General features: G+C 73.1%; 183 protein-coding genes, 6 tRNA genes, 1 other RNA gene, 8 pseudogenes and 1 riboswitch (1 of these 199 only partly in view). Of the genes and pseudogenes, 120 read left to right on the top strand and 78 right to left on the bottom strand.

Annotation, left to right across the window (positions count from 1 at the left end):
• From mtnA to OG422_RS11225, 7 genes are all read left to right on the top strand, one after another.
• Positions 1–477, top strand: partial view of an S-methyl-5-thioribose-1-phosphate isomerase gene (gene mtnA / locus OG422_RS11255; protein WP_405742407.1) — the final stretch only. 660 nt of this gene lie to the left of the window's left edge; the window shows 477 of its 1,137 coding nt (coding positions 661–1,137); the start codon falls outside the window, past its left edge; the stop codon is at positions 475–477.
• Positions 474–1,151, top strand: coding sequence for a two-component system response regulator MtrA (gene mtrA, locus OG422_RS11250; RefSeq protein WP_405742405.1), 678 nt, complete (start codon positions 474–476; stop codon positions 1,149–1,151). Before mtnA ends, mtrA begins: the two co-directional genes overlap by 4 nt.
• Before the next feature lies 1 nt (position 1,152).
• The gene (gene mtrB, locus OG422_RS11245; RefSeq protein ID WP_143942147.1) at positions 1,153–3,195 is read left to right on the top strand and encodes an MtrAB system histidine kinase MtrB; all 2,043 of its coding nucleotides are present in this window, start codon (positions 1,153–1,155) and stop codon (positions 3,193–3,195) included.
• 130 nt (positions 3,196–3,325) lie between these two features.
• On the top strand, positions 3,326–5,101 hold the full coding sequence (locus OG422_RS11240) for an LpqB family beta-propeller domain-containing protein (RefSeq protein ID WP_405747737.1): 1,776 nt from the start codon (positions 3,326–3,328) through the stop codon (positions 5,099–5,101).
• A gap of 88 nt (positions 5,102–5,189) precedes the next feature.
• Positions 5,190–5,903: a ComF family protein gene (locus tag OG422_RS11235; protein WP_405742402.1), complete on the top strand. Its 714-nt coding sequence runs from the start codon at positions 5,190–5,192 to the stop codon at positions 5,901–5,903.
• Positions 5,904–6,219: 316 nt separating this feature from the next.
• Entirely contained in the window at positions 6,220–6,912 is a 693-nt protein-coding gene (gene hpf / locus OG422_RS11230; protein ID WP_405747735.1) for a ribosome hibernation-promoting factor, HPF/YfiA family, read from the top strand.
• Positions 6,913–7,135: 223 nt separating this feature from the next.
• The gene (locus OG422_RS11225) at positions 7,136–7,891 is read left to right on the top strand and encodes a response regulator transcription factor (RefSeq protein ID WP_143942151.1); all 756 of its coding nucleotides are present in this window, start codon (positions 7,136–7,138) and stop codon (positions 7,889–7,891) included.
• Between the two features lie 85 nt (positions 7,892–7,976).
• On the opposite strand, the gene OG422_RS11220 is transcribed toward OG422_RS11225, so the two are convergent.
• Both OG422_RS11220 and OG422_RS11215 read right to left on the bottom strand, forming a co-directional pair.
• Positions 7,977–9,161 carry a winged helix-turn-helix domain-containing protein gene (locus OG422_RS11220; protein ID WP_405742400.1) on the bottom strand — a complete coding sequence of 395 codons (1,185 nt, stop codon included), beginning with the start codon at positions 9,159–9,161 and terminating at the stop codon, positions 7,977–7,979.
• A gap of 127 nt (positions 9,162–9,288) precedes the next feature.
• Positions 9,289–9,900 carry a GNAT family N-acetyltransferase gene (locus tag OG422_RS11215; RefSeq protein WP_405742398.1) on the bottom strand — a complete coding sequence of 204 codons (612 nt, stop codon included), beginning with the start codon at positions 9,898–9,900 and terminating at the stop codon, positions 9,289–9,291.
• Positions 9,901–10,140: 240 nt separating this feature from the next.
• Between OG422_RS11215 and secA the strand changes: the two genes are divergently transcribed.
• Entirely contained in the window at positions 10,141–12,966 is a 2,826-nt protein-coding gene (secA, locus tag OG422_RS11210; protein ID WP_405742396.1) for a preprotein translocase subunit SecA, read from the top strand.
• 59 nt (positions 12,967–13,025) lie between these two features.
• Here secA and OG422_RS11205 read toward each other — a convergent pair whose 3' ends face one another.
• Positions 13,026–13,490 (bottom strand): Rv3235 family protein, encoded by a 465-nt coding sequence (locus tag OG422_RS11205; protein WP_405742394.1) that lies wholly within the window; start codon positions 13,488–13,490, stop codon positions 13,026–13,028.
• A 743-nt stretch (positions 13,491–14,233) separates the two neighbouring features.
• Here OG422_RS11205 and OG422_RS11200 point away from each other — a divergent pair.
• The 3 genes from OG422_RS11200 to OG422_RS11190 all read left to right on the top strand — a co-directional run bounded on the left by OG422_RS11200 (position 14,234) and on the right by OG422_RS11190 (position 21,188).
• Complete coding sequence (locus OG422_RS11200; RefSeq protein ID WP_405747733.1) at positions 14,234–14,737, top strand: DUF6912 family protein; 504 nt, start codon at positions 14,234–14,236, stop codon at positions 14,735–14,737.
• A 184-nt stretch (positions 14,738–14,921) separates the two neighbouring features.
• Positions 14,922–15,584 carry an HAD family hydrolase gene (locus OG422_RS11195; RefSeq protein WP_143943378.1) on the top strand — a complete coding sequence of 221 codons (663 nt, stop codon included), beginning with the start codon at positions 14,922–14,924 and terminating at the stop codon, positions 15,582–15,584.
• A gap of 582 nt (positions 15,585–16,166) precedes the next feature.
• A complete protein-coding gene (locus OG422_RS11190; protein ID WP_405742391.1) occupies positions 16,167–21,188 on the top strand; it encodes an NAD-glutamate dehydrogenase in 5,022 nt (1,673 codons plus the stop codon).
• A gap of 91 nt (positions 21,189–21,279) precedes the next feature.
• On the opposite strand, the gene OG422_RS11185 is transcribed toward OG422_RS11190, so the two are convergent.
• Positions 21,280–22,146 carry an ABC transporter ATP-binding protein gene (locus OG422_RS11185; protein WP_405742389.1) on the bottom strand — a complete coding sequence of 289 codons (867 nt, stop codon included), beginning with the start codon at positions 22,144–22,146 and terminating at the stop codon, positions 21,280–21,282.
• Complete coding sequence (locus OG422_RS11180; RefSeq protein WP_405742387.1) at positions 22,139–23,077, bottom strand: ABC transporter permease; 939 nt, start codon at positions 23,075–23,077, stop codon at positions 22,139–22,141. The genes OG422_RS11185 and OG422_RS11180 overlap by 8 nt, the downstream gene beginning before the upstream one ends.
• A 282-nt stretch (positions 23,078–23,359) precedes the next feature.
• Between OG422_RS11180 and OG422_RS11175 the strand changes: the two genes are divergently transcribed.
• On the top strand, positions 23,360–23,986 hold the full coding sequence (locus OG422_RS11175; RefSeq protein WP_405742385.1) for a TetR/AcrR family transcriptional regulator: 627 nt from the start codon (positions 23,360–23,362) through the stop codon (positions 23,984–23,986).
• A 59-nt stretch (positions 23,987–24,045) separates the two neighbouring features.
• On the opposite strand, the gene OG422_RS11170 is transcribed toward OG422_RS11175, so the two are convergent.
• Positions 24,046–26,364 carry a CDP-glycerol glycerophosphotransferase family protein gene (locus tag OG422_RS11170; protein ID WP_405742383.1) on the bottom strand — a complete coding sequence of 773 codons (2,319 nt, stop codon included), beginning with the start codon at positions 26,362–26,364 and terminating at the stop codon, positions 24,046–24,048.
• Between the two features lie 502 nt (positions 26,365–26,866).
• Between OG422_RS11170 and OG422_RS11165 the strand changes: the two genes are divergently transcribed.
• Both OG422_RS11165 and OG422_RS11160 read left to right on the top strand, forming a co-directional pair.
• Positions 26,867–29,749, top strand: coding sequence for a CDP-glycerol glycerophosphotransferase family protein (locus tag OG422_RS11165; protein WP_405742381.1), 2,883 nt, complete (start codon positions 26,867–26,869; stop codon positions 29,747–29,749).
• Entirely contained in the window at positions 29,746–30,894 is a 1,149-nt protein-coding gene (locus OG422_RS11160; RefSeq protein ID WP_405742379.1) for a glycosyltransferase, read from the top strand. Before OG422_RS11165 ends, OG422_RS11160 begins: the two co-directional genes overlap by 4 nt.
• Before the next feature lie 64 nt (positions 30,895–30,958).
• Here the strand turns inward: OG422_RS11160 and galE are convergent, their stop codons facing one another.
• From galE to OG422_RS11145, 3 genes are all read right to left on the bottom strand, one after another.
• Positions 30,959–31,954, bottom strand: a complete 996-nt coding sequence (gene galE, locus OG422_RS11155; protein ID WP_405742377.1) for a UDP-glucose 4-epimerase GalE — start codon at positions 31,952–31,954, stop codon at positions 30,959–30,961.
• Between the two features lie 41 nt (positions 31,955–31,995).
• Positions 31,996–33,636, bottom strand: a complete 1,641-nt coding sequence (locus OG422_RS11150; protein ID WP_405742375.1) for a glycosyltransferase family 2 protein — start codon at positions 33,634–33,636, stop codon at positions 31,996–31,998.
• A 275-nt stretch (positions 33,637–33,911) separates the two neighbouring features.
• Positions 33,912–37,838, bottom strand: coding sequence for a CDP-glycerol glycerophosphotransferase family protein (locus OG422_RS11145; protein ID WP_405742373.1), 3,927 nt, complete (start codon positions 37,836–37,838; stop codon positions 33,912–33,914).
• A gap of 616 nt (positions 37,839–38,454) precedes the next feature.
• Between OG422_RS11145 and OG422_RS11140 the strand changes: the two genes are divergently transcribed.
• On the top strand, positions 38,455–39,144 hold the full coding sequence (locus OG422_RS11140) for a class I SAM-dependent methyltransferase (RefSeq protein ID WP_405742371.1): 690 nt from the start codon (positions 38,455–38,457) through the stop codon (positions 39,142–39,144).
• A gap of 182 nt (positions 39,145–39,326) precedes the next feature.
• Here OG422_RS11140 and OG422_RS11135 read toward each other — a convergent pair whose 3' ends face one another.
• Together OG422_RS11135 and OG422_RS11130 are read right to left on the bottom strand one after the other, a co-directional pair.
• The gene (locus OG422_RS11135; protein ID WP_405742369.1) at positions 39,327–40,271 is read right to left on the bottom strand and encodes a class I SAM-dependent methyltransferase; all 945 of its coding nucleotides are present in this window, start codon (positions 40,269–40,271) and stop codon (positions 39,327–39,329) included.
• 564 nt (positions 40,272–40,835) lie between these two features.
• Complete coding sequence (locus OG422_RS11130) at positions 40,836–44,081, bottom strand: FtsK/SpoIIIE domain-containing protein (protein ID WP_405747731.1); 3,246 nt, start codon at positions 44,079–44,081, stop codon at positions 40,836–40,838.
• Positions 44,082–44,566: 485 nt separating this feature from the next.
• Between OG422_RS11130 and OG422_RS11125 the strand changes: the two genes are divergently transcribed.
• The 4 genes from OG422_RS11125 to OG422_RS11110 all read left to right on the top strand — a co-directional run bounded on the left by OG422_RS11125 (position 44,567) and on the right by OG422_RS11110 (position 50,116).
• Positions 44,567–46,183, top strand: coding sequence for a serine/threonine-protein kinase (locus OG422_RS11125; protein ID WP_405742367.1), 1,617 nt, complete (start codon positions 44,567–44,569; stop codon positions 46,181–46,183).
• Between the two features lie 217 nt (positions 46,184–46,400).
• The gene (locus OG422_RS11120) at positions 46,401–47,708 is read left to right on the top strand and encodes a serine/threonine protein kinase (RefSeq protein ID WP_143942502.1); all 1,308 of its coding nucleotides are present in this window, start codon (positions 46,401–46,403) and stop codon (positions 47,706–47,708) included.
• Between the two features lie 44 nt (positions 47,709–47,752).
• Positions 47,753–48,871, top strand: coding sequence for a peptide chain release factor 2 (prfB, locus tag OG422_RS11115; RefSeq protein WP_143942503.1), 1,119 nt, complete (start codon positions 47,753–47,755; stop codon positions 48,869–48,871).
• Positions 48,872–49,234: 363 nt separating this feature from the next.
• The gene (locus tag OG422_RS11110) at positions 49,235–50,116 is read left to right on the top strand and encodes an LPXTG cell wall anchor domain-containing protein (RefSeq protein WP_405742364.1); all 882 of its coding nucleotides are present in this window, start codon (positions 49,235–49,237) and stop codon (positions 50,114–50,116) included.
• Positions 50,117–50,233: 117 nt separating this feature from the next.
• Here the strand turns inward: OG422_RS11110 and OG422_RS11105 are convergent, their stop codons facing one another.
• Positions 50,234–50,422: a hypothetical protein gene (locus tag OG422_RS11105; protein WP_143942504.1), complete on the bottom strand. Its 189-nt coding sequence runs from the start codon at positions 50,420–50,422 to the stop codon at positions 50,234–50,236.
• 250 nt (positions 50,423–50,672) lie between these two features.
• On the opposite strand from OG422_RS11105, the gene ftsE reads away from it, so the two are divergent.
• The 5 genes from ftsE (at position 50,673) to ssrA (ending at position 54,602) form a co-directional block, all read left to right on the top strand.
• Positions 50,673–51,362 (top strand): cell division ATP-binding protein FtsE, encoded by a 690-nt coding sequence (gene ftsE / locus OG422_RS11100; protein ID WP_143942505.1) that lies wholly within the window; start codon positions 50,673–50,675, stop codon positions 51,360–51,362.
• Between the two features lie 9 nt (positions 51,363–51,371).
• Complete coding sequence (gene ftsX, locus OG422_RS11095; protein ID WP_143942506.1) at positions 51,372–52,283, top strand: permease-like cell division protein FtsX; 912 nt, start codon at positions 51,372–51,374, stop codon at positions 52,281–52,283.
• A 78-nt stretch (positions 52,284–52,361) separates the two neighbouring features.
• Complete coding sequence (locus OG422_RS11090; protein ID WP_405742361.1) at positions 52,362–53,555, top strand: S41 family peptidase; 1,194 nt, start codon at positions 52,362–52,364, stop codon at positions 53,553–53,555.
• A gap of 18 nt (positions 53,556–53,573) precedes the next feature.
• A complete protein-coding gene (gene smpB / locus OG422_RS11085; RefSeq protein ID WP_143942508.1) occupies positions 53,574–54,074 on the top strand; it encodes an SsrA-binding protein SmpB in 501 nt (166 codons plus the stop codon).
• A gap of 158 nt (positions 54,075–54,232) precedes the next feature.
• Positions 54,233–54,602: a transfer-messenger RNA gene (ssrA, locus tag OG422_RS11080) on the top strand.
• A 32-nt stretch (positions 54,603–54,634) separates the two neighbouring features.
• On the opposite strand, the gene OG422_RS11075 is transcribed toward ssrA, so the two are convergent.
• Positions 54,635–55,993, bottom strand: coding sequence for an MFS transporter (locus OG422_RS11075; RefSeq protein WP_405742358.1), 1,359 nt, complete (start codon positions 55,991–55,993; stop codon positions 54,635–54,637).
• Positions 55,994–56,113: 120 nt separating this feature from the next.
• Between OG422_RS11075 and OG422_RS11070 the strand changes: the two genes are divergently transcribed.
• Entirely contained in the window at positions 56,114–57,094 is a 981-nt protein-coding gene (locus OG422_RS11070; RefSeq protein WP_405742356.1) for a LysR family transcriptional regulator, read from the top strand.
• A gap of 74 nt (positions 57,095–57,168) precedes the next feature.
• Here the strand turns inward: OG422_RS11070 and OG422_RS11065 are convergent, their stop codons facing one another.
• On the bottom strand, positions 57,169–57,942 hold the full coding sequence (locus tag OG422_RS11065; RefSeq protein ID WP_405742354.1) for a GIDE domain-containing protein: 774 nt from the start codon (positions 57,940–57,942) through the stop codon (positions 57,169–57,171).
• Between the two features lie 244 nt (positions 57,943–58,186).
• On the bottom strand, positions 58,187–58,330 hold the full coding sequence (locus OG422_RS11060) for a hypothetical protein (protein ID WP_405742352.1): 144 nt from the start codon (positions 58,328–58,330) through the stop codon (positions 58,187–58,189).
• 395 nt (positions 58,331–58,725) lie between these two features.
• On the opposite strand from OG422_RS11060, the gene OG422_RS11055 reads away from it, so the two are divergent.
• Entirely contained in the window at positions 58,726–59,982 is a 1,257-nt protein-coding gene (locus OG422_RS11055; protein ID WP_405742350.1) for a uroporphyrinogen-III synthase, read from the top strand.
• A gap of 217 nt (positions 59,983–60,199) precedes the next feature.
• On the opposite strand, the gene OG422_RS11050 is transcribed toward OG422_RS11055, so the two are convergent.
• Positions 60,200–60,976 (bottom strand): class I SAM-dependent methyltransferase, encoded by a 777-nt coding sequence (locus tag OG422_RS11050; RefSeq protein ID WP_405742348.1) that lies wholly within the window; start codon positions 60,974–60,976, stop codon positions 60,200–60,202.
• Between the two features lie 337 nt (positions 60,977–61,313).
• On the opposite strand from OG422_RS11050, the gene OG422_RS11045 reads away from it, so the two are divergent.
• The 4 genes from OG422_RS11045 to OG422_RS11030 all read left to right on the top strand — a co-directional run bounded on the left by OG422_RS11045 (position 61,314) and on the right by OG422_RS11030 (position 67,269).
• Positions 61,314–62,054, top strand: coding sequence for an ABATE domain-containing protein (locus OG422_RS11045; RefSeq protein ID WP_405742346.1), 741 nt, complete (start codon positions 61,314–61,316; stop codon positions 62,052–62,054).
• Between the two features lie 210 nt (positions 62,055–62,264).
• Positions 62,265–64,751, top strand: coding sequence for a HelD family protein (locus OG422_RS11040; protein WP_405742344.1), 2,487 nt, complete (start codon positions 62,265–62,267; stop codon positions 64,749–64,751).
• Between the two features lie 451 nt (positions 64,752–65,202).
• Positions 65,203–66,636, top strand: a complete 1,434-nt coding sequence (locus tag OG422_RS11035; protein ID WP_405742342.1) for an NAD-dependent malic enzyme — start codon at positions 65,203–65,205, stop codon at positions 66,634–66,636.
• A gap of 351 nt (positions 66,637–66,987) precedes the next feature.
• The gene (locus tag OG422_RS11030) at positions 66,988–67,269 is read left to right on the top strand and encodes an HU family DNA-binding protein (RefSeq protein WP_004951951.1); all 282 of its coding nucleotides are present in this window, start codon (positions 66,988–66,990) and stop codon (positions 67,267–67,269) included.
• Positions 67,270–67,567: 298 nt separating this feature from the next.
• Here the strand turns inward: OG422_RS11030 and murA are convergent, their stop codons facing one another.
• Positions 67,568–68,911 carry a UDP-N-acetylglucosamine 1-carboxyvinyltransferase gene (murA, locus tag OG422_RS11025; protein WP_405742339.1) on the bottom strand — a complete coding sequence of 448 codons (1,344 nt, stop codon included), beginning with the start codon at positions 68,909–68,911 and terminating at the stop codon, positions 67,568–67,570.
• Between the two features lie 297 nt (positions 68,912–69,208).
• Here murA and OG422_RS11020 point away from each other — a divergent pair, with 297 nt between their 5' ends.
• From OG422_RS11020 to OG422_RS10975, 10 genes and pseudogenes are all read left to right on the top strand, one after another.
• Entirely contained in the window at positions 69,209–69,883 is a 675-nt protein-coding gene (locus OG422_RS11020) for a YqgE/AlgH family protein (protein WP_405742337.1), read from the top strand.
• A gap of 98 nt (positions 69,884–69,981) precedes the next feature.
• Positions 69,982–70,284 (top strand): DUF3039 domain-containing protein, encoded by a 303-nt coding sequence (locus OG422_RS11015; RefSeq protein WP_030287553.1) that lies wholly within the window; start codon positions 69,982–69,984, stop codon positions 70,282–70,284.
• Between the two features lie 419 nt (positions 70,285–70,703).
• Positions 70,704–71,474 (top strand): annotated as a pseudogene (locus tag OG422_RS11010) (extracellular solute-binding protein).
• Entirely contained in the window at positions 71,471–71,650 is a 180-nt protein-coding gene (locus OG422_RS11005) for a hypothetical protein (RefSeq protein ID WP_405742335.1), read from the top strand. The pseudogene OG422_RS11010 and the gene OG422_RS11005 overlap by 4 nt, the downstream one beginning before the upstream one ends.
• Positions 71,602–71,712: pseudogene (locus OG422_RS11000) on the top strand (sugar ABC transporter permease); the annotation flags it as partial. The gene OG422_RS11005 and the pseudogene OG422_RS11000, both read left to right, overlap by 49 nt.
• Positions 71,713–71,930: 218 nt before the next feature.
• Positions 71,931–72,594 (top strand): annotated as a pseudogene (locus OG422_RS10995) (carbohydrate ABC transporter permease).
• A 12-nt stretch (positions 72,595–72,606) separates the two neighbouring features.
• Positions 72,607–74,289, top strand: coding sequence for a beta-N-acetylhexosaminidase (locus OG422_RS10990; RefSeq protein WP_405742333.1), 1,683 nt, complete (start codon positions 72,607–72,609; stop codon positions 74,287–74,289).
• Between the two features lie 280 nt (positions 74,290–74,569).
• Positions 74,570–75,466 carry an FAD binding domain-containing protein gene (locus OG422_RS10985; RefSeq protein WP_405742331.1) on the top strand — a complete coding sequence of 299 codons (897 nt, stop codon included), beginning with the start codon at positions 74,570–74,572 and terminating at the stop codon, positions 75,464–75,466.
• Positions 75,463–78,201, top strand: a complete 2,739-nt coding sequence (locus OG422_RS10980; protein WP_405742329.1) for a 2Fe-2S iron-sulfur cluster-binding protein — start codon at positions 75,463–75,465, stop codon at positions 78,199–78,201. The genes OG422_RS10985 and OG422_RS10980 overlap by 4 nt, the downstream gene beginning before the upstream one ends.
• Positions 78,198–80,543: a xanthine dehydrogenase family protein molybdopterin-binding subunit gene (locus tag OG422_RS10975; protein ID WP_405742327.1), complete on the top strand. Its 2,346-nt coding sequence runs from the start codon at positions 78,198–78,200 to the stop codon at positions 80,541–80,543. The genes OG422_RS10980 and OG422_RS10975 overlap by 4 nt, the downstream gene beginning before the upstream one ends.
• Positions 80,544–80,747: 204 nt before the next feature.
• On the opposite strand, the gene OG422_RS10970 is transcribed toward OG422_RS10975, so the two are convergent.
• Positions 80,748–80,819 (bottom strand) — tRNA-Cys (locus OG422_RS10970).
• Between the two features lie 400 nt (positions 80,820–81,219).
• On the opposite strand from OG422_RS10970, the gene OG422_RS10965 reads away from it, so the two are divergent.
• The 4 genes from OG422_RS10965 (at position 81,220) to OG422_RS10950 (ending at position 86,542) form a co-directional block, all read left to right on the top strand.
• Positions 81,220–82,737, top strand: a complete 1,518-nt coding sequence (locus OG422_RS10965) for an MFS transporter (protein ID WP_405742325.1) — start codon at positions 81,220–81,222, stop codon at positions 82,735–82,737.
• Positions 82,738–82,912: 175 nt separating this feature from the next.
• Positions 82,913–84,709, top strand: a complete 1,797-nt coding sequence (locus tag OG422_RS10960) for a DEAD/DEAH box helicase (RefSeq protein ID WP_143942393.1) — start codon at positions 82,913–82,915, stop codon at positions 84,707–84,709.
• Between the two features lie 314 nt (positions 84,710–85,023).
• Complete coding sequence (locus OG422_RS10955; protein ID WP_143942392.1) at positions 85,024–85,665, top strand: IclR family transcriptional regulator; 642 nt, start codon at positions 85,024–85,026, stop codon at positions 85,663–85,665.
• Positions 85,666–85,762: 97 nt separating this feature from the next.
• Positions 85,763–86,542, top strand: a complete 780-nt coding sequence (locus OG422_RS10950) for a S16 family serine protease (RefSeq protein ID WP_405742323.1) — start codon at positions 85,763–85,765, stop codon at positions 86,540–86,542.
• A 119-nt stretch (positions 86,543–86,661) separates the two neighbouring features.
• Here OG422_RS10950 and OG422_RS10945 read toward each other — a convergent pair whose 3' ends face one another.
• From OG422_RS10945 to OG422_RS10925, 5 genes are read right to left on the bottom strand one after another with little or no spacing between them, the layout of a single operon-like run.
• Positions 86,662–87,672, bottom strand: coding sequence for a glycine betaine ABC transporter substrate-binding protein (locus tag OG422_RS10945; protein ID WP_405742321.1), 1,011 nt, complete (start codon positions 87,670–87,672; stop codon positions 86,662–86,664).
• Positions 87,672–88,559 (bottom strand): ABC transporter permease, encoded by an 888-nt coding sequence (locus tag OG422_RS10940; RefSeq protein ID WP_405742319.1) that lies wholly within the window; start codon positions 88,557–88,559, stop codon positions 87,672–87,674. The genes OG422_RS10945 and OG422_RS10940 overlap by 1 nt, the downstream gene beginning before the upstream one ends.
• A complete protein-coding gene (locus tag OG422_RS10935; RefSeq protein ID WP_405742317.1) occupies positions 88,556–89,842 on the bottom strand; it encodes a betaine/proline/choline family ABC transporter ATP-binding protein in 1,287 nt (428 codons plus the stop codon). Before OG422_RS10935 ends, OG422_RS10940 begins: the two co-directional genes overlap by 4 nt.
• Positions 89,835–90,482, bottom strand: a complete 648-nt coding sequence (locus OG422_RS10930; protein ID WP_405742315.1) for an ABC transporter permease — start codon at positions 90,480–90,482, stop codon at positions 89,835–89,837. The genes OG422_RS10935 and OG422_RS10930 overlap by 8 nt, the downstream gene beginning before the upstream one ends.
• Before the next feature lie 15 nt (positions 90,483–90,497).
• Complete coding sequence (locus OG422_RS10925) at positions 90,498–90,965, bottom strand: Lrp/AsnC family transcriptional regulator (RefSeq protein ID WP_143942395.1); 468 nt, start codon at positions 90,963–90,965, stop codon at positions 90,498–90,500.
• 128 nt (positions 90,966–91,093) lie between these two features.
• On the opposite strand from OG422_RS10925, the gene hppD reads away from it, so the two are divergent.
• The 3 genes from hppD to OG422_RS10910 all read left to right on the top strand — a co-directional run bounded on the left by hppD (position 91,094) and on the right by OG422_RS10910 (position 95,331).
• On the top strand, positions 91,094–92,242 hold the full coding sequence (gene hppD, locus OG422_RS10920; protein WP_405742313.1) for a 4-hydroxyphenylpyruvate dioxygenase: 1,149 nt from the start codon (positions 91,094–91,096) through the stop codon (positions 92,240–92,242).
• 114 nt (positions 92,243–92,356) lie between these two features.
• Positions 92,357–93,721: an FAD-binding oxidoreductase gene (locus tag OG422_RS10915; RefSeq protein ID WP_405742311.1), complete on the top strand. Its 1,365-nt coding sequence runs from the start codon at positions 92,357–92,359 to the stop codon at positions 93,719–93,721.
• A 164-nt stretch (positions 93,722–93,885) separates the two neighbouring features.
• The gene (locus OG422_RS10910) at positions 93,886–95,331 is read left to right on the top strand and encodes a dihydrolipoyl dehydrogenase family protein (protein ID WP_405742309.1); all 1,446 of its coding nucleotides are present in this window, start codon (positions 93,886–93,888) and stop codon (positions 95,329–95,331) included.
• A 76-nt stretch (positions 95,332–95,407) separates the two neighbouring features.
• Here the strand turns inward: OG422_RS10910 and OG422_RS10905 are convergent, their stop codons facing one another.
• On the bottom strand, positions 95,408–95,884 hold the full coding sequence (locus tag OG422_RS10905; RefSeq protein WP_405742307.1) for an SsgA family sporulation/cell division regulator: 477 nt from the start codon (positions 95,882–95,884) through the stop codon (positions 95,408–95,410).
• Between the two features lie 492 nt (positions 95,885–96,376).
• Between OG422_RS10905 and OG422_RS10900 the strand changes: the two genes are divergently transcribed.
• The 4 genes from OG422_RS10900 (at position 96,377) to OG422_RS10885 (ending at position 101,960) form a co-directional block, all read left to right on the top strand.
• Entirely contained in the window at positions 96,377–97,912 is a 1,536-nt protein-coding gene (locus OG422_RS10900; RefSeq protein ID WP_405742305.1) for an RDD family protein, read from the top strand.
• Positions 97,913–98,156: 244 nt separating this feature from the next.
• Positions 98,157–98,933, top strand: a complete 777-nt coding sequence (locus tag OG422_RS10895) for an RDD family protein (protein ID WP_405742303.1) — start codon at positions 98,157–98,159, stop codon at positions 98,931–98,933.
• A 189-nt stretch (positions 98,934–99,122) separates the two neighbouring features.
• Entirely contained in the window at positions 99,123–101,528 is a 2,406-nt protein-coding gene (locus OG422_RS10890; RefSeq protein ID WP_405742301.1) for an immune inhibitor A domain-containing protein, read from the top strand.
• Positions 101,529–101,645: 117 nt separating this feature from the next.
• Positions 101,646–101,960 (top strand): hypothetical protein, encoded by a 315-nt coding sequence (locus OG422_RS10885; RefSeq protein ID WP_405747728.1) that lies wholly within the window; start codon positions 101,646–101,648, stop codon positions 101,958–101,960.
• A 59-nt stretch (positions 101,961–102,019) separates the two neighbouring features.
• Here OG422_RS10885 and OG422_RS10880 read toward each other — a convergent pair whose 3' ends face one another.
• The gene (locus tag OG422_RS10880; protein WP_405742299.1) at positions 102,020–102,616 is read right to left on the bottom strand and encodes an isochorismatase family protein; all 597 of its coding nucleotides are present in this window, start codon (positions 102,614–102,616) and stop codon (positions 102,020–102,022) included.
• A gap of 283 nt (positions 102,617–102,899) precedes the next feature.
• On the bottom strand, positions 102,900–104,228 hold the full coding sequence (locus OG422_RS10875; protein ID WP_405742297.1) for a nicotinate phosphoribosyltransferase: 1,329 nt from the start codon (positions 104,226–104,228) through the stop codon (positions 102,900–102,902).
• 212 nt (positions 104,229–104,440) lie between these two features.
• Here OG422_RS10875 and clpS point away from each other — a divergent pair, with 212 nt between their 5' ends.
• The 8 genes from clpS (at position 104,441) to OG422_RS10835 (ending at position 110,474) form a co-directional block, all read left to right on the top strand.
• Positions 104,441–104,749 carry an ATP-dependent Clp protease adapter ClpS gene (gene clpS, locus OG422_RS10870; RefSeq protein ID WP_030283369.1) on the top strand — a complete coding sequence of 103 codons (309 nt, stop codon included), beginning with the start codon at positions 104,441–104,443 and terminating at the stop codon, positions 104,747–104,749.
• Entirely contained in the window at positions 104,749–105,342 is a 594-nt protein-coding gene (locus tag OG422_RS10865) for a DUF2017 domain-containing protein (protein ID WP_405742295.1), read from the top strand. The genes clpS and OG422_RS10865 overlap by 1 nt, the downstream gene beginning before the upstream one ends.
• Positions 105,343–105,651: 309 nt before the next feature.
• A complete protein-coding gene (locus OG422_RS10860; protein ID WP_405742293.1) occupies positions 105,652–107,133 on the top strand; it encodes an amino acid permease in 1,482 nt (493 codons plus the stop codon).
• A 129-nt stretch (positions 107,134–107,262) separates the two neighbouring features.
• On the top strand, positions 107,263–107,688 hold the full coding sequence (locus OG422_RS10855) for a Mov34/MPN/PAD-1 family protein (RefSeq protein ID WP_143941960.1): 426 nt from the start codon (positions 107,263–107,265) through the stop codon (positions 107,686–107,688).
• 183 nt (positions 107,689–107,871) lie between these two features.
• Positions 107,872–108,045 (top strand): putative leader peptide, encoded by a 174-nt coding sequence (locus OG422_RS10850; RefSeq protein WP_405742290.1) that lies wholly within the window; start codon positions 107,872–107,874, stop codon positions 108,043–108,045.
• 95 nt (positions 108,046–108,140) lie between these two features.
• Positions 108,141–108,449: a MoaD/ThiS family protein gene (locus tag OG422_RS10845; RefSeq protein ID WP_143941962.1), complete on the top strand. Its 309-nt coding sequence runs from the start codon at positions 108,141–108,143 to the stop codon at positions 108,447–108,449.
• Between the two features lies 1 nt (position 108,450).
• A complete protein-coding gene (locus tag OG422_RS10840; protein ID WP_405742288.1) occupies positions 108,451–109,401 on the top strand; it encodes a PLP-dependent cysteine synthase family protein in 951 nt (316 codons plus the stop codon).
• 320 nt (positions 109,402–109,721) lie between these two features.
• Positions 109,722–110,474: an MBL fold metallo-hydrolase gene (locus OG422_RS10835; protein WP_143941964.1), complete on the top strand. Its 753-nt coding sequence runs from the start codon at positions 109,722–109,724 to the stop codon at positions 110,472–110,474.
• 151 nt (positions 110,475–110,625) lie between these two features.
• Here OG422_RS10835 and OG422_RS10830 read toward each other — a convergent pair.
• Positions 110,626–111,891: pseudogene (locus OG422_RS10830) on the bottom strand (PTS transporter subunit EIIC); the annotation flags it as partial.
• A gap of 319 nt (positions 111,892–112,210) precedes the next feature.
• Positions 112,211–113,521, bottom strand: coding sequence for a PTS transporter subunit EIIC (locus tag OG422_RS10825; RefSeq protein ID WP_405742285.1), 1,311 nt, complete (start codon positions 113,519–113,521; stop codon positions 112,211–112,213).
• Positions 113,522–113,773: 252 nt separating this feature from the next.
• Between OG422_RS10825 and OG422_RS10820 the strand changes: the two genes are divergently transcribed.
• From OG422_RS10820 to rdgB, 4 genes are all read left to right on the top strand, one after another.
• Positions 113,774–114,007, top strand: a complete 234-nt coding sequence (locus OG422_RS10820; protein WP_143944955.1) for a glucose PTS transporter subunit EIIB — start codon at positions 113,774–113,776, stop codon at positions 114,005–114,007.
• 234 nt (positions 114,008–114,241) lie between these two features.
• Positions 114,242–114,973, top strand: a complete 732-nt coding sequence (gene rph / locus OG422_RS10815) for a ribonuclease PH (RefSeq protein WP_143944415.1) — start codon at positions 114,242–114,244, stop codon at positions 114,971–114,973.
• A 172-nt stretch (positions 114,974–115,145) separates the two neighbouring features.
• Positions 115,146–115,562, top strand: a complete 417-nt coding sequence (locus OG422_RS10810) for a hypothetical protein (RefSeq protein ID WP_143944416.1) — start codon at positions 115,146–115,148, stop codon at positions 115,560–115,562.
• A gap of 9 nt (positions 115,563–115,571) precedes the next feature.
• The gene (rdgB, locus tag OG422_RS10805) at positions 115,572–116,207 is read left to right on the top strand and encodes an RdgB/HAM1 family non-canonical purine NTP pyrophosphatase (protein ID WP_405742282.1); all 636 of its coding nucleotides are present in this window, start codon (positions 115,572–115,574) and stop codon (positions 116,205–116,207) included.
• Positions 116,208–116,265: 58 nt separating this feature from the next.
• Here the strand turns inward: rdgB and OG422_RS10800 are convergent.
• The 3 genes and pseudogenes from OG422_RS10800 to OG422_RS10790 form a co-directional block, all read right to left on the bottom strand.
• Positions 116,266–116,348, bottom strand: a tRNA-Leu gene (locus tag OG422_RS10800).
• Positions 116,314–116,583 (bottom strand): annotated as a pseudogene (locus OG422_RS10795) (HNH endonuclease); the annotation flags it as partial. The pseudogene OG422_RS10795 and the gene OG422_RS10800, both read right to left, overlap by 35 nt.
• Positions 116,584–116,820: 237 nt before the next feature.
• Positions 116,821–118,359 (bottom strand): MFS transporter, encoded by a 1,539-nt coding sequence (locus OG422_RS10790; protein ID WP_405742280.1) that lies wholly within the window; start codon positions 118,357–118,359, stop codon positions 116,821–116,823.
• A gap of 391 nt (positions 118,360–118,750) precedes the next feature.
• Here OG422_RS10790 and OG422_RS10785 point away from each other — a divergent pair, with 391 nt between their 5' ends.
• A complete protein-coding gene (locus tag OG422_RS10785; RefSeq protein WP_405742278.1) occupies positions 118,751–119,272 on the top strand; it encodes a hypothetical protein in 522 nt (173 codons plus the stop codon).
• 38 nt (positions 119,273–119,310) lie between these two features.
• Positions 119,311–120,546: a sensor histidine kinase gene (locus OG422_RS10780; RefSeq protein ID WP_405742276.1), complete on the top strand. Its 1,236-nt coding sequence runs from the start codon at positions 119,311–119,313 to the stop codon at positions 120,544–120,546.
• Positions 120,547–120,695: 149 nt separating this feature from the next.
• On the opposite strand, the gene bcp is transcribed toward OG422_RS10780, so the two are convergent.
• Complete coding sequence (gene bcp / locus OG422_RS10775) at positions 120,696–121,175, bottom strand: thioredoxin-dependent thiol peroxidase (RefSeq protein ID WP_143944358.1); 480 nt, start codon at positions 121,173–121,175, stop codon at positions 120,696–120,698.
• Between the two features lie 225 nt (positions 121,176–121,400).
• Here bcp and OG422_RS10770 point away from each other — a divergent pair, with 225 nt between their 5' ends.
• The 3 genes from OG422_RS10770 to OG422_RS10760 all read left to right on the top strand — a co-directional run bounded on the left by OG422_RS10770 (position 121,401) and on the right by OG422_RS10760 (position 122,619).
• A complete protein-coding gene (locus OG422_RS10770) occupies positions 121,401–121,721 on the top strand; it encodes a DUF3618 domain-containing protein (protein WP_143944359.1) in 321 nt (106 codons plus the stop codon).
• 97 nt (positions 121,722–121,818) lie between these two features.
• Positions 121,819–122,121: a co-chaperone GroES gene (locus tag OG422_RS10765; RefSeq protein ID WP_143944362.1), complete on the top strand. Its 303-nt coding sequence runs from the start codon at positions 121,819–121,821 to the stop codon at positions 122,119–122,121.
• Between the two features lie 81 nt (positions 122,122–122,202).
• A riboswitch (guanidine-III (ykkC-III) riboswitch) is annotated at positions 122,203–122,266 on the top strand.
• A 32-nt stretch (positions 122,267–122,298) separates the two neighbouring features.
• Positions 122,299–122,619, top strand: coding sequence for a multidrug efflux SMR transporter (locus OG422_RS10760; RefSeq protein WP_143944360.1), 321 nt, complete (start codon positions 122,299–122,301; stop codon positions 122,617–122,619).
• A gap of 92 nt (positions 122,620–122,711) precedes the next feature.
• On the opposite strand, the gene OG422_RS10755 is transcribed toward OG422_RS10760, so the two are convergent.
• Complete coding sequence (locus tag OG422_RS10755) at positions 122,712–124,964, bottom strand: transglycosylase domain-containing protein (RefSeq protein WP_405742273.1); 2,253 nt, start codon at positions 124,962–124,964, stop codon at positions 122,712–122,714.
• A gap of 559 nt (positions 124,965–125,523) precedes the next feature.
• Between OG422_RS10755 and OG422_RS10750 the strand changes: the two genes are divergently transcribed.
• The 6 genes from OG422_RS10750 to OG422_RS10725 all read left to right on the top strand — a co-directional run bounded on the left by OG422_RS10750 (position 125,524) and on the right by OG422_RS10725 (position 131,533).
• Positions 125,524–126,321 carry an ABC transporter permease gene (locus OG422_RS10750; protein WP_405742271.1) on the top strand — a complete coding sequence of 266 codons (798 nt, stop codon included), beginning with the start codon at positions 125,524–125,526 and terminating at the stop codon, positions 126,319–126,321.
• Positions 126,322–126,379: 58 nt separating this feature from the next.
• Complete coding sequence (locus tag OG422_RS10745) at positions 126,380–127,192, top strand: ABC transporter permease (protein WP_405747726.1); 813 nt, start codon at positions 126,380–126,382, stop codon at positions 127,190–127,192.
• Between the two features lie 39 nt (positions 127,193–127,231).
• The gene (locus OG422_RS10740) at positions 127,232–128,257 is read left to right on the top strand and encodes an ATP-binding cassette domain-containing protein (protein ID WP_405742269.1); all 1,026 of its coding nucleotides are present in this window, start codon (positions 127,232–127,234) and stop codon (positions 128,255–128,257) included.
• A 179-nt stretch (positions 128,258–128,436) separates the two neighbouring features.
• The gene (locus OG422_RS10735) at positions 128,437–128,706 is read left to right on the top strand and encodes a hypothetical protein (RefSeq protein ID WP_405742267.1); all 270 of its coding nucleotides are present in this window, start codon (positions 128,437–128,439) and stop codon (positions 128,704–128,706) included.
• Entirely contained in the window at positions 128,699–129,307 is a 609-nt protein-coding gene (locus OG422_RS10730; protein ID WP_405742265.1) for a DUF6879 family protein, read from the top strand. Before OG422_RS10735 ends, OG422_RS10730 begins: the two co-directional genes overlap by 8 nt.
• Before the next feature lie 39 nt (positions 129,308–129,346).
• Complete coding sequence (locus tag OG422_RS10725; RefSeq protein WP_405742263.1) at positions 129,347–131,533, top strand: tetratricopeptide repeat protein; 2,187 nt, start codon at positions 129,347–129,349, stop codon at positions 131,531–131,533.
• A 124-nt stretch (positions 131,534–131,657) separates the two neighbouring features.
• Here OG422_RS10725 and OG422_RS10720 read toward each other — a convergent pair whose 3' ends face one another.
• The 4 genes from OG422_RS10720 to OG422_RS10705 form a co-directional block, all read right to left on the bottom strand.
• The gene (locus OG422_RS10720; protein WP_405742261.1) at positions 131,658–131,822 is read right to left on the bottom strand and encodes a tectonin domain-containing protein; all 165 of its coding nucleotides are present in this window, start codon (positions 131,820–131,822) and stop codon (positions 131,658–131,660) included.
• A gap of 408 nt (positions 131,823–132,230) precedes the next feature.
• Positions 132,231–132,401 (bottom strand): hypothetical protein, encoded by a 171-nt coding sequence (locus OG422_RS10715; RefSeq protein WP_405742259.1) that lies wholly within the window; start codon positions 132,399–132,401, stop codon positions 132,231–132,233.
• A gap of 2 nt (positions 132,402–132,403) precedes the next feature.
• The gene (locus OG422_RS10710; RefSeq protein WP_405742257.1) at positions 132,404–132,862 is read right to left on the bottom strand and encodes a hypothetical protein; all 459 of its coding nucleotides are present in this window, start codon (positions 132,860–132,862) and stop codon (positions 132,404–132,406) included.
• The gene (locus OG422_RS10705; protein ID WP_143942825.1) at positions 132,859–133,116 is read right to left on the bottom strand and encodes a hypothetical protein; all 258 of its coding nucleotides are present in this window, start codon (positions 133,114–133,116) and stop codon (positions 132,859–132,861) included. The genes OG422_RS10710 and OG422_RS10705 overlap by 4 nt, the downstream gene beginning before the upstream one ends.
• Before the next feature lie 107 nt (positions 133,117–133,223).
• On the opposite strand from OG422_RS10705, the gene OG422_RS10700 reads away from it, so the two are divergent.
• The 7 genes from OG422_RS10700 (at position 133,224) to OG422_RS10670 (ending at position 138,404) form a co-directional block, all read left to right on the top strand.
• Positions 133,224–134,051 (top strand): Scr1 family TA system antitoxin-like transcriptional regulator, encoded by an 828-nt coding sequence (locus OG422_RS10700; protein ID WP_405742255.1) that lies wholly within the window; start codon positions 133,224–133,226, stop codon positions 134,049–134,051.
• Positions 134,048–134,254, top strand: a complete 207-nt coding sequence (locus OG422_RS10695) for a DUF397 domain-containing protein (RefSeq protein ID WP_405742253.1) — start codon at positions 134,048–134,050, stop codon at positions 134,252–134,254. Before OG422_RS10700 ends, OG422_RS10695 begins: the two co-directional genes overlap by 4 nt.
• 190 nt (positions 134,255–134,444) lie before the next feature.
• A complete protein-coding gene (locus OG422_RS10690; RefSeq protein ID WP_405742251.1) occupies positions 134,445–134,957 on the top strand; it encodes a hypothetical protein in 513 nt (170 codons plus the stop codon).
• 463 nt (positions 134,958–135,420) lie between these two features.
• Positions 135,421–135,771: a hypothetical protein gene (locus tag OG422_RS10685; protein WP_405742249.1), complete on the top strand. Its 351-nt coding sequence runs from the start codon at positions 135,421–135,423 to the stop codon at positions 135,769–135,771.
• A gap of 137 nt (positions 135,772–135,908) precedes the next feature.
• Positions 135,909–136,595, top strand: coding sequence for a hypothetical protein (locus tag OG422_RS10680; RefSeq protein WP_405742247.1), 687 nt, complete (start codon positions 135,909–135,911; stop codon positions 136,593–136,595).
• Between the two features lie 471 nt (positions 136,596–137,066).
• Positions 137,067–137,531 (top strand): hypothetical protein, encoded by a 465-nt coding sequence (locus tag OG422_RS10675; protein ID WP_405742245.1) that lies wholly within the window; start codon positions 137,067–137,069, stop codon positions 137,529–137,531.
• Between the two features lie 156 nt (positions 137,532–137,687).
• Positions 137,688–138,404, top strand: a complete 717-nt coding sequence (locus tag OG422_RS10670) for a hypothetical protein (RefSeq protein ID WP_405742243.1) — start codon at positions 137,688–137,690, stop codon at positions 138,402–138,404.
• On the opposite strand, the pseudogene OG422_RS10665 reads toward OG422_RS10670, so the two are convergent.
• Both OG422_RS10665 and OG422_RS10660 read right to left on the bottom strand, forming a co-directional pair.
• Positions 138,344–138,793: pseudogene (locus OG422_RS10665) on the bottom strand (hypothetical protein); the annotation flags it as partial. The gene OG422_RS10670 and the pseudogene OG422_RS10665 sit on opposite strands and share 61 nt — an antisense overlap.
• A 107-nt stretch (positions 138,794–138,900) precedes the next feature.
• A complete protein-coding gene (locus tag OG422_RS10660) occupies positions 138,901–140,214 on the bottom strand; it encodes an SGNH/GDSL hydrolase family protein (protein WP_143942834.1) in 1,314 nt (437 codons plus the stop codon).
• Positions 140,215–140,557: 343 nt separating this feature from the next.
• Between OG422_RS10660 and OG422_RS10655 the strand changes: the two genes are divergently transcribed.
• The 5 genes from OG422_RS10655 (at position 140,558) to OG422_RS10635 (ending at position 145,112) form a co-directional block, all read left to right on the top strand.
• Complete coding sequence (locus OG422_RS10655) at positions 140,558–141,871, top strand: DUF445 domain-containing protein (protein WP_143942835.1); 1,314 nt, start codon at positions 140,558–140,560, stop codon at positions 141,869–141,871.
• 164 nt (positions 141,872–142,035) lie between these two features.
• Positions 142,036–142,773: a class E sortase gene (locus tag OG422_RS10650; RefSeq protein ID WP_405747724.1), complete on the top strand. Its 738-nt coding sequence runs from the start codon at positions 142,036–142,038 to the stop codon at positions 142,771–142,773.
• Positions 142,774–142,818: 45 nt separating this feature from the next.
• Positions 142,819–143,052, top strand: coding sequence for a DUF3311 domain-containing protein (locus OG422_RS10645; protein ID WP_143943503.1), 234 nt, complete (start codon positions 142,819–142,821; stop codon positions 143,050–143,052).
• Positions 143,049–144,629, top strand: coding sequence for a sodium:solute symporter (locus OG422_RS10640; protein ID WP_405742240.1), 1,581 nt, complete (start codon positions 143,049–143,051; stop codon positions 144,627–144,629). Before OG422_RS10645 ends, OG422_RS10640 begins: the two co-directional genes overlap by 4 nt.
• A 168-nt stretch (positions 144,630–144,797) precedes the next feature.
• The gene (locus OG422_RS10635) at positions 144,798–145,112 is read left to right on the top strand and encodes a DUF6412 domain-containing protein (RefSeq protein ID WP_405742238.1); all 315 of its coding nucleotides are present in this window, start codon (positions 144,798–144,800) and stop codon (positions 145,110–145,112) included.
• Positions 145,113–145,246: 134 nt separating this feature from the next.
• Here OG422_RS10635 and OG422_RS10630 read toward each other — a convergent pair whose 3' ends face one another.
• Positions 145,247–145,399 carry a hypothetical protein gene (locus tag OG422_RS10630; RefSeq protein WP_405742236.1) on the bottom strand — a complete coding sequence of 51 codons (153 nt, stop codon included), beginning with the start codon at positions 145,397–145,399 and terminating at the stop codon, positions 145,247–145,249.
• Between the two features lie 19 nt (positions 145,400–145,418).
• On the opposite strand from OG422_RS10630, the gene OG422_RS10625 reads away from it, so the two are divergent.
• A complete protein-coding gene (locus OG422_RS10625; RefSeq protein ID WP_405742234.1) occupies positions 145,419–145,568 on the top strand; it encodes a hypothetical protein in 150 nt (49 codons plus the stop codon).
• Positions 145,569–145,761: 193 nt separating this feature from the next.
• Positions 145,762–146,619, top strand: a complete 858-nt coding sequence (locus OG422_RS10620; RefSeq protein WP_405742232.1) for a fumarylacetoacetate hydrolase family protein — start codon at positions 145,762–145,764, stop codon at positions 146,617–146,619.
• A 160-nt stretch (positions 146,620–146,779) separates the two neighbouring features.
• Here OG422_RS10620 and OG422_RS10615 read toward each other — a convergent pair whose 3' ends face one another.
• Positions 146,780–147,907, bottom strand: coding sequence for a Gfo/Idh/MocA family oxidoreductase (locus tag OG422_RS10615; protein WP_405742230.1), 1,128 nt, complete (start codon positions 147,905–147,907; stop codon positions 146,780–146,782).
• A gap of 55 nt (positions 147,908–147,962) precedes the next feature.
• Here OG422_RS10615 and OG422_RS10610 point away from each other — a divergent pair, with 55 nt between their 5' ends.
• From OG422_RS10610 to OG422_RS10590, 5 genes are all read left to right on the top strand, one after another.
• Positions 147,963–149,186 (top strand): ROK family protein, encoded by a 1,224-nt coding sequence (locus OG422_RS10610; RefSeq protein WP_405742228.1) that lies wholly within the window; start codon positions 147,963–147,965, stop codon positions 149,184–149,186.
• A 568-nt stretch (positions 149,187–149,754) separates the two neighbouring features.
• Positions 149,755–149,997 (top strand): hypothetical protein, encoded by a 243-nt coding sequence (locus tag OG422_RS10605; RefSeq protein ID WP_405742226.1) that lies wholly within the window; start codon positions 149,755–149,757, stop codon positions 149,995–149,997.
• Positions 149,998–150,134: 137 nt separating this feature from the next.
• Positions 150,135–150,914 (top strand): HAD-IIA family hydrolase, encoded by a 780-nt coding sequence (locus tag OG422_RS10600; protein ID WP_143943497.1) that lies wholly within the window; start codon positions 150,135–150,137, stop codon positions 150,912–150,914.
• 140 nt (positions 150,915–151,054) lie between these two features.
• Entirely contained in the window at positions 151,055–151,303 is a 249-nt protein-coding gene (locus OG422_RS10595; protein ID WP_143943496.1) for a hypothetical protein, read from the top strand.
• Positions 151,293–152,000 carry a class F sortase gene (locus OG422_RS10590; protein ID WP_405742223.1) on the top strand — a complete coding sequence of 236 codons (708 nt, stop codon included), beginning with the start codon at positions 151,293–151,295 and terminating at the stop codon, positions 151,998–152,000. The genes OG422_RS10595 and OG422_RS10590 overlap by 11 nt, the downstream gene beginning before the upstream one ends.
• Positions 152,001–152,073: 73 nt before the next feature.
• Here the strand turns inward: OG422_RS10590 and OG422_RS10585 are convergent.
• Positions 152,074–152,147: transfer RNA gene (locus OG422_RS10585), tRNA-Lys, on the bottom strand.
• A 575-nt stretch (positions 152,148–152,722) separates the two neighbouring features.
• Between OG422_RS10585 and OG422_RS10580 the strand changes: the two genes are divergently transcribed.
• The 3 genes from OG422_RS10580 (at position 152,723) to OG422_RS10570 (ending at position 155,281) form a co-directional block, all read left to right on the top strand.
• Positions 152,723–153,142 (top strand): SsgA family sporulation/cell division regulator, encoded by a 420-nt coding sequence (locus OG422_RS10580; protein WP_251076793.1) that lies wholly within the window; start codon positions 152,723–152,725, stop codon positions 153,140–153,142.
• Positions 153,143–153,176: 34 nt separating this feature from the next.
• Positions 153,177–154,403 (top strand): hypothetical protein, encoded by a 1,227-nt coding sequence (locus tag OG422_RS10575; RefSeq protein ID WP_405742221.1) that lies wholly within the window; start codon positions 153,177–153,179, stop codon positions 154,401–154,403.
• A 284-nt stretch (positions 154,404–154,687) separates the two neighbouring features.
• Complete coding sequence (locus OG422_RS10570) at positions 154,688–155,281, top strand: lytic polysaccharide monooxygenase (protein ID WP_405742219.1); 594 nt, start codon at positions 154,688–154,690, stop codon at positions 155,279–155,281.
• A gap of 382 nt (positions 155,282–155,663) precedes the next feature.
• On the opposite strand, the gene OG422_RS10565 is transcribed toward OG422_RS10570, so the two are convergent.
• The 6 genes from OG422_RS10565 to ehuB form a co-directional block, all read right to left on the bottom strand.
• Positions 155,664–155,737 (bottom strand) — tRNA-Lys (locus OG422_RS10565).
• Positions 155,738–155,821: 84 nt separating this feature from the next.
• Entirely contained in the window at positions 155,822–156,580 is a 759-nt protein-coding gene (locus OG422_RS10560) for an IclR family transcriptional regulator (RefSeq protein ID WP_143943384.1), read from the bottom strand.
• Between the two features lie 283 nt (positions 156,581–156,863).
• A complete protein-coding gene (gene ehuA / locus OG422_RS10555; protein WP_143943385.1) occupies positions 156,864–157,676 on the bottom strand; it encodes an ectoine/hydroxyectoine ABC transporter ATP-binding protein EhuA in 813 nt (270 codons plus the stop codon).
• On the bottom strand, positions 157,666–158,319 hold the full coding sequence (gene ehuD, locus OG422_RS10550; protein WP_405742217.1) for an ectoine/hydroxyectoine ABC transporter permease subunit EhuD: 654 nt from the start codon (positions 158,317–158,319) through the stop codon (positions 157,666–157,668). Before ehuD ends, ehuA begins: the two co-directional genes overlap by 11 nt.
• Positions 158,316–159,044 carry an ectoine/hydroxyectoine ABC transporter permease subunit EhuC gene (gene ehuC, locus OG422_RS10545; protein WP_405742215.1) on the bottom strand — a complete coding sequence of 243 codons (729 nt, stop codon included), beginning with the start codon at positions 159,042–159,044 and terminating at the stop codon, positions 158,316–158,318. Before ehuC ends, ehuD begins: the two co-directional genes overlap by 4 nt.
• Positions 159,041–159,970, bottom strand: a complete 930-nt coding sequence (gene ehuB, locus OG422_RS10540) for an ectoine/hydroxyectoine ABC transporter substrate-binding protein EhuB (protein WP_405742213.1) — start codon at positions 159,968–159,970, stop codon at positions 159,041–159,043. Before ehuB ends, ehuC begins: the two co-directional genes overlap by 4 nt.
• A gap of 394 nt (positions 159,971–160,364) precedes the next feature.
• Here ehuB and OG422_RS10535 point away from each other — a divergent pair, with 394 nt between their 5' ends.
• Positions 160,365–160,865 carry a DUF3830 family protein gene (locus OG422_RS10535; RefSeq protein WP_143943389.1) on the top strand — a complete coding sequence of 167 codons (501 nt, stop codon included), beginning with the start codon at positions 160,365–160,367 and terminating at the stop codon, positions 160,863–160,865.
• A gap of 156 nt (positions 160,866–161,021) precedes the next feature.
• On the opposite strand, the gene OG422_RS10530 is transcribed toward OG422_RS10535, so the two are convergent.
• Positions 161,022–162,434: an amidase gene (locus tag OG422_RS10530; protein ID WP_405742211.1), complete on the bottom strand. Its 1,413-nt coding sequence runs from the start codon at positions 162,432–162,434 to the stop codon at positions 161,022–161,024.
• 101 nt (positions 162,435–162,535) lie between these two features.
• Positions 162,536–163,501: a D-2-hydroxyacid dehydrogenase gene (locus OG422_RS10525; RefSeq protein WP_143944585.1), complete on the bottom strand. Its 966-nt coding sequence runs from the start codon at positions 163,499–163,501 to the stop codon at positions 162,536–162,538.
• Between the two features lie 314 nt (positions 163,502–163,815).
• Here OG422_RS10525 and OG422_RS10520 point away from each other — a divergent pair, with 314 nt between their 5' ends.
• From OG422_RS10520 to OG422_RS10510, 3 genes are all read left to right on the top strand, one after another.
• Positions 163,816–164,754 (top strand): decarboxylase, encoded by a 939-nt coding sequence (locus OG422_RS10520; RefSeq protein WP_405742209.1) that lies wholly within the window; start codon positions 163,816–163,818, stop codon positions 164,752–164,754.
• 116 nt (positions 164,755–164,870) lie between these two features.
• Complete coding sequence (locus OG422_RS10515) at positions 164,871–165,602, top strand: decarboxylase (protein ID WP_405742205.1); 732 nt, start codon at positions 164,871–164,873, stop codon at positions 165,600–165,602.
• A 164-nt stretch (positions 165,603–165,766) separates the two neighbouring features.
• Positions 165,767–166,915 (top strand): LLM class flavin-dependent oxidoreductase, encoded by a 1,149-nt coding sequence (locus OG422_RS10510; RefSeq protein WP_405742203.1) that lies wholly within the window; start codon positions 165,767–165,769, stop codon positions 166,913–166,915.
• Between the two features lie 153 nt (positions 166,916–167,068).
• Here the strand turns inward: OG422_RS10510 and OG422_RS10505 are convergent, their stop codons facing one another.
• Positions 167,069–168,967, bottom strand: coding sequence for a putative bifunctional diguanylate cyclase/phosphodiesterase (locus OG422_RS10505; protein WP_405742201.1), 1,899 nt, complete (start codon positions 168,965–168,967; stop codon positions 167,069–167,071).
• 302 nt (positions 168,968–169,269) lie between these two features.
• On the opposite strand from OG422_RS10505, the gene OG422_RS10500 reads away from it, so the two are divergent.
• A complete protein-coding gene (locus OG422_RS10500; RefSeq protein WP_143941723.1) occupies positions 169,270–170,511 on the top strand; it encodes a M6 family metalloprotease domain-containing protein in 1,242 nt (413 codons plus the stop codon).
• A 57-nt stretch (positions 170,512–170,568) separates the two neighbouring features.
• Here OG422_RS10500 and OG422_RS10495 read toward each other — a convergent pair.
• The 7 genes and pseudogenes from OG422_RS10495 to OG422_RS10465 all read right to left on the bottom strand — a co-directional run bounded on the left by OG422_RS10495 (position 170,569) and on the right by OG422_RS10465 (position 177,051).
• Positions 170,569–170,642 (bottom strand) — tRNA-Lys (locus OG422_RS10495).
• Positions 170,643–170,711: 69 nt separating this feature from the next.
• Positions 170,712–171,353, bottom strand: coding sequence for a bifunctional DNA primase/polymerase (locus OG422_RS10490; RefSeq protein WP_405742199.1), 642 nt, complete (start codon positions 171,351–171,353; stop codon positions 170,712–170,714).
• 267 nt (positions 171,354–171,620) lie between these two features.
• The gene (locus OG422_RS10485; RefSeq protein WP_405742197.1) at positions 171,621–171,998 is read right to left on the bottom strand and encodes a hypothetical protein; all 378 of its coding nucleotides are present in this window, start codon (positions 171,996–171,998) and stop codon (positions 171,621–171,623) included.
• A 435-nt stretch (positions 171,999–172,433) separates the two neighbouring features.
• A complete protein-coding gene (locus tag OG422_RS10480; protein WP_405742195.1) occupies positions 172,434–173,813 on the bottom strand; it encodes an AAA domain-containing protein in 1,380 nt (459 codons plus the stop codon).
• A pseudogene (locus tag OG422_RS10475) lies at positions 173,810–174,967 on the bottom strand (hypothetical protein); the annotation flags it as partial. The pseudogene OG422_RS10475 and the gene OG422_RS10480, both read right to left, overlap by 4 nt.
• A gap of 4 nt (positions 174,968–174,971) precedes the next feature.
• Positions 174,972–176,138 (bottom strand): annotated as a pseudogene (locus OG422_RS10470) (hypothetical protein); the annotation flags it as partial.
• Entirely contained in the window at positions 176,047–177,051 is a 1,005-nt protein-coding gene (locus tag OG422_RS10465) for a phosphatase PAP2 family protein (protein WP_405742193.1), read from the bottom strand. The pseudogene OG422_RS10470 and the gene OG422_RS10465, both read right to left, overlap by 92 nt.
• Before the next feature lie 289 nt (positions 177,052–177,340).
• Here OG422_RS10465 and OG422_RS10460 point away from each other — a divergent pair, with 289 nt between their 5' ends.
• Positions 177,341–177,934, top strand: a complete 594-nt coding sequence (locus OG422_RS10460) for a histidine phosphatase family protein (protein ID WP_143941717.1) — start codon at positions 177,341–177,343, stop codon at positions 177,932–177,934.
• Between the two features lie 39 nt (positions 177,935–177,973).
• Here OG422_RS10460 and OG422_RS10455 read toward each other — a convergent pair whose 3' ends face one another.
• A complete protein-coding gene (locus OG422_RS10455; protein ID WP_405742191.1) occupies positions 177,974–179,371 on the bottom strand; it encodes a tetratricopeptide repeat protein in 1,398 nt (465 codons plus the stop codon).
• 243 nt (positions 179,372–179,614) lie between these two features.
• On the opposite strand from OG422_RS10455, the gene OG422_RS10450 reads away from it, so the two are divergent.
• Positions 179,615–180,040, top strand: coding sequence for a hypothetical protein (locus OG422_RS10450; RefSeq protein ID WP_405742189.1), 426 nt, complete (start codon positions 179,615–179,617; stop codon positions 180,038–180,040).
• An 86-nt stretch (positions 180,041–180,126) separates the two neighbouring features.
• Here OG422_RS10450 and OG422_RS10445 read toward each other — a convergent pair whose 3' ends face one another.
• Both OG422_RS10445 and OG422_RS10440 read right to left on the bottom strand, forming a co-directional pair.
• The gene (locus OG422_RS10445) at positions 180,127–181,446 is read right to left on the bottom strand and encodes an NAD(P)-binding domain-containing protein (RefSeq protein WP_143941714.1); all 1,320 of its coding nucleotides are present in this window, start codon (positions 181,444–181,446) and stop codon (positions 180,127–180,129) included.
• Between the two features lie 86 nt (positions 181,447–181,532).
• Positions 181,533–182,711 carry a glycosyltransferase gene (locus tag OG422_RS10440; RefSeq protein WP_405742187.1) on the bottom strand — a complete coding sequence of 393 codons (1,179 nt, stop codon included), beginning with the start codon at positions 182,709–182,711 and terminating at the stop codon, positions 181,533–181,535.
• Between the two features lie 671 nt (positions 182,712–183,382).
• On the opposite strand from OG422_RS10440, the gene OG422_RS10435 reads away from it, so the two are divergent.
• Both OG422_RS10435 and OG422_RS10430 read left to right on the top strand, forming a co-directional pair.
• Positions 183,383–183,652, top strand: coding sequence for a chaplin (locus OG422_RS10435; RefSeq protein WP_405742185.1), 270 nt, complete (start codon positions 183,383–183,385; stop codon positions 183,650–183,652).
• Positions 183,653–183,965: 313 nt separating this feature from the next.
• On the top strand, positions 183,966–184,826 hold the full coding sequence (locus tag OG422_RS10430; RefSeq protein WP_405742183.1) for a spermidine synthase: 861 nt from the start codon (positions 183,966–183,968) through the stop codon (positions 184,824–184,826).
• 172 nt (positions 184,827–184,998) lie between these two features.
• Here OG422_RS10430 and OG422_RS10425 read toward each other — a convergent pair whose 3' ends face one another.
• Positions 184,999–185,574: a hypothetical protein gene (locus tag OG422_RS10425; protein WP_405747722.1), complete on the bottom strand. Its 576-nt coding sequence runs from the start codon at positions 185,572–185,574 to the stop codon at positions 184,999–185,001.
• A 122-nt stretch (positions 185,575–185,696) separates the two neighbouring features.
• Between OG422_RS10425 and OG422_RS10420 the strand changes: the two genes are divergently transcribed.
• The 3 genes from OG422_RS10420 (at position 185,697) to OG422_RS10410 (ending at position 189,229) form a co-directional block, all read left to right on the top strand.
• Entirely contained in the window at positions 185,697–186,386 is a 690-nt protein-coding gene (locus OG422_RS10420; RefSeq protein WP_405742181.1) for a response regulator transcription factor, read from the top strand.
• Positions 186,383–187,798, top strand: a complete 1,416-nt coding sequence (locus OG422_RS10415; protein WP_405742179.1) for an ATP-binding protein — start codon at positions 186,383–186,385, stop codon at positions 187,796–187,798. Before OG422_RS10420 ends, OG422_RS10415 begins: the two co-directional genes overlap by 4 nt.
• Before the next feature lie 315 nt (positions 187,799–188,113).
• Positions 188,114–189,229 carry a chitinase gene (locus OG422_RS10410; RefSeq protein WP_405742177.1) on the top strand — a complete coding sequence of 372 codons (1,116 nt, stop codon included), beginning with the start codon at positions 188,114–188,116 and terminating at the stop codon, positions 189,227–189,229.
• A 73-nt stretch (positions 189,230–189,302) separates the two neighbouring features.
• Here the strand turns inward: OG422_RS10410 and OG422_RS10405 are convergent, their stop codons facing one another.
• On the bottom strand, positions 189,303–190,214 hold the full coding sequence (locus OG422_RS10405) for an AraC family transcriptional regulator (RefSeq protein WP_143943116.1): 912 nt from the start codon (positions 190,212–190,214) through the stop codon (positions 189,303–189,305).
• Positions 190,215–190,341: 127 nt separating this feature from the next.
• On the opposite strand from OG422_RS10405, the gene OG422_RS10400 reads away from it, so the two are divergent.
• Complete coding sequence (locus OG422_RS10400) at positions 190,342–190,992, top strand: NAD(P)-dependent oxidoreductase (protein WP_143943115.1); 651 nt, start codon at positions 190,342–190,344, stop codon at positions 190,990–190,992.
• A gap of 78 nt (positions 190,993–191,070) precedes the next feature.
• Here OG422_RS10400 and OG422_RS10395 read toward each other — a convergent pair whose 3' ends face one another.
• The 4 genes from OG422_RS10395 to OG422_RS10380 all read right to left on the bottom strand — a co-directional run bounded on the left by OG422_RS10395 (position 191,071) and on the right by OG422_RS10380 (position 194,712).
• Complete coding sequence (locus OG422_RS10395) at positions 191,071–192,429, bottom strand: alkaline phosphatase (RefSeq protein WP_143943114.1); 1,359 nt, start codon at positions 192,427–192,429, stop codon at positions 191,071–191,073.
• 221 nt (positions 192,430–192,650) lie between these two features.
• Positions 192,651–192,726 (bottom strand) — tRNA-His (locus OG422_RS10390).
• 109 nt (positions 192,727–192,835) lie between these two features.
• Positions 192,836–193,453: an oligoribonuclease gene (orn, locus tag OG422_RS10385; protein WP_143943113.1), complete on the bottom strand. Its 618-nt coding sequence runs from the start codon at positions 193,451–193,453 to the stop codon at positions 192,836–192,838.
• A gap of 5 nt (positions 193,454–193,458) precedes the next feature.
• Entirely contained in the window at positions 193,459–194,712 is a 1,254-nt protein-coding gene (locus OG422_RS10380; protein WP_143943112.1) for a GlxA family transcriptional regulator, read from the bottom strand.
• A 919-nt stretch (positions 194,713–195,631) separates the two neighbouring features.
• Between OG422_RS10380 and OG422_RS10375 the strand changes: the two genes are divergently transcribed.
• On the top strand, positions 195,632–196,153 hold the full coding sequence (locus OG422_RS10375) for a universal stress protein (RefSeq protein WP_143943111.1): 522 nt from the start codon (positions 195,632–195,634) through the stop codon (positions 196,151–196,153).
• A gap of 411 nt (positions 196,154–196,564) precedes the next feature.
• Here the strand turns inward: OG422_RS10375 and glmS are convergent, their stop codons facing one another.
• Together glmS and OG422_RS10365 are read right to left on the bottom strand one after the other, a co-directional pair.
• Positions 196,565–198,394 carry a glutamine--fructose-6-phosphate transaminase (isomerizing) gene (gene glmS, locus OG422_RS10370; protein WP_405742172.1) on the bottom strand — a complete coding sequence of 610 codons (1,830 nt, stop codon included), beginning with the start codon at positions 198,392–198,394 and terminating at the stop codon, positions 196,565–196,567.
• A gap of 197 nt (positions 198,395–198,591) precedes the next feature.
• On the bottom strand, positions 198,592–198,891 hold the full coding sequence (locus tag OG422_RS10365; protein ID WP_251076761.1) for a hypothetical protein: 300 nt from the start codon (positions 198,889–198,891) through the stop codon (positions 198,592–198,594).
• A 191-nt stretch (positions 198,892–199,082) separates the two neighbouring features.
• Here OG422_RS10365 and OG422_RS10360 point away from each other — a divergent pair, with 191 nt between their 5' ends.
• A complete protein-coding gene (locus OG422_RS10360) occupies positions 199,083–200,681 on the top strand; it encodes a beta-N-acetylhexosaminidase (RefSeq protein ID WP_405742170.1) in 1,599 nt (532 codons plus the stop codon).
• 73 nt (positions 200,682–200,754) lie between these two features.
• Here OG422_RS10360 and OG422_RS10355 read toward each other — a convergent pair whose 3' ends face one another.
• From OG422_RS10355 to OG422_RS10340, 4 genes are read right to left on the bottom strand one after another with little or no spacing between them, the layout of a single operon-like run.
• Positions 200,755–201,912, bottom strand: coding sequence for an acyl-CoA dehydrogenase family protein (locus OG422_RS10355; protein WP_143940142.1), 1,158 nt, complete (start codon positions 201,910–201,912; stop codon positions 200,755–200,757).
• Between the two features lie 5 nt (positions 201,913–201,917).
• Positions 201,918–202,868 (bottom strand): hydroxymethylglutaryl-CoA lyase, encoded by a 951-nt coding sequence (locus OG422_RS10350; RefSeq protein WP_143940141.1) that lies wholly within the window; start codon positions 202,866–202,868, stop codon positions 201,918–201,920.
• Complete coding sequence (locus OG422_RS10345; RefSeq protein WP_405742167.1) at positions 202,865–204,883, bottom strand: biotin carboxylase N-terminal domain-containing protein; 2,019 nt, start codon at positions 204,881–204,883, stop codon at positions 202,865–202,867. Before OG422_RS10345 ends, OG422_RS10350 begins: the two co-directional genes overlap by 4 nt.
• Positions 204,884–204,918: 35 nt before the next feature.
• Positions 204,919–206,550 carry a carboxyl transferase domain-containing protein gene (locus tag OG422_RS10340; RefSeq protein ID WP_143940140.1) on the bottom strand — a complete coding sequence of 544 codons (1,632 nt, stop codon included), beginning with the start codon at positions 206,548–206,550 and terminating at the stop codon, positions 204,919–204,921.
• Between the two features lie 123 nt (positions 206,551–206,673).
• Between OG422_RS10340 and OG422_RS10335 the strand changes: the two genes are divergently transcribed.
• The 3 genes from OG422_RS10335 (at position 206,674) to OG422_RS10325 (ending at position 209,655) form a co-directional block, all read left to right on the top strand.
• Positions 206,674–207,303, top strand: coding sequence for a TetR/AcrR family transcriptional regulator (locus tag OG422_RS10335; protein WP_405742164.1), 630 nt, complete (start codon positions 206,674–206,676; stop codon positions 207,301–207,303).
• A gap of 79 nt (positions 207,304–207,382) precedes the next feature.
• The gene (locus tag OG422_RS10330) at positions 207,383–208,540 is read left to right on the top strand and encodes an acyl-CoA dehydrogenase family protein (protein ID WP_143940138.1); all 1,158 of its coding nucleotides are present in this window, start codon (positions 207,383–207,385) and stop codon (positions 208,538–208,540) included.
• A 110-nt stretch (positions 208,541–208,650) separates the two neighbouring features.
• Positions 208,651–209,655: an acyl-CoA thioesterase gene (locus OG422_RS10325; protein ID WP_405742162.1), complete on the top strand. Its 1,005-nt coding sequence runs from the start codon at positions 208,651–208,653 to the stop codon at positions 209,653–209,655.
• A gap of 51 nt (positions 209,656–209,706) precedes the next feature.
• On the opposite strand, the gene OG422_RS10320 is transcribed toward OG422_RS10325, so the two are convergent.
• On the bottom strand, positions 209,707–210,504 hold the full coding sequence (locus OG422_RS10320; RefSeq protein ID WP_143940136.1) for a phosphatase: 798 nt from the start codon (positions 210,502–210,504) through the stop codon (positions 209,707–209,709).
• A 200-nt stretch (positions 210,505–210,704) separates the two neighbouring features.
• On the opposite strand from OG422_RS10320, the gene speB reads away from it, so the two are divergent.
• Positions 210,705–211,682 carry an agmatinase gene (gene speB / locus OG422_RS10315; protein WP_143940135.1) on the top strand — a complete coding sequence of 326 codons (978 nt, stop codon included), beginning with the start codon at positions 210,705–210,707 and terminating at the stop codon, positions 211,680–211,682.
• Positions 211,683–211,851: 169 nt separating this feature from the next.
• Here speB and OG422_RS10310 read toward each other — a convergent pair whose 3' ends face one another.
• The 3 genes from OG422_RS10310 to OG422_RS10300 are packed head-to-tail and all read right to left on the bottom strand — an operon-like array spanning position 211,852 to position 215,694.
• Positions 211,852–212,628 carry a TetR/AcrR family transcriptional regulator gene (locus OG422_RS10310; protein ID WP_405742159.1) on the bottom strand — a complete coding sequence of 259 codons (777 nt, stop codon included), beginning with the start codon at positions 212,626–212,628 and terminating at the stop codon, positions 211,852–211,854.
• Positions 212,625–214,910 carry a YhgE/Pip family protein gene (locus OG422_RS10305; RefSeq protein ID WP_405742157.1) on the bottom strand — a complete coding sequence of 762 codons (2,286 nt, stop codon included), beginning with the start codon at positions 214,908–214,910 and terminating at the stop codon, positions 212,625–212,627. Before OG422_RS10305 ends, OG422_RS10310 begins: the two co-directional genes overlap by 4 nt.
• Complete coding sequence (locus OG422_RS10300) at positions 214,882–215,694, bottom strand: ATP-binding cassette domain-containing protein (RefSeq protein WP_405742155.1); 813 nt, start codon at positions 215,692–215,694, stop codon at positions 214,882–214,884. The genes OG422_RS10305 and OG422_RS10300 overlap by 29 nt, the downstream gene beginning before the upstream one ends.
• Positions 215,695–215,909: 215 nt before the next feature.
• Between OG422_RS10300 and OG422_RS10295 the strand changes: the two genes are divergently transcribed.
• The 3 genes from OG422_RS10295 (at position 215,910) to OG422_RS10285 (ending at position 224,654) form a co-directional block, all read left to right on the top strand.
• Positions 215,910–218,729, top strand: coding sequence for a discoidin domain-containing protein (locus tag OG422_RS10295; protein ID WP_405742152.1), 2,820 nt, complete (start codon positions 215,910–215,912; stop codon positions 218,727–218,729).
• Between the two features lie 440 nt (positions 218,730–219,169).
• Positions 219,170–223,123 (top strand): ABC transporter transmembrane domain-containing protein, encoded by a 3,954-nt coding sequence (locus OG422_RS10290; protein ID WP_405742150.1) that lies wholly within the window; start codon positions 219,170–219,172, stop codon positions 223,121–223,123.
• 118 nt (positions 223,124–223,241) lie between these two features.
• Positions 223,242–224,654 carry a S28 family serine protease gene (locus OG422_RS10285; protein WP_405742148.1) on the top strand — a complete coding sequence of 471 codons (1,413 nt, stop codon included), beginning with the start codon at positions 223,242–223,244 and terminating at the stop codon, positions 224,652–224,654.
• Between the two features lie 79 nt (positions 224,655–224,733).
• On the opposite strand, the gene OG422_RS10280 is transcribed toward OG422_RS10285, so the two are convergent.
• Positions 224,734–226,554: a glycoside hydrolase family 3 protein gene (locus OG422_RS10280; RefSeq protein ID WP_405742146.1), complete on the bottom strand. Its 1,821-nt coding sequence runs from the start codon at positions 226,552–226,554 to the stop codon at positions 224,734–224,736.
• 238 nt (positions 226,555–226,792) lie between these two features.
• Between OG422_RS10280 and OG422_RS10275 the strand changes: the two genes are divergently transcribed.
• Positions 226,793–229,030 (top strand): ATP-dependent RecD-like DNA helicase, encoded by a 2,238-nt coding sequence (locus OG422_RS10275; protein ID WP_405742144.1) that lies wholly within the window; start codon positions 226,793–226,795, stop codon positions 229,028–229,030.
• A 157-nt stretch (positions 229,031–229,187) separates the two neighbouring features.
• Positions 229,188–230,477 carry a citrate synthase gene (locus tag OG422_RS10270; protein WP_143940127.1) on the top strand — a complete coding sequence of 430 codons (1,290 nt, stop codon included), beginning with the start codon at positions 229,188–229,190 and terminating at the stop codon, positions 230,475–230,477.
• Positions 230,478–230,686 lie beyond the last annotated feature (209 nt).

Genomic DNA, 230,686 nt, shown 5'->3' with positions numbered 1-230,686 from the left:
GCGGCGCGGGCCGGGATGCCGTACACCGTGCTGGCGGACGGGGCGGCGGGTTCGCTGTTCGCGGCGGGGGAGGTGGACGCCGTGCTGATCGGCGCGGACCGGATCGCGGCGGACGGCTCCGTGGCCAACAAGGTGGGCAGCTATCCGCTGGCGGTGCTGGCCCGGCACCACCGGGTGCCGTTCGTGGTGGTGGCGCCGCTGAGCACCGTCGATCCGGCGACCGCCAGGGGCGCGGACATCGTCGTGGAGCAGCGTCCGGGGCGGGAGGTGACGGAGTTCCCGGGGGCCCTTCCGGTGGCTCCGGCGGGTGCCCCGGCGTACAACCCGGCGTTCGATGTGACGCCCGCGGAGCTGGTGACGGCGATCGTGACGGAGGCGGGGGTGGTCTCCCCGGTGACCCGGGACGGTCTCGCAAAGCTGTGTTCCACGTCACGTTGGAGCACGTCACGATCAGGTAATGGGATGATGGCCGAATGAAGGGACGCGTCCTTGTCGTCGACGACGACACCGCACTGGCAGAGATGCTTGGCATCGTGCTGCGCGGCGAAGGCTTTGAACCGTCGTTCGTGGCGGATGGTGACAAGGCGCTTGCCGCCTTCCGCGAGTCCAAGCCCGATCTTGTACTGCTCGATCTGATGCTTCCCGGACGGGACGGCATCGAGGTGTGCCGGCTGATCCGGGCCGAGTCCGGGGTGCCGATCGTGATGCTGACGGCCAAGAACGACACCGTGGATGTGGTGGTCGGCCTCGAATCGGGGGCGGACGACTACATCGTCAAGCCGTTCAAGCCCAAGGAGCTGGTGGCCCGGATACGGGCCCGGCTGCGGCGGTCGGAGGAGCCGGCGCCCGAGCAGCTGGCCATCGGTGACCTGGTCATCGATGTCGCCGGGCACTCGGTGAAGCGGGACGGGCAGTCGATCGCGCTGACGCCGCTGGAGTTCGACCTGCTGGTGGCGCTGGCCCGTAAGCCCTGGCAGGTGTTCACCCGAGAGGTGCTGCTGGAGCAGGTGTGGGGCTACCGTCACGCCGCCGACACCCGGCTCGTCAACGTCCATGTCCAGCGGCTCCGCTCCAAGGTCGAGAAGGACCCCGAGCGGCCCGAGATCGTGGTGACCGTGCGCGGCGTCGGCTACAAGGCCGGGCCCAGCTGATATGAGCCGGACCGGTGCGGCCCCGGAGACCAAGCGGGGGCGTTCCACCGACTCGGCACGCGGGACGTCCCTCTCGGCGAGGGTGTTCGCGCGGTTGCTGCGTGGCGGGCAGCTGCTGCCCGACGGCGCGGTCAGCGGCCCGGTGCATCCGTTGCTGCGGCTGTTCAGCCGCTGGGTGCGGCGGCCGCTGCTGCCCGCGCTGCGGCTGTGGCGGCGCAACATCCAGCTCCGGGTCGTCGCGTCGACGCTGCTGATGTCGCTGGTCGTGGTGTTGCTGCTCGGCGTGGTCGTCGTCGGGCAGGTCCGTAACGGGCTGCTCACCGCGAAGGCGCAGGCCGCGCAGAGTCAGGCGGCGGGTGGTTTCGGCGTGGCGCAGAAGCTCGCCGACGGCGCCGGGGCGGGCGCCGGTGCGACCGTGGGCGACGACGCCGCGCGCTCCGGGGGCCGCGGCACCCAGGATTCCGCGACCTGGTTGACCGGCCTGGTCGAGCAGCTGGCCAGTGGTGGCCAGGGGGTTTTCTCCGTCGTGGCGCTCAGCTCGGACTCCGATGAGCCGTTCGGCGACGCCAGCCGCGGCACCCGGGGGCCGCGCGCCTCCGGGGACGTCGATCCGGAGGCGAGTGTTCCGCCGGAGCTGCGGCGGAAGCTGGACGCCAGGGCGGGCACGTTCCGCCAGTACACGCAGATCAAGCGGATCGGGTCGGACGAGGGCGTACCGGCGCTGATCATCGGCAAGCGTCTCAACGATGTGAACGGCAACCAGTTCCAGCTCTACTACCTCTTCCCGTTCACGCAGGAGGCGGAGTCGCTGAAGCTGGTGACGGGCACGCTGGCGACGGCCGGGGTGTTCGTGGTGATCCTGCTCGGCGCCATCGCCTGGCTCGTCGTCCGGCAGGTCGTCACACCGGTGCGGATGGCCGCGGGGATCTCCGAGCGGCTGGCCGCCGGGCTGCTCCAGGAGCGGATGAAGGTCACCGGCGAGGACGACATCGCACGTCTGGGTGAATCGTTCAACAAGATGGCGCAGAACCTCCAGCTCAAGATCCAGCAGCTGGAGGAGCTGTCCCGGATGCAGCGCCGCTTCGTCTCGGACGTCTCGCACGAGCTGCGGACGCCGCTGACGACGGTCCGGATGGCGGCGGACGTCATCCACGAGGCGCGCGAGGACTTCGATCCGGCGACCAAGCGCTCCGCGGAGCTGCTGCGCGGGCAGTTGGACCGCTTCGAGTCGCTGCTGGCGGAGCTGCTGGAGATCAGCCGGTTCGACGCCGGTGCGGCAGCGCTGGAGGCCGGGCCGGTCGATCTGCGGGACGTGGTGCAGCGTGTCATCGAGGGCGCCGAGCCGCTGGCCGAGCGGACCGGGACCCGCATCCTGGTGCGCGGCGCCGAGCAGCCGGTGATCGCCGAGGCGGACTCCCGGCGGGTCGAGCGGGTGCTGCGGAATCTCGTCGTCAACGCCGTCGAGCACGGTGAGGGCCGCGATGTGGTGGTGCGGCTGGCGTCGGCCGGTGGCCCCAGTGGTGGTGCGGTGGCGGTGGCGGTGCGCGATTACGGCGTGGGGTTGAAGCCGGGCGAGGCGGCCCGGGTGTTCAACCGTTTCTGGCGCGCGGACCCGGCGCGGGCGCGGACGACGGGCGGTACGGGCCTGGGCCTGTCGATCGCCGTCGAGGACGCCCGGCTGCACGGCGGCTGGCTCCAGGCGTGGGGCGAGCCCGGTGGCGGTTCGCAGTTCCGGCTGACTCTGCCGCGTACGGCGGGCGAGGCGCTGCGGGGCTCGCCGATCCCGCTGGAGCCGGAGGACTCCCGGCGCAACCGCGCGGCGGCGGCCGCGAACCGTCGGCGGCCCGGCGGAGCCCGTACCCCGGCCGCCCTCACCGCCCCGACCCGGGCGGCGCTGCCCGCCGGCCCGTCCGGGAACGGCGCGTCGCCGGAGGGCGTACGGGACGACAAGGCGGCGCGTGGGACGCATACGCGCGCCGGTGACGGTGACCCGGTCGACGGCGTTCGGGGCGGGGACCGGGAGGGTGAGCTGCGTGGGCGCTGAGCAGGGACGACAGGGGGAAGCGGCGGTCTCCCGGGCGGGACGGGGCGAGGCCGACACGGGGCCGGAGGGTGCGGCCGAGGCGCCGTGCCCCCGGGGCGCCCAGCGGCGTCGTCAGGTCCGGGGCGTCGCGCTGCTCGGATGCGCGGCGCTGGTGCTGGCCGGGTGTGCCTCGATGCCGGAGAGCGGGGACGTCAAGGCGGTCGATCAGTCGCCGCGTGTCGACGGTGATTCGCAGGTGCGGGTGTACGGCGTGCCGCCGCAGGCCGGTGCGCAGCCGACCAATATCGTCCGCAGCTTCCTCGACGCGACCACCAGCGACGAGGCGGACTTCCGTACGGCCACGCAGTATCTGGCCCAGTCGGCGCGGCGGACCTGGCGGCCGTTCCTGGTGACGAATGTGCTCCAGGAGCGCCCCAAGCCGGAGAACGGGCCGCAGATCCGGGGGGATCGGGACGGATACACCGTCACGCTGTCGGGCAGTCAGGTCGCCACGGTGGACGCGGGCCACGCGTACACGCCGGAGGAGAAGCCGTACCACCGCACGATCCACCTCATCAAGGAGAAGGGGCAGTGGCGGATCGACCGGCTGCCCAACGGGCTGGTGCTGGGGCAGTCCGATTTCCAGCGCATCTATCAGTCGGTCAACAAGTACTACTTCGCGTCCTACAAGACGGAGTCGCAGGAGCCCAAGGCACGCCGTGACGTGCTGGTCGCCGACCCCGTCTACCTGCGGCGGCGGATAGATCCGATCACGGCGAGCGTGAAGGCGCTGCTGGACGGGCCCACCAACTGGCTGAACCAGGTCACCGTCTCGGAGTTCCCCTCCCGCACCCGGCTGGCCAGCCGCAGTCTGTCGCTCAACGACTCCAACGCGCTTCAGGTGAAGCTCAGCAAGGAGGCGGTGAGCACGGACACCGGGCAGTGCAGGCGGATGGCGGCTCAGTTGTTCTTCACCGTCCAGGACATGACCCGGGCGTCGAAGATCAGTGAGGTGGAGCTGCAGGACGGCAACGGCAACTCGCTGTGCGTCCTGAGCCAGAGCCGGGCGGAACGGGACTTCGCGCCGCAGCAGCGCGCCGGCGGACCGGCCGACGAGTACTACCTCGACGCCGAGCACCGGCTCGTCGCGCTGTCGGACACGGCGACCGAGGCGTCGCCGGTGCGCGGCCCGTTCGGGACGGGCAAGACGCCGCTCCGTTCGGTCGCCGTCGCCCGGGACGAGCGCACCGCCGCCGGGGTGTCGACCGACGGCAGGTCGCTGTACGTCGCCGCGCTGGAGGACAGCGTGGAGCGGGGCGGACCGATGCTGACCAGCGCGGTCAAGGACGGTCTGACGGCGCCCAGTTGGGACGGTCTGGGCGATCTGTGGATCGCCGAACGCACCGCCCACGGTTCGCGGCTGCTGCGGATGCGCGAGGGCAAGGGCGACCCGGAGCAGGTGGCGGTGCCCGGTCTCGGTACGCGGCGGATCAAGGCGATCCGGATGGCCGCCGACGGCATCCGGATAGCGATCCTCGTGGAGGACGGCGGGCGTACGACGTTGCAGCTCGGCCGGGTCGAGCGGGGCGGTTCGTCGGCGCACCCGCTGCTGTCGGTCGAGGAACTGCGGCCGATCGCGCCCCAGTTGGAGGACGTGGTCGCGGCGTCCTGGGCGGGCGGCAGCCGGCTGGTGGTCGTGGGCCGGGAGTCGGGCGGCGTGCAGCAGATGCAGTTCATGGAGACCGACGGATCCGCGTCGAACGTGCCGAGCCTGCCCGGCGTCACGGGCGTCAAGGCGGTGGCCGCGTCCGAGGACGAGACCCGCCCGCTGATCGCCGATGCCGTCGACGGCATCGTCCGGTTGCCGCCGGACGCCAATTGGAAGACCGTGGCGAAGGACGGTACGGCGCCGGTTTACCCGGGGTGAGTGCGCGGCTACGCGGCCGGGAGCAGGTGCGCCGGAGGGGTTTTCCACAGGGCTGGTGAGGGACAGCCCGGCGCGTGACAGTGGAGTCATGCGGGAGATATGGCAGGAGCTGGCCGGGCTGGTGCTGCCGGTGGACTGCGCCGGATGCGGACGGCCGCGTACGGAGCTGTGCGCGCCGTGCCGCCGGGGGCTGGCGCGCGGCGCGGCCCGGGTGCGTCCGGACCCGGCGCCGGTGGGGCTGCCGGAGGTATGGGCGGGGGCGGTCTACGCCGATGAGGTGCGGGCGGTGCTGCTCGCGCACAAGGAGCGGGGCGCGCTGCGGCTGGCCGAACCGCTGGGGGCGACGCTGGCGGCCGCGGTACGGGGGCTGTGCGGGCCGCAGGGCGGCGCGGGTCCGCGGGCGGGGCCGGTGGTGCTGGTCCCGGTGCCGTCGGCGCGGGGGGCGGTGGCCGGGCGCGGGCACGACCCGGTGCGGCGGCTGGCGTACGCCGCCGCCCGTGAGCTGCGGTGCACGGGCCGGGCGGCGCGGGTGTGGGCCGGGCTGCGGCAGCGCAGACCGGTGGCGGACCAGGCGGGGCTGGGTGCCCGGGAGCGGCTCTCCAACGTCGCCGGGGCCCTGGTGGTCCGGGGCGGGACCGCCGGGCCGGTGGTGGCGGCGCCAGTGGTGCTGGTGGACGACCTGGTGACCACGGGGGCGACGCTGGCCGAGGCCGGGCGGGCGGTTGCGGCGGTGGGCGGCCGGGCGCTGGGGGCGGCGGTGGTGGCCGCTCCGGGGGCGGCGTTCGCCGCGTACCGGAACTGAGGCCGGGAAACGGACGTTCCAGGTAGGGAGGCGAAATCCACTTGAACGCAGCTGGTGGCCGTGAGGGGGTGCCGACACCCGCCGGAGCGAGCTATGTTCGGTTGTGAGGACTTGGCGGACGCTTTGCCTCGAATGTCGTGCTGGGTGCGTATGGGGCTGTTTGCCGCGACCCTGAAATCAGGAGAGTGGAGAGCCCGTCCCCGGGGGAGGAGGAGGTGAAAGTCGCCAAGTCCGAGGCTTCGGCACTCACCGGAGCCTGGTGCAAGAAGGAATCGTTCCGCTCGTCGGGCGGGGCGATCCGGGAACGGAGTTCTGCGTGGACATCGTCGTCAAGGGCCGCAAGACCGAGGTGCCCGAGCGGTTCCGCAAGCACGTGGCCGAGAAGCTGAAGCTGGATAAGGTCCAGAAGCTCGACGGCAAGGTGATCAGCCTGGACGTCGAAGTGTCCAAGGAGCCGAACCCGCGGCAGGCCGACCGTTCCGACCGGGTGGAGATCACCCTTCGCTCCCGCGGCCCGGTGGTCCGGGCCGAGGCGGCGGCAGGTGATCCGTACGCCGCGCTGGATCTGGCCACCGCGAAGCTGGAGGCACGGCTGCGCAAGCAGCACGACAAGCGTTTCTCCCGTCGGGGCAGCGGCCGCATCCCGGCCAGCGACGTGGCGGTGAGCGTCCCCGACGCCGCGAACCTGAAGCCCAATGGGGAGCTCGCCACGGACGTGGCGCCCGAGGAGAGGGTGCCCACCAAGAAGGTGGCGTCCCTGGTGGTCCAGGGGGACGGCCCGCTGGTCGTCCGCGAGAAGACCCACTCCGCGGCGCCCATGGCACTCGACCAGGCGCTCTACGAGATGGAGTTGGTCGGTCACGACTTCTATCTCTTCGTCGACGCCGAGACGAAGCAGCCCAGTGTCGTCTACCGGCGGCACGGCTACGACTACGGCGTCATCCACCTGAACCCCGATTCGTTCGGGGAGGAAGGAGCCGGGGGCGCGGGGGGCGCACTCGGCGGCTGACCTCATCCCATGGTGCCCCCGGCGTGCGCCCGGGGGCACCATCGTGCCTGCATGGGGGAGGAGTTGAGGCCGTATAGAGTTGTGCCGGGCCATGGCGCAGGGGCACCTCGGGTGCCGGGGGAGCGGCCGTATGGCGTTGACCGGGCTGGCCGCGGGGGCTGTTGTCAACCAGCCTTGTATCCAAACTCTGGCCACTGGGCCGGGTAGTTGACGGGGAGGGACGATGGGGGACAGCTTCGTGCCCGTGCGCGGCGACGCGGACGGCGGCGGTAACGGCGCCGGTGACGCGTGCGGGAGGGGAGCGGATCCGTCACGCGAGGAGCCGATCCGGGTTCTGGTGGTGGATGATCACGCCCTCTTCCGGCGGGGGCTGGAGATCGTGCTGGCCCAGGAGGAGGACATCCAGGTCATCGGCGAGGCCGGGGACGGCGCCGAGGCGGTGGAGAAGGCCGCCGATCTGCTGCCCGACATCGTGCTGATGGACGTACGGATGCCCCGGCGCGGCGGCATCGAGGCGTGCACCGCCATCAAGGAGGTGGCCCCCAGCGCGAAGATCATCATGCTGACGATCAGCGACGAGGAAGCCGATCTCTACGAGGCGATCAAGGCCGGGGCCACCGGCTATCTGCTCAAGGAGATCTCCACGGACGAGGTGGCGACCGCCATCCGGGCCGTCGCGGACGGGCAGTCGCAGATCAGTCCCTCGATGGCGTCCAAGCTGCTCACCGAGTTCAAGTCGATGATCCAGCGCACGGATGAACGGCGGCTGGTGCCCGCGCCTCGCCTCACCGACCGGGAGCTGGAGGTCCTCAAGCTCGTCGCCACCGGCAGGAACAACCGCGACATCGCCAAGGAACTCTTCATCTCCGAGAACACCGTGAAGAACCACGTCCGCAACATCCTGGAGAAGCTGCAGCTGCACTCCCGGATGGAGGCGGTGGTCTACGCGATGCGGGAGAAGATCCTCGAAATCCGGTGAGGGGCCGGGTGGGGCGGTGGGCCCGCCCTGGCTCCGGGGCCGACGCCCCTTCTCACGCGACTCCGGCCCACTTGCCCCGCCCTCGTCAGCCGCCGAGATGTATCAGCTCCCGGCGCAGCGCCGTGGCCAGCGCCGTGTCGTCGCAGCGTTCCACCCGTACGGTGTCGCACCCCACCCAGCTTGCCGCCTCGAACAGCGCCCGGGCCATCGGGCGGGCCGCCTTGGGGCCGTCCATCGACACCTGGCGGGCGACGAGCGTGGTGCCCTCGCGGGCCGGATCGACCCGGCCGACCAGACGGCCGCCGGAGAGCAGCGGCATCGCGAAATAGCCGTGTATCCGCTGGGGGCGGGGGACGTACGCCTCCAGACGGTGGGTGAAGCCGAAGATCCGCTCGGTGCGCGGGCGGTCCCAGATGAGGGAGTCGAACGGGGAGAGCAGCGTCGTACGGTGGCGGCCGCGGGGCGGCGCCGCGAGCGCCGCGGGGTCGGCCCAGGCGGGCTTGGACCAGCCCTCGACCACGACCGGCACCAGGCCGGAGTCGGCCAGCACGGCGTCGACCTGCGCGGTCTTGAGGCGGTGGTGGTCCGCGAGATCGGCGCGGGTGGCGACGCCCATCGCGGCGCCCGCCTGCGCCACCAGCCGACGGACGCACTCGGCGTCCTCCGGCTCGTCCGCCAGCAGCGGGGCGGGTATGGCGCGCTCGGCGAGGTCGTACACCCGCTTCCAGCCGCTGCGCCGGGTGCAGACCACCTCGCCGTACATCAGGGCGCGCTCCACCGCGATCTTCGACGCGCTCCAGTCCCACCACTCGCCGCCGTTCTTCGCGCCGCCCAGCTGGCTCGCGGTGAGCGGGCCCCGCTCCCGCAGCTGCGTGAGGACCGCGTCGTAGGCGGCAGGGGACAGCTCGTGGTGCCAGTGCGGGCGGGCGCGGTAGGCGCGGCGGCGGAAGGCGAAGAGCGGCCACTCCTCGACGGGGAGGATGCAGGCGGCGTGCGACCAGTACTCGAAGCTGCGGTCGCCGCTCCAATAGGCGGCCTCGATCTCCGTACGGTCGAGGGCGCCGAGCCGGCTGTACGGGATGAGCTCGTGCGAGCGGGCGAGGACCGAGATCGTGTCGAGCTGCACCGAGCCGAGGCGGCGCAGCAGCCCGCGCACCCCGGCGCGGCGGCCGTCCGCCCCCAGCAGGCCCTGGGCGCGCAGGGCCAGCCGCCGCGCCTCGTCACGGGAGAGGGCGGTCACGGAACGCGGTCGCGATGTCACGGCGGTCATGCCGCAAAGAGTAGGGGCGACCACTGACAACGCCCGGGCCGTCGCCGGTCCGCACACCGGCTCGACGGCGCGGAGGGCCCCCTTCCATCCGGCCCGGGCCGCTCTCCCCCGTTCCGCCGCCGCCCGCTCAGCCCCCGTACGGAAGGTACGGCGTCCGCGCCGCGGGCTCCCGGGGCGGGGCGTCGGGAGCCGGCAGGTCGGAGGGGAGGAGCGAGCCGAGCCAGACGTCCCGGCGGGTGCCGTCGCGTACCAGCTCGCCGCGGAGGGTGCCCTCCCGGTGGAAGCCGGTGCGGCGGGCGACCGCCCAGGAGCCGTGGTTACCGGCCTCGGCGCGCCACTCCAGCCGCTCCACGCCCAGGTCACGGAAGGCCCAGCGCACCACCGCGGCGGCGGCCTCGGCGGTGTAGCCCTTGCCGCGCTGCTCCCGGGCGGTCCAGTACCCCAGCTCGGCCTGGTGCTCCGGGGTGTGCAGACGGTCCAGGCGGACCAGACCCACCGCGCCGACCAGCGCGTCCGTGTCCCGGGTGAGCACGGCGAACGAGAGATCGGTGCCCTGGCGCCAGCCCTGCGGGGAGAACGCGCCCGTGAAGTGCTCGGCGTCCCGGAGGGTGTACGGGTACGGGACGCTGGTCCAGCGCGGGATGTCCGGGTCCTGGCAGGCGGTGTGCACCGCGGGGGCGTCCGACCGCCGGAACGGGCGCAGCAGCAGGCGCTCCGTGGTGAGGGTGACGGGTTTCATGGAGGGATTCTGCGGCCACCGGGGTGCGGGCGCGAAGGGATTTCGCCGCCCGGCCCGGCACCTTCTCGCGGCCTCGCGCGTTCATGGGGAGAGGGGCCCGGCGGGGTTGGCTGCGGCGGACCTCCCGACCGGACGGCGTCCTCCTTTACGATGGCCGTTGCGGCGGGGCCTGCCCCTTGGAAGAATGCCGCGCCCGCGCACTCGACCGTGCAGGCCCGACCGGCAAGGAGACCACCCCAAGTGTCCGTCTTCAACAAGCTCATGCGTGCAGGCGAAGGAAAGATCCTGCGCAAACTGCACCGCATCGCGGGGCAGGTCAACTCCATTGAAGAGGACTTCGCGGCCCTCTCCGACGCCGAGCTGCGGGCGCTGACCGACGAGTACAAGGAGCGCTACAAGGACGGCGAGAGCCTGGACGACCTGCTGCCCGAGGCGTTCGCCACGGTCCGCGAGGCCGCCAAGCGGGTGCTCGGCCAGCGCCACTACGACGTCCAGCTGATGGGTGGCGCGGCCCTTCACCTGGGATACGTCGCCGAGATGAAGACCGGTGAGGGCAAGACCCTCGTCGGCACCCTCCCGGCGTATCTGAACGCCCTCTCCGGCGACGGCGTCCACCTCATCACGGTCAACGACTACCTCGCCGAGCGCGACTCCGAAATGATGGGCCGGGTCCACAATTTCCTGGGCCTGAAGGTCGGTTGCATCCTCGCCGACATGACCCCGGCGCAGCGCCGCGAGCAGTACGGCTGCGACATCACGTACGGCACCAACAACGAGTTCGGCTTCGACTACCTCCGCGACAACATGGCCTGGTCGCAGGATGAACTCGTCCAGCGGGGCCACAACTTCGCGATCGTCGACGAGGTCGACTCCATCCTCGTCGACGAGGCCCGTACGCCGCTGATCATCTCCGGTCCGGCCGACTCCGCCACCAAGTGGTACGGAGACTTCGCCAAGTTGGTGCGCCGCCTGAAGAAGGGTGAGGCGGCCAACCCGCAGCGCGGTATCGAGGAGACCGGCGACTACGACATCGACGAGAAGAAGCGCACCGTCGGCATCCACGAGTCCGGCGTCAGCAAGGTCGAGGACTGGCTGGGCATCGACAACCTCTACGAGTCGGTGAACACCCCGCTGGTCGGCTACCTCAACAACGCCATCAAGGCCAAGGAACTGTTCAAGAACGACAAGGACTACGTCGTCATCGACGGCGAGGTCATGATCGTCGACGAGCACACCGGCCGTATCCTCGCGGGCCGCCGCTACAACGAGGGCATGCACCAGGCCATCGAGGCGAAGGAAGGGGTGGAGATCAAGGACGAGAACCAGACGCTCGCCACGATCACCCTTCAGAACTTCTTCCGCCTCTACGGCAAGCTCTCCGGCATGACCGGTACGGCGATGACCGAGGCCGCCGAGTTCCACCAGATCTACAAGCTCGGCGTCGTCCCGATCCCCACCAACCGCCCCATGCAGCGGATGGACCAGGCCGACCTGATCTACCGCACCGAGCCCGCGAAGTTCGACGCGGTGGTCGACGACATCGCCGAGAAGCACGCGAAGGGCCAGCCGATCCTGGTCGGCACGACGTCCGTCGAGAAGTCCGAGTACCTCTCGCAGCAGCTCAAGGAGCGCGGCGTCGACCACGAGGTGCTGAACGCCAAGCACCACGAGCGGGAGGCGTCGATCGTCGCCCAGGCCGGCCGCAAGGGCGCCGTGACGGTCGCCACGAACATGGCCGGCCGTGGTACGGACATCAAGCTCGGCGGCAACCCGGACGACCTCGCCGAGGCCGAGCTGCGGCAGCGCGGGCTGGACCCCGTCGAGCACGTCGAGGAGTGGGCGGCCGCCCTGCCGGACGCGCTGGAGCGCGCCGAGGCGGCGGTGAAGGCGGAGTTCGAGGAGGTCAAGGAGCTGGGCGGGCTCTACGTCCTGGGCACCGAGCGGCACGAGTCGCGCCGGATCGACAACCAGCTGCGCGGCCGCTCCGGCCGTCAGGGCGACCCGGGCGAGTCGCGGTTCTACCTCTCCCTGGGCGACGACCTGATGCGGCTGTTCAAGGCCCAGATGGTCGAGCGCGTCATGGCCATGGCCAATGTCCCCGACGACGTCCCGATCGAGAACAAGATGGTCACGCGGGCCATCGCCTCCGCCCAGTCGCAGGTCGAGCAGCAGAACTTCGAGACGCGGAAGAACGTCCTGAAGTACGACGAGGTGCTCAACCGCCAGCGTGAGGTCATCTACGGCGAGCGCCGCCGCGTCCTGGAGGGCGAGGACCTCCAGGACCAGGTCAAGCACTTCATGGACGACACCATCGACGCCTACATCCAGGCGGAGACGGTCGAGGGCTTCGCGGAGGAGTGGGACCTGGACCGCCTGTGGGGCGCGTTCAAGCAGCTCTACCCGGTGAAGGTCACCGTCGAGGAGCTGGAGGACGAGGTCGGCGACCGCGCCGGGATCACCTCCGACTTCATCGCCGAAGCGGCCAAGGACGACATCGCCCAGCAGTACGCCGCCCGCGAGGAGCAGCTGGGCTCCGACATCATGCGGGAGCTGGAGCGCCGCGTGGTGCTGTCCGTCCTGGACCGCAAGTGGCGTGAGCACCTCTACGAGATGGACTACCTCCAGGAGGGCATCGGCCTGCGGGCGATGGCCCAGAAGGACCCGCTGGTCGAGTACCAGCGCGAGGGCTTCGACATGTTCACCGCCATGATGGAGGGCATCAAGGAGGAGTCCGTCGGCTACCTGTTCAACCTGGAGGTCCAGGTGGAGCAGCAGGTCGAGGAGGTCCCGGTGGAGGAGGGCGCCGAGGCGCCGTCCCTGGAGAAGGAGGCCCCGGAGGCGGTTCCCGCCGGTGCGGGCCGTCCCGAGATCCACGCCAAGGGCCTGGAGGCGCCGCAGCGGCCGGACCGGCTGCACTTCTCGGCGCCGACGGTCGACGGCGAGGGCGGCGTGATCGAGGGCGACTTCGCCAGCGACGACGACGCCCCGGCCCGCTCGGAGTCGGACGGCCTGACCCGAGCGGAGCGCCGCAAGGCCCAGAAGGGCGGCCGACGCCGCAAGAAGTGAAGTGAGTCGTGGGGGCGGGGCTCCGGGGTATTTCCCCGGGGCCCCGCCGTCGTTCGTGGTCATCGGCCGCCTACCGGATCGAACTGGCCCGGCCCCCGGCCCGTCGGGGTCGGGCCGATGTCCAGGGCGGCGCAGCGCCAGCGGGCGTCGGCGCCCAGCTCCAGCCGGAAGGCGAGGGCGCGCAGCCGCTCGCCGTCGGCGATCCGGGCGAACGCCTCGATGACGCCGTCGCACGGCCTGCTCAGCCCGCATTCCCGGACGGTCGGCACGTCGTGCGGCCGCGTCCCGGGGCCGGGCCGCCTCCGTAGCGGTGCGAGCGGCGCCAGTTCGATCAGCCGGTCGTACGCGGCGGGCAGCGCATGCCCGAGGAGGGCGTGTACGGGGAGCTCGCCGGCGAGCGTGAGCAGCAGCTGCCGGGCGAACCACTGATGCGGCCGGCGCTCCTGAGCGCGCCGCTGCGCGCCGGGCGACGGCAGTGCGGTACCCCCGGCCGACCGCCTGCTGACCGCGGCTGCGGCGCTCACGGGGCGTCCCGGGAGGGCGCGTCCCGCGGTCGGTTCCGAGCCCGCGCGGCCGGACGGTCCCGAGCCCGGTCGGCCGGTGGGCGCCGAGCCCGCGCGGCCGGTCGGCCGGGATCCCGCGCGGCCCCTGGGGCCGGTGCCCGGGCGGGATCCTCCGGCGCGGGCCGTCGGCCTGCGGCCCGCGGGGGAGCGGGGCGGGGCGCCGCCCGGGATGGCCGCGACGGCCGGGGCCGGGGCGCCGGGTGGTGCGGGCGATGCCGGGGTGCGGGCGTCCGCGTCGGTGCGCGGTGCCGGGGCCGCGGGAGCGTCCGCCGCGCGGCGGGGGCGGGGGACGGTCGGTAAGCCGTCGGCGCGGGAGCCGGGCGGGGAGAGGCGCGGGGTGGGCTGTGGCGGTGGGGTGGTGCCGGTCGGGATGGTCGTGGTGCCGGTCATGCGGTCGCCCCCGTTCTGCCGGGCCCGGTCACTTACCGGGCAGTAGCTTCGGTGGGGCTCTTCTACCGACTGACCAGGGCACGGGCAACGCGCCGGTCGTCGCGGCGGGCCCGCCGGAAAGTTCACCGTTCCGGGTGGCGGAGGCGTGAACAAGCCTCGGGGAGCGGGTCCCGGCGGGCCGGAACGGCGTCGTCCGGGTCGTAGGGCGCCCCTCGAAAGGGGACGCGCGCCCGTATGCTGGCTGGCGCCCTCCCGGGCGCCGGGCACCTCTCCGGGCTCGATGAAATAGCGTGAATTGAGTGAAAGCGGCCGTCATGCGCGTCTACGTTCCCCTGACCCTTCCCGGGCTCGCCGAGGCACACGGCAAGGGGGAGCTGGGCCCCGGCACGCTGGACGCGTACGCCGTCACCCCGGCGCTGCGGGAGTGCGTCTCCGACGACATCGAGGAGCTGGAGTACACGGCGCTGGGCCGCGCGGCCCAGGCGTCGCTGCGCCGGCTCGCCGCCCGGCCGGACGCCGCCCGGCGGCGGGTCGTGGTCGCGGTGGACGTACCGGATGCCGCGGTGGCGGCTGCGTCCGGCGGTGAGCAGGACCCCGCTGCGCTCGGCGCGGTGCGGGTGACCGGCCCGGTCCCGATGAAGAAGGCGGCCGCGGTCCATGTGGACGCGTCCGACGCGGAGGAGGCCGTCGCGGCCGCCGCGGACGCGCTCGCCGCCGCCGACGGGGGCGACGAGGCCGCGCTGCGGACGGTCGACGGCGCGGAGGACCACGACCTGATGTGGTTCGGCGTACAGGAGATCCCGGGCCTGCTCGGCTGAGAGGGCGGCCCACGTCATCGTGCCCGCTCGGTGCCGGGGGCGTTCGGGGTCCGCGCCCCGGGCGTGAGGTGTCGCGCCCGGCGTGTGCCTCCGGAGCCCGGGTCCGGCGCGGGGCGTTGTCAGTGGGGCCGGGTACGGTTTTTCGTGTGCCCGGCGCAGGGCGGTGAGCGAAGAGGGGGCAGGCATGGGCGAGCACGCGACACACCTCGTGTGGGACTGGAACGGCACGCTGTTCCACGACATCGACGCCGTGATCGGGGCGACCAACGCCGCGTTCGCCGAGGTCGGCCTGGAGCCGATCACCCTGGAGCGCTACCGCGAGCTGTACCGCGTGCCGGTGCCACTGTTCTACGAGCATCTGATGGGGCGGATGCCGACGGACGCCGAGTGGCTGGTGATGGACGAGGCGTTCCACCGCCACTACAGCGACCGGCGGGGGCACTGCGGGCTGACCGACGGGGCGGACACGCTGCTGGCGGGGTGGCGCGCGGCCGGGGGCAGCCAGTCGATCCTGAGCATGTTCGGCCACGACGAGCTGATACCCCTGGTGCGGGGCTTCGGTATCGAGCCGCACTTCCTGCGGGTGGACGGCCGCAAGGGGCCCTCCGGCGGCGGCAAGAGCGAGGACATGGTGCGCCACCTCGCGGCGCTGAGGTCCGTGGCCCCGGGCCGTACGGTCGTGATCGGGGACGCGGTGGACGACGCGGTGGCGGCCCGCCACGCGGGGGCGCGGGCCGTGCTCTACACGGGCGGCTCGCACAGCCGCGACCGGCTCCGCGCGGCGGGTGTCCCGATCGTCGACACCCTCGCCGAGGCGGTCGAGGTGGCCGGAAACCTGGCGGCCTGAGCCGAGGGCGGTGACGAGCGGCGGGCGCCCGGCGAGGGCGAGGACCGGGCCCTACGGCATCCGCGCCCTTGGGCCGCGAGGCCCGACCCTTCGATACCCACGCCCTCAGGCCCCCGGGGCCGCCCGGCCGCGTCCCGCCCGGGCCGCACCTGCCGCCTGGGCCGCACCTGCCGTGCGGCGCCGCGAGCGGACCGCCGCCCCCGGACACCTGCCTGGCACAAAGCCGCCAGGAGTGCGTTGTCCAGAAGGTCTAAGTTCGGGGGAGAGATTTGGACGTGTAAGGCCGATGACGGCACCGAAGTGAAGAGCGATAGCCTTGCAGCGTGATCAGCGCGATAACCCGCGGGGGCATCGAGGTCCCCGCCGTGCGCCCGGTACACGAATGTGACCGGGCGGTCGCTGGTCTCTGCGGCCACGAGCGCGTGACGACTCAATCAAAAGTCTTCGATTGCGCCCCGGCCCGCGCTCAGCGCGGCATAGCGTCGGCAGCGACAGGACACCCCGCGTCACCGCGGCGTTGTGCAGCATCCATGGAGTTCTTCCACGACGTCACGCAACGGCGCGCGACAGGAGCCAGAGGACATGCAGAACAAGCTGGATGAAGCCAAGACCGAGCTGCTCGAACGGGCGGCCCGAGTCGTTGAAAGCAGCCCGGCCGGGAGCAAGAAGCCGGTCAGAGGTCTCGACCAGGAGACCCTCACGGGTTATCTCCAGCGCTACTACCTGCACACCGCGGCCGAGGACCTCGCGGACCGTGACCCGGTGGACGTGTTCGGCGCCGCGATCTCGCACTTCCGCCTCGCCGAGAACCGCCCGCAGGGCACCGCCAACGTCCGTGTGCACACCCCGACCGTCGAGGAGAACGGCTGGACCTCCAGCCACTCCGTCGTCGAGGTCGTCACCGACGACATGCCCTTCCTCGTCGACTCGGTCACCAATGAGCTGTCCCGCCAGGGCCGCGGCATCCACCTGGTGATCCACCCGCAGGTCATCGTCCGCCGCGACGTCACCGGCAAGCTCCTGGAGATCCTGGACTCCGGCGAGGCGAACGGCGCCGCCAAGCCCGCCGAAGCCGCCGCCAAGCCCGCGGCCAAGGGCCGGACCACCAAGGCCAAGGCCGCTGCGAAGGCCGATGCCAAGGCCGAGCTGCCGCACGACGCGGTCACCGAGTCGTGGATCCACGTCGAGATGGACCGCGAGACCGACCGCGAGGACCTCAAGCAGATCACCGCGGACCTGCTCCGGGTGCTCTCCGACGTCCGTGAGGCCGTCGAGGACTGGGAGAAGATGCGCGGCGCCGCGCTGCGGATGGCCGACGAGCTGCCGTCCGAGCCGACCGCCGACGACCTGCGCGACCAGGAGATCGAGGAGGCCCGCGAGCTGCTGCGCTGGCTCGCCGCCGACCACTTCACCTTCCTCGGCTACCGCGAGTACGAGCTGATCACCGCGCCGGGTGAGGGCGGCGCCGAGGAGGACGTGCTCTCCGCCGTGCCCGGCACCGGCCTCGGCATCCTGCGCGCCGACCCGGTGCACGCCGAGGACGACGGCCACCCCGTCTCGCCGTCGTTCAACCGGCTGCCCGCCGACGCCCGCGCCAAGGCCCGTGAGCACAAGCTGCTCATCCTCACCAAGGCCAACAGCCGCGCCACCGTCCACCGCCCGTCCTACCTCGACTACGTCGGCGTCAAGCGGTTCGACAAGGACGGCAACGTCATCGGCGAGCGCCGCTTCCTCGGCCTGTTCTCGTCGGCGGCGTACACCGAGTCGGTGCGCCGGGTGCCGGTGATCCGCCGCAAGGTCGTCGAGGTGCTGGAGAGCGCCGGGTTCTCGCCGAACAGCCACGACGGCCGTGACCTGCTGCAGATCCTGGAGACGTACCCGCGCGACGAGCTGTTCCAGACGCCCGTCGACCAGCTGCGCTCCATCGCCACCAGCGTCCTCTACCTCCAGGAGCGCCGCCGCCTGCGGCTCTACCTCCGTCAGGACGAGTACGGCCGCTACTACTCCGCGCTGGTCTACCTCCCGCGCGACCGCTACACCACCGGCGTCCGGCTGCGGCTGATCGACATCCTCAAGGAGGAGCTGGGCGGCACCAGTGTCGACTTCACCGCCTGGAACACCGAGTCGGTCCTCTCCCGGCTGCACTTCGTCGTCCGCGTCGAGCCCGGTGCGACGCTGCCGGACCTGACCGACGCCGATGTGGACCGCATCGAGGCGCGTCTGGTGGAGGCCGCCCGCTCGTGGGCCGACGGCTTCGCCGAGGCGCTGACCGCCGAGGTCGGCGAGGAGCGCGCCGCCGAGCTGCTGCGCCGCTACGGCCACGCCTTCCCCGAGGGCTACAAGGCCGACAACTCCCCGCGCGGCGCCGTCGCGGACATCCAGCACCTGGAGAAGCTCTCCGCCGACGCCGGCAAGGACTTCGCGGTCAGCCTCTACCAGCCGGTCGGTGCCGCGCCCAACGAGCGCCGCTTCAAGATCTACCGCACGGGCGAGCCGGTCTCGCTCTCCAAGGTGCTGCCGGGCCTGAACCGCCTGGGCGTCGAGGTCGTCGACGAGCGCCCGTACGAGCTGCCCTGCTCCGACTCCACGCTGGCCTGGGTCTACGACTTCGGCCTGCGGATGCCGGAGAAGGTCAACGGCGACGGTGCCCGCGAGCGGTTCCAGGACGCCTTCACCGCCGTGTGGACCGGCGCCGCCGAGAGCGACGGCTTCAACGAGCTGGTGCTCCGCGCCGGTCTCGACTGGCGTCAGGCGATGGTGCTGCGGGCCTACGCGAAGTACCTGCGGCAGGCCGGTTCGACCTTCAGCCAGACGTACATGGAGGACACGCTCGCCAACAACGTCCACACCACCCGGCTGCTGGTCTCGCTCTTCGAGGCGCGGCTCTCGCCGGAGCGGCAGAGCGCCGGTACGGAGCTGACCGACGGGCTGCTGGAGGAGCTGGAGGGCGCGCTCGACCAGGTCGCCTCGCTGGACGAGGACCGCATCCTGCGCGCGTTCCTCACCGTCATCAAGGCGACGCTGCGCACCAACCACTACCAGCGCGACGACGAGGGCCGCCCGCACGCGTACCTGTCGATGAAGCTGGACCCGCAGGCCATCCCGGACCTCCCGGCGCCCCGCCCGGCGTTCGAGATCTGGGTGTACTCGCCGAAGGTCGAGGGTGTCCACCTGCGCTTCGGCAAGGTGGCGCGCGGCGGTCTGCGCTGGTCGGACCGGCGGGAGGACTTCCGTACGGAGATCCTCGGCCTGGTCAAGGCGCAGATGGTCAAGAACACCGTCATCGTGCCGGTCGGCTCCAAGGGCGGTTTCGTCGGCAAGCAGCTGCCGGACCCGGCGCAGGGCCGTGACGCGTGGCTCGCCGAGGGCGTCGCCAGCTACCGCACCTTCATCTCGGGTCTGCTCGACATCACCGACAACCTCGTCGGCGGCGAGGTCGTGCACCCGCAGAACGTCGTCCGTCACGACGGCGACGACACCTACCTCGTCGTCGCTGCCGACAAGGGCACCGCGACCTTCTCCGACATCGCCAACGAGGTCGCCGAGTCGTACGGCTACTGGCTGGGCGACGCCTTCGCCTCCGGTGGCAGCGCGGGCTACGACCACAAGGGCATGGGCATCACCGCCCGCGGCGCCTGGGAGTCGGTCAAGCGCCACTTCCGGGAGCTGGGCCACGACACCCAGACCCAGGACTTCACCGCCGTCGGCGTCGGCGACATGTCCGGTGACGTGTTCGGCAACGGCATGCTGCTCAGCGAGCACATCCGCCTGGTCGCCGCCTTCGACCACCGGCACATCTTCATCGACCCGAAGCCGGACGCGGCCACCTCGTACGCCGAGCGCCGCCGCCTGTTCGAGCTGCCGCGGTCGTCGTGGGCGGATTACCGCACCGAGCTGCTGTCGCAGGGCGGCGGCATCCACCCGCGGACGGCGAAGTCCATCCCGATCAATGCGCAGATCCGCGCGGCGCTCGGACTGGAAGCCGGTGTCAAGAAGATGACGCCTGCCGAGCTGATGAAGGCCATCCTCAGGGCGCCGGTGGACCTGGTCTGGAACGGCGGCATCGGCACGTACGTCAAGTCGTCGGCCGAGTCGCACGCCGACGTCGGCGACAAGTCGAACGACGCGATCCGCGTCAACGGCGAGGACCTGCGGGCCAAGGTCGTCGGCGAGGGCGGCAACCTCGGTCTGACGCAGCTGGGCCGGATCGAGTTCGCCACCAAGGGCGGGAAGATCAACACCGACGCGATCGACAACAGCGCCGGTGTGGACACCTCCGACCACGAGGTGAACATCAAGATCCTGCTCAACGCCGTCGTCGCCAACGGCGACATGACGGTCAAGCAGCGCAACAAGTTGCTCGCCGCGATGACCGACGAGGTCGGCGCGCTGGTGCTGCGCAACAACTACGCGCAGAACACCGCGCTGGCGCTGGCCCAGGCGCAGTCCGGCAGCATGATCCACGCCCAGCAGCGCTTCCTGCGCCGCCTGGTGCGCGACGGTCACCTCGACCGGGCGCTGGAGTTCCTGCCCACCGACCGGCAGATCCGCGAGCGGCTGAGCACGGGCCGGGGTCTGACCCAGCCGGAGACCGCGGTCCTGCTCGCGTACACCAAGATCACGGTGGCCGACGCGCTGATCCGGACCGGGCTGCCGGACGACCCGTACCTCCAGCACCTGCTCAACGCGTACTTCCCGTCCGCGCTGCACGAGAAGTTCGCCGACCAGATCGAGGGCCACGCGCTGCGCCGCGAGATCGTCACCACGGTGATGGTCAACGACACCGTCAACACCGGCGGTACGAGCTTCCTGCACCGGATGCGGGAGGAGACCGGCGCCTCGCTGGAAGAGGTGGTGCGGGCCCACACCGCCGCCCGGGCGATCTTCCGGCTCAACCAGGTGTGGGACGACGTCGAGGCGCTGGACAACCGCGTTCCGGCCGCCGTCCAGACCCGGATCCGGCTGCACAGCCGGCGGCTCGTCGAGCGCGGCACCCGCTGGCTGCTCAACAACCGCCCGCAGCCGCTGGAGCTCTCCGAGACCATCGGTTTCTTCCGCGACCGGGTCGCCGAGGTCTGGGAGCAGCTGCCGAAGCTGCTCCAGGGCGGCGCCCGTGAGTGGTACGAGTCGAATCTCGCGGAGCTGACGGAGTCGGGCGTGCCGGAGGCGCTGGCCGTCCAGGTGTCCGGTTTCTCGCCGGTCTTCCCGGCGCTGGACATCGTGGCCGTCGCCGACCGCACCGGCAAGGAGCCGCTGGCCGTCGCCGAGGTCTACTACGACCTGGGTGACCGGCTGCGGATCAACCAGCTCCTGGACCGCATCCTGGAGCTGCCGCGCGACGACCGCTGGCAGTCGATGGCGCGCGCGTCGATCCGTGAGGACCTGTTCGCCGCGCACGCCGCGCTCACCTCGGACGTGCTGGGGGAGGGCGACACCTCCGCCACGCCGGAGCAGCGGTTCTCGACGTGGGAGGCGAACAACGCCGCGATCCTGGGCCGCGCCCGCGCGACCCTGGAGGAGATCCACGGTTCGGAGGGCTTCGACCTGGCGAACCTCTCGGTCGCGATGCGGACGATGCGCACCCTGATGCGGACGCACAGCTGACACCCGGCTGACGCGGCGGGCCCGCCCCGCGCGCACGGCGACGGCCCCGGAGCACCTCGCTCCGGGGCCGTCGCCCGTACAAGGGGGCGCGCTACTTGTGCGCCTCGTACGCCGAGACGACCTCTTCCGTCGGGCCGTCCATGACGAGTTCGCCCTTCTCCAGCCACAGGACGCGGTCGCAGGTGTCGCGGATCGACTTGTTGTTGTGGCTGACGAGGAAGACGGTGCCGGCCTCCTCGCGCAGTTCGCGGATGCGGGCCTCGGAGCGCTTCTGGAAGGCGCGGTCGCCGGTGGCCAGCGCCTCGTCGATCATCAGTACGTCGTGGTTCTTGGCGGCGGCGATGGAGAACCGCAGCCGGGCGGCCATGCCGGAGGAGTAGGTGCGCATCGGCAGGGAGATGAAGTCGCCCTTCTCGTTGATGCCGGAGAAGTCGACGATGCCCTGGTAGCGGGCGCGGACCTCCTCGCGGCTCATGCCCATGGCGAGGCCGCCGAGGATGACGTTCTTCTCGCCGGTCAGGTCGTTCATCATCGCGGCGTTGACGCCGAGCAGCGACGGCTGGCCGTCGGTGTAGACGCGCCCGGAGGCGGGCGGCAGCAGTCCGGCGATGGCGCGCAGCAGCGTCGACTTCCCGGAGCCGTTGGAGCCGATGAGGCCGATTGCCTCGCCCTTGTGGGCGACGAAGGTGACGCCGCGCACGGCGTGCACCTCGCGGGTCCCGGCGGTGGTGGTGCGGCGGACGATCCGGCGCAATGCGGAGACGGCGTTGCCGCGGCCGCTGCCCGCGCCGTGCACCTTGTAGACGATGTGGACGTGGTCGGCGACGACGGTGGGGACGCGGTCGTCGCGTCCGTCGGCGGCGGGCGCGGGGGCGCCGGGGGCCGGTGTGGTGCCGGGCCGCCCGGAGGCGTCGCCCGTGCCAGTGGTTTCGCCGGGGAACGTGGTGAGGTCAGCCACGGCCGTACTCCTCCTCCGCCTTCCAGAAGAAGACATAGCCGACGGCGCCGGAGAGCAGCGCCCAGCCCAGGGCCATCGGCCAGACGTGGGCGGGCAGCGCGGAGGCGCGGACGGTGTCGATCAGGGCGTACCGCATCAGGTCGATGTAGATCAGTGCGGGGTTGGCGTTCAGGGCCGCCGCGACGAGCGACGGGGCGTGCTGGGTGAAGACCGAGAGGTTGTAGAAGACGCCCGAGACGTACATCCAGGTGCGCAGGACGAACGGCATGAGCTGGGCGGTGTCGGTGGTGCGGGCGCCGACCCGCGCCATGATCATCGCGAGTCCGGCGTTGAAGACGGACTGGAGCAGCAGCGCGGGGACCATCAGCAGCCAGTGCCAGGTCAGCGGCACACCGCAGAGCAGCACGATGGCGGCGAGCACCCCCATCGAGAAGATCAGCTGCTGGAGCTGGATCAGGGTGTACGCGATCGGCAGGCAGGCGCGCGGGAAGTGCAGCGCGCGGACCAGCCCGAGGCTGCCGGAGACCGCGCGGGTACCGGCCAGCACGGTGGACTGGGTGAAGGTGAAGACGAAGATGCCGGTGCACAGGAACGGGATGAAGTCGGGGATCCCGCGGTCCGTGTGGAGCAGCATGCCGAAGATCAAGTAGTAGACCCCGGCGTTGAACAGCGGCGTCATCACCTGCCAGAGCTGGCCCAGGCGCGCGGTGGTGTAGAGCGCGGTGAGCCGGGCGGTGGCGAAGGTGCCGATGAAGTGGCGCCGGGCCCAGAGCCTGCGGGTGTACTCCGGCAGGGCCGGGCGGGCGCCGCTGAGCGTCAGTCCGTGGCGGGCGGCCAGATCGTGCAGATGCGGATCGGGCGCGGCGCCGGGGCCGGGGAGCCGGGCGGTGTCCGGTCCGGCCGGTGCGGGGGGAGCGAGGGTCTGGGGCATGGGGCCGCTTTCGTACGGGGCCGACGGGCGCGGAGCGGGTCCGGTGCGCGCCGAGGGGCGACGGGGTCCGGCGCACGGGGTGCGCGGGGCGGACGGCGGGGAGGGTCGGGAGGTCCGGGGCCGGAGGCGCCGGTTGCCGGTGGCGTACGCGGTCGGCGGACGACGGGCGGCGAACGGCGGCGCCTACGTCGGAACGGGACCGTTTCGTCGTGACGTCGGAGCGAGACTAGGACGAGGCGACGTCGAGACGCAACCGTAGCGTCGTGACGCTATGCTCAAGCCATGGCAAAGAACGGCAGCGACCACGCGTCCGCGACGGCACGCCGGGCCCCGGCCGGGGCGGCCGTGCTGCGGGAGGACAAGACCGCCGCGATCCGGGCCGCGGTCTTCGCGGAGCTGGCCGCGGTGGGGTTCGCCCGGATGTCGATCGAGGGCATCGCGCGGCGGGCCGGAGTCGGCAAGACGGCCGTCTACCGGCGGTGGCGCTCCAAGCTCCATCTGGTGCTGGACGTGGTCTCGGCGCTGGCTGCCGAGGGGTTGCCGACGCCCGACACGGGCACGCTCCGCAGCGATGTACGGATGCTCCTGGAGGTGGCCGCGCGGGCGCTGCGCCACCCGATGGCCTCGCAGATCATCCCGGACCTGCTGGCCGAGGCGGCCCGCAGCCCGGAGCTGGCGGACGCGCTGAAGGCCGCGCTCCACGACAGCCAGGAGGGCATGGCGGCGGCGATGGTGGCCCGCGCGGTCGAGCGCGGCGAACTGCCCGCGGACGCCGACGGGCGGCTGGCGCTGGACCTCATGACGGGGCCGCTGTACTGGCGGCTGGTGGTCGCCCGCGACACGTTGCCGGACGGGTACCTGGACGAGCTGGCGGATGCGGTGACGGGGGCGTTGGGTGGAGGGAGGTAGGGGCGCCGCCTCCCCCACCTCCCCGGCGAAAGCTCAGCCGGACCTCTCCCGGCGAAAGCTCAGCCGGCCAACTCCACATCCGCGGCCGAGACCTCAGCCGTCGGCACGCTGACTGCCCCCGGCACCGCGGCGACCGCCGCCCGCGGCGAAGGCGCCACCGTGCGCTCGGCGAGCGGCAGCGCCGCGGGCTTCGGGCCCTGGCCCAGGAAGAGCGCGCGCACCACGCGTTCCGCCGCGTGCCCGTCGTCCCACTGGCAGAAGCGGGCGCGGAAGGCGGCGCGCAGCGCGGTGGCCTCGGCGCCGTCCCAGCGGCCGCTGCGGAACGCGTCGATCAACTCGTCCTCGTTCGTGGCGATGACGCCCGGCGTCTCGCCCGGCTCGCCGGACAGCAGGTCGAAGGTGACGCCGCGGGAGCGGACGTAGACGTCCCAGTCGTCGGCGTAGGTGAGGATCGGCCGGTCGAGGTTGGCGTAGTCGAACATGATCGACGAGTAGTCCGTGATCAGCGCGTCGGCGGCCAGGCACAGGTCCTCGACGACCGGGTACGTGGAGACGTCGATCAGCGCGCCGCGCTCCTGGAGTTCCACGAGCCGGGGGTCCGCGCCGTAGAAGTAGTGGGTGCGCACCAGCAGGACGACGTCCTCGCCCAGCTCGTGGGTGACGCGCTCCAGGTCCATCCGCGGCACGTATCCGGCCTGGTAGTCGCGGACCGTCGGCGCGTAGAGCACCGCGGTGCGACCGGGGGCGATGCCCAGGCGGTCACGGATCGCGAGGACGTCCTCGGCGGTGGCGCGGTAGTAGACGTCGTTGCGCGGGTAGCCGGCGTCGAGCGAGCGGAAGGCGCACGGGTAGACCCGCTCCCACTGCTCGGCGGAGTGCTGGTTGGAGGTGAGGGAGAGGTCCCAGCGGTCGGCGCGCTCCAGGAGCTTGCGCATGCTCATGCCCTTGGCGGCGGCCGGGTACTTCTGCTGGTCGATGCCCATCCGCTTCAGCGGCGTGCCGTGGTGGGTCTGGAGGTGCACCTGCTCGGGGCGCTTGACGATGTCCCCGGCGAAGTTGACGTTGTTGATCAGGTACTTGGCGCGGGCCATCACCTCCCAGTAGCGCGGGGAGTTCGCCACGACGAAATCCACCCCGGCGGGGACGGTGTCCTCCGCGCCCTTACGGATCACCCAGACGCCGTGCACGTGCGGCGCCAGCTCCTTCGCCTTCTCGTAGACGGCGAGCGGGTTGCAGGCGGGGGTGCGGTTCCAGTAGGCGGAGTAGACCGCGAGATTCTCGTCCACCGGGCGGCGCAGCTGGAGCTGGTAGAAGCGCTGGAACGCCTGCTTGCCCAGGGTGCGGCGGGCCTTGCGCAGCCGGTCGCGCCCCGAGACGCGGGCGCCGTTGACGAGCTTCAGCGCCTGGAAGGCGGGGTACGAGCCGCGCCGCAGCGCCTGGTACTTCGCGCCGTCGAGGCCGGCCGGCACCACGAAACCGGCGGGCTCCAGATACCGGTACATCGCGGCGGCGCGGTGGAAGAACTCCGGGCGGTCGGCCGGGGTGACGCGGTTCTCGCGGGCGAAGGTGAAGAGGAAGTGGCTCACCATCCGCTCGAACATCAGCGGGCGGACGCGGTCGAGGTCCGGGCGGGTGCCGAGGAAGGCGAAGAGGCGGCGGTACTGCTCGAAGATGGTGAAGTGGGTGCGGCCCGGCGTCTTCATGGAGTTGCCCTGGCGGCGCTGGCGGTACTCCACACAGACCTGGTCCAGGCAGCCGGCGGTCTCGGCGGTCAGCATCGTCGTGTACACCATGAGCGCGTCCTCGTAGACGCCGTCGGTGAAGGCGAAGCCGTTGCCGGTGAAGAAGTCGCGGCGGAAGGCGCGGTTCCAGACGACCGCGAAGAGGTTGAGGGACTCCAGGTGGTCGGCCGGGCGGAAGGTCTCGGTGCCCGTCTGCGCCAGCAGCTCACCGCTGGCACTCGGCTGGACCTTGTCCCACCAGTACGTACGGACGTGGTCGAAGAGCAGGATCTCCGGGTCCGAGGTCTGCACGAGGCGGTCGGCCATCGCCCGGAACGCGCCGGGCGCGAAGGTGTCGTCGCTGTCGAGGAAGAGCAGATAGTCACCGCGGGCCCGCTCCACACCGGTGTTGCGCGCCTGGCCGATGCCGCCGTTCTCCGCGCGGTGCACGGCCGTCACCCGCGTGTCGCGGGCCGCGTACTCGTCCAGGATCGCGCCGCAGCCGTCGGGCGAGCGGTCGTCGACCGCGATCACCTCGAAGTCGGCGAAATCCTGCGACAGCACCGAATCCAGGCACTCCCGCAGGTAACCCTGCACCTTGTACACGGGCACGATGACGCTGAAGCGGGGTGCGGAACCGATGACTTCCTCGGACATGTGGCGACTACTCCTCGTGACGGGTCGAGCACGGAAAGCGGGAAATGCCTCTGCGGGAGGCATTTCGACGCCAGTTATATGACTGGAGTTCACCGGAAAGGGTTGCCGTCCGTTACCTGAAAGTTCTGTGGCCCTCATTACATACTGGGTGAAGAACGGGCATGTCGGCAGTTTCGCGGAACCGCCGTACGTAGCCGCCGAACGCCTTCGATGTACGCGTACGGGCGTCCGCGCGGGTGGGCCACCTCACGGCGGGCGGCGGAACCGGACCGGCGCGGCGCGCCTCTACACAGAAGAAGTGCCGGGTCGTCCGGGGCGCGGAGAGCCGCCGCCGGGGGACGCCGCCGTCGGGTGATCCGCCCGTGGTCATGCCACGGACGGGTGGTTCGGCGCACGAATAACCGTAGGAATTACCGCCGTTGCCCGTCCCGTGTGCCACGGCGCGAGCGGCCCGGCGCGGTAGTTTTGATGGCTCGTACGGCAAAGGAAACAGAGGATAGGGGTGCCCGTGCCTGACGTCTCCGTAGTCGTGATCGTCTACAACGACGCAGAACGACTGCCGACCGCCGTCCGGTCCGCCGTGGACCAGACGCTGCACGGTGTCGAAGTGGTCATCGTCGACGACTGCAGCACGGACAGATCGTTCGCCGTCGCGCAGGAACTGGCCGCCGCCCACCCCGGCAAGGTCCGCGCGCTCCAGCTGCCGGAGAACAGCGGCGGCTGCGGCGCCCCGCGCAACCACGGCGTCGCGCACGCCCGCGGCACGTACGTGATGTTCCTCGACAGCGACGACGTCCTGGAGCCCAACGCCTGCCGCAACATGCTCGACGCCGCCGAGCGCACCGGCGCCGACCTGGTATCCGGCATGTGCGTGCGGGTCCACGCCGACACCCGCACCAAGAAGACCGTCGAGTGGTACCCGTGGCTCTACGCCCGGACCCGCACCCTCGAATCGATCTCCGAACTCCCCGATCTGCTGGTCTTCGACACCCTGTCGACCAACAAGTGCTACCGCCGCGCATTCCTCCGCGAAGCCGGACTGGAATTCCCCGTCGGCATCCACTACGAGGATCTGCTCTTCTCCGCGCAGGCATACGTCGCCGCCCGCCGCATCACGCTGATCCCCAATCACGTCTACTTCTGGAACGTCTTCGAGAAGGCGGCCACGAAGTCGATCAGCAATCGGCGCCACGAAATCGCCAACTTCGCGCACCGCATGGAAATCCACCGGCGCGTCGACGAACTCCTCGCCGCCGAGGGCCTGGACGACCTGAAGTTCCACAAGGACGTCAAATTCCTCAAGCACGATCTCGTGCTGCACCTGCGGGATCTGCCGCTGCTCGACGAGGGCTACCGCCGCGAATTCGCCGAGATGGCCAACGGCTACCTCGCCGGGATCGCCCCCGAGGCGTACGAGCGCGTCCAGCCGATACAGGCCATCTGCGCCTACCTCCTCGGCAAGGAGGACTGGACGGCGCTGATGCCCGCCGTGGACACCCTCATCAACCGCGACAAGCTCTCCACCCCGCTCACCGAGCGTGACGGCCGCATCTACTGGACCGACCGCCACCTCGACGACCCCGAGGGCCGCCGCGTCCTCGACGTCACCGACGCCGGCTACCACACCCGCCCGCTCGGCAAGCTCTTCCTCCGCAACCAGCTCACCGGCTACACCGACGACGGCCGCGGCACCGTCGAGCTGTCCGGCTCCGTCGTCAACCCGCTCGGGGCGCTGACCCCCGCCACCCCGCTGCGCGGCCGCATCGAGCTGAAGGCCCGCCGCCGCAGCCTGCAGACCTTCTCCTTCCCGCTGCGCACCCTGTGGCTCGACGGCGACCAGGTCCGGTGGGACGCCGAGCTGGACCTCGCCCGCAAGCTGCGCCCGCTCGGTGTGATCGACGCGGTCTGGGACGTCCGGCTGATCCTGGACGCCGACGGCGAGATCACCCGCACCCGGATGACCGTCGGCGGCGTCGACCTCGACGCGGCGCGCGCCCTGCGCATCCGGCCCCGGCTGACCCGCCTCGTCTCCGACCGCGTCGAGCCCGCCCCCTCCAAGCGCGGTCACCTCACCTTCGTACTGCGCGCCGAGAGCCGCGCCACCCGCTCCACCCAGAAGCTGCTCGGCGAGGCGCTGCGCAGCCCCGCCGCCGCCCTCGCCAAGACCGGTATCCGCAAGGCCCGCAAGGCCAAGCGGGAGCTGAACTCCGGCGAGACCAAACTCCGCGTCTACCACGAGGTGTTCAGCAAGCTCCCGCTCCGCAAGGGCCTCGTCGTCTTCGAGAGCCACCTCGGCAAGCAGTACAGCGACAGCCCCCGCGCGATCTACGAGGAGATGCGCCGCCAGGGCGTCGAGTTCGAGGCGGTGTGGAGCTACGCCGGGAAGAAGCCCGACGGCTTCCCCGAGGACGCCACCCTCGTCAAGCGCTGGAGCTGGCCGTATCTGCGGGCGCTGGCCCAGGCGGAGTTCTGGATCGACAACCAGGGCTACCCGCTCAAGCTCACCAAGCGCCCCGAGACCACCTACGTCCAGACCTGGCACGGCTCGGCGCTCAAGCGGATGGGCTTCGACGAGCCCCGGCTGCGGCTCCAGCCGCGCGCCGCGAAGGACGCCTACCAGGAGGTCCTCGACCGCTTCGACCACTTCCTGATCCGCTCCGAGCACGACGAGCGCACCCTCGCCCGCGCCTTCCGGCTCCGCCCCGAGGTGCTGCTGCGCACCGGCTACCCGCGCAACGACGCGCTGGTCGCCGCCCGCCGCGCCGAGGAGGCGTCCGGCACCCGCACCCGCGGCCCGCTCGCCGCCGCACTCGGCATCCCCGCCGACAAGACGGTCCTGCTCTACGCCCCCACCTTCCGCGCCGCCCCGAACGGCCAGGTCAAGGGCTTTGAGCTCCCCTTCGACGTCGACGAGTTCGCCTCCCGCTTCGGCGACCGCTACGTCCTGCTGATCCGGTCGCACTACCTCAACCACGTGGTGCTGCCGCCGTCCGTACGCGGCACGGTCATCGACGTCACCGACCACCACGACATCACCCCGCTGATGGAGCTGGCCGACGGCCTCATCACCGACTACTCCTCGGTGATGTTCGACTACGCCCTCCTCGACCGGCCGATGGTCTTCTACGCCCACGACTACGACGAGTACGCGAACGAGGCCCGCGGCACCTACTTCGACCTCAAGGCCACCGCGCCCGGCCCGTTCGTCGAGACCGAGGACGAACTCTTCGACGCCCTCGACCGCCTCAAGTCCGCGGACGCCGAACACCGCAAGGCCCGGCAGCGGTTCACCGCCACCTACGGCGAGTACGACCGGGGGGACGCGGCCCGCCGCGTCGTCGACCGGTTCTTCGGCACCGCGGAGCGCGAAGGAGACGCCAAGTGACCGGCCGCGACATCTACTTCGTCTGCAACAACACCGACGAGATGGGCGGGGTGACCACCTGGACCCACCAGATGGCCCGGCTCTTCGCGGAGCGCGGCCACCGGCCGCACATCATCGGCATCGTCCCGGCAGCCCCGGAACTCCGCGCCGACCTCGGAGAGCTGCCCTACCCCACCGAAACCCTCTACACCGAGCACCCGCCGAAGGCCGGCCCGGCGCGCGGCGTCAAGGGCCGCCTCAACCTCGCCGAGCGGCGCCGCCGCGCCGCGAAGGAGGCCGGGATGCGGGGGGCGGCCGACCGGCTCTCCGCCCGCTTCGCCACCGCCCGCCCCGGCGGCATCGTCATCTGCACCCAGGTGTGGGCCATGGAGTGGGTGACGCTCGCCGACACCGCCGGGATGCCGGTGATCGGCATGAGCCACGAGTCGTTCACCGCCTGCCGCGCCTCCTCCCGCTTCGGCCGCGTCCAGCGGTACTACGCCGACGTCGACCGGCTCCTCGCCCTCACCCGTGAGGACGCCGACCTGTGGATCCGGGCCGGTATGGACAACGCCGACTTCATGCCGAACCCGCTGCCCGTCATGCCGGACGTCCCCTCGGCCCGTACGGAGAAGGTCGTCGCCAGCATCGGGCGGCTCTCCGACGAGAAAGGCGTCGACCTGCTCCTCGACACCTGGGCCCTGGTCGCGCCCCGCCACCCGGACTGGCTGCTGCGCATCTACGGCTCCGGCGAGGACGAGGAGCTGCTGCTCAAGCAGCGGGAGGCGCTGGGGCTGGAGCGGTCGGTGGAGTTCATGGGCCGCACCGACGACGTGCCGGAGGCGCTGCGCGGCGCCGCGGTCTTCGCCCAGTCGTCGCGCGCCGAGGGCTTCCCGCTGTCGCTGATGGAGGCGATGGCCGCGGCGGTGCCGTGCGTGGCGTTCGACTGCGCGCCCGGCGTCCACGAGATCGTCGGCGACGGCGAGGACGGTCTGCTGGCCCAGCCCGGCAACATCAACGAACTCGCCGCCCACCTGGAGACCCTGCTGACCGACCAGGAGCTGCGCGACCGGCTCGGCACCGCCGCCCGGGAGAACGTCCAGCGCTACTCCACCGACCGCATCACCCGCCGCTGGGAAGACCTCTTCGCCTTCCTGGAGCGCTGAGCGGGCCCGTACGACGAGGCGCCCCGCACCGGTTCGTTCCGGTGCGGGGCGCCTCGTGTGTGTCTCAGCGCGCCTCGGGGTGGTGGTGCTGCCAGCCCGCCCACGCCGACGTGATCATGTTGCGGACGTCGTGGTGCGCCTTCCAGCCCAGCTCGGCGGCGATCCGGTCGGCGGCGGCGACCACCCGCGCCGGGTCGCCGGGCCGCCGCGGCGTCACCTCGGCGGTGATCCCGGAGTGCCCGGTCAGCTCCGTGATCAGGTCGACCATCTCGCGCACCGACACGCCCTCACCGCGGCCGATGTTGAGCGTCAGATCCCGCACCGGGCCGTGCTCGGCGAGCTTCTGCGCGGCCACGACATGCGCGTCGGCGAGGTCCGCGACATGGATGTAGTCGCGGATGCAGGTGCCGTCCGGGGTGTCGTAGTCGTCGCCGAAGATCCGCGGCGCGGCACCCTCGGTGAGCTTCTCGAACACCATCGGCACGATGTTGAAGACCCCGGTGTCGGCCAGCTCCGGGGTGGCCGCACCCGCGACGTTGAAGTAGCGCAGGCAGGCGGTGCTGATGCCGTGCGCCTTGCCCGCCGCGCGGACCATCCACTCCCCGACGAGCTTGGTCTCGCCGTACGGGTTGATCGGCACGCACGGCGTGTCCTCGGTGACGAGGTCGACGTCCGGCATGCCGTACACCGCGGCGGACGAGGAGAACACCAGACGGCCCACGCCCCCGGCGGCCATCGCCTCCAGCAGCGTCTGCAGACCGTGGACGTTCTCGCGGTAGTAGTGCAGCGGCATTTCCACCGACTCGGCGACCTGCTTCTTCGCCGCCAGATGCACCACATCCGTCACGCCGTGCTCGGCGATGGTGCGGTCCAGCAGCGCCCGGTCCAGGGTCGAGCCGACGATCAGCGGCACGTCCTCGGGGAGCCGGGCGGGGACCCCCGTCGTCAGGTCGTCCAGTACGACCACGCGAGGCCGCTCGGCGGACTCCCCGGCCTGCCGCAGGGCCCGTACGACGTGGGCGCCGATGTACCCGGCACCGCCCGTGATCAAGTAAGTCATGGCGCCAATCCTAGGGTGGGAGGGGAAAAGACCGGGGGAGCTCAGCGGCGCAGCCGGGCCGCCGCGATCCGCCACACGCTGCGCACCCCGGCCGCGACCCGCAGCGCCAGTGCCCCGCCGGTCGTCGCGTACGGCTGCACCAGCAGCACGGCGTGGCGGCGGCTGAGCAGCACCCGGCGGCGCAGCCCCGGGCCGCTCGCGCGCAGCGAGGCGCGGAAGCCGGAGCCGTCGGCGCAGTGCACCTGCGCCACCAGGTCCCAGGCCACCGGCCCGGTGTCGGCGACCGGCCCGAGGTCGGCGAGCGCCGTCAGATCCAGGGCCACCTCGGCGGTCCAGGTCTCCTCCGGGCCGGGCGTCAGCGTGGCGGTCTGCACCGGGCCACGCCGGTCGTCGGCCCGGCGCCGCCACTCCACGTCGACGGAGACCGGCCCGGCCGCGGCCAGCCGCCCGTACATCTCGTACACCCGCAGCCGCAGCACGCCACGGCGGCCGATGACCGGCTCCGCGTCGATCGTCACCGGCAGCCGGTGGGTGGGCTTGGAGTCGAGCGCGTCCAGCTCGACCTGCTCCAGCTCCGGCGACCACACCGGGTGCCCGGCACCGTCCCGGGCGTACGGCGGCAGCAGCCGGCCGGGGCGCGCCGCCAGCTGCGTCAGCCGGTCCAGTTCCGCGGGCGGCTCGGGCGCCGCCAGCACGACCCGGGCCAGCCAGCGGGCGGGCGCCCGCGCCGCGAGCATCTCGGCCTCGTCGAAACCGTCCAGGTAGGCGCGGGTCAGCCGCCACCACTCCGCGCGGTAGGCGGCGTCCCGGGTGTGCAGCTCGCGGACGTACATCCGCAGGTCGTGGTCGAGGAACTTGGTCCGCGCGGCCCGCGCCAGCTCCGTACGCCCGGCGTCGCGGAGGATCGCCACGCTGTCGCGGTGCGCGTCGATGCGGGCCTGCCAGTTGGTGACGGCCTTGCGGTCCAGGGAGATCGACTGGCGGGCGGCGGCGCGGCGGACGTGCCAGATGTAGACGCTGTCGGGGATCGTCACCAGCCGCGGCGCGGCCGCCAGGACCCGCGCGGTGAACACGAAGTCCTCGTAGGTGAAGCGGCCCTCGGGGAAGACGATGGCGTGCTCGGCGAGGAACGCCCGGTCGTAGAGCTTGTTGACGCACAGGGTGTCGCGCACCAGCTGAGGGCTGGCGCCCGGCGCGGTGTGCACGGCGCGGTCGCGGTAGAGCGCCGGCTGCCAGGGCACATCGCGGCGGGCCGGGAGCTCCCGGCGGACGCAGGCGCCGGACGCCACCGGCGCGTCCTCGGCGAGCGCGGCGCGCAGCAGCGCCGGGGCGGCGCCCGGCGGCAGCACGTCGTCGCTGTCCAGGAACATCACGAAGCGGCCGGTGGCGGCGCGCAGCCCGTCGTTGCGGGGGGTGCCGCAGCCGCCGCTGTTCTCGGCGCGGTGCAGCACCCGCAGCCGCGGGTGCTCGCGGGCCAGGGCGTCCAGGGCGGCGCCGGTGCCGTCGGTGGAGGCGTCGTCCACCGCGATCACCTCGACGGCGGCGCCGGCCGTCTCCTGGGCCAGCGCGGAGCGCACGGCCTGGGCGACATGGGCGACATCGTTGAAGGCGATGACGACGATGCTGATCTGCGCTGCCGGAGTGAGGGTGGGCCCCGGCGATGGCTCAAGGGCTTCTGTCACAGTCACTACATCTACATTCCGTGTCGACGGCATCTCTGTGCGCGAGCGGGCTCCGGTCTCCTCTGTCTCTGCTTCAGAGGGGGATTCCCGCTGCGCGGTTGCGCCCGCTGCCGGGGTTTTCCGTGTCATTGCCGTCCGTTAATGGGTGGGACATCCGGTGTTGGCGGGCGCTTGGCGCGGGCGGAACGCCCGCATCCGAGGTAACGACGAGCCCGCCGTCCGATGCCGGTATCCGCCAAACCTCCATCGGCCCGACCATCGCCGGACACCTCCGCTCACCGCAGCACCAGATCCGCGGCGCGCGCCGCGGCCGCCCCGTCGTCGCGGTGGCAGAACGCCTCCCGGAACCGCCCGTACGCCCCGGAGCCCGCCCGCGCGACCGCATCCAGATCGCCCAGCGCGTCGATCAGCTCACCGGTGGAGCCGAGCTGCGGTCCGGGCGCCACCGCCTCGAAGTCGACGGTGAACCCGCGCAGCGTGTCGCGGTAGTACGGCAGGTCGGGGGTGAGGAACAGCATCGGGCGGCCGGTGTTCGCGAAGTCGGCGGCGAGCGACGAGTAGTCGGTGACCAGCACATCCGCGGCGAGCAGCAGATCGGTGGCGTCCGGGTACGCGGTGACGTCGACGGCGAAGGGCGCGTGGCGGGCCGGGAGCCGGTCGGCGACCAGCGGATGCCCGCGGACCAGCAGCGCGTGGTCGTCGCCGAGCGCCCGCCGGGCCGCGTCCAGGTCCAGCGGCAGATGCAGCCGGTGGTGGTGGCGGTCGTAGGCGAGGTGGCCCCGGACGGTCGGGGCGTACAGGACGACGGTGCGGCCGTCGTCGACGCCGAGCCGGGCGCGGACCGCCGCGGCGCGCTCCGCGCGGTCCGGCGCGAAGAACGCGTCGGTGCGCGGCAGCCCGCTCTCCAGCGGCTCCCCGGGGAAGCCGAGCGCCTCCCGCAGGACGGGCGTGCTGTGCGCGTTGGGCGACAGCAGCACGCTCCACTGGCGGGCTGCCTCCGGATGCGACGGCCTGTGGGAGCCCGCCGAATCCGCGCCGATCCGCTTCAGCGGCGTGCCGTGCCAGGTCTGGACGACGAGCTGGCCCTGACGGCGGCGGAAGAAGCCCGGCAGCTGGGTGTTGGCGACCACCCAGCGGCTGTGCGCCAGCGCGCCGTGCCACTCGGCGCTGCCCACGACGACGGCGCGCGCGGTGTCCGGCACGGCGGTCTGTCCGTCGCGTACCGCCCACAGGTGCTCCGCGCCGATGCCCCGGCGGACCAGCTCCTCGTGGACGGCGCGCGGCGAGTCGCCGTAGGCGCGGCCGCCGAAGCTGCTGTAGAGGATCGCGTCGCGCAGCGGGCGGCCGCGGTGCAGCGGGTAGTGCGTCTCGCGCAGCACCCGCCGCCGGTACGGTCCCCGGTCGGTGACCGGCAGCGTCGCCCCGGTGGCGAGGAACACCTCGTCGTGGTCGCGCCGGTCGAGGGTGAACGGCTTGCCGCGGACCGCGCGGGAGGCGGGCAGCCCGTCGAGGACGGACGGCGCGAACCGGACCGGCACGTCCGGGGTGGTGCCGCCCACCGCCCGCAGCCGCAGCGCCCAGTGCCCGGCGGGCAACGGCAGCGGCCCCCCGGGCGAGGGCAGCGCGGCCAGCGGCAGCGCGCAGTGGAACCGCTCCCCGTCGTGCGTGACGGGGAAGGCCCACTCGGCGGCGTGCGCGGTGTGGGCGAGGACCAGCTCGGTGGCGGGCGGCGCGGCGGCGGGCAGCGTCCCGGCCAGCAGCAACGTCCCGTCGACCCGCCACACGACGCGGTCGGCGTAGGGCTGCGGGACGCGGTCGTGCACCACCAGATGCCCGGCGGCGGTGCCCGCGGCGACCAGCTCCCGGCCCCGCACCGGCGGCAGCGCGAGGGGCGCCAGCGTGGGCGAACAGGCGATGAGGGCGGTGGCGCCGCCGGGGAGGGCGAGGGCGGCTTCCCAGGTGCTGGAGTGGGCCGGGGCGTGGGGTGCGGTGTCCCCGGGGGCGCCGTGGTGTGTGCCGCCGTCGTCCGGTACGGGGCGGGCGGCCGCGAGCGCGTCGGGCAGGACCCGGACGGTGTGTCCGGGGGCGGGACGACGGGGCTTCCAGGGGGGTGAGGGAGCGGCGCCCGGGGCGGTGGCGTCCGCGCCTTCGGGGCCGTGCCCGGCGCCCGGGGCCGCAGCGTGCGGGGCGTCCGGGGCGGTGGCGCGGCCGGTGTCCGGGGCAGCGGCGCGCTCGGCCTCCGGACCAGGGGCCTCCTCGCCCTCGGGCCCGTGCCCGTGCCCGGCGTCCGGGCCAGCGGCGGGCGGCGCCTCCGGTGACGGCGCGTGGCCGCCCTCCTCGCCGGGGGCGCTCACCCCCTCCCTGTCAGGGGCGCCCCCGGTGCTCAGGTCAGGGGCGCCTCCCGCCTCCCGCACGCCCCCCTCGGGCTCCTCTTCCGGGTGTCCCGCCGTGGCCTCCTCGGGCTCCCCTTCCGGGCGCTCCGCCGTGGCCTCCTCGGGCGGCGGGACCGCCGGGAACGACACCACCGCCCCGGTTTCCGTATCCGTCAGCCGCAGCGCGGTGGGGGCGGCGGCGCCGGGCGGGGCGGCGACCGTCAGGCAGAGTGCGCCGCCCGTCGTCTCCCGGGCGGTCAGCCGGTAGCCGATCCGCTCCACGGTCAGCCGCAGCAGCCCGTCCGCGTACCGGGGCGTGACCCGTACGCCCTCCCCGGTGTCGTAGGTGCGCGGCGAGGTGCCGGAACCGGACTCCGGAGGGCGCAGCCCGGAGATGCGCACCATGCCCGCCGCGGTGAGCGTGACGGTGACCCGCCAGTCGCCGTCCTGCCAGCGGCCGATCCGCCGCAGCCGCCGCGGATCGAGCACCACCTCGAACCCCGACCAGTCGTAACAGTGCAGCTCCTGACCGGATTCGGCGGTCGCCCGGGCCGACTCCACCGGCCGCAGCGGCAGCACGATCCGCCGCCGTCCCTGCGCCAGCACCAGCGTCCCCAGATAGCTGTGGCGGTGCGGCGCACCGAGGTTGCGGATGTACGCGTAGCCCCGCAGATGCAGCAGCCCGTCGCGCCAGACCACCTCCTGGACGTGCGCCCGTACGGGGAAGTCGTCGCGGCCCAGCCGGGTGACGGCGGACGGCAGCCGCAGCGGCGGGGCCAGCGGCAGCGCGGCCCGGCGGCGCAGCGGCACCCCGGTCACCAGGAACGCCGTCGCCTGCCGCCGCCGGTACGCCAGCAGCCGTAGCAGATTGTCCGGCCGCCCGGCCCGTACGAGGTACCAGAGCATCCGCGTCTCCACCGGGAGCGCGGCCATCAGCCGCGGATCGACCCGGGAGAGGTAGGCGCGGGCGTGCTCCACGAACGCGGTGCGGACCTCCGGCGCGGCGGCGGGCAGCGCCTCGACGAGATCGTGCAGCCCCTCGGTGAGCTGCGCCCGGTCGTACTCCGCGCGGCACGGCACCCCCCGGGTGCGCGCCGGGTCGGCCAGGAACTCCCCGACCTGGGCGAGCGCCGCGAACCGCTCGGCGACCGCCCGCTCGTCCGGCAGCGGCCGGTCCCCGCCGCCGGGCGTCCGCAGACGGCAGACGGGGGCGCGCAGCACGTCCACCGCGTCGGCGAGGAAGTGGGCGGGCAGCGTCACCGTCGCGTCGTCGCAGGTGCCGCCCTCGGGGAAGGCGAGGTGGTGACGGTCCCAGAAGGCGCGCCGGAACACCTTGTTGGCCGCGGGCGTGTCGGACAACAGCGTCCGGTCCTCGGCGATGTGGGTACGGGACGCGCCGGTCCGGGCGTCCGGTTGCCGCGCCGCGGGCCGCCCGTCCGCCCCGAGCAGCCGGACGCCCCCGGTCGCCAGGTCCGCGCCGGATGCGTCGAGCAGCGCCGGCAGCTCCTCGTACGCGCGCGGCAGCAGGACGCCGTCGGGCCCGGGGAAGGCGAGGTACGGCGTGTCCGGATAGGCGTGCCGGGCCCCGGCGTTACGGGCCGCACCGGGTCCCGCCCCGGCGGCGCGGACCAGGCGGAAGCGCGGGTCGCGGGCGGTGAAACGGCGGGCCAGCGTGGCACCGGGCCCGTCCGGTTCGGGCGCGCCGTCCACCATCACCACATCCAGCGCGGCCGGGGTCTGCGCCGCGACCGACTCCAGGCACTCCTCGGTGTGCCACAGGGGCCCTGCGGTGCGGTGCACCGGGATGACGACGGTGAGCCGTGGCTTCATGCGCGCGACCAAGCCTTTCCGAACGGGGAACCCGGGTGGCCCGGAACCGGGCACTCCGGGACCGGAACCACCGCGCCGGAACCGGGGCGGGGAACTGAGGTGGACAACTCATCCGGCCCCGCCCCGGTCACCGGATCTGCGCTGAAAGGGTGAGGGACCCGGCCTCGCTGGACGGCGCTCTCGCCCGGCCCGGGGCGCGTGCGCCGCCGTGCGGCCGGGGCCCGGGCCCGCCCGGGCCGTGAGCCCTCGCGTGAGCCGGGGACCGTGCGCCGCGGTGCGGCCGGGGCCCGGGCCGTCGGACGGCTGAGCCCTCGCGTGGGCCGGGGCGCATGTGCCCCGGCGCGGCCGGGCCCCGCAGTTCCGCAGGGCCCCGGCCGGCCCGGACGACGACCGCTCGCGCGGCGCGGCGGTCGTCCGCGCGCGTGCGACACCGGGCGGGCCGGACGGATCCCCTGCCCCCTGCCCCCGTCGCCCCTCGCCCCCGACGCCCCCGTGCCGGGGACCGCCCGCCGCCGGTCGGCGTGGTGTGCGCCGTGGCCCGGGGCGATGCCGTAGACCGGAGCCGATGCCGTAGCGGGCCCGGTCGTCGCCGGGTCCCCAGGGAAAGGTGACCTCGATGCCCGGGATGCCCGGACGGACCGAAACCCCCGCCGCCCCCACCGCTCCCGCCGCCCGCCGGACACCGGCCTCCCGCCGCGTCGCGGAAGCCGCCCCGCCGGTCCGCACCGGTCCACCGGCCCGTGCGCAGGACGCCCCCCGGCCGCTGCTGCCCTGGCTGCGCCCGCCGCGCGCGCCCTACCGCCGGGCGCTGCGCCGCATCGGCGCCGGGCGGGTGCTGGACATCGGCTGCGGTACCGGCGACACCCTGGCCGGTTGCGCGCCGGGCAGCGTCGGGATCGCCCACGACGCGCACTCCGCCGACATCTGCCGCGCCCGGGGCCTGACCGCGTACACCGCCGACGCCTTCCTCACCAGCGCCCACGCCCGGCCCGGTGGCTTCGACACCCTGCTGTCGGCGCAGGTCCTCCAGCACCTCGACGACGAACAGGTCGAGGGCCTGCTGCGGGCCTATCTGCCGTACGTGCGGCCGGGCGGCGGGGTCGTGCTGATCACCCCGCAGGAGGCCGGTCACCGCGGCGCCGGCCGTTTCACCGACTTCACGCTGCTGCGCGCCTACGCCGAATCCGCCGGACTGTCGGTCCGCCGCACCTACTCGTTCCCGCTGCCGCGCCCCGCCGGGAAGGTCCTGGGTGCCAACGCGTTCGTGCTGGCCGCACGGGTGCCGACGGAGTGGCTGCCGGGCTGAACCCGGACGGCGCGCCCCGGACCGCCGGGGCGCGCGGGCGGCCGCGTGCGCCGGGGGGTGTCCGTAAAGTCCCGTCGTTCGCCCGGAGGGCGTCGCGAGCCAGGCGGGACTTTGCGGACACGGACACGCCCCGGACACGCCCCGGACACGCCCCGGGCCGGGCCAGGGGTGCGCCGGGTCGCTCAGCGGCGTGCCGTCCGGCCCCGCCGTGCCGCCACGAGTGCCCGGGTGACGGCCGGTGGCAGCCAGTCCGCCGCCAGCCGCCGCAGCGGCCCCCGCCCCGGGCGCGCGGGGCCGCGCCGAACGGACCCCGGTACGTGCTCCGGCGCCCGCGCGGCCTTCGGCCCGGGGGCCGCGCGGTACCGGGAGACCGGGTGCGCCGGTTCCGCCGCGTCCTTCGCGCTGATCCGGATCAGCGGCGCGCCGTTGACCTGCTGCACCTCGTGCCAGACGCCGTCCTGCCCGGCCAGCCACTCCAGCAGCGCCGCCCGCAGCGGCTCCGGGTCGCCCCACGTGCCGTAGAACTTGGTGCCGGTGATGCACACGGGACGCAGCCCCTCGTTGGCCACCGCCTGCCAGGTCGCCGCGGCCACCCCCGGGCAGTGCTCGGCGCGGAAGTCGTCCAGCACCACCACGCCCGTGCCGGTCAGCAGAGACCGTACGGCCAGGATGTCGCCGTGGACGTGCTCGTACAGATGCGAGGCGTCGATATGGGCGAAACGGACGCTGTCCTCCGCGACGTGGTCGCGCACCCGTGAACTGAGGCCCTGGACGATGTCCGGCAACGCGTCGTGGAAGGCGAGGTAATTGGCCTCGAAGGCGCGGCGGGTCAGCGTCGCGTAGGACTTCGCCATCTCCTTGGTGTTCGAGGTGTCCTCGGCGGGCGAGTCGAACAGGTCGCAGACCGTGAACCGCTCGCCGTCCCCGAGCCGCGCGCCCAGGAAGATGGCGCTCTTGCCCAGGTAGGCGCCGAGTTCGAGCAGGTCACCGCGGTGCCCCGCGGTCCGCTGGTACGCGAGGAACCAGTCGAAGAGCAGTTGGTCCGCGGTGAAGAACCACCCCTTGACCTCGGAGAGCCGGGTGGGGCGCGGCAGTTGTGCACGGTGGTCCGCGAGGGGAGCAGTCATGTGCAGTCCGTCTCCAGACGGTCGGGAATCTGACGGCTTACGGCATGGATCCGACGGCTTGCGGCGTACGGCGCGCGGTGGTGCCAGGGGCGTGCCGCGTCGGCGCGGCCGTCATCGTAGGCGGCGCGAAGTGAACGGAAGGTGGCGAAAAACGGGGCGTACGGAACCGGAATCCGGGACCGCCCCCGGTGGCACGGGCGCGTAGGCGCTCGGAGGCTCAGGGCTGGGCCCGGCGCCCCTCCGTTTGCCTTCAACTCCGATGAGATGCAAGGGAGTTGGCGCCCATCGGACCCCGTGGCCGCCCGCCGTCGCAGGATTGCGTACGCGCCTGGCGGCATCGACCGTACGCGACGCGGGCCCGCAGCGGCCGGCCCCGGGCGGGACGGCCGGTCCCGGTCCGGCGCTCCCGGACAGACCCGGCCCGGGCAAGGGGACCGGGCAGAGCCCTGCGGGTCCGGACGGGGACGGGCCGGGGCCGGGCGTGATCAGGCCGTGCACCTGCCCGGCCCGGACGGCCCCGGGCAGGCCGGGCTCAGGCCAAGGACGAAGCCCCCGCCCGCCCCCTCACACCAGCGGTGGCCCCGCCGCCGCCCCCGAGGACTGGGCGGCGCGTTGCAGGGCGCTGGCCAGGAGGGCCAGGTCCGTGGGGCCGTTGCCCAGTTCGCGCACCGGGCGGCGGGTCGGCGGGTCGCCCATCCGGGACCACTCCAGGGGGACGACCGTCGGGCGGAGCGTGGCCGTACGCGGTATCCGGCCGGTCACCCGGCCCGCCTGGAACGGGGTCGACGCACCGTCGCGGGTGCGGTGCAGCACGCCCCGGCCCGGCGGGACCGGCTCCGACGGATCGTCCGGCTCTCCCAGCACGGCCCGCAGCCCGGCTCGTTCGCTGGTCGCCGTCTCCGCGGTCCGCTCCGGGTGGCCGGTCGCGGCGATCAGATGGACGCCCAGCTCCGCGCCGCCCCGCGCCACCGCCTCCAGGGCTCGCACCACCGAACCCGCCGACGGGCGGCCCGTACTGCCCAGCGCGGGCGCGACCAGCGCGTCGAAGTCGTCGACCAGCACGAACAGCCGGGGCATCGGCGCCACGTCCGGCGCCGCCTCCCCGCCGCGCGAGCGCAGCCGCAGCGTGCCGGTGGGCGACGGGTCCGGCTCGGCGCCCTCGGGCGTACGGCGCTGTGCGACGATCCGCGGCGCGGGTAGATGCTTCGCCCGCCACTCGGCGAACGGCGTACCGCCCAGGACCTCCGCGCGCCGCTTCAGCTCCGACGACAGTGCCTGCGCGAACTCCCGCATCCGGACCGGGTCCGACGCCGCCAGATACGTCGTGACATGCGGCAGCTCGGTGCAGAGCCGCAGGCCCTCGCCGCGCTCGGTGCCGCCGCCGTCCACCAGCACCAGCGACTGCAGATCGGGCCGGTCGGCGGCGGCCAGCGAGGCGGCCAGCGACCGCAGCAGCTCCGTCTTGCCCGTACCCGGCGCGCCCTCCAGCAGCAGATGGCTGCCGTCGACGGCGAGATCGGCGGCGAGCGGACCGTGCGGCCCGGCGCCGAGCACGGCCGCCGCCCCGGACGCCCCGCCGTCGAGCGCCGCCGCCCACCGGGCCATCAGCGACGCCGGGGTGGCGCGGGCCAGCCCCAACTCGTCCAGCAGACGGGAGGAGCCGGGCAGCGGCGCCGCCACCCGGGGCGCCGCCCGGCCGCCGCCCGCCGCGTCCGTCTCGCGCAGCGGCGCCAGCGCCCGCGCGACGCGCTCCGCCCACGCGCCGGAAACCGCGTCCAGCGTGGCGACCGTGCCGTTGGGCCCCGAACCGGGCTGGACCACCCGCAGCGCCGTCGCCACATCACCGCTGAGCACCGCGACCGCCCCGCACTCCCCGAACGCGGGCGACGCCACCCGGGCCGCCTCGTACGTCGCGGCCAGCGGGAACGCCGGGGACGCCGCGGGCGTCTCGGCCAGACACAGCAGATGGATACCGGCCGCCGGACCCCCGGCCGCCAGCCGCGCCGCGGTCTCCCGCAGCGCCGACGACCCGAGATCGCCGTCGACCAGCACGACGGTGAACGCCCCCTGGTGCTGCGCGGCCGCCGCGGCGATCTCCGCCCGCTCGGCGCTCGCCCAGCCCGGGCCCAGCGGCCCGTCGTCGAGCCGCCGCACCAGCTCCGCCGTACGCGCCGCCGCCTGCTCCTTGTCGTACGCCAGCAGCAACCGGCAGTCCTGCCCATGGGCCGGGCGGACGTGCGGCAGCCAGCCCAACCACGACCAGTCGGCGACCCGCTCCTCGGCGGCGCGCGTCCGGTCCGTGCTGAGCAGCACGATCTCCAGGCTGCCGGGGGCGTGCAGCGCGGCCAGCTGGGCGAGGACCGAACGCGCCAGCCCGGCCAGCCGCTCCCGCGGACCGGCCAGCCCCAGGGAACCGGCCCGCCGCAGCTCCACGGCGACCGGCTCCGCCACCCGGCCACCGGCGCGCGACGCCGTCCCGAGGCGGACGGTCAGCGCATCCGGATGGTTCCGGTCGCGCTCCCACAGGCGCGGGCCGGGGCCGAGCGCCGTCAGCAGCACCGCGGCGGCGTCCGGCCACCGCTCCGCCGCGCCGGGATCCGCGGGCACCGGGCCCGCCGTGGCCTCGGCCCCAGCCAGCGGCTCCGGGGCGTCGGGCTCCTCCGGGCCGTCCACCGCCGGGCGGCCGCCCGCGAGCCGCCGCGCCCAGGCGCCGATTCCGCCGCGCCGCCCGGCCCGCCGCGCCGCCTCGTCGGGCGGGGCCAGCGACAGCTGCCCGCCGTGCGTCCCCTCCCCGGACGAGGTGGCGTCCGACGGGCCGAAGGCGTCCGGGCGGGTGCCGTGCAGCGGGGTGTCCCGCCGCTGCCGGGCCCGCTCCGGCCCGTCCCCGGGCGCCGTGCCGTAGGGGTGGTGCGCGCCGTACGCGTCGTAGTCGTACGCGGCCGGGGCGCCGTCCGCGTCGGCGGGCGGCACCGGGGCGGCGGGCGGCACCGGCTCCGGGCGGCGGCTCCCGGGCACGAACACCCCCGGGGCGCCCTGCCCGCCCGGGGCGCCGTGACCGGGCGTGCCCGTTCCCCGGCCGTACACCGTCGGGGCCGGGGCGCCCCCCGGGAGAACGGGGCCGTCCTCGCCAGGGGCGGAACCGGCGGGCCCGGACGGCGCGCCCGGGCGCAGCCGCAGATGGCCCTCGCCGTCCGGGGTCGTCGCCAGCGCCGGATCCGGCGCGCCGGCCGGGGGCTGGAGGAGCAGCGCCGACTCGCCGACGCGCAGCAGGGCGCCCGGGCCCAGCCGCGCGGGCCCGCCGGAGATCTCGGTGCCGTCCACCGTCGTGCCGTTGGTGGAGCGCAGATCGGCGACGAAGACCGCGCCGTCCGGCTCGACCGTCACCGCGCAGTGCATCCGGGAGACGTCCGGGTCGTCCAGCGGCACATCGGCGTCGGCGGAGCGGCCGACGCGGATCTGGCCGCCGTGCAGCAGATGGACGCCGCCCGCGTCCGGCCCGGAGACCACCCGCAGCCGCGCCGGACCGTGCGGCAGGCCGTGCGCCGGGTCGGGGCCGGGGGACTGGAGGGAGAGGACCGCGCCGTCGATCAGCGGCGGCTCGCCGAGCGCCGCCCGCTGCGGGTCGAGACGCTCGGCCCCGGCGTACAGCACGACCGGGCCACCGGCGTCCGCGCCAGGCCCGGCGACCGCTGCCGCGAGCGAACCGGCCACCGCCGCGAGCGCGGTCCCGGCGGGGGCCGTCACGAGCACGTCACAGGCGCGTGCGGGGTGGCCGCCGCGCGGCCCCAGGACGGTCAGCCGGATCTGCATCACCGTCAACGGTCCCTTCTGCCCGGGGAGTTCGGCGACGGGTCCGCTCAACCCCCCACCGCGCCCGAGCGCATCGGCTCGTACAAGTCCCACCTGTCACGCCGCGGGCCGGAACGTCCCCCCACGGCACGTGTGCTGGGTGCATCCTCGCACCTGCCACCGACAACCCGTCCGCCGACCGGGGCGTAATGATCTTGCTCGGGGCCCGTGACGCCGTGGGGGCGGGGGATGACGGCGGACTCCGGCCCCGCCCCGTCCGCCCGGTCCGGCCGAAAACCGCCCCCGCCGCGGCGCGGACACCCCGCGCAACCATCCGTCCGCACCTCGCGTCTTCCCGCACGAGCCACCACCGACGGCCGGGCCACCCCGGGCGACGCGGCAGCGCAACGCCGACGGCGGGAGCGGCGGCAACTACAGTGGGGCGACGGGCCGCGGACGACCCAGCGGACCGGCAACAGTTGATCACCGACCAGGGAGCGCATGACGTGCGGCCGGTAGGCAGCAAGTACCTGCTCGACGAGCCGCTGGGACGCGGCGCCACGGGCACCGTCTGGCGTGCGCACCAGCGGGAGACGGCGGGCGCCGAGGCGGCCGTCGCCGGTGAGCCCGGCGAGACGGTCGCGATCAAGGTCCTCAAGGAGGAGCTGGCGAACGACGCGGACGTGGTGATGCGCTTCCTGCGGGAGCGTTCCGTCCTGCTGCGCCTGACCCACCCCAACATCGTCCGCACCCGCGACCTCGTGGTCGAAGGCGATCTGCTGGCCCTGGTCATGGACCTCGTCGACGGCCCCGACCTGCACCGTTACCTCCGGGACAACGGTCCGCTCAGCCCGGTGGCCGCCTCGCTGCTCACCGCGCAGATCGCCGACGCCCTCGCCGCCAGCCACGCCGACGGCGTCGTCCACCGCGACCTCAAGCCCGCCAACGTCCTGCTCTCCGGGTCCGACGGCGACGGCGAGATGCACCCGATGCTGACCGACTTCGGCATCGCCCGCCTCGCCGACTCCCCGGGCCTGACCCGCACCCACGAGTTCGTCGGCACCCCCGCCTACGTCGCCCCGGAGTCCGCCGAGGGCCGCCCGCAGACCTCCGCCGTGGACATCTACGGCGCCGGGATCCTGCTGTACGAACTGGTCACCGGCCGCCCGCCGTTCGCCGGATCGACCGCCCTGGAGGTGCTGCACCGCCACCTCAGCGAGGAGCCGCAGCGCCCCGGGTCCGTCCCCGAGCCCCTGTGGACGGTCATCGAGCGCTGTCTGCGCAAGCGCCCCGAGGAGCGGCCGAGCGCCGAGAACCTCGCCCGCGCGCTGCGCACCGTCGCCGCCGGTGTCGGCGCGCACGCCACCCCGGAGCAGGCCGAGGCGGCGCTGGGCGTCGCCGCGCTGCTCGCCCCCGACCCGTCCCCGGCGCAGGTCCCCGGCACGGACACCGGCGGCAGCGGCGACGCGGAACCCACCCAGGTGCTGCCCACCGGCGCCGCCGCCGTCGACCCGGCCGCCGCCACCAGCGTGCTGCCCTCGACCGGCGCCCCCGGCGGGCCCGCCCCGACGCGCGCCATGCCGCCCGTGCCGCCGATGCCGGGCGCGCCCCCCGTGGGCGGACCCCAGGAGCCCGACGGGCCGCACCCCTGGGAGTCCCAGATGCGGGCCGCGCGCGACCGCAACGACCAGACGCAGGTGCAGTACCTCGACCCGAGCGAGGACCCGCTGCGCCGCCGCCCGCAGCGCCGCCCGGCCCCGCCGCAGCCGTACCACCCGCAGCCCGCGCCGGTGCCGTACGCCCAGCAGCAGCCCCCGCAGCAGCAGCGCCCGCCGGCCCCGCAGCGCCGCCAGGAGCCGCCGCCGCAGCGCTACGAACCGGAGCGCCCGCCGGCTCGCGAGCCCCGCCCGCCCCGGGAGCCGCGCCGCCGTAGCGCCAACCCGATGCGGATCCCGGGCCTCGGCTGCCTCAAGGGCTGCCTGTTCACCCTCGTGATCCTCTTCGTCGCCGCCTGGCTGATCTGGCAGATGATCCCGCAGGAGTGGATCGGCACGACCAAGGGCTTCTTCGAGCAGATCGGCTCGATCTACCACGACGTCAAGCACTTCATCAACGGGATCTGACGAGGCCGGTGCCCCGGGCGACACGCCCGGGGTACCGGCCTTTCCGCTGGCCGCACCCCGGGTCATCCGGTGGATTTATCGACTTCCGGCGGTGATTTCTCCCCCAGAACGGAAGGTTGCCGCCGTCCCGGGCACGGAACGCCCCGCCGTCCGCGTAGCTTTGACGTCAACCTCAGCCCCCGCAGGACGCTCGGGGGCCCGACACGTCGGAGCAGTCTTGGCACGGAAGATCGGCAGCCGGTACACCGCCCACCAGATCCTGGGACGCGGCAGTGCGGGCACGGTATGGCTGGGTGAGGGCCCCGAAGGGGCCGTGGCCATCAAGCTGTTGCGTGAGGACCTCGCCTCCGACCAGGAGCTGGTGGGCCGCTTCGTCCAGGAACGGGCGGCGCTGCTGAGCCTGGACCACCCGCGGGTCGTCGGCGTACGCGACCTGGTGGTCGACGGCAACGACTTGGCCCTGGTCATGGACCTGGTCCGCGGCACCGACCTGCGCACCCGGCTGGAGCGCGAACGGCGGCTGGCCCCGGAGGCCGCCGTCGCCATCGCCGCCGACGTCGCCGACGCCCTCGCCGCCGCGCACGCCGCCCGGATCGTCCACCGTGACGTCAAGCCGGAGAACGTCCTCCTGGACATGCAGGGCCCCCTCGGCCCCGGGGGAGCGCACCCCGCGCTGCTCACCGACTTCGGCATCGCCCGCCTCGTCGACTCCCCGCGCCGCCTGCCCCCGCCGGCGTCTGGCTCCGGCTCCGCAGCGCTCCGCTCGGCCAAGGTCATCGGCACCCCCGACTACCTCGCCCCCGAGATCATCGAGGGCCTCCCGCCGCGTGCCTCCGTCGACGTCTACGCGCTGGCCACCGTCCTGTACGAGCTGCTGGCCGGGTTCACGCCGTTCGGCGGCGGGCACCCCGGCGCCGTGCTGCGGCGCCATGTCACCGAGCGGGTGGCGCCGCTGCCCGGTATCCCGGACGAGCTGTGGCAGCTGCTCCTGCAGTGCCTCGCCAAGGCGCCCGCCTCCCGGCTGCGCGCCCCCGAGCTGGCCGCCCGGTTGCGCGAGCTGCTCCCGGGGCTGGCCGGGATGCCGCCCCTCGACATCGACGAGCCGGACGACGAGGAGGGCCCGGACGGCGCCGCCGAGGACGAGGCCGCCCCCAAGGACGCCGACGCCGGACCGTCCGCCGTGGGCGAGGTCACGCCGCCGCGCGGCTCCGTGGCGCTCGTCCAGGGCGCGGCGCCCGACTCGAACCGCGAGACGCACACCAGCATGCGGGTCCCCGGCCCGGACGAGCTGGCCGGCGGCGCGCACGGCACGGCGCGCGCCCCCCGGGCGGCGGGCGAGCGCCGTGCGGGGTCGGCCCGTCACCGGTCGTCACCGGAGGTGGTGCGCCGCCGCCGGATCCGGCTCGGCACCGCGGCCGCCGCCCTGCTCGTCGCGGTGGGCCTGGGCACCTGGCTGGCCTCGGGCGATGGCGATCCGGGCGATGCCGGTCCCGGGATCGAGCAGCCCGATCCCGCCGCTCCCTGACAGGGCCGGGGCACACTCTCGGCGGCAGCCGTTAGGCTGGGTGCGTGGCAGTCGTCGATGTTTCCGAAGAGCTGAAGTCCCTCTCCTCGACCATGGGGTCGATCGAGGCCGTCCTGGACCTCGACAAGATGAGGGCCGATATCGCCGTGCTTGAGGAGCAGGCCGCGGCCCCGTCCCTGTGGGACGACCCGGAGAGCGCACAGAAGATCACCAGCCGGCTCTCGTACCTCCAGGGCCAGCTGCGCCGCGCCGAGGAACTGCGCGGCCGCGTCGACGACCTGGAGGTCCTCTTCGAGCTGGCCGAGGACGAGGGCGACGAGGACACCCGCGCCGAGGCCGAGAGCGAGCTGACCGCCGTCCGCAAGGCGGTCGACGAGCTGGAGGTCCGCACCCTGCTCTCCGGCGAGTACGACTCCCGTGAGGCCCTGGTCAACATCCGCGCCGAGGCCGGCGGCGTGGACGCCGCGGACTTCGCCGAGAAGCTCCAGCGCATGTACCTCCGCTGGGCCGAGCGCCACGGCTACAAGACCGAGCTGTACGAAACGTCGTACGCCGAAGAGGCCGGCATCAAGTCGACCACCTTCGCGGTCAACGTCCCGTACGCCTACGGCACCCTCTCGGTCGAGCAGGGCACCCACCGCCTGGTGCGCATCTCGCCGTTCGACAACCAGGGCCGCCGCCAGACGTCGTTCGCCGGTGTCGAGGTGCTGCCGGTCGTCGAGCAGACCGACCACATCGAGATCGACGAGTCCGAGCTGCGGGTCGACGTCTACCGCTCGTCCGGCCCCGGCGGTCAGGGCGTCAACACCACGGACTCCGCGGTCCGCCTGACGCACCTCCCCACCGGCATCGTCGTCTCCTGCCAGAACGAGCGCTCGCAGATCCAGAACAAGGCGACCGCGATGAACGTCCTCCAGGCCAAGCTCCTTGAGCGCCGCCGCCAGGAGGAGCAGGCGAAGATGGACGCGCTCAAGGGCGACGGCGGCAACTCCTGGGGCAACCAGATGCGTTCGTACGTCCTGCACCCGTACCAGATGGTCAAGGACCTGCGGACGGAGTTCGAGGTCGGCAACCCGACGGGCGTCCTCGACGGTGACATCGACGGCTTCCTGGAGGCAGGCATCCGCTGGCGCAAGCAGCAGGAGCAGGAGGCCGGGAAGTAGGGCGCCCGCGCCCGGTTCACCGGCGTCGCCGCCTCCATCGGCTTTCGCCCGCTCCCTCCCGTTTTGACGCGGAAACAACTGCTCCTCCCTGGAGGGCGGTTGTTTTTGCTTTCGGCGGTTAGGTCACAGTCGTACGTCCATGTAACGCCCAATTCCTACTCTTTCGGACGTCTGGACTTTATTCGACCTTGACGATGCCGGGAGAACTCGGAAGGCTGGGCGCGGCATGCGTCTGTCCGTGGCGTGCGTCGAACGGGGAAACGGCGGGCCCGCCCGAGAGCGGTGCCAGGACGTACGCCCCGGTCCGCACCCCCGTACAGCGGTGCTCCCATGACGAGTTCAGCTACTGGGGGTAGCAGACATATGACTAAGAAGACGCGGCTGCGCGTGGCGCGCATTGCGGCCAGTGCGGTGATCGCGGCCGGTGCGTCGCTCACCGCCGCCGGCGCGGCCTCCGCGGCGACGCCCGCGGGTGCGGACAAGCCCGAGCAGTGCAGCCCGCTGGACCCGCTGCACTGGTTCTGCAACGGCGACGGCGGCACCACCGGCGGTGAGGACAACGGCGGCACCGACGGCGGTTCCATCGCGGGCACCGACGGCGGCTCCATCGCGGGCACCGACGGCGGCTCCATCGCCGGTACCGATGGCGGCTCGATCGCCGGTACCGACGGCGGCTCCACCGACGGCGGCTCCACCGACGGTGGCCAGGACAACGGCGGCACCACGGACGGTGGTACGACCGATGGTGGCACCACCGACGGTGGCACGACCGACGGTGGCACGACCGACGGTGGCACCACGGACGGTGGTACCACCGACGGCGGCACCACCGATGGCGGCCAGGACAACGGTGGCAACACCGGTGGCCACGACAACGGTGGCTCCACCGGCGGTCACGGCAACGGTGGCAACACCGGCGGTCACGGCAACGGCGGCTCCACCGGTGGTCACGGCAACGGTGGCAGCACCGGTGGCCACGGCACCGGCGGTTCCACCGGCGACGGCACCGGCACCGACAACGCCGGCAGCAAGCCGATCGAGCAGCCGGGCCAGGCCAACGAGCAGATCGGGGACACCCCCGGCCCGGCCAAGCAGCAGCCCAAGGGCGGCGAGCTGGCCGAGACCGGTGCCTCCGGCACGACCTTCCTGCTCGTGGGCGCCGCGACGATGATCGCCGGTGGTATCGGCTTCCGCCTGATGCCCCGCCTGATCAACAAGAACGGTGGCGGCGCGGCCGCGGCCTGACGCCGACCCGTCGCACCACGACCGAGGGCCCGGAGCGCACACGCGCTCCGGGCCCTCGGGCCGTATCGGACACCTCACCCGGCGTCACCGCGCACGGGGCGTGAGCGCGCCGCGGCCTCAGACGGCCTGGTGCAGCAGCAGCCCCACCGCGACGAGGGCCACCAGCAGCGCCACCAGCAGTGCCGGGTTGACCTGGGCGAACAAGCCCTGCTGCTGGAGCCGCTCCCTGCTGGCGCGGCACACGGGGCAGCGGCCCTCGTTCACAGGGGCCGCGCAGTTGGCGCACACCAATCGGTCGTACGTCATGCGACCTCCTTCTCCTCCGCCCCAACGCTCCGGGGGGCGTGAGTGTTCCCTCTACCACTGTGCCAGCTCGATCACGGAACGGCGCGTCCCGCCGGAATGGACTGGTTTTGTCCCGTAGGCGCCGTGAGCAAACGCACCAACCGCGGATGCCGACTACGCCGCCGTATGAGGTTCGCGTAGGGTCACGCACACCGACGGGAGCCGCAGCCCGGCAACCCGTGCCCCTATCCAGGTCGACCGTGGTGTCTCAGTGATCCGATTCGACAACGTCTCCAAGACTTACCCGAAGCAGAACCGCCCCGCACTCAGGGATGTCTCCCTGGAGATCGAGCGTGGCGAGTTCGTCTTCCTGGTGGGCTCCTCGGGCTCCGGTAAGTCCACCTTCCTGCGGCTGCTGTTGCGCGAGGAGTGCGCCAGCCACGGTGCCGTGCACGTGCTGGGGAAGGACCTCGCGAAGCTGTCCAACTGGAAGGTGCCGCAGATGCGCCGCCAGTTGGGCACCGTCTTCCAGGACTTCCGGCTCCTCCCCAACAAGACGGTCGGCCAGAACGTCGCGTTCGCCCTCGAAGTCATCGGCAAGCCGCGCGGCCAGATCCGCAAGACCGTCCCCGAAGTCCTCGAACTCGTCGGTCTGGGCGGCAAGGAGGACCGCATGCCGGGTGAGCTGTCCGGTGGTGAGCAGCAGCGCGTCGCCATCGCGCGCGCCTTCGTCAACCGCCCCATGCTCCTCATCGCGGACGAGCCGACCGGCAACCTCGACCCGCAGACCTCCGTCGGCATCATGAAGCTGCTGGACCGGATCAACAGGACCGGTACGACGGTGGTCATGGCCACCCACGATCAGCAGATCGTCGACCAGATGCGCAAGCGGGTCATGGAACTCGAGAAGGGCCGGCTCGTACGCGACCAGTCGCGCGGCGTGTACGGCTACCAGCACTGAAAGGACGCCATGCGCGCCCAGTTCGTCCTGTCGGAGATCGGCGTCGGTCTCCGCCGTAACCTCACGATGACCTTCGCCGTCATCGTCTCCGTAGCCCTCTCACTCGGCCTGTTCGGCGCCTCGCTGCTGATGAGCGACCAGGTCGACACCATGAAGGGCTACTGGTACGACAAGGTCAACGTCTCCATCTTCTTCTGCAACAAGAACGACACCTCCGGCGCCAACTGCGCCAAGGGCGCCGCGACCGAGCAGCAGAAGGCGGAGATCAAAGCGGACCTGGAGCGGCTGCCGATCGTGCAGAAGCCGGTCCTCCACGAGTCCAGCGACCAGGCGTACAAGCACTACAAGGAGCAGTTCGGCGACACGCCCGTCGCCGGTCTGGTCACGCCCGACCAGCTGCCGGAGTCCTTCCGGGTCAAGCTCAAGGACCCGACGAAGTACGAGGTCATCAAGTCGGCGTTCTCCGAACGGCCCGGTGTCCAGGAGGTCCAGGACCAACGCGACACCGTCGAGCCGCTGTTCAACCTCCTCGACGGCATGCGCATCGCGGCGCTCTGCGTCATGGGCCTGATGCTCGTCGTGGCGCTGCTGCTGATCGTCAACACCGTGCGGGTGTCGGCGTTCAGCCGTCGCCGGGAGACCGGCATCATGCGGCTGGTCGGCGCCTCCAGTTTCTACATCCAGATGCCGTTCATCATGGAGGCGGCCATCGCGGGCCTGATCGGTGCCGCGTTCGCCTGTGTGCTGATCGTCGGCGGCAAGTACGCCCTGATCAACAACTGGCTGGCGGAGAAGATCAAGGTCGTCGACTTCATCGGCTGGGATGCGGTCGTCTCCGTGCTGCCACTGATCCTCCTCATCGGTCTGGTGATGCCCGCCTTCGCCGCGTTCTTCGCCTTGCGCAAGTACCTCAAGGTGTGACATCCGCCCACCCCTGACAACAGGCGCCGTACGGTCAACTCACCGTGCGGCGCCTTTGTGTCGCCTAGACTCACCGCCATGTCGCGCCTGTGTCTGTCCGTCAGGCCCCGCCGCATCCGCCGCGGGGCGGCGCTGACGTTGACCCTCGCGACCGTCCTGGCCACCGGCGCCGCCGCGGGCAGCTGGCACGCCGGTCACACCGCGCACCCCCGCCCCGAACCGTCCGCCGTGTCCGGCAGCCTTACGGCCGACCGGGCGGCGGTCGAGAAGGCGGCGGCCGAGGCGATGGCCGCCGGGAAGTCCGGGGCGGAGGCGGCGGCCGAGGTGGTCAGCCGCAGCGGCGACCGCTGGTCGACGATCTACACCGCCGGGGAGTTCGAGGACTTCCAGCGGCAGCTCGACGGGGACTACGTCGGCGTCGGGCTCTGGCTGCGGCAGGCGCGCGGCGGCCGGCTGGAGGTTTCACGGGTGCGGCCCGGCGGCCCGGCCGCCCGCGCCGGGACCGCCCGGGGCGACCGGCTCGTGGCGGTCGACGGCCGCCCGGTCCGGGGCCGCCCGGTCACCGAGGTCGTGGCCCTGCTGCGCGGCGACGGCGACGACGAGGCCGGCCGGGGCCGCGCCGGTACCCCCGTGGAGCTGGCGCTCCAGCGCGGCGCCCGGACGTGGAGCACCACCGTCCACCGCGCCCGGCTGCGCAGCCAGGACGTCACCACGGACCGTCCGGCCGGGGCGTCGGGCCCGGTCCGGATCCGGGCCGAGGCGTTCACGAAGGGCAGCGGCGCGGCGATCCGGGACGCGGTGCGCGCCGCGCCGCCGGACGCCGGTCTCCTGCTGGACCTGCGCGGCAACACCGGCGGCCTGGTCGCCGAGGCCACCGCCGCCGCCTCCGCATTCCTCGACGGCGGCCTGGTCGCCACGTACGACGTGCACGGCCGCCAGCGGGCGCTGTACGCGGGCGACGGCGGGAACACCCGGGTGCCGCTGGTGGTGCTGGTCGACGGCGGCACGATGAGCGCGGCCGAGCTGCTGGCCGGGGCGCTCCAGGACCGGGGCCGGGCGGTGGTCGTCGGCTCGCCGACCTTCGGGAAGGGGTCGGTGCAGATGCCCAGCACGCTGCCGGACGGTTCGGTCGCGGAGCTGACCGTCGGCCATTACCGCACTCCGGCCGGGCGGACGGTCGACGGGCACGGCATCACCCCGGATCTCACCGTCGAGGACGGGGCGACCGCGCGGGCCGTCACGGTATTGAGTGGCCTGGGCACCGGGGCGTAGTGCGAAAATGGCTGCACTATGGCTAAGCAAAAGGGCAAGGACAAGGATCCCGGGCGCAAGCTCGTCGCGCAGCACAAGAAAGCGCGCCACGATTACCACATTCTGGACACCTACGAGTGCGGTCTGGTGCTGAGCGGCACCGAGGTGAAGTCGCTCCGGCAGGGCCGCGCGTCGCTCGCCGACGGTTTCGTCCACATCGACGGTAACGAGGCGTGGCTGCACAACGTGCACATTCCCGAATACGCACAGGGCACCTGGACCAACCACGCGGCCCGCCGGAAGCGGAAGCTGCTGATGCACCGCGCGGAGATCGACAAGCTGGAGGCGAAGAGCCAGGAATCCGGTCATACGGTCGTGCCGCTGGCGCTCTACTTCAACAAGGACGGCCGGGCGAAGGTCGAGATCGCCCTCGCCAAGGGCAAGAAGGAGTACGACAAGCGGCAGACGCTCCGCGAGCAGCAGGACCGCCGTGAGGCGGACCGCGCGGTCTCCGCGGCACGCCGCCGCCAGCGCGGCTGACGCCCCGGGCCGGCCACCCGCCGCCGGCCCCGGAATACGCTGGCACCGTCGTGCGTTGTTCACGTACGATGGCCATGCACCCCAGCGAGGGTGTGCGGTCCCGTGACCGTTGTCCGGCTTCCGTCGGGCAGGGCACGGTGCTTTTGAAAAAACAACATGGGGATGATCGGTTTCGACAGCGGATGTCGAAGCAGGGGAAGCGAGTCGAGGAAGCGGCAATGATCTCGTTAACCATGTGTCGCAACCAATAATCGCCAACACCAAGCGCGATTCCTTCGCCCTCGCTGCCTAAGTAGCGACCTGCGAAGTGTCAGCCCGGGGATGTTCCCGACCCGGATCCTGGCATCAGCTAGGGGACTAAACTTCTGATCCCGGTCACGGGGTTCAGAAGGAAATCAAACAGTGACTGAGCCCGTCGGAGACTTGTCCGCGTGATCTCCGGGGCTGAGAAAATCGCAGCGGACTGCACTCGGAGAAGCCCTGATTCTGCACCGTTGGACGCGGGTTCGATTCCCGCCATCTCCACAATTCCCATGTGAGGCCCAGGCCCCGGATGTCCGTCAGGACGCCGGGGCCTGAGTCGTTTCCGGGGGCGCCTCGGCCGCTGCCGGGCGCCGCATCGTCACCAGCGCCACCGTGAGGGCGAGCGTCGCCGCCGCGACGGGTACGGCGTACGGGCCCGCGGCGCCGGGCGGCAGCAGGTCCACGGTGCGGCCGCCGGTCGCTGAACCGGCCGCGATGCCGGTCAGCAGCGCCGTCACCGCCAGCGTCATCCCCTCGTTCAGCCGTTCCGCGGGCGTCCGGGCCGTCAGCAGCGCCATTCCGGCGATCATGGCGGGGGCGGTGGTCATCCCGGCGACGAGGAGCGCCCCGGCGACGAGCGGCAGCCGTCCGGTGGCGGCGGCGAGCGGCACCGCCGTCAGCAGCGCGGCCATCGCGCCGAGCGCGGCCACCAGGCGCCGACGGGGATTCCCGGCGGGCGGCCGCAGCCCGCACAGCAGCCCCGCGACGCAGGACCCGGCCGCCTGGAGCGCGAGTATCGCCCCGGCGGCGGACCGCGCACCGTGCCCGTCGGCGTACGCGACGGTGGCCACCTCCATCGAGCCGAAGACCGCGCCGGTGGCGACGAAGACCGCCAGCAGCGGCGGCAGGCCCGGCGTACGGAGCGGGGAGCGGGCCGGGCGGCCGCCGTTCGGGGCGGGGGCGGCGACGGGCGGTTCGGTACGGCGCTGGGCGGCGAAGAGCAGGACACCGGTGAGCAGCAGCGTCGCGGCCACGGCGGTACCGGCCTCGGGGAAGAGCGTGGTGCACAGCAGGGTGGCCAGCAACGGGCCGAGCAGGAAGCAGAGTTCGTCCGCGGCCTGTTCGAAGGAGTGGGCGGTGTGCCGGGCGGCCGGGTCGTCGCGCAGCAGATGCGCCCAGCGGGCCCGGGCCATACCGCCGGTGTTGGGGGTGGTGGCGGTCGCCGCGGCGCCGACGAAGAGCGTCCAGGCGGGGGCGCCGCCGCGGACGCACAGGACGAGCGCGACGGATCCGGCGACGGCGAGGGCGGTGGCCGGGACGGCGACGCGGGCCTGGCCGTGGCGGTCGACGAGCTGCGCTGTCCAGGGCCCGACGACCGCGGTGGCGGTGAGGGCGGTGGCGGTGACCGCCCCGGCCAGCGCGTACGAACCGTGGATACGGGCGATCATCAGCAGCGCGCTGACGTTCAGCATGCCCATGGGCAGCCGCGCCAGCAGCCCGGCGGCGGTGAACGCCCGGGTGCCGGGCCGCGCGAAGAGCCGGGCGTAGGGGGCGAGCGGGGAGGGGCGGCGGGCACGCGCGGGGCGGGCGGTCACGGGGCGGGCGGCGAGGAAGAGGATCACCCCTTTACGGTGGCCGGGGCCGCGCGGGGCGTCCAACACCTGCCAAGAGCCCATTGACGCAACGACGTTGTGACGACCTCGTCCGCGATGGTCAGCGGCGTCGCGGCGCTCCTTCTCCCACTGACAATCGCGGACGAGGTCGTAGGCCCCGGGCCCGGCTGCGAGGCTGGTGCGATGCCCCGCGATATCGAGCCCCGGCTGCTGCGTGCCTTCACCGCCGTCGCCGACGAACTCCATTTCACCCGCGCCGCGGCCCGGCTGTACGTCGCCCAGCAGGCGCTCAGCCGCGATGTGCGGCGGCTGGAGCGGGAGGTGGGGGCGAGCCTGTTCGTCCGGACGACACGGCGGGTGGCGCTGACGGCGGACGGTGAGCGGCTGCTGCCGTACGCGCGCCGGGTGCTGGCGGCCCATGAGGCGCTGGCCGACGCGTTCCGGGCCGCCGACGACCGGCCGTTGCTGGTCGATGTCGGGGCGCCGGTCGGGACGGCGCACCGGGTGCTGGAGGTGGCCCGGGAGCGGCTGCCGGACAGCTGTGAGCTGGTGGCACGCTTCCACGGCGGGCTGGCGGGCGCGGCGAGGGAGATCGCGGCCGGGCGGCTGGACGTCTCGTTCGGCCGGTACGCCGGGCTGGAGCCCGGGGCGCGGGCGGGTCTCGCGCAGCAGCCGGTGCGGCTGGAGCCGATGGCGGTGCTGCTGGACGCGGGGCATCCGCTGGCCGGGCGGGCCGCCGTGCCGCTCGGCGCGCTGGCCGGGGAGACGCTGTACGCGGCCGCCGGAAACCCGCGGACCACGGAGTGGACCGACCTCGCGGCGCGGCTCTTCGCGGGCCGGGGGGTGGCGATGGCCGCGCCGTTCCCGGAGATCGACGGGGAGCGGGAGTTCGTCCGGATGGTACGGAAACGGGGCTGGTCGGTGCTGGCGAGCACAGAGTTTATCGAGGTGCCCGGGATGGTGCTGCGGCCGGTGGTGGACCCGGTCCCGTTGTCGCCGGTGAGTCTGGTGTGGCGCCGGGGGTTGCGCCACCCGGGCCTGGATGCGCTACGGGCCACGGCCCGGGCGCTGGCCACCGAGGGACGGTGGCTGACGGTGCCCGAGGGGCCTGCGTGGTTGCCGGAGGAGGACGAGGGGGTGATGGGGGTGGGGGTGCGGGGGTAGTCGGGTGCCCGGCAGGGCGAGCGCCCGGGAATTCCGGGGCGCCCGCCCTCCGCGAGGTCTGCGGCGACCGTCCGCTACAGCGCGTACGCCAGGCCGAGCAGCACGGCGCCGACCGGGATGCAGGAGAAGGCCAGGGCGCGGAAGACGGTGGCCTTGCGGCGTTCGGCGGCGAGGAGGTCCTGCTCGGACACGGCGGCCATCAGGAACGGGCTGCCGTCCCCGGGGGCGCCGACCGCCAGCTCGCCGCGCTCGTCGTCGCGGGCCTCACCGCGTGCGTAGAAGCGGGACCCGGCGGCGACCGTCCACTCCTCCTGCTGGAAGCCGAGGGTGCGCTCGTTGCGGGTGACGCCGGGGATGTCGATCAGGCCGAGCGGCTTGTCGTGGCCGGGACCGTAGACCTCGAACCGGTCGTGGGTCTTCGGGGCGTGGTCGATCAGTGCGTCCCCGGGCAGCACGGTGGTGCGGCCGGAGGCGTCCTCGACGAGGAACGGGGTCGGGCTGAGGAAGTCGGACACCACCTCGCTGCGCCGCCGCCGCTGCTGGGGGCGGCTGCCGCGGGTCTCGAACTTGCGGGTGATGCGGGTGCGGTACCAGACGCACTCCGTCGTGGTCAGCTGTGAGGTCAGCGGGCCCGCGGCGGACGGGCGGGCGACCCCGGCGACCTCGGCGATCTGCCGGAACGCGCCCGGCCCGACCGCGTCGAGCGCCGCCCGGTGCAGCTGCGACAGCTCCTGCGCCGACAGCGTCTCGGTGGTGATCATGGTGTGGACGCGCTTCCTCGCGCGCAGCAGCTGGAAGGCGCTCACCATGCCCAGACCGACGAGGAAGATCCCCAGAAACGGAATCATGCGTCCCCCTGATTTCTCTCGATACTTCTCTCGATGTGTGGGCGGGGCGCCGGGCGCCTCCCGCCGGGCGGCGGGACCGGGCCGTGGTCCGGGAGAAGCCGGTTCGGCACCCGTACTGGATTCCCCGCGACCCGTACGGGGTTCCCGCGCTTCCCGTACGGGATTCCCGTCCGTGCCGTACGGGTCTTCGTCCGTCCCGTACGGGCTCGGGCGTGCCCCCTACGGGACTACGGGACGTGGCGGATCAGCGGAACGGTTCGCGGAGTCTGCGGTAGGTGTCGGTCAGCGAACCGGCCGTGTGCCGCACCGACCGGACGAGATGCCCGACGGCGAACCAGCCGAGGATCACCAGGGCGAGACCGCAGAGCGCCCACTCCCACCACTTCATGCGCTTCCCCCAGGATGCGGATCCGACCGGCCGGTCCGATGGGCCGGTCCGGCCGGGGAGGGAGTCTACCGGCCTTCCCCTTCGCCGTCCGTCCCCAAATGTCCCCTGTTTTCGGGTGAATTGCCGTGTTGTTGCCTGCTCCCGGGTGGGTGCCGCGGAGAGGCGGGTCGTATACGTCCGGCGCGGTGTCCGGGGGGCGTCCGGGCCCGGACGCGGGGCGGGGGAGGGGCGGCGGTGCCGGTTGTGGCAATCGTCCCGTAACAGGTGGGAAATCCCGGTGGTCCGTGGCCGACACGGGACGTTGGCAGACTCGGTGTTCCGGTACCGTCCGAGCCGCGGCGGTCCGGAGGCGGACGGGGGCACCACACCACGCGGGGCGGAGCGGGACGACGACCATGGACGAGGCACAGCGGGACACGGGGACGGGCACGGGGCCGGACGCCGGTACGGGCGCGGACGCCGGGCGGCCGGGCCGGGCGGCCGACGCGGGTACCGGCCGGAACGACCCCTACGGGGCGGGCGAGGTGCCGCCGCTGGCCGGGTTCACCGTAGGGGTGACCGCGGCGCGGCGGGCGCGGGAGCTGGGGGCGCTGCTGGAGCGGCGCGGGGCGCAGGTGATGTACGCACCGGCGCTGCGCATCGTGCCGCTCGCCGACGACTCCGAGCTGCTGTCCGCCACCCGCGATCTGCTCGCGCGCCTGCCGGACGTCGTCGTCGCCACCACCGGCATCGGATTCCGCGGCTGGATCGAGGCGGCCGAGGGCTGGGGCCTGGGCGAGGAACTGCTCGACCGGCTGGCCCGGGTGGAGCTGCTGGCGCGCGGGCCCAAGGTGCGCGGCGCGATCCGGGCCGCCGGGCTGACCGAGAAGTGGTCACCTGCGTCCGAGTCCATGGCGGAGGTCCTCGACCGGCTGCTGGCGGACGGGGTGCGCGGGCAGCGGATCGCGGTCCAGCTGCACGGCGAGCCGCTGCCCGGGTTCGTCGAGGCGCTGCGGGCGGCCGGTGCGGAGGTCGTCGGGGTGCCGGTCTACCGCTGGCTGCCGCCGGAGGACCTCGGCCCGGTGGACCGGCTGCTGGACGCGCTGACCGGGCACGGGCTGGACGCGGTGACGTTCACCAGCGCACCGGCGGCCAGTTCGCTGCTGCGCCGGGCGGCCGAGCGCGGGGTGCGCGACGTGGTGGTGACGGCGCTGGGGCGGGAGGTTCCGGCGGCGTGCGTGGGGCCGGTCACCGCGCTGCCGCTCCAGGCGTACGACATCCCCACCCTCCAGCCCGAGCGCTTCCGGATCGGGCCGCTGGTGCAGCTGCTGTGCCGGGAACTGCCGGGCCGGGCACGGAGGTTGCCGGTGGCCGGGCGGCGGCTGGAGATCCGCGGGCGGGCGGTGCTGGTCGACGGCGCGCTGCGGCCGGTGCCCCCGGCCGGGATGGCGCTGCTGCGGGCGCTGGCCCGCCGCCCGGGCTGGGTGGTCTCCCGCGCCGACCTGTTGCGCGCGCTGCCCGGCGCCGGGCGGGACGAGCATGCGGTCGAAACGGCGATGGCCCGGCTGCGGACGGCGATGGGCGACCCGAAGCTGATCCATACGGTCGTGAAACGGGGGTATCGGCTGGCGCTCGATCCGCGGGCGGACACGGACAAGTGCGCGGGAGCGTAGAGGGGGGCCGGATTCGCATTCCCGGCCCGGACGCCCTCCCTTAGGGGATGCCTCGATCCCGTACGGGGCGCCGCCTTTCCCGTACGGGATCGGGGGCGTCCCTCAGGGGAGCGGCATCGGCCCCGTAAGGGATCAGGTGCGTCCCTTACGGGCAGGGCCGACCGCCCGTAAGGGACGCCCTGGCACGACCTGGCGCACCACGGGGCGCGCCCCGGCCTCACTCCGGGTTCGTCACCCGGATCTTGGACTGGCCGTGCTTGCGGGTCTCCCAGTCGTCCATGAAGCGGGCCTGGAGGCCGTGCTTCTCGGCGAGGTGGACCAGCGTCTCGGTGCGGTAGTAGAAGTCCTCGCGCAGCACCTGGTGTTCGGCGCCCTCGGTGCGGTCGAAGGTGAAGTCGAAGAAGCCGCCGGGTGCCAGGATCCGGCCGACGTGCGCGAAGCACTCGTCGATGACGGGGAGCGGCGAGTGGGAGAAGACGCTGTGCGCGTGGACGACGTCGAAGTGGCCGGACGGCAGGAAGTCCAGCTTCAGGTCCTGGGTGATCGTCAGATGCGGCAGCTTGTCCTGGAGTTCGTAGGTGGTCAGGGTCTTCTTCGCGGAGATCAGGATGTCCGGCGAGATGTCGATGCCGTAGTAGTGGCCCGGGTCGAGGTGGGCGATGAAGCGCCAGCCGGCCCGGAGGTTGCCGCAGCCTATGTCGAGCATCCGGTGCCTCGGCGTCAGCCCGTGCTCCATGAGGTAGTCGAACTGCATCTGCCCCAGCGCCAGCCAGCGTTCGTGGGTTTGGCTGCCCACCGCGGCCTCGGGGTTGCGGCCCGCGTCGGACGCCATCACGGCGCGGTAGTAGGCGACGTGTCCGGGGTGGCGCAGCCGCAGCCAGGTGTCGCGCGCGGTGCGCCGGACGTACGGGGCGATCTTCGCCGGGTTGCGGACCGCGTAGCCGACCTTGTGGGACAGGCTCGACCGGTTGGTGTGCAAGGTGGTGCGCGACATGGTGACCTTCGTCCTTCGGGTGCGGGCGGGCCGGGCGCCGGTGGGCGACACGGCATGCCGGGCCGGGCGGAGGCGGGGGCCTTCCGCGGCGCCACGGCCGGACTGTACACCAGCGGTATACGCGGAATGTATAGATAGGCCGCGTACGGCGACGAGCAGGAAGGATGGATGTCAACAGCCTTACCTGCGGGGTCCGTTCACCGGTACGGGAGAGGGGTGGGCCGCGGGCCGGGCCCGCCGGGCGGGGAACGGTCGCACGGGCGCGGGAGGTGACGGCGGCCCGCCGTGGCGGGCACTCTGGTGTCGCATCCTCGATTCCGAAGGAGTGATCAGGAGCATGGCGGCGCCTGACGAGGGCCTGCGGTTCGACTGCGGGCGGATCTGCCTGGACCTGCTGGCCACCTCCGGTCCGCCGGGCGAACTCCTCACCGGACCCGGGAAGTTGAGAAGCTGGCTGACCGGGTCCGGGACGGTGCCCCCGGACACCGCGCTGGACGGGGTCAACGGCCGCTGGGTGGCGCGCTTCCGGGGGCTGCGTGAGGTGGTGCGGCGGGTGCTCCACGCCGAGCTGTCCGGCGGTGAGGCCGTGATCGATCTGGACCTGCTCAACGCCACCGCCGCGGCCGCCGGTCCGCCCGCCGTCGAGGCGGTACGGGGCCCGGACGGCGCACTCGCCCCGCGGCTCGCCCGTCCGGCCGACCGCGCGGCGCTGCTCGCCGCCGTCGCCCGCGACGCCGTCGACCTGCTCACCGACCACGCCACCCGCGACCGGCTCCGTCGCTGCGAGGGCGCCCGCTGCCGCCTCCTCTTCCTGGACACCTCCCGTGGCCGGCGCCGCCGCTGGTGCTCCAGCGGCGTCTGCGGCAACCGCGAGCGGGTCGCCCGTCATCGCAAACGGGCGGCGGACCGGGGTGGGGGAGCGGCGGGGGCGTCGCCGTCGGGGACCGGCGGGCCCGGGTCGGCGGGCCCGACGCCTGACGAGCCCGGCGCGTCCCTGGCGCCCGGCGCCTCCCCGGCGCCCGACGAGCCCGGCACCCTCCGTCCCCCCGACGCCCCGGGCGCCACCCCGCACACCTGACCGGGCCCGGCCCGGCCCCGTACCCCGGGCGACCGCCCTCGACGCGCCGAGCGGACGCCCCCCCCAGGCATCCCACGAACCCACTCCAACGGCCCCCTCGCCCCTCCCCACCAGCCCTTCCCCGCCCCGTCGCGCGGTGGATCGGATGCGTACGGTGCCCGGTTCGCGTACGGTTGACGGCTGCCCTACGCACACCAGAAGGGGGCCTGGGTGGCCGCGCAGAACGCCACGCACGCACCGGATCACACACCGGAGCACACTTCTTCGGACGCCGTCGCCCCGGAGCCCGCCAGGGACTCCGGCTCCGCCGTCGCGCCCGCAGGGCTCCGCGAGCGGGAGATCGCCGCGGAGCAGACGCACCTGGACCGGGTCTACCGGCGCCTGGAGGAGAAGATCCACGAGGCGGAGTTCCTCATGGACGACGCCGCCAAGCGCGGCCAGGTCGGCACGCCCGGCGCGTTCGCCGAGCGGGACGCCCAGGTCTTCCAGGCGGGCGTCCACCTCAACCGGCTCAACTCCGAGTACGAGGACTTCCTCTTCGGCCGCGTCGACCTGCTCCCCGGCAAGGACGGCAAGAAGGGGCCCGACGGCGCCTTCACCTCCGTCGAGCCCGCCGACGGAGCTGTCACTGACGGTCACGCCAGCATCGCCGAGACGTTGCACATCGGCCGCCTCGGCGTCCTCGACGCGGACTACTCCCCGCTGGTCATCGACTGGCGCGCCCCGGCCGCCGCCCCCTTCTACCGGGCCACGCCCGTCGCACCGGGCCGCGTCGTACGCCGCCGCGTCATCCGCTCCAAGGGTCGCCGGGTCCTGGGCGTCGAGGACGACCTCATGCGCCCCGACGTCACCGCCACCCTTGACGGCGAGGAGTTGCCCGCCATTGGTGACGGCGCCCTGATGGCCGCGTTGGGCCGGGCCCGCAGCCACACCATGCGCGACATCGTCGCCTCCATCCAGGCGGAGCAGGACCTGGTCGTCCGGGCGCCCGCCGCGTCCGTCACCGAGGTCGAGGGCGGCCCCGGCACCGGCAAGACCGCCGTCGCCCTGCACCGCGCCGCCTACCTCCTCTACCAGGACCGCCGCCGCTACGCGGGCGGCATCCTCATCGTCTCGCCCACCCCGCTGCTGGTCGCCTACACCGAGGGGGTCCTGCCGTCCCTGGGCGAGGAGGGGCAGGTCGCGATCCGCGCCCTCGGCTCCCTCGTCGACGGTGCGGAGGCGACCGCTTACGATCCGCCGGACGTGGCCCGGGTCAAGGGCTCCAGCCGGATGCAGAAGCTGCTGCGCAAGGGGGCCCGTGGCGCCCTGGATGCGGCCGGCCCCGCTGCCCCGGCGCCGGAGCGTGACACCCAGCTCTCCTTCCTGGACGAGGACGCCGCCCCCGCACCGTCCGGCCCGCCGGACCGGCTCCGCGTGGTGGCCTTCGGCGGCCGTATCGAGTTGGACGCGTCCGACCTGAGCCGCATCCGCCGCACCGCCCTCGGTGGCACCGCGCCCGTCAACCTGCTCCGCCCCCGCGCCCGGCGGCTCCTGCTGGACGCCCTGTGGGCGAAGTCCGGGGCCGGCCGCCGCTACCACGACCCGGAGCTGGCCGCCGAGGCGCGCCAGGGCTTCGACGAGGACGTCAGCACCGAGCCGGTCTTCCAGGAGTTCCTGGACACCTGGTGGCCGGAGCTGACCCCGCGCGGGGTGCTCGCCGCGATGGCCGACGAACGCACCCTCGGCCGCTGGGCGCGCCGCGTCCTGGGCCCGCGCGAGGTCCGGCGGCTGGCCCGTTCCCTCGGCCGCCTCGACGCCCGGGGCCGGGGCCCGCTCTCCGTTCACGACGTGGCGCTCCTCGACGAGCTCCAGCTGATCCTCGGCGCCCCGGCCCGTCCGGCCCGCCCCCGCGAGGCCGATCCGCTGGACCAGCTCACCGGCCTGGACGAGCTGACCACGGCCGCCGACCGTGCCTCCTCGGGCCGCAGCCGCCGCGAGCGCCTGGAGGAGGAGCGCACCGACTACGCCCATGTGATCGTCGACGAGGCGCAGGACCTCACGCCGATGCAGTGGCGGATGGTCGGCCGCCGGGGCCGCCACGCCACGTGGACGGTCGTCGGCGACCCGGCACAGTCGTCGTGGTCCGACCCGGACGAGGCCGCCGAGGCGCGCGACGAGGCGCTGGGCGCCCGTCCGCGCCGCCGCTTCTCGCTCACCGTCAACTACCGCAACCCGGCCGAGATCGCCGAGCTGTCCGCCAAGGTCCTGGCGCTGGCGATGCCCGGGATGGCGGCGCCGGACGCGGTCCGTTCGACGGGCCTGCGGCCGCGGTTCGCGGTGGCGTCCCCGGGCGGCCGGGGTGCCGCGGCCGTCGAGGAGGCGCTGGCCGCCGCCACGGTCGAGGAGGCCCGGCGGATGTTGTCCGAGGTGGACGGCACCGTCGGCGTGGTCGTGGCGATGGCCCGCCGCGAGCAGGCCCGCGCCTGGCTGGCCGGTCTCGGCGATCGGGTGGTCGCCCTCGGCTCCCTGGAGGCGAAGGGGCTGGAGTACGACGCGGCGCTGGTGGTGGCGCCCGCCGAGATCGCCGACGAGTCCCCGGCCGGGCTGCGGGTGCTCTACGTCGCCCTGACCCGCGCCACCCAGCGGCTGACGGTGCTCTCCGGCCACCGCGACGAGCCGGACGCCGACGGGGTCCCCGACCTGCTGCGCGACTGACCGCCGCCCGGGTGGTCCGGGCCGTACCGGAAAAAGGTGGCGGGCCACGGGATTCGCTTCCGGGGAGGGTTTGTTAGCCTTGTCCGTGGCACCGGCTCGATCCAAGCCCCCGGGCCCAACCATCGTCGCTACGAGCGACCACTTGCCGCGAGGCGAGCATGGCGGGTCGGTGTCTCAGACCGCAGTGACGGGCGTTCCTCCTCCGGGAGGGGCGCCCGTTGCCGTTCCCGGGGCGCTCCCGGTGAGTGACACACACCGCACCGCTCCCCGGGGCGCCCGCCCGACGGGGCTTCCGCCCACCCTCGCCCTCTCGTATGGTGAAAGAACCTTTCCGGAAGGCGGGGCTGGTTACCGTGTACCGGCCGGTAGGTGGGACGATCGGACGATGCGCAGGGCATCCGAGCTCCTGGGACAGCGCATAGGTAACAAGGGAAAGCAGAGGAAGTCGGCCATGGCAACGGCGCCTAGCGTCTCGTATTCGATGACGGTGCGACTGGAAGTTCCCGCGAGCGGCACCGCCGTCAGCCAGCTCACCACGGCCGTGGAGTCCTCCGGCGGGTCGGTCACCGGCCTCGACGTGACCGCCTCCGGCCACGAAAAACTCCGGATCGACGTCACCATCGCCGCGACGTCCACCGCGCACGCCGACGAGATCGTCGGCAAGCTGCGCGGCATCGAGGGCGTCTCACTCGGCAAGGTCTCCGACCGTACGTTCCTGATGCACCTCGGCGGCAAGATCGAGATGTCGTCGAAGCACCCCATCCGCAACCGTGACGACCTCTCCATGGTCTACACGCCCGGCGTCGCCCGCGTCTGCCAGGCCATCGCGGACAACCCCGAGGACGCCCGCCGTCTGACCATCAAGCGCAACAGCGTCGCGGTGGTCACCGACGGCTCCGCCGTCCTCGGCCTGGGCAACATCGGCCCCAAGGCCGCGCTGCCGGTCATGGAGGGCAAGGCGGCCCTGTTCAAGCGGTTCGCCGGAATCGACGCCTGGCCGATCTGCCTGGACACCCAGGACTCCGACGCCATCGTGGAGATCGTCAAGGCCATCGCGCCGGGCTTCGCGGGCATCAACCTGGAGGACATCTCCGCGCCCCGCTGCTTCGAGATTGAGGCCCGGCTGCGCGAGGCCCTCGACATCCCGGTCTTCCACGACGACCAGCACGGCACCGCCATCGTCGTGCTCGCCGCCCTGACCAACGCGCTGCGTGTGGTCGGCAAGGACATCGAGGACGTTCGCGTCGTCATGTCCGGTGCGGGTGCCGCCGGTACCGCCATCCTCAAGCTGCTGATCGCCGCCGGGGTCAAGCACGCCGTCGTCGCCGACATCCACGGCGTCGTCGACGCGGGCCGCGAGGACCTGGTCTCCGCGGACCCGGACTCCCCGCTGCGCTGGATCGCCGACAACACCAACCCCGAGGGCGTTACCGGCACCCTCAAGGACGCCGTCGTCGGCGCGGACGTCTTCATCGGCGTCTCCGCCCCGAACGTCCTGGACGGCGACGACGTCGCGAAGATGGCCGACGGCGCGATCGTCTTCGCGCTGGCCAACCCCGACCCGGAGGTCGACCCGGCCATCGCCCGGCAGACCGCCGCCGTCGTGGCCACCGGCCGCTCCGACTTCCCCAACCAGATCAACAACGTGCTGGTCTTCCCCGGCGTCTTCCGCGGCCTGCTGGACGCCCAGTCCCGTACGGTGAACACCGAGATGATGCTGGCCGCCGCCCGCGCCCTCGCCGGCGTCGTCCAGGAGGACGAGGTCAACCCGAACTACATCATCCCGAGCGTCTTCCACGACAAGGTCGCGGGTGCCGTGGCCGATGCGGTGAAGGACGCGGCGAAGGCCGGGGCCGCGACTGTGACGGCCGCCACGACGCTCTGACGCCCCACGGGCCTCCCGGGCACGGCGCGTCGCGGACGGGCTGCGCCGGGTGGCCCCTAGGGTGGCGGACGGCAATCGGCCGGCCACCGCGCGTGGCGGGCTCCGAGCGGTTACGGGTGCGGAACGTCACGCCGACCGGGGCGCTGACGCTTTCCGTGTGACCCGCCAGGGTGCCGGATTGGCTTTACCGCCGCAGGTGGGGGCAGGATGCGTAACCGGGCGCGAGGGTCTGGCAGCAGACCCGGGTCCGGGGACTGTCCGAGGGCCCTGGCAGCATCGGCTTCGCTGTGCCTGATATGCGGCTCGGCCGCAGGGCACGCCCATTGGCAAGAAGAACACGGGAGTACAAAAATGAACCGCAGTGAGCTGGTGGCCGCTCTGGCCGATCGTGCCGAGGTGACCCGCAAGGACGCCGACGCCGTTCTGGCCGCCCTCGCCGAGACCGTCGGTGAGGTCGTCGCCAAGGGCGACGAGAAGGTCACGATCCCCGGCTTCCTGACCTTCGAGCGCACCCACCGTGCCGCTCGCACCGCTCGTAACCCGCAGACCGGCGAGCCGATTCAGATCGCCGCCGGTTACAGCGTGAAGGTCTCCGCGGGCTCCAAGCTGAAGGAAGCCGCCAAGGGCAAGTAAGTCCCTCAGCAGGCATCGCAAGGGCGGCCGCTCCCTCCCCGGGGCGGCCGCCCTTCGTCGTACGTGCGGGCGCCCGTGCGGGGCGCACTCCCGGCCCGTGCGCGCTCCCCGTGGTGCGCCGGGCGGCCGTACGCGCCCGTGCGCACCCCCAGGCGCCCCGCTGCGGACCGGGCGGGAAGCTCCGGGTAAAAGAGGACGGAGCGGCGGCCGTGCGCCGTCAGCGGGGCGGATGCGGGCCCCCGCAACGCGAAGGCCGCCCCTGGAGCGGGGGCGGCCTTCGCGTTGCATGCGGCGGGCGTCAGTCCTGCGGGCCGTTCGGCAGCTCGACCTTGGCGCCGAGGCTGATGAGCTTGTCCATGAAGTTCTCGTAGCCGCGGTTGATCAGGTCGATGCCGTGCACCCGGGACATGCCCTGGGCGGCGAGCGCCGCGATCAGGTACGAGAAGCCGCCGCGCAGGTCGGGGATGACCAGGTCGGCGCCCTGGAGCTTGGTCGGTCCGGAGACGACCGCGGAGTGCAGGAAGTTGCGCTGCCCGAAGCGGCAGGCGGAGCCGCCCAGGCACTCCCGGTAGAGCTGGATGTGGGCGCCCATCTGGTTGAGCGCGGAGGTGAAGCCGAGCCGCGACTCGTAGACCGTCTCGTGGACGATCGACAGGCCCGAGGCCTGGGTCAGCGCCACGACCAGCGGCTGTTGCCAGTCGGTCTGGAAACCGGGGTGGACGTCGGTCTCCAGCGCGATGGCGTCCAGCGAACCGCCCGGGTGCCAGAAGCGGATGCCCTCGTCGTCGATCTCGAAGGCGCCGCCGACCTTACGGAAGGTGTTGAGGAAGGTCATCATCGACCGCTGCTGCGCGCCGCGGACATAGATGTTGCCCTCGGTGGCCAGCGCCGCGGACGCCCAGGAGGCGGCCTCCAGGCGGTCCGGGAGGGCGCGGTGGGTGTAGCCGTCGAGCTTGTCGACACCGGTGATCCGGATCGTCCGGTCGGTGTCCATCGAGATGATCGCGCCCATTTTCTGCAGGACGCAGATCAGGTCCTCGATCTCCGGCTCCACCGCGGCGTTCGACAGCTCGGTGACGCCCTCCGCCAGGACGGCGGTCAGCAGCACCTGCTCGGTCGAGCCGACCGACGGGTACGGCAGCCGGATCTTGGTGCCGCGCAGCCGCTGCGGGGCCTCCAGGTACTGCCCGTCGGCGCGCTTCTCGATCGTCGCGCCGAACTGCCGCAACACGTCGAAGTGGAAGTCCACCGGACGGCCGCCGATGTCGCAGCCGCCAAGACCCGGGATGAAGGCGTGGCCGAGGCGGTGCAGCAGCGGGCCGCAGAAGAGGATCGGGATGCGCGAGGAGCCCGCGTGCGCGTCGATGTCGGCGACGTTGGCGCTCTCCACGTGCGACGGGTCGAGGACCAGCTCGCCGGCCTCCTCGCCCGGCCGCACGGTCACACCGTGCAGCTGGAGCAGGCCGCGCACCACGCGGACGTCGCGGATGTCGGGAACGTTGCGCAGCCGGCTGGGGCCGCTGCCGAGCAGGGCCGCCACCATGGCCTTGGGTACGAGGTTCTTCGCACCGCGAACCCGGATCTCGCCCTCCAGCGGGGTGCCGCCGTGGACAAGCAGTACGTCGTCAGTAGAGACGGTCATGGATCTCGCGTTCCTGGAGACGGGCAGGGCCAAGGAGAAATGGTAAGGGGGCCGGAGGGGGTGTCCGTAGGCGCGAGCGGGCATCCGGCCGGTAAGGGCTTTGTCACAACACGCTCGGCTACGATCATTCTTTGTTCTGTAATCGCCAGTTGGCCAAAAACGAGGCTAATTGTCTCGAATGCGGCATCTGGTGTGGGGTGGTGTGCGCCGGTGCTGCCGCCGTACGCCCTGCCCTGCACTCGCACAGGTGTGGGCATTGACTCCCCGCTCCGGCCCGAAGTGCGGGATCATGTCGCCATGACCGAGGTGTCCTCGCTCACAGGCCGGCTGCTCGTCGCGACGCCCGCGCTCGCCGACCCGAACTTCGACCGCGCGGTGGTGCTCCTCCTCGATCACGACGAGGAGGGCTCCCTCGGCGTGGTCCTGAACCGCCCCACCCCGGTGGGCGTCGGTGACATCCTCGCGCCCTGGGCGGGGCTCGCGGGCGAGCCCGGCGTGGTCTTCCAGGGCGGCCCGGTGTCGCTGGACTCCGCGCTCGGCGTGGCGGTGATCCCCGGCGGGCTCGCCGGTGCCGACGACGTGCCCACCATGGAGAGCGGGGTGCGGCCCGGCCCGGGCGGGACCACCGCCGCCGGGCCCCGGCCGGACGACACCCGGCACGGCGGCGCGTCGGGCGAGGAACCCCTCGGATGGCGGCGGGTGCACGGCGCGATCGGCCTGGTCGACCTGGAGACCCCGCCGGAACTGCTCGCCACCGTCCTGGGCAGCCTGCGGATCTTCGCGGGGTACGCGGGCTGGGGCCCCGGCCAGCTGGAGGACGAACTGACCGACGGTGCCTGGTACGTCGTCGAGTCCGAGCCGGGCGATGTCTCGTCCCCCGACCCCGAACACTTGTGGCGCGCGGTGCTGCGCCGCCAGCGCAACGAACTCGCGATGGTGGCCACGTATCCGGACGACCCGTCGCTGAACTGAGCCACCCGTCCCGGGGGTAACGGCCGCCGGTCCGGGCCTGTGGGTGGCGCGCTCCCGGCGCTCCCGGCATACCGGGAGGCTGGGTACCCTTGGCAGGTATGAGCACTCTTGAGCCCGAGCCCGAGCGTGGGGCAGGAACGGGAACCCTCGTAGAGCCGACGCCGCAGGTGTCGAACGGCGACGGCGACCATGAGCGTTACGCCCATTACGTCCAGAAGGACAAGATCATGGCGAGCGCGCTCGACGGCACCCCCGTCGTGGCGCTCTGCGGCAAGGTCTGGGTGCCGGGCCGCGACCCGAAGAAGTACCCGGTCTGCCCCATGTGCAAGGAGATCTACGAGTCCATGGGCGCCGGTGGCGACAAGGGCAAGGGCGGCAAGGACGGCGACGGCAAGAAGTAGCCGCAGCGTCGGCCGGGGCGGCCCGGCGCGGCGGATCCGCCCCCGGCGGGGTCGCCGGGGGCGGACCGCCGTGACGTAGAGGCCGCCGCAGCAGTGCGCCGTAGTAGTACACGGGCAAGGGTCCGGGTTCCTCGTGGACCCGGGCCCTTCGCCGTTTCCGGCGGCCGGTCCGCCGTTCGGATCGCGCTCGGCCTCCTCCGGCCTCGGCCTCCTCCGGCCTCGGCCTCCTCCGGCCTCGGTTCTGCCGGTCTCGGCCTCCACCGGCCTCAACCTCTTCCGGTCCGTGCGTACACCGGCCCGTATCGACTGGTGGAGACCTCTGGAGAACCCTTGTCCGACCGGGCAACGCCCCTTAACCTCCTCTGAGTTGTGCACTGCGAAACGTTTGTTGCGTATGTTGCAACACTGGGGGTCTCGTCATGTACCTCTCCGCCCGTCCGGCCGCCGCCGGAGCGGCGCTCGCCCTGACCGCCCTCACCGCCACGGCGTGCGCCCCGTCCACCTCCGGTGGCGCCGCCGGGGGCGACTCCCGGACCGGCACGCTGCGGGTCTGGCTCTTCCGGGAGGTCGGCAACGCCCCCAAGGAGAAGGTGGTCCGGCAGGCCGTCGCCGACTTCACCGCCGCCCACCAGGGCGTCAAGGTCGCCGTCGACTACATCCCCGTCGATACCCGCGCCCAGCGCGTCGAGGCCGACCGCCGTCGCCGCGGGGCGCGCCGGGATGGCATCCGGCGGCGACTTCAACCACCGGGCCGTCGACTCCGGCAAGGTCAAGGGCGTGTACGGGTCGTCCCGCTGCCCGGCCGGAAGAAGGGCGAGATCGCCCCGGCGTTCGCGGGCGGCAACAACATCGGCGTGCTGCGCAGCACCGGCCACCGCACCCTCGCCGTCGACCTGACGAAGCGGCTGGCCGGAAAGGAGGCGCAGCGCGGGCTCTTCGACGCGATGGGCTTCCTGCCGACCTTCACCGATGTCCGCGCCGAGGCCGCGAAGCGGCGGCCCTGCGTCAAGCCGTTCGTCGACACCCTCGACGCCGGGGCCGAGTTCGTGCCCGTCACCCCCGGCTGGGCCACCGTCGACGCCTCGCTGGTGCTGCCCACGATGTACCAGCAGATCGTCAGCGGCCGGAAGAGCGTCGACGCGGCGGCCGCCGAGGCGGCCCGCGCCATGGACGGGGCCTTCCACAAGTGACCGCCCACCGCAGCGGGCCCCCCGCCGCCCGCGTCCGCCCCCGCGTCGCGCCCCGCGACCCCGCCCGGCGCCACGGCGGCTGGACCCCCTGGCTCTACCTCGCCCCGGCCCTCGCCGTCCTCGGCGCGCTGCTCAGTACAGCCTCGGGGCGGCGATCGGCGTCGTCATGCTGCTGATCCTGCTCGGCGTGACCCTCGTCCATCTGCGGCTGCTGCGCCGTCAGGGGGAGGAGCTGTGAGCGCTTCGCGTATCGGGGAGGCCGACGCGGGCGGGTCCGCCCGTTCCGGCCGGGGTGCCCGCGTGCCGGCGGCCCGCACCGGCCGACCTGCCCGCAAGGCTCGCGTCGGCGGGCCCACCCGTACCGCTTGCACCAGCCGACCTGCTCGTACCACTCGCACCGGCGGGCCCCGCCGAGGCCCCCGCCGCCCGTGGCGGCTCGCCGCCGAGGCCGCGACGTTGCTGATCGCCGCCGTCGTCGCCTTCCCCCTCTACCGGATGGTGCTCTCCGCCTTCAAACCCGACGCCGAGGTGCAGCCGGACGCGCCGCGCCCCTGGACGCTCGCGCCCTCCCTCGACGCCTTCCGGCGCGTCTTCCCACAGCAGGACTTCGGCCGCTACTTCCTCAACAGCCTCATCGTCGCCGGGACGGTCGTCGTCGCCTCCGCGCTGATCGCCTTCCTCGCCGCCACCGCCGTGACGCGGTTCCGCTTCCGCTTCCGCACCACGTTGCTGATCAGGTTCCTGATCGCGCAGACGGTGCCCGTCGAGGCGCTGACCATCCCGCTCTTCTTCCTTCTGCGCGACCTCGGCACCGCCGTACCCGGCATCAGCCTGAACACCCTCGGCTCGCTTCCCGCTCGTCCTCCCCGGACTCGTCGCCACCAGCGTCTTCTCCGCCATCTCCACCTGGAACGACTTCCTGTTCGCCAAGTCGTTCCTGATCAGCGCCACCGAGAACTCCACCCTGCCGATGGCACTGCTCGTCTTCTTCAAACCCGACGAGAACGACTGGGGCGGCATCATGGCCGCGTCGACCGTGATGACCCTCCCCGTCCTCGTCTTCTTCGTACTCGTACAGCGCCGACCGGTCCCGGGCCTCGGCGGCGCGGTGAAGGACTGAAGGGTTCAAGGCATGCATCCCCACCCCGTAGGACACCCCGGCACACCCGACCACGCCGTCATTCCGCTTCCGCTCCGGACCGAAGCCCTTCCGGACGGCGACGCGTTCGTCCTCGACGCGGCCACCGGCCTCGACGCCGGGCCCGGCACCGAGGACACCGCCCACTGGCTGCGCACCACCCTCGGCTCCGCCACCGCCCTGCCGCTGCCCCCGCACCACGACGGCTGCCGCGGCCGCATCCGGCTGCGCACCGACCCGGACCTCGCGCGCCGTCTGGGCCCCGAGGGCTACCGCCTCACCGCCGACGGCTCCCTCCTCGCGATCGACGGCGGCGGCCCGGCCGGGGTCTTCTGGGGCGCGCAGACGCTGCGTCAGCTCCTCGCCACCGACACCGCGGACGTCTTCCGGCGCGCCCCCACCACCCCGGACACCCGCGCCCGGTCGCTGCCGCCGCTGCGTATCGAGGACGCCCCGCGCTTCGGCTGGCGCGGCATGATGCTCGACGTCGCCCGGCACTTCACCCCCAAGGACGGCGTACTGCGCTGGATCGACCTGCTCGCCGCCCACAAACTCAACGTCCTGCACCTGCACCTCACCGACGACCAGGGCTGGCGCGTGCCCATCGACCGCCACCCCGAACTCACCCGCACCGGCGGCTGGCGCGCCCGTACCAAACTCGGCCACCGCGCCTCCCCGCTGTGGAGCGACATCCCGCACGGCGGCCACTACACCAAGGACGACCTGCGCGAGATCGTGGCCTACGCCGCGCGGCACCACATGACCGTCGTCCCGGAGGTCGATATCCCCGGCCACTCGCAGGCGGCCATCGCCGCGTACCCGGAACTCGGCAACACCGATGTCATCGACACGACCTCCCTCTCCGTCTGGGACACCTGGGGCGTCAATCCGAACGTACTCGCCCCCACTGACAACGCCGTCCGCTTCTACGAGGAAGTGCTGGAGGAGGTGCTGGAGCTGTTCCCGTCGCGCTATGTGCACCTCGGCGGCGACGAATGCCCCAAGGACCAGTGGAAGGCGTCCGACACCGCGCAGAAGCGCATCGCCGAGCTGGGAGTCGACGGCGAGGACGGCCTCCAGAGCTGGTTCCTCGGCCACTTCGCCCGCTGGCTCGCCGACCGCGGCCGGTGCCTCATCGGCTGGGACGAGATCCTGGAGGGCGGCCTGCCCGAAGGCGCCGCGGTCTCCTCCTGGCGCGGCTGCGCCGGGGGCGTCGCCGCCGCCCGCGCCGGTCACGACGTCGTCATGTGCCCCGAACAACAGGTCTATCTGGACCACCGTCAGGACGCCGGGGCGAACGAGCCGGTGCCGATCGGTTTCGTCCGCACCCTGGAGGACGTCTACCGCTTCGAACCCGTCCCCGACGCCCTCACGGACGCGGAGGCGGAGCGGGTGCTCGGCACCCAGGCCAATGTCTGGACCGAGGTCATGGACAGTCAGGAGCGCCGCGACTACCAGGTCTTCCCGCGGCTGGTGGCGCTCGCCGAGGTCGCCTGGTCCCGGCTGCCCGCGCCCCCGGACCGCGACTACCAGGAATTCACCCGCCGGATGACCGCCCACTACCCGCGCCTCGACGCGCTCGGCGTCGCCTACCGCCCGCCCGGTGGCCCCCACCCCTGGCAGAAGCGTCCCGGGCTGCTCGGACGCCCGATCGACGGGCCGCCCCCGAACGTGTGAGCCGCCGTACGACCGGGGCGCCCGTCCCGGGCCGGACGCCCGGTCGGCCCGGGGCGTGACGGGCGCCCCGGCGCACCCGTCACGCCCCGCGCCACCACCGCCGTTCGGGCCCGCCGTGGCGGACGAAACCGGACCAGCGTGCCGTTCGGGACGGAACACCGCTTCGTGGACCCTCGCGCCGTGCCCCCGCGAGAATGTGCCAGAGTTGCCACGTCCGGACCGTGAGCACGTACCGTACGGCGAGCGGAACTGCCGGGACACCGGGGAAGGGGCAGCTGGCTTGACCACGCACGCACCGCAGGCGTCGCACACGGTGACGTTGCCGGCCTCGCTCGACGAGGCGGTGGCGGCCCTCGCCGCCATGCCCGCCGCCGTACCCGTCGCGGGCGGCACCGACCTCATGGCGGCGGTCAACGCCGGACTCCTCAGACCCGCGGGCCTCGTGGGCCTCGCCCGGATCAGTGAAATCCGCGGCTGGCAGTACCAGGACGGCCACGCCCTCCTCGGCGCCGGACTCACCCTCGCCCGCATGGGGCGCCCCGACTTCGCCGCGCTGATCCCGGGGCTGGCCGCCGCCGCCCGCGCCGCCGGGCCCCCGCAGATCCGCAACGCCGGGACGCTCGGCGGCAACATCGTCAGCTCCGCGCCGACCGGCGACACCCTGCCGGTCCTCGCGGCTCTGGAAGCCACCCTGATCATTGCGGGCCCCGGGGGCGGCCGCCGCGAGATCCCGGTGAGCCATCTGCTGGCCGGGCGCGAGATGCTGCGCCCCGGCGAACTCGTCGGCTACGTCCGGGTGCCGCTGCTGCACGCCCCGCAGACGTTCCTCAAGGCCACCGGGCGCACCGGCCCCGGCCGTGCCACCGCCTCCGTCGCGCTGGTCCTCGACCCGGCGCGGCGCGGTGTGCGGTGCGCCGTCGGTGCGGTCGCCGCGATGCCGCTGAGGCCCCTGGAGGCCGAGCAGTGGGTGGCCTCCCTCATCGACTGGGACGGCGAACGCGCCCTGGTCCCGGAGGCCCTGACGGCCTTCGGCGACTACGTCGCGGCCGCCTGCATCCCCGACCCGGCGCCGCCGCAGGACGGCTCCGAGCCACAGACCCTGCCGCCCGCCGCGCTGCATCTGCGCCGTACGGTGGCGGCCTTGGCCCGCCGCGCACTTGGGAGGGCGCTCTCGTGAGCGACGACAACCGCAGGCACCGGCCCGAGCAGGGCTGGCAGCCGCTGCCGCAGGGCGGCGAGTACGAGCAGGAGGCCACGGCCTTCGTGCAGCTGCCCGAGGGGTTCACCACCGCGGCCCTCGGCGGCGATTACTACCCCCCGGGCGCCGACCCGCTCGCCGCGCCCGGTCACGGCTACGTCCCCCCGGCCTCCTTCACCCCGCCGATCCCCGGCGCCGGTACCGACCCGTCGGCCACCGGCCAGTGGACGATGCCGTTCGCCGACCCCTCCGCCGGGTACGCCGACCCGTCGGCCGGATACCCCGCCCACACCGGCCGGGCGGCCGGGCCGACGGGCACGCCGCCGCACGGCACCCCGTGGGGCGGCGACCACGTCGAATGGCCGGTCGCGGGCGGCACGGACGCGTCCGGTGGCACCGGCCAGTGGACGGTCCCGGGCGCCCCTGACGACCTGTTGGAGGAGTCCGGCGAGTACCTGGTCGACGACGGCCGGACGGCCCCGCACGCCCAGGGCCCCACGGGCGGCTATCCGGCCACCGGGTACCGCACCGGCTACGACACCGCCGTCCCCGGTGGCGACACCTACGGGGACGGCGGTCACCCGGCGCCCGACCCGTACGGGTACGGCCCGTCCGGCAACACCTATGGCGGCCAGGGCGGCTACGGCGGCCATCCCGCGCCGCAGGACCCGCTGTTCGGCGGCATCGCCGAGGAGCTGTACCCGCAGAGCGGCCCCGCCGACCATGGCGTGCCCCGGGACACCGCCCACGGCACCGGCGACGCGTACACCACCGGCGCGGCCGCCCCGGAGGCTCCGGCGCCCGCGATGCCCGGCGGCGGCAGCGGCCACTGGTCATTGCCCGCCGACGCGCTCGCCCAGTGGCCACCGGCCGAGGGGACCGCGCCCGCCCCGGAGGCGCCGGGCCATGTGCCTGCTCCGCAAGCGCCGGTCCAGGTGGCCGATGCTCCGGCGGACACGGGCTCCTGGACGGTTCCGGCCGCCGGTGAACAGCCCGATGTCGCTGGCGAGTTCCCGCTCGACGCGGTACGTGACGGGGCGTACGAGGCGTACGCCGGGTACGGCACGTCTGGTGACGAGGCGGCTCACCCGGGGGTGCCGGAGACGGCGCACGGCGAGGCGCCGCACGCTCCTGGCGAGCACGGTGCGCCCACTTCCGCCGAGCACGGTGCGCCCACTTCCGTCGAGCAGGGTGCGTCCGCTCCGGCCGCGCACGGTGCGGACGCTCTGACCGAGCATGGTGCGCCCGTCCTGGAGGGGCACGGTGTACCTGCTCCCGCTGAGCACGGCGTGCCCGCCCCTGTCGGCCACGGCGTGGACGCCGTCCCGGACCCGGCGGTGCCCGTCGGGGAGACGCCCGTCGCTCCCGAGCCGCACGCCGCCCCGGAGGAGTATCCCGCCGCGGAGCCGTTCGCCGGGGACGCGCCGTACGCCCCCGGGGAGCCGCACGTACCGCAGGCGGGTGCCGCGCCCGTGGACGGCGCCGGTGGCCTGCCTGCCGCCGACGCCCCGGGCGCCCCGGCGCCGGAGCCCGTCGAGCCCGGCGCACCGACGCAGCCCGCCCAGGAGCCCATCGCCGAGCCCCTTGCCGAGCCTGGTACGGCCGTTCACGGCACGCCGCCGCACGGCGTCCCCGTGCCGGAGGCCGCCCCCGTCGCGGACGACGGCTCCGTGGTGCCGCCCCCCGGCGACCACATCGCCACCGGGTCCGCCGCCGAGGCCACGCTCCCGGACGGCGCACCGGACACCGCCGCCCCCCTGAGTCCCGAGGCAACCGCCGAGGCGGAGGCGGCAGTTGATGCCGCCGAGGCCGCCGCCGGGCTGCCCGGGAACGACGCCCCGGGCCCGGCCCACCCGGCCGCCCCCGGGGAGCCCGACGCCGCCGCACCCGAGGGCCCCGAGACCGGCCCGGAGACGGCCGGTCAGGAGGCAGTCGCCCCCGAGGCAGTCGCCCCCGAGGCCGTGACCGACGGCTCGCCCCAGGTGCTGCCGCACTCCGGCCCGGACACCGCCGGGGCCGACGCGTACGCCGAGGAGCACCCGCACGCCTCGTACATGCTGCGCGTCAACGGCGCCGACCGGCCGGTCACCGACGCCTGGATCGGCGAATCGCTCCTCTACGTCCTGCGGGAGCGGCTCGGGCTCGCCGGGGCCAAGGACGGCTGTTCCCAAGGGGAGTGCGGCGCCTGTTCCGTCCAGGTGGACGGGCGGCTGGTCGCCTCCTGTCTGGTACCCGCCGCCACCACCGCGGGCAGCGAGGTCCGCACCGTCGAAGGGCTTGCCGAGCACGGCCGTCCCTCCGATGTGCAGCGTGCCCTCGCCGACTCCGGCGCCGTTCAGTGCGGGTTCTGCATCCCGGGCATGGCGATGACCGTGCACGACCTCCTGGAGGGCAACCACGCCCCCAGCGAGCTGGAGACCCGGCAGGCGCTCTGCGGCAACCTCTGCCGCTGCTCCGGGTACCGCGGGGTGCTCGACGCCGTCGACACCGTCGTCACCGCCCGCCGCCAGGCCGCCGAGGACGCCGCGGAGGCGGAGGCGCCCGAGGGCGCCGCGCACATCCCGCACCAGGCGGGCCCCGAGGACCACGCCCCGCAGGGGGCGCACGAGCAGGGCCCGCACGCCCCGGCCGAGCGCAGTGGCGCCCCGGCCGGCCACGACCCCGACGAACCCCACGGTCCGGACGCACCGCACCGGACGGGAGGCCCTGCATGAGCGGCACGACCGACGCAGCCACCGCGACGCCCGCCGCCGGGGTGCCGATCCCGCCCGTCGAGCCGCCGCCGCACGGCCTGGGCGTCTCCCTGCCGTCCGCCGACGCGTCCGCCAAGACCCAGGGCACCTTCCCGTACGCCGCCGACCTCTGGGCCGACGGGCTGCTGTGGGCGGCGGTGCTGCGCTCGCCGCATCCACGTGCGCGGATCGTCTCCCTCGACACCCGGCAGGCCGCCGAACTGCCCGGCGTCCGCGCCGTCGTCACGCACGCGGACGTCCCCGGGGATGCCGGGCACGGCCGCGGCATCGCCGACCGCCCGGTGTTCGCCAAGGACGAGGTGCGTTACCACGGCGAGCCGATCGCCGCGATCGCCGCCGACCACCCCGACACCGCCCGGCTGGCCGCCGCCGCCATCGCCGTCGAGTACGAGCTGCTGGACCCGGTCACCGACCCGCAACTCGCCTTCGAGGCCGAGCCGTTGCACCCGGACGGCAACCTCATCCGGCACATCCCGCTCCGCTTCGGCGACCCGGAGGCCGTCGGGGAGGTGATGGTCGAGGGGCTGTACCGCATCGGCCGTCAGGACCCCGCCCCCATCGGCGCCGAGGCCGGGCTCGCGGTCCCGCGGCCCGACGGCGGCGTGGAGATCTACACCGCCTCCACCGACCCGCACGCCGACCGCGATCTGGCCGCCGCCTCCTTCGGCCTCGACCCGGAGCGCGTCAAGGTCGTGGTGACCGGCGTGCCCGGCGCCACCGGGGACCGCGAGGATCCCGGCATCCAGATCTCCCTGGGCCTTCTCGCGCTGCGTACCGGCTGCCCCGTCAAGCTCGCCGCGACCCGCGAGGAGTCCTTCCTCACCCACGCGCACCGCCACCCGACGCTGCTCCGCTATCGCCACCACGCCGACGCCGAGGGCACGTTGGTGAAGGTCGAGGCGCAGATCCTGATGGACGCCGGCGCCTACGCGGACACCTCCGCCGAGGCGCTGGCCGCCGCCGTCTCCTTCTCCTGCGGCCCGTACGTCGTCCCGCACGCCGTCATCGAGGGCTGGGCGGTCCGCACCAACAATCCGCCCTCCGGCCATATGCGCGGCGAGGGCGCGATGCAGGTCTGCGCCGCCCACGAGGGCCAGATGGACAAGCTCGCGGCACGCCTGGGTCTGGAGCCGGACGAGATCCGGCGGCGGAACGTCATGGCCACCGGCGATCTGCTGCCCACGGGCCAGACGGTGACCTGCCCCGCGCCCGTCGCCGAACTGCTGCGCGCGGTCACCGAGGCGCCGCTGCCGGACCTGCCCAAGGACACCCCCGCGGCGGAGTGGCTGCTCCCGGGCGGCCTGGAGGGTGCGGGCGAGCCGGGCGCGGTGCGCCGTGGCGTCGGCTACGCGCTGGGCATGGTGCACATGCTGGGAGCGGAGGGCGCCGACGAGGTGTCCACCGCGACCGTCAAGGTCAGCGGCTCGGTCGCCACCGTCATCTGCGCCGCCGTGGAGACCGGCGGCGGCTTCTCCACGCTGGCGCGGCAGATCGTGCAGGAGACGCTGGGCGTCGAGGAGGTGCACGTCGCGGGCGTCGACACCGATCAGCCGCCCGCCGGACGCGCCTGCCACGGGCGCCACACCTGGGTCTCCGGCGGCGCCGTCGAGCGGGCCGCGAAGATGGTCCGTACGCAGCTGCTGCAGCCGCTGGCCCACAAGTTCGGGATGTCCACCGAGCTGCTCCAGATCACCGACGGCAAGATCACCTCGTACGACGGGGTGCTCTCCACCACCGTCGCCGAGGCGCTGGACGGCAAGGAGCTGTGGGCCACCGCCCAGTGCCGTCCGCATCCGACGGAGCCGCTGGACGAGTCCGGGCAGGGCGACGCGTTCGTGGGGATGGCGTTCTGCGCGATCCGCTGCGTCGCGGACGTCGACATCGAACTGGGCACCATCCGCGTGGTGGAGATGTCCGTGGCGCAGGACGTCGGGCAGGTGCTCAACCCCCGTCAGCTGCGGGCCCGGATCGAGGCCGGGGTCACCCAGGGGCTGGGCGCCGCGCTGATGGAGAACCTGCGCACCACGCGCGGCCAGGTGCGCCACCCGGACCTGACCGGCTACGCGCTGCCGACGGCGCTGGACGCGCCGGACATCCGCATCGTCCACCTCGTCGAGGAGCGCGATGTGGTTGCCCCGTTCGGCGCGAAGGCCGTCAGTGCGGTGCCGGTGGTGACGGCCCCCGCCGCGGTCGCCTCCGCGGTCCGCGCGGCCACCGGCCGCCCCATCGGCCGCCTCCCGATCCGTCCGCAGGCGGCGGTGGCACAGAGCGCGCAGGGCACCCCGCAGGGAGTTCAGGGGTAACGGCCTGGGGGCCGTAAGCCCCCCGACGCGCCTGAAGGCGGTCCCCGCCGAGGTCGGGGCCGCCTTCAGGGGGTACGGGCGTCCGTTCCGGGGCGGTGCGTGGAGCACGACGACGCGACAGCGCGCCGCCCGCGGAACGAACGCCACGAGGGCGGTCCACCCGCAGCGGGACCGCCCTCGGTGAGTCCCTGATCAAGGGACCGGAGGCCGTGGCGGGAATCGAACCCGCGTAACTCGCTTTGCAGGCGAGTCCCTCAACCACTCGGGCACACGGCCGGGATGAGGCGATGCCCTGACTGTAGGCAGGTTCGTGCGGGCCCCGGAAGGGTTCGGTGCGGCTTGCCATGAGGCCGCAACACGGGGCACACGTACGGCAATACGTGGCAATGCACAGCAATGCGGGGTTCATGGGGGAGCCGGTTTCCGAGGGGGGACCGGCCCCGGGGCGTGCCGGGGCGGGCTCCCGGGCGGGCACGGCGCGCCGGGCCGATCGCGTACGGAGTGCCGGGTCCGGCGCTCACGGGGCGGGTACCGGGGCGCGTAGGAAGCCCCGGGCCGCCCGGGTACCACGGCACGAACGGATCCGGACGTAGGACCCCCGACCGACGAAAATCCCCGTCCGATGTCCCCTCCGGCGACAGGGGCCATCCGGCGTGTCGGCCCTTACGCTGGCCCGATGACCGCCGACCCCGCGCGCGACACCGACGTCGCCGCCCCAGCCGCCACGCCGCCCGCCTCCGCCGTCACGGACTCCGCCGGGGACCGGCGCGCTCCGGACGCCGGGCCGCCCGGCGACGCCCCGGGCATCCTCGGCCGGGGGTACCGGGCGCTGACCCTCGGGATCATCTCGGTGGTGTCGCTGATCGCCTTCGAGGCGAGTGCGGTGAACACCGCGATGCCGGTCGCCGCCCGTGCGCTGCACGGCATCGGGCTGTACGCCTTCGCCTTCTCCGCGTTCTTCACCACCAGCCTCTTCGCGATGGCGCTGGCGGGGGAGTGGAACGACCGCCGGGGGCCGCTCGCGCCGCTGTTCACCGGTATCGGCGCGTTCGGCGCCGGACTGGTGATCGCGGGCGCGGCGCCGACCATGGTGCTGTTCGTCGCCGGGCGCGGGGTTCAGGGGCTCGGCGGCGGGCTGGTCATCGTCTCGCTGTACGTCGTCGTCGGCCGGGCCTATCCGGAGCGGCTGCGTCCGGCGGTGATGGCGTCGTTCTCGGCGGCGTGGGTGCTGCCGGTGATCGTCGGCCCGCTGGCCGCCGGGAGTGTCGCCGAACACCTCGGCTGGCGCTGGGTCTTCCTCGCCATCCCGGTGCTGGTCCTGCTGCCGCTCGCGGTGATGCTGCCCGCGCTGCGCGCCCTGCCGCGCGAGGCGCCGGGCCCGCGCGGTGGTCTCGGTGCGGTGCTGCGCAGCCGCCGCGCCCTCCTCGCGCTGGCCGTCGCGGCGGGCGCCTGGCTGCTCCAGTACGCGGGCGGGCATCTGACGCCGTACGCGGTGCTCCCGGCGGCCGCGGGGCTGGCGCTGTTGGTGCCCGCGGTGCGGCGGCTGCTGCCCCGGGGCACGTTCCGGGCGGCGCGGGGTCTGCCGACGGTCGTCCTGATGCGCGGGCTGGCGGCCGGCGCGCTGGTCGCCGCGGAGAGCTTCATCCCGCTGCTGCTGGTCAGCGAGCGCGGCCTGTCCGCCACCCTCGCCGGGCTCTCCCTCACCGGCGGCGGCCTGACCTGGGCGCTCGGCTCGTACGTCCAGAGCCGCCCGGGGTGCGAGCCGCACCGGGAGCGGCTGATGGGCGTCGGCATGGCGTTCCTGGCGCTGGCCATCGCGGCGGTGCCGCTGGTGCTGTCCGACGCGGTCCCGGTGTGGACCGTGGCGGTGGCCTGGACGCTCGGCGGCTTCGGCATGGGGCTGAACATCTCCAGCGGCGGGGTGCTGCTGCTGAAGCTGTCCCGGCCCGAGGAGGCGGGCGCCAACTCCGCGTCGCTCCAGATGGCGGACGCGCTCGGCAACGTCGTCCTCGTCGGCCTCGGCGGCGCCCTCTTCGTCGCCTTCGGCGGCGGCTCCCCGACCACCCCGGCCCCCACCCACACCGCCACCGCCTCGCACCCCGCCGCCTTCCTCGCCGTCTTCGCCACGATGGCCGTGGTGGCGGCCACGGGCGCGGCCCTGGCGGGACGGCTGCGGGCGGGGGAGAGCCCGTAAGGGAGGCCGGTACGGGAGCCCGTAGGGGGAGCGGCGGGACCGGCCGTCGGGGTGGCGCGGTGCGGTGTGAGGTCGGTCCCACCCCCGGCGTCGGGGCGGCCGGAACGCCTCGCCCCGCCGCCCCGCACCGGTAGGCTGACGCGGTTGCCGATCGCCGAGCCAGCCGACGGAGACCGTGACTACCACCACCAGCGCCACCAGTAATCACCACCTGTCCCCGGCCTTCCCCGGCCGGGCCCCCTGGGGTACCGCGAACAAGCTGCGTGCCTGGCAACAGGCGGCCATGGACCGGTACATCCAGACCCAGCCCCGGGATTTCCTCGCCGTCGCGACCCCGGGGGCCGGAAAGACCACCTTCGCGCTCACCCTCGCCTCGTGGCTGCTCCACCACCACGTCGTGCAGCAGGTGACCGTCGTCGCCCCGACCGAGCACCTGAAGAAGCAGTGGTCGGAGGCGGCCGCGCGGGTCGGGATCAAGCTCGACCCGGAGTACAGCGCGGGCCCGCTGGGCCGCGAGTACCACGGCATCGCGATCACGTACGCCGGTGTCGGCGTCCGCCCGATGCTGCACCGCAACCGCATCGAACAGCGCAAGACGCTGGTCATCCTCGACGAGATCCACCACGCCGGTGACTCCAAGTCGTGGGGCGAGGCGTGCCTGGAGGCGTTCGAACCGGCCACCCGGCGGCTCGCGCTGACCGGTACGCCGTTCCGTTCCGACACCAACCCGATCCCCTTCGTCACGTACGAGGAGGGTAACGACGGCATCCGGCGGTCGTCGGCCGACTACACCTACGGCTACGGCAACGCCCTCGCCGACGGCGTCGTCCGCCCGGTGATCTTCATGTCGTACAGCGGCAACATGCGCTGGCGGACGAAGGCGGGCGACGAGATCGCCGCCCGGCTCGGTGAGCCGATGACCAAGGACGCCGTCTCGCAGGCGTGGCGGACCGCGCTGGACCCGCGCGGCGACTGGATGCCGAACGTCCTGCGCGCCGCCGACCAGCGGCTCACCGAGGTCCGCAAGAGCATCCCGGACGCCGGGGCGCTGGTCATCGCCTCGGACCAGGAGCAGGCGCGCGCGTACGCCAAGCTGATCCGGGAGATCACCGGGCGCGGCGCCACGCTGGTGCTCTCCGACGACAGCGGCGCCTCGCAGCGCATCGACGACTTCGCCGCCTCCGACGCCCGCTGGATGGTCGCGGTCCGGATGGTGTCCGAGGGCGTCGACGTGCCGCGTCTGGCGGTCGGCGTGTACGCCACGACGATCTCCACCCCGCTCTTCTTCGCGCAGGCCGTCGGCCGTTTCGTACGGTCGCGCAAGCGCGGCGAGACGGCGTCGGTGTTCCTGCCGACCGTCCCGATGCTGCTCGGCTTCGCCAACGAGATGGAGGTCGAGCGCGACCACGTCCTCGACAAGCCGAAGAAGGACGCGGACGAGGACCCGTACGCCGAGTCCGAGAAGGAGATGGACGAGGCCAATCAGGCGCAGGACGAGGACACGGGCGAGCAGGAGCAGTTCTCGTTCGAGGCGCTGGAGTCGGACGCGGTCTTCGACCGGGTGCTCTACAACAGCGCCGAGTTCGGCATGCAGGCGCACGCGGGCAGCGAGGAGGAGCAGGACTACCTCGGCATCCCGGGGCTGCTGGAGCCGGACCAGGTGCAGATGCTGCTCCAGAAGCGGCAGGCGCGGCAGATCGCGCACAGCAAGAAGAAGCCGGCCGAGGAGGCCGATCTGCTGGAGCTGCCCGCCGAGCGGCGCCCGGTGGTCAGCCACAAGGAGATGCTGGAGCTGCGCAAGCAGCTGAACACGCTGGTCGGCGCGTATGTCCACCAGAGCGGCAAACCGCACGGCGTGATCCACACCGAGCTGCGCCGGGTCTGTGGCGGCCCGCCCAGCGCGGAGGCCACGGCCGGTCAGCTGACCGAGCGGATCAAGAAGGTCCAGGAGTGGGCCACGCGGATGCGCTGAGCGCGCGGCGGTGAGTGACGGAGAGGCGGTGCGCCCGGCGCGCCGCCTCTCCGCGTCAACGGCTGTGTGCACAGGGCAAGTTACCCGCGGGTCGGATGGGATATTGCGAACATTCCGGACGGGAACGACCGGATTCTGGACGGGGACTTTCGCTGAGCGGACTGGCTCGCTACTGTCCGGTCACGCACACGCCCCGTGGCAGCGCCGCCGCGGAGCGCAGCCGGTGCATGCAGCCGGCGGCCTCTTGCGCGCGCTGCACCGGGACCGCAGCGCCCCGCGCCGATGAGCCGCCACTTCGACCAGGAGGGGGCGTCGTGACCGCGGAGACCTCCCAGACGCTCGACCGGGGACTGCGCGTCCTCAAACTGCTCGCCGACACCGACCACGGCCTGACCGTCACCGAGCTGTCCCACAAGCTCGGGGTCAACCGCACCGTGGTCTACCGTCTGCTGGCCACGCTGGAGCAGCATGCGCTGGTCCGCCGCGATCTCGGGGGCCGGGCCCGGGTCGGTCTGGGCGTGCTGCGCCTGGGCCGCCAGGTGCATCCGCTGGTCCGGGAGGCGGCGCTGCCCGCGCTGCGCGCGCTGGCCGAGGACGTCGGCGCCACCGCGCATCTCACGCTCGTCGACGGCACCGAGGCGTTGGCCGTCGCCGTCGTGGAGCCGACGTGGACGGATTACCACGTCGCGTACCGGGCCGGGTTCCGGCATCCGCTGGACCGCGGCGCCGCCGGGCGGGCGATCCTCAAGGCCCGCCAGGGCCGCATCCAGGACGCCGGGCTCGCGCTGACCCATGGCGAGCTGGAGGCGGGCGCGAGCGGCGCCGCGGCGCCCCTGCTCGGGGTCAGCGGGATCGAGGGCAGCGTGGGCGTGGTGATGCTCGCCGACGCGGTCTCCGAGCGGATCGGGCCGCGGGTGGTCGACGCGGCGCGGGAGGTCGCGGAGGCGCTGCGCTGAGGCCGCCGGGTGGCGCACGCCGCCCGGCGCCCGTGGGGTGGGCCCGCGCCGGGCGTGCGGTGCGGGGCCCGGGTCGGGGGTCCTCTAGGGTGGCGGGGTGTCCTCCCGCGTTCGTGCCCTGACGATCTGTGCCGCTCTGGTCCTCGCCCTGCTGGTGACCGCCGCCCTTGCGCCGCTGCCGTACTCGCTGGCGTATCCGGGGCCGACGGCGAACGTCCTCGGCGACAACAAGGGGAAACCGGTGATCACCATCTCCGGCGCCGATGTCCGCCGGACCAGCGGGCAGCTGCGGATGACGGCGATCGTCGCCACCGGGCCGGACGCCTCGGTGCATCTGCCGGATGTCATTCGGGGCTGGTTCCGCACGGACGAGGCGGTGATGCCGTCCGAGTCGGTCTACCCGGTGGGCAACAGCACCAAGGAGGTCGCGCAGCACAACGCCGACGAGATGCGGAAGTCGCAGGACGCGGCCGTCGGCGCCGCGCTGGGCCATCTGCACCGTTCGGCCCGCGACGTGAAGGTCACCCTGCGGTTGGCGGACATCGGCGGGCCGAGCGCCGGGATGATGTTCGCGCTGGGGATCATCGACAAGCTCGACGGGGACGGCGCCGGGGGTGATCTGACCGGCGGCCGGACCCTCGCCGGTACCGGCACCATCGAGACCGACGGCACGGTCGGCCCGGTCGGCGGGGTGCCGCTGAAGATGCGGTCGGCGCACCGCGACGGTGCCCGCCTCTTCCTCGTCCCCAAGGCCGAGTGCTCCCAGGCGCTCGCCGAGCAGCCCCGCGGGATGCGGCTGATCCCCGTCACCACGCTGAACAGCGCGCTGAACTCGCTCAAGGCGCTGAAGAGCGGCGGGGCGGTCCCCAGCTGCTGAGGCGGGGCGTGCGGGGAGGCGTTCGCGCCCCGGCGCGAGGCCCCGGCGCGAGGCCCCGGCGCGTGCGCCCGCCCGCGCACCGCGCCCGCCCCGGTTCGCCCGCCGGGCCCGCCCCGGCCTCACTTCTCCGTGATGAACCCCTTCGCGATCAGCCACTCCTTGGCGACCTCGTGCGGGTCCTCGCCCTCGACGTCGACCTGGGCGTTCAGCTTCCGGGCGACGGTGTTGTCCAGCGCCTTGGTGACGGGCGCGAGGAGCCCGGCGATCTCCGGGTACTTCTCCATCGTCGGCGCGTACATCTCGGGCGCCGCGTTGTAGTTCGGGAAGAAGTGCTTGTCGTCGGCGAGGACGGTCAGGTGCATCGCCTTGATCCGGCCGTCGGTGGTGTAGACCTCGCCGAAGGTGCAGGCGGTGCCCTGTGCGGTCTGGGTGTAGACGACGCCGCTGGTCATCTTGTGGACGTTGCCCGGCGGGAGGTTCATGCCGTACCGCTTCGCCATCCCGGGCAGCCCGTCGTTGCGGGCGGCGAACTCGCTGTCCACGCAGAGGGTGACCGCGCTCGGGTCCTTCTTGAGCAGCGCCGCCATGCCGGAGAGGGTGGTGACGCCGTACTTACGGGCGTTGGCGCGGTTGAGGGTGAACGCGTAGGTGTTGTTGAGGCGGGCGGACGGCAGCCAGACGAGGCCGTTGGCCCGGTCGGCGTCGCGGACCGCGACCCACTGCTGGTACGGGTCGATGATCGGCCGCTCATGGCCGAGGTAGGTGATCCAGCCGGTGCCGGTGTACTCGTACATGCCGTCGGCGGTGCCGGTGCGGACCGCCTCGCGGGCGCCGATGCTGCCCTGGATGTTGGTCTTGTCGATGACGGTGGCCCCGGCCGCCTCGAAGACCAGGCCCATGATCTGGCCGAGGATGATGTTCTCGGTGAACTCCTTGGAGGTCACGGTCAGTTGGGCGCCCTTGAGGGGCTGGCCGCGGCCGAGGGTTCCGGGGCGGACGGTGTCGGTCATCGGGCTGCCGCTGACCAGCCCGCAGCCGCCGAGGAGGCAGACCACGGCGGCGAGGGCGGCGGCGCGGGCGGTGCGGCGCGGGCGGCGGTACGGGCGGCGGTGTCCGGGGTCCGGTGTCATCAGCGCGATACCTCCAGACCGTGCGGCCGCAGCAGCACTTCGGCGAGCGAGGCCAGCCAGTCGACCAGCAGCGCGAGCGCCACGGTGAGGACGGAGCCGAGGATCAGCACCGGCATCCGCTGGGTGATGATGCCCGCCGAGATGAGGTCGCCCAGGCCCCCGCCGCCGCCGAACGTGGCGAGCGTGGCGGTGCCGACGTTCAGCACCAGCGCGGTACGCACCCCGGCGAGGATCAGCGGGACGGCCAGGGGCAGTTCGACGCGGGCGAGCACGCCCGCCGGGGACATGCCGATGCCGCGGGCCGCCTCCGTCAGCGTCGGGTCGATGGCGTGCAGCCCGGCGATGGTGTTGGCGAGGACCGGCAGCACCGCGTAGACCACCATGCCGATGACGGCCGCCTTCGTGCCGATGCCCAGCCAGATGACGAGCATCACCAGCAGGCCCAGGGCGGGCACCGCCTGGCCCAGGTTGGCGACGGCGACCGCGAACGGCGTCGCGCGGCGCAGTGTGGCGCGGGTCAGCGCGATGCCCAGCGGGATGGCGATGATCAGGACGAAGAAGGTGGAGACGGCGGTCAGCTGGAGGTGCTGGCGCACCGCGAGGCCGACCTTGCCGTGGTCCACCGCCTGGTGGGCGATGGAGTCGAGGCGGGCGCCGCGCAACCACAGCCAGGTGGCGAGGAGCGTGGCGGCCAGGAACAGCGGCATGGCCAGCGCCCGCTGCCAGGTGATCCGGCGCAGCCCCTGGGGCGGCGCCGCCGGTACGGGGGCGGCCGTGGACCCGTGCTCCCGCTCGTGGACCTCGTCCCGGAACGCCAGGCCGTGCACCTCGTGTTCGCCCGGTGGCCGCTCGTCCCGGGGGGCGCGGCGCTCCTCGCGGGGGCTCACGCCGGGGCCCCCGCGCCGCCTTGGCCGCCCAGGCCCTCCTGGGCCATCCGGGTGCGGCGGGCCCGCTGTTCCTCCAGCTGGTGGCGGTGTTCGACGGCCTCCAGGCGGTCGGCCTCCAGCAGTTCGTGGACGTTGTTCATCAGCGTCTCCATGTCGACGACGCCGATGTACTCACCGCGCCGCCCGGTGACCGCGACCCGGCCCGCGTTGTCGGTGAGGACCGCCTCCAGCGCGTCGCGCAGCGTCGCGTCGCGGGTGACGGTGTCGTGCACCAGCGTCCCGGCGCGCGCCAGGGTCCCCTTCGCGCGCATCAGATCGCCGCGCCGCAGCCATTTGTACGGGCGGCGGTGGCGGTCGAGGAGCAGCACCTCGTTGGTGTCGCCGTCGCGCAGCAGGTCGAAGATGGACTGGAGCGGGTCGTCGACGCCCGCGGTGGCGAAGTCGACGACGCCGACGTCGCGTACGCGGGTGAGGTTGAGGCGTTTGAGGGCGGCACCGGCGCCGACGAAGCCGGAGACGAAGTCGTCGGTGGGGTTGGTGAGGATCGCCTCGGGGGTGTCGAACTGCGCGATGTGGGAGCGCTCGCGGAGCACCGCTATCCGGTCGCCGAGCTTGATCGCCTCGTCGAAGTCGTGGGTGACGAAGACGATCGTCTTGTGCAGCTCGTGCTGGAGCCGGATCAGCTCGTCCTGGAGGTGGTCGCGGGTGATCGGGTCGACGGCGCCGAACGGCTCGTCCATCAACAGCACCGGCGGGTCGGCGGCGAGTGCCCGCGCCACGCCGACGCGCTGCTGCTGACCGCCGGAGAGCTGGCGCGGATACCGGCCGTGGAACTCGCCCGGGTCGAGCCCGACGAGGTCGAGCATCTCCTCGACCCGATTCTTGATCTTCGATGTGGACCAGCCGACCATCCTCGGCACGAGCGCGATGTTCTGGGCGACGGTCATGTGCGGGAAGAGGCCCGAGGACTGGATGGCGTAGCCGACGGTGCGGCGGAGCTTGACCGGGTCCATGCCGGTGACGTCGCGGTCGCCGATGCGGATCCGGCCGGACGTCGGCTCGATCAGCCGGTTGATCATCTTCAGCGTGGTGGACTTCCCGCAGCCCGACGGGCCGACGAGGACGACCAGCTCACCGGCGTTGATCTCCATGGTGACGTCGTCCACCGCGGGCGCCGGACTGCCCGGGTAGTGCTTGGTGAGGTTCTCCAGCCGGATCCCGGCGCCGGAGGTGGCGGCGCGCGCGGCGGTCCCTTCGGCGGTGGGCACGGGCGTCTCAGGCACGGATCCCCCTGGGAATGGTCAGCCGTCCTATGAGGACGTACGCGGCGTCGAAGAGGAGGGCGAGGACGGCGATCCCGAGCGTGCCGGAGAGCACCTGGTTGAGGGCGTTGGCGCTGCCCAGCGACGCGATGCCGCGGAAGATCTCGTTGCCCAGACCGGGACCGGACGCGAAGGCGGCGATGGCGGCGATGCCCATCAGCATCTGGGTGGCGACGCGGATGCCGGTGAGGATCGGCGGCCAGGCCAGTGGCAGTTCGACGCGGAGCAGCTGGGCGGCGCGGGACATCCCGATGCCGCGCGCCGCGTCCACCAGCGTGGCGTCCACCCCGCGCAGCCCGACGATGGCGTTGCGGACGACGGGCAGCAGCCCGTACAGCGTCAGGGCGATGACGGTCGGGGCGACGCCGAGGCCGACGATCGGGATGAGCAGACCGATCAGGGCCAGCGAGGGGATCGTGAGGATCGTCGAGGTGGCGGTGGTCGCGAGGTTCCCGGCCCATTCGGTGCGGTACGTCGCGACGCCCAGCGCGACGCCCAGGACGGTGGCGGCCACCATGCACTGGAAGACCGCGCTGGCGTGCTGCGCCGCATCGGTCAGCAACTGGGCGTGGCGGCTGCCGACGTACTCCCAGAAGCTCACTGGCACCCTCCTCCGTCAGTCCTCCGATGCCTGTTGCACCAGAGGGATGATGCGCAGCGGCACCGGATTTTCCATCACGATCGCCGTCGAGGCCCGCACGATGCCATCAAAACCGACCACTCGGTCGATCACACGTTGGAGATCGGCGTTGGAGCGTGCGACGAGCCTGCAGAGCATGTCCCCATGTCCCGTCGTTGTATGCAGCTCCAACACCTCAGGAACGGTCGTCAAGTGAGCACGTACGTCCGCGCCTTGACCTTGTTTGATCTCCAATGTGGCAAATGCGGTCACGGGGTAGCCGAGTGCCGCCGGGTCCACCTCCGGGCCGAAGCCCCTGATCACTCCATTCGACTGAAGCCGGTCCAGCCGCGCCTGGACGGTGCCGCGCGCCACACCCAGCCGCCGCGATGCCTCCAGGACCCCGATCCGCGGCTCGTGCGCCAACAGCTCGATCAGCCGCCCGTCCAAATGATCGATCGCCACTGCGGACCCTCCGATATCGATGGTCATCCTGTACAGATAGCCCGGCCTTGTCCCCCGACCGCTAGGCATAGTGCCCAGCAGATGCGCGAACTATTGCGCACCTTGTGGATCGGAGGGAATCTGCGGCCATGGCAGACACGATGCACACTCAGCCCACCCCCGGCACGGCCCGACAGGCGGACCCCTTCCCGGTCAAGGGGATGGACGCGGTCGTCTTCGCCGTCGGCAACGCCAAGCAGGCCGCGCACTACTACGCCACCGCCTTCGGCATGACCCGCGTCGCCTACTCCGGACCGGAGAACGGCAGCCGCGAGACCGCCAGTTACGTGCTCGAATCCGGCGGCGCCCGGTTCGTCTTCACCTCCGTGATCAAGCCGTCCTCCGACTGGGGCCGCTTCCTCGCCGACCATGTCGCCGCCCACGGCGACGGCGTCGTCGACCTCGCCATCGAGGTCCCCGACGCCCGCGCCGCGTACGCCTACGCCACCGCTCACGGCGCCACCGGCATCGAGGAGCCCTACGAGACCAAGGACGAGCACGGCACCGTCGTCCGCGCCGCCATCGCCACCTACGGCGAGACCCGGCACACCCTCGTCGAGCGCCGCGACTACACCGGCCCGTACCTGCCGGGCTACGTCGCCGCCAAGCCGCTCGTCGCCCCCGGCCCGCGCCGCTTCCAGGCCATCGACCACTGTGTCGGCAACGTCGAACTCGGCCGGATGAACGAGTGGGTGGCCTTCTACAACAACGTCATGGGCTTCACCAACATGAAGGAGTTCGTCGGCGACGACATCGCCACCGAGTACTCCGCGCTCATGTCGAAGGTCGTCGCGGACGGCACCCGCAAGGTGAAGTTCCCGCTCAACGAACCGGCCGTCGCCAAGAAGAAGTCGCAGATCGACGAGTACCTGGAGTTCTACGGCGGCCCGGGCGTGCAGCACATCGCGCTCGCCACCCACGACATCGTCGCCAGCGTCCGCGCCATGCGCGAGGCCGGGGTGGAGTTCCTGGACACCCCCGACTCGTACTACGACACCCTCGGCGACTGGGCCGGGGAGACCCGGGTGCCCGTCGAGACGCTGCGGGAGCTGAAGATCCTCGTCGACCGTGACGAGGACGGCTATCTGCTCCAGATCTTCACCAAGCCGGTCCAGGACAAGCCGACCGTCTTCTTCGAGATGATCGAGCGGCACGGCTCGATGGGCTTCGGCAAGGGCAACTTCAAGGCCCTCTTCGAGGCGATCGAGCGCGAGCAGGAGCGCCGCGGCAACCTCTGACCGGTGGCCGGTGGCGGCGCCCCCGCCACCGGCCCCGCAGCCGCCCCACGGATGGCCGGGTTCCGCCCCCGTCACGATCTTCCGTACGGCGGCCACGGATGCGACGCTGGCGCCATGGATCTTCTCGCACAGCTGCGCGCCGGCCTTCCCGACGAAGCGATCCTCACCGACCCGGACGTCACCGGCGCCTACGCCCGTGACATGGCGGGCTTCTGCGACGCCGGGAGCCCCGTCGCCGTCGTCCTGCCGCGCAGCGTCGAAGAGGTCCAGCACGTCATGCGCACCGCCACCGCGCTGCGCGTCCCGGTCGTCCCGCAGGGCGCCCGCACCGGCCTGTCCGGCGCCGCCAACGCCACCGACGGCTGCCTCGTCCTCTCGCTCGTCAAGATGGACCGCATCCTGGAGATCAACCCCGTCGACCGCACCGCCGTCGTCGAACCGGGCGTCATCAACGCCACCCTCTCCCGCGCGGTCAACGAACACGGCCTGTACTACCCGCCGGACCCCTCCAGCTGGGAGGAGTGCTCCATCGGCGGCAACATCGGCACCGCCTCCGGCGGCCTGTGCTGCGTCAAGTACGGCGTCACCGCCGAGTACGTCCTCGGCCTCGACGTCGTCCTCGCCGACGGGCGGCTGCTGACGACCGGCCGCCGCACCGCCAAGGGCGTCGCCGGATACGACCTCACCCGCCTCTTCGTCGGCTCCGAGGGCACCCTCGGCGTCGTCGTCCGCGCCGTCCTCGCCCTCAAACCGCAGCCGCCCCGGCAGCTCGCGCTCGCCGCGGAGTTCCCCTCCACCGCCGCCGCCTGCGAGGCCGTCTGCGCGATCATGGCCGCCGGTCACACCCCGTCGCTGCTGGAGCTGATGGACCGCACCTGCGTCCGCGCCGTCAACGACTTCGCGCGCATGGGCCTGCCCGACACCACCGAGGCGCTGCTCCTCGCCGCCTTCGACACCCCCGACCCGACCGCCGACCTCGCCGCCCTCGGCGCCCTGTGCACCGCCGCGGGCGCCACCGAGGTCGTGCCCGCCGACACCGAGGCCGAGTCGGAGATGCTGCTCCAGGCCCGCCGGGTCACGCTCCACGCCCTGGAACGCATCCGGTCCGCCACCATGATCGACGACGTCTGCGTGCCCCGCTCCCAGCTCGCCGCGATGCTGGACGGCACCGCCGCCATCGCCGAGAAGTACGACCTGACCATCGGCGTCTGCGCCCACGCCGGGGACGGCAACACCCACCCCACGGTCTGCTTCGACCCCGCCGACGCCGACGAGTCCCGCCGGGCCCGCGCCTCCTTCGACGAGATCATGGCCCTCGGCCTGGAGCTGGGCGGCACGATCACCGGCGAACACGGCGTCGGCGTCCTGAAGAAGGAGTGGCTCGCCCGCGAACTGGGCCCCGTCGGCCTGGAGCTGCAGCGCTCGATCAAGCAGGTCTTCGACCCGCTGGGCCTTCTCAACCCCGGCAAGCTCTTCTGAGGACCGGGCCCGCGCCCGTACGCCACCGGTTACCGCCCGTCGCGCCGGATGCGCGCCCGCCGCACCGGACGCACGATGGGAGCTGTCCGCCGCCTTCCGGGCGGAGGCGACCGCACCGGCCGGGGACCGCCCGGCCGCCGCGCCACTCAGGGAGCGAGCAGCCGATGCCAGCCAGCGAAGCGACCCGGGCCGACGAGACGTACGACGTGATCGTGGTGGGCGCCGGACCCACCGGCGAGAACGTCGCCGACCGGGCGCACGCCGCCGGGCTGAGCGCCGTCATCGTCGAGAGCGAACGCGTCGGCGGCGAATGCTCCTACTGGGCCTGTATGCCGAGCAAGGCGCTGCTGCGCCCGGTCACCGCCCGCTCCGAGGCCCGCCGGGTGCCCGGACTCAAGGACGCGGTCACCGGGCCCCTCGACACCGAGGCCGTCCTCGCCCACCGCGACGCCTTCACCTCCCACTGGAAGGACGACGGCCAGGTCCGCTGGCTGGAGTCGGTGGGCGTCACGCTGGTCCGCGGTCAGGGCCGCCTGGCCGGACCGCGGAAAGTCGTCGTCGACGGGGAGCGGACGCTGCACGCCCGGCACGCCGTCGCCCTCTGCACCGGCAGCCGCGCCGTGCTGCCGCCGATCCCCGGGCTCGCCGACGCCGCACCCTGGACCAGCCGCGAGGCCACCAGCGCCGCGTCCGTACCGGGCCGGCTGGTCATCGTCGGCGGGGGCGTCGTCGGCGTCGAGATGGCCACCGCCTGGCGGGCCCTCGGCGCCTCGGTCACCCTCCTCGTCCGGGGGGAGGGGCTGCTGCCCCGGATGGAACCGTTCGCCGGGCAGCTGGTCGCCGAATCGCTGGCCGAGGCGGGGGTGTTGCTGCGTACCGGCACGGGCGTGACCCGGGTGCGCCGGGAGGCACCGGGCGGCCCGGTCACCGTGGAGCTGGACACCGGCGGCGAGATCGTCGCCGACGAGCTGCTGATCGCCACCGGCCGCGCTCCGCGCACCGACGACCTCGGCCTGGAGACCGTGGGCCTTACGCCGGGTGCGTGGCTGACCGTCGACGACACCTGCCGCGTCACCGACGTCGCGGACAACGACTGGCTCTACGGCGTCGGCGACGTCAACCACCGCGCCCTCCTCACCCACCAGGGCAAATACCAGGCCCGGATCGCCGGAGCCGCCCTCGCCGCGCGGGCCCGGGGCGTGCCGATCCTGGAGACCGACCGCTGGGGCGCGCACGCCGCCACCGCCGACCACGCCGCCGTCCCGCAGGTCGTCTTCAGCGACCCCGAGGCCGCGGCGGTCGGCCTCAGCCTGGCCGAGGCGGAGCGCGCCGGGTACCGGGTCCGCGCCGTCGACCAGGACCTCGGCGGCGTCGCCGGGGCCGCCCTCTACGCCGACGGCTACCGCGGGCGCGCCCGGATGGTCGTCGACCTGGACCGCGAGACCGTCCTCGGGGCCACCTTCGTCGGCCCCGGGGTCGGTGAACTGCTGCACTCGGCGACCCTCGCGGTGGCCGCCGAGATCCCCCTGGAACGTCTCTGGCACGCGGTCCCCGCCTATCCGACGATCAGCGAGATCTGGCTGCGGCTGCTGGAGGCGTACCGCGGCTGACCCAGGAACGGGCCGGAGGAGGGGCGCCGGGCGGGGGCTGGGGGATCCGGCGCCCGGCACGGTGTCCGGCACGGGCTCACGCACCTGCGTCCGGAGCCTCGTCGGACGGCCACGGCTCCCCGGCCCACGGCGCGTCGCCGGTCGCCATCGCCAGCAGCTCGCTCAGTCCTTTGTCCATGCCGAGGTGCTCCTGCTCCGAGCCCGGGGGGACGACCCGCAGGGTGCGCTCCAGCCACGCCGACACCGCGGCGGCGGGCGCCTCCAGGAGCGCGTCCCCGTCCGGCGAGCTGAGCGCCATGCAGACCAGGCTGCGGCCGTCCATCTTCGTCGGCCACACCCGCACATCGCCGTGGCCGCAGGGCCGGAACACGCCCTCGACCAGCAGCTCGCGCGCGAACGTCCAGTTGACGGGCGCGTCCGAGCCGATGTGGAAGGTGATGTGGACCGCGTACGGGTCGTCGGTGCGGTAGGCCAGCCGGGCCGGCACCGGAACGCTCTGCTCCGGGGACACGACCAGACCCAGTTCCAGTTCTCGCTCCACCACGCTGCGCATGGGATTCCCACCTCTCCGCTTTCGCTGTACGGGCCCCGTTGTGTTCCGCCCGCACAGGGAGAGAGGCCGGGGGGCCACGGATCCTTACGCGACTTCGAGAAAATTTTTCGCGGACTTTTTCGCGGACTTCTTCCAGGTGGTTCCGTACGGGTGAACGGCCGGTACGGAACGGGGCGGACGGGACCCCGTGACACGCCTCCGGGCGGCGGAGCGCACGGGTTCGTCCGCGATTGTCCGGGGGAGAACGTCTCGGGCCCGCATTCGAGGGGTCGGCTCCCTGTTCGCCTCGCGCTCTGCCGCCCCGCGGTTCTTCGTTAACCTCCTCCGTGGACGATCGACGCCGAGCGCGGTGCCCCCGTGGCAGCCGGGGTGCGGTGGACGGTCACGCCAAGAGCCCGGGTGCGGCTCCCCTCGCGCACGGCGCGGCCGGGGGCCACCGGCGGGCGACGGCACACAAAGCACAGGTGTGGGACGCGAGGGGAGTTGGGGACAGTGGCGGAATCCCCCGGTAGTAGTGGAAACGTACCCATTGGAGGGTATTACCCGGACCCGTCCATCCCCGGCTACATCCGGTACTGGGACGGTGCCGCATGGGTGCCGGGCACCAGTCGGCCGGCCCCGGCCGAGGGCGAGGCGATGCCCGCACCGCCCCCGGGCGCCACGCCCGCACCCGCACCCGCCCCGGCGGCCGCACCGCCCGCCGCCCCCGCGGCCGAGGAGACCGGCCCGGTCTTCCTCGACGAGGGCTCCGGGACCCCCGCCGCGGGCGGCGGTTCCCCGCTCTCCTGGGACGATCCGGCCCGGCTGCACGGCAGCGGTCCTGCGCCCGCCTCCGTCTGGCAGGCCGACGCCACCCAGCAGGGCGGCGCCGGCGCCGCCGGGCCCGTCTCGTGGGGCGCATCCGACGCGTCGTCCGGTACGCCCTCCGTTGCGGGGGAGACCCGGGGCGCCGTCCCGTCGCCGCGTGAGCGGGGCGACGCCGACGCGGAGTCCGGCGCCGCGGCGTCCGGGCAGCGGGGCGAGGAGCCGGAGCCGCCGTCGCGTCGCGACGGCACGGTCGCCATCCGCGCGGTCCGGCCGCCCGCCCGCGACCAGGGCACCACCACGATCCGCGCGGTCCGGCCGGGCGACGGCCCGGCGCCCAAGGACGGCGGCACGATGGCGATCCGCCTGCCCCAGCGTCCCGGCCCGGCCGCGGGTCAGGGCGGTGCCGCCGGTTCCGCTCCGGCCGCAGGTCAGGGCGGACCGGGTGGTCCGGCCGCCCCGGCGCCGAGCGGGCCGCAGTCGATGCCCGGTGCGGGCGCGAGCGGACCGGCGTACCCGCCGCATCCGCAGCACCCGCACCCCCGGCAGGCGCCGTTCAACCCGCCGCAGGCGCCGGCCGCGCCCGGCCCGGTGCCGCCGCAGGCCGTCCCGCAGCCCGGACCGGCCGCCGGGGGCGGTTTCCCGTTCCCGGGCGGCGCGGGTCCGGCGGGCGGACCGGCCGGTGACGACGGCGTCATCCCGTGGAAGCCGCCGACCGCCGACCCGTTCGCCACGGAGCAGGCGCACCCGGCGGCGCTCGGCCGTCGGCTCGCCGCCCGGCTGATCGACCTGGCCCTCCTCGCCGTGCTGACGGTCCTCGTCGCGCTGCCGCTGTGGGGCGGCGCCATGGAGCACATCGACGCGAAGATCACGGCGGCCGAGGAGTCCGGCCGTGAGGTGACGGTCTATCTGCTCGACGGCGGGACCACTCCACTGTTCCTCGCGATGCTGGCGGCGGTGGTGCTCGGCGGCGGGCTGATCGAGCTGCTGCCGACCCTCAAGTGGGGCCGCAGCCTCGGCAAGAAGCTGTGCGGTGTGCGGGTCGTGGACATCGAGAGCCATGACACCCCCGAGCTGATGTCCCTGATCAAGCGCTGGCTGGTCTTCGGCTTCCTCGGCTTCCTGGTCGTCGGCGTCCTCGACGCGGCCTGGTGCCTCTTCGACAAGCCGTGGCGCCAGTGCTGGCACGACAAGGTGGCGCGGACGTTCGTGGCGGCGGACTGAGGGGCTGACCTGGGGCGGGCCCCTCGGCCTCGGCGCCTTCCGGCACGGCCGCGGGCCCCGGCTTCGGCGCCTCCGGCCCGGTCCCGGCACCCCGGCCCTTCGGCTCCCGCCCCCTCCGTCCCCTTCCGGCCCCCGGCCCCCCGCCGGGGGCCGTCCCCCTATACGGACCCGGGGAACGGGCACGTCATCCCCCGAACGGACTTCGCCGGATGCGGTGGGCGCCCGTAGAGGGTCGACTCGGGGCATGAGCAGCGAGCAGCCCGGGCCCGGATCCGGTGAACCGCCGGAGGACGACCCGTTCCTGAAGAAGCCGCAGGAGCCGTCGGCGGGCGGCGGCCCCGGCCCGGGCTGGGGCCGCCCGGAACCCGAGGGCCCCGGCTCCGAAGGCCCCGGCTCCGGCGGCTCCACGGGCGGCCCGCCACCGGAAGGCCCCCCGCCCGGCGGCCCGTACGGCGGGGGCGCCCCCCACGGCGGCGGCCCGTACGGCGGGGGTGCCCCCCACGGAGGCGGCGGCCGCTACGCCGACAACCCCTACGGGGGTGAGTACGGCGCGGCCGACCCGCTGGCCGGGATGCCGCCGCTCGCCGGGCGCGGGCGGCGGCTCGTGGCGCGGATCATCGACGCGATCATCATCGGCGTACCGGTCACCCTGATCATGAGCGGCATCGTCGGCTGGGTCGACTACACCAGCACCAGCAACGCCGAGACCAGCAAACAGGCGACGGTCTCGGGCGTGACGATGCTGGTGTACCTGGTCTACGAGGGGCTGATGCTGACCCACCGGGGGCAGACCGTCGGCAAGATGGCGATGAAGATCCGGGTGGCGATGCTGACGAACGGCGAGGTGCCGACGACCCAGGCGGGCTGGGTGCGGGCGGCGGTCTACACGCTGCCGGAGATCGTGCCGTGCTGCGGTTTCATCTTCTGGCTGGTCAACGTCCTGTGGTGTACCTGGGACCAGCCGTATCACCAGTGTCTGCACGACAAGGCGGCCAAGACGGTGGTGGTGTCGACGGCCTGACGGTTCCTCATCTGCGTGCGTCCCGGTGGCGGCCGACCGCCCACCGGGACGCCGCCGCGTCCGGTGATCGTGTCTCGCCGACCGGATAACGTACGTCGCTGTCGTGTTCAAGTCAAGATCTGTCTTTTCCGGCGCCTCTCCGGTCAAATTCCCTTCAAGATGCCCGCGCGAAGGGGAGGAAAGCGCCAAGTGAGAGAGCGAAGAAGGGTGTTCACACCGGCCGTCCTGGCCACGGCGATTGCCGCGATCGGGGCGGCCTCGTTGTCGTCCGGGGCGGCCGTCGCCGCTCCCGGCACCCACCCGGCCGCCGCCCGGCGGCACGACCCCGCCCCCGAGCGGAGCACCGGCCACGACCTGAAGGGCCCGTTCAGCGAGCGCCAGGCCGCCCGCCGTGAGGAGGCCGTCAAGCAGGTGCTGGACGGCGACGCCAAGCCGGCCCGTAAGGGCGCCTCGCAGGTCGTCAAGCTGGGTAAGAGCAAGTACGTCGAGCTGGCCCGGGAGAAGACCGACAAGATCTTCACGATCCTGGTGGACTTCGGCGACAAGGTCGACGACACCACGACGTACGACCCGGACGGCGACGGCCCCCAGCCGCCCCAGAAGAAGTACGGCGGCACCCCGGGCCCCGCGCACAACACCATCGCGGAGCCGGACCGCAAGAACGACAACAGCACCGCCTGGCAGCCGGACTTCAACCGCCAGCACTTCCAGGACCTCTACTTCTCGCACGACAAGAAGAAGCCGTCGCTGGCGAAGTACTACGAGAAGCAGTCCTCCGGCCGCTACTCCGTCGACGGCGAGGTCACCGACTGGGTCAAGGTCGACTGGAACGAGGCCCGTTACGGCTCCGACTACTGCGGCGACACCAACTGCGCCAACGCCTGGGACCTGGTCCGCGACGGCGTCAACAAGTGGGCCGAACAGCAGAAGGCCGCCGGCCGCAGCGCCGAGCAGATCAAGGCCGACCTCGCCCGGTACGACCAGTGGGACCGTTACGACTACGACGGCGACGGCAACTTCAACGAGCCCGACGGCTACATCGACCACTTCCAGATCGTGCACGCCGGTGAGGACGAGTCGGCCGGCGGCGGCGCGCAGAAGACCGACGCCATCTGGGCGCACCGCTGGTACGCGTACGGCACCGACGCGGGCAAGGCCGGCCCGGCGGACAACAAGGCCGGCGGCACGCAGATCGGCGACACCGGCATCTGGGTCGGCGACTACACCATGCAGCCGGAGAACGGCGGCCTCGGCGTCTTCGCCCACGAGTACGGCCACGACCTCGGGCTGCCCGACGAGTACGACACCACCGGCAGCGGGGAGTCCTCCGTCGACTTCTGGTCGCTGATGTCGTCCGGCTCCTGGCTGGGCACCGGCAAGGACGCGATCGGCGACCTGCCGGGCGACATGAGCGCCTGGGACAAGCTCCAGCTCGGCTGGCTCGACTACGGCAAGGCGAAGGCCGCGACCCGCTCCACGCACCGGCTGGGCGTCGCCGAGTACCACACCAAGGACAAGCAGGCGCTCGTCGTCGACCTGCCCGCGAAGACGGTGAAGACCGAGATCGTCCAGCCCGCCGAAGGCTCCCACCAGTGGTGGAGCGACATGGGCAACGACCTGAAGAACACCCTCACCCGCCAGGTCGACCTCACCGGCGCCACCAAGGCCCAGCTCGCCCTCAAGGGCTGGTGGGACATCGAGGAGAACTACGACTTCCTCTACGCCGAGGTCTCCACCGACGGCGGCGCCGACTGGACCGCGCTGGACGGCACCGCCGACGGCAAGGCCATCCCCCGCGACGGCGGCGACAAGCCGGGCCTGACCGGCACCTCCGGCGCCTACCGCGATCTGGTCTTCCCGCTCGACGCCTACGCGGGCAAGAAGATCGATCTGCGGTTCCGCTACCAGACCGACGGCGGACTGGCCCTCAAGGGCTTCGCCGCCGACGCGCTCTCCGTCACCGCCGACGGCAAGCCGGTCTTCACCGACGACGCCGAGAGCGGCGACAACGGCTGGACCGCCAAGGGCTTCTCCCGCATCGGCGCGTCCTTCACCAAGGACTACCCGCAGTACTACCTCGCCGAGAACCGCCAGTACGTCTCGTACGACAAGGCCCTGAAGACCGGCCCGTACAACTTCGGCTGGATCACCGGCCGGCCCGGCTGGGTCGAGCACTTCCCGTTCCAGAACGGCGTGCTGATCTGGCTGTGGGACACCTCGCAGGCGGACAACAACGTCGGCGAGCACCCGGGCCACGGCCAGATCCTGCCGGTCGACGCGCACCCGAAGGCCGAGAAGTGGGCCGACGGCAAGCTGATGCGCAACCGCTTCCAGACGTACGACGCGACGTTCACCACGCAGCGCACGGACGCCCTCCAGCTGCACAAGGACGGCAAGCTCGCGAAGATCGTCGCGAAGAAGGGCGTCTCGCTCTTCGACGATCACAGCGGCGTCTACTACGACAAGGCGAACCCGACCGGTGGCGTGCTCGTTCCTGACACCCACACCCAGATCAAGATCACCAAGGAGGCCAAGGGCGGCTCCACGGTGACGCTCCAGGTGGCCCCCGCCGCAACCCCCACCCCAAAGGGATAAGGAAACCGCAGGTCACGCCATGATCGGCCGTCGCCCCCTGGCGGGCGGCGGCCGATCGCGTTTAGATGCGTCCTACGACTTCTTGTTGACACCCAGCCTCACGGGGGAGAAATGCAGATGTCCCAAGGCGGCTTCATCCGGCTTCCCGGCGGAAGCGTGGTGGTCGCCCTGGCACTGCCCGGACCCGGGGGCGACGGCCGCCGGGTGCGTGTCCTCGTCCACGCCGCCAACCGCCAGCGCGCCCTGACCAGGCTGCGCAACCTCGGACTGCGCGCCGTCTACCTGCGCGGCAACATGCGCCCGCCCACCCCGGACGAGGTGACCGCCGTCCTGCATCACCCCGACGGCGTCGTCTGGCGCCAGAGCCTGGACGACGACACCGAGTCCTGGCACCCGATACGCGCCCTGCTCCGCCCGGCGCAGGCCGCCTGACCCGTCCCCCGGAGGGCCCGGGGCGGCCGGTCGGCTTCGGGCGCGCGGCCCGCCGCCGATCAGCCCCCGGCCAGCACCGGCGTGCCGGTCAGCTCCGCCCCCGCCGCCCGCAGCTGGGCCATGGCCCGCTCGGTGGTCGGCGCGGACACCGCCGCGGTCAGATCCAGCAGCACCCGGGTGCGCAGCCCGGCGCGGAGCGCGTCGAGCGCGGTGGCCTTGACGCAGTGGTCGGTGGCGATGCCGACCACGTCCACCTCGGTGACGTCGTGGGCGCGCAGCCAGTCGGCCAGCGCGGTGCCCTCGGCGTCCGCCCCCTCGAATCCGCTGTACGCGGCCGCGTATGCGCCCTTGTCGAAGACGGCGTCGATGGCGCCGGAGGAGACGGCCGGGGCGAAGTGGGGGTGGAAGCCGCTGCCCTCGGACCCGGCCACGCAGTGCACCGGCCAGGAGTCCACGAAGTCCGGGTGGTCGGAGAAGTGGGCGCCGGGGTCGATGTGGTAGTCGCGGGTGGCCACCACATGGCGGTAGCCGTTGCCCGCGGCCCGGCCCACGAGGTCGGTGATGGCGGCGGCGACGTCCGCGCCGCCCGTCACCGGGACGCTGCCGCCCTCGCAGAAGTCGTTCTGTACGTCGATGACGATCAGTGCCCGGTGCATGGTCGGTGCCTTCCGACGGGAAATGGGTGGGACTGCTGGAACGGGTGGAGAAGGCGGAACGGGTGGGGACGGCCGGGGCGCCGGTGAACGGTGTGGCCCTACAGCCGAGCGTAGCCACGCCACGGCCGCCGGGGGGAGGGGGCGTACGCCGCCCGGGTGGCGCGGCGCACGGGCGGCCCGGTCACGGCGGGCACCGGGTCCGGACGCCCGCCGCCGCGCCTGGGACGCCCGCCGCCGCGCCTGGGACGCCCGCCGCCGCGCCTGGGACGCCCGCGGCCGTGCCTCAGAGGTACTCGGTGGGCAGCACCGGCTCGCCGCGGGAGAGCTGGGTCGCCGAGAGCGGCAGCCCCGCGCGGGCGGCGATGTGCCGGTCCCGGGCGGCGTCCAGCGGCTCGCGGGCGACCACCTTGCCGTCGGTCACCAGCGGCACCAGCAGCTGCCGGCCGGCCAGCTCCGCGGGCACCTCGCCGACGCCGATGACCTCCGCCTCCGCGACGCCGTTCTCGTCCGGCCGCCGCGCCGCCCACTTGCGGCCGCCGACCGACGACTTGCCGCCCAGCGACTTCTTCGCGACCGGCCGCAGCGGCGCGTCGGGTGCGTCGCTCTGCGCGCGGGCGACCAGCTTGTACACCATCGAGCAGGTCGGGTGCCCGCTGCCGGTCACCAGTTGGGTGCCGACGCCGTACGCGTCGACGGGGGCGGCGGCGAGCGAGGCGATGGCGTACTCGTCCAGATCGCTGGTCACCACGATCTTGGTGTGGGTCGCGCCCAGCTCGTCCAGCTGCTGGCGCACCCGGTGGGCGACGAGCAGCAGATCGCCGGAGTCGATGCGGACGGCGCCCAGCTCCGGGCCCGCGACCTCGACGGCGAGGCGCACCGCCTCCGTCACGTCGAAGGTGTCGACCAGCAGCGTGGTGCCGCGGCCGAGCGTGTCGACCTGCGCGGTGAACGCGTCCCGCTCGGTGTCGTGCAGCAGCGTGAAGGCGTGCGCGCTCGTCCCCACGGTGGGGATGTGGTAGCGGAAGCCGGCGGCCAGATCGGAGGTGGTGTGGAAGCCGCCGACGTACGCGGAGCGGGCGGCGGCGACCGCGGCCAGCTCGTGGGTGCGGCGGGCGCCCATTTCCATCAGCGGACGGTCCCCGGCGGCCACCGACATCCGGGACGCCGCGGCGGCGACCGCGGAGTCGTGGTTGAGGATGGAGAGGATCACCGTCTCCAGCAGCACCGCCTCGGCGAAGGTGCCCTCGACCCGCATGATCGGGGAGCCGGGGAAGTAGACCTCGCCCTCCGGGTAGCCCCAGATGTCGCCGCGGAAGCGGTAGCCGGCCAGCCACTCCAGCGTCGGCTCGTCCAGGATGCCACGCTCGCGCAGGAAGCCCAGGATGGTCTCGTCGAAGCGGAAGTTCTCCACCGCGTCCAGCACCCGGCCGGTGCCGGCGACCACGCCGTAGCGCCGGCCCTCGGGCAGGCGCCGGGTGAAGACCTCGAAGACCGAGCGCCGGTCGGCGTTCTGGGACCGCAACGCGGCCTGCAGCATGGTGAGTTCGTACTGGTCGGTGAAGAGCGCCGTCGACGGCACCGCCACCGGCAGCCCCAGGTCTGCTGTGTTCATGCGGACGATGCTACCCCCAATACTCGTCAGATTGACGATTTCTGGTGGCCGGGCCCGTGATGCCGCTCACGGTGGGCCGGGCGCCCCGTCGGCGGCGGCATCGCGGCCCTGTCGGCCGGGCCCCGCGAGCGGGTGTCCGGCGCCCGGTGCGGACCCCGGGCCGACTCACCCGCCCAGGGGCGTTTGTGCACGGCCCGGCCCCGGGTGGCAGCATGGGGCGTGTGAGTGTCCCAGTGGAGATCGAGCGCCCCGAGTCGAGCGAGGCACCCTACGCGGTGCCCGAACCCGACGTCCCCTGGGTCACGGTCGTCCACAACGACCCCGTCAACCTCATGAGCTACGTCGCCTACGTCTTCCAGTCCTACTTCGGCTACAGCAAGGACAAGGCGCACCAGCTCATGCTCGACGTCCATCACAAGGGCCGCGCGGTGGTCTCCAGCGGCAGCCGCGAGGAAATGGAGCGCGACGTGCAGGCCATGCACGGCTACGGCCTGTGGGCGACCCTTCAGCAGGACCGCTGATGGCCGGCCACTTCGAGCCCCGGCCCGGCGGCGGCGCGGCCGTCGCCCTCGACGAGGTCGAGATCTCCATCCTTCGCAGCCTCGCCGTCCAGCTCCTGGAGCTGGTCGGCCCCGGTGACGAGAGCGGCGACGCCGCGGAGGACCTGCTTGCCTCCGTCTTCCGGGACGGCCCGAGCGAACCGCCCGCCGACCCCGTACTCGCCCGCCTCTTCCCGGACGCGTACGGCGGCCCGGACCGGGTGCCGGACGACGACGTACGCGCCGCGTCCGCGGAGTTCCGCCGCTACACCGAGAATGATCTGCGCGCCCGCAAACGCGACGACGCACTCGCGCTGATCCGGTCGCTCGACGCGCTGCACCCCGACCCGGAGAACGGCGCCGTGCTGCGGCTCACACCCGAGGAGTGCCGCCGCTGGCTCGGCGGGCTCAACGACCTCCGGCTGGCCATCGGCACCCGCCTGGAGGTCACCGACGAGGACGACGGCGGCGAGCTGCTGCGCCTTCCGGACTCCGATCCCCGTAAGCCCATGGTGCTGGCCTACCTCTGGCTCGGCGGTCTCCAGGAAACGCTCGTCGAATCGCTGATGGCCTGAGTCCTGGTTACCATTCCTCAAGCGTTCGCTCAGAGGATGCTCAAATCCGGATAACGATCCCATCTCGCACGCGTGCGCCTTGCCGATTGTTTAGGGCTTTGTCCTAATTTTCGCGCGACCTTGCCTTACGACGTCTCTGGTCGCCATCCAAGGCGCCGTGATAGATGTTCACGACCTGCCGTGAGCGACGCCACCCCTGTCGCTGCGGGAGCGCTGAGCCGGCCACCGCCGGCGTGCAGGAACTCCATCCGGGGGGATCGGAACCCGATCCGGACAGGCCGGGTCGGTATGGAGAAAGGCGCACCACTCATGACCTCTGTGCAGGTCGATAAGCAGCACGACGCCAATGAGGCGGCTGGGGAAGGCCCGGAAGAGGGCTACCAGCGGGGTCTGGGAAACCGCCAGATCCAGATGATCGCCATTGGTGGCGCCATCGGTACCGGCCTGTTTCTCGGCGCGGGCAAGGCGATATCCAAGGCGGGGCCCAGTATCATCCTGGCCTACGCGATCGTCGGTCTCGTCATCTTCTTCATCATGCGGGCGCTGGGCGAACTGCTCATGTACCGCCCGGTCTCCGGCTCCTTCTCGGAGTACGGACGCGAATTCCTCGGCCCCTTCATCGGCTTTGTGACCGGCTGGACCTACTGGCTTTTCTGGGTTGTGACCGGAATCACGGAAGTCACCGCCGCAGCCACCTATATCCACTACTGGAACCAAGACATACCCCAATGGGTGTCATCGCTCGTCTTCACCGTCGCGCTCTTCGGGATCAACCTGATCTCCGTGAAGATCTTCGGTGAACTCGAATTCTGGTTCTCGATGGTCAAGGTCACCGCGATCATCGGCATGATCCTCATCGGTCTCGGCGTCATCATCCTGGGCTTCTCGGATGCCGGTAAGACCGCTTCCTTCAGTCACCTCTGGGCCGACGGCGGATTCTTCCCCAAGGGCATCGGCGGCACTTTGATGACCCTTCAGATCGTGATGTTCGCGTTCCTCGCCGTCGAACTCGTCGGCGTCACCGCGGGCGAGGCGAAGGACCCGAAGAAGATTCTGCCGAAGGCGATCAACACCGTGCCGTGGCGCATCGGCCTCTTCTACATCGGTGCGCTCATCATCATCCTGTCGGTCGTCAGCTGGACGGTCTTCGAGCCCGGCGTCAGCCCGTTCGTCCGTGCCTTCCAGGAGATCGGCCTGCCCGCCGGCGCCGGCATCGTCAACTTCGTCGTGCTGACCGCTGCCCTCTCGTCCGCCAACTCCGGGATGTACTCCACCGGCCGGATGCTCCGCGACCTCGCGCTCAACGGTCAGGGACCGAAGCTCTTCACGCACCTGAGCAAAAACGGTTTGCCCACCTGGGGCACCGGCGTCTCCGTCGGGATGATGCTGGTCGGCGTCTGGATCAACTACCAGTGGCCCGGCGACGCGTTCAACTACGTGGTGTCCTTCGCCACGATCTCCGGCATGTGGGCGTGGGTCGTCATCCTCCTCTCGCAGCTGCGCTACCGGGCCAAGGCCAACCGCGGTGAACTGCCGCAGTCGGAGTTCAAGGCGCCCGGCGCCCCGTACACCTCGATCTTCGCGCTGGCATTCATCGGCATGGTCATCGTGCTGATGGGCGTCGACCCGGACGCCCGCATCTCGCTCTACGCGGCGCCGATCTGGGCGGCCATCCTGGGCGTCGGCTACCTGTCCATCAAGCGTCGGTCGGCCGGGGGCTCCGAGGCCTGCGCCGCCGTCCCGGCCTCGGCCACCGGGGAGCAGACGCCCGGTACGGACGCCAAGGACTGACCGGCCGCTGTCCGGCGACGGGCCCGTACGCATCGCATCCCGCGGTGGGTACGGGCCCGTCGCCGTATGCGCCGCCCACCGCGGCGCACCCGCTCCCGGCCGCCGCGGACGCCCTCCTATCCTTGCCGCATGCTGACCCTGACCCAGGACCTCCACGACCGGATCGTCGCGCACGCCCGCCAGGACCACCCCGACGAGGCGTGCGGTGTCGTCGCGGGACCGGCCGGCAGCGACCGCCCCGAGCGGTTCATCCCGATGCTCAACGCCGCCCGCTCGCCCACGTTCTACGAGTTCGACTCCGCCGATCTCCTCTCCCTCTACCGTGAGATGGACGACCGCGACGAGGAGCCGGTGATCGTCTACCACTCGCACACCGCCACCGAGGCGTACCCCTCCCGCACCGACGTCGGCTACGCGGGCGAGCCCGGCGCGCACTACGTCCTCGTCTCCACCGCCGACACGGACGATGCGGGCCCCTTCCAGTTCCGCTCGTTCCGCATCGTGGACGGCGAGATCACCGAGGAGGAGGTGCGGATCGTCGCGGCGTACGCCTGACGGTCCGGGCCCGGACCGGCCGTCCGGGAGCGCGTCCGCCGGGGGCGGCCCGCCCGCCGTGACCTGGGGTTCCTCGCCGTCCCGGGCGGACCGCCGCCCGCCGCGTCCCACCTGACGTACACAACCGTCCGCATCATGGGACGAGGTATCAAAACCCGGACCGGGAATCGATACGATGACCGCATGGTTGACCGCGACGTGAGCGAGCAGAGGAGGGCCATGCGCCAGCAGGCTCCGCTCGCCACGCGTCGCTCCGCCTCCGCCCTGCTGGGCGCGTTCGGCTGCGGAGCCGCCCGGCTGCACATCGACCTGTGCCGCCTGACCAGCGCCCTGTGTCCGGGCCGCGCCGCGGCCTGATCCGGGCCTGCACCACCCGCCACACCCGCACCGCCGTACGCCGTGCACACGGGACGCACAGCCATCCGCCCCCGCACTCCGACAGGAGCTCTCTCATGGCCATCGAGGTCCGAATCCCGACCATCCTGCGCACCTACACCGACGGCGCGAAGGCCGTCGAGGGCAGCGGGAACACCCTCGCCGACCTCTTCGACGACCTGGAGAGCCGCCACGCGGGCATCAAGGCGCGCCTCGTCGACGGCGGGCAGCTGCGCCGCTTCGTCAACGTCTACCTCAACGACGAGGACGTCCGGTTCCTGGACGGCATCGCCACCAAGCTGACCGATGGTGACAACGTCACCATCCTCCCGGCCGTCGCCGGTGGCTCCGCCGCCGCGGACGGCAGCCCGGCGGGCATGGCCTGACATGCGGTACGACTCCCCGCTGGCGGCGGTCGGGAACACCCCCCTCGTCCGCCTGCCGCGCCTCTCGCCCTCCGCCGACGTCCGCATCTGGGCCAAGCTGGAGGACCGCAACCCCACCGGCTCCGTCAAGGACCGCCCCGCGCTGCACATGATCGAGCAGGCGGAGAAGGACGGCAGGCTCACCCCCGGCTGCACGATCCTGGAGCCCACCAGCGGCAACACCGGCATCTCGCTCGCCATGGCGGCCAAGCTCAAGGGCTACCGCATCGTCTGTGTGATGCCGGAGAACACCTCGTCCGAGCGGCGTGAACTCCTCGCGATGTGGGGCGCCGAGATCATTTCCTCGCCCGCGGCGGGCGGCTCCAACACCGCCGTCCGCGTCGCCAAGGAGATCGCCGCCGAGCACCCCGACTGGGTGATGCTCTACCAGTACGGCAACCCGGACAACGCCGGTGCGCACTACGCCACCACCGGCCCCGAGATCCTCGCCGACCTCCCGTCCGTCACCCATTTCGTCGCGGGCCTGGGCACCACCGGCACCCTCATGGGCGTCGGCCGCTATCTGCGCGAGCAGGTTCCCGGCGTACAGATCGTCGCCGCCGAACCGCGCTACGACGATGTGGTCTACGGTCTGCGCAACCTCGACGAGGGCTTCATCCCCGAGCTGTACGACGAGTCCGTGCTCACCACGCGCTTCTCCGTCGGCTCGGAGGACGCCATCGCCCGCACCCGCGAACTCCTCGCGGAGGAGGGCATCTTCGCCGGGATCTCCACCGGCGCCGCCCTGCACGCCGCGCTCGGCGTCGGCCGCAAGGCGCTGCGCGCCGGGGAGAGCGCCGACATCGTCTTCGTCGTCGCCGACGGCGGCTGGAAGTACCTCTCCACCGGCGTCTACACCGCCGAATCCACCGAGGCGGCCATCGCCACCCTCCACGGCCAGCTCTGGGCCTAGGCAGGAGGCAGCACTTCGACGGCGGGCGGCCCTGCGACGGGCCGCCCGCCGCCGTGCGTCGCGGGCCGGCGCCGGGCGTACCGCGACCGGCCCGCGCGGCACGGCGGCCGGACCCGTCGCGGGGCCCACCCGGACTGGTGATTCCTCCCACAGCTCGCCCCGCCACAGGAGCGGCGCCACCCGGGGCGCCTTACCCTCGTGGGCACCGCACCGCGCGACCGGACCCGCCGGGCACCCGTACGGACCGGCCACCCGCCGGACGCCATCGCCTGGCACGGTCCGCCGCTCCGCCCGTCCCCGCCCAGGAGGTTCACGCCCGCATGAAGCTCACTGTCGTCGGATGCTCCGGGTCGTTCCCCTCCGCGGATTCGGCCTGTTCGAGCTACCTCTTGGAGGCCGACGGCTTCAGGCTGCTCCTCGACCTGGGCAACGGCGCCCTCGGCGAGCTGCAGCGCCACTGCGGTCTCTACGACCTCGACGCCGTCCTGCTGTCCCACCTCCACGCCGACCACTGCATCGACCTGTGCGGCTATTTCGTCGTCCGCTACTACCGGCCGGACGGCGGCCGCTGCGGGCCGATGCCGGTGTACGGCCCGGCGGGCACCGAGCGGCGGCTGACCGCCGCCCACGCGGACCTGCCGCACGAGGGCGCGATGAGCGAGGTCTTCGACTTCCGGACGCTGTCGGAGGGAACGTTCCGGATCGGCCCGTTCACCGTCCGGGCGGAACTCGTCAGCCACCCTGTCGAGGCGTTCGGTTTCCGGATCGAGCACGGCGGGCGGTCGCTGACGTACTCCGGTGACACCGGGCCCTGTGCGGCGCTCGACCGGCTCGCCGCGGGCACCGATCTCTTCCTCTGCGAGGCGTCCTTCACGCACGGCAAGGAGGACATCCCGAACCTGCACCTCAACGGGCGCGAGGCCGGCGAGGCCGCCGCGCGGGCCGGGGCCGGGCGGTTGATCCTCACCCACATTCCGCCGTGGACCGACCCGGACATCACCCTGCGCGACGCACAGAAGGTCTACGACGGCCCGGTCGAGACGGCACGCGCGGGCACGGTCCACGAGGTCTGACCGGACCCGGAACCGGACCCGGATGCGGAAGGGCGGCGGCCCCCGAGAGATCTCGGGGGCCGCCGCCTCGTACGTGGTGAAGCCGCTACTTCGCCAGCGACGCCTTCTCGGCAGCCTTACCGTCGGTCTTCGCGGCAGCCTTCGCGGCGGCCTTCGCGGTCTCCTTCTCCGTCTCCGGCACCTCGTCCTCGGGTTCGCGGCCCGGCGTCGGGAGGTTGAACCTGAGGATCGCGAAGCGGAAGAGCGCGTAGTACACGACCGCGAAGCAGAGGCCGACCAGCGCCAGCAGCCAGGGCTTGGTGGCGATGCCGAGGTTGAGGACGTAGTCGATGGCACCGGCCGAGAAGCCGAAGCCGTCCTTCATGCCGAGCGCCCAGGTCAGGCCCAGCGACAGACCGGTGAGCAGGGCGTGGATCGCGTAGAGGGCCGGCGCGATGAACATGAACGTGAACTCGATCGGCTCGGTGACGCCGGTGACGAAGGCGGTCAGCGCGAGCGAGAACATCATGCCGCCGACGACCTTGCGGCGCTCGGGGCGGGCGCAGTGCACGATCGCCAGACAGGCGGCGGGCAGCGCGAACATCATGATCGGGAAGAAGCCGGTCAGGAACTGGCCCGCCTGCGGGTCACCGGCGAGGAAGCGGGCGATGTCGCCGTGCTTGCCGTCGAAGTCACCGGCCTGGAACCACGGGAACGAGTTGAGCAGGTGGTGCATGCCGACGGGGATCAGCGCGCGGTTGGCGACGCCGAAGACACCGGCGCCGATCGCGCCCGAACCGACCAGCCACTCACCGAAGTGGTGCAGCCCGGCGCCGAGCACCGGCCAGATGTAGCCGAAGACGATGCCGATGACCAGACCGGCGAAGGACGCCAGGATCGGCACCAGACGGCGGCCGCTGAAGAAGCCCAGCCAGTCGGGGAGCTTCTTGCGGCTGTAGCGCTGGTAGAGGAGGGCGACCACGATGCCGATCACGACACCGCCGAGCACACCGGCGTTCACCGGCGGCGCGACCTCGGCTATCTTCCCGTCGATCACCTGCTGGACCTTGGGGAGGCTGTCGTCCGTGAAGGTGCCCAGCACCTTGCTGAAGACGAGATAGCCGACGACGGCGGCCAGCGCGGTGGAGCCGTCGGACTTCTTCGCGAAGCCGATGGCGATACCGACCGCGAACAGCAGCGGCATGTTGTCGAGCAGCGCCCCGCCGCCCGCCGCCATGAACTCGGCGAGTTTGTTCAGGAACGCGGGGAAGTGGTCCCGGCCGAGCATGTCGGGCTGGCCGAGGCGGACCATGAGCGCCGCGGCGGGCAGTGTGGCGATCGGCAGCATGAGGCTGCGGCCGATGCGCTGACCGACGGCCATGGCGGCGGAGCCGCGGCTTTTCTTTTCCGGTGCCGCCGAGGCAGTGGCCGAACTCATCGGGTTCCTCCAGGTGCGGCGGGCACTCCTGGGGTGCGGCCCGCTTGTTGTCTACACCACTCAGTGGTTTAGACCATTCTTAGCACGTGGTCCCGACGGAAAGGAATCCATTCTTCCCAGTGGTGTGGACCACATGCGGGGCGGCCCTGGAGGAGGGCGCCCAGGAGACCGGGAGCCGTGTCACCGGTACAGGAAAAATGCAGGTCAGGGCAGGTTTCCGGTCTCGCGTCCCGGAGGGCGTCGCCTGCCGCCGTTCCCGGCACGGTACGGCCTCACGACCCCCGGACGGCCATCCCGGAAACCCCGCGTACCGCCGCGACTACTTCACGTTCTCCCGCTCCAATTCCTCCGCCACTTCCACCGGCTCACGCCCCGGAGTCGCCAGATCGAATTTCGTGATCACGAACCGGAACAGCGCGTAGTAGAGCGCCGCGAAGCACAGCCCGATCGGAATGATGAGCCACGGTTTCGTCGCCAGCCCCCAGTTGATGACGTAGTCGATCAGCCCCGCCGAGAAGCTGAAGCTGTCGTGCACCCCCAGCGCCCAGCACACCGCCAGCGACGCCCCCGTCAGCACCGCATGGATCCCGTACAGCACCGGCGCGATGAAGACGAAGGAGTACTCGATCGGCTCGGTGACGCCCGTGACGAACGACGTCAGCGCCACCGACAGCATCAGCCCGCCCACCTCCTTGCGGCGCCCCGGACGCGCGCAGTGCGTGATCGCCAGCGCCGCGGCGGGCAGCGCGAACATCATGATCGGGAAGAAGCCGGTGGTGAACTGCCCCGCCGTCGGATCGCCCGCCAGGAAGCGGTTGATGTCGCCGTGCACCACCGTGCCGTCCGGCTTGGTGAAGTCGCCGAACTGGAACCAGACGAACGTGTTCAGGAACTGGTGCAACCCCACCACCAGCAACGCCCGGTTCGCCGTCCCGAAGATCCCCGAACCGATCCAGTCCAGATCCGTCAGCCACTTGCTGAACGACGTCAGCGCGGCACCGACCGGCGGCCACACGAACAGGCAGACCGCCGCGAACGCCAGCCCCACGAACGCCATCACGATCGGCACCAGCCGCCGCCCGTTGAAGAACCCCAGCCAGTCCACCAGCTTCACCCGGTGCAGCCGCTGCCAGCACCACGCCGCCGCGAACCCCATCACGATGCCGCCGAACACCCCCGGATTCTGGAACGTCGCCTGCGCCGCCGTCCCCGTCCCGCCCGCACACACCCCGCCCCACGGGCCCACCTGCGTGAACGTCTGCCCCGACGGGCACGCCTGGGGGAACTGGTGCAGTACCGCGAAGTAGACGAGAAACCCCACCACCGCGGCGAGCGCCGTCGACCCGTCCGCCTTCTTCGCCATCCCGATCGCCACCCCGACGCAGAACAGCAGCGGCAGCCCCAGCCCCGAATCCAGCAGCGCGCCGCCCGCGCCCGCGAAAACCTTGGCCACGGCGTTCCAGCCGAGCCCGTCCGCGCCGAAGACGTCCGGCTGCCCCAGCCGGTTCAGGATGCCCGCGGCGGGCAGCACCGCGATCGGCAGCTGAAGGCTGCGCCCCATCTTCTGCATGCCCTGGAAGAGATGCGCGCCCCGCTTCGTGCGGGGTGCCGCCGCCGCGCCAGAACTCATCCGCCACCTCCGGCAACCGCCCGACGACACCGTGCCCGGCGGGTATCGCATACTGGTGGTGTAGACCACTTGTGGTGCGGCCCCGGGCCCCCGGTACGCACTCCGGGTGATCGCTATCCTTCGCCAGACAGCGGACAAAAGCCCGTAAAGCTGGGCTGAACGTGCGTGACGTTCCGTCAATCGCAGGGCACCACCGCACCCCGCACCACCGCCCGGCACCCTCGCCGGCGGCCGAGACAAGCAGGAGTGGACATGGCCACCAAGGCTGAGAAGATCGTCGCCGGGCTCGGCGGACTCGACAACATCGAAGAGGTCGAGGGCTGCATCACCCGCCTGCGCACCGAGGTCGTCGATGCCTCCCTCGTCGACGACGCCGCCCTCAAGGCCGCCGGCGCCCATGGCGTCGTCAAGATGGGCACCGCCATCCAGGTCGTCATCGGCACCGACGCGGACCCGATCGCGGCGGAGATCGAAGATCTGATGTAGCTGAGGCGCTCGCCTGCCCGGGCCCTGGTTGCCGTGCACCCGTGCACGGCAACCAGGGCCCGTGGCGTTCTCGGGGAGTGCCGGGGGCGGGACCTTGGCGTACGCACCGGGCGGGGCCCGCGGCTTCCCGGGCCGGGCCGGAGGGCTCCCGCCCCGGCCCGGGCCGGGGCCGCTCCCGGCCTGCCCCTCCGCCGCCGGACCGCCCCCCACCCCGTTCCCGCTAGGCTCTACGTCATGTCTCGCATCGACGGCCGCACCCCCGAACAGCTCCGCCCCGTCTCCCTCGAACGCGGCTGGAGCAAGCACGCCGAAGGCTCCGTCCTCGTCTCCTTCGGCGACACCAAGGTCTTCTGCACCGCCTCCGTCACCGAGGGGGTACCCCGCTGGCGCAAGGGCACCGGCGAGGGCTGGGTCACCGCCGAGTACGCGATGCTGCCCCGCTCCACCAACACCCGCGGCGACCGCGAGGCCGTCCGCGGCAAGATCGGCGGCCGCACCCACGAGATCAGCCGCCTCATCGGCCGCTCGCTGCGCGCCGTCATCGACTTCAAGGCCCTCGGCGAGAACACCGTCGTCCTCGACTGCGACGTCCTCCAGGCCGACGGCGGCACCCGCACCGCCGCCGTCACCGGCGCCTACGTCGCCCTCGCCGACGCGATCACCTGGGCCCAGCACAAGAAGATCGTCAAGGCCGGACGCAAGCCCCTGACCGGCACCGTCTCCGCCGTCAGCGTCGGCATCGTCGACTCCGTACCGCTCCTCGACCTCTGCTACGAGGAGGACGTCCGCGCCGAGACCGACATGAACGTCGTCTGCACCGGCGACGGCCGCTTCGTCGAGGTCCAGGGCACCGCCGAGGCCGAGCCCTTCGCCCGCGACGAACTCAACGCCCTCCTCGACCTCGCCGTCACCGGCTGCGCCGACCTCGAAGCCGCCCAGCGCGAGGCCCTCGCCCACACCCTCTGAGCCCCGGCCCTTCCCGCCGGGCCCCGGCCCGCTCGTGCCGTCCGGCCGCGTCCCCTCCCGGGGCGCGGCCGGAGGCGTATCCACCAGCGCCTCGCGGCAACCAAATTCCCCCGCCCCGCGTTTCTCCCCCTAACTGCTTTACCTGTTCATGGCTTTGGGGAGGAACCGTCCCATGACCCTGCGTACCCGTAGCACCCGCCCGCGCCGACGACCCGCCGCCACCGCCCTCGCGGCCCTCGCCGCCGCGGCGCTCGCGATGCCCGTGCTCACCGCCTGTAGCGCCGTCGACAAGGCGATGGACTGTGCCCACACCGCCGCCGCCGTCGCCAACGGCGTCGACAAGCTCCAGCAGACCGCGCAGAACGCCGCCGACCACCCCGAGCAGACCGAGAAGGCCCTCGACGGCCTCGACCGCGACCTCAAGGGCATCGGCGACGCCACCGGCGACCCCGACCTCACCAAGGCCCTGAAGCGCATGAACGACGGCATCGACAACGCCCGCCAGGCCATGCAGGACGGCAAGAACCCCGACCTCCAGCCGCTCGCCGATGCGGCCGGGGAACTGACCAAGGTCTGCACCCCGGGATAATCACTCCCCATGCAGCACACAACCGAGCAGCGGCCCGCCGCACCCCGCCGCCTCATCCTCGCCACCCGCAACCCCGGCAAGGTCACCGAACTCCGCGCGATCCTCACCGCCGCCGGTCTCGACGTCGAACTCGTCGGCGCCGACGCCTACCCGGAGATCCCCGACGTCAAGGAAACCGGCGTCACCTTCGCCGAGAACGCCCTGCTGAAGGCGCACGCCCTGGCCCGCGCCACCGGCCACCCGGCCGTCGCCGACGACTCCGGCCTCTGCGTCGAGGTCCTCGGCGGCGCGCCGGGCATCTTCTCCGCCCGCTGGTCCGGCAGCCACGGCGACGACCGCGCCAACCTCGACCTGCTCCTCGCCCAGCTCTCCGACATCGACGACGCCCACCGCGCCGCCCACTTCGCCTGCGCCGCCGCCCTCGCCCTCCCCGACGGCACCGAACGCGTCGTCGAGGGCACCCTCCCCGGCACCCTCCGCCACACCCCGTCCGGCACCGGCGGCTTCGGCTACGACCCGATCCTTCAGCCCCTCGGCGAAACCCGCACCTGCGCCGAACTGACCCCCGACGAAAAGAACGCCATCAGCCACCGCGGCAAGGCGTTCCGGGCACTGGTTCCGGTGGTGCGGGAGCTTCTGGGCTGAGCCCGTACGCAGGGAAATGGCCTGCGAACCGAAACTTCGATTCGCAGGCCATTCAGGGTGCGGCGGAAGGGATTCGAACCCTCAAGCCCTTTACGGGCCACAGATCCTAAGTCTGCTGCGTCGCCACTGCGCCACCGCCGCCAGCCGTCTTCATCGTACCGGCAGTTGTCCGCCGTGTGCGGCCGCCTCTGCACCAGGTACTGGTGATCGCGTGGCAGTTGGGACACGGCAACCGCAGATTCTCCCGCCGGTCGTCACTCCAGTCCCCGCTGATGTGATCGATCTCCAGCGTCATGGGCTTCCCCCGCCATTCAGATCCGACACCGCACCTCGCGCACTGCTCGGGCACACCGGCCTCTCGGAGTGCCCGCCGTAGCTGGCGGTTCGGCGGCGTGACGTCGACGCCGCGGCCTTCAGCCGCTCCCGCGTATACGGACTCACCGGCATGCTGCCCCCTCGGTAGCGGCGCACCAGGCCCATCCCGTGCACCCTCTCGCTTATCGAACTGAACAACGATTGAATCTGCGATCGGATACGGGCGGTGCAAGAAGCGCCCCGCCAACGTGAAGAGGGCCGGGGAATCCCTCCCCGGCCCCTCCCCATGCGCCACCCCTCAGAACTTCGGCTCCTGGTTCTGGGCCGTGATCATTTCGACCGCCTCCTCCTTGGTGGCGACCGAGGGCGGGGAGCCCGCCAGGGGCTGCTGGGCGGTTTCCTCCATGCAGGCGACGGCGATGACGCCGACGAGGGCGGCGCCCATCGTGTAGTAGGCGGGGACCATGACGTTCCCGTCGAAGGCGCCCATCAGGGCGGTGATCACCAGCGGGGTGGTGCCGCCGAAAAGCGAGACGGCGAGGTTGTAGCCGATGGAGAGCGAGCCGTAGCGGACGTCCGTGGGGAAGAGGGCCGGGAGGGCGGCGGACATGGTGCCCAGCAGGCAGACGAGGGAGAGGCCCAGGAGGGCCATGCCCGCGATGACCGCGGCGAGGCTGCCCTGCTTGACCAGCAGGAAGGCGGGGATGGCGGTGATGAAGAAGCCGAGCATGCCGCTCATCAGCAGCGGTTTGCGGCCGTAGCGGTCGTTGAGCCGGCCGACGGTGGTGATGATCAGCATCAGCGCGATCATGGTGGCCAGCAGGATCAGCAGGCCGTGTGACTCCTTGTAGTGCAGGGTGTCGGTGAGGTACGTCGGCATGTACGACAGCAGCATGTAGTCGGCGATGTTGTACGCGCCGACGAGGGCGATGCAGAGGATCAGCGTGGGCCACTGCTGGGCGAAGATCTCGCTGATCTTCTTCCTGGGGGCGTTCTCGGAGAGGTGCGTGAACTCCTCCTCGGCCTCGGCGGGCGAGCCGGTGGCGAAGTGCGTCTGGGACGCCTCCAGCTTCTGGAAGGCGGGGGTCTCGTCGAGGCGCAGCCGCAGGTAGAGACCGACCAGGCCGAGCGGTCCGGCGACCAGGAACGGGATGCGCCAGCCCCAGTGGAGCATCGCGTCGGCGCCGACGGTGCTGTTGAGGATCAGCACGATCCCGGCGGCGCCGGTGTAGCCGATCAGAGTGCCCATCTCCAGGAAGCTGCCGAAGTAGCCGCGCTTCTTGTCGGGCGCGTACTCGGCGATGAACGTGGACGCGCCGCCGTACTCGCCGCCCGTCGAGAAGCCCTGGACCAGCCGGAAGAGGATCAGCAGGGCCGGGGACCAGAAGCCGATCGCCGCGTACGAGGGGATCAGGCCGATGCAGAAGGTGCCCGCCGCCATCATGATCATGGTGAGGGCGAGGACCTTCTTGCGGCCGACGCGGTCGCCGAGGGGGCCGAAGAAGGCGCCGCCCAGGGGCCGGACGAGGAAGGCCACGGCGAAGGTGGCGAAGGACGACAGCAGGCTGATGGTGCCGCTGCCGTTGGGGAAGAAGACCTTGCCGATGGTGACCGCGAGATAGCTGTAGATCCCGAAGTCGAACCACTCCATGGCGTTACCGAGGGCGGCCGCCTTCACGGCCCGCTTGACCACGCGCTCGTCGGTGATGGTGATGTCGGTGCGCCGCAGTTTGGGATTCCTGCGCCGGGCTATGGCACGGAAGAGCGCACGGTGGCGCTTGAGGGCTTCCGGATCGTGTTCGGAAGCGGGGTCTGCTTCGGTGCTGCCGGTCGGCACGAGGCGGTCCTCTCGTTCAGAGCGCGAAGTGCGCGGGGATACGACGGGTGCGCCTGCGCAGTCGAGCGCGGATCAAACCACCATGGCTCCGGAAGGGGAGGTACGTCACCCCGGCTGAGCCGTCCGGGGAAAGCCATGGTGGCCTGGGGTTTCGAGGTCCGCGAGCGGGGGCTCTCCGAACCCGGTCGGCGGGGCGTTGTTACAGAACTGGTACGAAGCCGCGCGGTCATCGCCGTGTGCGGGCAATCAGCCCGTGCGGGGGGCGGGGCAGGGTGGGCCGGTGCCGTTGCCGTGTGCCCGCGAAGCCGCCGTTCGCCGGGCCCCTCGCGGGGGGTGGTGGCGTCGGGTGTACGGGCGGGGTGCGGGGCCGCGGCCCCGGAAGGAGAGGGCGATGGGCGACCGCGTAGGGGCGCGCCGGGTGGGGTGGCGTACCGCTGTGCCGGTGGGCGCCGTGCTCACGGTGCTGATCGCGGCCGGGGTGTGGGGTGCGCAGGCGGGCCGGCACGCGTCGGCGGTCGATGTGGCGCCGCAGACGTCGGCGGCGCGGCAGCGCCCGGCGCCCGGGGAGGCGCCGCAGAAGGCGGCGGCGGACGGGCTGCCCGGGGTGCGGGACTGCGGCTTCGGTGAGCCGGAGGTCGAGCCGCAGGTGATCACGTTGACGTGTGCGGACTCGGGGATGGTGGCGACGGGGATCACCTGGGAGCGGTACGGCCGGACATCGGCGGAGGGCCGGGGCGTGGTGCAGGTGGAGAAGGCGGCGGCGGGGACGGCGGGGGACGCGGTGTTCCCGGCGAGGTTCCGGCTGTACGGGGTGCGGACGGTCGAGGGGGGCCGGGCGTTCACCGGGCTTGAGGTGACGTACGACGGTTCGACGCCGATGGGGGACACGACGGAGATGTACAGCCTCGCGTGATGGGGATCAGGGGCCGGATCGCGCTGGCCATTTCGTGTATGACGGCGCTCGCCGTGGTGGTGCTGGGTTTCGCGGTGCATCACATCGCCGATGCCGGGCGGGAGCGTGCGGCGCGCGCGTATCAGGACGTCCGGCTCAGTTCGGCGGTGCAGATATACCAGCGGGACGGGACGCTGGCGATGGGGGCGCAGCTGGACGACGCGGCGTTGCCGGGGCCGTTGCGGGACGCGGTGTTCGCGGGGCGGTCGGGGACGTATCTGAGCGGGGGCGAGGATCCGCGGGTGTGGGCGGCGACGGGTGTCGACGACGGGACGGGCGGCGCGCGGTGGGGGCGGTCGCTGTCGGTGTCGGCGGCGTATCCGGAGGACGATCCGGCGCGGGTGGCGCTGGACCGGGCGCTGCTGATCGCGGGTGTGGGCACGGTCGTGTTGATGGCGGGGGTGTCGTGGTTCGTGGCGCAGCGGCTGTCGCGGCGGCTGCGGTTGAGTGCGGCGGCGGCGCGGCGGATAGCGGCGGGTGCGGGGCCGGAGCTGGAGTGGGACGGGTTGGCGAGCGCGGGGCGGGACGAGGTGGCCGAGTTGGGCCGGAGTGTGCATCACATGGCGACGTCGCTGGCGGCGCAGGCGCAGGCGGAGCGGGAGTTCACCGCGGATGTGGCGCATGAGCTGCGGACGCCGGTGGCGGGGCTGGTGGCGGCGGCGGAGCTGTTGCCGCAGCCGCGGGCGGTGGAGCTGGTGCGGGACCGGGCGCAGGCGATGCGGCGGCTGGTGGAGGACCTGCTGGAGGTGTCGCGGCTGGACGCCGGGGTGGAGCGGGCGGATGTGGACGCCTGCGAGCTGCCGTCGCTGGTGCGGGGGATCGTGCGGCGGGCGGCGGGTCAGCGCGGCGTGGACGAGGTGACGGTGACGGTCGAGGGGGAGCCGCGGATCGTGGAGACGGACCGGCGCCGGGTGGAGCGGGTGCTGGTGAATCTGCTGGCCAACGCGGAGCGGCACGGGAAGCCGCCGATCGAGGTGGTGGTGGCGGGCAACCGCATCGTGGTGCGGGATCACGGGCCGGGGTATCCGGCGGATCTGCGTGCGGAGGGGCCGCGGCGGTTCCGTACGGCGGCGCCGGAGCGGGGGACCGGGCACGGTCTGGGGCTGACGATCGCGGTGGGTCAGGCCGGGGTGCTGGGGGCGCGGCTGGACTTCGGTGCGGCGGAGGACGGCGGCGCCCGGGCGGTGCTGGAGCTGCCGGACCGGGTGGCGGTGGCGGCGGACGGGCCGGAGTAGGCCGCCCGGGGCCGGTCCGGCGGGCGGGTGGCGGCGCCGGACCGCCCGCCTCCGCCCTCCGCCGCCGGACCGGGCGCGGCGTGGCCGGAGCGGGCCCGCCTCCGTCCGCCCGCCCGTCGCCGGACCGACCGCGTCAGGACGTCAACGCGTCAGGACGCCGGTGCGAGCTTCAGATCCTTGATGATCTTCGCGACATGGCCGGTGGCCTTCACGTTGTACAGCGCGCGCTCGACCTTGCCGTCCTCGTCGACGATGACGGTGGAGCGGATCACGCCGGTGACGACCTTGCCGTACAGCTTCTTCTCGCCGAAGGCGCCGTACGCCTCCAGGACCTTCTTGTCGGGGTCGCCGAGGAGCGTCACCTTCAGCTCCTCCTGCTCGCGGAACTTCGCCAGCTTCTCCGGCTTGTCGGGCGAGATGCCGATGACGTCGTAGCCGTGACCTGCGAGGAAGTCGAGGTTGTCGGTGAAGTCGCACGCCTGCTTGGTGCAGCCGGGGGTGAGGGCGGCCGGGTAGAAGTAGACGATGACCTTGCGGCCCTTGTGGCCGGCGAGCGAGATCTCGTTTCCGTCCGCGTCGGGCAGGGTGAAGGCGGGGGCGGTGTCGCCGGGCTGCAGTCGCTCGCTCATGGCTCTCCTTCGAAGGTTCCGTACGCCCCGAGATTACGGCGTCGGACCGATGGCCCGGTGGCGCCGGGGTGCGGGGGCCACGCGTTACAGGGGGTGCTGTGGGGCGCGGCGAGGTGTGAGCTGACAGACTGTGTGCACGAATCGGTACGCATGTGGTGGCCGGTTCCGTACGGGGCCTCGTGCCAGGGCCCGTACGCATCGGCCCGAGACGACGGAGGCAGCGCGGTGCCGGAAGCCAGGACCCCTGCGCAGATCGAGGCGGACATCGTCCGCAGGCGGCAGGATCTCGCCGTGATGCTCGACGAGATCGGTGTGCGGCTGCACCCGAAGACGATCATCGGTGAGGCGAAGGCGAAGACCGTCGAGGCGGTGGACCGCACGGCCGGTCGCGCCTATGTGGCGGCCAACCGCGTGGTGTCGGACGTCCGCGCCCAGTTGGTGTCGGAGGACGGTGCGCCGCGGCTGGAGCGGATCGTGCCGGTCGCGATGGTCGGCGTCGGCGTCGTGGGGCTGCTGGTGGTGCGCTCCCGGAAGCGGCGCGGCTGAGCGGCGCCCGGCGGTCGGGCGGCGGCCGGGGTACGGGTACGGTCGTGCCGTGAGCCCGAATAACGTCAAGGAAACCCACGACAAGCTGCCGATCCGGATGCTGCACGACCGCGTGCTGGTGCGGACGGACATCCCCGAGGGCGAGCGCCGCTCGACCGGGGGCATTGTCATCCCGGCGACCGCCGCCGTCGGCCGTCGGCTGGCCTGGGCCGAAGTGGTCGCCGTGGGGCAGAACGTACGGACCGTGGAGATCGGTGACCGGGTGCTGTACGACCCGGAGGACCGGGCCGAGGTCGAGGTGCGCGGGGTGGCGTACGTGCTGATGCGGGAGCGGGATCTGCACGCGGTGGCCGCGGAGCGGCTGGAGGGCGCGGACGATTCGACGGGGCTGTACCTGTAGGCGTTCCGGGGCCCGCCGCCGTACGGGAGCGGGCCCGCGGTGTACGGGCGGTGACCGAGGTCACCGCCCGTTTCGCATACCGCGTTGCTAGCCTCGGGAGCACCCGACGAGACGCGCCGTACCGGGCAGGAAAAGACGACGCACCCCCTGTTGACGCTTTTTCACGGAGGTGCCGTCATGGCATGGATCCTGCTCGCGGTCGCCGGTCTGCTGGAGGTCGGCTGGTCGATCGGGATGAAGTTCACCGACGGGTTCACACGGCTGTGGCCGAGCGTGTTCACCGGCGCGGGCATCGTGGCGAGCATGCTGATGCTGTCGGTCGCGGCGCGTACGGTGCCGATCGGTACGGCGTACGGCGTGTGGGTCGGGATCGGCGCCGCCGGTGCGGCGGTGATCGGGATGGTGGTCCTCGGCGAGCCGGTGACCGCGGCCCGGATCTTCTTCATCTGTCTGCTGCTGGTCGCGGTGGTGGGGCTGAAGGCCACATCGGGGCATTGAGCCCGGCCGGGGGCGGGCGGTCCGGGACCGGCCTTCGCCGCCCGTCCGGCGGCCGTCGCTCAGCAGCCGTAACCGCTGCCCTCGCCGGTCGCTCAGTAGCTGTAACCGCCCTCGCCGCCGCCGTTCTCCCCTGCGCCGCCGTCCGCGCCCGTGCCGCCGTCCGCGCCGCCGGGACCGGCGGGCGGTGGCCCCGCGGTGGGGGCGCCGGGCCGGTTGGTGGGCTGCGGGCCGCCGGTCGGGGCGGTGGCGGAGCCGGACGGGGACGGGGAGGCGCCCGAGGCGGACGGGCCCGGGGAGGCGGAGCCCTGGGCGCCGGGCTCCAGTTTCAGGTCGAAGTTGCGGACCGGATGCCCGCGCAGGGCGGCGGCGGTGTAGTCGGCCCAGATCTGGGCGGGGAAGCCGCCGCCGTTGACGCGGGGCAGCCCGGCGGCACCGTAGAGGGGTTGCTGCGCGGCGGTCTCCGGGTGCTGGCCGAGGACGGCGACGACGGTGGCGAGTTCGGGGGTGTACCCGGCGAACCAGGCGGCCTTGTCGTTCTCGGCGGTACCGGTCTTGCCCGCGGCGGGCCGCCCGGCGGCCTGGGCGGCGGTGGCGGTGCCGCCCTCGACGACGTTGCGGAGCATCGAGGTGGTGGTGTCGGCGGCGGAGCGGCTCACGGCGGTGGTCTCGGGCCGGTCGGGCAGCGCGATCTGCTGCCCGTCCTTGGTGACCTTGTCGACGAGGGTGTACGGGCGGTGCCGCCCGTGGTGCGCGAGGGTGGCGTAGACCTGGGTCATGTCGAGGACGCTGGGGGTGGCGGTGCCCAGGGAGATGGCGCCCTGGGAGGTGGCGAGTCCGGGGGCGTCCTCGGGGACGCCGAGGGCGACGGCGGTGTCCTTGACCTTGGCGGGGCCGACGTCGATACCCATCTGGGCGAAGACGGCGTTGACGGACTTGTCCATGGCGGCGGTGACCGTGATCTGCCCGTAGGAGCGGTCGTCCTCGTTGGCGGGGGCGAAGCCGGTGGAGTGGCCGTGCTGGACGGTCATGCGCTTGTTGGTGCCGTCGTAGGGGGTGTTCGGGGTGATGCGGGCGCCGCTCTGGGTGGTCGAGCCGTTCTGGACGGCGGAGGCGAAGACCAGCGGCTTGAAGACGGAGCCGACCTGGTAGTCGCGGCGGGTGGCGCTGTTGACGTACTGCTTGGCGTAGTCGGTGCCGCCGTAGAGGGCGACGACGCGGCCGGTCGCCGGGTCGATGGAGGCGCCACCGGCGCGGACGGCGGCGTCGACGGGGCGTGTGTCGCTGAGCCGGTCGGTGAGTTTGGCGCCGACGGCGTGGGTGAGGGCGTCCTGGCGTGTGCGCTCCAGGGTGGTGGTGATGCGGTAGCCGCCGGAGCGCAGGGTGTCCTCGTCGACGAGGTGGTGGTCGGTCAGATAGTCGGTGACGGCCTTGACGACGTAGCCGCGCTGGCCGGTGAGACCGGCGGGGGTGGTGGTGGAGAGGGGGGCGGGGAAGGTCATGGCGTCGCGGTCGGCGGCGCTGAGCCAGCGCTCCTTGACCATGCCGTTCAGGACGTACTTCCAGCGGCTGAGGACGCGGGCGCGGTTCTCGGGGTGGGCGGTGACGTCGTACGCGCTGGGGGCGTTGAGGAGGGCCGCGAGGTAGGCGCCCTGGGCGGTGGTGAGCTGGTCGACGTTCGTGCCGTAGTACGCCTGGGAGGCGGCCTGGATGCCGTAGGCGTTGCGGCCGTAGTAGCTGGTGTTGAGGTAGCCCTCCAGGATCTTGTCCTTGTTGACCTCGCGGTCCAGCTTGATGGCGATGAAGAACTCCTTGGCCTTACGGGTGAGGGTCTGTTCCTGGCCGAGGTAGTAGTTCTTGACGTACTGCTGGGTGATGGTCGAACCGGACTGTCTGCCCTTGCCGGTGGCGGTGTTCCAGGCGGCGCGGAGCATGGCGGCGGGGTCGACGGCCGATTCGGAGTGGAAGTCGCGGTCCTCGGCGGCGAGGACGGCCCGCTGGACGCGCTGGGGGATCTGCGAGAGGGCGACGTTCTCGCGGTTGATGTCGCCGTCGCGCGCCAGCTCGGAGCCGTCGGCGTAGAGGTAGACGTTGCTCTGGGCGCGGGCGGCGCTGTTGGCGGCCGGGATGTTGACGAGGAGGTATCCGGCGACCAGTCCGCCCAGGACGAGCAGCACGATCAGCAGGGTGGTGCCGAGGAGCATCCGCCAGGTGGGGAAGGCGCGGCGCCAGCCGGTGCGCCTTCCGCGGCGCCGGGCGGTGTCCGTCCCTGCGGCTGCCGGAGTGCCGGGGCGGGGGCCCCACTTCCGGGGGCCGCCGTTCTCCGGGCCGTGCGGCTCTTCGCTCATGTCTGGTGGGGCTCCTCTGCCGCCGCCGGGGCGGATGCCGCGGCGGGCCGGTACCGGAAGGAATACGCGCAATGTGCGGGAATGATGATGCTTGTCCCGATACGTACTGTCGCATCATCTGATCCGTTCCCGGGGTGCGGCACACACCGGTGACCGGTCCGCGGGCGGCCGGATGGCGCCCCTGTCTCACCCCCACGGGTGATAAATGCGTGGTGCCCGCGGCGGGCGTCCCGCTAAGCTCCGGTGTTTTGCCGCCGGGCCCCGCCCCGGCACGTACGCCGCCGGACCTCAGTGCCCGGAAAACGGCCCGACGCCCGGGTGTGGCCCCGTCGCCCGCCCCCGACCCTCATCCGCCTCCGCACCCCGCCCGGCCGCCGCCGGTGCGCCCGTCCGGCACCGTCCGGCCCGGCGCCCCACGGCCGGGCACCGACGCACGCCCGCGAGGCGGGCACCACCCCGCGCGCCCGGCGGACCGGGCGCCGTACGTCCGCGCCCTCCGGCGCGGACGCAGCACCACGTCCGCGCCCCACGGCGCCGAACAGGAAGGGGAATCGGCTCGATGCTGTACGCGGCCGTGGCGACCGGGAGTTTCCGGCGCTACGCCACCTACCGGGTCGCCACCGCAGCCGGAGTGTTCACCAACACCGTCTTCGGCTTCATCGTCGCCTACTCCTACACCGCCCTCTGGGACCAGCGGCCCCATCTGGGCGGCTACGACCTGCCGCAGGCGCTGACCTTCGCCTGGACCGGGCAGGCGCTGCTCGCCGCCACCTCCATGATGGGCGGCGGCGGCATCGCCGAACTCCAGGACCGCATCCGCACCGGGGACATCGCGGTCGACCTGCACCGCCCGGCCGACCTCCAGCTGTGGTGGCTCGCCGCCGACCTCGGGCGGGCGGTGCTCCAGCTGGCCGGCCGGGGCATCGTCCCGCTGGCCGTAGGCGCCTGCTTCTTCGAACTGGCCCTGCCCGAGGCGCCGTTGACCTGGCTGCTGTTCCTCGCCTCGGCGATCTTGGCCGTCGTCGTCAGCTTCGGTCTGCGGTATCTGGTGGCGCTCACCTCGTTCTGGCTGCTGGACGGTGCCGGCCTGTCGATGATCACCGGCCTGGCGGCGACGTTCTTCTCCGGCATGGTCCTGCCGCTGCCGGTCTTCCCCGACGCCCTCGCGCACGCCGCGCAGCTGCTGCCCTGGGCGGCGCTGCTCCAGGTCCCCGCCGATGTACTGCTCGGCGCCCGCACCGGCGCCGGTGCGCTGCGGGGCCTGCTGCTCCAGGCGGGCTGGGCGGTGGCGCTGCTCGCCCTGGGGCGGCTGGTGCAGTCGTACGCCACCAGGAAGGTGGTGGTGAACGGTGGTTGACGGGGTGCTGAAGACGGCCGCGCCGCCCGCGGACCGCGCGCCGGACGCCGGGGGCCGGATGGCGGTGGTGGCGCACGGGCTGCGCGCGTACCGGCTGCTGGTGTGGATGTGGGTGCGCTCGACGCTCGCCTACCGGGCGTCGTTCGTGATGATGACGTTCGGCAACTTCGCCGCCACCGCGCTGGACTTCGTCGCGCTGCTGCTGATGTTCTCCCGCGTCGACGTCCTCGGCGGCTTCTCGCTGCCCGAGGTCGCCCTGCTCTACGGCGCGTCGGGCACCGCGATGAACCTGGCGGACCTGCTGATGGGCAGCATGGACCGGCTCGGCAGCCGGATCCGGGACGGCTCGCTGGACACGCTGCTGCTGCGCCCGGTGCCGGTCTTCGCGCAGCTGGCGGCCGACCGGTTCGCGCTGCGGCGGCTGGGCGGCATCACCCAGGCGCTGCTGGTGCTGGGCTGGGCGCTCGGCCACGTCGACGTGGAGTGGACGGCGGGCCGGGTGCTGATGGTGCCGGTGATGCTGCTGACCGGGACTGCGATCTTCGGGGCGGTCTTCACGGCGGGCGCCGCCTTCCAGTTCTGGGCGCAGGACGCCGCCGAGGTGCAGAACTCCTTCACCTACGGCGGCAAGGCGATGCTCCAGTACCCGCCGACGGTCTTCGCCAGGGACCTGGTGCGCGGCGTCACCTTCATCGTCCCGCTGGCCTTCGTGAACTGGCTGCCCGCCCTCTGGCTGCTGGGTCGCCCCGAGCCGCTGGGCCTGCCGCAGTGGGTGGCCTTCCTGGGCCCGGCGGTCGCCGCGCTGCTCTGCACGGCCGCGGGCCTGTTGTGGCGCCGCGCACTCTCCGCGTACCGCAGCACCGGCAGCTGACGTATCCATCCAACAGGCGTATGGAAAAAGGGAGTTGTAGTGAACGAAGGCGGCGCAGGGGACGCGCTGATCGAGGTGGCCGGGGTCGAGAAGGTGTTCTCGGTGCGGCGCAAGGTGGGGCGGCTGCGGCGGGTGCGGGAGGAGGTACGGGCCGTCGCCGGCCTCGACTTCACCGTCGCCCGCGGCGAGATGGTCGGCTACATCGGCCCGAACGGCGCCGGGAAGTCCACCACCATCAAGATGCTGACGGGCATTCTGATGCCCAGCGCCGGGCGGCTGCGGGTCGCGGGCATCGACCCGTTCGCCCGCTCCGGGGCGGGCGGCGCCGCCGGGGGACGCGTACGCCTCGCCCGCCGCATCGGCGTCGTCTTCGGCCAGCGCACCACCCTCTGGTGGGACCTGCCGCTGAAGGATTCCTACGAGTTGGTGCGCCGGATGTACCGCGTTTCGGACGCCGCCTACCGCGCCAACCTGGAGCGCTGCGTGGAGCTGCTGGACCTTGCGCCGCTGCTGGACGTGCCGGTACGGCAGCTCTCGCTCGGGCAGCGGATGCGCGGGGACATCGCGGCGGCGCTGCTGCACGACCCCGAGGTGCTCTACCTCGACGAGCCGACGATCGGCCTCGACGTCGTCAGCAAGGCGAAGGTCCGCTCCTTCCTCCGCGACGTGAACGCGGAACGCGGCACCACCGTCCTGCTGACCACCCACGACCTCACCGACATCGAGCAGCTGTGCCGCCGGGTGATGGTCATCGACCACGGCCGCCTGGTCTACGACGGCCGGCTCGCCGGACTGCGCGCGGCGGGCGAGGGCGAACGCACCCTCGTGGTCGACCTGGACCGCGAACTCCCCCCGATCGACGGCGTACCCGGCGCCCGCACGGTCAAGGTCGCCGGCCCCCGCCAATGGCTGGCCTTCCCCGCCTCGGCGAGCGCCGCCCCCCTGGTCGCCGCCATCGCCGAGCGTTACCCGCTGGTGGATCTGTCGATCCGCGAGCCGGATATCGAGGATGTGATCGCGCGGTTGTATGCGGGTGGGGCGGCGGCGCCGGTGGCGGGCGGCTGACCACCGGGCCCGCCGCCGGGGAAGGCGGCGGGCCCGGAGACATCAGCCCAGCGGCGCGGCGGTGCCCTCGCCCGCTCTGGCCAATTCTTCACCCAATCAGTCCAAACCCCTTACTGCACAAGGTACTTGCTCGAATACTGCTGCTACTTTGGGGCGACAGGACGAGCGGAGGGGGCGTCATGGGCAGGCCATGGGAAGCGGATCCGGAAACGGGATTCAAGAGGCGTCTGGGGAAATCGGCGCTGGAGCTGGGTAGCAGCGATCAAGGTCCGGAATGCCCGGACAGCTGGGAGTTGGAGAGCGGCGATATCGCCGTGATCGGACGTGATCTCACCGCCTCCCTCGGTGCTCGTCTCCCGGACGGCGTCTCGATCGGTGCGGACGAGCGCCTCGTGGTCATCCCCCGCAGCACGCTCATCGCAGCAAAGAAAGACATCCCTCGTGTTTGAGTGCTTCCGCGACGGTGCCGGCGAGACCCTCAAGAGGCCGGACTACCTCGCCGACTTCGGCCGGTTCTACGAGAGCGACATCCCGTTCCTCGCCAAGATCGAGCGCGGTCAGACGTTCAAGGAGCATGGGTCTACGAGCTGGGACGCCTTCGCCGCCGGGGACTGGACGGGCGCGTTGCGGCTGATCGAAGCCAAGCGGGACCCCCTTGCCGCGTACTTCCAGGATTGCGCCCGACGTGGCCTGGCGTTCCGGCGGCTTCGTATCGTCGAATTCCCCGTGACCCCGTATCTCCAGTGGGAGATGAATTCCTTCCGGCTCCGGTCGGAGCTGGGCGAGGAGATCCGGGTGCTGGACGCCCGGGAGATTGCCGACCTGGAGCAGGACGGGCCGCTGCCCGAGATCGTCGCCCTCGGGAATTCGGTGATGTACGCGGTGATTTACGACGAGGAGCTGAAGGGTGCGGGCGCGCGCCGGTTTCTCGATCCCGAGCAGATCGCGACGACGGTCGCCGAATTCGAGTCCCTTTACCGCAAGGGCGAGGAATTCTCGGAGTTCTTCGAGCGGGAGATCGCCCCGCTCGGACCGCCCGCCGTCCGCTGATATGCCGCCTGAGCGCGGCAGCGTGAGGAGCATGCGCCGATGAATGGGCCGACCGAGGGCCGGGCGGACAACAACGGCCGGGTTTACCAGTCCGGCGGGGACCAGCACATCACCGAGCACCACCACCACGGTGATGCCTGGCCCGCCACCCCGGGGTCGGCGCCGGACTCCGTACGGCGACCGGCCATAGGGCGCTCCCCGGTGGTCCTGCGGGACCGGGTGGATTTGATGGAGCGGCTGCGGACCGCCATCGAGGACGGCGGAGCCCATGACGTCTACGTGCTGTACGGCCTGGGTGGCTGCGGCAAGACCGCCGTCGCTTCCGAGATCTTCCGTTCCGCGACGGCCGAGGGCGGCCGGATCGGACTGTGGGTCAACGCCTCCGATCTGACCTCGCTGCGCGCCGGAATGCTCGCCGTCGCCGCGGACCGCGGGGCGGGCGAAGGCGAGCTGACCGCCGCGCGCAGCGGGCTGCGGGCCGCCGCGGACCTGGTCTGGGACCGGCTGGACCACTCCGACCAGCCGTGGCTGCTGGTGATCGACAACGCCGACGACCCGGCCATCCTGCGTGACGGCAGCTGGCTGCGCACCAGCCCGCGCGGCACCACCTTGGTCACCACCCGACAGGTTGCCGCGCATTGGTGGCCCGGTGCCGAGCTGCATCACGTGGGTGTGCTGCCGCGGGAGGACGCGGCACGGGTGCTGTGCGATCTGGCTCCGGAGAGCGGGACGGTGGAGGAGGCGGCCGAGATCGCGGACCGGCTCGGGCGGCTGCCGCTGGCGCTCACCCTCGCGGGCGGCTACCTGGCGCACCAGGTGATCGACCCGTGGAACATGGCGGAGTACGGGCGGGCCCTTGAGCGGGGGCCCGAGGCGGACGCCATCGACCTGCTGGACCAAGGCGCCGCGTACGGCAGCGGTCACGACTCGCGCCATCTCGCCAGCAGCACCTGGGAACTGTCCCTGGACGCACTGCGCACCCACGGGCTGCCCGAGGCCACCACCTTGATCCAGCTACTCGCCTGCTGGTCCCACGACCCGCTGCCGCTTCACCTGCTGGCCGGTACGGGCATCGGCGCGGTGCTGCCCCGCGCCCGGGTGGAGACGGCGCTCCGCGGACTGCTCGACCACTCGCTCACCCGCCTCGTACCCGGTCCGCCCCGCTGTGTGCGTACGCACGGGGTGCTGCTCGACAGCATCGCCCGGAGCACCCCGGCGGACCGTCGTGGGGCGCTGGTCGGCGCCGCCGCCGAGCTGCTCGGCACGGTGCTGCCCGAGGCCACGCAGCCGTGGGCGCGCGAGGATCCGTCACTCGCTCCGTACGCGCCGCACATCCGGGCGTTGCTGCGCCGGGCGTGCCAATGGACGGAGATCGGTCCGGAGCCCCTCGCCCGGGTGCTGGACTGCGCGTTGCGGCTCGTGACGGCCCTGCACCGGGCGGGCGACTATGCGTCCGCGCTGTCGGTGGCGCAGGACGCTCTCGCGACGGAGCTTCCGGACGCGAGCCACCCCGCGGTGATCGCGCTCCGCCAACGCGTCGGGCGGGCCCTCTACCGGCTCGGACGGTATGAGGAAGCGGAGGCGTCCCACCGCCGGGCCCTTGACGACTGCACCGCCGCGTTCGGCACGGAAGCCGTCGAGACGCTGGAGAGCTGTGTGGGACTGTCCTCGGTGCTGTTCTGGGGACTCGATCGGAAGACGGAGGCGGTGTCGCTGTTGCGGCGGGCCGTCGAGGGCCGGACCGTCACGCTGGGCGCAGCCCATCCGTCCACGCTCATCGCGCGGACCTACCTGCTGGAGTTCACGGTCGGCCCGGAGCTGGACCCGGTCACCGGCCCCGAGCTGCTGGCGGACTGCCGCACCGCGGTCGGCCCCGGGCATCCGATCACCTTGGCCGCCGAGCTGAACTACGCCTTCGCCCTGATCGTCAGCGGCCAGCAGCACCGGGCCCTGCCCCTGGTCCGCGGCGTGGTGGCCGCCTTCGAGCGCCGCTACGGACCGGACCACCCCAAGACCCTCGCCGGCCGCTCCTTGCTGAGCCGCGTCCTCGGTGAGCTGGGTCAGCGAGAAGAAGCGGTGGCGCAGGCCGAGCGGGTGGCCGATGCGCGGGCGCGGGTGCTCGGCCCGGAACATCCGTGGACCGCGTGGTCGTGGGAGCGGCTCGCGCAGCGGCGGCGGGCGGTCCGGGCAGGACAGGAAGGTGAGGACGAGCCCGACAGACCCTAGGCGTGTCGTTCGGTGGGTCACTCGCGTAGCCGTAGAGCGATCGGTGCGCGGTGACATTGCCCGGTGGAAGGGGGCGAGAGGCCCGTGCGGTCCCGGCAGGGCCTCTCGGGCTTGCTGACTGAGGTCAGCTCGGCTGGTCTCCGGTGTAGCGGTAGATTCCGCCGCCGGAGTTGACGTGCCAGACGGTGCCGTCGGCGGCCACCCCGATGTCTACGGCGTTACCGGGGATCCCGGTCCAGGGGTTGGAGTCGTATCCGGTGTACCGGTACATCTGGCCGAGGGAGTTCACCCCCCCACACGTGCGTCCTGGACCCCACCGAGATCGTCGTGAGACCACCGGAGACTTGCTGCCAGTCAGTCATGTTCGTGTCCCTTCGCCTCGAACGGTGCAAAGGGAACCTGCTGCCCGACAGAGACACCTAAACGATCGGGTATCCAGGTTGAATTCCGAGATCATCCAAAAATCGCCGTTTGGTAATTTTCACCCCTTCTGAATATAGGGAAGGCGGGCCGCCCCCAAGCGCATCAGGAGGCCGGAAACGCTGTAGCCCACAAGAAGGCCAGGGCGGCGGCCGGTTGGCCATCTCGTGGCCGAGAACTGTCCGACGGATCATGAATGAAGTCGGAGGTGAATGGCCGCGACGGTCGCGGCGCCATGGAATCGGCCCACTCCTGATCCGACGGAACGCTCCTCCCGCTACCGGCACTCCGGGCAGTTGACCGCCCGCAGCCATTCGTCGACGGTCTCGCCCTCCCCGGCGCCGCATTTGGGCCGGGGGTCGTCGTTGCCGATGAGTGCGTGGACGCGCAGGACGTCTTCGCCGACGGTGCCGGAGCGGGGCGCGTCCGGGCGCTCGGGGTCGGTCACGGCTACCTCCATGGGTCTTCGGCGAGGACGTGGAGCGGGTGGCTGAGCCCGCCGATGCGGTGCCGGAACGGTTCCGGTGGCGCCTGACCTGAATCGCCGGGCGGCTGACCCGGCCAGATGCTCAGCGTGTGGGTGCGCTCGGCCTCCGGGAGGGTGACGAACAGGGCGTGCCCGCGCTTGATGTGCTCGCGCGCGGCCCGCTCCTCACCCGCGTCCCACGCCCACGCCCGCACCTTCGCGGCGTGATCCGGTACGTCCGCCGCCCCGCGCGTCAGCCAGGCCCACGGCGACCGCACCGGCTCGGGCTCCACCCGTTCCGCCAGCCGCAGCGCCTGCCCGCGCAGCCACCGCACGGCCAGGACGGGGGAGACGGTCCACAGTGCGCAGACGGTGTACGTGGCGCCCTCGCCGGGCCCCGACGGCCGGGTTTCCAGGCGCACTTCGGCGAGATAGCCGGTCACAGGATCTCTCCCCGGCTGCGCGCGTTGACCAGCGTGATCCCCGCGATCAGCCGCTCGGCGCGGGACGCGCGGCGGATGTACGCGGCATCGGCGACCCACTCCACGCCGCCCGTCAGCGACCGCAGGGACCACGCCCCGCACAACTCCCCTTTGACGACGCCGAGACAGCGGCGGTCGGCGTCCGCGACCAGCTCACCGACCTCCGGCCGGTAAGGGACCTGATCGCGCTCCTCGGACCCACGTTCGACAGACACGATCGTTCCTCTCTGTAGTCATTCCACTACCAGGGGGGTGCAGCGTGACCTACGTTGGAGGCGTCGTTCAACGTGTGTGAGGGGGAGGAAAAGTTGGTGATCTACCCTTGAATCGCAAGGAGTTGGACCCGGACAGCTCGCCGGAGGCGGCGTTCGGGGCACGTCTGCGCACGTCGCGTGAGGAACGCGGCTGGAAGCAGGAGGAATTGGCCGAGCGGATGGGATATTCCGGCACGCATATCTCGGCGGTCGAAACTGGCCGCAAACGTCCGACTCTTCCGCTCGCCCGGCGGGCGGACGTAGCGCTGGGCACCGGAGAAGAATTCGAACGCGCGTGGCGGAAGCTCCAACACTCGGGCCTGCTGGAGGGCTTCCCGCAGTTCGTCGAGTACGAGGCGCAGGCGGCGGAGATCCGTCTGTACGAGGTCGGGGTGATACCGGGACTCCTTCAGACGCCGGAATACGCGACGGCACTGGCGGAGAGCGCCGTGAAGCGCGGCGCGATCACGGAGGAGCAGGCGGAGGAACGGGTCGCGCTCGTCGCGGAGCGGCAGGCGGCCCTCCTGCGGACGCCTCCGCCGCTGGTCTTCGTCGTGCTGGACGAGGGCTGCGTACGGCGACCTGTGGGCGGGGCGAAAGTCATGAACGCCCAACTGGACCGGGTGCTCGAATTCGCCGAGCTGTCCCACACCGTGGTTCAGGTGGCGCCGTTCGACATGGGGACGCAGCGCCCGTTCGACTTGCCGGTCACCGTGCTGACGCAGTCCGACCGCTCGCTCATGGCCTACGCCGAGTCCGCTCAGCAGGGGCACCTTGAGCGGGACATCACATTCGTGCTGCCTCTGCTGACGGCCTACCATCAGCTACAGGCCGAAGCGCCCTCCCAGGCGGAATCCGTGGCCATGATCAAGCAGTTGCGAAAGGGCTCCCCGTGACGACCGAATCTCCCCGCTGGTTCAAGTCCTCGTACAGCAACAATGGCGGCCAGTGCATCGAGGTTGCCGCCAACCTCGTTGCCTCGCGCGGCGTCGTCCCCGTCCGCGACTCCAAGGACCCGCAGGGCCCGGCGCTGAGCGTGCCCGCCACCGCCTTCGCGTCCTTCGTCGCGGGCGTGAAGGCGGACGAGTTCCGCGCCTGAGCTGGTCCGCGTACGGCGAAAGCCCCGTCCGTTCCTCCGCGTTGGAGGCCGGGCGGGGCTTTTTCTGCCCTCTCGCCGCGCCGCCGCCGGGGCCCTACCCTCGGGTGTGGGCACGGCGCATGGCGGGCCCGGCTCCCACGGGCCTCTCGTGAAAGAGTGGTCCGTCCGCCGAGAAGGAGAAAGACCCACCATGCGCCCTACTCGATTCCAGCAGTTCACGATCGACCTGATCACCAAGGCCGCGCATCCCGCGGTCAAGGGAGCGCAGACCTTCGGGGATGCCGGATTTACGGACGCCCCCGACTTCTCGGGCGAGGTGATCCAGTTCGCCAGCGGTGCCACGGCGTATCTGCACCATCCCGTCACGGCTCCCGTAGGTGAGAACTACGACCAGGCCGAGGCGCCGGTGGAAGGGGAGGAGGCCATCGAGCCCGTCGCGTTCCCCGACGGCTTCGGGCAGGGCGGCAAGATCAAGGTGCAGGACCTGGAAGCGTGGCTCCTGGCGCTCTACGCCTCCAGCGGGTCACGGGAGATCAAGAGCCTCAACGCCTGGTCGCAGCGTGACGGCGGCACACCGGAGCACGCCGGTGTCACCGTCACGTTCCACAGCGAAGGCATCATGCACGTCGCCGTCGCACACCTCCTGCGCCCGGGACAGAGCACGGACCAGCAGAAATGGTACGGACCCTCGTTGGAGGTCTGAGTGCAGCGTTTCGACCCCCGCACAGTGTGAAGGTAACTGCCCGGCGTGCGGCCAGACGGTCGGCTCCGAGTCGGGAGCACCCACCACTCCCCATCAACCCCCGGACGGCCGCGACATGTGCCCGGGCTCCGGACTGCCGGCTTTGTAGGCCCCGCCTGGCGCTCCCGAGTACGACGAAAGCCCCCCGGCCTCCTGAGTTGGAGGCCGGGCGGGGCTTCGTTCACGAATACCCCCGGGCGGCGCCTGCACCCAGGTGACCGGACGAATTCCGGGCCTGAGCTGGTCCGATGTGCGGCGGCGGGCTCGGAAAGCCGCTGCCGCACCCTCCCTCGTTCCTGGCCGGACCTGAACACCGGGGCGGCAACATGTAGCGCCCGCATCGCGTCGTGACCACCCTGCGGGATGCGCCTTCGCGGCGAGGCCCGGGGGCGATCTCCTGGCCCGACAGTCCGGCAACCGGCGGATGAGGAAAGGGAGTTCAGCGGGCCGTGCTTGCCGATCGGCGAGTACGGCCCGTATTCCGTGCGGCTGCGGCGGCAGGTCGAGGGCCCCGGCCTCTTCGCCGGACGCACTGCGCCGCGTCGGCACCGTCCGCCTCACCGGCACCCACGCACTCGTACCGCTGCACCCCGCCGGGGACGCCCGCATCGAACTCGCCGAGGTGGCGGACTGGTTCGCCCTCGCCCGCCCGTCCGCCGCGGCCGCGCTGACGGTCACCGTGTCCGCGTGGACGACGGAGGTGTTCGCGGACGCGATCCGGGCAGTGACGGGACTCTCGGGCCTGATCCTCATCACGGTCTCCACGGAGGTCTGACATCGGCAGGAAGGGGCGCCGACCTGGCCGCGCTGCGATCACACAGCCACATCAAGCACATCGAGGTCATCCCACCCACGACCGGCTGTCACAGGGGAGCTATAGCCTGAGCGGACGTTCGAACGTCATACGAGAGGATGCGGACGGTGCTGCCTGCTTACGCGGTCGAGGTCGGAACCGAACCGATGGTCCGTCCGGCACGGAACTCGGTGGGAGGCCGGCCCTTCCTCGACCGGGGCCAGGAGTGGCCCGAGTGCTTCTGCGGTGAGCGGATGACGCTGTTCTTCCAGTTCGACATGCCCAGGGACGTGGAGCCTTTCGGCGGAGACCACCTCCTGGTCTTTCACTGCCGGGCGCACAACGATGCGTCCGAGCCCCAGCTCGCCGACGGCCGGCTCGTACCGAAGTACTGGGACGCTCCGCAGCCGCCCTACCCGGCGCCGTTCTGGCGTGTACTGATACAGAGCGGTGCGGCGCTGCCGTCCCCGGAAGCCGAACCGTCCGTGTGTGCGCTGCCGCTGGCTCTGCGGCCTTTCGCGGACACCTCCGACGAGGAGGGCGGCGGGGCCCAGACCTTCAAGGTGGGCGGTAACCCGTCCTGGGCGCAGGAGCCCGAGGAGTACACGTGCGCGTGCGGCGCGGACCTGGTGTACGTCTGCCAGGTTCCCGAGGGCATGGACTTCGCCGTCCACCCCGGTCTGCCGGAACAGCCCTACAGCGTCAGGGCCGACACCTACTGGCTGTTCCTGGGCAACGAGGTCTACCTGCTGGCGTGCCCGGACCGCTGCGATCCGGCGGCCGTCTGGCCGGTCAACCAGAACTGACACGTCGGCGCCGCCGCCCCTGACGCGCCCCGGCGGTGCCCGGTGGCCGCCACCGTGAGCAGGCGGCCACCGCTCCGGTGGCCGCAGAGTTCCCCGCCGGTCTCCGCGACCCAGGCCAGCCAGCGGCCGTCGCCGAGCCGGTGCCGGATCCAGTGTTCGGCTTCTTCCAGGGGGCGGTCCGGGTCCGGTGGCTGCCCTGCGTGGTCCTCCTGCTTGAACCTCCAGCACAGTTAGGCCAAGGGACGCGCATCGGCGGGGCGGGCCGGGCGCACGGTGAAGTCTGTGGTCATGGGGTGAGTTTCGCGGCTGCGCCACCGTGACGTGAAGGGATTTCCGCCCGGCTGCGGGCGCCGTTTCCGGGAGGGGCCGAGATCCGTCCCGATATAGGGGTAGCGCGGTGCAACGCAACGCCGCGGAGGGGCCTCTCACCGGGCGTCAGCAGACTTCAGCTCTTCGCACCAGAGGATGCTCATGAACCACCGTTATGTCTCCGGCGCCGCCGTCCTCGCCTCCGCCGCCGCCCTCGTCGCCACCGTGTCCGGCGCCGCCGTGGCCGCCCCGCATGCGGCACCCGCCTCGCCTGCGTCCGTCCGGGCCACGGTCTGGAAGCCGTGCCACCCGCCCACGGGGTACCGGCACTTCCTCAAGCTGAACTCCGCCAAGAACACCGGCGGCAAGACCGTCGTGCGCGTGACCCCGGAGACGTGCAAGTACAACGCGGCCAACGACGAGGAGGTCGTCTACACCCCGACCGGGCCGGCCCGGTCGTTCGGCTTCGTGCGGGGCGCCACCGTCACGGTCTTCAAGGGCAACACCGCCGTGAAGGTCACCCCGGAATGGCTGACGAAGCACAAGCTCACCAACACCCCGCACTTCGCCTACCGCCTCAACGGCCAGGGCAAGGTCACGGCCATGCAGGAGATCTACCACCCGTAGGGGCGCATATGCCGTCCGAGCCGCGCCGGTCACGAGGCGCGGTCCGGACGGTCCGGACCGGACCGGACGGCCCGGAAAGGCCAACGGTCAGGGCGGCCACGCTGATACTCTGCGCTCTTCGCCGGTCGCCCGGACGGAGTCCCCGGCAGGCCGCACATGTCTCCTCACCGGCAGCACCTCATGACCGCGCTCGACGCGCTGGACCGCGCGTTCGCCCGCGAAGAGCCCTTCCCCGTCGACGGGTGCACGCACTGCTACGGCGAGCGGGGCCTCGCCGAACTCGCCGGACCGCTGCACCTGATATCCGACGACATGGTCTCCTCCGTCGCCCAGGAGGTGCCCAGCCACTGGGACGACTTCCCCCGCCTCTACCGCCGGCTGACCCCGCGCATCATCCGCCCCGTCGTCACCGGTGAGTTCCACGTCGACGAGGACCTCATCGCCACCCGCTTGCTGGAGGCGTCCTGGACCACGTGGGACAAGCCCCTGGCCGATGCCCTCCGCGACGTCTGGTCGGCCTGGTGGCGGGACACTTTGCACACCCATCCCAGCCCCGTGCGCATCAGGGAGACCCTCAGCCTCATCACCGTCGCCACCCACACCCTGCGCCCCTGGCTGGACGTGTGGACCGACACCCGCACCCCGGCCGCCGACGCCCACCTCGCCGACCTCATCGACGACGTGATGTTCGAGTACGAGATCACCGACCTGCGCCTGGGCTTCTACGACGAGTACCACGCGACCCCGGAGCTGCTGGACTGGCTCCTCACCGACGCCCGGGGCCGCGTCGAGGACGCCTGCCTGGACCACCCCTACCTCCTGGAACTCCACCGGGAGATGGGCGGACGCCCTGACTCCCCGGACAGTCCTTGACCCAAGGGGCAGTCCAGCTCCGGCAGCGCGCGGTTCGGGGAGCAGCACACCAGCGCCAGGGACAGGAACGCCGGACGTTCGAGGGAGAAGCCGTGGGAGACATCACCGCCCCACCCGAGCCGGGCGGCGGCGCAGCGGGCCAGCGCCGCCGGCCGCCCACGGTCGCGGTCCGGCTCCGCGGCGAACCGGGACGCGTACCCGGCGAGCCGATCCCCGAGCCAGTCGGCCGCCGCCGCCGGCTCGTCCCAGGTGCCGCGCACCAGGGCGCCCGGCTTGATCAGCCAGTGCGCCGTCTCCAGCGGCGGAAGATCCACGACGGGGAACTCCGCTGCCACCTCCCGGTACCGCTGGACCAGTTCCGGCCTGCCGTCTGCCGGCGGGCGTTGTGGCCGGCGGGTTTCTCCTCGCCCCGCAGGAAGCGGGCGACGTTCTCCCGGGAGGCCGGGCGGGGCTCTCGTTCCGTTTCCAGCGGGCTTGCGCCGCGCCCGGCGGGGCCTCAGAGCGACGCCGGTGCCGCCCGTCGCAGATGCTCCAGGTTCACCGCATCGGCCATCGCCCGGTAGCCCGCGTCGCTGGGGTGGAGGTGGTCGCCGGAGTCGTACGACGGGCGGAGGCGTTCGGGGGACCACGGGTCGCGGAGGGTCTTGTCGAAGTCGACGACCTCGTCGAAGACGGCGCCGGAGCGGATGGTCGCGTTGACCGTGCGGCGGACCGCGTCGAGCTCGGCGGTGTAGCCGCGGTGGCCGCTGAACGGGGTGAGCGTGCCGCCGGTCACCCGCAGGCCGCGGGCGTGGGCGTCGCTGACGATCTGCCGCATCCCGGCGAGGATCTTCTCCGGGTCGTACTGGCGCGGCGTCTTGAGCAGGTCGTTGATGCCGATCTCCACCAGGACCGCCTTCACGCCGCTGCGCGAGAGCGCGTCCCGGTCGAGGCGGGACAGCACACTGGGGCCGTTGTTGGGGGAGAAACGGGAGCCGTTGACCAGCAGGCGGTTGCCGCTGATGCCCTGGTTGAGGACGCCGTAGCGGGGCGCGCCCGGCTCGGTGCGCAGGCGGGCGGCGAGGAAGTCCGTCCAGCGGTGGTTGGCGCCCGCGGTGGAGGTGATGCCGTCGGTGATCGAGTCGCCGATGACCACGACCGCGCCGTGCGCCTCGGTGCTCCACACGTCGACGCCCGTCAGATACCGCCAGTACGGGCTCTGCTCCGTGTACGCCGCGCCCGTCGTGTCCTCCGTACGGTCGCCGCGCGCCAGATATGACGTCTGCCGGGCGTACGGGTGGTACGTGGCGGGGCCGGACGGTGACGGGGAGTACGTGGTGACCAGCAGGTCCGCGTCCTGCGGGACGGCCAGCCGGACCGGGTCGCTGGTGACCGCGCCGCCCGCCGGGATGGTCACCGCCGAGCGGCCGCCGAAGGCGAGGCGCCGCATCGTGCCGGGCGCGGCCGTCGGGTCGCTGGGCGCCGCGGCGAGCGCCAGGGAGGCGTGGCTGACCGGCAGCGGGCGGGTGCCGTAGAGGTTCGACAGCTGGATGCGGGCGCTGGAGCCGCCGACGCTGCTGTGCACGACGTTGCGGATCGACATGCCCGCGTAGCCGTCCAGGGTGCCCGGCTCGGCCGCCGCGGCCGCCGCGGACCACGTACCGACCCACTGACCGGAGACGGCGGGCGCCGCCGGGTCGCGGGGCTGGTGCGTGGCGTTGTTGCCCCAGGACCCGCCGGTGCCGCCGAAGCCGACGAAGATGGCGGTCGAGACGAGCACCACCACGGCCGCCAGACCGGCGAGCAGGGCGTAGCCCACACTTTTGTTCATGCGGGGCGGATCTCCTGGGACGGCGGAGCCGCGGGCTCCGGGCGGGCAGGGGCTGCCGGGCGCGTCGGCTGCCGCGCCTCCGCCGGGCGGAGGGCGGCGGACCTGGACGTCCGGCGATCAGCGGCACCGTTGCGGTCCGATCGGTCCCGCCATGATCCCACGGCGGATTCGGGGGGCGCCCGCCGCCCTTTGCGCGCCCCCTCCTGGTCCGGACGCGCGGGACTCGTGGTTCGTTCCATGGGTGGGTCACAGTTGACCCACGCGGCCTCCCGCGGCCGGGACCCGGCGCGGCGCGGCCGGTCCGTGGTGCGCCGCACCGCGGGATTCGGGAACGGTGGAGTGGATGGAACGCACGCAGACGACGTCGGTGCCGCACGCGGCCCAGCCGGGCGGCACCGGCCCGGGGACCGCCGCCGACCAGGACAGACGTCGGGCCGTACGGCGGATGAAGACGCTCGCCACCGGCCTGCTGCTGGTGGTCGCGCTGATCTACGTCCTGGCGAAATGGGCCGGGGCGGCCGGTGCCGGGGGCTGGGCCGGATATGTCGCCGCGGCCGCCGAGGCGGGCATGGTGGGCGCGCTGGCCGACTGGTTCGCGGTCACCGCGCTGTTCAAGCGGCCCATGGGGCTGCCCATCCCGCACACCGCCATCATCCCCACCAAGAAGGACCAACTGGGGCAGAGCCTCGGCGAGTTCGTCGGGGAGAACTTCCTCTCCGACGAGGTGGTGCGCCGGCGGCTGCGCTCCGTCGGCATCGGCCGTCGCCTCGGCGGCTGGCTGGCGGAGCCCCGTAACGCCGACCGGGTGACCGCCGAGCTGTCCACCGCGCTGCGCGGCGCGCTGACCGTGCTGCGCGACGCCGACGTCCAGGCGGTCGTGGGGGAGGCCATCACCCGGCGGGCCGACGCGCAGGAGATCGCGCCGGGGCTCGGTGCCCTGCTCGGCAAGGTCGTCGCGGACGGCGGCCACCGGCGGGTGGTGGACCTGGTGTGCGCCCGCGCCCACGACTGGCTGGTCCTGCACGGTGACTCGGTGATGAGCGCGGTCTCCGGAGGCGCGCCCGGCTGGACGCCGCGGTTCGTCGACCGGAAGGTGGGCGACCGGGTCTACAAGGAGCTGCTGCGCTTCGTCACCGAGATGCGCGACATGCCCGAGCACCCGGCGCGCGGCGCGCTGGACCGCTTCCTCACCGACTTCGCCACCGACCTGCGCACCGATCCGGACACCCGGGCCCGCGTCGAACGTCTCAAGTCCGAGGTGCTGGGCCGTGGCGAGGTGCAGGACCTCATCGCGTCCGCCTGGGGCTCGGTCCGCGCGATGATCGTCGCGGCGGCGGAGGACGAGCACAGCGAACTGCGGCAGCGGGCCCGCGCGGCCCTGCTCTCCCTGGGGCGGCGCCTCGCCCGCGACGAACGGCTCCAGGGCAAGGTCGACGGCTGGCTGGAGGGCGCCGCCGTCTACGTCGTGACGACGTATCAGCACGAGATCACCGCCCTGATCACCGACACCGTCGCCTCCTGGGACGCGGAACAGACCTCCCGGAAGATCGAGGCGCACATCGGCCGCGACCTTCAGTTCATCCGGATCAACGGGACGGTGGTCGGGGCGCTGGCCGGGTTGGGGATTTATGTGGTGTCGCGGGTGTTCGGGGGGTGAGGGGCCCGGGCCGGGGGCTGGGGGGTGGCGCTTGCCTCCCGGCCGGGCCCGGCTCCCGGCCGCGCCCGGCCCGCCCCCGTTTCGGCCCCGTCCACCCCCTGGTGACCTCAGCCCCCAACGTCTACCGTGCCCGCGTGCAGGGGTCCTGGGAGCGGGCGGTCGCGATGCGCGGGCGGCGGCGGGCGCCGGGGCGGGCGGTGCGGGCGCTCGCCGAGGTGACGGTCACGCTCGGCGTGGTCCTGCTGCTGCTCGTCGTCCACCAGCTGTGGTGGACCAACCGCCAGGCCCACGACGCCGCGCAGGACCGCGTCGGGCAACTGGAACGCCAATGGGCCCACCCGGAACGTCCGCCCGTCCCGCCACCCGCCGAGGTCCCCGGCGCCTCACCGACGACGGGCCCCGCCCCGCGTCCTCGTACCCCGGCCGCCCGGCCCGCGCCGCCGCCCCGTCCGGACGCCGGGTACGCCGTCCTCCGCATCCCCCGCCTCGGTCTTGACGTCCCGGTCGCCGAGGGAACCGGCCGCGCCGCGGTCCTCGACAAGGGGTATGCGGGGCACTACCCGGGCACCGCGCAGCCCGGCGACACCGGCAACGTCGCGCTGGCCGGGCACCGCAACACCCACGGCGAGCCGTTCCGCCACCTCGACCGGATGCGGCCCGGCGACACCGTCCGCATCGACACCGCCGACGCCGTCCACACCTACGTCGTCCGCGCCGTCCTGCCCCGCACCACCCCCGGCGACACCGGCGTCCTCGCCCCCGTCCCGCGCAGCACCGTCCACCCCGCGTACGGCTTCACCGCCCCGGGCGCGTACCTCACCCTGACGACCTGTACGCCGGAGTTCACCTCCACGTACCGGCTGATCGTCTGGGCGGTGCTGCGCGGCACCCGGCCGCGCTGAGGCGGCCTGCCGCTCCCGGCAGGGCACCGCCTAAGCTCTCGCCCCGTGCGAAACCAGACACCCGGCGGCGCGCCCCCGGGCTCCCGCAAGCGCCCGGCGCTGCTGTGGCTGCTGCTGCCCTACGTCCTCTTCCTGGCCGCGTTGCCGCTCGTCAACCGGCTCACGCCGACCGTGTTCGGGCTGCCGTTCCTCTTCTTCTGGATGCTGCTGGCGACCGTGGCGACACCGGGCGCGGTGTGGCTGGCGCGCCGTGGTGACCTGCGGCGGGGGCACCGATGAAGGCCACCGTCGCCACCTCCGTCTTCGCCGCCTTCATGGCGCTGACCCTCGCGCTCGGCCTGCTGGCGGTCCGCGCCCGGCGCGGCGGACGCCGTGAGCGCGGGCTCGCCGAGTGGTCGGTCGGCGGCCGCAGCCTGGGCACCGTCTTCATCTGGGTGCTGATGGCCGGGGAGAGCTACACCAGCTTCAGCTACCTCGGCGCCGCGGGGTGGGGCTACCGGTTCGGCGCCCCGGTCCTCTACGTCATCGCCTACATGTCCTGCGGCTATGCCCTGGGCTACGTCGTCGGGCCGATGCTCTGGGCGTACGCGCGCCGCCACGGACTGGTCGGCATCACCGACATCGTCGCGCACCGCTACGGCCGCCCCTGGCTGGGCACCGCCGTCGCCCTCTTCGCCACCGTCTGTCTGCTGCCGTACATCCAGCTCCAGATCACCGGCATGGGCGTCGTCGTCTCGACGATCTCCTACGGCGCGATCAGCCTCCGCTGGGCCTACTTCCTCGGCTTCGCCCTCACCACCACCTTCGTCGTGGTCAGCGGACTGCGCGGCAGCGCCTGGGTCTCCGTCCTCAAGGACGTCCTGGTCATCGCCACCCTCGGCTTCCTCGCCGTCTACGTACCGCTGCACTACTTCGACGGCTACGGCGCCTTCCTCGACCGGATGGTCGCCGAGAAGCCGCAGTGGCTGACGTTCCCCGGGCACGAGTCGGGCGGTCTTGGCCAGGGCTGGTTCCTCTCCACCACCGTCGTCAACTCCCTGACCGTGGTGATCTTCCCGACGACCGTCGCCGGATACCTCGGCGCCCGCAGCGCCGACACGCTGCGCCGCAACGCCGTCTACCTCCCGGCGTACAACGTGCTGCTGTTCGTTCCGGTGGCGCTCGGCATGGCGGCGCTGTTCGTGGTGCCGGGGCTGACCGGCGCCCAGTCCGACCTGGCGCTCTTCAAACTGGTCACCGACTCCCTCCCGGCCTGGGCGGTCGGCGTGATCGGGGTGGCCGCGGCGCTCTCCTCGATCGTCCCGATGGCGGTGTTCATGCTGGTCATCGGCACGATGTGGGGCCGCAGCGTGTTCGGTGCGCGGTCCGGCGGCCGGACGGGTACGGGCCCGGAGGCACCGGTCGACGGCCCGGCCGGACAGCGGCAGAAGCGGTGGTCGCAGCTGGTCGTGGTCGCCGCCGGAACCCTCGCGCTGCTCCTGACCTACTTCGCCCCGCAGACCCTTGTCCGCCTCTCCCTCATCTCGTACGAGGGCATGGCCCAACTGGTGCCGATGCTGCTGCTGGGGCTGGTCTGGCGACGGCTGACCTGGCAGGCGGCGGTCGCCGGGGCGGCGGCCGGGATCACCCTCGTCTGCACGGCGGTCTTCAGCGGCCACGACCCGCTCTGGGGCGTCAACGCCGGACTGCTCGCGCTCGCGCTGAACGTCGCGGTCGCCCTCACCGTCACCCGCTTCGGACCGCGCGAACGGGACGAGCGGCCGGACGGTGAGGTGCTGGCGGTGGAGGACGAGTTCCCGCGGGTGGGGGAGCGGGAACAGGGTGACGCGGTGGGCGCGACGGACGCGGTGAGCTGACGGGTGAGGCGGGCGGACCAGGCGGGACCCGGAGTTCCCACTCCGCCCACCCGCCTCCTGAACCCTCCGCGCCCTGGTTACCCTTGACGCCGCGACAGGCCCCGCGCCGTACGGGAGCGGGTCGCGCCGGGGCCGCCCGGCGCACCGATCACCGTGAGGAGGCGCCCGATGTCCCGCATCGCCGAGATCTGGCGGCTCCACACCTCCGCCCTGGCGCTCCTCGTCGTCGGCCTGCTGCTGGCGGAGAGCGGCCTGGCCACGGCGCTCACCGCGGCCGCGACCACCGGCGCCGTCGTGCTGCTGTGCCGGGCGTTCCTGCTGGGGCTCCTCGCCGGATGCGCCCGGCCGATGCCGCCGGGCCGGGTCCGTACCGCGATCCGGGACCGTGAACGGCGCACCGCCTTCCTGCCGCAACGCGACCCGGACGCCGCGGGCCGCCCGCGCCCCCGGGCACCGGGCCGCGCCCTCCCGACGGCCGCGTAGACGCACCGCGGGCACTCCGCCCGCACCGCCCGCCGGGCCCCCGCATCCGGGGGCCCGCCTCGGCAACGTACCCAGGGCCCGCCCTGGACGCAGGCGCTGGCCGACGGCGGCCCGTTCGGCCCGCACGGCCTGGTCTACCTGGGCCTGTTCGCGCTGGTCACCGCCGTCGCCACCTGGAACGTCCGGCGGGCGCGGGCCGCGGCGGCCCGGCTGCCGGACGCCGCCGCCCCCGCGCTGCCGGGCGCCGCGGGCCTGACCAAGGCGCTGCCGCTGCTCTCGTACGCCACGCTGATCACCGTCGCGGTGGTGCCGCTCGCCGCCGCGCTGTACGTCGTCACCACCACGGCGTGGACGGCCGCCGAGCGGGCCCTCCTCCACCGCGACCGGCCCGCCATGGCGGCCGGGGCGAGCCCGGACGACGGCGCCCGGGCGGACGCCGTGCCCGCCCGGAGCTGAGCCGGGCGGCCGGAAACCGCGCCCCGGTGCCCGTCGGGGCGCGGGTTTCCGGCCCCCCGCTCCCGCACGTGGACGGGGGTCTTGCGGAGTGGTCGGGGTTCTTGGACGATCGGCCAATTGCTCGATGGCCGTCCCCATCGGCCGGACCGGGAGGACCCTTCCGGGCCGACCTTCGACCACGGGAGTGGTACCGATGAAGCTGCTGCGTGTCGGAACGACAGGGGCGGAACGCCCGGCACTGCTCGACGCGGACGGGGTGCTGCGGGACCTGTCGGGCCTGGTACCGGACATCGACGGGGCGCTGCTCGCCGACGACGCCGCGCTGGCCCGCGTCCGGACGGCAGCCGGTTCGGGCGACCTGCCCGTTCTCGACGCGGCGGGGCTGCGCACCGGCCCGCCCGTCGCCCGGATCGGCAAGGTCGTGTGCATCGGGCTGAACTACCACGACCACGCCCGCGAGACCGGCGTGGCCGTCCCCGAGGAGCCGATCATCTTCCTGAAGGCGCCGGACACGGTCGTCGGCCCCGACGACACGGTGCTGGTGCCGCGGGGCGCCGAGAAGACCGACTGGGAGGTCGAACTGGCCGCCGTCATCGGCCGCACCGCCCGCTACCTCCCGGACGACGACGCGGCGCGCGCCGCCGTCGCCGGGTACGCCGTCGCCCACGACGTCTCCGAGCGGGCCTTCCAGATCGAGCGGGGCGGCCAGTGGGACAAGGGCAAGAACTGCGAGACCTTCAACCCGCTGGGACCCTGGCTGGTCACCGCGGACGAGGTGCCCGACCCGCAGTCCCTCGGCCTGCGGCTGTGGGTCAACGGCGAGCTGAAGCAGCGCGGTACGACCGCCGAGCAGATCTTCCCGGTGGCCGAGGTGGTGCGGTACGTCAGCCAGTTCATGACGCTGTACCCGGGCGACGTCATCAACACCGGCACCCCGGCGGGGGTGGCCATGGGGCAGCCGGAACCCAAGCCGTATCTGCGGGCGGGCGATGTGGTCGAGCTGGAGATCGACGGCCTGGGCCGCCAGCGCCAGCAGCTCAAGGACGCCTGACCGGACGCCGTCTGACGGGATGACATCCCGCGGGACGGTGCCCGGGCGCGTCGCTACGGCAGATCTTGGGGCCCGCCATATCCGACGGGCGGGGCGTCGTGCCGGGGGCAGGCGTCCGAACTCGGGTGTCCGACCCGGGCTCGGGGCCCGGGGCCCGGCCTCAGGCGTCCGGTATCTCGATCCGGACCGTGCGGTCCTCGGCCGCCGACCGTTTCGCGGCCTCCAGGACCCGCAGGGCCGCCGCGGCTTCCGCCGCGGTCACCGGTGGGCGACCGCCCTCGCGCAGGGCCCGGGCCACCGCCGCGTAATACGCCGGATAGGCGCCGGGCAGCGTCGGCACCGGCGTACCGCCCCCGGTCTGCGGGGACTCCCCGGCGCCGAGGCGGCCCCAGGCGGACTCCGGCTCCGCGCCCCAGGCCGCGCCCTCGGCGCCGGGCCGGGCGCCCGCGCGCAGCGCCGCCTCCTGCGGGTCGAGGCCGTACTTCACATAACCGGCCGCGCTGCCCAGCACCCGGAAGCGCGGGCCCAACTGGGCGGCCGCGGCGCTCACCCACAGATGGGAGCGGACCCCGCTGGTGTGGGTGAGCGCGAAGAAGGTGTCGTCGTCGGCCTCCGCGCCGGGCCGCCGGACGTCGGACTCGGCGTAGACGGACGCGACGGGCCCGAAGAGCGTCAGCGCCTGGTCGACGAGGTGGCTGCCGAGGTCGTAGAGGAGGCCGCCGATCTCCGCCGGGTCGCCGGACTCGCGCCAGCCGCCCTTCGGGCGCGGCCGCCACCGCTCGAAACGCGACTCGAAGCGCCGGACCTCGCCGAACGCCCCCTCGTCGAGCAGCTTGCGCACCGTGCGGAAATCGTTGTCCCAGCGGCGGTTCTGGAAGACGGAGAGCAGCAGACCGCGGTCGGCGGCGAGCGACGCGAGGCGGTCGGCCTCGGCGGCCGTCGCGGCGAGCGGCTTGTCGACCACCACCGGCAACCCCGCCTCCAGCGCGGCGGACGCCAGCGCCACATGCGTCTTGTTGGGCGTCGCCAGGACGATCAGATCGAGATCACCGGCGCGGGCCAGAACCTCCTCGGGGCCCGCGACCGTCCGCACCCCGGGGTGCTCCGCGCGGGCCTGCGCCTGCCGCTCGGGGCTGCGGGTCGAGACGGTGTCCAGCACCAGCCCCTCGGCCGCGGCGATCAGCGGCGCGTGGAACACCGAGCCCGCCAGGCCGTAACCGATCAGGCCGACGCGGAGCGGGGCGCCGTCGCGTGCCGTGGGCGCGGGGATGCCGGGGAAATCGTTCATGAATCCACTTAAGCAACAGTGTTGCCAAAGCGCAAGGGATGGGGACAATGGAGAGGTGACCAGTAACGACCACGGGCCGCCGGAGCACCCCGGAGCGACGGCCGCCGCGTCCCTCGCCGCCGGTGCCGCGGCCGGTTTCAACCTCCCCGCGCTGCGCGGACACAACGCCGCGCTGGTCCTCGGCCTGCTGCGGGCGGCGGGGGAGGAGGGCGTCAGCCGCCTGGAGCTGGCGGCGCGTACGGCGCTGACCCCGCAGGCGGTCAGCAAGATCACCGCCCGGCTGCGGGCCGAGGGCCTGGCGGTGGAGGCGGGCCGCCGCGCCTCCACCGGCGGCAAACCCGCCACGCTGCTGCGGCTCGTCCCCGGCGCCCGCCACGCGATAGGCATCCACCTCGACCGTGACGAGGCGGTCCTCGTCCTCGCCGATCTCGCGGGCGCCCCGGTGGCGGTCCGCCGCGCCCCGCTCGACCTCACCGCGGGCGCCGGGCCGGTCCTCACCGCGGTCGCCCGCGAGGTCGCCGCGGTACGGGCGGAGGCCGACGCGCCCGGTGTGCTGGGCGCCGGGGTCGCCTGCCCCGGCCCGCTCGACCACACCACCGGCGTGCTGCGCCGGGTCACCGGCGCCCCGGGGTGGGACGGCTTCCCGCTGCGCGACGCCCTCGCCGCGCGGCTGGACCTCCCGGTCGTCGTCGACAAGGACACCAACGCCGCCGCCCTCGCCCTGGCACACGGCCCCGGCCGTCCCGGCTCGTTCGCCTATCTGCATCTGGGGACGGGCCTCGGCGCCGGTCTGGTGCTGGACGGCGCCCTGTACCGGGGGCCGCGCACCGGCGCCGGGGAATTCGGCCATCAGGTGGTGTGGTGGGACGGCCCGCGCTGCGCATGCGGGCGGCGCGGCTGCGTGGAGGCGCTGTGCCTGGCGGCACTCGCCCGCGATGATCTTCCCGGCGCCGCCCGCGCGTTGGGTGTCGGCGCCGCCAACCTCGTGGAACTGCTGGACATCGACCGCATCCTGCTGGGCGGCCGCACGGTCGCCACGCACCCGGACGTCTTCCTGCGCGGCGTGACCGAGGAGCTGACGGACCGGGCCGCCGCTCGCGGGTCCGCGCGCCCCTCGGTGGCGGTGGTCCCGGCCGACGGCCCAGGGACGGTGGCGCAGGGGGCGGCGCAGCTGATCCTCGGGCCGCTGTTCGGCGCTTCGTCGGGGTCGGCTGCTGTGCCGCAACGGGGGGTGGTTTCGGAGGAGTCCGAGGTACGGGCGATGACTGCGCTTCCGTAGCGGCAGGTGCCTCCGCAGGGGGCGGTTGCCGGGGACCCGTCCCGGGCTCGTGGCGGCGGCTGAGGAAGGCCGGGAGAGCCCGGTGGGTGGCGGCTGTCCCGCTGGCGGGCGTCCGGGCCGCCGTGGTGGGCGGGGGCTCGGTCGGCGCCTGGCCGGCCCCTCAGGCGGTGGCGCTCGGCCGAGTCTGCCCGGCGAACGGCCATGCCCGCCCGGCGAACGGCCGAGCCCGCCCGGCGCCTGGCCGTGATTGCCCGGCGCGGCGAACGGCCGAGCCCTCCCGGCGCCCGACCGGCCCCTTCTGGCAGCGGTACCCGGCGCCACCCGTGTACCCGACCCTGACGAAACATCATCTGATAAGGCGACATCCCATGCCCGGTCGGGTGCACCCGCGCCCGGCCTCTCGGCGGTGGCCGTCGGCCGTGGCAGGGTCCGGCACGTGCGGTGCGCGGTGGCCGTGTCGCCGCGTGCCCCGGCCAGCGAGCAGCAAAGGACCGCGCCATGGCGACGCACCCGCCCGAGCCCCTGCCCACCGGGGTGGCCCGGCCTCCCGCAGCCGCCGCAGGTCCGCATGGCCCGGCCGCCCCGGTCTGTGAAGTTCCTCGACTACCTGCTCTCCGAGCCCGTCCAGTGCCAGGTCTCCGCGGTCGGCGGCGGCTTCGCCGCCCGCCAGGACATCAAGGCCACCGACGCCCACGCCACCGAACTGGCCGTCCTCATGAAGGGCGTCGACGTCTTCGAGCCCGACTGGAAGGACATCGACAAGAACCTCGGCGGCTACCTCGACGCCTGGCGCAAGGCCACCGGCAGCTGACCCGATCCACCGGGGACGGGGCGCCCGCCGCCCCGTCCCCGGCCCGTTTCCCGGCGCACGTAGGCTGGGCTGGGCGAGCAGGCCCCGCCGGGTTACCGTCGGCGCCCCAGGCCAACACGTACGGCAGGAGTCCGGCAGTGGCAGAGCGCAAGCCGATCGAGTCATGGCTCACCGACATGGACGGCGTCCTGATGCACGAGGGCATCCCCGTCCCCGGCGCGGACGCCTTCATCAAGCGGCTGCGCGAATCGGGTCGCCCCTTCCTCGTCCTGACCAACAACTCCATCTACACCCCGCGCGATCTGCACGCCCGGCTGAGCCGCATCGGCCTCGACGTGCCGTGGGAGTCGATCTGGACGTCCGCGCTGGCCACCGCGCAGTTCCTGGACGACCAGCGGCCCGGCGGCACCGCCTACGTCATCGGTGAGGCGGGCCTGACCACCGCGCTGCACGACATCGGCTACGTCCTGACCGACCACGCACCCGATTACGTAGTTCTGGGCGAAACCCGGACTTACTCCTTCGAAGCCCTCACCAAGGCGATCCGGCTGATCAACAACGGCGCCCGCTTCATCGCCACCAACCCGGACGAGACCGGGCCGTCAGCCGAGGGCGCGCTGCCCGCCACCGGTTCGGTGGCCGCACTCATCACCAAGGCGACCGGCGTCGAACCGTACTTCGTCGGTAAGCCCAACCCGCTGATGATGCGGCACGGCCTCAACGCCATCGGCGCCCACTCCGAGAGCTCCGCGATGATCGGCGACCGGATGGACACCGACATGCTCGCCGGTCTGGAGGCGGGCATGGAAACCTTCCTCGTCCTCACCGGCCTCACCCGCCCCGAAGAGGTCGAACGCCACCCCTTCCGCCCCTCCCGCGTCGTCGACTCCATCGCGGACCTCGTCGACCTGATCTAGGACCTGGCGGACCGGGGCCCGGCGGGACGGCCGGGCCCCGCCACCCGTCACCCCCGCTCACCTGAACGGGGCACCGGCGCCGCGCCCCGGATGCGGGCGCCCGCGCCTGGGCGGACCTTCGGAGTATGCGGAGGTTCACCATGCGCTCGCTACTGCTCACACTCTGTGCCCTGCTCGCGGTCTGCGCGGCGGGAGGTACCGCGACGGCGGCGCCCGCGCGCGCGACGGCCCGTCCCGTCGCGAGCGGCACCGCCGCCGAGATGAGCGGCGCCCAGGCGGTCGGTCTGGTCCTGGCCGGCGGCGCGATACTGATCATCGCCGGGCAGCTGCTCCGGCTCCGGCTCCGCATCCGCCGCGAGCGTCAAGGCGGCGGCACCGATGACCACTGAGCTGCACCCCGTCCGGCCCCTCGCCCGCCCCGCCGACCCGCCCCCGCGCGCCGATCCCCGTACGGAGCCCGCGCCCGCCGCCGGTCGCGGCCGCTGGTTCACCGGTGCCGCCTGGGCGGTGCTGCTGCTCGGCCTCTGGCTCTGGGGCAGCGACGCCGCCCGCAGCGCCGCCGTCGCGCAGCTCACCACCACCGGCGACATCGCCGCCGTCGGCCGCCCGCCCGGCCCCACGCCGCCCCGCGCCCACCCGCCGCTGCCCGTCTCCGCCGCCGGAACCCCGCGCGCCCTCACCGTCCCCGCCCTCGGCCTGCGCGCACCGCTCGCCCCCGGCCCCCCGGACGCCGCCGCCGTCCCCGCCGCCCCGGCGGACGGCCCCGCCGGGTGGTACGCCTACGGGCCGCAGCCCGGCACCCCGGGCGCCGCGGTCCTCCTCGCACGGGGGCCCACCGCCGGGGGTCCGGCCCGCCTCACGCCCGGCGCCCGGGTGGACGTCCGCCGCGCCGACGGCGCCACGGCCCGCTTCACCGTGGAGGACGTCCGGCTCTACCCGCCCGGCAAGGCCCTGCCCGCCACAGCCACCGCCGCCCGCGACCCGCACCGCGCCGAACTCCGCCTGATCACCCGCCGCCCCACTGCCCCGACCGTGGTCGTCTCGGCCTTCCTGAGCGGGTACGACACCGGGGGCGCCGCGCACTGAACCGGCCGGACGTGGCCCGGACCTGGGCATACGACGAAGGCCCCCACCGGAGTGGGGGCCTTTCGCCTGTCTGTGCGCCGCCAGGGACTCGAACCCCGGACCCGCTGATTAAGAGTCAGCTGCTCTAACCAACTGAGCTAGCGGCGCCTGCTGACCTGAAGAACTTTACACGACCTTCCCGGGTTCCCCCGGCCACTCCGGACCACCCCGGGCCTTTTCATGCCTCCAAGGGCGGTGAGGTGCATCACACGGCCGTGGGGCTCGGGCGGCGACGGGCCCGGCCGGGCGAAAGTCCCGTGATCTTGGGACCTTCGGCAGGTGGGGCGTCCGCCACGGTCTGTGAGGATCGAAGCCACGGTATTGCGCCATTGGCCGGACCGCCGACGTGCGGCCCGGGGCGCCCCTTGCGAGGCTGGGACGGGAGCGGGGCGAGGCGCGAACGGACGGAGGTGGCAGCGATGACGGGATATCAACGCACGGTACGAACAGGTCAGATGGGGTCACCGGCGCCCGCGCCCTGCCCGCTGCCGGGCCCGGCCGTCGTAGCGGGCCGGTGCCCCCGGGCCGCCCGCCGAAGCGACTGCCACCGGCCGTCCGGCGCGATGGTCTCCGTCACTCGTTACCTGCCTTTTGCAACCCCGTCAGGCCCCCTCACGTCTGCTAAGACGCGCACCCCGCCCGGGTCCGCCGGGACCGTCCCTCCCTCGGAAAGGTTGATCGTCATGGTGTCGACAGCCAAGCGCACCCTCGACATGTCCCTGCTGCTCGGCCCGGACGACGAGGTGCCGGTGGCGGGCCGGTTCAGCTACCGCAGCGACCGCCCGTACGAGGTCGAGGTCGCCTTCATCAGCCGTGGAGTGACGGCCGCCACCTGGGTGTTCGCCAGGGAACTGCTGCTGGGCGGGGTGCGCGGCGAGGAGGGCGAGGGCGACGTACGGGTGTGGCCGCAGGTCGCGGCGGACGGGCGGCGCCGGGTGCACATCGAGCTGTTCAGCGACGACAGCGTCTGCGAACTGTCGGTGCGGGCCACGGAACTGACCGCCTGGCTGGAGCAGACGGCGGCGATCGTGCCGCCCGGCGAAGAGGACCGGTACCTGGAGCTGGACACCCACCTGGCCCGGCTGCTGGCGGGGAAGTGCTGAGACGGCGATGACTGTGACGACGGTGAGGACGACGATGACGACCGGGACCACGACCGCCGAAGCCCCGGAGACGGCCGCCCCCGCGCGGCGCCGCCCGACGGTGCCACCCGCGCAGCGCACCGGCCGGTCCGCGACCGTCCCCCGGCAGGGCTCCGGCCCCGAGCCCCGGACGGCCGCGGGCGCCGTGCCCGGCGACGCCGACGCCCGTACCGCGGGCGCGGGCACCCACGACCCGCGGGCGCACGGCTTCCTGCCGGAGCGGCCGCCGGTGCGCAGCATGATCGGAACCTGGACTCTGCTGGACGCCCTGGCGCGGACCGCTGCCCTCGCGCCGGGCGCCGCGGACGCCGTCGCCGCGGTCGAACGGTCCGGCCGGGCCGGTGAGCTGACCGCGTTGCGGCAGCGGGTGTCGCGGCTCTCCCCGCGCAATGCGGAGGCCGCCGCGATGCGGATCGCCGTGATCGCGGTGGCCTGCGGCTGGTCCGGGCTCGACCCGCAGGCCCCGGCCGCCAGACGGTGCGCCGACACCGGCTTCCTCGACCTGTGGTCCGCCATTGCGCACCGCATCGACCACGACCAGTTCGTGGCGCTGCCCGCGCTGTCGCTGCACAACTGGGCGCCGGAGCGCAAACCCCGCCGCCATCTGCCGATCGATCAACTCGCCCGCACCGAACAGCTCGTACCGATCGTGCGCTGGGCCCCGGAGAGCGAGCCGCTCTGCCGCCTCGACCGGCTGATGCTCGCCGTGACCCGCCTGGAGGCGCACGGCATCTGGCTCTTCCGCCTCGCCGAAACCCTCGCCGGACGCGCCCCCGACGACTCCTCCACCCGCACGGCACTGCGCCGCCTGGTCCGCATCCAGCACGCGCTCCGCGCCCAACTCCACGAAGAGGCCGCCGAGCTGGCGGACGCCCCGGCGACTGCCCGGCAGTCCGAGGTGATCGGGACGCTCGCCGGGCAGGGCGCCCTGGAGCCGCCCGTGCTCCAGGCGGCGGACGCGGTCCTCGGCATCGGCGGCCGCCGCATGGGGGAGGGCGGCCGTCAACTGCTCCGCCGGCATCTCCCGGCCCATCACCGTGCCTGGCTCAGTGCCATGGACCGGCACTGTGCCCCGGTCCGCACCCTCGCCCACCGCGGCGGCCCCGACGCCGCCGTCTACCGCGAGGCCCAGGAGTCCCTGATCGCCCTGCGCCGCACCTACACCGCACTGATCCAGTCCGCCGCCGCCCCGGCCTCCGCCCCCCTCAGCGTCGCGGCCTGACCGCCCCCGGCACACCGCCGCGCCGTACGACGCCCCCACGGTGGTACGGCGGGACCGCCCGGCCGCTCGCCCCGTTCCCGTACGGGATCCCGTAGGGGCGGCGGCCCTCCCGGCCGACCGCCGGCATCGGCCGCACGCTCGGCCGCCTCGTTCCCGGACCCCGGAATCCCGGTTTGTTATTGGTCTGGACATGTCGAGCATCCGCTCGTAGCCTCGCATTGGTCTAGACCGCACCGCACATTCCCCCTGTCGTTGGAACCCCCCACGTCCTCCAGGAGCGAACTATGCGCAAGAGGTTCAGTGCCGCCGTGATCGGGCTCGGCGTCGTCGGCGTCTCCCTGTTGTCCGCCAGCAGCGCCTCCAGTCACGGCTACAGCGACGCACCAGTCAGCCGTCAGGCACTCTGCGCCCAGGGCGCCGTCAAGAACTGCGGCGCCATCCAGTACGAACCGCAGAGCGTCGAGGGCCCCAAGGGCTTCCCGGGGGCCGGTCCCGCCGACGGCAAGATCTGCTCCGGTGGCAACGAGGGCTTCGCCGAGCTGGACGACCCGCGCGGCGGCGACTGGCCCGCCACCAAGCTCTCCGGCGGCCAGGGCTACACCTTCACCTGGCGGCTGACCGCCCGTCATGCCACCACGGACTTCGCATACTTCATCACCAAGGACGGCTACGACCCGAGCAAGCCGCTCACCCGCGCCGACCTGGAGCCCGAGCCGTTCATGAAGGTCCCGATGGGCGGCAAGCAGCCGGATGCCACGTGGCAGCAGCAGGGCACCGTGCCCACCGGCAAGAAGGGGCACCACGTCATCCTGGGCGTCTGGAACATCGCCGACACCGGCAACGCCTTCTACGCCTGCTCGGACGTCGACCTCTCCTGACCCGGTGACCGCCGTACGGCGGGCCCGTCGACGCGGCGTCCCCACCGGCGGGTGCCCGGGTGCCGTCCACCCCGGCCGTCCGTCCGCCGCCGCGTCCGGGCCCGCCGTCCGGCCCCCGCCGCCACGGCTTCCCCGATCGCCCGGCCTCCGGAGCCCGACCGTCCCGCGCGTCCCCGATCCGTACGGGATCCCCGTACGGGTGGCGGGCCGGGTGCCCCCACCGGAGGCCGGGTGTCCGCGCGGGATGCCCCCGGTCACGCTCCTCGTACGCCCCCTGTACGCCGGGCCGGAAATGGCCACCGCGCACGTGCAGGGGGCGTGCATAAGTGCCGGAACGCCGAAGTGGGCGCCTCCGGAAAACCAGAGGCGCCCACTTCACAGGTGCGCCGCCAGGGACTCGAACCCCGGACCCGCTGATTAAGAGTCAGCTGCTCTAACCAACTGAGCTAGCGGCGCGCGCTGACAAAAGAAATACTACCTGCTTCCGTGGGGTGCTCCCGACCACCCCGCCCGCCGGGCCCCGAGGCGCCCCGCCCCAGGTCAGATCGCCAGCGACAGCAGGACCGGCGCGGCCCGCCGGTTCAGCGCGTCGGCCGCCTGCCGCAGCCGGTGGGCGTTCTCCAGCGGCATCGACAGCGCCAGGCAGCCCACCGCCGCACCCGCCGTGATCGGCACCGCGGCGCAGACCGTGCCCACGGCGTACTCCTGGAGATCGAGGACCGGGACCGTCGGCGGCTGACTGTCGAGCTTGTGCAGCAGGATCTTCTCGTTGGTGATCGTCCGCGAGGTGAGCCGGGCGGTCTTGTGCCGGGCCAGATGGTCCTTGCGTCCGTCGTGGTCCAGCTGCGCCAGCAGGCACTTGCCGACCGCGCTGGCGTGCGCGGTGCGACGGAACTCGGCCCACTCGTTGACCTTGGGGGCGAGCGGCCCGTCCGCGTAGTGCAGGATCTTGACCTCGCCGTCGATGTACCGGCTGATGTAGACCGCCGCGCCCACCGAATCCCGCAGGTCGTCGAGGGTGATCTGGAGCTTGTCGCGGAGCGCCTGATCGCGGTCGCCGCCGGTGCCCAGCAGCAGCAGCGATTCGCCGACGACGTACGAGCCGTCCGGCACCTGCTCGATGTACCCCTCGCGCCGCAGCATCGTCAGCATCTGCGCGAGATGGGTGGCGGGCAGATGGGTGTGGCGCGCGATCTCGACATCGGTCACGCCGCCGCTGTGCCGGGAGACCGCTTCGAGCACGCGCAGGGCGTGCTGCACCGAAGCGAACGGCGCGGTCGGATCGGGCTTCAGCGCCACGGTGGCCCCCTAGCAGGTCGGTACCGCTTGCGTCGTACGCGCCGCCGTCGGGCGCGAGCGGCGCGGGCCGCCGGCGGTTCCCGGGCGGCGGGACTTCTATCACGATAGCGGCCAACGGCCCCCGATGGAGAGGGTCTTGACCGAAAACCGCGCTCCGCACGCGGCCCGCGCGGAGCCTCGCGCGACGGCATATGCCATGGTCACGGGCGTGCGGCGGGCGCCGGACGCGCCGGAGCCCGGCCTCCGGAACGGGGCCGGGCTCCTCTGAGCGGCAGGATCGGCGTCACAGCACCGCGCCGAGGAACTCCCGGGTCCGCTCGTGCTCGGGGTCGGTGAAGATCTTCTCCGGCGCACCGGACTCGATGACCCGGCCCGCATCGAACATCAGCACGTCATCGGAGATGTCCCGCGCGAAGGACATCTCATGGGTCACACAGAGCATCGTGATGTCCGTGGTGCGGGCGATGTCCCGGAGGACGTCGAGCACCCCGGCCACCAGTTCCGGGTCGAGCGCGGACGTCACCTCGTCCAGCAGCAGCACCTGCGGCCGCATCGCCAGCGCGCGGGCGATGGCCACCCGCTGCTGCTGGCCGCCGGAGAGCTGCGTCGGGTACTTGTCGAGATGCGCGGTCAGCCCCACCAGGTCGAGCAGCCCGCGGGCCCGCTCCTCCGCCTCGTCCTTGCCCAGACCCAGCACGTGCACCGGCGCCTCGGTGATGTTGCGCAGCACCTTCATGTTGGGGAACAGGTTGAACTGCTGGAACACCATGCCGATGTTCTTGCGGACCTCGCGGATGTGCTTCTCACCTGCGGGTATCAGCCGCCCGTCCTTCTCCTCGTGGGTGAGAAAGGCGTCGCCGACCTTGATGGTGCCCTCGTCCGGCGTCAGCAGCGTCATCAGCAGCCGCAGGATCGTCGTCTTGCCGGAGCCGGACGGGCCGATCAGCGTGACGTGCTTGCCCGCCGAGACCGTGAAGTCCAGCGCGTCCAGCACGGTGTGGGACCCGAACCGCTTGGTGACGCGGTCGAAGCGGATCAGCTCGGTGCCGCCGGCGGGCCGGGCGGCGTCCTTCGGAAGGTGCGTGTCAGCGGACAAGGCGGCGCTCCAGGGCTCGCAGGAGGAGAGAGGTCGGGTACGAGATCACGATGAACAGGATGCCGACGACGGTGATCGGCTCCATGTAGTCGAAGGTGGTCGCGCCGATGGTGTTCGCCTGGAAGAGCATGTCGCCCACGGTGATGGCGGCCAGCATCGGCGTGTCCTTGAACATCGCGATGACGTAGTTGCCGAGCGCGGGGACCACCCGGCGCAGCGCCTGCGGCAGGATCACCGCCGTCCAGGTGCGCCGCCGCGGCAGGTTCAGCGCGACGGCCGCCTCCCACTGCCCGGCGGGCACCCCGTCGATCCCGGCGCGGTAGACCTCGGCGGTGTACGTCGAGTAGTGCAGCCCGAGGCCGATGACGCCGGTGACCAGCGGGGAGAAGGTGAGACCCCAGCTCGGCAGCACGAAGAAGAGGAAGAAGAGCTGCACCAGCAGCGGGGTGTTGCGGACGAATTCGACGACCGCGCCGACCGGCCAGGCCACCCAGCGGCTCGGCGACCGCAGCGCCAGTGCCCAGACCAGACCCAGCGCGAACGACACCAGCGACCCCAGCAGCGTCGCCTCGACGGTGACGCCGAGCCCCTTCAGCAGGTCGGGCAGGATGTCGCCGACGTACCCCCATGACCAGGTGTTCACGGCTTGCCACCTCCGGCGGCCGGTGCGGCGGTGCCCGTGACGGCCGGTGTGCGGGAGAACAGGCCGCCGGAGATCTCCGGGGCCCGCCCGACGGACGCCTTGGCCCGCCGCTCCGCCAGCCGCATGATCCGGGTCACCACGAACGCGATGACGAAGTAGAGGACCAGGATGATCCCGTAGACCTGGGCGCTCTCACCCGTGGAGAGCCGGGCGAGCTTCGCCTCGAACGTCAGCTCGCCGATGGAGAGCAGCGACGCCAGCGCGGTGCACTTGAGCAGTTCGATCAGCAGGTTGGTGAACGGCGGCATCATCTCGGGGAGCGCCTGCGGCAGGAAGACCTTCCGCATCCGCTGCCAGGGCGTGAAGCTCAGCGCGATGGCCGCCTCCCGCTGCGCGGGCGCCACCGCCCCCAGCGCGCCGCGCACCACCTCGGAGCCGTACGCGCCGTACGACAGGCCGAGGGCGAGGGTGCCGGCCCACACTCCGGCCAGCTGCCAGCCCAGCAGCGGCAGGGCGAAGAACAGCCAGAACATCAGGACCAGCGCCGAGGTGCCGCGGAAGATCTCCACGTACGCACCCGACAGGAAGCGCACCACGCGCAGGCGGGAGGTGCGGGCGATGCCGACGCCGAACGCGACGGCGGCGGCCAGCGCGGCGCTGTAGACCGTCAACTGGACGGTGATCCACACGCCTTTGAAGAAGAGTTCCCACAGTGCTCCGGTCACCGTTTGCACAGCTCCTTCGTCGTGAGATCGGTCATGAACTCCTCGGTGAATCCGAACGGCCGCACCAGGCGCAGGAGTTCACCGCTCCGCTTCATCGCGTGCAGCTCGCGGTTGAACGCGTCGCGCAGCTTCGTCTCGCCGATCCGGAAGCCGTAGCCACCGCCGTCGCGCTGCGGGGTGCCGTCCACCTCCGGGGTGAACGGCTCGGTCATTTCCACCCGCGGGTGGCGGCCGGTCTTCAGCGCCTCGATCATCGCGAGCGCGGTGCCCGCGAAGCAGTCGATGCGTCCCGCCTCCAGCGCCTCCATCCCGGCGATCGTGTCGCCGTACGTCTGGACGGTGTTCTTGTGCACGCCGTTGCCGACCGCGTAGTCGAGCTCCGCGTAGCCGACACCGGTGCCCATCCGGAACCCGCCGCGAGCGATGTCCCGATAGGAGCGAATTTTCTTCGGATTCCCCTTCGGGACGAGAAATCCGTCCTTCGACTCGTAATCCGGATCGGAGAAGAGGACCGCCTGGCAGCGGGCCTTGTTGATGAACATTCCGGCGACGATCACGTCGAACTGGAAGGAATGCAGACCCGGGACCAGGGCGCCGAATTCGACCGGTACGGGCTCGAAATTCCGGACACCCAGTTTCTTGAAGATGGTGCGGGCGACGGCGGGTGCCTCGCCCGTCAGCTCGCCGTTCCTGTCGATGTACGCATAGGGCGCCTCACCGGCGATCCCCATCCGAACCGTGGAGCGCTCCCGCAGATCATCGAGCAGATGTCCCCCGTCCGTGGCGCCGGTGACATCGACCCGGGCGCACCCGGTGGCCGCCGTCAACGCGCCTGCCGCACCGAAAGCCGCCGCTCCTGTCAACAGCGAGCGGCGGTTTATCCCTCTGACGCTGATGCCTGAATCTTTCCCCTGTGGTGGAGCCATGGGCGCGCGACTACCCGCGCCGTTCGAACATATGCCGATTGTTTCCGGCCCTTGATGGAACTGCCGCCCGGGCGTGGTGTGAATCCGTTATCGCCGTCTACGGTGAGAGTGCCGGATACGCCGCATCGGGAACTGTCCGGGCGATTGGCTGCCCTGTGCGGCGGTGTGGCTGGGTACGTCGCCGCCGCCGGCAGCCCGTCATTCCCGCGGGCCGCGCGGAATTCACCGATTCGCCCGGCGCCGCCCTCCCGGATTCCGGGCGGTCCGGCGGATAGGCAGGCACCGGGCGGGTCCCGCGGAGCCCGCCCGGTCCGCGGCGCGGCGTCGCGGACCGCCCCGGGGCGCGCCGCCCGGCAGCGCACGCCCCGGCATCCCACGGACCGAAGGAGGCCCCATGGCCGACCGTTTCCTCGACGTCTCGCTGGACAAGCGCGGCGTCCACTGCACCGCCCGGCTGCTCGACGACCGCGCGCCGCTCACCTGCGCCGCCGTCTGGGACGCGCTGCCCTTGGGCGGCGACGTCTACCACGCCAAGTACGCGCGCAACGAGATCTACACCCTCATCGCGCCGTTCGCCGCGCAGGAGCCCCCGCTGGAGAACCCCACGATCACCCCGATCCCCGGTGACCTGTGCTACTTCACCTTCAGCGGCACCGAGTTGGGCACCTCCTCCTACGGCTACGCCGCCGGGTCCGAGGCCCACGGCCGGTCCACCGTCGTCGACCTCGCGCTCTTCTACGAACGCAACAACCTGCTCATCAACGGCGATGCGGGCTGGGTCCCCGGCATCGTCTGGGGCACCGTCGTCGAGGGCCTGGACCGGATGGCCGACGCCTGCCAGGACCTGTGGCGGGCCGGCGCCGTGGGCGAGAGCCTCAGCTTCCGCCGGGCCTAGAGGCGGGACGGCATGGGGGCGTGCGGGTGCGGTCCGCGCGCCCCGGGCCTGGCCCGCGCGCCGCCTGGGCCGGGGCCGCGCGCCGCCCGGGGTCGCGTCCCGGGCCGCGCCGCTCAAGCCCGCCCGCCGCCCACCTCGCCCGACGGCCCCGCCCCCTCATCCCCAAGCCGTCGTCACCCCCGCCACCCCCGCCTCGTACAGCGCATGCGCCGCGCGCAGGACCAGGGCGTCCGCGTGGCGGGCCGCGATCAGCTGCACGCCGATCGGCAGTCCGTCGCGGTCCAGCCCGCAGGGGACCGTTGCGGCGGGCTGCTGCGTCATGTTGAACGGGTAGGTGAACGGCGTCCAGCCCGTCCAGCGGTCGAACCCGGAGCCGGGCGGCACCTCGACGCCCGCCGCGAACGCCGTGCCCGGCAGCGTCGGCGTCACCAGCAGGTCGTACGTGGTGTGGAAGCGGCCCATCGCCGTGCCGAGTGCCATCCGGGTGTCGACGGCGGCCAGATAGTCCAGCGCGCCGTACCGGGCGCCGAGGGCGCAGATCTCCGCGAGCCCCGGATCCAGCAGCTCCCGCCCGGCCGCGTCCAGATGCTCCACCACCCGCGCCGCCCCGCTGAACCACAGCACATGGAACGCCTCCACCGGGTCCGCGATCGGCGGATCGGCCTCCTCGACGTGCGCGCCCAGCGACGCCAGCTTCTCCACCGCCGAGCGCACCGCCGCCGCCACGTCCGGCGCGACCGGCACATCCCAGCCGAGCGCCGGGCTGTACGCCACCCGCAGCCCGGCCACCGGCTCCGCCAGGGCCGCCTGGAACGAGCCGGTGACGGGGCCCAGATGCGACCAGTCGCGCGGATCGGGCGCGCTGATCACGTCCATCATCAGCGCCGCGTCCGCCACGTCCCGCGTCATCGGCCCGACGTGCGAGAGCGTCCCGAACGGGCTCGCCGGATACAGCGGGACCCGCCCGTACGTCCCCTTCAGCGCGAAGACCCCGCAGAACGACGCGGGGATCCGGACCGACCCGCCGCCGTCGGTGCCCAGGCTCAGTGGCCCGGCGCCCAGCGCGAGCGCCGCCGCGCTGCCGCCGCTGGAGCCGCCGGAGGTGTGCCCGGGGTCGTACGGATTGCCCGTCACGCCGTTGCGCGGGCTGTCGGTGACGGCCTTCCAGCCGAACTCCGGGGTGGCGGTCTTGCCGAGGAAGACCGCGCCCGCCTCCCGCAGCCGGGCCACCGACGGCGCGTCCTCGTCCCACGCCGCGCCGTCGGGGGAGAGCGTCAACGAACCCCGCAGGGTCGGGCTGCCACGGGTGAGCAGCAGGTCCTTGACGGTCACCGGCACCCCGTCGACGGGCCCGGCCGGGCGCCCGGCGCGCCAGCGCTCCTCGGACGCGCGGGCCCCGGCGATCGCCCCCTCGGCGTCGATCAGGGTGAACGCGTTGGTCCGCTCCTGCGCGGCCCCGGCCCGTTCCAGCGCGGCGGTGACCGCCTCCACGGGCGAGAACGCACCGGCGGCGTACCCGTCGGTGAGCTGCTGGGCCGAGAGCGTGGCGAGCCGGTTCGGTGCTGTCATGGGGCGTCCTCCGGTCGGGCTGCCGCCCCGGGGCGGGGCGGGGGCGGATGGAGACGGGCGGTCCGGCGGGGCCGGGCGCCGGGGGAGCGGACGGGCCCGGATCAGCGCACCGGGACGTAGCCGAGCCGCTTGTCGACGACGTTGTGCAGTGGTTCACCGGCCGCCCAGCGGTCGAAGTTGTCCGCGAACTGCTCGGCCAGCGCATCCCGCCAGCCCAGCGTGTCGCCGCTCATGTGCGGCGAGACGATCAGGCCCGGCGCGTCCCACAGCGGACTGCCGGACGGCAGCGGCTCCTGCTGGAAGACGTCGAGCGCGGCGGCCGCGAGATGCCCGGAGCGCAGCGCCTCGACGAGCGCGTCCTCGTCGACGAGCGGTCCCCGGCCGACGTTGACGAAGTGGGCCCCGGGACGCATCGCGGCGAACGTCTCCGGGCCGAACAGGCCGCGCGTCGCATCGGTCAGCGGCGCCGCGCAGACGACCCAGTCGGCGCCGCCCAGCAGCGGGCGCAGCGCCTCGGACGCCCGCACCGTGCCGAACTGCGCATCGCCGGTGCGCTCCCGGCGGCCCACCAGATCGACGGTGACACCCAGTGCCTTGAGGGTGGTGCCGACGGCCCGTCCGATGGGGCCCGAGCCGACCACCACGGCGTGTGTCCCGGCGAGCCGCCGGGTGTCGCGGTGCCGCCAGCGCCGCTGCCGCTGCCACTCCCAACTCCCGTGGAAATCCTTGGCCATGGCCAGGACGAGCCCGGCGACGTACTCCGCGATCGGCTGCTCGAAGACGCCGCGCGCGTTGGTCACCAGCGTGTCGTCGGCGACCAGCGCCGGGCACAGCAGCCGGTCCACCCCGGCGCTCGCGGTGTGCACCCACCCGGGCCGCGGCCCCCGGGCCGGCCATGCGTCGCGGATCGCGTCGGAGGTGAAGTCCCAGGCCAGCAGCACATCGGCGGTGGGCAGCCGGTCGGCGAGCGTGGCCGCGTCGGCGTGCACCACCCGGGCCCGGCCGGCGAGCCGGTCCAGCTTCGGCGGCGGGTCGGAACCCAGGACGAGGACGGTGCTTTCGGACATGGGCCAGAACCGTTCTGAGACGTGTACCGGGCGAGGGCGGAGGAGGCGGGGGAGCAGCCCCACGGGAAGGCTACGGCGGCGAGGGCGGGACGGCGGGACGGCGGCGACGGACCGGTGAGCAACGGGAGAGGGCCGGGGAGGTGACGGACAACAAGAGGCCGACAAATGTCGGAGATGTGAGGATTGACCACGCTAAGAAGTCGTATCTACCGTGTCAACAACGGCACTGTTCCGACGTCCCGGCTCGTACCGGCTGCTCCATCCCCCTCTGGCCACCGTTTGGCCACTGCCCTTCGTATCTCCTAGGGGCTTACATGGACGTCTCCTTTCTCGGTGGCCCTCAGCCCCAGCTCGGCCTGGGCGTCGTCGCACCGTTCGACTTCGCCCTCGATCGCGAGCTGTGGCGCTGGGTACCGGACGATGTGTCCCTCCACCTCACCCGTACCCCGTTCGTACCCGTCGAGGTGAGCCTCGACCTGGCCCGTATGGTCAGCGAACACGAAACGCTGCGCGCCGCCGTCGAGGCGCTGAGCGCGGTCTCCCCGCAGGCCATCGCCTACGCCTGTACGTCCGGAAGCTTCGTCGGCGGGCTCGCGGGCGAGCGGGCGATGACGGCCGCGATGGTCCAGGCGGGGGCGGTTCTCTCCCTCACCACCTCGGGCGCGCTCATCGAGGCGCTGCGGGAGCTGGACGCCTGGCACATCGCCGTGGTCACGCCGTACACGCGGTCGGTCACCGACTCCCTGGAGGCGTTTCTCGGCGAGGCGGGCATCACGGTCACCGGGCGCGCCTATCTCGGCCTGACCCGGCACATCTGGCAGGTTCCCTACCGCGATGTTGTCGCGATGGCCCGCACCGCCGTGGCCGACGGCACCGACGCGCTCTTCATCAGCTGTACGAACCTGCCGACGTACGACGCCATCCCGCAGCTGGAGGCGGAGCTGCGGATGCCGGTGGTCTCGGCCAACCAGGTCACGCTGTGGGCCGCGCTGCGGGCGATCGGCGTCCGGGCGGTCGGGCCGTACCAGGCGCTGCTGGACCCGGTGGCCCGCGCCGGTCCCGCCGGGATGACCCCCGCCCCGCCCGCCCCGGAGGTGCCCGGCACCCGGCCGGACACCCCGCCGGAACCGGACCCCGCCGCCCCGCCCGAGACCGCCCGCACGGCCCCGCCCGGGGAACCGTCGCCGAGCGCCGACCCCCCGGAGGGCCGCACGCGAAAAGCACGGACCCGACGGGGAGGCACCCGCCACTGACCCCGGAGCAGCCCCCGGGCGCGCGGACCACGGCCCGCGCGCCGTCCGGACCCGCCCGCGCGCCCCGTCGCGGCGCCCCGTCCCCCGACCCGAGCCCCCACCCAAGGGAGAACCGCATGACCACGGTCGGCTTCCTCTACCCCGGCCACTCCGCCGAGGACGACTACCCGCGCCTCGCCGCCCTCTTGGGCGAGGGCATCGCCCTGCCCCTGGTCCACACCGATATCGGCGAGGACGCCCACCGGGTGGACGCGCTGCTGGAGATGGGGTCGGCGGCACGGCTCGCCGCCGGCGTCGGCGAACTGCGCGCCCTGGGCGCCGAGGCCGTCGTATGGGCCTGTACGAGCGCCAGCTTCGTCTTCGGCTGGGAGGGCGCCCAGGAGCAGGCCCGGGAGCTGTCCGTCACCGCCGGGCTCCCGGCGTCCAGCACGTCCTTCGCGTTCACGGGCGCGGTCCGGGCGCTCGGCCTGCGCCGCGTCGCGGTCGCCGCGACCTACCCCACCGATGTCGCGGAGCTGTTCCGGGCCTTCCTGAAGGCGTCCGGCACCGAGGTCGTCGCCGCCTGTGGCAGTGGCATCATCACCGCCGCCGAGGTCGGCACCTGGGGCCGCGACGAGGTGCTGGCCATGGCCCGGGCGGGCGACCACCCCGCCGCCGAAGCGGTCCTGCTGCCGGACACCGCCCTGCACACCGCGGCGTATCTGGCGGACCTCGAAACCGAGCTGGGCAAGCCGGTCCTCACCGCCAATCAGGTGACGGTCTGGGAGGGCCTGCGCCTGGTGGGCCGCACCGTCGTGCACCCCGCCCTGGGCACGCTCTTCACCGCCGCCGCCCACAGGGAGGGGTGAGGGAACGACCGCTCCCGGTGCCGGTGCCCCCGCCCTTGGGCCGGGGGCACCGCCACGTCATCCGGGGGCGGATTCACGGGAACGGGTGAACCGGATCCGGGAACAACCGGAGAACATCTCCGGTTGTCCTGGCAGCAGACCGGCGAAGCGAGGAGGACCCGCCCGTGAGCGGCGACAACGACCAGCAGCAGCGCGACGAGATCCGCGGTACCGCCCGGGGCGACGCGCCCGTCCCCCTGTCCGTGCTCGACCTCGTGACGGTCGGCGCGGGAAGCTCCGCGACGGACGCCGTCCGCACCGCCGTCGACCTGGCCCGCATCGCCGAGCGCCGCGGCTTCCACCGCTACTGGGTCGCCGAACACCACTCCATGCCCGGCGTCGCGTCGTCCTCCCCGGCGGTCCTCCTCGCCCATCTCGCCGCGCACACCGACCGCATCCGCCTCGGCTCCGGCGGCGTGATGCTGCCCAACCACGCGCCGCTGGTCATCGCCGAACAGTTCGGCACCCTGGAGGCGATGGCCCCCGGCCGCGTCGACCTCGGTCTTGGCCGCGCCCCGGGCACCGACGGCGCCACCGCCGCGGCCCTGCGCCGCACCGAGCGGCTCCATGAGGGAGCAATGGGGTCTCCCCTGGTCGAGCGAAGCCGAGACCGCGGGGAAGAATTTCCGCAGCTGCTCGCCGAATTGACCCGCTTCCTGGACGGCACGTTCCCCGACGGCCACCCGTACGCCCGTATCCACGCGGTCCCCGGGCCCGTTCAGGCGACCTCGCCCGGCGGGGTGCAGTCCCCGCACCGCCCGCCGCTGTGGCTCCTCGGCTCCTCCGGCTTCAGCGCCCGGCTGGCCGGGTCCCTGGGCCTGCCGTTCGCCTTCGCCCACCACTTCTCGGCCGCCAACACCGTGCCCGCCCTCGACCTCTACCGCGCGTCCTTCCGCCCCTCCGAGGTGCTCGCCGAGCCGTACGCCCTGATCGGCGTCGCCGCGCTCGCCGCCGAGGACGAACGGGAGGCCCGCCGCCAGGTGATGACCGGCGCACTCTCCATGCTCCGCCTCCGCACCGGCACCCCCGGCCTGGTGCCGAGCCCCGAGGAGGCCGCGGCGTACCCGTACCACGCCCACGAGCGGGAGTTCGTCGACAACTGGCTCGCCAACATCGTCCACGGCACCCCCGACGCCGTCCGTCAGGGCCTCGACGACCTGGCCAAGCGCACCGGCGCCGACGAACTGATGCTCACCGCCAACGCCCACGGCGGCGCCACCCGGCTGCGCTCCTACGAGCTGATAGCCGACGCGTACGGGCTGCCGCGCGACTGAGCCGGGGCCGTCGCCGCACGAGGCGCGCGCCGCAGGGGCCGCCTGCCGCACCGGCCGGGCCGCCTGTCGTAAGGGCCGTCCGCCGCACGGACCGGCCGCCACCCGGCCTCGCCCGCGTCCCCGCGTCCACCCGGCGCGGGACGCGGGGCACGGTCAGAAGTCGTCGGTGCGGCCGTCCGCGTCGAGCAGGGCGGTGATCCGCTCCGGGGGCAGCGGCCGGGCGTAGAGCCAGCCCTGGCCGGTGTCACAGCCGATCCGCCGCAGCCGCGCCGCCTGCTCGGCGCTCTCCACACACTCCGCGGTGACCGTCAGCCCGAGCCGGTGCGCCAGCGACACCAGCGCCTCCACGATCGTTTCATCGGCCGGATTCGGATGCTCCTGTGACCGAAAACCGCTGACGAACGTGCCGTCGAGCTTCAGGACGGACACCGGCAGCCGGCTGAGGTAGGCGAGGTTGGAGTAGCCGGTGCCGAAATCGTCGATGGCGATCCGTACGCCCATGTCACTCAGTGCCTGAAGCGCCTGGAGCGGCCGCCCGGCCGACCCCATCACCGCCGACTCGGTCAGCTCCAGCTGCAACAGCTCCGGTGGCAGCTCCGTCGCCGCGAGGATCCCGGCCACATCCGCGACGAGGTCGGAGTCCCACACCTGACGCACGGCCACATTGACGCTGACGAACAGCGGCCGCGCGGCGGGCCGCTCCAACTGCCAGGCGCGGGCCTGACGGCAGGCGGTCTCCAGCACCCAGCGGCCCAGTTCGACGATCGAGCCGTTCTCCTCGGCCAGGGCGATGAACCGATTCGGCGCCAGCGTGCCGAACTGCGGATGACGCCAGCGGACCAGCGCCTCCACGCCCTCGGCCCGCCCGTCGCCCAGCCCGACGAGCGGCTGGTACTCCAGCGTGAACTCGCCGCGGTCCACGGCCGGACGGAGCGTGCTGGACAGCGCCTGGCGGGTCATCCGGTGCGCGTTGCGCTCGGGGTCGAAGAGCGTCCAGCGCGCCTTGCCGTCCTCCTTGGCCCAGTACAGCGTGGTGTCCGCCGCCTGCATCAGGCCCGTGGCCGTCGTCCCCGCAGCGGTCCGCTCCACCACGCCGATGCTGGCCGACACCGACAGCCGCTGCCCGGCCAGGTCGAACGGCTGCTGAAGGGCGTCCAGCGCGCACTGCGCCAGCTCCGCCACCTGATCGGTGCCCGCGGAGTTCTCCACCAGCAGCGCGAACTCGTCACCGCCGAGCCGGGCCACCAGATGGCCGCGGGAGGCGTCGCCGCCCCGCCCGCCGGTGCGCTCCGCGCAGCGGCTCAGACGCTGTGCCACCGCGCTCAGCAGCCGGTCGCCGACGCGGTGCCCGAGCGTGTCGTTGACGGCCTTGAAACCGTCGAGGTCGAGGTAGCACAGGCCGATGCGGCCGGTCCCCGACGGCTCGAACGACGCGGCCTCCAGCGCCGATGACAGCCGCTCGAAGAAGAGCGCGCGGTTGGGCAGCCGGGTCACCGGGTCGTGCATCTGCAGATGCCGCACCCGGGCGAGCAGGTCGTGACGGTCGCTGCTGTCGGCGACGGTCAGCAGGAACCGTTCGCCGTCCGGCAGCGGCTCGACGCCGACCTCCACCCAGAGGGTCTGGCCCGCCGGGTGCTTGAGGCGGCGGGTGCAGCGCAGCCGGTCGCTGCGGCCGCACAGCACCTCCCGGTAGGCGGTCCACAGCCGGGGGTCGGAGCCGAGGTCGGCGAGGTCCGCGGCGGCGGCCGAGGTGAGCCGCCCGGGGTCGGTGCCGAGCAGTTCGCCGAAGGCGGGGTTGGCCGCGATGATCAAGCCGTCGCCGTCCAGCAGGGCCATCGGCAGCCGCGCGGAGTGGAACGCGGCGCGGTAGTCGCCGAACGCCGTGGCCGGGCTCTCGTGGGCGAGCGCCGGGAGGCGGCCCGCCGTGCCCTGCCGTTCGGCCCGTACACCGGATTCGTTGGTCGTACCCTTACGCTCCGTCACGGAGGGAAGCGTCACTCCGGGCGTGCGGCCCGGCCTGTCGGGGTGTCCGCTCACTGCTCGCTCCCGCATGGCGCTGGTCTCGTGACGGAGGGGGGAATCCGCGCTGGAAAGTGTGGCGATCATAGAGGCTGCCGCGGCGGGCGAGCCAGCGACATCGCCGTGATCATCGGCACGGGTGACGGAAGTTCAGCCATTTCTGCCCAGCTGTGTTCATCGGGGTTCGCCGGAATTGCTGCGATGGCCACGTGTGACGTTCCGTGACGGAGCAGCGGTGGGGCGCCGCTCACTCTTCTGGCCGCGGAAACAGGACGAATAGCGTTAAATCATCACAGGGTGGGTGGGGTGTCCGAATCCCGTCCCCGGAGGTCGATGTGGTGCGCCCCCAGACGCCCGACAGGGCCGAACCCCGGAGGCTGCGGCGCGTCGTGGCAGTCGCCACCTCACTGACCGCACTCATAGCGACCTCGATCGTCGCCGGTCCCGCCACCGCCTCGGAAGCCACCCTCTCGTGCGCCCTCGGCCGCACCGACGCCCATCACTCCGAGGGGCTGGACACCTGGAACGCCGCCTACCCCCGCCCGCGCGGCACGCTCGACGCGGTGATGATCTTCCTCTCGTTCCCCGACTCCACCCCCGTCGTCGGAGCGGGCGAACTCGCCCGGAACTACTTCCCGGCCACCTCCCGTTTCTTCGACCACGCCTCGTACGGCAAGTTCCGGCTCCGCCCGCACCTCCACCAGAAGTGGGTACGGATGCCGCACCGCTCCACCGACTACGGGATACGGCGCGACTGGGCGGCCGACAGCCGGGCGTCCTACCTCCGCGACGCGGTCGCCGCCGCCGACCCCACCATCGACTACAGCCGCTACGACATCGTCTACTTCGTCGCCGACCCGGACGCCCCCGGCGTCGACTCGGACGCCACCAAGGTCGTCAACCTCGACCAGCCGATGCGCGCCGACCACACCGACCTGCGGCGCTTCGTCACCGTCTTCGAGCAGAACCCGCCGGACCGCAACGTCCTCGCCCACGAGACCAGCCACGTCTTCGACCTGCCGGACCTCTACCACCGCCCCGAGGGCGGCAAGGGCGACTGGGACACCTACGTCGGCGACTGGGACCTCATGGGCAGCCAGTTCGGCCTGGCGCCCGACCCGTTCGGCTGGCACCGGTGGAAGCTCGGCTGGCTCACCGACAACCAGGTCGACTGCGCCGGACTCACCGGCACCGGCTGGCACACCCTGCGCCCGCTGTCCGCCCCCATGGAGCCCGGCGACGAGCGCCGCTCCCGGCTCCTGGTCGTCCGCACCGGACGGGACACCGCCCTCGCCGTCGAGGCACGCGACGCCAGCGGCAACGACCGGACGGTCTGCCGCGAGGGCGTCCTCGTCTACCGCGTCCGCTCCGCCACCGCCTCCGGCTCCGGCCCCGTCCAGGTCCTCGACGGCCACCCGGGCACCTCCGCCTGCAGCGGCACCTCCGTCCACCCGCCGCTCGCCGACGCCCCGCTCGGCGTGGGCGAGAGCCTGCGCGACGCCGCCGACGGCGTTCGGGTGGAGGTCGAGGGGCGCGCGCCCTCGGGTGACTGGACGGTCCGGATCACCCGCGCCTGACCCGCCCCACGGGCATACGACGAAGGCCCCCACCGAAGTGAGGGCCTTGTCTGTCTGTGCGCCGCCAGGGACTCGAACCCCGGACCCGCTGATTAAGAGTCAGCTGCTCTAACCAACTGAGCTAGCGGCGCCTGCTGACGTGGAAGACCTTAGCACCCGGAAGGGGGAGGGCAAAAATCGGATACCCGGTGGCCGGGCGCTCAGCGGGAGGTCAGCGCGGTGGCGGCGTACTCCGGGGCCCGGCCGGAGGCGGTGCGGACCGGGTGCTCCGGGCCCATGGCGTATCCGGCGCCGGTGTCCGCGCGGGCGGCGCGCACACAGGCCCACAGCAGGACGTCCGGCCCCGGCAGCCAGGGGGAGCGGACGTCGGGGGCGACCAGCCACCGGGTGGCGGGCGGCGCGGAGCGGTCCGCCGGGCCGGCGCACGGGTGCAGCGGCGGGACGGTCACCGCGTCCCCGCTGCCGTGGCACAGCAGCGGCGGGACGGCGGCCGCCCACTCCTCCCACTCCAGCAGCGCGGGCAGCCGCTGCGCGGTCCCGGGCGCGGCGAAGAGCAGGATCCGGCCCTGGTGGGCGGCGACGGGGCCGGAGCCGGGGCCGTCCGACCAGAGCCGGTCGACCATCCGGCGGCCGAAGAGCGCGGGCGCGTTGATCACGTCGAAGGCGGTGCCGCACGGCAGCACGCTCGGCGCGGTGGGCCGCTGCGCCCACAGGGAGCGCACGGCCCCCGGACGCGCGCTGGCGGAGGCCAGCCAGTCGGCGCCGGCGAGGGTGACGTACGAGGAGGTGGGGAAACCCGGGGACGCCGGGGCGGGGGAGATGTCGGACTGCCAGTCGCTCATGGGGACAGGTCTACCGACGGACGGGGCGCCCCGCGGCGGATTTCCGAAACCGGGACACTACGGGTCGGTAGGGAGTATCTTCCCCTCGCGCATATGCCCTGGGCTCATGGGCAGGCCCCGCGGGACGGGCTTCCGGGGCGCTCCCGGGGGCGTACGGGTGGCCCGTACGAGTGCGGTCGACCGGCCCTCGCAGCTCTCACCGGTGCCGCGTCGGTGCCGGGCCCGGCACCGGTCCTCCCCGGTGGGCCCGGCCCGCGGCCGTGCCGGTCAGTCCCCGCCGTCGGGGCGGGCGGCGCCGTCGCGCATCAGGCTCCGGCCGAACTCGACCATCTTGCGGGCGTATTCCTCCGTCCACTCCGCGCGCTCGGCGAGCGCCGCCGGCGTCAGGCGGTCGAAGCGCTTGGGGTCGGCTAGCTGCGCGGCGGCCAGCGCCTGGAACTCCGTCGCCCGGTCGGCGGCGGCGCGGAAGGCGAGCGCCAGCTCCGTGGAGCGGCCCAGCAGCTCGCGCGGGTCCGCTATCGACTCCAGGCCGAAGAAGTGCTCCGGGTCCGCCGTGGCCTCGGGCGGTTCGAAGAGCAGCGGCGCGGGCCGCATGCGCCGGGGCGCCGCGCCGCGCGGGTCGGGAGCCGGTCGCGGCTCGGACATGAACGTACCTCCAGGGTCGAGTGCCGCATTCCATTGTCCCGCGTCGCGCAAGGGGGCAGGCCCCTTGCGTACGAGGTCCCGCCCGGCGCGCGTGGCGTCGTCGCGCCCGCCACCCCACCGGTGCTCCGCGAGCCGGGCCGGTACGCCGCCAGGCGACAGTCTTTTATGGGTCAGGTGGTCGGTCACCTCTGCCGTGTGGAAGGTGAGGCCGGGAAGGTGGCCCCCTCGGGCTGCTGAATCTCTCCTCATGAGGTCAACTCCCCCCGTCCCCGAGGGGAGTTGCCCATGTCGGTGCAGTGTTACCGCTTCCCGCTGTCGGGGCTGTCCGTGCACCCGGCGTGGCACTGGGAGCAGTCGGCCGCGTCCTTCATGGTCCACAGCTCCGGTCGATCTCGAAGCCTTCCGCGCAGGTCAGAGCACCTGCGGCCGTCCGGTTCACCCCCGCCACCCCACCCGGTGCTCCGCGAGCCGGGCCAGTACGGCGTGGTGGGCCTCCCAACTGTCCGGGAACTTCACCGTGACGCCGAGCTGCACCGGCTCCGTCGACGGGTGTTCGTCCAGCAGCTCGGCCACGCCCGCCCGGCAGACCACGATGCAGGCGTGGCGGTGGCGGGAGGCGAGCACGCACAGGCGGCCCGTCTCCAGGTGGAAGGCGGTGGCGTCGGGGCGTCCGGAGAGCGGGTGGAGCACCACCGTGACGTCGTACTCGCGGCCCTGGAGGCGGTTGGCGGTGTCCACCACGACGCCGCTCACCCCCAGCTCGGACAGGGCCGCGCGCACCGCGGCGGCCTGATCGCGGTGCGCGGTGCCGACCGCGACCCGGGCAGCCGTCACCGGCTCCGGATCCGGACCGCGTTCGCTGGTGGCGGCCGCGCCGCGGTCCAGCAGCCGCCGCACCACCAGGGCCACCGCCCGTACCGCCTCCGGGTCCGTCCGCGGGGTGTGCCGGGCGGGCAGCTCCAGCAGGCCCCAGCCGGACACGGCGGCCTCATCGAGGACGCGGTCGACGCCCGAGCCGTCGCCCGGCACCCCGAACGCCAGGCTCCGGTCGCCGGGGCCGGTGCCGCTGCGGAAGCGGGCGAACGGGTAGAACGCGTCGGACACCAGCGGCGCCGCCGACGCGGGCAGCCGCCAGGAGACCGGCAGGCGGTGCTGCGGCAGGTCGGGATTGTGCGCCAGGAGGGTGGCGACGGCGCTCGACGACGGGTCGTACGCAAGACCCGCCCACTGCTCGGCGCCGACCACGCTGAACGGGTCCAGCTGTCCCGGGTCGCCGACGAACAGCGCCCGCTCGAAGAGCCCGGCGACGGCCAGCAGCGCATCGGAGCGCATCTGGTACGCCTCATCGACGATCGCGTGCCGCCAGCCCTCCTCGACCTTGGTGTGGGCCCACTTCGCGGCGGTGGAGACGACGATGTCCATCCCGGCGAGGTCGGCGATCTTCGCGGAGGTACGGACCTCGGGCAGCGCGGCGAGCGCCGGGTCGACGGTGCCCGCCTCGCTGCCGTGCAGCCGCCCGACCGGCAGCTGCGGATCCTTCTCGGCGAGGCGCAGCACCAGGTCGTCCACCTGGGCGTTGGTCTGCGCGACGATCATCAACGGGTGCCCGGCCGCGGCGAGTTCCCGGGCCGCGCGGACCACGAGGGTGGACTTGCCCGCGCCCGGCGGGGAGTCGACGACCACGCCGGGACGGGTGCTGTGCAGGGTGTCGTGGAGGATCGCGTCCGTCGCGGCGGCGGCCGCCGCGCCCGGGTCGAACGGCTCCGCGCCGCCCGGCCCGGGGGTCCGTCGCGTCGTCCACGGGGCGCCGGTCACAGGAAGTCCTCCGGTGTCATCGGGTCGGGGGCGTCACCCTCGGGTCCGGCGGCGGGCGGGCCGCCGTGCGTCCACGGGGTGTCCTCGGGCTCCGGCAGCTGCGGGCCGCCGCGCGGGGCGTGCTCGAACAGCGTCCAGCACACCGTCTCACCGGGCTCGGGCACCGAACCGGGCGCGGGCACCTTGCCGCGCCCCATGCCGCCGGTGAGCCGCACCGTCAGGCTGCCCGCCGCCCCGTCCTCGTACGCCACGAACACGGCGCTCTGCGCCTTGCCGTCGGGCAGCGGGCGGTGCAGCCGGGCGCCGTCGGTGAGCAGCGGGGTGTCGGCGGTGCGCAGCGTCACCAGGGGCCGCGGCATCGGGCGCGGGCCCTTGGAGAACGACTCCTCGACGGCGGTGGCCTCCCCGGCGAACGCCTCCCCGGCCAGCCGCCGCCCCGCCATCACCAGCGGGTCGTCCAGCGCCTCCTGGGCGTCCAGCTGGGCCTGCGCCGTCTCCCGGGAGGCGAGCTTGCGGGCGGCGGTGACCGCGTCGTCCCGCTTGGGCTGCGGCGGCTCGCCCGCGCGCACCCGGTCGCGGTGGGCGGTGTACGACCAGCGGTCGCGTTTCCAGCGGTCGACGACGTGGGCGCCGGGCGGCAGCGCGCGCAGCAGGTCGTACCCGCGCCAGACCGCGTCCCAGGTGGGTCGCAGCTGGCCGCCGATCAGCTCGCGTAGCTCCTCCGCGGCGCCGGGTACGTCCGCGTCGTACCGGGCCATCGCGGGCGCCAGCAGGGCGTTGTCGAACGCCGGGTCGGTGGCGGGACCGGCGGGCGGGCAGTGCAGCATGCCGTCCTCGCCGCGCGCCGACTCCGCACGCTCGGCGGCGGCCCGGCCCGACAGGCCCTCGGGCGGGTCGATCCAGGCGAGCAGGGCGCCCAGATGCTGGTCCTCCAAGGCGCTCTGGCCCGTCGCCCAATGGCGGGTCAGCAGCTCCGTCATGGACAGCAACAGGCAGGAACCCGGCACCCGGGCGCGCTCGCCGAGATGGGTCAACCAGCGGCCCAGCAGCGGCACATGGGGCGGCGCGGCGCAGCGCGGCGAGGGCGGGGTCGGTGCCGTCGGGGGCGGCGTCCGGGGCCTCCGGGGCGTGCTCCGGAGCGGCCGGGTGTTCCGGTCCGGCGCCGCGCCCCGGGGCGTCCGCCGGGGGAGCGGCGGCGTCCGCCGTCCGCTCCGCTGCCGCCGCCAGCACCTCGTCGATGGTGCGCAGCGACCCCAGATCGCCGCGTACGCCGCGGCCCAGGGTCTCCACCGCGCCCCGCTCGCGGGAGCGGCCGCGGCAGTGGAACGCCAGCTCACAGGCGGCCAGGCACTCCGGGGCGTACGCCGCGTCGACCGTCTCGACGGCGGCGGCCAGTTCGTCCGCCGGGCGGGTCGCCGTCCGGCCGTCGTCGGCGAGGTGCAGGTCGAAGGTGGTGTCCGGGGGCAGGGCGGCGGCGATCTCGTCGACCCGGGTGAGGCGGGCCAGCTGCCGCCGGGTGGTGGCGAGCTGCTTACGGATGTCGACGGCGGCGGCCGTGGGGAGGTTGGAGAAGTCCTGCGGGCACACCAGCAGCACCCGGTCGCCGACCCGGGCCGGGCGCTCCCCATGGGCGGTGACCTGCGCGGCGACGCCCTCCAGGCCGTGGACGTAGACCGCCGCCTGCCGGGCCGCCGCGCCCACCTTGGCGGCGTCCGCCGCGCCGTCGATCATCGGGAAGGACTTGATCTCCACGACCGTCCAGACGCCGTCCGGGCGGACCACCACCGCGTCCGGCTCCACATAGGCGGGCGAACCGGCGACTTCGACGGCGAGCAGCGGGTGGTCCAGCAGCGTCCAGCCACCGGCGGCCGTGGCCTCCCGCAGCGCCAGCGCCGTGCGGGCGGCCCGGCCCTCGGGACCGGCCGCCGCCAGGTCCGGCGCGGCGACCTCGCCCTCCTCGGGCGCGGGGGTGCCGGACGGCAGCCGGGCGTGCAGCAGCCGCAGCAGCTCGGCGCCGCCGTCCGCCTTGACGCGGGCCTCGAAGCTGTTGCCCCGGGCGAGGGCGAACCGGGACTGGCCGTGGCCCGCGGGGGAGCCGAGCGCCTGGGCCAGGGCGCCCTTGTCGACGCCCGCGCCGTCCAGCAGCGCGCGGCGCCGGCAGCCCGGGTTGGCGGCCAGCGCGGCGAGCGCCCGGGCGTCCAGCGCGCGGGGGCGTATGCCCGGCCCGCGCAGCTCAGTGAGGCGCTGCCGCAGGCTCGGGGGCGGCGTCGGCCGTGCGCTCGGGGCAGCGGCCGCCGCGGGTCGGCTGTCGCGGAAAACGTTCACCTGGCGAAGTCTCGCATCCGGCACCGACAACGCCCCCGGCCCTCGCGCGACGAGCGGCGGCCGCGCGGCCCCGCCGGGTCCGGCGCCGCCACGCCGCCCCGGGAGTCCCGCGGGCGGGACCGTCCGGTTCCGGTGCGGCGCCGGGGTCCGTGCCCCGGGCGCGGAGGGTGTCGACGAGCCGGAGCAGCGGGCCGGTGAGCCAGGCGCCCAGGCCCATGACGGCCACGCCCGCCAGCACGTCCAGGAGGTAGTGGTTGGCGGTGCCCATCACCACCAGGGCGATGGCCGGCGGGTACGCCACGGCGAGCGCCCGCGCCATTCGGGAGGAGGCCAGCCGCCACACGGCCGCGCCGCACCACAGCGCCCAGCCCACATGGAGGCTCGGCATCGCCGCGTACTGGTTCGTCAGCCCGCCCAGGCCGCGGGGTGCGCTCGCCTCGGCGCCCCACCAGCCGTATCCGGCGTAGTGGGCCATGCCGTCCACGAAGCCCTGCCCGGCGTCGAGCAGGCGCGGCGGCGCGGTCGGGAAGAGGGTGAAACCGATCAGCCCTATCAGGGTGGCGGTCAGCAGACGGCTGCGCGCCACCCGGTAGTGCGCGGGCCGCCGACGCCACAGCCAGACCAGGACCGCCGGGGTGACGACGTAGTGCAGCGCCGCATACGCGTACGCCGCGGGGACGCCGACCACCGGGACCCCGGTGAACAGCCGGTTGAGTGCCGGTTCCGGGGTGAGGTGCAGGATCCGCTCCACCCGGAGGAGGGCGGTGCCGTGCCCGGTGGCGGCGGTCACGTCGCCCCGGGCCAGCAGGCGGCCCGCGGAGTACGCGGCGTACACCGCTGTCAGGAGCGGGAGTTCGGTCCACCACCGGGGGCGGCCGGGCCGGGCCGCCGTGCGGGGCGCTGCGCTCACCATCGCGCACCTTCTTCGTCGTGCTTCGTACGGGTGCGGTGGCCACCGCACCGCCCCGCCGGCGTCTCCGGCGACCGTCCACCATACGCTGTATGGCTCGGTGCTCCGCACAGGCCCTGGGGGTGGCCCGGCCCCGGACGACCCGGTACGCGATGATGGAATTCCGCGGGGCGCGCGGGCCCGGCGCCGCGCTCGCGCCCGCCCGTACGGCGATGACGCCGCGGTGCGCCCGCGGTGTCACCTGCACCACCTGCGACGAACAGCCGAGACATCGGCGAGAGGTACGGCCCTCATGGCAGCGCGCATTCTCCTGGCCCGGCACGGACAGACCGAGTGGTCCCTCTCCGGCAGGCACACCGGCCGTACGGACATCCCGCTCCTGGAAGAGGGGCGCACGGGCGCGAAACTCCTGGGCGAGCGGCTGCACCGCGCGCCCTGGGACGGCCTGCCCGGCGTCGAGGTGCGCACCAGCCCGCTGCGGCGCGCCAAGGAGACCTGCGAACTCGCCGGGTTCGGCGACCGCGCCGAGGAGTGGGACGCCCTCATGGAGGTCGACTACGGCGCGTACGAGGGGCTGACGCCCGCACAGATCAAGGAGCGGCGGCCCGGCTGGCTCCTCTGGCGCGACGGCGTCCCCGAGGGTGAGACGCTCGCCGGGGTCGCCGCGCGGGCCGACCGCGTCATCGACTGGGCGCGCGCGGCCGACCGCGATGTGCTGGTCTTCGCGCACGGCCACATCCTGCGCTCCCTGGGCGCCCGCTGGCTCGGCCTGGACGTCTCGTTCGCCGCCCGCATCCGCCTCGATCCGACGTCCCTGTCGGTCCTCGGCTGGGCCTACGGCGAGCCCGCCATCGAGCGCTGGAACGACACCGGCCACCTGGGCTGACGGCGCTACGGGGCGTCAGGGCCGCCGCGCCCCCGGGGGTCAGCCCCGGCGGGGTGCCGGGAGCGCCGCGTGCCGCTCCAGGAAGGCGGCGACCTCCTTGACGGAGCGGTGCGGCCGCAGCGCGCGGGCGGTGGAGTCGAGCATCGCGCGGATCCGGGACGACTTCACCTGCCCGAGCAGCCGCAGCGCCCGGCTCCCGGTGACGCCCGCTTCCTCGGGGGCGCCGTCGGCCGCCAGATCGCCCGCCAACTCCGTCGTGAACAGCGCGATGTTCCGGGTGAAGTGCGGTTTCTGGAGCGCCACCGCACGGCGCGCGTGCTCCACCGCGCGCCCCCCGTCGCCCAGCGCCGCCCAGCACTGCGCCTCCAGGCCCTCCAGCTCGGCCTCGCCGTAGAAGCTCATCCACTCGGGGTCGTGGTCGGTGGGCCCGCTCCCGAAGGACCGCCGGGCCCGGGCGAGCGCGCGCTCGCAGCCGGAGCGGTCGGCGAGCAGCGCCAGACCGCCCGCCTCCCGCAGCGCCAGCAGCGACTGGAGCCGGGGCGAGGCGAGGCGCCGCGCGGCCCGCTGGGCGGCCTGCGCGGCGCGGACCGCCTCGCGCGGGCGCCCGGCGTCCCGGGCGAGGAAGGCGGTGTTGCAGAACGCGTGCGCCTCCAGCGCCGCGTCGCCGCAGACCCGGGCGGTGGCCAGCGCCTCGGCGTAGTGCGAGCGGGCGTCCCCGAAGCGGCCCGAGTCGTGCGCCAGCCAGCCGACGGACAGGGCCAGTTCACCGGCGCCGCAGTGCAGCCGGTCGGCGACCGAGCGCCGCTCCGCGCCCGCGTCCAGCAGAGCGTACGCGGAGTGCAGCGGGGCCATCGCGCGGTGGTAGATGTCGTCCGCGCCGTGCCGGTCGTCGAGCAACCGGATCCGCCGGACCGCGTCCTCGACGGCGTCGGCCTCGGCGGCGCCGGGACGGCCGCCGGACGACGGCCGGGGCGCGGGGACGGTGAAGGCGGGTGGGGCGGCGATGCCCAGGGCGGCCGCCGGGCCGCCGGTGATGAACGCGCGACGCAGCACGTCGCTCTCCTCGCAGCTCTGGATACAGGTATCGCGGTGGTCGGGTTCGGGTGCCAGGGGCGGGGCGCTGACCACCGCCGTACGCGCCCCCCGTCCGCGTACCGCCTCGCGCGGCACGAAGCCCATGTCGGACAGCGACAGCCCCGGGAACATGTGCCGGAACACGCGCTCGTAGGCGTAGTTCGGGCAGCGGATCTCCCCGGACTCGACGCGGCCCACATAGCGGGCGTCGCACGAGACCTGCTCGCCGATTTCACGGGCGGACCGTCGGACCGCCGCCGCGAACTCGCCCGGTGACAGCTTGCCGCGCAGCTGCCGGAAGGCGGTGTTCGGACGGGCGGGGACGGTGCGGGACGACGCTGAATGCGCAGCTGGCGACGTCATGGCGGACCTCTCCGTGCCCTCTCCGTGCCATCTTTCCGGCGATGCCGCTTCCTGGCGGAGCGGCGGGACGACCGTACCGGCTGTGACGGAGCCGATACGGAGGGTATGGCTACAAACCGGATATCTCACCCACGATCCGCCATGAACTGCCATCCTTTGCGGCGGTCCGGCGCCGTAGCTGTTGACGGGGCACACCGTTGGACACGGTGTCGATACGCAGCGGTGCAGGAGGAGGGGTTTTCCGTGAGGAAGTCCAGTGTGGGCGAGGGCGGCACGAGGTGCGCCGGGACGGGTGCGCCGCCCGGTCACGCCCCGTTCTGCGACCTCGTCACGGTGCCCGCCCGGCAGGGACTCGAAGCCGTCGACATCCTGCGGCTCCGCGACGGCGTCGGCCCGGTCCTGCACGACGCCCCCTGCCACACCCTCGGCTTCCTGGTGCCCGCCGGGACCGCCGAACGCTGGGACCTGCCCGGCAGCGCCTGCACCCGGACGTTCGGCCGCGGGTCCGCCACGGCCGCCGGGCGCGGCGCGCCGGAGCCGCCGGTGACCGGGACCGGCTGGCTGGTGCCGCCCGAGGGCGCGTACGGCGACGCCACCGACCCGGTCGTCCTGCGGGCCGCCCTGGGCGAGGCGGCCCGCACCATCGAGGCCGTCGACCGCTGCCGCTGACCCCCGGTCAGGACGTACGAAGCGCCCCGGCGCCGCCCCGGAATTCCGAGGCGGCGCCGGGGCGCGTGGAGTCGGGCGTGCGCCGTCTAGCCGGCGGGCTGCGCCGCCTCGTCGGCGTACGCCGCGCCGCACGGCATCCGCTCCAGGGGCGGCGCGGCGGGTGCGGCGCGGCCCGGCGCCGGATGGGGGATGACGAGCCCGCCCGGCCCCCGGCCCAGCCGCCGCCGCACCCCGCGCAGCAGCCGCCCGGCGGTGAACGCCGTGCCGTAGACGGAGCGCATCGCCGGGCCGAACGACGCCGCGGCCAGCGGGCCTGCGAAGAACAGCCCCGGCCACGACGATTCGAAGAGCCCGCTCAGTTCGGGCGCCCGGCCGGGCCGTACGGTCCGCAGCTCCTCGCGCACCCTTGGGTCGAGCAGACGCAGCCGCCGCAGGTCCGGGACGAACCCGGTCGCCGCGATCACATGCTCGGTCTCCACCACCGTGGACCGGCCGTCGGCGGAGGCCAGTTCGAGGCGTACCGCGCCGTCCCCGGGGACCGCGGCGCGCACCCGGTGCCCGGTCAGCACCGGGACGGCGGTCTCGAAACGGTCCCGCAGCCACCAGGCCCCGGCCGGTCGCGGCGGCCGGTCCGCACCCCGCCCCCGGGCTGCCACCGGCAGCCACCGCACCGCCCAGGGCAGCTCGGCCCGCAGCCAGGGCCCCCACCCGGCGCCCAGACCGCTGTGCGGGGCGCGCAGCGCGGCCGGGAACGGACGGCCCAGCGGCGGCGGCGCGGCCTCCCAGTGGATCCGCCCGGCCCGCGCCACGACCCGGGCCCGCGCGCCCAGTTCGGCCAGCAGCACCGCCGTCTCCAGCGCCGACTGACCGCAGCCGACGACGGTCACGTCCCGCCCGGCGAACCCGGACAGATCGCGGTGGTCGCTGCTGTGCGAGGCGAGCGCGGCGGGCAGCCCGTACAGCGGCTCCGGGCGCCGCGCGAACGGCACCGCGCCCACCGCCAGCGCGACCGTACGGGCCCGGATCGGCGCCCCGTCCGCGGTCTCCACCAGAAAGCCGCCGCCGTCCGGCCGCACCGTGGTGACCGCGCGCTCCTCCAGGTCCTGCGGCACCGCCCGCTCGCCGAACCACCGGCCGTACGCGGTGAACACGGTGCCCGGCAGCGGCACGCCCTGCCGCACCGGGATGCCCGCCTGGGCGCAGTACGCCGCCAGGGTGTACGTGCCCGCCGGGTCGGACAGGTCCGACGACCAGGGTGCGGAGGTGAGGTACATGCCGCCGGGCATGTGGTCCCGCCACGCGGCCATCGGCCGGCCCAGGACCCGCGGGCGCAGCCCGGCGGCCGCCGCGTGCGCGGCGATCGAGAGTCCGTAGGGGCCGGCGCCCACCACCACGAGGTCGTCCATGGAAGATCCCTGCTCCTTCTCGTCGTGCGGTTCTCGTCGGAGCGGCGCCGTACGGGCCGCGGTGCCGGTGTGCGGTGGCCGGCGCCTCAGCCCGTCAGCGACGGGTCCGATGCGGCCGTTTCCGGGGGCGCGGCGGGCTGCGGGACCCCGGCGCCCGCCGTGGCCGCCCGGAACCCGGCGGCCCGCTCGTGGAGCGCGGCCAGCGCCCGCGCGGCGCGGTCCGCCCCGTGGTGCGCCACAACGGGCGGCGGGGGCAGCCGGCGCGGTGCGGCGCGCCGCTCCTCGCGCAGCACGGCGGCCAGCAGATGCGACCGCGAGCCGGTGCGCCGGGCACCGGGCGCCATCTCCCCGGGCAGATCGTCGAGGGCCGGGCACCCGGTGTGCACCACGGGCAGCCCCGCGGCCAGCGCCTCCACCACGGCCGTCCCGAACGCCTGCGCGGGCGCGGGCGCGACGAAGACGTCCAGCGCCGAGAACAGTGCGGGCAGCCCGGGGTCGCCCTCCGTGCCGCCGCCCCCGTGCCAGGCACCCGGCAGCAGGACGCGGTTGCCCACCCCGAACTGATCGGCGGCCCGCCGCAGCGCCACCCGCTCCGGCCCGTCCCCGGCCAGCACCAGCCGGGCGCCGGGCACCTGCGCCACCGCGCGGATCAGCACGTCGAAGCGTTTGCCGGGCACCAGCCGCCCGGCGCCCCCGATCACGAACGCGTCCGCCGCGAGCCCCAGCCGGGCGCGGACCGCCGCACGGGCGGCCGGGTCGTACCGGAAGGCGTCCGCGTCGACCCCCGGGGTGACCGTCTCGATGCGCTCCCCGGGGACGCCGAGGCGGCGCAGCCGCACGGCGACGGCTTCCGAGGCGGCCACCGTCGCCGTGCCCAGCCGTTCGGTGCGCCGGTAGCGGGCGCGGACGCGGCGGGTCAGCGGACGGCCGTCGATCTCCGTAGCGCCCAGGGTGTGGGCGGTGGCGACGACGCCCCGGACACCGGCCAGCCGGGCGGCGATCCGGCCCGTGACGCAGGCGCGGTAGCGGTGGGTGTGGACCACGTCGTAGCCGCCCCGCCGGATCAGCCGGACGAGACGGGGCAGGGTGGGCGGCCCGTCCAGGGGGACGACGGACCCGCCGTCGGCGCGGATGCCGTCGCCGACCGGGCCGTCGCCGCTCAGGCTGACGACGTCGCAGCGGTACGGCAGCCGGCGCAGCATCAGCCGCAGCTGCTGCTCGGCGCCGCCCACCTCCAGTCCGGTGACGAGGTGCAGGACTTTCACCGGTTACCTCCTTACGGGCCCGGGGGGCCTACGGGCGGGTCTCATCGGGGCGACGGGCGGTGACCACGGCGCACCGCGTTTCCCGGGGCGCCGGGCGGGGTTCTTCCGTTCTCCCTTTCTCGCTTTTCCCGCTTTCCCGGGTTCTTCGGACCGGAAAGAAGGGGGGAATCCGGAGCCATCCGGCGGCGAGTGGCGGACCGTGCCGCCGAATGGCTCCGGCCGTGCGCTTTCCGGTGTGGCGGCAGCGGTGGAAAGCGCACCGTTCTCCGGGGAAACGGAAAGGGTGCGGGATGCCGGATGTACCGGAGACGCATCCGGCGCCGCGGTGGGTCCGGCGGGCGGAATTCCGGGGAATCGCGGTGCGTGCGCCGCCGCACGGTCTCCCCGGAATTCCCGGGCCCCGCGGACCGGACTGCGGGGCCTGACGTCCTCCTGACCGGCGGCTGCCGAACAGGAATGCACTCTGTCAGAGAGTCCCCCGCCGCACTGGGCGGCACGCCGGACGGGCGTCCCGGGATACGGCATCGGGGCGATTCCCGCAACCGTGGCGACCGGGGTTCTGTCTTCCATAAGGATGAACGTTTCTCCCTTACGGGGGAATGCCCGCATCCCTGGCGTGACCCCGGTCGTTGGGCCGATGTCCCATTCGCGAAAAGGAAAGGAGACGGGCGATGAAGCGGATCGTCACGTCGGCCGCCCTGGCCACAGCCAGCTGCGCACTCGTGATCGGCGGCGCGGGGATTTCCTCCGCCACCGATGGTGGTCACGAGGACGGCCACGGCGGCGCCACCGCCGTCGGCGTTGCCACGCACTCGCCGGGCGTGCTGAGCGGAAATGTCACCCAGGTTCCGATCGATATCCCGGTGAATGTCTGCGGTAACAGCATCCATGTGCTGGCGCTGCTCAACCCGGCATTCGGGAACAAGTGCGCCAACAAATGACCCGGCCACCGGCCGTGGCGTGATCCCGGCCGGGACCGTGCGGGTGAGAGCGGGCCGCCGCGACTTCGGTCGCGGCGGCCCGCTCGCGGTGCGGGGGCGATTACGGTACGGGCGCCGGGGCGTGCGCGTTCCTTCCGCGCGCCGGGCCGCGCCGCCCCGGCCGTACGCCGTCACCCGTACGCCGGGGCGCGTACGGGCCTCCCGCACGCCGGGCGGCACCGCCCCCGGACACTCGGCCTCCCGTGCCTGACCTGCGCGGACGCCGTCATGCCCAGCCGTCACGCCCCGGCGGACCGGCCGCCATACTGGGGGCATGGCGAAGAGCAGACGCGGGCGCGGTGGCGCGGAATCCGTGGTGGAGACGGTGGACGGCGGCGTCGCCGAACTGCGGCCCGACCGCGACCGGCCCCGGGCCCGGACCCTGCTGATCGACGGCGCCCCGCAGTCTTTCGTCGACCTCGACGCACCGGACCACCTCGACTTCTCCTACCAGCGGCGCCTCGGTCACGCCGCCGACCTCGTGGCGCCCCCGGGCAAGCCGCTGCGTGTCGTCCACCTCGGGGGCGGCGCCCTGACGTTGGCCCGTTACGTCGCGGCGACCCGGCCCCGCTCCACCCAGCAGGTCGTGGAGATCGACGCGCCGCTGGTCCAACTGGTGCGGCGGGAGCTGCCGTTGGAGAGCGGCTGGCGCATCCGGGTGCGCGGCGGCGACGCCCGGGAACAACTGGCCAAGGTCCCTGACGGCTGGGCCGACCTGATCATCGCCGATGTCTTCCGCGGCGCCCGGACGCCCGCACATCTGACCAGCACCGAGTTCGTCACCGAGGTCCGGCGGGCGCTGACGGACGGCGGCTGGTACGCGGCGAACGTCGCCGACGGGCCGCCGCTGCGGTTCCTGCGCGGTCAGATCGCCACCACGGGCGTCGTCTTCCCGGAGCTGGCGCTCACCGCCGACCCGGCCGTCCTGCGCGGCAAGCGGTTCGGCAACGCCGTCCTGCTCGCCGCCGCGCACCCGCTGCCGGTCGCCGAGCTGACCCGGCGGGCGGCGAGCGACCCGCAGACCGGACGCGTCGAACACGGCCGGGCGCTACGGGACTTCACCGGCGGCGCGGCACCCGTCACCGACGCCACGGCCGTCGCGTCGCCGCAGCCGCCGCCGGACGTGTTCGCCTGACGCCTACGGGGCCGGAGGCCCGGGGCGCGCCCACGGGACGGGACGCCCGGGGCGCCGCACCACGCCGGGAGCCGCACCGCCCCGGGGCCCGCACCACACCGGAACCGGGCCGGGCCCGCACCGCATCCGGGCCCGCACCACGCCGGGGCCGAGCCCCGCGCAGCCCCGCCCCTCACCCCGCACGACTACTGCTCCGCCGACTGCTCTCACTGATCTGTACCACCGGCGGATGGCCGTCCCAGGTGCACAGGACCGTGGCATGGCGGTCGCCGCCGCTGCCCGTGAACTCCACCCGGATCACGGTGTCCTGCTTCCACACCTGCATCTCCCAGCCCGCCTCCGGCGTCGCCGACACCAGCTGCGCCGAGTCGGGCCGCAGGTCCAGCACGACCCGGCCGCCCGACGTCGTGAAGCTCTTGACGGTGCCGCTGCTGTCCAGCGGTACGGCCGTCGGCCTCGGGGAGGGCCGGTCGTTCGGCGCCGCGTCCCCGGTGCGGGCGGGCGGCGCGGGGGGCGACGGCCTCGGCGAGGCGGTGGTCGCCGTGGGGGAGGGTTTGGGGCGGTGCGTGGAGGACGCCTGCGGTGCGGCCGTCGCCGCCGAGGGCGCGGCCGCCGCGGAGAGCGGGACCGCGCGCGGCGGGTCGTACGCCGTACCGGACAGCACCGCGTGCACCCCGAACCACGAGAGGGCGACCGCGCCGCCGGTCGCCAGCGTCCACGCCCCCGTATGCATCAGCCCGCGCCGCATCCGGCTCATCCCCGCACCACCACCCACCCCGCGCCCGGCCTCGTCCCCCCGGCCCGCGGCGCTACCGGGCAGGCGTCAACTTCCGGCCGGACGATACCCCCGGATGGCGTACGGTGCCGCCCATGGCAAGTGTGCTCGTCGTCGAGGACGACCCGTTCGTCCGCTCGGCCCTCATCCGGCATCTGACCGAGGCGTCCCACACCGTACGGAGCGTGGGCACCGCCCTGGAGGCGCTGCGGGAGGTGGCCCACATCGGCTTCGACGTGGTTGTCCTCGACCTCGGACTGCCCGATCTGGACGGCGCCGAGGCCCTGAAGATGCTGCGCGGCGTCACCGATGTCCCCGTGATCATCGCCACCGCCCGGGACGACGAGGCCGAGATCGTCCGGCTGCTGAACGACGGCGCCGACGACTACCTGACGAAACCTTTCTCGGTGGAACACCTCTCCGCCCGGATGGCGGCCGTGCTGCGCCGCTCCCGCGCGGGCGGCGCCGCGGAGACCCCGTCGCGGGTGGTGCGGATCGGCGGCCTCCGCGTCGACCCGCTGCGCCGTGAGGCCACGCTGGACGGCACCGTCCTCGATCTGACCCGCCGCGAGTTCGACCTGCTGGCCTTCCTCGCCGAACGGCCCGGCGTCGTCGTCCCGCGCAAGGAACTCCTCGCCGAGGTCTGGCAGCAGTCCTACGGCGACGACCAGACCATCGACGTCCATCTCTCCTGGCTGCGGCGGAAGTTGGGGGAGACCGCCGCCCGGCCACGCTATCTGCACACGCTGCGCGGGGTGGGTGTGAAGCTGGAGCCGCCGCGGTGAGATGGGCCCTGGTCAAGGTGGCGCTGGCGGTCACCGCCATGGTGGTGGTCGCCTTCGCCGTGCCGCTGGGCCTCGTCGTCAAGGAGATGGCGCGCGACCGGGCGTTCTCCAACGCCGAACGGCAGGCCGCCACCATCGGCCCCGTCCTCGCCATCACCACCGACCGCACCCAGCTCGAACGCGCCCTCGCCAGCGCCGATACCGGACCCGGCTGCCGGATCGGCGTCCACGTCCCGGGCGACGGCAAGGGCGCCCGGGACGTCGGCATCGGCTTCCGCCGCGCCTCGGACCGCGACGTCGCCTCCGTCGTCGCCCTCGGACGCGCCTCCATCGCGCCCGTCCGCGGCGGCTCCTCGCTGCTCCAGCCGACGGCCGTGGCGACCGGCGTCGCCGTCGTCGAGGTGTACGTGCCCGACGCCGCGCTCGGCAACGGCGTCGCCACGTCCTGGCTGGTCCTCTCCGGCGTCGGCCTGGCGCTGATCATCGGCTCGGTCGCGGTCGCCGACCGGCTCGGCACCCGTATGGTGCGCGCCGCGAAACGGCTGGCCGGGGCCGCGCACCGGCTGGGCACCGGCGAACTCGGCGTCCGTGTACCGGAGGAGGGCCCCAAGGAGCTGCGGTCTGCCGCCACCGCCTTCAACTCCATGGCCGACCAGGTCGTCCAGCTCCTCGCCAACGAACGCGAGCTGGCCGCCGACCTGTCGCACCGGCTGCGCACCCCGCTCACCGTGCTCCGGCTGAATGCCGCGTCGCTGGGTGACGGCCCGGCCGCCGAGCACACCCGGGCCGCCGTCGAGCAGCTGGAGCGCGAGGTCGACCAGATCATCCGCACCGCCCGGGAGCAGAAGTCGCACTCCCGGCAGCCGGGGGCGACGGCAGGCTGCGACGCCGCCGAGGTGATCCGGGAGCGGATGGCGTTCTGGTCGGCGCTGGCCGAGGACGAGGGCCGCACCGTCCGGGTGGCGGGCGCCCACCGCCCGCTGCGCGTCCCGGTGGCCCGCCCCGATCTGGCCGCCGCGCTCGACGCGATGCTCGGCAACGTCTTCCGGCACACCCCCGAGGGCACCGCCTTCGCCGTCGATGTGCACCACGCGGGGCTGGCCGGGAACGCCGTCATCGTGCTGGTCTCGGACGCGGGCCCCGGCATCGACGACCCGGACGCCGCACTGCGCCGCGGCCACTCCGGCGGCGGCGACGGCTCGACCGGCCTGGGCCTGGACATCGTCCGGCGGCTGGCCGAGTCGACCGGCGGGGACGTCCGCATCGGCCGCTCCGTCCTGGGCGGCACCGAGGTCCGCGTCTGGCTCGCCCTCGACGGCCACGGCCCGCCCGGCGCCCCCCACCACACCGGCACCCACCGCCTCCGCCGTCGGCTCCCACTCCGGGCTCGCCGTAGAGGGAAGGCGGGCTGACGGGGCGACGGGTGGATCTACGGGCGGGATGGCCCGCGGACCGGGCGAGCGGTACGGCCCCGGCCCGAGCGGTACGGCCCCGGCCAGGTGGTGCACGAGCGGCACGGCCCCCGCCCCGGCCAGGGGGCGCACCGCCCATGCGCCCCGGAGCGCCCGGCACACCCGCTCACGCCCCCCTCAACCGCCCCCTTCCCCGCCCGCAAACCGGGCATGAACCCCTCAACTCCCGTACCGTTCCCCTCGTTTGCCCACCCGGTCCGCCGCGTGTCGTGGCGCACCACCGTCCCCACCCGCGACGACAGGCAGGTGTACGCCATGAGCTCCCCGGTCCCGCGCCGCCGTACGAGCCGCTCGGCCAAGCTGTTCTCGGCCGGTGCGGCCGTGGCGGCCACCGCCGGTGCCGCGTTCGCCGCCGTCGCCCCCGCCCCGTCCGGCGACACCCCGCGGCCCGCCGCCCCCAGGGCGTCCACCACACCCAAGGCGACCGCCGCCCCCAAGGCGACCATCGCTCCCGAGGAACCCCCCGCCCCCCGGACCACCGCCGCCTTCTCCCCGTACGTCGACACCTCGCTCAGCCCCGCCCCCGACCTCCGCGACACGGCGCGGCGGACCGGCGTCGACCACTTCACCCTCGCCTTCATCACCTCCGACGGCGGCTGCGATCCGGCCTGGGGCGGCGACGGTGACCTGGACGCCAACCCCGTCGCGCGGCAGATCGACGCCCTGCGGGTGGCCGGGGGCGATGTCCGTGTCTCCTTCGGTGGCGCCGACGGCTCCGAACTCGGCCTGGTCTGCGACTCGGCCGACGCGCTCGCCGCCGCCTACGGCAAGGTCGTCGACCACTACCGGCTCACCGCCGTCGACCTGGACATCGAGGGCGGCTCCCTGGCGGACACCGAGGCCAACACCCGCCGCGCCCGCGCCGTCGCCCGGCTCCAGCGGAGCCACCCGGGCCTGGACGTCTCCCTCACCCTGCCGGTGATGCCCGACGGCCTCACCGAGGACGGCGTACGCCTCGTCGCGGGCGCGGGGCGCAACGGCGTCACCGTCTCCACCGTCAACGTCATGGCGATGGACTACGGCTCCTCCTACGACGGCGACATGGGCGCCTACGCCCGCCGGGCGGCCACCGCGACCCAGGCCCAGCTGAAGGACGCCCTCGGGCTCGACGACGCGGACGCCTGGAAGGCCGTCGCCGTCACCCCGATGATCGGCGTCAACGACGTCCGGACCGAGACCTTCACCCCCGACGACGCCACCGCCCTCGTGGCGTTCGCCCGCCGCAGACACCTCGGCGGTCTGTCGATGTGGTCCGCCGCCCGCGACCGGCCGTGCGACGACGGTCCCCGGCCGACCGCCGCGCCCACCTGTAGCTCGATCGACCAGGACCCACTGGACTTCACCAGGGCGTTCGCCGCGTACACCGGCTGAGGCGCCGGGCCACGGGGCACGCCCCTGGACCGCGTCCCGCCCCGCGCCGCGGGCGCCGCCGCCCCGGCCGCCCCTACTCCGCGACCGCCGCGCCGCTCCCGCCCCGTACCGCCTCCCGGAAGGCGGCCGGGGTGGTACCGGCGTGCCGCTGGAAGAACTTGGTGAAGTTGGCGGCGTCGGCGAAGCCCAGCCGCCCGGCGATCCGCGCCGCCGAGCCGTCCCCGTGCGCCAGCAGCCGCCTCGCCTCCAGCACCACCCGCCGGTCGATGAACTCCTTCGCCCCGATCCCGGCCGTCGCCTCCGTCGCCCGCGACAGCGTCCGCGGCGCGTACCCCAGCGCCCGCGCGTAGTCCGCCACCCGGCGACTGTGCGCGAAGTCCCGCTCCACCGCGTCCCGGAACCGCAGAAACGTCGCCCCCGCCGCGCACTCCGCGTCCGCCGCGGGCACCTCCGGATGCGCCACCCGCAGCACCAGCACCGCCAGCAGATGCCGCAGTACGTCCAGATGCGCCGCCCACGGCAGCCCGGCCCGCTCCCCGAACTCCTCGTGCAGCTGCCGCAGCGCCGCCCGCGCCCGCTCGGCCGCCGCGCCCTCCGGATGCCGTACGGCCGGGCCGTACCAGTCCTCGATCCGCGCCGCGGCCGCCGTCGCCGGATCCAGGAACCCGGGCTCGAACAGCACCAGCAGCCCCTCCGCCCGCGACAGGTCCCCGAAGTGCTGCACCTGCCCGGGCCGCGACCACAGCCAGTCGCCGGGCCCGACGGAGTGCTCCCGGAAGTCGACGGTGTGCAGCAGACGACCGCGCCCGACGGTGAGCAGATGGTGGAAGCCGGGCCGGTGCGGGGTGGCCAGCCGACAGGCGTCGGCCCGCTCGCGCAGCTCCGCGAGCGTCATCACCTCGACCCCGGACGGTCGTCCGGCCGGAGCGGAGAACGCCACCTCCGGAATGTCCCGCCCGACCCCCAGCTCCCGATCCTGTCGCATTTTCACCACCACCCGTCCCATGTCCACCGCGGTATGTCCACCTGACCGCTCTAGCGTAGAAGACATCGGCCCGGCCGATGACGGAAAACGGAAGCCCGCCCCGGTGCGGCAGACCCCAGGAGACACCATGTCCACGCTCGCGATCTTCGGCGCCAACGGCACCATCGGCAGCCGCATCGTCCAGGAGGCCCTCGACCGCGGCCACCAGGTCACCGCGGTCGTCCGCGACCCCGCGAAGCTCACCCTCGCCCACCCGATGCTGACCGTCACCACCGGCGACGTCCTCGACCCGGCGTCGGTCGCCGCGGTCGCCGCCGGGAAGGAGGCCGTGATCAGCGCGGTCGGCGGCGGCGACGGCCCCGGCCACATCGCCACCATCCGGCCCGCCGCCGAGGCGCTCGTCGCCGGTCTGCGCACCCTCGGCGACGCGGCCCCGCGGCTGCTGACCGTCGGCGGCGCCGGATCCCTCCGCAAGCCGGACGGCACCCAGATCTGGGACGCCGAGGGCCTGCCCGCGTTCCTGCTCCAGATCATGCACGCCCACGGCGACGCGCTGGACTTCTACCACACCGTCTCTGACATCCGCTGGACCAACCTCAGCCCCGCCGCCACCATCGAGCCCGGCAAGCGCACCGGCAGCTACCGCACCGCCCTCGACGACCTGCTCATCTCGGAGGACGGCAGCAGCCGCATCTCCGCCGAGGACTACGCGGTCGCCGTCCTCGACGAGATCGAGCACCCCCGCCACCTCGGCGAGCGTTTCACCGTCGGCTACTGAGGGCGGTGTCTGAAGGGGGCCGCGCACACGGCGGGAGGGGGAGACCGGCGCCCGGTCTCCCCCTCCCGTTTCCGCAGGTCAGCGCAGGCCCATCGCCTCACGCAGGGTTCCGAACAGATCCGTCTGGTTGGTGACGCCCAGGACCCGGTACGCCTTCGGGCCCTGCGCCGCGATCCGCACCTCGGTGCCGGTGTGCTCCTGGGACTCGCCCGGCGGGTTGGTCGAGTAGTTGACCTTCAACTGCTGGCCCTCGTCGGTGACGAGCGTGGAGGTCAGACCGGGCGGGGCCGCCTCCAGCGGGACGATCTGGCTGGAGTGACCGTGGTCGGCGGTGGTCACCACGAGCGTGTCGGGGTGCTTGGCCGCGTAGTCCCGGGCGACCTTGACGGCGCGGTCGAACGCGGCGGTCTCACCGATCTGCCCGCACGGGTCCGCCGCATGGTCCTGCTTGTCGATCGAGGCGCCCTCGACCTGGAGGAAGAAGCCCTTCTTGGCGTGCTTCTGCTTCGCCTCCAGCAGCTGGATCGCCTTGGTCGCGGAGTCGGCGAGGCTCGGCGTGGAGCCGGGGCGGCCCGGGTTGGACGTGACACAACGCTGCGGGTCGGTGCCGCCCTTGGCCGCCGGTTTTCCCGTCCACTCGGTGGGCACATTGCCGGGCGAGAAGAGCCCGAGCACCGGCTTGCCCGCCGTGGCCGCCTTCATCGAGGCGCTGTCCGTGACGACCTGGTAGCCCAGCTTCTCCGCCTGCCCGGTCACCGTCAGGCCCTTGAACCGCCCGTCGGTCACCTTCTGGTCGAACCGCTGCTTGCCACCGCCGAAGAGGACGTCGACCTTGTGGTTCACGGACTGCTCGGCGACCGAACCGGGCCCGCCGCCCGCCACCGCGTCGGTGGGGCACTTGGCCATGTCGGCCGGCCCCTGGCAGGAGCGGTCGGTGACGTGTGAGGCGAGCACCGCGGGCGTGGCGTCGGTGAGTTCGGCGGTGGTGACGCTGCCCGTCGCATAGCCGCCCTTCTGCGCCAGCTCCAGAATCGTCGGCACGGCCTTGTCGGTGTCCGGTGTCTTGGAGATCCGCCCGTTGACCGTCTTCCGCCCGGTCGCCCACCCCGAACCGCTCGCCGCGGAGTCGGTCACATAGTCCGGCGTCCCGTCCTGGTGCACGGAGTACGTGGTGTACGCGCCGGTGAGCGGGAAGCGGTCCATGTTCAGGCGGCCGTTCGCGCCGACCGTGTAGTCCCGGGCGAGCGTGATCTCCGAATCTCCCATGCCGTCGCCGATCAGCAGGATGACGTTCTTCGCCTTCCCGCCCTTGATGGCCTGCTGGGCCTGCTCCTTGGTGTCGGAGGCACCGGCGGCGGTCGTGACGGCCACGGCGGCGGTGGTCGCGGCCACCAGAGCGGCGCCGATGGTGAGGTGGCGACGGACGGATCTGGGCATGAAACAGCTCCTCGAAGTGTTCCGCGGGGCGGGTGACGACGAGAGGTACACCACCAGCCGCCGGTGAAGCGCGGGTGACGCTCCGGCGTTGCTGCTGCATCCGGGACATGACACACGGAAGCCCGAGTCCGGGGCCGCGGTCTTCGAGGCTGCGATCTTCGAAGAAGCGGAAAACGGCGAGGGCCCCGACCCGCTTTCGCGGATCGGGGCCCTCGCCGTACTGGGGTGAGTAACGGGACTTGAACCCGCGACATCCTGGACCACAACCAGGTGCTCTACCAGCTGAGCTATACCCACCATGACCGGTGCTGTGTGGTTCTTTTTCCCCACCGGCTGAGAAAAAGTGTACAGGGTCCGAAGGGGTGCTCGCTCCCGGCTTTCGCTGTGCCGGGAGCGAGCTACGTCACTACGGCGTGGCCGGGGCCGCCGGCGGCACCACGTGCTTGGCCGCGAGGGCCTTCGCGGTGTCGGAGTCCGGGCCGGGCTGCGGCACGAAGACCGCCTCCCGGTAGTAGCGCAACTCCGCGATGGATTCACGGATGTCGGCCAGCGCCCGGTGGTTGCCGCTCTTGTCCGGACTGTTGAAGTACGCCCGCGGATACCAGCGCCGGGCCAGCTCCTTCACCGACGACACATCGACGATCCGGTAATGCAGGTAGTTCTCCAGCGTCGGCATGTCGCGGTGCAGGAAGCCCCGGTCGGTGCCGACGGAGTTGCCGCACAACGGCGCCTTGCCGGCCTCCGGTACGTGCTGCCTGAGGTACGCCAGCACCTGCTCCTGGGCGTCCTCCAGCGTCGTGCCGCCGTCCAGCTCGTCCAGCAGTCCGGAGGCGGTGTGCATCTCGCGCACCACCTCCGGCATGGTGGCCAGCGCCTCGGCGGGCGGGCGGATCACCACATCCACGCCGTCGCCGAGTATGTTCAGCTCCGAGTCGGTGACCAGGGCGGCCACCTCGATGAGCGCGTCGGTCGCCAGCGAGAGACCGGTCATCTCGCAGTCGATCCACACCATGCGATCGTTCATACGACTCACCCTACGGGGCGCTCACGCTGGCTGGGCAGCACGGGGCGTCCGGTGCCCCGCCCGACCGGCGCTTCCGGAAGGCGTGCCGCATAGGCGTCCGACTGCGGTTTGCCGGCCTCCGGGTCGGCGGTGGCCAGCGCCGCGGCCGGATTGGCCAGCGCCGCGAACCGGTCGCCCATCGGAGCCGCCCGCTCGCCCCGCTCCGTCCGCAGTCCGCCCTCGGGCGCACCACCCTGCGGCCGCCGGGCCCGGTACGCCGCGCGGTACGCCGCGGGCGAGGCACCCAGCTGTCGCCGGAAGTGGCCGCGCAGCGCGACCGGCGAACGGAAACCGCAGCGCCCCGCGACCTCGTCGACCGAGTAGTCGGAGGTCTCCAGCAGCCGTTGGGCCTGGAGGACCCGCTGCGTGATCAGCCACTGGAGAGGGGCGCTCCCGGTCAGGGAGCGGAACCGCCGGTCGAAGGTGCGACGGCTCATATAGGCGCGGGCCGCCAGCGTCTCCACGTCGAACTGCTCGTGGAGGTGCTCCAGCGCCCAGGCGACGACCTCGGCGAGCGGATCGGCGCCGATCTCCTCGGGTAAAGACCTGTCCAGGTAACGCTGGTGCCCGAGGTCGGCCGCGGTGCGCCGGGGCGGCACGACCAGCCTGCGGGCCAGTGCGTTCGCCGCGTCCGCGCCGTGGTCGCTGCGCACGATGTGCAGACACAGGTCGATACCGGCCGCGGTCCCCGCGGAGGTGAGCACATCGCCGTCGTCGACGAAGAGCTCGCGCGGGTCCACATGGACGGACGGGTAACGCTTGGCGAGCGTCGGCGCGTACATCCAGTGGGTGGTGGCCGGGCGGCCGTCGAGCAGTCCGGCCGCGGCGAGGACGAACGCCCCCGTGCACAGCCCGACGATCCGGGCCCCCTCCTCGTGCGCGCGGCGCAGCGCGTCGAGTGCCGCGGGCGGCGGGGCCTGGGTGATGGAGCGCCAGGCCGGTACGACGACCGTCCCGGCGCGGGCGATGGCTTCCAGCCCGTAGGGAGCGGACAGTTCCAGCCCCCCGGTGGTGCGCAAAGGCGCGTCTTCGCCCGCGCACACAAGCAATCGGTATCGGGGAACGCCCGCGTCCTGGCGGTCGATTCCGAAGACCGAGAGCGGTATGGAGCTCTCGAAAATGGGGCCGCCGCTGAAGAGGAGCACCGCGACTATTTCGCGGCGTCGTCGGGCAGCGAGCTTGCGTGCGGGATCTGGTACGGCAGCGGAGTCCTGGCTCATGGCACTTAAGCCCCCCTCGGTCGTCTCGCCCTCTCGGTACTGCACAGCTCCCCCGCCATAACTACCAAGATCGAATCTACTGTGTCCCGTGAGGATGGCGTGCCAAGTTCACCACCCGCTGGTATGTCGATATGGCAACTTGGCGCGAAGCATTCGATCACGAAGCGTTCCACTCGTCGGGCCTCCAGGAAAAGTGCGCGTCTCGGCTCTGCCCGTTCGCAGTAGGGCACAACCATGCCGAGCGGTCCTTTCCGCCCTGCTCACACCGGGGTTGGGGGGTGGCCGGAGCAAGGTGGTGATCCGGACCCGAAGTTGGCTGAAAACGGTTGTGGCGGGGGTTGTGCGCTCTCTTTTCGAGCCCTGTGTACGTGCCGGAACACCCCTTGCTTCCGTGCGCCCCCGTCCGCTTACGCCCTACTCCGTCCTGATGTGCGGTGGCCGTCACGGCAGCCCCAGGGGTGACGCCCGGGGTGTGCTCCCGGCGCCCGCCGAACCGCGTGGACCAGGGGCTGCCGCCGGGCGCCGGGTGGCGGTGGAGAAGGCGGCTCCGCCCGGCGCTCCCGGGCCCCACGGGCGGTGTGCGGAGCCGGAGAACGCCACTCGTGTCCCAGGGGGTACGTACGGGGGCAGGCCGGGGCATTGCCATCCGGGCGTGGCTCCGGCATGCTCCGGGGGACCGTTCGAGGGGTGGCACCCCGCCCCGTGCGGGCGCTCCGCCACCCTGCGGCCCCTGGGCAGCGGGGGAGTGGCGCCGTACTCTTGGGGTAAAGCCTTGGAAAGATGATTCCCGGTCGCATTGTTCTTCGTTGAACTAAGACGTCGGCCCCTCGATCGGGTCAGCTCAGTCAACTGCCGGATCAAGTCACACGCCGTCCCCCCGTTCGCCCCTCCGCAAGAGGACGTCCTCGCCGAGACACCAATGGCCGGTCACGAATTTCCCGAACCCGCGCACCGCAAGCAGGTGGCCGACCCGCTGGCCGACCTCCGGGCGGCGGAAGAGGCACACCATCCCTGTGATCCCGCGTTCCGGCACGGCGTCGTCGTCGGCTTCGACGGATCGATGTCGAGCGAGCGGGCGTTGGCGTATGCAATCGGTATGGCGCGGCGCCTCGGCTCGGGCCTGATCATCGTGCATGTCGCCAACAGGCTGCCGACGACCGTCTGGGCGGGGTGCGAACCGCCCGTCTTCGTGGACGTCCCCGATCACCGCACCGAGGTGCTGGGCCTGGAGCTGGCCTGCGCCGCCCATCTCTCCGAGGTCCCCTGGATCCTCGTCGAGCGCGGCGGGGACATCTGCCACGAACTGGAGGAGGTCGGCCGGGAGTACGAGGCCGACGGCATCGTGGTGGGCTCCACCCACGGGATCGTGGGGCGGATCTTCGGCTCCGTCGCGGGCCGTCTGGCGCGCCGCGCGCAGCGCCCGGTCATCGTCGTCCCCTGAGCCCCCCCGCCGGGCCCTCTCCCGCCGCCCCACGCGCCCGTACGGCGCCGTGGAGCGTCCGGTGTTCGCCTCGGCCCCGTCCGTGCCGTCGTGCGCCCGCGTGCGGCTCCCCGGGGCGCGCCCGGATCTCCCTGGAGTGTGCACAGTTGCGGGGGAGACATGGGGATTGCGGGCAGTCGTGAGATCAACTGCCGTACCGAGGTGGATTGTGACGGTGTGACGGGTAGATACCGGTCGGGCGCGATGGCCGTCCGGGCAGGTCCCGGGCGTGTCAGGAGCGTGTCGCCGACCGGGAGATGACGGTTACCGGCGCGGCGGCATCCGCCGGCGTATGGGCGACGCCGGCAACAGGGGAGGCGGCGGCTCCGTGCGGCGTGGTGGCACGCACGGAGCCGTCGCCTCCCCGGCCGACTACTCCACGGTCACGGACTTGGCGAGGTTGCGCGGCTTGTCGATGTCGCGGCCGAGCGCCAGCGCCGTGTGGTGGGCGAGGAGCTGCAGCGGGATGCCCATCAGGATCGGGTCCAGCTCCGGCTCGTTCTTCGGCACGACGATGGTGTGGTCGGCCTTCTCCTGCTCCTGGTGGGCGACGGCGAGGATGCGGCCGCTGCGGGCCTTGATCTCCTCCAGCGCGGCGCGGTTCTTCTCCAGCAGGTCGTCGTCCGGCACGATCGCGACCGTCGGCATCGCCGGTTCGATGAGCGCCAGCGGGCCGTGCTTGAGCTCCGAGGCCGGGTACGCCTCGGCGTGGATGTACGAGACCTCCTTGAGCTTCAGGGAGGCCTCGCGGGCCACCGGGTATCCGCGCACCCGGCCGATGAACATCATCGACTTGGCGTCGGCGTACAGCGCCGAGAGCTTCTTGATGTCGTCCTCGCCCTTGAGGATCTCGTCGATCTGGCCGGGCAGCTTCCGCAGGCCCTCGATGATCCGCTTGCCGTCCGCGACCGACAGGTCCCGGATCCGGCCCAGGTGCAGGGCGAGCAGCGCGAAGGAGACCACCATGTTGGTGAAGCACTTGGTGGAGACCACGCAGACCTCGGGGCCCGCGTGCACGTAGATGCCGCCGTCGGTCTCCCGGGCGATCGCCGAGCCGACCACGTTGACCAGGCCCAGCACCCGGGCGCCCTTGCGCTTGAGCTCCTGGACGGCGGCGAGCACGTCGTAGGTCTCGCCGGACTGGGAGACGGCGACGTAGAGGGTGTCGGGGTCCACGACCGGGTTGCGATAGCGGAACTCGGAGGCCGGCTCGGCGTCCGAGGGGATGCGGGCCAGCTCCTCGATCATCTGGGCGCCGATCTGACCGGCGTGGTACGAGGTGCCGCAGCCCAGGATCTTCACCCGGCGCACCGCGCGCGCCTCGCGGGCGTCGAGGTTGAGGCCGCCGAGGCGAACGGTGGAGAAACGGTCGTCGATCCGGCCGCGCAGCGCCCGGTCCACCGCCTCCGCCTGCTCGGAGATCTCCTTGTGCATGTACGTGTCGTGGCCGCCCAGGTCGTACGACTCGGCCGCGTACTCGACCGTCTCCGGCGTCGCCGTCGTCCGCGAGCCCTCGGTGGTGTACGTGCGGTAGTCGTCGGCCTTGAGGGTGGCCATCTCGCCGTCGTCGAGGGTGACGATCTGGCGGGTGTGCGAGACCAGCGCGGCGACGTCGGAGGAGACGAACATCTCGTGCTCGCCGATGCCGAGGACGACCGGGGAGCCGTTGCGGGCGACGACGATGCGGTCGGGGAAGGCGGCGTGCAGCACCGCGATGCCGTAGGTGCCCTCGATGTGCCGCAGCGCTTCGCGGACCTTCTCTTCCAGGGTGTCGGCGGTGGAGCGGCCGACGAGGTGGGCGAGGACCTCGGTGTCGGTCTCGGAGGCGAAGTCCACACCGTCGGCGGTCAGCTTGGCGCGCAGCTCGGAGGCGTTGTCGATGATGCCGTTGTGGACGACGGCGACGTCGCCGGTGGTGTCGAGGTGCGGGTGGGCGTTCTCGTCGGTCGGCGCGCCGTGGGTGGCCCAGCGGGTGTGGGCGATGCCCACGGTGCCCTGGAACCGCTTGGGCAGCCGGGATTCCAGCTCCCGCACCCGGCCCTTGGCCTTGGCGGTCTTCAGGCCGCCGGCGGCCTTGCCGGACGCCTTGGCGTGGAGGGCGATGCCCGCCGAGTCGTAGCCGCGGTACTCCAGGCGCTGCAGCCCTTCCAGCAGCAGCGGGGCGACATCGCGCTTACCGATGTATCCGACGATTCCGCACATGGGGTGAGCCTCCTGGGTGACGTGGTGACGGCCCGCGCGGCGCGCGCCGGAGCGGTGCCGATGCGTGGCGGCCGCGCGGGTGATGACGTAGGAACGGATGGAAAGGGAGGAACGGGGCGAACGGAAAGAAAGGGGTGACGGATGGACGGGAGGTGGTGCCGGTGAACCGGCGGGTGGGCCCGGCGGCCGCGGCGCGGTCAGCCGTAGACCATGCGGCGGAGCTGGCGGGCCGTGAGATCCGGTGGGGTCACGGCGCGGTGCGGCAGCTCCTGCCGGATGCGTTCGAAGATCGCGTCGTTGCGCAGCCCCTGGGACTGCAGCTCGCGGTGGCGGCGGCGGACGAACGCCTCCGTCGTCTCGTCGAAGTACGCGAGCACGTCCAGCACCACCCGGGTGGCCTCACCGCGCTGCAGCGGTGTGCTGCGCACCAGGTGGTCCACCAGGTCGTCATGGGGGGCGGGACGGGTGTCCACGCCACGGGCGGGGGGTTCGAGCACGGGTCGATACTGCGGGGGCGCGAAGAGTTTCGCAAGAAACCTGCCCGGTATCGGGCAAGAACGTGGCGCGATCGCCGGGAATTGGTCCACGCCTTGACCCGGAAGGGGGCTCGCGGTACGCATGGTGACCGTTCGGTCGCTCCATGCCATGTTCGACATGCCATGCACGATGCTCGCCGAAGGGATCGTCGATGAGACGACGCAGACTCCTCTGTTCCCTGCTGCTGGTGACAGCCGCCGGGATGGGCACCGCCGCCGCACCGCCGCCGGCCGCCGCGGCACCCGCCGCCACCCCGCTCGACCAGGTCATCCCCGCCCCCGCCGCGGTACGCCCCGGCGGGGATCCGTACACGCTCGGCGACCGGACCGCGATCCGGGTGCCCGGCGGTGGCGCCGAGGCCCGGCAGGTCGCCGGGTATCTCGCCGGACTGCTCCGCCCCGCCACCGGCTTCGCGCTGCCCGTCACCACCCGCTCCGGACCGGACGGCATCGTCCTGCGGCTCGGCGGGCGGGACACCGCGAAGCTCGGCGCCGAGGGGTACCGGCTGGAGTCCGGGCCCCGCGCCGTCACCGTCCGCGCGGCCCGCCCGGCCGGGCTCTTCCACGGCGTCCAGACGCTGCGTCAGCTGCTGCCGCCCGCCGTCGAGCACCGCACCGAGCAGCCCGGCGCCTGGCGGATCGCCGGCGGCACCCTCACCGACACCCCGCGCTACGGCTACCGCGCCGCGATGCTCGACGTCTCCCGGCACTTCTTCGGCGTCCAGCAGGTCAAGCGGTACATCGACCAGCTCGCTCTCTACAAGATCAACACCCTGCATCTCCACCTCTCCGACGACCAGGGCTGGCGCATCGCCATCGACTCCTGGCCCAAGCTCACCTCGCACGGCGGCAGCACCCAGGTCGGCGGCGGGCGTGGCGGCTTCTACACTAAGGCGGACTACCGCGAGATCGTGCGGTACGCCGCGAGCCGCTATCTGACCGTCGTCCCGGAGATCGACATGCCGGGCCACACCAACGCCGCGCTCTCCTCGTACGCCGCGCTGAACTGCGACGGCAAGGCGCCGCCGCTCTACACCGGCACCGACGTCGGCTTCAGCTCGCTGTGCGTGCCGAAGAAGGAGACGTACGACTTCGTCGACGACGTCGTGCGGGAGCTGGCCGCGATGACACCGGGCCGCTATCTCCACATCGGCGGCGACGAGGCGCATTCCACCAGCCATGACGACTACGTCGCCTTCATGGACAAGGTGCAGCCGATCGTCGCGAAGTACGGGAAGACCGCCGTCGGCTGGCACCAGCTGGCCGGTGCGCACCCGGCGAAGGGCGCCGTCGCACAGTACTGGGGCTACGACGCGACCTCCGCCGCCGAGCGGAAGGAGGTCACGGACGCGGCGGCGCAGGGCACCCGGCTGATCCTCTCGCCCGCCGACCGTTCGTACCTCGACATGAAGTACGACAAGAACACGCCGCTGGGCCTGGCCTGGGCCGGTTACGTCAGCGTGCAGCGCTCCTACGACTGGGACCCGGACAGCTATCTGCCGGGCGTCCCCAAGGGCGGGGTGCTGGGCGTGGAGGCGCCGCTGTGGACGGAGACGCTGTCGACGCCCGCGCACCTGGAGTACATGGCCTTCCCCCGGCTGCCCGGCATCGCCGAACTGGGCTGGTCCCCGGCGTCGAGCCACGACTGGGCGCGCTACCGCACCCGGCTCGCCGCCCAGGGCCCGCGCTGGGACGCGCTGGGCATCGGCTACCACCGCTCACCGGAGGTGCCCTGGCCGACGCGGTCATGAGGTGAGCGGATAGGCACACGGAGGCGGGCGGGCCGGTGAACGGTCCGCCCGCCCTTTCGTGCACGACGGGGCCTCAGCCCACGCCCAGCTCCCGGGCGATCAGCATCCGCTGGACCTCGCTGGTGCCCTCGCCGATCTCCAGGATCTTGGAATCCCGCCACATCCGGGCGACCGGGTACTCGTTCATGAAGCCGTAGCCGCCGTGGATCTGGGTGGCCTCGCGGGCGTTGGTGACCGCGATCTCCGAGGAGTACAGCTTCGCCAGCGCCGCCTCCTTCTTGAACCGCTCGCCGCGCACCATCCGGGAGGCGGCGTCCCGCCACGCCAGCCGGGAGGTGTGCGCCCGCATCTCCATGTCGGCGAGCTTGAACTGGATCGCCTGGTTGCTGCCGATCGGCTTGCCGAACGCGTGCCGCTCGCGGGCGTACTTCACCGACTCGTCGACGCAGCCCTGCGCGAGGCCCGTGGCGAGCGCCGCGATGGCGATCCGGCCCTCGTCGAGGATGCGCAGGAACTGCGCGTAGCCGCGGCCCTCCTCGCCGACGAGGTTGGCCAGCGGCACCCGCACGTCGGAGAAGGAGAGTTCGCGGGTGTCCGAGGCGTTCCAGCCGACCTTGGAGTACGGGGCGGCGACCGTGAAGCCGGGGGTGCCCGACGGCACGATGATCGCGGAGATCTCCGGGCGGCCGTCCGGCTTGCGGCCGGTGACGGCGGTGACGGTGACCAGTCCGGTGATGTCCGTACCGGAGTTGGTGATGAAGCACTTGCTGCCGTTGATCACCCAGGAGTCGCCGTCGCGGACCGCGGTGGTGCGGGTGCCGCCCGCGTCCGAACCGCCGTCCGGCTCGGTCAGCCCGAACGCGCCGAGCGTCTCACCGGAGCACAGCTTGGGCAGCCACTCCCGCTTCTGCTCCTCCGTGCCGAAGAGGTACAGCGGCATCGCGCCCAGCGACACCCCGGCCTCCAGGGTGATCGCCACCGAGGAGTCGACCCGCGCCAGCTCCTCCAGCGCGATGCCCAGTGCCAGGTAGTCGCCGCCCATCCCGCCGTACTCCTCGGGGAACGGCAGCCCGAACAGGCCCATCCGGCCCATCTCGCGGACTATCGGGTACGGGAAGGCGTGCTGCTCGTAGTACTCGCCGATCTGCGGGGCGACGACGTCGTGCGCGAACGCCTCGACCGTGCGCCGGAGTTCTTCCAGTTCGTCGGGGAGACGGTGGTCCAGAGACATGGGTGTCACTCCTTGTGGGAGAGGGCGCGGACGGTGCGGGACGGGCTCGGCCGCCCGAGGGCTTCGGCCATCCACACGCTGGTGTCGGTGAGGGCGCCGAGGTCGACGCCGGTGTCGATGCCGAGGCCGTGCAGCATCCACACGAGGTCCTCGGTGGCGAGATTGCCGGTGGCGGACTTCGCGTACGGGCAGCCGCCGAGGCCGCCCGCCGAGGCGTCCACGGTGGTGACGCCGTGCTCCAGCGCCGCCAGCGTGTTGGCCAGCGCCTGTCCGTAGGTGTCGTGGAAGTGCACGCCGATCCGGCCGGTGTCCACGCCCGCGCCGTTCAGGGCGGTCAGCAGCGCCCGGACGTGGCCGGGGGTGGCGACGCCGATGGTGTCGCCCAGGCTGAGTTCGTCGCACCCCATGCCGAGCAGCGCCCGGCACACCCGCACCACCTGCTCGATCGGCACCGGGCCCTCCCAGGGGTCCCCGAAGCACATCGACAGATAGCCGCGGACCCGCACCCCGGCCTCCTTCGACCGCGCGACGACCGGCGCGAACATCGAAAGCGCCTCGTCGACGGTGCGGTTGAGGTTGGCCCGGGCGAACGACTCGGTGGCGCTGGCGAAGACCGCGACCGACCGCGCCCCGAGGGCGAGCGCACGGTCCAGGCCGCGGTCGTTGGGGACCAGCACCGGCAGCATCGCCGGATCGAGACCATCCACGTCGAGAAGCTTCCCGAACAGCTCCTCGGCGTCGGCGAGTTGGGGCACCCAGCGGGGGTGGACGAAGCTGGTTGCCTCGACGACGGGCAGCCCGGCGCCGGCGAGCCGGTGGACGAACTCCGCCTTGATCTCGGTCGGGACGACCGTCTTCTCGTTCTGGAGGCCGTCGCGGGCGCCGACCTCGTGGATCCGTACGCGCGCGGGCAGCCCCCGCGCGGGCACCGTCATGGGCAGTCCGGACGCGGTCATGACGCCTCCTGTCCGTCGTCGGCCGGGCCCTCGGGCGAGGGCTCCTCGTCGTGCGGGTCGACCACGGCCAGCACCTGGTCCATGGCGACGGTGGCGCCGGGGGCGACGTCCAGGGCGGTGACGGTCCCGGCGTGCGGGGCGGCGATGACGTGCTCCATCTTCATCGCCTCCACCACCAGCAGCCCCTGCCCGGCCCGGACCTCCTCGCCGACGGCGACCTTGACGACGGTGACGGTGCCGGGCATCGGCGCGGTCAGCGCGTCGGCGCCGTGCCCGCCGGCCGCGCCGAGCAGCGCCGCCGCCACCGGGTCGTGGTCGGTGACGTGCCAGGAATCGCCGTCGCGGCCCAGCCAGTCGCCCGCGCGGTGGAAGGTGTGCAGCACACCGTCGACGGTGACGCGCACGGTGTCCGCCGTCACCTCGGCGCCGTCCGCGCCGGGCGGCACGTCCTGGGCGACCGGCTCCTGCCCGGGGAGCTTGAGCCAGTGCCGCACCGGGGCCGCCTCGCCGCCCAGCCGGAAGCCGCTCGGTACGCCGAACGGGTCACGCCAGCCGCCGTCCGCCGACGGCTCCAGCGCCGCCTGCCGGACCGCCGCGGCCGCCGCGTACACCTCCGGGGGCACCCCGTCCGGCAGCAGCGCGGCCGCCTCCCGCTCGACCAGCCCGGTGTCGATCTCCCCGGACACCACGTCCGGGTGGGCCAGCAGGCGGCGCAGGAACCCGGCGTTGGTGGTGACGCCGAGGGTGACGGTCTCCGCGAGCGCGGCCCGCAGGACGCGCAGCGCCGCCGCCCGGTCCGGGCCGTACGCGATGACCTTGGAGAGCATCGGGTCGTAGCGGCTGCCGACCTCCGCGTCCTGGGAGAGGCCGGAGTCGGTGCGGACCACGGCGCCCTGCACCTCGCGCAGCAGGTGGACGGTGCCGCCGGTGGGCAGGAAGTCGCGGGCCGGGTCCTCGGCGCAGATCCGGGCCTCGACGGCGTGCCCGGTGAAACCGATGTCGTCCTGGGTGAAGGGGAGTTCCTCGCCCGCGGCGACCCGCAGCTGCCATGCGACGAGGTCGAGGCCGCGCCGCCCGGCGACGGTCGCGGTCAGCTCGGTGACCGGGTGCTCGACCTGGAGGCGGGTGTTCATCTCCATGAAGTAGTGGGCCGACGGGTCCTTGCCGGGGACGATGAACTCGACGGTCCCGGCGCCGCGGTAGCCGCAGGAGCGGGCCGCGCGGACCGCCGCCTCGCCCATCGCGGCGCGGGTGGCGTCGTCCAGCAGCACCGACGGCGCCTCCTCGATCACCTTCTGGTGGCGCCGCTGGAGGGAGCATTCGCGCTCACCGAGGTGGACGACGTTGCCGTGGCCGTCGGCGAGGACCTGGATCTCGATGTGCCGGGGCCGGTCGATCCACCGCTCGACGAGCAGCGTGTCGTCGCCGAAGGAGCTACGGGCCTCGCGGCGGGCGGCGGCGATCTCCTCGCCGAGCAGCGCCGCGTCCCGCACCAGCCGCATGCCCTTGCCGCCGCCGCCCGCGGACGGCTTGAGCAGCACGGGGGTGCCGATCTCGCGGGCGGCGGCGGCCAGTTCGGCGTCGCTCAGGCCGCTGCCGGACGAGCCGGGGACGACCGGCACCCCGGCCGCGTGGACCGTCTCCTTGGCGCGGATCTTGTCGCCCATCAGCTCGATGGCGGCGGCGGGCGGGCCGACGAAGACCAGCCCCGCATCGGCGCAGGCGGCGGCGAACGCGGCGTTCTCGGCGAGGAAGCCGTAGCCGGGGTGGACGGCCTGCGCGCCGGTGCGGGCCGCCGCGTCCAGCAGCCGCTCGGCGCAGAGATAGCTCTCGGTGGCCGGGGCGGGCCCCAGCCGCACGGCGGTGTCGGCCTCCCGCACGTGCCGGGCACCGGCGTCCGCGTCGCTGAAGACGGCGACGGAACGGATGCCGAGGGCGCGCAGGGTGCGGATGACGCGGACCGCGATCTCGCCGCGGTTGGCGACCAGCACGGTGTCGAACATGGTGGTGGGCATGGCCTTCGAAGTCCCTCTCGTGTGCGGCACGTCGCTCACATCCGGAAGACGCCGTAGCCGGGCGCCGCGGCGTCCCGGGCGGGCAGCGGGGCGTTGGCGCAGGCGGTCAGCGCCAGGCCCAGCACCTGGCGGGTCTCCAGCGGGTCGATGACGCCGTCGTCCCACAGCCGGGCGGTCGCGTAGTAGGCGTTGCCCTGCGTCTCGTACTGCGCGCGGATCGGCGCCTTGAAGGCGTCCTCGTCGCCGGCGCCCCATTCCTCGCCGCGGGCCTCCAGCTGATCGCGCTTGACGGTCGCGAGGACGGACGCGGCCTGCTCGCCGCCCATCACCGAGATCTTGGCGTTCGGCCACATCCACAGGAAGCGCGGCGAGTAGGCCCGGCCGCACATCGAGTAGTTCCCGGCGCCGTACGAGCCGCCGATGACGACGGTCAGTTTGGGTACCCGGGTGCAGGCGACGGCGGTGACCATCTTCGCGCCGTGCTTGGCGATGCCGCCCGCCTCGTACTGCCGCCCGACCATGAAGCCGGAGATGTTCTGGAGGAAGAGCAGCGGGATGCCGCGTTGGTCGCACAGCTCGATGAAGTGGGCGCCCTTCTGGGCGGACTCGGAGAACAGGATGCCGTTGTTGGCGACGATCCCGACCGGGTGCCCGTGCAGCTGCGCGAAGCCGGTGACCAGTGTCTGGCCGTACTCCGCCTTGAACTCCGCGAACCGCGAACCGTCGACGAGCCGGGCGATGACCTCGCGCACGTCGTAGGGCGTACGGGAGTCGGTGGGCACCATGCCGTGGAGCCCGGCCGGATCGGCCTTCGGCTCCTCGACGGGCCGCACCGGCCAGGGCAGCGGCGGGCGGTCGCCGAGCGTGGAGACGAGGGTGCGGACGATCCGCAGCGCGTGCGCGTCGTCCTCGGCGAGATGGTCGGTGACGCCGGAGGTTTTCGCGTGCACCTCCCCGCCGCCCAGCTCCTCGGCGGTGACGACCTCACCGGTGGCGGCCTTCACCAGCGGCGGGCCGCCGAGGAAGATCGTGCCCTGGTTCCGCACGATCACCGCCTCGTCGCTCATCGCCGGGACGTAGGCGCCACCGGCGGTGCAGGAGCCGAGGACGGCGGCGATCTGCGGGATCCCGGCGCCGGACATCCGGGCCTGGTTGTAGAAGATCCGCCCGAAGTGCTCGCGGTCGGGGAAGACCTCGTCCTGCATCGGCAGGAACGCGCCGCCGGAGTCGACGAGATACAGGCACGGCAGCCGGTTCTCCAGCGCGATCTCCTGCGCCCGCAGATGCTTCTTGACCGTCATCGGGTAGTACGTGCCGCCCTTGACGGTGGCGTCGTTGGCGACGATCAGCGTCTCGCGGCCGGAGACCCGGCCGATCCCGGCGATCACCCCGGCGGCCGGTGCGGCGCCGTCGTACATCCCGTCGGCGGCCAGCGGCGCGATCTCCAGGAATGGCGAGCCGGGGTCCAGCAGGGCGTCGACCCGCTCCCGGGGCAGCAGTTTGCCGCGGGCGGTGTGCCGGGCCCGGGCGCGCTCGCCGCCGCCCAGCCGGGCCGCCGCCAGCTTCTCCCGCAGCTGCGCGGTCAGCGCGCGGTGCGCGGCCTCGTTGGCCCGCCAGGAGTCGGACGCCGGGTCGGCGGCGCTCCCCAGCACCGGTGCCTGCTCCATCAGTACGCGCTCCCTTGTTCGGTCGCCGCGAACCGCCCGCGAAGACGGACGTGCGGTTAATGGCCGTTAACGTCGCTCCGTTCAGGTTAACGACCACTAACTCGACTGTCTACAATTGCGCTCATGAGCAACGCGCCCGCCCCCGCCCCGACCAGCCGCCGCGAGCAGATCCTCAAGGAGGCGGCCCGGCTCTTCGCCGAGCGCGGCTTCCATGGCGTCGGCGTCGACGAGATAGGGGCCGCGGTCGGTATCTCCGGGCCCGGTCTCTACCGCCACTTCGCGGGCAAGGACGCGATGCTCGCCGAGCTGCTGGTCGGCATCAGCGAGCGGCTGCTGGACGGCGGCCGGATGCGGGTCGCCGAGGGGGGCGAGAGCCCCGGGGCGGTGCTGGACGCGCTGATCGACGGGCACATCGACTTCGCGCTGGACGACCGCCCGCTGATCACCGTCCACGACCGGGAGCTGGACCGGCTGCGCGAGGCCGACCGGAAGCGGGTGCGCCGCCTCCAGCGCGAGTACGTCGAGCTGTGGGTGACGGTCGTCCGCGAGGTGCACCCGGCCCCCTCCGAGGCGGAGGCGCGCGCCGCCGTGCACGCGGTCTTCGGCCTGCTCAACTCCACCCCGCACCTGGGCCGCCCCGGCTCCCTGCCGGGCCGCACGGACATGGCCCGGCTGCTGCGGCGGCTGGCGCTCGGGGCGTTCGGCGCGATGGCGGACGGGGCGGGGGTCGCCGGGGGCCCGTCCGCCGGGTGAGAGGTCTCTGGACAGGGTGCAGACCGGCCGGTAGCTTTCGCTGAGCAAGCGCTTAGGTAGCGATCCGGAGGAGGCGGCCGTGCGTCGCACAGTGTTCAACGAGGACCACGAGGCGTTCCGCGAGACCATCCGCGCCTTCATCGAGGCGGAGGTCGTGCCCGTCTACGACCGGTGGATGGAGGCCGGGTCAGCCCCCCGCGACTTCTACCGCAAACTCGGTGAGCTGGGCGTCTTCGGCATCGAGGTCCCCGAGGAGTACGGCGGTGCCGGCGAGACCAGCTTCAAGTTCACCGCCGTCATCACCGAGGAGTGCTCCCGCGCCGGCGTCAGCTTCGGCGGCTCCAGCGTCCACACCGCGCTCTGCCTGCCCTACCTCCTCGCGTACGCCACCGAGGAGCAGAAGCAGCGCTGGCTGCCGCCCTTCGTCACCGGCGACATGATGATGGCCATCGCCATGACCGAGCCCGGCACCGGCTCCGACCTGGCCGGTATGAAGACCACCGCCAAGCTCTCCGCCGACGGCACCCACTACGTCCTCAACGGCGCCAAGACCTTCATCACCGGCGGCGTCCTCGCCGACCGCGTCATCGTCTGCGCCCGCACGGCCGCCCCCACGCCGGAGGACCGCCGGGCCGGGATCACCCTCCTCGTCGTCGACACCACCTCCGAGGGCTACGCCGTCGGCCGCAAGCTCGACAAGCTCGGCCTGAAGACCTCCGACACCGCCGAACTCTCCTTCACCGACGTCAAGGTGCCCGTCACCGACCGCCTCGGCGAGGAGGGCAAGGCGTTCTCCTACCTCGGCCAGAACCTCCCGCAGGAGCGCCTGAGCATCGCCCTCGGCGCGTACGCCCAGGCCGCGGCGGCGGTGCGGTTCGCCAAGGAGTACGTGCAGCAGCGCGAGGTCTTCGGCAAGACCGTCGCCTCCTTCCAGAACACCAAGTTCGTCCTCGCCGACTGCCAGTCCGAGGTGGACGCGATGGAGGCGTTCGTTGACCGCGCCCTCGACGCGCACGACGCGGGGGAGCTGACCGGCGCCGACGCCGCGTCCGTCAAACTCTTCACCACCGAGCGGGCCGCCGTCGTCATCGACAAATGCCTCCAGCTGCACGGCGGTTACGGCTACATGCAGGAGTACCCGATCTCCCGCCTCTACGCCGACACCCGCGTCAGCCGGATCTACGGCGGCACCAGCGAGGTCATGCGCTCCATCATCGCCAAGTCGATGGGCCTGTGACCGCGGCCCGGCCCCGGCAGCACCCCTGAGACGGCGTACGGACCCGGCCCCCGGTTCACGGGGCCCGGGTCCGTACGCCGTACCGCACCCGACCGAAAGCTCCGCATGCCGTGAACGACGCCCTCAAGGACCTGCTCGACCTGCTCGACCTGGAGCGGATCGACCAGGACATCTTCCGCGGCGCCAGCCGGGATTCGCTGGTGCCCCGCGTCTTCGGCGGGCAGGTCGCCGCCCAGGCGCTGGTCGCGGCGGGGCGCACCGTCGCCGCCGACCGTCCCCAAGCTCTCGGCTCCGCTCGGGCAGGGGAGGCCCCGCTCCAAGCTCTCGGCTCCGCTCGGGCAGGGGAGGCCCCACTGCCGCACTCCCTGCATGCCTACTTCCTGCGGCCCGGCGACCCCGGTGCGCCGATCGTCTACACCGTCGACCGGATCCGCGACGGCCGCTCCTTCAGCAACCGCCGGGTCGTCGCCGTCCAGCACGGCCAGCCGATCTTCCACCTCTCGGCCTCCTTCCAGGTCCACGAGGAGGGCCTGGAACACCAGGAGACGATGCCGAAGGCGCCCGACCCGCTGTCGCTGCCGACCGCCGCCGAGACGCTGCCCCACTACGCCGGGCACTTCGCCGACCCCGACGTCACCCGGCGGCTGCTGCGCGCCCGCGCCGCCATCGACCTCCGCTACGTCGAACCGCCCCCGTACGCGACACCGGGGGAGCCGCGCGAACCCCGCTCCCAGGTGTGGTTCCGCACCAACGGGTCGCTGGACCACCTGCCGTTCGCCACCGGCGCCGACGTGCCCGCCGACGATGCGCCGCCGGCCCGTCCGCTGCTCGACATCTGCCTGGTCACCTACGTCTCCGACATGACGCTGCTGGACTCGGTGCTGCTCGCCCACGGGCGCGGCGGCTGGGCGGTCGGCGATGTGGTCGGCGCCAGCCTGGACCACGCCATGTGGTTCCACCGGCCGCTGCGCGCCGACGACTGGCTGCTGTACGACCAGGAGTCGCCCACCGCCCAGGGCGGCCGTGGCCTCGGCCGGGGCCGGATCTTCACCGCCGACGGGCAGCTGGCGGTCTCCGTCATCCAGGAGGGCGTGATCCGGGCACCCCGCGGGTGAGGGGCGTACGGGGCGGGCGCCGCCGGCCGTTCCCGGCCGTCCCGGCGCCGCTCAGAGCAGCCCGGCGGCCTTGAGGAGGTACGCGGTGAGCGGGTCGTAGTGGCGCGGGCTACGCACATGGTCGTCCAGCGGGATCGTCACCCGCAGCGTGCCCTCGGCCTCCGCGAGGAAGAGCGCCGGGTCGTTGCAGTCGGCGAAGCCCACCGCCTCGATACCGCGCTGCGCCGCGCACCCGGCCCAGCCGTGATCGGCCATCACCAGATCGGGCAGCGGACGGCCCGCCCGCTCCAGCCCGTCCAGGACCGCGGCCATCGGCGCGGGGGAGTGGGTGTGCCACAGCGTCGCCCCGCGCTCCAGCATCGCCACCTCGCCGAACTGGAACACCATCCCGTCGTCGGCCTGGAGCCCGTCCGGCACCACGACGATCTCGCAGCCCTTGGCCCGCAGCGCCTCCGCGGTCGCCCGGTGCACGTCCAGCAGTCCGCCCGGATGCCCGGTGGCGAACAGCACCCGCTGCCGCCCCGCGGCCGCCTTGTGCAGCACCGCCGCCGCGCGGTCCAGCGCGTCCACCGTCAGCTCGGGGTCGATGGTGTCCTGCCCGCTGCGGTGGTGCGGGTCGTCGTTGACCCCGCACCGCTCCGCCATGACGGCCAGCACGTCCTGCTCGTCCGTCCACCGGTCGCCCAGCTCCAGCCCGAACCAGTAGTGGCGGTCACCGTTGGCGAGCCTGCGGTAGTGGGAGAGGTTGTTCTCCCGGGGCGTGGCGACGTCACCGGCGATCCGGGTCCGTACGAGATGGTCGACGAGTTCGGCGCGGGTGGGGACGGCGTCCACGGTGGGTATCGGCATGGCGCCATTGTGCCCGCCGCGGTCGGCGGCGGGCCGGGGGTCCGGGGCGGAACGCCCGCGCCGGGCGCGGCCTGCCGGCCTTCGGGGCAGCTGTCCCACGGCGGTCCGGGCGCCCGCCTGGCCGTTCCGTCGAACACCTCGCGCCCGACTCACGCAAATGTCCATCCCCCGGGGCTTCGGGTCTCCCTACCCTCACCCTCATGACCACCGCATCCGCCGCCTCGTCCGGCCCCGTCGGCCCCACCGACTCCTCCCGCGTCCCGCGCTACGCCGGGCCCGCGACCTTCGCCCGTCTGCCCCGCCTCGACCAGGTCACCGCCGCCGATGTCGCGGTGGTCGGCGTGCCGTTCGACACCGGCGTCTCGTACCGGCCCGGCGCCCGCTTCGGCGGCAACGCCATCCGTGAGGCGTCGCGCCTGCTGCGCCCGTACAACCCGGCGCAGGACGCGTCCCCCTTCGCGCTGGCGCAGGTCGCGGACGCGGGCGACATCGCCGCCAACCCGTTCCACATCAACGAGGCGGTCGAGACGATCGAGGCGGGCGCGGACGACCTGCTCGGCACCGGCGCCCGCCTGATGACGCTGGGCGGCGACCACACCATCGCGCTGCCGCTGCTCCGCTCCGTCGCGAAGAAGCACGGCCCGGTCGCCCTGCTCCACTTCGACGCGCACCTCGACACCTGGGACACCTACTTCGGCGCCGAGTACACCCACGGCACGCCGTTCCGCCGCGCCGTCGAGGAGGGCATCCTCGACACCTCCGCCCTCTCCCACGTCGGCACCCGCGGCCCGCTCTACGGCAAGCAGGACCTCACGGACGACGAGAAGATGGGCTTCGGCATCGTCACCTCCGCCGACGTCATGCGGCGCGGCGTCGACGAGATCGCCGACCAGCTCCGGCAGCGCATCGGCGACCGCCCGCTCTACATCTCCATCGACATCGACGTCCTGGACCCGGCGCACGCCCCGGGCACCGGCACCCCGGAGGCCGGCGGTCTCACCAGCCGCGAACTCCTGGAGATCCTGCGCGGTCTGGCCTCCTGCCACCTCGTCTCCGCCGACCTCGTCGAGGTCGCCCCGGCCTACGACCACGCGGAGATCACGTCGGTGGCCGCCTCCCACACGGCGTACGAACTCACCACGATCATGGCGCGGCAGATCGCGGCGGCGCGCGGCTGACGCGACGGCAACGAGCGGGCGGGCGGCGGCCGTCGGGGGCCGCCGCCCGCCCGTCGTTCCTCGCCTTCGGCGGCGGGCATCTCGCGGAGCTCGTCCCAGCCCGTGTGGTAGTCGTCCGCCATCCAGTCGCCGATGCCCTCGAACAGGTCGTTCCACGGACCGCCCCCGCTCAGGCCGAGGCGGCGTGCCCGGTGGCGCGCGGTGACCGCCCCCGGCGGCCCGGGCGGGATATATGAGGTGCGGGGGCCGGGCCAGCCGCGGGCGGGCCCGGGGGCGGGGTGGCCGTGCCACCGATGCGGCCCTGGAGCAGCCGGGACAGCGCGGCATGGACGTCCTCGACCGTGCGGTGCGGCTGGAAGGACTGCCAGTCGAGGGCGGCCACCAGGACCATGCCGAAGAGGGCGGACGCGGTGAGCGGGACGTCGACCTCCTCGCTCAGCTCACCGGCGTCGACCGCGTCCCGCAGGACGGATTCGACGACGGTCATCGCACGGCCGCGCACCGACCGCAAGGTGGCGCGCCAGCTGCGGTTGGTGCGCCACAGCTCGGCGACGTACAGCTGGGTGAGCGCGGGGGCGCCGGCGATGAACTCCAGCCCGGCGCGGATCATCGCGTCCACGCCGTCGATGTGGGTGCCGCCGCGCGCCGTCACGTCGTCGGAGGCCTGGCGCAGGGAGGCGGCGAGCAGATCGATGCCGTCCCGCAGCAACTCCTCGAAGAGGACGTTCTTGCTGGTGAAGTTGTAGTAGACGGTGCCCTTCGCGACACCGGCGCGCTCAGCGATCTCGTCCACCGTGGTGGCGGAGAAGCCCTGCTCGGCGATGAGCGTGACGGCGGCCTCGAAGAGCTTGCGGCGGGTGCTCTCACGCCGGGCGGCGCGGGAAACCGCCGCGGGGGCGGTGCCGTTTGCGGCACCGCCCCTACGGCTTGCAACTGTGTCGGTCACAGGCTGAGTTCCGGATGCAGGTCCTTCATCCGGACGACCTGCCGGCCACGCGCGGTCAGCGCGGTCAGGGCCAGCGAGCCGAGGGTGAAGACGGCCAGCACGATGCTGCCCTGGCCGACGATCGAGAGATCGCCGCCGGTGATCAGACGGCGCAGCCCGTCGACGACGTAGCTCATCGGCAGGAACGGGTGGATCGCCGCGAAGAACCCGGGGCTGGTCTGCACCGGGTAGGTGCCGCCCGCCGAGGTCAGCTGGAGCATCAGGATGACCAGGGTGAGCACCCGGCCCGCCGGTCCGAAGACCGCGCTCAGCAGCTGGATCAGGGAGGTGAAGCACGCCGTCGCCAGCAGCAGATAGCCGATCGTGGCGGTCGCCCGCGCCATCTCCAGGCCGAGGCCCCAGTGGAGCACCGCCATCAGCGCCAGCACCTGGGCCACGCCGATCGCGAAGGCCGGGAGCCAGGAGCCGAGGGCTATCCGCCAGCCCGGCGCGCCCGCGGCGAGCGCCCGCTTGCCCAGCGGCTGGAACAGCATGAAGGCGACCATCGCGCCGACCCACAGGGACAGCGGGATGAAGTACGGGGCGAGGCCCGTGCCGTAGTTGGGCGCCTTGTGCATCGACTTGGCGGCCAGCTCGACCGGGTCGGCCATGACCTCGGTCCGCGTGTCGCGCTCCTGCTTGTCGTAGTCGGGGATCTTGGCGACGCCGCTGTGCAGACCGCTGGCCAGCTGGTTGGAGCCGTCCTTCAGCTTGTACAGACCGCCGTTGAGCGAGATCGCGCCCTCCTTCAGCTTGCCCAGGCCGCCCGCCAGCTGGTCGGTGCCGTTCCTGGCGTCACCGATGCCGTGGTGGACCCGGCCCGCGCCGTCGGCGAGGTCGCCCGCGCCGTCGGCCAGCCGGCCGCTGCCGTCGGCGATCTTGGAGCTGCCGTCGGAGAGCGCGCCCAGGCCGGTGACGAACCGGTCGGCGCCGTCGGCCACCTGGTGCGCCCCGGCGTTCAACTTGTTGATCTGCGCGATCTGCCCGTCGGCGTGCCGGGCGATGTCCGGCACCTGCTCGGCGACCATCACCGCGCCCTGGTGGATCTCGCGCAGCTTCGCGCGCTGCGTGTCGAGGTCGAGGCGGGAGAGGGCCCCGTCGACCTTCTCCGCCGCGTCCGCCGCGGCGGCGGTACCGGCGGCGACACCCTTGAGTTCCGCGCACTCGGTGCCGGAGGCCCCGGCCGTGCACTGCTTGCGGTAGACCTCGGCCGCGTCGTCGGCCGCCTGCCGCGCCTGGGCCGCGGCGGTCTTGGAGTTGCCGGGCAGCGTGCCCAGGTCGTGGTCGAGGGTCTCGGTGAGGTCGGCGACGAACTGCGCCCCCCTGGCGATCTCCTCACTGTGCTTCTTGAGGTACGGGAGGTCCTTCTTGGCGAGCCCGTTGAGCTTCGTGGCGAGCTGCTGGGTGCCGTCGGCGACCTGCCCGGCGCCCTTGCTCAGCTCCTTGGCCTTGGCCTGTGCCTGACCGATACCGGAGTGGAGGTCCGAGGCGCCCTTGCCGAGCTGCCCGGCCTTGTCGTGCAGGGTGTCCGCACCGTCGCTGACCTTGCCCGAGCCCTCGTTGAGCTCGCCGAGGCCGCCCGACAGCTTGCCGGTGCTCTCCTCGGCGGTGCCGAGCCCGTCGGCGAGCTTGCCCGCGCCCTCCTTGGCGTCGTGCAGACCGTCGTCCAGCTCTCCGGCGCCGTCGGCGGCCTTCTGCGTCTGGTCGTGGAGGTCCGAGAAGGAGACGAAGATCTTGTCGAGGAACTGCCGCGACGACTTCGCCGACGTCTTGGCCCGGATCTCCGAGAACACCGTCTTGGAGATCGAGCCGACGATGTAGTTGTTGGCGTCGTTCGTACGGACCTGGAGCGCGCCGGTCTGCGGGGAGTCCCCGCCGCTGGACGCGATGCGCTCGCTGAAGTTCGAGGGGATGGTCAGCGACAGGTAGTACCTGCCGTCCTCCAGGCCCTTCGACGCCTCACCGGAGCCGACCTCCTGCCAGTCGAAGGTGTCGCTGTCGCGGACGCTCTTGACGAGCTGGGAGCCTGCGTCGAGGTGCTTGCCGTCGGCCGTGGCGCCCTTGTCGTCGTTGACGAGAGCGACCGGGATCTTGTCCAGTCGGCTGTAGGGGTCCCAGAAGGAACAGAGGTAGAGCGCTCCGTAGAGCAGGGGGATCAGCGTGAGAGCGATGATGCCGAGCCGGGGGAGCTTGCCCCGGCCGAAACGCCTCAGCTCAAGCGCGGCCAGTTTCGGCGAACGCATGCGCTGTTTCCTCCTCGTGGGTGTCGGCCGGGCCCTGCGGGCCGGCGGTGGTCGTGGCATCGGTGGTGGCGGCGCGCGGCGCGGCGTCGGAGTCCGTCCGGACGATCAGCGCGTCCTCGGGGGCGTCGCCGGCGACGGCCACGACGGTGGTGCCCGCCGCCGAGAGGTCGCGCAACAGTCCCCAGATCTGCTCACGTTCGGCCGCGGAGAGCTTGAGGTCGACATCGTCGACGGCGAGCAGATGCGGGGCGTGCAGCATGCCGAGCGCCAGGGACAGCCGCAGCGCCTCCAGGCGTTCGAGGTCGCGGACGGCGGTGTTCAGCCCCTTCGGCAGGGTGTCGGGATCGAGGCTCACGGCCGCCAGCGTGGCCTCGATCCTGGCCCGGCGCTCCGCCTTGCGGCGACGGCCCCAGGAGAACCCGCCGAGCGGGGAGCCCTTGAGGCGGCGGACCAACAGGGCCTGTTCCTTGAGGTGTTCGCCGACGGTGAGGGCCGGTTCCAGCTCGGCGACGCCCGGTACGTGGGCGACCGCCGTCCGGCCGCGCACCGCACCCATCCGCTTGGGCAGCGGGAAGCCCGCGATGGTGGCCTGGCCCTCGGTGAGCCGCATCCGGCCGGTGAGCGCGAGCAGGAGGCAGGTGCGGCCGGAGCCCGAGGGGCCCTGCAGTGCGATCAGTGCACCCGGCTCCGCGGAGATGTCGACACCTCTGAAGGCCCATCCGCGCGGTCCTTTGACGCCGATCCCCTTGGCGATGATCGCCGCCCCTTGACGGGTGGTGTCCACTGCCCCTCCTTTAGTCTGACTGGTCAGTCTAAAAGTTTGCCGCATCGAACCTCGCTTGACCAATCGGGGCCTCGCCAAATGCCCGATTTCGGTGCGCTCGGCGGCGCTACGTGCTTAAGGTCACCCCTGACGTCGCAAGGACGCCGCGATTTCCCCAGGAAGCGGCCCGCGCCGGGCAGTTGCGGATACGGGCCGCACACGGACGACGGAGAGCGATGAATCACACGGCACGGCATCCGGCGTATCCACCACCTCCCGAGCGCCACCGGACGGCCCGCGCGGCCGCCCGCCCCCGCAGGCTGCTCGCCCCGCTCGTCGCAGCGGCCCTCCTCGCGGGCTCGGCCCCCGCCTCGGCCGCAGCGCACCCCCTCCGCACCGCGCCCGCCGCCTCGGAAACCGGCTCCGGCCGGGGCGCGCCCTGCGGCAACGGTCCGGGATGGACGGCGAGTTCGACCCGTATCGACCCCAAGGACAGTCACCACGCCTACGTCGGCAACGGCTATCTCGGCCAGCGCATCCCGCCCCACGGCACCGGATATGCCGCCCCCGGCGGCGCCACCGGCTGGCCGCTGAAGACCCCCGCCTACGACGGATCGTTCGTCTCCGGGCTTTACGCCAAGGGCCCCGCGAACGTCGAGGGACGGCAGGCCGTCGCGGCGCTCCCCACCTGGACCACGCTCGATGTGACCACCGGCGGACCGGGCGCCGAGACCTTCTCCTCCGCCACCCCCGCCGCCCGCATCTCCCACTACCGGCAGACCCTCGACCTGCGCTGCGGCTTCGTCCGCACCTCCCTGACCTGGACCACCGCCGACGGCCGCGCCACCGACCTCGTCTACGACGTCCTCGCCGACCGGACCGACGCCCACATCGGCGCCGTACGCCTGCGGATGACGCCGCACTGGAGCGGCGCGGCGACCGTCACCGACATGCTCGACGGACACGGCGCCCGCCGGATGAAGGCCACCGGAACCGCCTCCGCGCACGGCACCATGGACGTCGCCTTCCGCACCGACGGCACCGACACCGACGGTGCCGTCGCCTCGACGCTGCGCCCCGGGCCGCAGGTCCACCCCCGCCGGGGCCTGCGGCCCGCCCGTGCCTCCGGGCTGACCAACCGGCAGCGCGTCACCTTCCCCGTCCGCAACGGCCGCGGCTACGAACTGACCAAATACATCGGCGTCGACACCGCCCTGACCTCCCGCTCGCCCCGCGCCGCCGCCCGTTCGGCGTCGCTGCGGGCCGCCGAGCGGGGCTGGCCGTCGCTCTTCGCCCGGCACGCCGCCGCCTGGCGCTCCCTGTGGCGCAGCGACATCGAGGTGGCCGGACGGCCCGAGCTGCAGTCCTGGATCCGCTCGGCACAGTACGGACTGCTCTCCGCCACCCGCGCCGGAAACCGGAACAGCATCGGCCCCACCGGTTTGACCAGCGACAACTACGCGGGCGAGGTCTTCTGGGACGCCGAGACCTGGATGTACCCGGGCCTGCTGGCGAGCCACCCCGCGCTCGCCCGGTCGATCGTTGACTACCGCTACAAGACCCGCGCGGGTGCCCGCGCCAACGCCCGCAAGCTCGGCTACGACGGGCTGTTCTACTCCTGGACCAGTGGCAGCAAGGGCGACCTGTGGAGCGAATGCCACAGCTGGGACCCGCCGCACTGCCGCACCCAGAACCACCTCATGGGCGACATCTCCCTCGCGACCTGGCAGTACTACCTCGCCACCAAGGACACCGCCTGGCTGCGGTCGCGCGGCTGGCCCGTGCTCAAGGGCATCGCGGAATTCTGGGCCTCCCGCGCCACCCGCAACGCCGACGGCAGCTACTCCGTCAAGAACGTCGCCGGGCCCGACGAGTACAGCAACGGCGTCGACGACGGCGTCTTCACCAACGCGGGCGCCGCCACCGCGCTGCGGCACGCCCTGCGCGTCGCCGCCGTCCTCGGCGAACCGGCCCCCGCCGCCTGGCGGACGATCGCCGACAAGCTGCGCATCCCCTACGACGCCAAGAGCAAGGTCTTCGCGCAGTACGCCGGATACCGGGGCACCACCATCAAACAGGCCGACACCGTGCTGCTGATGTACCCCCTGGAATGGCCGATGACCACCCAGCAGGCGGCGGACACGCTCGACTACTACGCGGCCCGCACCGACCCCGACGGCCCGGCCATGACCGACTCCGTCCACGCCATCGACGCCGCCGCCCTCGGTGAACCCGGCTGCGCCGCCCACACCTACCTCCTGCGGTCCATCAAGCCGTTCGTCCGCGGGCCGTTCGCGCAGTTCTCCGAGGCACGCGGCGACAAGGCGGGCGCCGAGGACCCGCACGCCGGACAGCCCGCCCAGGACTTCCTCACCGGCAAGGGCGGCTTCCTGCAGACCTTCACCCACGGCCTGACCGGCCTGCGACTGCGCGAGAACGCCGTGCACCTCGACCCGACGCTGCCGCCGCAGCTCTCCCGCGGCGTCACCTTGCGCGGCCTGCGCTGGCAGGGCCGGACGTACGACGTGGCGATCAGCGCGCACCGCACGCTGGTCCGGCTGACGGCGGGTGCTCCCCTGCGGATCGAGACGCCGCAGGGCGTCAAGGTGGCCCGCGAGGGCCTGCCCGCCGTCCTCACGACCCGGCGCCCCGACCTCACCCCCACGGACAACGCCGCGCGCTGCACCCCGGCGAAGGCGACGTCCGAGGAGCCCGGGATGTACGCGGGCGCCGCCGTGGACGGCAACGCCACCACCGCGTGGGTGCCCGACGCCGCCGACGGCACGCTCACCGTCGACCTCGGCCGCGTCGTGACCGTCGGGCAGATCACCCCGCACTGGAACGCGACCAAGCCGCTCTCCTTCACCGTGCAGGTCTCTCGGGACGGCAGCCACTGGACCGGCACCGGATACGCGGGCCGCACCCCGGCGCGGTACGTCCGCGTCACGGTCCACGGAGATCCACGGCCGAACCCCGACGGCACGCCGAAGAAGCGCCCGGGGATCGCCGAACTGACGGTGGAGAAAGCCACCGGCACGGGCGGCGCCGGGAACTGACCCGCACCGCCCTCGACACACCGCGCGGCGGCCGGGCCGCACCCCGATGCCCGGCCGCCGCCGCACGCCGTCCCTGCCACGGTCGGCCGGATATCGCGCCCTCCGCGCGGTCGGCGGTGCCCCGGCCGCGCCCGTGGACGCAGCGGAAGATGTGGAGAAGCAGGTCGAAGGGGGAGCCGCCGCACCGCTCGGGCGGCGCCGACGAGCGGTTGGAGGGGGCGAGTGCGCGAATCTGTGTTCTCATGTCACTCAGCGTGACGGTTGCCCGGCTCGGTCGCCATCAGGGATCCCCCGGAGATCGCCCCTGACTCCCCCTGACTCCGTCTCGGGGAAGACCCGGATTCCTGACCGATCTCCCGCGCGGAGTGTGGCGGCGGGATGAAATCCGCCGGTAGCGATGTTGGAACATTCCGTCAAGGACGAGGCGCGGGAGGCACCGGGTGGCGGGGACGGACACGGCAGGACAGAGCTGGGCGCGGAGGCTGATCCGTGACTGTTGGCATCACAGGACGGATGTGCTGCTCTCCCTCGGCTCTTCGCTGGGCGGTATGGCGGTCATGGCGCTGGTGCCGCTCATCCCGAAGCTGATCATCGACGATGTGATCGTCCGCCACGACCGCGCGCTCGCCCCCTGGGCCACCCTCATGATCGCCGCCGCGGTCGTCGTCTACGCCCTCACCTATGTCCGCCGCTACTACGGCGGACGGCTCGCCCTCGACGTCCAGCACAACCTCCGCACCCGCATGTACGGCTCGATCGCCCGGCTCGACGGACGGCGTCAGGACGAGCTGAGCACCGGCCAGGTCGTCGGCCGTGCCACCAGCGACCTCCAGCTCATCCAGAGCCTGCTCTTCATGACGCCCATGATGATCGGGAACGTCCTGCTCTTCCTGGTCTCGTTGGTCGTGATGCTGGTGCTCTCGCCGCTGCTCACGGTCATCGCGCTGGCCGTCGCCCCGGCCCTGTGGTTCGTCGCCAAGCGCAGCCGCGCGCGCCTCTACCCCGCCACCTGGTACGCCCAGAGCCAGGCCGCCGCGGTCGCGGGCGTCGTGGACGGCGCGGTCTCCGGCGTCCGCGTCGTCAAGGGCTTCGGGCAGGAGCAGCAGGAGACCGGCAAACTCCGGGACGTGGGCCGCAAGCTGTTCGCCGGACGGCTGCGCACGGTGCGCCTCAACGCCGTCTACAACCCCGCCCTCCAAGCCGTCCCGGCCCTCGGGCAGGTCGCGATGCTGGCTCTCGGCGGCTGGATGGCCACCCGCGGCGAGGTCACCTTGGGCACCTTTGTCGCCTTCTCCACCTACCTCGCCCAGCTCGTCGGCCCGGTCCGGATGCTGGCCGTGGTGCTGACCGTCGGCCAGCAGGCACGGGCCGGGGTCGAGCGGGTCTACGAACTCATCGACACCGACCCGGTCGTCGAGGAGCGCCCCGACGCCCACGAACTCCCCGCCGACGCCCCCGCAACCGTCGAGTTCGACGCCGTCACCTTCGGCTACGGCGAGGCCGCCACCGCCGAGCCCGAGCCCGAGCCCGAGCCCGAGCCCGAGCCCGAGTACGACGCCGAGGCCGTCCGAGCCCTGGCCACCGGCGTCCCCGAGAGGCCCGCCCCAGGCGACACCACCGCGCCCCGCCCCGTACTGGACGGCTTCTCGCTGCGCATCGCCCCGGGGGAGACCGTCGCCGTCGTCGGCCGGTCCGGCAGCGGCAAGTCCACCGTCTCGCTGCTGCTGCCCCGCTTCTACGACGTCACCGCCGGTCGCGTCCTGATCGGTGGCCACGACGTCCGCGACCTCACCCTGGAGTCGCTGCGCTCCGTCATCGGCCTGGTGCCCGAGAGCAGCTTCCTCTTCTCCGACTCGGTGCGTGACAACATCGCGTACGGCCACCCGGAGGCCACCGACGAGCAGATCCGTACGGCCGCCCGCGCCGCGCAGGCCGACGGCTTCATCAGCGCGCTGCCCGAGGGGTACGACACCAAGGTCGGCGAGCAGGGCCTGACGCTCTCCGGGGGGCAGCGGCAGCGCATAGCCCTCGCCCGCGCCATCCTCACCGACCCGCGGCTGCTGGTACTGGACGATGCGACCTCCGCCGTCGACGCCCGCGTCGAGCACGAGATCCACGAAGCGCTGCGCGGGGTGATGGCGGGCCGCACGACACTGCTGATCGCCCACCGCGCCTCCACCCTGGCCCTCGCCGACCGCGTCGCCGTGCTCGACGGCGGCCGGCTCGTCGACATCGGCACCCAGGACGAACTCACCGACCGCTGTCCCCTCTACCGCAGCCTGCTGACCGACCCGGACGAGCTGGGCAGCGTCCCGCACGACCCGGCGGGTGAGGTCGCGGGCGCCTTCGACGGCGAATCCGCCGCGACCGGCCTCCTCGAACCACTCCCCACGGGCCCTGCGACGGCCCGCCCCGACGGCGCGCACCCTGATGGCGCCCACCCTGATGGAGCCCACCCCGTCACCCCGGGCCGCGCCCCCGGCCCCGACGGCATCACCCCCGAGCTGTGGGTCCGCCGCGACACCGACGGCGCCCCGGAAGGAGCGACCGGGCCGGCAGCGCCCCCCGAACTCCTCGAACAGGTCGCCGAGCTCCCGCCGGCCATCGACACCCCGGACGTCGACGAGGAGCGGGCCGCCGCGGCCGAGGGCTCGTACGGCCTGCGACAACTGCTGCACGGCTTCGGCGGACCGCTGCTGATCGCCCTCGGCCTGGTGGCCGTGGACGCCCTCGGCGGTCTCCTGGTGCCGATCCTCATCCGGCAGGGCATCGACGAAGGCGTCCGCCGCGGGGTGCTCGCCGGGGTGTGGATGGCCGCGCTCCTCGCCCTGGTGACGGTGTTCGTCCAGTGGGCCGCGCAGATCGGCGGCAACAGGATGACCGGCCGTACCGGTGAGCGGGTCCTGTACTCCCTCCGCGTCAAGATCTTCGCCCAGCTCCAGCGTCTCGGCCTCGACTACTACGAGCGCGAACTCACCGGCAAGATCATGACGCGGATGACCACGGACATCGACGCACTGTCGACGTTCCTGCAGACCGGCTTGGTCACGGCCGTCGTCTCGGTGCTGACCTTCGGCGGCATCCTCGTTGCGCTGCTCGTCATCGACGCCCAGCTGGCCCTGATCGTCTTCGCCACCCTCCCGCCGCTGATCCTCGGCACGTACTTCTTCCGCAAGCAGAGTGTCAAGGCGTACGAGCTGGCCCGTGAGCGGATCAGCGTCGTCAACGGCGACCTTCAGGAGAGCGTCGCCGGACTGCGGATAGTCCAGGCGTTCCGGCGCGAGGGCATGGGCGCCGCGCGGTTCGCCGACCGCAGCCACGCCTACCGCCAGGCCCGGGTCCGCGGCCAGTTCCTGATATCGGTGTACTTCCCGTTCGTGCAGCTGCTGTCGTCGGTCGCCGCCGCCCTGGTGCTGATCGTCGGCGCCGGACGGGTCGGCGCGGGCACCCTGACGGCCGGTGCGCTTGTCGCCTACCTCCTCTACATCGACCTGTTCTTCGCCCCTGTCCAGCAGCTCTCCCAGGTCTTCGACGGCTACCAGCAGGCATCCGTCTCGCTCGGCCGCATCCAGGAGCTGCTGCGTGAGCCGACCACCACCCCCGCCGCGGCACACCCCCGCCCGGTGCCGGAGCTGCGCGGCGAGATCACCTTCGACGGCGTGGACTTCCACTACGGTGCGCGGCGCGAGGGCACCGAACAGGCGCTGACCGGCATCGACCTGACGATCCCCGCCGGGCAGACCGTCGCCTTCGTCGGCGAGACCGGCGCCGGAAAGTCCACCCTCGTCAAGCTGGTCGCCCGTTTCTACGACCCGACCGCCGGTGCCGTCCGCGCCGACGGCACCGACCTGCGGGAGCTGGACCTCACCGGCTACCGCCACCGCCTCGGCATCGTCCCCCAGGAGTCGTACCTCTTCGCCGGTACGGTCCGCGACGCCATCGCCTACGGGCGGCCGGACGCCACCGACGCCGAGGTGGAGGCCGCGGCCCGCGCGGTCGGCGCCCACGCGATGATCGCCACCCTCGACGGCGGCTACCTCCATGAGGTCGCCGAGCGCGGCCGCAACCTCTCCGCAGGTCAGCGCCAGCTGCTGGCCCTGGCCCGCGCCGAACTGGTCGACCCTGACATCCTGCTGCTCGACGAGGCCACCGCAGCCCTCGACCTCGCCTCCGAGGCCGTCGTCAACCAGGCCACCGACCGGCTCGCCGGACGCCGTACGACGCTCGTCGTCGCCCACCGTCTGACGACCGCGGCGCGCGCCGACCGGGTCGTGGTGATGGACCGCGGCGGGGTCGCCGAGGACGGCACCCACGCCGAACTCCTCGCCCTCGACGGCCGTTACGCCGCCCTGTGGCGCGCGTTCGCCGGCGAGGAGGCGACGGCGCGGATCTGACCACGGCCCGGCGGGGGCCGCCAACCCCCGCCGGACAGGCGTTACCCATCGGTGCTGGTCGGCCCCGATTCCCCCCAGGTAGGTTCGGCGCGAATTCCGCGACCCCTGGGGAGGGATCATGCGAAGAACGCTCAGCTGGCTGGTGCCGCTTGCCGTCCTGATCGGCACGGCGGGCGCCACCACCGCCCCGGCCGGAGCTGCCACCGCCGCGCCGGAGACGCAGGACATCGAGGAGCGCCTGCTCGCGATACCGGGCATGCACCTGGTGGAGGAGAAGCCGGTCGACGGTTACCGCTACTTCGTCCTCACGTACACCCAGCCGGTCGACCACCGTCACCCCGCCCGGGGCACGTTCGAGCAGCGGCTGACCGTGCTGCACAAGGCGGTCGACCGCCCAACCGTCTTCTACACCTCGGGCTACAACGTCAGCACCACCCCGTCCCGCAGCGAGCCGACGCAGATCATCGACGGCAACCAGGTCTCCCTGGAATACCGTTACTTCACCCCCTCCCGGCCGCAGCCCGCCGACTGGAAGAAGCTGGACATCCGGCAGGCGGCCGACGACCAGCACCGCATCTACCAGGCGCTGCACCGCATCTACGGGAAGAACTGGATCGCCACCGGCGGCAGCAAGGGCGGTATGACGGCGACGTACTACCGCCGCTTCCACCCCGACGACATGAACGGCACCGTCGCCTACGTCGCGCCCAACGACGTCGTCAACGACGAGGACTCCGCGTACGACCGGTTCTTCCGCACCGTCGGTACGCCGGAGTGCCGCACGGCGCTGCACGCCCTCACCCGCGAGGCGCTCAACCGCCGCGACGAGATGGACGAGCGGTTCGCCCGGTGGGCCGAGAAGGAGAAGAAGACCTTCCGCCTCTTCGGATCCGTCGACCGCGCCTACGAAGTGCTGGTGACGGACCTGGAGTTCGGTTTCTGGCAGTACCAGCCCGCCGCCACCGCCTGCAAGGACGTGCCTTCCCCGGACGTGTCCACCGACGCGCTGTGGACCTGGATGGACGAGGTCGGCGGCTTCGACAGCTACACCGACCAGGGCGTGGAGCCGTACACGCCGTACTACTACCAGGCCGGTACGCAGCTCGGTGAGCCCGGATACGGCTACCCGCACCTCAAGGGCCTGCTGAAGTACCCGGGCATCAACAACTCGCGGACGTTCGTGCCGCGTGACATCCCGATGCGGTTCGACAAGCGCGCCATGCCCGATGTGGACCGCTGGGTGCGCCACCACGCGCAGCGGATGATGTTCGTCAACGGCCAGTGGGACCCGTGGAGTTCGGAACACTTCGAACTGGGCAAGGGCGCCCGGGACTCCTCCGTCTACACCGTGCCCGGCGGCAACCACGGCTCCAACATCGCCAAGCTCAAGGACGCGGACCGCACGAAGGCTACCGCCTCCCTCCTGAAGTGGGCGGGCGTCGCCACCGACGGCAAGGCCACCGCACAGGCCCCCTACGACCGGAAGCTGGACCGGCAGGAGCTGCGCCGCACCCCGCCGCTGCGCCCCTGACCTCCGGATCCCGGGCCGGTCACGATCCGGCGGAACGTTACGGCGCGCCCCTCCGCCCGGGAGGGGCGCGCCCCGCGCGTCAGTACGTCAGCCCGTGGCCGACCGGGTACAGCTCCTCGTCCGGTGCGTCGGCCCGCATCACCGGCACCGGCAGCCGCCCCCGCGGCGACCGCCGCCCGGCGATCACCCGCGCCGCCGCCCGCACTTCGACATCGGTCCACCCGTAACTCGCCAGCCCCGCCCGTACGCCGTCGAGCTGCGCGATGTCGTACGGATTGCGGACCGCGAGCTGCACCACCGGCTTCCCCGTGGCGAGCAGCGCCTCGACGAGCGCGCGCTGCGGAGAGCCGGGCGTGACGTCGTACGTCGCGACGACCGCGGCGTCGTGCTCGCCGAGCGCCGCCACCGCCTCGTCGATCATCGCCCGGTCCGGTGTCATGCCCGTGGACAGCGCGGTCGCGGCGAAGCCGAGCCCGGTCAGTTCCCGGGCCAGCACCCCGGTGGGCGGCCCGCCCGTCCCGGACGGCGCGGCCGCGTCCGCCCCCGCCACCAGCAGCCGGTGCTCGCGGCGGCGGGAGAGCGGCAGCACCCCGCCGGTGTTGCGCAGCAGCGTCGTCGTCCGGTCGGCGAGCGCGTCCGCCGTCTCCAGATGGCGGCGGACGCCCACCACCCGGTCGACCTCGGCCCGCGAGGTGTACGGATCGGCGAACAGGCCGCGGCGCTCCTTGAGCAGCAGGATGCGCAGCAGTTTGGCGTCGATGTCGGCCTCGGACAGCTCGCCATCCTTCAGCGCGCGGACGACGGCGGCGTGTGCGACGGCGAGGTCCGGCGGGTTGAGCAGCTGGTCTACGCCCGCCTTGAGCGCCAGGACCGGCACCCGTTCGTCGCCGTACTTCTCGCGGACGCCCTGCATGCCCAGGGAGTCGGTGATCACCACGCCGTCGTAGCCGAGCCGTTCGCGCAGCAGTCCGGTGAGGATGGGGTGCGAGAGGGTCGCCGGGTCCCCGCTGGGGTCGAAGGCGGGGACGACGATGTGCGCCGACATGATCACGTCGATCCCGGCGGCCACGGCGGCACGGAACGGCGGCTCGTCCAGCCGCTCCCACTCCTCGGCGGTGTGGTGGATGGTGGGCAGCCCGACGTGGCTGTCGACGTCGGTGTCACCGTGCCCGGGGAAGTGCTTGGCGCAGGCGGCCACCCCGGCGCCCTGGTAGCCGCGTACCTGGGCGGTGACCATCCGCGCCACGGCCTGCGGATCGGAGCCGAAGGACCGGACGCCGATGATCGGGTTGGCGGGGTTGACGTTGACGTCGGCGTCCGGGGCGAAGTCCTGCCGGATGCCCATCGCGTACAGCTCGGCGCCGCTGATCCGCGCCGCCGTCGTGGCGTCGGCGCGGGAGCCCCCGGCGCCGAGCGCCATCGCGCCGGGCAGCAGGGTGGCGGGCGCGCCGATCCGCGCGACGATGCCGTGCTCCTGGTCGGTGGAGATCAGCGGCGGGACGGGCAGCCGCTGCGCGGCGCCCGCCCGCTGGATGCCGTTGGACAGCTCCGCGATCTGGTGCGGATCGCGGGTGTTGTGCGCCCAGCTGAAGTAGATGACGCCGCCGACGTGGTACTTCGCGATGAGTTCGGCCGCGTTGGCGACGCCGATCTCCTTGCGGTTGGCGTCCACGTCGGCCGGGTCCGGGTCGGTGGCGGAGTGCCCGTAGACCCGCATCACGAAGAGCTGACCGGCCTTCTCCTCCGGTGTCATACGGGCGATGAGACGCCGCATCCGGTCCCGTACGGCGGCGGTGGGACGGGCGGCGACAGGGCTTGCGGCGGCCGCGGGAAAGGTGCCCGCGGCGCAGGCGGCGGCGGCCGCGGCTGCGGTGGTGAGGACGGCACGTCTGGAGTGCATGTGCGTTCCTTCCGGCGGGCTTCCCCGGCGAAGTGAGGGACATTCGGAGGATCACGGATAGCCCGAAAGTATCGCGCGGTCAATGACCTGTTGACCGGCGCCGCCCGGCGGTTGCGGCGCGGACGGCGCCGTGCGCCCGGCGGGCGTTCGTCTCTCGGCGGCCCGTCAGAACCCCGCGTCCCGGGGGAGCACATCCCGGCCGACCGCGTTGTCAGACCCCGGCGGTACCGTTCGGAGCATGGGCAACGCGGTCAACGCAGCGGTGGTCGAAGGGGTCCTGGAGCGGATCACCTACGCCCACGAGGAGAGCGGCTACACCGTCGCGCGGGTCGACACCGGCCGCGGCGCGGGCGAGCTGCTGACCGTCGTCGGGGCGCTGTGGGGCGCGCAGCCCGGCGAATCCCTGCGGATGGAGGGCCGCTGGGGCTCCCACCCGCAGTACGGCAAGCAGTTCACCGTCGAGAACTACACCACCGTCCTGCCCGCCACGGTCCAGGGCATCCGCCGCTATCTCGGATCCGGCCTGATCAAGGGCATCGGCCCGCGCATTGCCGACCGCATCACCGAGCACTTCGGCGCGGGCACGCTCGACATCATCGAGGAGCAGCCGCAGCGCCTCATAGAGGTGCCCGGTCTCGGCCCGAAGCGGATGAAGATGATCGCCGCCGCGTGGGAGGAGCAGAAGGCGATCAAGGAGGTGATGGTCTTCCTCCAGGGCGTCGGCGTCTCCACCTCTCTCGCCGTACGCATCTACAAGAAGTACGCGGACGATGCCGTCACCGTGGTGCGCGAGCGGCCCTATCAGCTGGCGGCCGACGTCTGGGGCATCGGCTTCCTGACGGCCGACCGCATCGCCCAGGCGGTCGGCATCCCGCACGACAGCCCGGAGCGGGTCCGGGCCGGTATCCAGTACGCCCTGTCGCAGTCGGCGGACCAAGGGCACTGCTTCCTGCCCGAGGAACAACTGATCGCGGACGCCGTGAAGTTGCTGCAGGTGGACACCGGCCTGGTCATCGACTGCCTGGCCGAGCTGGCGGCGGACCCGGAGGGCGTGGTGCGCGAGAAGATCCCCCAGGGCGGCGGCGAGGAGCCCGTCACCGCCGTCTACCTGGTGCCCTTCCACCGCGCCGAGCTGTCCCTGGCCGGTCGGCTGACGCGGCTGCTGCGCACCCCCGAGGACCGGCTGGCCGTCTTCGGGGACGTCGACTGGGAGCGCGCGCTGGCCTGGCTGGCGCGGCGTACGGGCGCCGAGCTGGCGCCGGAGCAGCAGGACGCGGTGCGCCTCGCGCTGACCCGCAAGGTGGCGGTGCTCACCGGCGGCCCGGGCTGCGGCAAGTCGTTCACGGTCCGGTCGGTGGTCGAGCTGGCCCGCGCCAAGAAGGCCCGGGTGGTGCTGGCCGCGCCGACGGGGCGGGCCGCCAAACGGCTGGCGGAGCTGACGGGCGCGGAGGCGTCGACCGTCCACCGGCTGCTGGAGCTGAAGCCCGGCGGGGACGCCGCGTACGACGCCGACCGGCCGCTGGAGGCCGATCTGGTGGTGGTCGACGAGGCGTCCATGCTCGATCTGCTGCTCGCCAACAAGCTGGTCAAGGCGGTCCCGCCGGGCGCCCATCTGCTGCTGGTGGGCGACGTCGACCAGCTGCCTTCGGTCGGGGCGGGGGAGGTGCTGCGGGATCTGCTCGCCGACGGTGGCCCGGTGCCGTGTGTGCGGCTGACCAGGATCTTCCGCCAGGCCCAGCAGTCCGGTGTGGTGACCAACGCGCACCGCGTCAACGCCGGACGGCCGCCGCTGACCCAGGGCCTGCCGGACTTCTTCCTCTTCGCCGAGGAGGACACCGAGGCGGCCGGACGGCTGACCGTCGACGTGGCGGCCCGCCGCATTCCCGCGACCTTCGGGCTGGACGCCCGGCGGGACATCCAGGTGCTCGCCCCGATGCACCGCGGACCGGCCGGGGCGGGCGCGCTCAACGCCCTGCTCCAGCAGGCGGTGACCCCGGCGCGCCCGGAGGTGCCGGAGCGCCGCTTCGGCGGCCGGGTCTTCCGGGTGGGCGACAAGGTCACCCAGATCCGCAACAACTACGAGAAGGGCCGCAACGGCGTCTTCAACGGCACGGTCGGCGTGGTCACGGATATGAACACCGATGACCAGCGTCTCCTGGTGCGCACCGACGAGGACGAGGAGGTTCCGTACGACTTCGACGAGCTGGACGAGCTGGCGCACGCCTATGCGGTGACGATCCATCGCTCCCAGGGGAGCGAGTATCCGGCGGTGGTGATTCCGGTCACCACGGGCGCCTGGATGATGTTGCAGCGAAATCTGCTGTATACCGCGATAACTCGGGCAAAACGCTTGGTGGTGCTGGTGGGGTCCCGGAGGGCTCTGGGGCAGGCCGTGCGCACGGTGTCCGCCGGTCGGCGGTGTACGGCGCTCGATCACCGACTCGCCGGAGCGGTGGCGGTCGCTCAACTTCCCTAATCGGGTCGAAGGGGCGCAGGATGGTCACGTAAACGGCACTCAGTGCCGCCCGAAGGCCGAATTGCCGACCCCGAGTGCACATCCCACGTCCAAATGGGGGAAGGTAGAGGCAGTCAGGGCACCTCGAAGAAGAGGCACAACGTCGGTGAGGGATGACGTGAGCGACAACTCTGTAGTACTGCGTTACGGGGACGGCGAATACAGCTACCCGGTCGTCGACAGCAGCGTCGGCGACAAGGGCTTCGACATCTCGAAGCTGCGCGCCCAGACCGGTCTGGTGACCCTGGACTCCGGTTACGGCAACACCGCCGCGTATAAATCCGCGATCACCTATCTGGACGGTGAACAGGGGATTCTGCGCTACCGCGGCTACCCGATCGAGCAGCTCGCGGAGCGCAGCACGTTCGTCGAGACCGCGTACCTGCTGATCAACGGCGAGCTGCCCACCGTCGACCAGCTGTCCACCTTCAAGCAGGACATCACGTACCACACCCTGCTGCACGAGGACGTCAAGCGCTTCTACGACGGCTTCCCCCGGGACGCCCACCCGATGGCGATGCTGTCGTCGGTCGTCAGCGCCCTGTCGACCTTCTACCAGGACAGCCACAACCCGTTCGACGAGCAGCAGCGGCACATCTCCACGATCCGCCTGCTGGCCAAGCTGCCGACGATCGCGGCGTACGCCTATAAGAAGTCGGTCGGCCACCCGGTGGTCTACCCGCGTAACGACCTTGGCTACGTCGAGAACTTCCTGCGCATGACGTTCTCGGTGCCGGCCGCCGAGTACGACCTGGACCCGGTCGTGGTCAGCGCCCTCGACAAGCTGCTGATCCTGCACGCGGACCACGAGCAGAACTGCTCGACCTCCACCGTGCGCCTGGTCGGCTCCTCGCAGGCGAACCTCTTCGCCTCGATCTCCGCCGGTATCAACGCGCTCTGGGGCCCCCTGCACGGCGGTGCCAACCAGTCCGTGCTGGAAATGCTGGAGGGCATCCAGCGCGACGGCGGCGACGTCGACTCCTTCATCCGCAAGGTGAAGAACAAGGAAGACGGCGTGAAGCTCATGGGCTTCGGGCACCGCGTCTACAAGAACTTCGACCCCCGGGCGAAGATCATCAAGGCGGCGGCGCACGACGTCCTCTCGGCACTCGGCAAGTCCGACGAGCTGCTGGACATCGCCCTGAAGCTGGAGGAGCACGCGCTCTCCGACGACTACTTCGTCGAGCGCAAGCTCTACCCGAACGTCGACTTCTACACCGGTCTGATCTACCGGGCCATGGGCTTCCCGACCGAGATGTTCACGGTCCTCTTCGCCCTCGGTCGCCTCCCGGGCTGGATCGCCCAGTGGCACGAGATGATCAAGGAGCCCGGTTCGCGGATCGGCCGCCCGCGGCAGATCTACACCGGCATCGTCGAGCGCGACTTCGTGCCCGTCGAGCAGCGCTGATCCGTCCGGGCGCCCGTGCCCGGCACGGAGAGGGCCCCCGCCCGTCCAGGGTGGGGGCCCGTTCGCGTTCGCTGCGGTGAACGCGGTGGAGAAACGAGAAGCGCCCCGCCTCCAGATCCCCCCACGGGTCCAGAGCGCGGGGCGCTTCCCTTGTCCCGGGTCGGATTCCCCCCACGGGATCCGTCCGGGCGTTCAGGGTGCACCGCGAT

Source organism: Streptomyces sp. NBC_01525, from assembly GCF_045040405.1.
Lineage (GTDB): Bacteria > Actinomycetota > Actinomycetes > Streptomycetales > Streptomycetaceae > Streptomyces > Streptomyces benahoarensis.
This window is presented reverse-complemented; position numbering and strand designations above follow the sequence as displayed.

What these genes read in the sequence shown, in the direction of transcription:
- OG422_RS10640 (WP_405742240.1), top strand. Translation starts at nt 143,049, where the DNA reads ATGAAGGCCACCGTCGCCACCTCCGTCTTCGCCGCCTTCATGGCGCTG.
- OG422_RS10405 (WP_143943116.1), bottom strand. Translation starts at nt 190,214, where the DNA reads ATGCGACAGGATCGGGAGCTGGGGGTCGGGCGGGACATTCCGGAGGTG.
- OG422_RS10425 (WP_405747722.1), bottom strand. Translation starts at nt 185,574, where the DNA reads ATGCGGCGCGGGCTGATGCATACGGGGGCGTGGACGCTGGCGACCGGC.
- OG422_RS10860 (WP_405742293.1), top strand. Translation starts at nt 105,652, where the DNA reads ATGACCTCTGTGCAGGTCGATAAGCAGCACGACGCCAATGAGGCGGCT.
- bcp (WP_143944358.1), bottom strand. Translation starts at nt 121,175, where the DNA reads ATGAGCGAGCGACTGCAGCCCGGCGACACCGCCCCCGCCTTCACCCTG.
- OG422_RS10520 (WP_405742209.1), top strand. Translation starts at nt 163,816, where the DNA reads ATGGACGTCTCCTTTCTCGGTGGCCCTCAGCCCCAGCTCGGCCTGGGC.
- clpS (WP_030283369.1), top strand. Translation starts at nt 104,441, where the DNA reads ATGGGGCGTGTGAGTGTCCCAGTGGAGATCGAGCGCCCCGAGTCGAGC.
- OG422_RS10880 (WP_405742299.1), bottom strand. Translation starts at nt 102,616, where the DNA reads ATGCACCGGGCACTGATCGTCATCGACGTACAGAACGACTTCTGCGAG.
- OG422_RS10525 (WP_143944585.1), bottom strand. Translation starts at nt 163,501, where the DNA reads ATGTCCGAAAGCACCGTCCTCGTCCTGGGTTCCGACCCGCCGCCGAAG.
- OG422_RS10345 (WP_405742167.1), bottom strand. Translation starts at nt 204,883, where the DNA reads ATGCCCACCACCATGTTCGACACCGTGCTGGTCGCCAACCGCGGCGAG.
- OG422_RS10465 (WP_405742193.1), bottom strand. Translation starts at nt 177,051, where the DNA reads ATGGTGAGCGCAGCGCCCCGCACGGCGGCCCGGCCCGGCCGCCCCCGG.
- OG422_RS10535 (WP_143943389.1), top strand. Translation starts at nt 160,365, where the DNA reads ATGGCCGACCGTTTCCTCGACGTCTCGCTGGACAAGCGCGGCGTCCAC.
- ftsX (WP_143942506.1), top strand. Translation starts at nt 51,372, where the DNA reads ATGCGCGCCCAGTTCGTCCTGTCGGAGATCGGCGTCGGTCTCCGCCGT.
- OG422_RS10530 (WP_405742211.1), bottom strand. Translation starts at nt 162,434, where the DNA reads ATGACAGCACCGAACCGGCTCGCCACGCTCTCGGCCCAGCAGCTCACC.
- OG422_RS11110 (WP_405742364.1), top strand. Translation starts at nt 49,235, where the DNA reads ATGACTAAGAAGACGCGGCTGCGCGTGGCGCGCATTGCGGCCAGTGCG.
- OG422_RS11055 (WP_405742350.1), top strand. Translation starts at nt 58,726, where the DNA reads ATGGACGAGGCACAGCGGGACACGGGGACGGGCACGGGGCCGGACGCC.
- OG422_RS10915 (WP_405742311.1), top strand. Translation starts at nt 92,357, where the DNA reads ATGGATCTTCTCGCACAGCTGCGCGCCGGCCTTCCCGACGAAGCGATC.
- OG422_RS10575 (WP_405742221.1), top strand. Translation starts at nt 153,177, where the DNA reads ATGACGACCGGGACCACGACCGCCGAAGCCCCGGAGACGGCCGCCCCC.
- mtrA (WP_405742405.1), top strand. Translation starts at nt 474, where the DNA reads ATGAAGGGACGCGTCCTTGTCGTCGACGACGACACCGCACTGGCAGAG.
- OG422_RS10595 (WP_143943496.1), top strand. Translation starts at nt 151,055, where the DNA reads ATGCGCTCGCTACTGCTCACACTCTGTGCCCTGCTCGCGGTCTGCGCG.
- OG422_RS10895 (WP_405742303.1), top strand. Translation starts at nt 98,157, where the DNA reads ATGAGCAGCGAGCAGCCCGGGCCCGGATCCGGTGAACCGCCGGAGGAC.
- OG422_RS10380 (WP_143943112.1), bottom strand. Translation starts at nt 194,712, where the DNA reads ATGAGCCAGGACTCCGCTGCCGTACCAGATCCCGCACGCAAGCTCGCT.
- OG422_RS11065 (WP_405742354.1), bottom strand. Translation starts at nt 57,942, where the DNA reads ATGATTCCGTTTCTGGGGATCTTCCTCGTCGGTCTGGGCATGGTGAGC.
- OG422_RS11225 (WP_143942151.1), top strand. Translation starts at nt 7,136, where the DNA reads ATGGGGGACAGCTTCGTGCCCGTGCGCGGCGACGCGGACGGCGGCGGT.
- smpB (WP_143942508.1), top strand. Translation starts at nt 53,574, where the DNA reads ATGGCTAAGCAAAAGGGCAAGGACAAGGATCCCGGGCGCAAGCTCGTC.
- OG422_RS10910 (WP_405742309.1), top strand. Translation starts at nt 93,886, where the DNA reads ATGCCAGCCAGCGAAGCGACCCGGGCCGACGAGACGTACGACGTGATC.
- OG422_RS11045 (WP_405742346.1), top strand. Translation starts at nt 61,314, where the DNA reads ATGGCGGCGCCTGACGAGGGCCTGCGGTTCGACTGCGGGCGGATCTGC.
- OG422_RS10855 (WP_143941960.1), top strand. Translation starts at nt 107,263, where the DNA reads ATGCTGACCCTGACCCAGGACCTCCACGACCGGATCGTCGCGCACGCC.
- OG422_RS10840 (WP_405742288.1), top strand. Translation starts at nt 108,451, where the DNA reads ATGCGGTACGACTCCCCGCTGGCGGCGGTCGGGAACACCCCCCTCGTC.
- OG422_RS10360 (WP_405742170.1), top strand. Translation starts at nt 199,083, where the DNA reads ATGAGACGACGCAGACTCCTCTGTTCCCTGCTGCTGGTGACAGCCGCC.
- OG422_RS10885 (WP_405747728.1), top strand. Translation starts at nt 101,646, where the DNA reads ATGTCCCAAGGCGGCTTCATCCGGCTTCCCGGCGGAAGCGTGGTGGTC.
- OG422_RS11180 (WP_405742387.1), bottom strand. Translation starts at nt 23,077, where the DNA reads ATGCCCCAGACCCTCGCTCCCCCCGCACCGGCCGGACCGGACACCGCC.
- OG422_RS10760 (WP_143944360.1), top strand. Translation starts at nt 122,299, where the DNA reads ATGGCATGGATCCTGCTCGCGGTCGCCGGTCTGCTGGAGGTCGGCTGG.
- rdgB (WP_405742282.1), top strand. Translation starts at nt 115,572, where the DNA reads ATGCAGCACACAACCGAGCAGCGGCCCGCCGCACCCCGCCGCCTCATC.
- OG422_RS10725 (WP_405742263.1), top strand. Translation starts at nt 129,347, where the DNA reads ATGAATGGGCCGACCGAGGGCCGGGCGGACAACAACGGCCGGGTTTAC.
- OG422_RS11135 (WP_405742369.1), bottom strand. Translation starts at nt 40,271, where the DNA reads ATGACTGCTCCCCTCGCGGACCACCGTGCACAACTGCCGCGCCCCACC.
- OG422_RS10455 (WP_405742191.1), bottom strand. Translation starts at nt 179,371, where the DNA reads ATGACGTCGCCAGCTGCGCATTCAGCGTCGTCCCGCACCGTCCCCGCC.
- OG422_RS10660 (WP_143942834.1), bottom strand. Translation starts at nt 140,214, where the DNA reads ATGAACAAAAGTGTGGGCTACGCCCTGCTCGCCGGTCTGGCGGCCGTG.
- OG422_RS11215 (WP_405742398.1), bottom strand. Translation starts at nt 9,900, where the DNA reads ATGAAACCCGTCACCCTCACCACGGAGCGCCTGCTGCTGCGCCCGTTC.
- OG422_RS10395 (WP_143943114.1), bottom strand. Translation starts at nt 192,429, where the DNA reads ATGCCCAGATCCGTCCGTCGCCACCTCACCATCGGCGCCGCTCTGGTG.
- OG422_RS10785 (WP_405742278.1), top strand. Translation starts at nt 118,751, where the DNA reads ATGGGCGACCGCGTAGGGGCGCGCCGGGTGGGGTGGCGTACCGCTGTG.
- OG422_RS10635 (WP_405742238.1), top strand. Translation starts at nt 144,798, where the DNA reads ATGTCCCGCATCGCCGAGATCTGGCGGCTCCACACCTCCGCCCTGGCG.
- OG422_RS11175 (WP_405742385.1), top strand. Translation starts at nt 23,360, where the DNA reads ATGGCAAAGAACGGCAGCGACCACGCGTCCGCGACGGCACGCCGGGCC.
- speB (WP_143940135.1), top strand. Translation starts at nt 210,705, where the DNA reads ATGACCACCGCATCCGCCGCCTCGTCCGGCCCCGTCGGCCCCACCGAC.
- OG422_RS10675 (WP_405742245.1), top strand. Translation starts at nt 137,067, where the DNA reads ATGAACCACCGTTATGTCTCCGGCGCCGCCGTCCTCGCCTCCGCCGCC.
- OG422_RS10750 (WP_405742271.1), top strand. Translation starts at nt 125,524, where the DNA reads ATGCTGTACGCGGCCGTGGCGACCGGGAGTTTCCGGCGCTACGCCACC.
- OG422_RS10340 (WP_143940140.1), bottom strand. Translation starts at nt 206,550, where the DNA reads ATGGAGCAGGCACCGGTGCTGGGGAGCGCCGCCGACCCGGCGTCCGAC.
- OG422_RS11035 (WP_405742342.1), top strand. Translation starts at nt 65,203, where the DNA reads ATGGCAACGGCGCCTAGCGTCTCGTATTCGATGACGGTGCGACTGGAA.
- OG422_RS10280 (WP_405742146.1), bottom strand. Translation starts at nt 226,554, where the DNA reads ATGCACTCCAGACGTGCCGTCCTCACCACCGCAGCCGCGGCCGCCGCC.
- OG422_RS11070 (WP_405742356.1), top strand. Translation starts at nt 56,114, where the DNA reads ATGCCCCGCGATATCGAGCCCCGGCTGCTGCGTGCCTTCACCGCCGTC.
- OG422_RS10590 (WP_405742223.1), top strand. Translation starts at nt 151,293, where the DNA reads ATGACCACTGAGCTGCACCCCGTCCGGCCCCTCGCCCGCCCCGCCGAC.
- OG422_RS11090 (WP_405742361.1), top strand. Translation starts at nt 52,362, where the DNA reads ATGTCGCGCCTGTGTCTGTCCGTCAGGCCCCGCCGCATCCGCCGCGGG.
- OG422_RS11130 (WP_405747731.1), bottom strand. Translation starts at nt 44,081, where the DNA reads ATGCAGATCCGGCTGACCGTCCTGGGGCCGCGCGGCGGCCACCCCGCA.
- OG422_RS10275 (WP_405742144.1), top strand. Translation starts at nt 226,793, where the DNA reads ATGGGCAACGCGGTCAACGCAGCGGTGGTCGAAGGGGTCCTGGAGCGG.
- OG422_RS11190 (WP_405742391.1), top strand. Translation starts at nt 16,167, where the DNA reads ATGCAGAACAAGCTGGATGAAGCCAAGACCGAGCTGCTCGAACGGGCG.
- OG422_RS10690 (WP_405742251.1), top strand. Translation starts at nt 134,445, where the DNA reads ATGCGCCCTACTCGATTCCAGCAGTTCACGATCGACCTGATCACCAAG.
- OG422_RS10410 (WP_405742177.1), top strand. Translation starts at nt 188,114, where the DNA reads ATGAGCTCCCCGGTCCCGCGCCGCCGTACGAGCCGCTCGGCCAAGCTG.
- OG422_RS11140 (WP_405742371.1), top strand. Translation starts at nt 38,455, where the DNA reads ATGCCCGGGATGCCCGGACGGACCGAAACCCCCGCCGCCCCCACCGCT.
- OG422_RS10820 (WP_143944955.1), top strand. Translation starts at nt 113,774, where the DNA reads ATGGCCACCAAGGCTGAGAAGATCGTCGCCGGGCTCGGCGGACTCGAC.
- OG422_RS10445 (WP_143941714.1), bottom strand. Translation starts at nt 181,446, where the DNA reads ATGGACGACCTCGTGGTGGTGGGCGCCGGCCCCTACGGACTCTCGATC.
- OG422_RS10670 (WP_405742243.1), top strand. Translation starts at nt 137,688, where the DNA reads ATGTCTCCTCACCGGCAGCACCTCATGACCGCGCTCGACGCGCTGGAC.
- OG422_RS11020 (WP_405742337.1), top strand. Translation starts at nt 69,209, where the DNA reads ATGACCGAGGTGTCCTCGCTCACAGGCCGGCTGCTCGTCGCGACGCCC.
- OG422_RS10735 (WP_405742267.1), top strand. Translation starts at nt 128,437, where the DNA reads ATGGGCAGGCCATGGGAAGCGGATCCGGAAACGGGATTCAAGAGGCGT.
- OG422_RS11050 (WP_405742348.1), bottom strand. Translation starts at nt 60,976, where the DNA reads ATGTCGCGCACCACCTTGCACACCAACCGGTCGAGCCTGTCCCACAAG.
- OG422_RS11145 (WP_405742373.1), bottom strand. Translation starts at nt 37,838, where the DNA reads ATGAAGCCACGGCTCACCGTCGTCATCCCGGTGCACCGCACCGCAGGG.
- OG422_RS11220 (WP_405742400.1), bottom strand. Translation starts at nt 9,161, where the DNA reads ATGACCGCCGTGACATCGCGACCGCGTTCCGTGACCGCCCTCTCCCGT.
- OG422_RS10850 (WP_405742290.1), top strand. Translation starts at nt 107,872, where the DNA reads ATGGTTGACCGCGACGTGAGCGAGCAGAGGAGGGCCATGCGCCAGCAG.
- OG422_RS10810 (WP_143944416.1), top strand. Translation starts at nt 115,146, where the DNA reads ATGACCCTGCGTACCCGTAGCACCCGCCCGCGCCGACGACCCGCCGCC.
- OG422_RS10505 (WP_405742201.1), bottom strand. Translation starts at nt 168,967, where the DNA reads ATGCGGGAGCGAGCAGTGAGCGGACACCCCGACAGGCCGGGCCGCACG.
- OG422_RS10355 (WP_143940142.1), bottom strand. Translation starts at nt 201,912, where the DNA reads ATGTCTCTGGACCACCGTCTCCCCGACGAACTGGAAGAACTCCGGCGC.
- OG422_RS10285 (WP_405742148.1), top strand. Translation starts at nt 223,242, where the DNA reads ATGCGAAGAACGCTCAGCTGGCTGGTGCCGCTTGCCGTCCTGATCGGC.
- OG422_RS10485 (WP_405742197.1), bottom strand. Translation starts at nt 171,998, where the DNA reads ATGTCCGAGCCGCGACCGGCTCCCGACCCGCGCGGCGCGGCGCCCCGG.
- OG422_RS10615 (WP_405742230.1), bottom strand. Translation starts at nt 147,907, where the DNA reads ATGAACGATTTCCCCGGCATCCCCGCGCCCACGGCACGCGACGGCGCC.
- OG422_RS10420 (WP_405742181.1), top strand. Translation starts at nt 185,697, where the DNA reads ATGGCAAGTGTGCTCGTCGTCGAGGACGACCCGTTCGTCCGCTCGGCC.
- rph (WP_143944415.1), top strand. Translation starts at nt 114,242, where the DNA reads ATGTCTCGCATCGACGGCCGCACCCCCGAACAGCTCCGCCCCGTCTCC.
- OG422_RS10515 (WP_405742205.1), top strand. Translation starts at nt 164,871, where the DNA reads ATGACCACGGTCGGCTTCCTCTACCCCGGCCACTCCGCCGAGGACGAC.
- OG422_RS11200 (WP_405747733.1), top strand. Translation starts at nt 14,234, where the DNA reads ATGCGCGTCTACGTTCCCCTGACCCTTCCCGGGCTCGCCGAGGCACAC.
- glmS (WP_405742172.1), bottom strand. Translation starts at nt 198,394, where the DNA reads ATGTGCGGAATCGTCGGATACATCGGTAAGCGCGATGTCGCCCCGCTG.
- OG422_RS10350 (WP_143940141.1), bottom strand. Translation starts at nt 202,868, where the DNA reads ATGACCGCGTCCGGACTGCCCATGACGGTGCCCGCGCGGGGGCTGCCC.
- OG422_RS10765 (WP_143944362.1), top strand. Translation starts at nt 121,819, where the DNA reads ATGCTGCACGACCGCGTGCTGGTGCGGACGGACATCCCCGAGGGCGAG.
- OG422_RS10570 (WP_405742219.1), top strand. Translation starts at nt 154,688, where the DNA reads ATGCGCAAGAGGTTCAGTGCCGCCGTGATCGGGCTCGGCGTCGTCGGC.
- OG422_RS11060 (WP_405742352.1), bottom strand. Translation starts at nt 58,330, where the DNA reads ATGAAGTGGTGGGAGTGGGCGCTCTGCGGTCTCGCCCTGGTGATCCTC.
- OG422_RS10755 (WP_405742273.1), bottom strand. Translation starts at nt 124,964, where the DNA reads ATGAGCGAAGAGCCGCACGGCCCGGAGAACGGCGGCCCCCGGAAGTGG.
- OG422_RS11105 (WP_143942504.1), bottom strand. Translation starts at nt 50,422, where the DNA reads ATGACGTACGACCGATTGGTGTGCGCCAACTGCGCGGCCCCTGTGAAC.
- OG422_RS11030 (WP_004951951.1), top strand. Translation starts at nt 66,988, where the DNA reads ATGAACCGCAGTGAGCTGGTGGCCGCTCTGGCCGATCGTGCCGAGGTG.
- OG422_RS10875 (WP_405742297.1), bottom strand. Translation starts at nt 104,228, where the DNA reads ATGAACACAGCAGACCTGGGGCTGCCGGTGGCGGTGCCGTCGACGGCG.
- OG422_RS10845 (WP_143941962.1), top strand. Translation starts at nt 108,141, where the DNA reads ATGGCCATCGAGGTCCGAATCCCGACCATCCTGCGCACCTACACCGAC.
- OG422_RS10620 (WP_405742232.1), top strand. Translation starts at nt 145,762, where the DNA reads ATGAAGCTGCTGCGTGTCGGAACGACAGGGGCGGAACGCCCGGCACTG.
- OG422_RS11170 (WP_405742383.1), bottom strand. Translation starts at nt 26,364, where the DNA reads ATGTCCGAGGAAGTCATCGGTTCCGCACCCCGCTTCAGCGTCATCGTG.
- OG422_RS10295 (WP_405742152.1), top strand. Translation starts at nt 215,910, where the DNA reads ATGAATCACACGGCACGGCATCCGGCGTATCCACCACCTCCCGAGCGC.
- OG422_RS10605 (WP_405742226.1), top strand. Translation starts at nt 149,755, where the DNA reads ATGGCCCGGCCGCCCCGGTCTGTGAAGTTCCTCGACTACCTGCTCTCC.
- ehuB (WP_405742213.1), bottom strand. Translation starts at nt 159,970, where the DNA reads ATGGCTCCACCACAGGGGAAAGATTCAGGCATCAGCGTCAGAGGGATA.
- OG422_RS11015 (WP_030287553.1), top strand. Translation starts at nt 69,982, where the DNA reads ATGAGCACTCTTGAGCCCGAGCCCGAGCGTGGGGCAGGAACGGGAACC.
- OG422_RS10965 (WP_405742325.1), top strand. Translation starts at nt 81,220, where the DNA reads ATGACCGCCGACCCCGCGCGCGACACCGACGTCGCCGCCCCAGCCGCC.
- orn (WP_143943113.1), bottom strand. Translation starts at nt 193,453, where the DNA reads ATGAACGATCGCATGGTGTGGATCGACTGCGAGATGACCGGTCTCTCG.
- murA (WP_405742339.1), bottom strand. Translation starts at nt 68,911, where the DNA reads ATGACCGTCTCTACTGACGACGTACTGCTTGTCCACGGCGGCACCCCG.
- OG422_RS10990 (WP_405742333.1), top strand. Translation starts at nt 72,607, where the DNA reads ATGCATCCCCACCCCGTAGGACACCCCGGCACACCCGACCACGCCGTC.
- OG422_RS10975 (WP_405742327.1), top strand. Translation starts at nt 78,198, where the DNA reads ATGAGCGGCACGACCGACGCAGCCACCGCGACGCCCGCCGCCGGGGTG.
- OG422_RS10680 (WP_405742247.1), top strand. Translation starts at nt 135,909, where the DNA reads ATGCGGACGGTGCTGCCTGCTTACGCGGTCGAGGTCGGAACCGAACCG.
- OG422_RS10655 (WP_143942835.1), top strand. Translation starts at nt 140,558, where the DNA reads ATGGAACGCACGCAGACGACGTCGGTGCCGCACGCGGCCCAGCCGGGC.
- OG422_RS10835 (WP_143941964.1), top strand. Translation starts at nt 109,722, where the DNA reads ATGAAGCTCACTGTCGTCGGATGCTCCGGGTCGTTCCCCTCCGCGGAT.
- OG422_RS10460 (WP_143941717.1), top strand. Translation starts at nt 177,341, where the DNA reads ATGGCAGCGCGCATTCTCCTGGCCCGGCACGGACAGACCGAGTGGTCC.
- OG422_RS10650 (WP_405747724.1), top strand. Translation starts at nt 142,036, where the DNA reads ATGCGCGGGCGGCGGCGGGCGCCGGGGCGGGCGGTGCGGGCGCTCGCC.
- hppD (WP_405742313.1), top strand. Translation starts at nt 91,094, where the DNA reads ATGGCAGACACGATGCACACTCAGCCCACCCCCGGCACGGCCCGACAG.
- OG422_RS10400 (WP_143943115.1), top strand. Translation starts at nt 190,342, where the DNA reads ATGTCCACGCTCGCGATCTTCGGCGCCAACGGCACCATCGGCAGCCGC.
- OG422_RS10780 (WP_405742276.1), top strand. Translation starts at nt 119,311, where the DNA reads ATGACGGCGCTCGCCGTGGTGGTGCTGGGTTTCGCGGTGCATCACATC.
- OG422_RS10825 (WP_405742285.1), bottom strand. Translation starts at nt 113,521, where the DNA reads ATGAGTTCTGGCGCGGCGGCGGCACCCCGCACGAAGCGGGGCGCGCAT.
- galE (WP_405742377.1), bottom strand. Translation starts at nt 31,954, where the DNA reads ATGACTTACTTGATCACGGGCGGTGCCGGGTACATCGGCGCCCACGTC.
- OG422_RS10435 (WP_405742185.1), top strand. Translation starts at nt 183,383, where the DNA reads ATGAAGCGGATCGTCACGTCGGCCGCCCTGGCCACAGCCAGCTGCGCA.
- OG422_RS11235 (WP_405742402.1), top strand. Translation starts at nt 5,190, where the DNA reads ATGCGGGAGATATGGCAGGAGCTGGCCGGGCTGGTGCTGCCGGTGGAC.
- OG422_RS11195 (WP_143943378.1), top strand. Translation starts at nt 14,922, where the DNA reads ATGGGCGAGCACGCGACACACCTCGTGTGGGACTGGAACGGCACGCTG.
- mtrB (WP_143942147.1), top strand. Translation starts at nt 1,153, where the DNA reads ATGAGCCGGACCGGTGCGGCCCCGGAGACCAAGCGGGGGCGTTCCACC.
- OG422_RS11075 (WP_405742358.1), bottom strand. Translation starts at nt 55,993, where the DNA reads ATGGGCTCTTGGCAGGTGTTGGACGCCCCGCGCGGCCCCGGCCACCGT.
- OG422_RS10905 (WP_405742307.1), bottom strand. Translation starts at nt 95,884, where the DNA reads ATGCGCAGCGTGGTGGAGCGAGAACTGGAACTGGGTCTGGTCGTGTCC.
- OG422_RS10945 (WP_405742321.1), bottom strand. Translation starts at nt 87,672, where the DNA reads ATGACACCGGACCCCGGACACCGCCGCCCGTACCGCCGCCCGCGCCGC.
- OG422_RS10745 (WP_405747726.1), top strand. Translation starts at nt 126,380, where the DNA reads ATGGCGGTGGTGGCGCACGGGCTGCGCGCGTACCGGCTGCTGGTGTGG.
- OG422_RS10320 (WP_143940136.1), bottom strand. Translation starts at nt 210,504, where the DNA reads ATGCCGATACCCACCGTGGACGCCGTCCCCACCCGCGCCGAACTCGTC.
- OG422_RS10335 (WP_405742164.1), top strand. Translation starts at nt 206,674, where the DNA reads ATGAGCAACGCGCCCGCCCCCGCCCCGACCAGCCGCCGCGAGCAGATC.
- OG422_RS10580 (WP_251076793.1), top strand. Translation starts at nt 152,723, where the DNA reads ATGGTGTCGACAGCCAAGCGCACCCTCGACATGTCCCTGCTGCTCGGC.
- OG422_RS10430 (WP_405742183.1), top strand. Translation starts at nt 183,966, where the DNA reads ATGGCGAAGAGCAGACGCGGGCGCGGTGGCGCGGAATCCGTGGTGGAG.
- OG422_RS10865 (WP_405742295.1), top strand. Translation starts at nt 104,749, where the DNA reads ATGGCCGGCCACTTCGAGCCCCGGCCCGGCGGCGGCGCGGCCGTCGCC.
- OG422_RS10375 (WP_143943111.1), top strand. Translation starts at nt 195,632, where the DNA reads ATGGCCGGTCACGAATTTCCCGAACCCGCGCACCGCAAGCAGGTGGCC.
- OG422_RS10490 (WP_405742199.1), bottom strand. Translation starts at nt 171,353, where the DNA reads ATGAGCGACTGGCAGTCCGACATCTCCCCCGCCCCGGCGTCCCCGGGT.
- OG422_RS10685 (WP_405742249.1), top strand. Translation starts at nt 135,421, where the DNA reads ATGAGGAAAGGGAGTTCAGCGGGCCGTGCTTGCCGATCGGCGAGTACG.
- OG422_RS10305 (WP_405742157.1), bottom strand. Translation starts at nt 214,910, where the DNA reads ATGCGTTCGCCGAAACTGGCCGCGCTTGAGCTGAGGCGTTTCGGCCGG.